Raw genomic sequence first — 230,686 nt, 5'->3', positions numbered from 1 at the left:
CCGCCGCCGCCATGGTTTTTGCCGTGGCCGAGGGGGTCGCGTTGTGGAGTCTGCGGAAGAAGGCGGCACTGGACGCCCGCCTTTTGCGCCATCTGAAGTTCGTTGCGGATCGTCTTCAGGCAACATTGCGCCATGCGCCCATGGGCTATTGTTTGTTTACGCCGCAAGGCTTGCTGCGTGAGGAGCAAGCGGTCGCCGCGCGCTTTGGGATCGGGAAGCTGACCCATCTGGATGAGTTGATTGGCGCGATTACGGACAGCGGTGCGTTTCTGGCCGCCTTTAGCAAGCTTCAAACGTCGGGTGAGCCGTTTGTGCAGGATATTCAGGCCGTGCAAGGGAAAAGGCCGATGCGCCTTTATGGGCGGCGGTTCCGCATAGGGACCGAGGGGCCGCATATCGATGGGCTGTGGTTTTATGATTTGAAGGCCGACGATATGGCCCTCCCCGCGTCTGTAAAAGACGAAAGCCCAAAGAGCGCGGAGACGCAGTCCGAAAAACAGGTCGCCCCTCTTGCGGCAGCTACATCTAGCGGTGCGAGCTGCGCAACGGCGACCTCGGTTGTTTCGGGGGCCAGAGCGGGATCGTGCCTTGATGCGTTGCCCTTCCCCGTATGGGGCCGTAATGCCGATCTTGAGCTGGTGGCGTGTAATAAGGCCTATGCCCGCGTTTTGGATAGCACGCCTGAACGTGTTTTAGCGCACCAGCACGAATTGATGCCGCCCCCGTTTAAGGGCGGGCGCACGTTGGCCGCCGCCGTCTTGGCCAAGGGTGAGGCGATGGAGGTGCGCGATCACGCGGTGATGAATGGCCAGCGGCGCTTGCTGCAAATTGTGGAGCAGCCCTTTATCAAGGAAAAGGACGATCCTCGCCCCATCGCCCTGCTGGGCTTTGCTCTTGACGTGACGCCGGAAGAGGAAAAAGAGGCGGAGCTTCGCCGCCATCTTGTTTTGTATCATGAGGTGATGGAGCATCTTAGCGCCGCCATCTGCGTTTACAGCGCGGACAAAAGGCTGGAGTTTTACAACCGCGCCTATCAACGGCTGTGGGAGGCGCAAGAGGTCTTTTTGGACAGCAAGCCGACCTTTAGCGATGTGTTGGAAGATTTGCGCGCGCGCCGCCGTATTCCTGAACAAGTGGATTTCCAAAAGTACAAAAAAGAACAGCTGGCTCTTTTCACCTCGCTTTTAGAGCCGCGTGAGGACGTGATTTATCTGCCCGATGAAACCAGCCTGCGCGTGATGGTTGCGCCCCATCCTTTGGGAGGCCTTATGTACGTTTATGAAAACGTCACGGATCAGCTGGCGTTGGAGACATCGTACAACACGCTCATGGCCGTGCAGCGCGAGACGATTGACAATCTGGCCGAAGGCATCGCCGTGTTTGGTCCCGATGGCAAGATTCGCTTGTCCAACGTGGCGCTTGCCACGCTGTGGGACTTGCCGGAAGATTTCTTGGAAACAGAGCCTCATGTTGCGGACTTTTTGGAGCAAGCCAAAGACCTTGTCTCGACGACCGATGACTGGGAAACGCGCAAAGCGGATCTGGTCGGCAAAGCCCTTCACCGTATGCCGCGCTCGGGTCGCATGGGGCGCACGGATCAAAAGATTGTCGAGTTTCTGACCGTGCCGCTGCCCGATGGCTCGGTACTCAACAGCTTCTTGGACGTTACGGACTCGGCGAAGGTGGAGCAAGCCCTTCGCGCCAGCAACGCGGCGCTGGCCACGGCGGATCGCCTGAAGTCCGACTTTGTCGCCAACGTGTCCTATCAGTTGCGCACGCCGCTGAACACCATTACGGGCTTTGCCGAGATTTTGGTCGAGCAGTATTTTGGCGCTCTCAACGAACGGCAGATGGATTATACGACGACGATCAAGACGGAAAGCGAAAAGCTTTCGCGCTTGATCAACAACGTTCTGGATCTGGCCACCATCGAGGCGGGGCGCATGACCCTAGACCTTCAGTCTGTTGTCGTGGCTGATCTGCTCAACGACGCCAAGGCGATGACGGCGGAATGGGCGCGGCAGCAATCGCTCGAAATCCTGATTGATTGTCCTTCGGATCTTGGCGCGTTCGAGGTGGATGAACAGCGCGTCAAGCAGGTGTTGTTTAACCTTATCAGCAATGCGATCAAATACACGCCTGCGGGCGGACATATTGCTCTGGCCGCGTGGCAGCAGGACGAATGGGTTGTGATCAGCGTTCTGGACACGGGCGTTGGTATTCCCGAAGACGACCGTGATCGGATCTTTGGCAAGTTTGAACGCGCCAACGATCATTTGCGTCAAGGCGGGGCTGGGCTGGGCCTAAGCCTTGTGAAGAGCTTTGTGGAGCTTCATGGCGGACGCGTTGAGATTTTCAGCGACGCGACGGATGGCACGCGTATCAGCTGCTTCTTCCCGCAAAAAGCGCCGAAAAAGGACGAAGCGCCGTTGCTCGGCAAGGCGTAAGGCCCATGGCCGCGCCGCGCTCGCCACTCCCCCTTCCTGATTTGGCCGCGACGCGTGCGCTGGCGCAGCGGCTCGCGCCGTTGTTGCGCCGCGGCGATGTGATCGCGCTCTGTGGCGATCTGGGCGCGGGCAAAACGACGTTTGCGCAGTTTTTGCTCAAGGCGTTGGGCGCTCAGGGCGATATCACCAGCCCGACCTTTACGCTGGCGCAGGTTTATGAAACGCCGCGCTTTCCTGTTTATCACTTCGATTGGTATCGCCTGAAAGCGCCGCACGAGGTCGAGGAGCTTGGCTTTGACGAAGCGCTGGGCGAGGGCGTTTCCGTTATCGAGTGGCCGGAAAAGGCGGAAAGCTATTTGCCGCGTGGCATTCTTTCCCTTCGTTTTTCTGTCGAGGCTGATGGCACGCGCCGCGTGACGATGGAGGCCGATGAGGCATGGGCAGCGCGTCTTTTGGAAGGCGGCATATGATGGACGCGGAAAAAGCCTTAGCCCTTTTTTTGCAAAACGCCGGATGGGGCGAGGCGACGCGTAGCGCTGTCGCTGCCGATTTTTCCTCGCGCCGTTTTTATCGGCTGACCCGCGAGGGGCAAGAGATACCGAGCGCGATTTTGATGACTGCTGCGCCCGATCAAAAAACAAAAGAGTTTGCCGCGCTCGCCACGCTGCTGCGCGGGATTGGAATCGTTGCGCCCGAAATCTATGCGGTGGACGTGGCGGCGGGCTTTGTCTTGATGGAAGATTTTGGTGAGGGCAAAGTCGGGAGCCTTTTGGAAGCTGGTCATAATCCCGCGCTGTTCGATGCTGGCGCGGCAACGCTTTTGGCGGCGCTGCACAAAAACTTTTTGCCTTCGCAAGCAGAAGGGTTGGCGCTGCCTCGCTTTGATGCCGCTCTACTGGCCGAGCAAGCGGCGCTGTTTGTGGACTTTGCTTTCCCGCGTGAGACAAGACGCGCCGCGACGGACGCGGAGCGAAAAGAATTCATTGCGGCGTGGCAAGAGTCTCTTGCGCCGTTTGATAAGGCGTTGCCATGCACACTGTTGCTGCGCGATTTTATGCCCGACAACGCGATGCTGTTGTCCTCGCCCGTAGCAAAGCAGACCCTTGGCGTGATTGATTTTCAGGACGCGGGCATCGGCCCTATTGCGTACGACCTTGCCTCGTGGTGCGAAGACGTGCGGCGCGATGGCGGCCTTGCGCGGCTGCCCGCTTTTGTCGCGGCGTATCACGCGCTGCATCCCGTGGTGGACAAGACTCTCTTGCTGCAAGCGGCGCGGGTCTATGCCGCGCAGCGCCACACGCGCATCCTTGGGATTCTCGTCAAGCTGGGGCGTGGCGCGATGATCCCGCGCGTGACGGATGCGGTTCAATCGTTGCTGCAAGATGAGGCGCTTGCGCCCGTAAGGCGCTGGGCCAAGGCGTGCGGGGTGATGGGGCTATGACGACAGCTTTTCCCTTCCTTAGCGATACGGGCATGGTTTTGGCGGCAGGCTTTGGCAAGCGGATGCAGCCTTTGACGCTCACGACGCCCAAGCCTTTGCTGAAGGTCGGCGGGCGGGCGATGCTGGATCACGCCCTCGATCATTTGAAGGCGGCGGGGATCACGCGCTTTGTCGTTAACGCGCATTATTTGGCGGATCAGATTGTCACGCATTGCGAAGGCCTGACGGCCAGCGACATTGTTTTGTCGCGAGAAGATGAAATTCTGGAAACGGGCGGCGGTATCAAAAGAGCGCTGGCATATTTTTCGGGCAAGCCCTTCTTTGTCCTTGCGGGCGATATGCCGATGACGGAGGGGGACGCGCCTGCGCTGGTGCGGTTGGCGCAGGCGTGGGATTCAAAGGCGATGGATGTTTTGCTGCTGGTCATGCCGCGTGGTAAGGCGCGGGGCTTTTCCGGCAAGGGTGATTTTAGGGTGCGGGCAGACGGTTCGCTGGCGCGGGCGGGCGTGGACGTCCCTGCGCGGAATGTCGTGTTCATTTCCGCCATGATCGTTAACCCCGCGCTGTATGATGAGGTGAGCGAAACACATTTTTCGAACAATGTGATTTTTGATCTGGCGGAATCGCGGGGGAGGCTGTTCGGGTTTGTCCATGACGGCGCGTGCTATCACGTCGGCACGCCCGAAGATTTGGCCGAGGCCAACCGCCTTCTTGAAAACGGTGAGGGCTGGCGATGAGCGGCGTTTTCACCCTTCCCGCGGACAGTTGTTTTGTGACGGCGCTGGCGCGTGGGTTGTTGGCCCGTGCAGGCGGCGATCCGATGGCCTTGGCCGCCATGCAGATTTATTTGCCAACGCGTCGCGCTTGCCGTGCTCTGCGCGAAGCGTTTTTGCAAGAGACAGACGCGCGGGCTTCGCTGTTGCCACGCATGCAGCCCTTGGGCGATGTGGAAGAAGATGCGCTGGACTTTATGGCCGCGGGCGCTTTGGACGATTTGCCGCCCGCGATCACACCGCTTCGCCGCCAGATGTTGTTGACGCGGCTAATCGCGCAAAAGGATGCGGCGCTGCCGCTGGATCAGGCGGCTTCATTGGCGGCGGCGTTGGCCGCGCTGCTTGATCAGGCGCAAACGACGGGCTGCGATTTGGCGCAATTGAAAACGCTGGTTCCCGACAACTATGCGCAGCACTGGCAAGAGACTCTGTCGTTTTTGGAAATTGTGACGGCGGCGTGGCCCAAGGTTCTGCAAGAGGAAGGGTGCGTCGATCCGGCATCGCGCCGTGCGGCGGTGTTGGATCGTCAGGGAAAGGCGTGGGCAGCCTTGCCGCCTGATGTGCCGATTATTGCGGCGGGCTCCACAGGCTCACAGCCCGCCGTCGGGCGGCTGATGAAGACGATTGCAAGTCTTGCGCAGGGTGAGGTGATCTTGCCCGCGCTGGATTTATCGTTGCCGGAAGACGCGTGGCAGGCGGTTGGCGAAACGCATCCGCAATTCACGATGAAAGCGTGGCTGGACGAGTCGGGCTTTGCGCGTGAGGGCGTGCGGGTGTGGGATGATCTTTCTGACAAGATCGCCGCGACGCCGCGTGTGCGCCTGCTTCAAGAAGCGATGCGTCCCGCTGAGGTCACGGAAAGCTGGCAGCATTTGTCGGCGCAAGAGATTCCGCCCGAAGCCGTCACGGGCTTTGAGGCGCTGACGCTGGATCACGCGCGTGAGGAGGCCGACGTGATCGCGCTGCGCCTTCGCGCCGCGTTAGAGGAAGCGGGCAAAACGGCGGCGCTGGTCACGCCTGATCGTGCCTTGGCCGCGCGGGTCGCGGCGGCGCTGACCCGCTGGGGGATTGAGGTGAATGATTCGGCGGGCGCGTCGCTGGATGTGTTGCCCGTTGGTCGGTTTCTGATCGATGCGCTAAAGGCCGCGTCAAGCAATGCGGGCGCGATTGAGTTTTTGACCTTGCTGAAACATCCTTTGGCCGCGCTAGGCCAGACACCAGCACAGTGCCGCGCCTTTGCGCAGGAGGCCGAGGTCAAGCTGTGGCGGGGCGTGCGCCGCGCGGATGTCCTAACAGGCAAGGGAAAGATGAGCGAGGATGGCGCAGCATGGCTGGCGCGGCTGCGTGCTTTGTTGTCGCCTCTTTCGGAAAACTGGCGCGAGAAAAAGTCTTTAGCGGCGTGGCTCGACGCGCATCTGGCGCTGGCCGAAGGCTTGGCGCAAAGCGAGAGTGAAGCGGGCGCGGCGCGTCTGTGGTGCGGCGAGGATGGCGAGGCGGCGGTGCTGGCCTTGGATGATTGGCGCATCGCCAGTCATGACTTTATGGACGTGACGGGGGCGGAGTATCTGTCGCTGTTTGAAGAAATCGCGCATCAGGTTGTCGTGCGTCCTGCCTATGGCCAGCACCCGCGTTTGCACGTTCTGGGGCCTTTGGAAGCGCGTTTGCTGCATTACGATCTGATTATTCTGGGGGGCCTGAATGAGGGCACATGGCCGCCTCAAGCCGCCATCGATCCGTGGCTTTCGCGCCCTATGAAAAAACAATTGGGGTTGCCGCTGCCGGAAAGGCGCATTGGGCTTAGCGCTCATGACTTCGCGCAGCTTGCCAGTGCGCCACAGGTGATGATAACCCGCGCAAGGCGCGTGGGCGGTGCGCCCGCTGTGCCGTCCCGCTTCTGGCTTCAACTGGGCGCGGTATTGCAAGCCGCAGGATATGGTGAGGCAGCGTTATCGCCAGCGCTGCCGTGGCGCGTGTGGGCGCGGGGGATGGATGCCCCTGACACGCCACCGCTTGCTTTCGAGCCGCCGCGTCCTTGCCCGCCGCTTGACGCGCGGCCCAAGAAACTTTCCGTGACGGAAATCGGAACGTGGCTTAGCAACCCGTATGCGATTTATGCCAAGCATATTTTGAAGTTGAAAAAGCTGGACCCTATCGATGCCGACCCCTCCCCTTCTGATTTCGGGACTATCGTTCATGCCGCGTTAGAGGCGTTTGTGAAGGAGGAGATGGCTAATTCTCAAAATGTTTTTCCTGCCGTTTCCCCTATCGTCATCCCCGCGAAAGCGGGGATCCCGTGTGTTGAAAAAAGAAAACGGGACTCCCGCTTGCGCGGGAGTGACGGGGGGGAGCTTGAAGAAAATACAGATGCGTTTCAGGCGACCGCTTTTGCCCGCCTCCTTGCCCATGGGCGCGAGGCGTTTGCGCCGTTTGACGACAGGCCGCAAGTGGCGGCGTTCTGGTGGCCTCGGTTTGAGCGCCTAGCCGCATGGTTTGTGGAAAATGAAAAAACGCGACGCGCGGAAGGTATCACGCCGCTCGCGGTTGAGGCCGATGGCGTCATGCGCGTTGCGGGCGGGGCGCTTACCTTGACGGGGCGTGCGGATCGGTTGGATCGCCTTGCCGGCGGCAGCGCCCAGATTATCGATTACAAAACGGGGGCCGCTCCTTCGCGCACAAAAGTTCTGGCGGGGTATGAGCCTCAACTGACCCTTCTGGCCTTGATGGCGCAGGCGGGGGCGTTTGACGGGCAGAAAGCGGTGGACGTGGCCGATGTGGCCTATTGGGCCTTGCAAGAAAAGGATGAGAGCAAGAAAATTGTCGCCTTTAATAAAACACTAGAGGCGCAGTGCGCGTTGGCGCAAGAGGGCCTAGAGAATTTAGTGCGTGCCTTTGCCGATCCCGCTACGCCGTATGAGGCTGTGCCGCGTCCCCACGTCGCGCCGCGCTATGACGATTATGCGCATTTGGCGCGCCTCGCCGAAGGGCGCGGTGAACAAGGGGATGAGCCAGAGGGGGAGGCTGAATGATGGAAAAGCTTCAGCCCACTTCTTTGGCCGAACCTAAAAAGGAAAAGATTTTTTCCGGTGATGTGAGCGCCCTGCAACGCGCCGCAGCGGATCCCGCCGTGTCGGCATGGGTCGGCGCGTCGGCGGGATCGGGCAAGACGAAGGTGCTGGCGGATCGTGTTACGCGCCTCCTTTTGGACGGGGTGAAGCCGGAAAAGATTTTGTGCCTGACCTTCACCCGTGCGGCGGCGGCCGAGATGGCCATTCGCCTAACGCAGCGCCTTTCGCGCTGGGCGGTGTGCGAGGCGCGCGAGCTGCAAGACGATCTTGATGCTCTGTTGGGGATGCCCACCGAAGAGGCACAGCGGCAGCGGGCGCGGCGTTTGTTCGCCAGTGTTTTGTCCTGCGCGGGGGGGATGCGCTTTGTCACGATCCATGCCTTTGCGCAGGAAATCTTGCGCCGCTTTCCGTTAGAAGCGGGTCTGCCCCCCACTTTTTCGGTGATCGAAGAAGCGGACGCACATGCGCTGTGGCAGGAGGCACGCGGTGATTTGCTGCAGGAAATCGCGCGGGAGAAAAAGGGTTCTGTTGCGCAGGCCTTTGCGACCTTGATTGAGGGGATGGCCGAAGAAACGCTGGATGCGTTGCTTCGCGATATTGGCAAGCAAGCGCCGCGCGTGCAGGGTGCGGCGGCCAAGGCGGGCGGGTTGCCCGCGCTTATCCAAACGATGCGTAGCGCGTTAGAGCTAGAGCCGCAGGATACGCCCGCGCTGTTCGATGCGGCGGCGGTGCGGGACGGCGCGTTTGATCGCGCCGCGCTTTTAACGGCGGCAAGAGAGCTGGCGGAAAAGGGCACGCCCACTTTTATTAAACACGCGCAGATTATTTTGGACTGGTTGGAAAAGGATGAGGCAGAACGCGCAGCCTCATTGGATATTTATGCGCGGGCGTTTTTGACAAGCGAGGGGCAGCCGTTCAAAGACGTTGCCAACAAAAAGCTGGTGGAGGCGAACCCAACGCTTGAGAAAACCTTGCGGGCGGAAGAGGCGCGGATCGTGCGCTTGATGGAGCGGCGCGATACTTGCCGCATCGCGCAGGAAACCGCCGCCGCCTTGACGCTGTCTTGGCGGATGGTCGAGATTTATACGGCGCGAAAGGCCAGCCGCGCCGCGCTGGATTTTGATGATCTGATTGAGCGGGCCAGCGCCGTCTTATCCCGTGCGGGGAGCGCCGCGTGGGTCTTGTATAAGCTGGATGGCGGCCTTGATCATATTTTGCTGGACGAAGCGCAAGATACCAGCCCCGCGCAATGGAGCATTGTGCAGACCTTGGCGAGCGAGTTTTTTGCCGGTGAAAGCGCCCGCAGCGGCGTGCGCCGCACCGCCTTTGTCGTCGGCGATGAAAAACAATCGATCTATAGTTTTCAGGGCGCGGACGTTGCCGTCTTCGCCAAGATGCGGGCCTATTTTGAAAAGCTGGTCACGGAATCGGGCAAGCCTTTCCGTGCGGTTCCGCTAAGCGTTTCTTTTCGCTCGGCCCCCGCCATTCTTCGCGCGGTCGATTGTGTTTTCGCGGAGGAGGCGGCGCGGCGCGGTGTATCCACGCAGCCTGTCGAGCATCAGGCCTTTCGCACAAGCGGCGTAGGGCGGGTGGAGGTTTGGCCTTTGCAGGTTGCCGCCGAGGATGAAGAGAAAAAGCCAACGGGGCTAAAGGAGCCTATCGCGTGGGGAATGCCTTTGGGCTACAGCGCTGCGCCCGATCCTGCCGCGCAATTGGCGGCGGCCATTGCCGCGCAGATCAAGGCGTGGGTGGCGCAGGGGCAAACCGTTTATGATCGCGATCAAAAGGGCGATCGTCCGATGACGTATGGCGACGTGATGGTGCTGGTGCAAAAGCGCGGCACGTTTGTGCCGCATTTGGTGGCCGCGTTGAAAAAAGTTGATGTGGCCGTGTCGGGCGTGGATCGCATGCGTCTGACAACGCAGTTGGCCGTGATGGATTTAATGGCGCTGTTGCAGTTTCTTTTGCTGCCGCAGGATGATTTGACTCTGGCGACCGTTTTACGTGGGCCGCTTATGGGCGTGAGCGAAGACGCGTTGATGCAGTTGGCCATTGGGCGCGGTACAAAAAGTTTGTGGGAGCGCTTGGGCGAGGTGGCGTCCCCTTCTTTTACCCCTGTTCATGCTTATCTTCGCGCTTTGCTGGTGAGGGCTGATGGTCTATCGCCGTTGGCGCTCTTGATGATGATTCTTAGCGATCCTTGTCCGGCGGATAAGGTCAGTGGTCGGCGGGCGATGGCGACGCGCCTTGGTGCTCAGGCCGAAGACCCGATGGATGAACTGCTGGGCGCTGCCGAAGAGTATGGATCGCGCCACGCCCCGTCGCTTCAGGCGTTCTTGCACTGGCTGACGGAAAGCGAGGCCGAGATCAAGCGTGAGATGGAGGCCGCAGGGGGCCGCGTGCGCGTTATCACGGTGCATGGCTCAAAGGGGCTAGAGGCTCCCGTTGTGATTTTGCCCGATGCCGCCCTTGTGCCCAGTCGCGGCAAGCTGCCCAAGCTTTTGTGGGATGAGGGAGCGGGCGTCCCGTTTTACATTCCGCGTGAGCCGTTAAACGCGCGGCTGGCTTCTTTGCGAGGGCAGGCGCGAACGCGCCAGCTTGAGGAACATCGCCGCTTGTTTTATGTCGCGATGACTCGTGCGGCGGACAGGCTGTATATTGGCGGCTTTGCCAAAAGCGAGGCAAAGGACGACAGCAAAAAAAAGGAAGACGTTGACTCGTGGTACGCGCTAGCTTCCCGCGCCCTTGCACCCCATCATCAGGCGGATGTTCTGGTGGGCGAGCCGCCCGCTCTGTTGCCGCCTGCGATTGTGCTGGCGGACTATGCGGTGAGCGCGAGTCTCTTGATAAAAGGCGCAAAAGAAAAAAAGGAGAAGGCCCCCGCGCCATCGCTTCCCGTTTGGCTGTTTGCGCCGCCACGGCCAGAGCCTTTGCCGCCGCGTCCGCTAGTGCCTTCGCGTCCCAGTGAGGCGGAGGAAAGCTCGGTTCCGCCGTCCGTGTCGCCACAGGATGCGCGGTTTGCGCGGGGCCGCTTGATTCATCGCTTGCTGCAAAACCTTCCCGATGTTGCGGTGGAAGAGAGGGAGCAGGCTGCCTTGCGTCTGTTGGCTCAGCCCGCGCACCGCCTGACCCCCGCCGCGCAAAAGGAAATCGCGCATGAGGCCTTGCGCCTTATCGACAATCCGCGTTTTGCGCCGTTGTTTGCAAAGGGCTCCCGCGCCGAGGTTCCCGTGATCGGCCTGTCTGGCTCCCGCCTCATTGCGGGGCAGGTGGACCGCTTGGCCTTGGTGGAGGGCGAGGTCTGGATTGTGGACTATAAAACCAATCGCCCACCGCCTGACGATCCGGCCTTTATCCCCGCCGCCTATAGGGCGCAGATGGAAGCCTATCGCACAGTGCTCAGGGCCGTGTATCCGGATTGCCTTGTCCGGTGCTTTTTGTTGTGGACTTATGAGCCAAAACTAATGGAAATTACCCATCATATTGATATATCAAGACAATAAAAAACACCACAGCCTGCATTTTTCCCTTGACTCAAGGGGACGTTTCTGCTATTGACATTGCTGTGCGGAGCTGTGTCCAAAGTTTCCCCCCCGACGAAGGGCTTGAATGAAGGCCTCGCAACGCTTATGTAAAGAGGACAGAAAACATTACTCGAAAGGAATCGCCCTATGGGAGAAAATTGCAAGCACATTACCGACGCGGCCTTTGAGTCCGACGTTTTGAAGGCTTCCGGCCTTGTGCTGGTTGATTTTTGGGCTGAATGGTGCGGCCCTTGCCGTATGCTGGGCCCCGTTCTTGAAGAAATTGCTGGCGAGATGGCGGGCAAGGTCACCATCGTCAAGATGAATGTTGATCAAAGCCCCGAAACGCCCGGAAAATTCGGCGTTCGCAGCATTCCCACGCTGGTTTTGTTTAAAGACGGCCAGATGGTGGAAACCAAAGTTGGCTCAATCCCCAAACAGGCGCTGGTGGCTTGGTTGAACGAGAAGGCGGCGTAAATCTCGCCTCGGCTTTGGCTTTTTGCAAAAATCCTGTGCCGATCCAAGATTTAAAGATTACAGACGAGGGGCTTTTTCTTAGGGGGAAAGCCCCTTTTATTAACCATAGACTTTTCTTTTATTTTCGCCATCTGCGCGGTATAGAAACAGTTGCAGTGGGTGCGGCGAGCGCCCTTTTCGACATCGAAATTATTTTGAAACGTGGAGAGCATCATGAAGGCGAAAAACATTTTGGAAGCGTCTTATGTCCTTGCGGCCTTAAAGACGACGGAAACAAAAGCCGATTTTTATACCAAGTTGGCGCGGCGCATTAATCGGGGCGTTATTGCGGAGGTTCCATTCATCGTGGTTACGTCCTGCTTTGCGAACGCGCTGTTCGCCCAAGAAAAGAATTATGTCAAGGGAGCCTATGCCGTGCTTGCCGCGATTGCCAGAAAAGGGAGCGCGAAAAATTGTCAACAGCTTGCGATTTGTTTGGACACAGATCTCCAGTCTTTTCCTCGCCAAGCCCGCCTTAACCGAGAACGGCTGGTTCATGTTTTTGTCAAACATGATACTTACCATCAATCCCATCTTTACAAAGCCTCTTTTACGATTGCCCTTTTGGACGACGACAAGGCGGTAAGGGCTATGGCGCTACGTAACGTGGCGGCCGTTTTTGATGCGTGCGGCAACGTCAATAACGTCAATAGAATCAATCCGTATGCGTTTCTGGCGGGCACTTTTTCTAATTTATCCGATGAAACGAAGGCTGATCGTGTGTTGCGCTTCATGGCTGTTTGTATTCAAAAAGGCAGTTTTACTAAAGGGGCGTTTTCCAAAGAAGCCCTCAATTTGGCCATAACCGCAAAATCAGAAAGCGTTGTCAAAGAGGCCTTGACGACGGTTGGCGCTGGTTTTGCCGCGAGGGCTCTTTCTTTAGATGATGCACTACTCTCAGTGATGAAAATAAACGACGCCCCTCCCAATATAAAAAGAGAAATTAGGACGCAAGACGTGATCGCGGCCGCCCTTCAAAACGCGCCGGCTGCAGAGACAAACGGCCTTTTGAATCAATTGATCTTAGAGGGACTGAACAGCGCCCATCCCAAGGTGAAGGCGGCGGCGCAAAGAAACTTTAAGAAGTGCGTTACCCTTTCGTGCCCTACCCCCACGGTTCCGAAGCCCAAGGTTGAGGTTCTTGGCCCCGAACATATCGGCAAGATGATTGGGGACAAAGGCATCTATTTTGGATCATGGCAGCCCAAGGACAGGGGTGGCAAATTGCTTGGCAAAAAATTTAACGTCTTCGCCGCGCCTGAGGATCTCGACCCGTCGGACACTTCCGGCAAGAACTGCCGCACGTTTGAAAATGCGGCAAAGGAAGTTGGTAACCGCCGCAACTGGCATGGTTATGATGGTATCTATTGTGAGAACGATACCGCGCTCTATGGTGCGCTGAAAGATGGAAGTGCTATAGGCAAGTGGTTTATCCCTACACGCGATCTTTTGCATGGCAAAGATGTTGATGAAAAAGACTCACGCGACAAGCATCTCTACGGCCTTCAGAACGAAGGGGACTTCAAGGGGACATTTACGACGGAAGACAACGCTCCTTCTCCCATGGTTCCCAACTATTACTGGTCCTGCACGGAGCGTCGTGACTTTTCTACACACGTGTGGGGCGTCCGCTTCTCGGATGGCGTCGTCGTTTGGCGCTATAAGGGTTACGATCGGTTGAGCTGCCGCCCCTGCCGAGTGGAGTTAACCCCTTGATCCTTCAGGGGCTTGTTAACCAATTAGCGTCTCTGATCTTTGAACTCTGAACTCTGATCTCTGACCGCTGTTCCCTTTTCTCTTGCTTTCTCTGTGGGGAATCGGTAGAAAAGCCCCTCTCTTAGCACGATCTGCGCCATAGACATGCCGGACTGCTTCGTAAACGAAACGATTAACAAAAGGAAAATGAAATGTCTAAGCTCAAGACCCATAGCGGGTCCAAAAAGCGTTTCCGCGTGACCGGCTCTGGCAAGGTCAAGTGCGGGGCGGCCGGTATGCGCCACGGTATGCGCAAGCGTTCCCAGAAAATGAAGCGCACAGCGCGTCAAGGCTTTATCCTTTTCAAGGCTGATGGCGAAAAAATTATCACACACTTTTTGCGTCCTTAAGGGAGGGGTCATACCATGGCACGTGTAAAACGGGGCGTGACCTCTCACGCAAGACACAAAGAAATTATCAAGCTCGCCAGCGGCTATCGTGGCCGCGCCAGCACTTGCTTTCGCGTTGCGATTGAAAAGGTTGAGAAGGCGCTGCGCTATGCTTATCGTGATCGCAAGGCCAAGAAGCGCGAAATGCGCGCTCTTTGGATCGTGCGCATCAACGCGGGCGTTCGTGAATATGGCCTGACCTATGCTCGATTTATCAACGGGCTTAAGCTGTTGGGTATCGAGCTGGATCGCAAGCAGCTTTCGGACCTCGCCGCGACAGAGCCCACAGCCTTTAAGGCGCTGGTCGATCAGGTGAAGACCAAGTTGGACAAAGCCGCTTAAGCGTAAGCGATAAAAGACCGTCAGACCACTGACACACTTGCGGGGATCCAGCCAAGGCGGCGGGATCTCCGTTTTTGTTTCGACGGGTTCGTCGTCGCGAGCGACCAACGGGAGCGTGGCGATCCAGCGCCGAGCGTCTGCGAGGCACAAGAGTCTTATGCGCCGCAGACGCGGCGCGGCTGGATTGCTTCGCGCCGCTCGCAATGACGGCGTGTTTTGAACTACGCGTTATCGAAGATAAAGAAAAGGGGAGGATCCCATGTCAAACGACGAGATGAAAAAACTGCAAGGTGATTTGATCAAAGCCATCGAAGGCGCAGGCGATAGCGCATCTTTGGAGGCTGTGCGTGTCGAAGCCTTGGGCAAAAAGGGCAAGCTGACCGAGATGATGAAGGCCTTGGGAGGCCTTGATCCCGACGCGCGCAAAGCCATGGGCGCGGCGCTGAACGAGGTTAAGGTGGCGGTCACGGCGGCGCTAGAGGTCAAGGGTAAAACGCTGGCGGCGGCGGCGCTCACGGCGCGGCTGGAGAAGGAGCGCATCGATATCAGCCTGCCTGCGCGGGGTGGCGAGAGCGAGGGACGCATCCATCCGATCACGCAAACGCTGGATGAGATTGTCACGATCTTTGCCGCGATGGGATTTAAGGTTGCCAAGGGCCCCGATATCGAGACGGACTGGAATAATTTCACCGCACTGAACATCCCGCCCGAACATCCCGCGCGGCAGATGCAAGACACGTTTTATATGCCGCCTCAGGGCGACATGGCGACGGTACTTCGCACGCACACCTCGCCCGTGCAAATCAGGACGATGATGGGGCAAACGCCGCCTATTCGCATCATCGCGCCCGGACGGACGTATCGCTGTGATAGCGACATGACTCACACGCCGATGTTTAGCCAGTTCGAAGGCCTTGTGATCGATGAGAAAACGCATATGGGTCATCTGAAGGGTTGCCTTCTGGATTTCTTGCGGGCGTTTTTTGGAATCGAGGATTTGCCTTTGCGGTTTCGGCCTTCGTACTTTCCGTTTACAGAGCCAAGCGCGGAAATTGATATTGGTTGCTCACGCAAGGGCGGGGAGCTGAAGCTGGGCAACTATGGTGATTGGCTGGAGATCGGTGGCTGTGGGATGGTGAACGCCAACGTGCTGCGCAACTGCGGCGTCGATCCCGACAAGTATCAGGGCTTTGCTTTTGGCACAGGGATCGAACGCCTTGCGATGCTGAAATACGGCATTCCTGACCTTCGCACGTTCTTTGAGGCGGATATGCGTTGGCTGAAACATTACGGCTTCGTGCCTTTGGATATTCCCAATCCGGCGATGGGGGCGTGATGGAACCGCACAAAGAGAGAAAAGAGTTGAACCTTTATCTCGTTCGGCATGGCGAGACGGAAGGCAATGTGCGGCGCTCACGCTATAAGGAAGTTGCCGATCACGCGATAAGGTTGACGGCCAAAGGGATCGATCAGGCGTATGGCGCTGGCGCGTTTTTGGCGCAGCGTCTTCGTGCGGAACATGACGCCGATCCAGAAGGTTTCGGCGCGATTCGCGTGTGGAACAGCCCTTATTACAGAACGCGCCAAACAGCCCATGGTGTTATTTATGAGTTGGGTCAGAAATTTGATCCGACATCGGGGGTTATCACCTATCGTGAGGATCCTTTTTTAATTGAACAGAAGGCAGGCCTCTTTGATGGGTTGACGGATGAAGAGTTCGAGGCGCAGCATCCTGAAGAGGCCGAGAATTATAATCGGCATAAAAAGTTTTTAGGGCGCATTTACGGAACGGCCCCGTTGGGTGAAACGCGGCTGGACGTTGTGATCCGCGTCAAGCAACATTTCCGTACAGTGATTGATGATTATCTCTCACGCGACATTCGCCACGCGGTGATCGTTAGCCACGGCCTAACGGTTCGGGCTTATGAAATGGGGTGGATGCGTTATGCGCCTGAATGGCTCGATTCAGAAAAGAATCCGGGCAATTGCTGGGTGAGGCATCTTCATGGCTTGCGCGGCGTGGGTTATGTCGATGAAGGGTATGTTCATGGCGAAAAGGCTCCGCTGGGCGATCCGATGGCCACGCAGCGGAAAACGGAAGGTGCGGAGCAGGTCTATATGCTTGCGCCCCAACGGCCCAATGCAATTGTGCCGTGTGGCGTTACTGTTGTTGATCCTTTCAAACAAAGGTGTGCGAAATGAAATTCACTCTCTCTTGGCTTAAAGAGCATCTGGAAACCGAGGCCACGCTGACGGCGCTGTGTGACAAGCTGACCGCGATTGGGCTGGAAGTCGAAGGCGTGGAAGATCACGCGGCGGCGCTGGCTTCGTTCAAGGTCGCGCAGATCATTGCGGCGGACAAGCACCCCGATGCGGATCGCCTGAAGGTCTGCCGCGTGGACACGGGCAGTGAGCTGATTCAGGTCGTGTGCGGCGCTCCCAACGCAAGGGCGGGGCTGAAGACCGTTTTAGCGCGCGCGGGCGACGTGATCCCTGCGAGTGGGCAGGCGCTTAAGCTGAGCAAAATCCGTGGGCAGGAATCGCAAGGCATGATGTGCTCGGCGGCGGAATTGAGGCTGGACGGTGACGCATCGGGCATTATGGAGCTGCCGGACGATGCGCCTGTTGGCGCTCGGTTTATCGATGTGGTGGACGTGGCCGATCCTGTGATCGAGATTAACCTGACTCCCAATCGCGCAGATTGTGCGGGCGTGCGCGGCATCGCGCGGGACTTGGCCGCCGCTGGCATGGGAACGCTCAAGTCGTTACAGATTGCTGTGCCCAAGGGAACGGAGCCTTGCTGCGTGGGTGTGAGCCTTGATTTTCCGGTGGAGCAAAAACATCACTGCCCGCTGTTTGTGGCGCGGTCTTTGCGCGGAATAACGAATGGTGCGTCTCCGGCGTGGTTGCAGGCGCGGCTTCGCGCGATTGGCCTGCGCCCCATTTCGGCGCTGGTCGATATCACCAACTATATCACGTTCGATTTTGGACGACCCTTGCATGTGTTCGATTGCGCCAAGCTGAAGGGCGATTTGTGGGTGCGTCCCGCCAAGGGCGGCGAGACGTTCAAGGCGCTGAACGACAAGGAATACACTCTGGAAGAGGGCATGACAGCCATCGGCGATGAGACGGGCTTTTTGTCGTTGGCGGGTATTATGGGGGGTGAGACATCGGGGTGTGAGGACTCGACCACCGATGCGCTGATTGAATCGGCATATTTCAATCCTTCGCGTACCGCCAAGACGGGTCGCGCTTTGGGCGTGACATCGGACGCGCGTTACCGGTTTGAGCGCGGCGTCGATCCTGAGTTTGTGATTGATGGCGCGGATCTGGCCACGCAGATGATCCTTGCGCTCTGCGGGAACGATCAAACGGTGGTGAGCGAGCGGCTGGTGGTGGGCGATGTGCCGACGGTCACGCACGTTGTTCGTTATGATCCCGCCAAGATGCTGAAGTTTATCGGCGTTGATGTCGAGGCCGATGAGCAAGAAATGATTCTGATGACGCTCGGCTTCACGGTCGAGAAGGCGGAAGGCCACTGGACAATCACGCCGCCCAGCTGGCGCGGCGATGTGGAAGGCGCGGCGGACATTACGGAAGAGATTATCCGCATCAAGGGTTATGAGCATATTCCGGCGACTTCGATGCCGCGTGAGGACGTGGTGACGCAGGGCGCTTTGGATTTGATCGACCGCAGGGCTGCGCAAGTGAAGCGTGCGCTGGCGGTACGCGGCTTGCTAGAGGCGGTGACGTGGTCGTTTATGTCCTCGCAGGTTGCGGCGGCGTTTGGCCCCGTGAAGGATGAGCTTCGCCTGATCAATCCTATCAGTTCTGATTTGGATGTCATGCGCTCCTCCATTGTGGGGAATCTTGTGCTGGCCGCCAAGCGCAACGCGGATCGCGGCTATGGCGATGTCGCCTTGTTTGAAGTTGGCCCGACTTATCAGGATCAAACGCCGGAAGGGCAGGCGCTTGTCGCCACGACGCTAAGGGCGGGGCAAACGCCGCGTCATTGGGCGGATAAGGCCCGCGCTGTCGATGCGTTCGATGCCAAGGCTGATGCTCTGGCAGCGTTGGCCGCTGCGGGCGCACCGATGGCCTCCGTGCAGGTGGAAGCGAAAGCGCCCGTTTGGTATCATCCGGGCCGCAGCGGTTCTTTGCGGCTTGGGCCCGTTTTGCTGGGGTATTTCGGTGAGGTGCATCCGGACATTCTGGCTGCCTGCGATGCTGCCGCGCCGATGGTGGCGAGTGAGGTTTTCCTTGGCAACGTCCCCGCGCCGCGTAGCGCGGGCACAGCCAAACCGCTTTTGAAGATGGAAGCGTTGCAACCTGTCGCGCGTGACTTTGCCTTTGTGTTGGACGAGGGCGCTAGCGCGGACAAGCTGATCGCCGCGATCAAGAAAGCGGACAAGGTGCTGATCCGCGACGTCACGATCTTTGACGTGTATCAGGGCAAAGGCGTTGAAGCGGGCAAGAAGTCGCTAGCGCTATCCGTGACGTTGCAGCCTGCCGATCACACGCTGACGGACGGCGAGCTGGAAGGCCTTTCCAAGGCCATCACGCAGGCGGCGGAAAAAGCGGTCGGCGCGGTTCTTAGAGCGTAAGCGCGGCGGTTGAGCGATGGGCGGCTTCGGGGACGGTCAGCACAAGCGTGTTGCGGTCATTGATATTGATGGACGCCTCACGTGCCCTTGTCGCCGTCAACTGATAGGCCGCATTGCGTAGGGCGCGTTTGGCGGGGTCTTTTTCCTCCCAGAATAAATCGATGCGAACATGCTCGCTGCGGAAATAGGTTCCTTCGTTGACGGGCTTGGGAATGGGGCGCGATTGCGCCACGCGGAAGGCGCGGGCGGTGACGCCTTGTCCAAACATATCTTTGGCGGCCATGGCGACTTCGCGGTTGAGGGCAAAGAAATTGTCGGGGGTCAGCAGGTCGTCAAAGCTATCGCGTATGGTTTGCTTGGTGCACTCCCATTGTTGGCTTTTTTCGCTAAGGACAAAGGTGCGCATTGCGCCAACGACGCGCGCTTTTCTTTGCGTTACGTCAATGCGGGTGGCCTTCCAGTCGGGGTTGGGCTCGCGGATAAAGGGGGGCTTGACGGGAAGGCCTTCGTTGCTTTCCATCAACATAGCGCTAAGCACATCGAACCCATCGAGGCCGGCGTCCTTGGCAACGTCGGTGCGGGCGCGGCTTAAAACAAGCAGGGCTGTCACAAAATTTTTGATATCACGCTTGATGGCTTGTTGGACATCCTTAGGCGCGAAGGGCGTCGAGGCCGCCTTTTTTTCGTGGGGGAGATCCTTGACAGACCAGCCTTCAATCGTAAGGGCGCTGGAGGCTTCTTCATTCTCTGGCCCCTTGGGCGTTTGCCAGTGAAGGATGGAGCAGCAGCCCCCCTTCTCTTGTTGGATTAGGGCGCCAATTCTCACGGGTGCGTGTGCCGCCTTGCCGATGGAAGCGGGGGCGGTATAGGGCCCTTCGATCCAAAGCTTTTTGAATTGGGTTCCTGCTTGCTGGAATAGGCGCTGGATCGTTCTTTCAGGTACGGCGTCCATAACGCGGCGCGTGAGATCACAAACCTTTTGGTCAAAGCTGATGGGAACGGCTTGAAAAGCCGTTGTCATGACGGCGAAAAGAGTAACTTTTAAGGTTTTTTCTTCGGCCAAGGCGTAGTCGATAAAATCGGGGAGCGTGTTGGACAAGAGGGGGGTAGGGATCGGGGTCACGCCTAAGAACCGTCTCAACTCATGGGGCGATTCCATCTGGTTGAGCCGTCCACGATACGTTTTGCTGATGGCCGGAAGAAAGGAGCTGCCCGATTCTTTCTTGATCGGGGGCATAATCGCGCCTGTTTGAGCCAAAGCGTCGCGCTCCAGTTTTTCATGCGCCATAAAGGTCATTACGTGCAGCGAAAAACGCAGCAAATTTCGCAGATCGCTGCGAAGGGATTCTTGCATGGCGGCAGGCTCCTTGTGAAGGCGATCGTCGCCCCGTCTTTCGTCTTCTTGGGTGAAGGCCTCAAGACCCGTCATCGTCATGGTGTGGTGAGGTTCGGCGTCCGTGCCGCCAAGGCGCAGCTCAACCCCGCAGCCTGACAGGCCGCACAAAGCGCCTGTCCTTTGGTTGCAATAGATGCCTGCCAGCAAGGGATTGGCCTGTTTACCTTTGATCATTTGCTTGACCGTTTTTGCCGTCGATGTTGTGTCGCCGATGATTTGGGCGTCGCGCACCGTAAAGCCTTGGCCATCCGCGTGGCGCTTAAACAAAAGGCCGTGTGAGCCGTGTTCGGTGTCGTGGGAGGACATGCCTCCTTCGACCCAGAGAAGGTCATTGTCTTTGGGAAAAGGAAGGCCGTGTTTGGCAAGAAAGCGGATCGATTCACTGGGGGCGATGTCGCTCAGATCCTCTGTGTAGATTAGGGCGCGGATGTTGGGGCTGAGGCTATATTTGGTGGCGCGGCTAACGTCCTTTAAAAAGGAGGCTACATCGTTCTGATGCTCTGTTTGAGGGCGAAGAGAGATGCCCATCACGACGCTCGCGCAGGTTGAAAAATCCGCTTCTTAAAAATAAAGGGGTGAAATTGCTGTGCCGCATTGTATGCTTTTTTTCAGGCCCAAACAACGAACCCGAAATAGTTTCAAGAAAAAAGCAAAGCAAGGGAAAGCCTTAATGCTTTGTTTTGGCTGGAGGAGGCCGTTTCCTAACGCGTAAAGGACAGGCGGCGACACAAATAAACGGAGGGAGGGTTTGTGTTTGTATCACGAACGTGATACAATTAGGCAACAGGGAGAAAGCCTATGCAAAAATCAGAAGTCGTTCATACGCGGGTTGCGCCGGATCTTAAAAAATCAGTTGAGGCCGTTTTGTGTCAAGTCGGGCTTTCGACATCCGATGCGGTGACGCTTTTTTTTCGCCAAATTGTTTTGCGAAATGGTCTTCCCTTTGAAGTCCGTATCCCCAATGCAACCACGCGCCTTGTTCTTAAAGAGGGGATAGAGGGGAAAAACATGAAAGCCTATAAAGCTGTTTCCGATTTGCGCCGTGTTGTCGAGGGACGTCCTGCAAAAACACGAAAGGTAAAATGTTAGGGGTAGTAACCCATAAACGGTTTGAGAAGGACGCAAAGCTTGCCGTGCGCCGTGGGCTTGATCTAGATAAACTTTGGGATATTGTCGATTTGTTAAGCAGACAGGTTCCTTTGCGTGCTCGGCACAAACCCCATCGTCTGACGGGGAACTGGTCTTCCTATATGGAGTGTCACATCGAACCGGATTGGCTGCTTATTTATTCCGTATCTGATGACACTCTAGAATTAGGGCAATCTCCTTTTTGAGGGGTTCATCCTGCGGGCATTAACGTTTGATGTCGTTCAAATAATTCTTCTGAAAGGCAATCAACATAAGCCGTTTGGCTTTTGTAGCCCATTTTTTTATTAAGCACTGTAAACAACATATTATTACACCGCTTTGCAGATAAAATAATTTGTTCCCCTTGTGTCGGGGCGAATGGAGCATAACGCCGAAGGCGTAGTTCTATTTCTAGCATTGGCTCAAGCAATAATTTAAGTTTTTCGGACAAGGTGTTTTTTATATCTTCTCCTAAGTTTACGCCATCACTTAAAAGGGAGCACAAAGCCAAGGCTTTTTCGTGAACCACAAGAAATTCCTGTGCTGCAGTTAGGAAATAATCCGCATGTTTGACTAGGTAGTCCGATTCTCTAACGGCTTTTGTTTTTATGCCCTCCACGTGACGTAACAGCACAAATCCAAATAGAGCAATCAGGCAGGGAGTAAGAATATCGGCGATTGTCTTGATGTCTTCCATGATTAGCGCCATTATAAAACCTCCGCATAATCTCTGAGAGCAGAAACGGTTTGCACAAGACCCAGCCCCTCAAGCGTGCCGAAAAGCTGTCCGACGCCGCATGGCGGATTCTTAAGATTCACACGCATCCGTTTAACTGCAGAACAGACAACACCGGGGGAAAGGTCGATAAGGTGTGAAATAAACTCGTCCGGATGCTGGGCTTGAATGTCTTGTTTTCTTAAAATGTCTTCCGGAAAATCTTTCAGATTGTAGGTTACAATTACATCGGCGCGACAACGAATAGCGGCAGCGAGAACATGGCGGTCATTTGGATCGGGCAAGACCAAAGCCTCAATCAAATTTTCATAGTCCTGCACGAGACAATCAAGAACCGCCTTATTCATGAGGGCGCGTGTTCTCAAGAGGCTTTCCTCAGACAAATCCGCACGATTTGCGAGAAGGTTGCGCGTCCATTCGTCATGGATGTGATCTGTCCATTTGGCGCGAAACAATCCTGTTTGGGCAAGGTGCAAAAGGATATCTCTAATCGGCGCGGGATAGAGAACACATGCATCAAAAAGGGCTGTGAATGTCGCCAAATCAGTATCCCATGTTGAGTTCCTGAGCCTCTGTTGCCAACTCTTTCAAGGCTTCATCTTGTTCGCTTTCGATTTTTTTCTTGTAGGAAAGAATGTCCTCGAAACGAACGCGACGATGAGTCCCGACCTTTTTGTATTTTATATCCCCTTTCTCAAGGAGGCCAACAAAAAAGGGGCGGGACACGTTCAGGAAGTCTGCCGCTTGTTGTGTGGTCAATTCAGCGTGAACGGGGATAACGGTAACAGCACTTCCCTTTGCCATATCATTCAAGATGTTCAACAGAAGCCGAACCGCAACAGCAGGCAAAGCTATTTCGCCGGATTTCCCATTTTCAAGAAACTGAACTTTGACAGCATCTTTACCCGCGGGCCGTGCATAACGTGCCAATAGGCGGCTCGCGTCTCCGGCAAGGGCTATATCAATGGCACTGGGCGGAAAAACAGATGTTAGATCTTCTTTGTGTGGGCGCATTTGAGCCTCCCTGAACTCATGTGGACATCTACGAACTGCTATGGACGCCTGTGAACTATGATAGAGCCAATATCCTTTAAAAGCAATAAACGAAACAAACAAAATATACGAAATAGCAAGAGAGCCATATTAATCGTGTTATTCGAACCCCCAAGAAGCAATTCAACTAACTGATTTATTAATGAGAACGGGAACCCATGCCGATTTGTTTTAGGGGAGCGCCCCCCTACCGTGCGAAGGACAGGCGGCGATAGGAGAGGGCCTCGGCGATGTGGACGCGCTGGATCGCGCCTGCGCCTTCCATATCGGCCAGCGTTCGCGCTACGCGCAGCATCCGGTGATAGCCCCTTGCAGATAGTTTGAGCTGTTCGGAGGCCTTCATCAACAGGGCGCGTCCGGCATCGTCCAACGGCGCGATCTTTTCAAGCAGCTCGCCATCCGCCTCGGCATTTGTGCGGATGACGGGGCCTCCTTCGCCCGCCCGCGTAAGGGCGGTAAAGCGCTCCGTCTGGATGGCGCGGGTGGCGGCCACGCGGGCGGCGACCTCGGCAGAGCCTTCGGCCGATAGGGGCAGGGACAGGTCGGCAGGGCTGACGGCGGGCACGTCCACATGGCAATCGATGCGGTCGAACATCGGCCCTGAAATGCGGGATTGGTAATCCATGGCACATTTGGGGGCGCGGCCACAGGCTTGGCTGGGGTCCGCCATATGGCCACAGCGGCAAGGGTTCATCGCGGCGACAAGCTGGATGCGGGCGGGATAGGTGACGTGGTGATTGGCGCGGGACACGACGGCGCGGCCCGTTTCAAGGGGTTGGCGCAGGGCTTCCAGCGTGCTGCGTTGGAACTCCGGCAGCTCGTCAAGGAAGAGGACGCCGTTATGGGCTAGAGAAATCTCCCCCGGTTTGGCGCGGACGCCGCCGCCGATGAGGGCGGGCAGCGTTGCTGAATGGTGGGGATCGCGAAAGGGCCTTTGTCGCAGCAATTTGCCTTCATCCAAAAGCCCCGCCAGCGAGTGGATCATGGAAACGTCTAGCGCTTCATCGGGCTGGAGTGGGGGCAAAAGGGCGGGCAGCCGCGCCGCCAGCATGCTTTTGCCCGATCCGGGTGGCCCTATCATTAAAAGGTTGTGACCACCGGAGGCCACGACTTCTAGGGCGCGTTTGGCGGTCTCTTGCCCCTTGATATCGCGCAGATCCAGCCCCCCATGGGCATGGGAATCCGTTTGAATCTTAAGGGCGGGGCGCGTCAGGACTTGTACGCCTTTAAAGTGGTTGATGAGGGACAGGAGGGAGGGTGCGGCCAGCACGTTAAGGACCTCGCCCGCCCAAACGGCCTCACCGCCGTTGGCGGCGGGACAGATAAGGCCTTTGCCCCTTGCATTGGCGCTAACGGCGGCGGGAAGGACTCCGGCGACCTTGGCGGTGGCTCCGTCCAAGCCTAATTCCCCAAGCGAAACGAATTCGGCAATCTCTTCTTTGGGGAGAACCTCCATCGCGGCCAGAACGGCCAAGGCGATGGGCAAGTCGAAATGGCTGCCCTCTTTCAGGACATCGGCAGGCGCCAGATTGATGGTGATCCTTTTGGCCGGCAGGGAAAGGCCAAGGGCATGCAACGCCCCGCGCACGCGCTCGCGGCTTTCGCCCACGGCCTTGTCGGGTAGGCCTACAATGTTGAAAACAACCATGCCCGACGACAGTTGAACCTGAACATCGATGGGCAAAACGGATGTGCCTTCAAACGCGACTGTGCCTATGCGTGCGAGCAAGAAATCCCCCTGATAAAACAGGGCGAGAATAGGGGGGATAGGACGGGATGGCAACAGGGAAGGAGGGGGGCGGCTTCCATCATGAATTTAAAGCGCTTCTTGGGCTGGCGCGTTAGTCAAATGTTCATAATCTTCCCCTTAAAACAGGGGAGGCTTGCTGGCTCTTCTTTTTGTGCGTAACGTGGTGGGGGTCCCCTCCTTCTTGTTCTGAGATGTCCCTTCCGCTGGGGTTTAATAGAGGCTTTCCTATGTTAAATGTTCTTGATCACATTGTGGCGTCTGTCCTTGTCGCGGCGCGGCAGCCGATAGAATCCTTTATTCGCCTTGAAACGGCGCAGGATGGCACAACGCTGGTGGCTGACGACGGCTCTTTGATGTCCATTGTCCAGATTCATGGCTCGCGGCAAATTATCGGGGACGCCGAATATCAGTGGATTGTCGAACAAGCCACGATGAAGCTTGGCTCTCGGTTTGATCGCCCCGGCTATGCGCTTCAGGTTTATTTTATGCGTGACCCCCATATGGTGGGAAGTGATCTTGCCAGCGCGATGAAAAGCAACCGCGCGGCGGCCCAAATGTCGGGCTTGGATCTTGACGATTTGCTTGATGAACGGCAGCGCCACCTCTCCCAATATCTAGCGCACGAGGAAGTCTATTTCGTTTTGTGGACGCGTCCCAAAGCGGTTAGCGCGATGGAGCTGAAGGAAGCCTTGCGTCTTAGGGCTGATCAAAAATGGGTGGTTGCCAATGATGCGCAGCATCCTTTTGCGGGTCTTGGGCCACTTGTCTCGCGCCACAAGGGCTATGTTTCGGGAATGGTTTCCGTTCTTGAAGAATTGTCGATTAAGGCCAGTGTGGCCTCTGTCCACCAATCTTTGGCGGCGATCAGGGCGAGTTTGTATCCGACGCTAGGACATGATGAATGGAAGGCCAATGTGCCTGGCGATCCCATTACGCCGCATGCTTCTTCGGAACCTACGGATGCTTCCGAGGTTTTGTGGCCGCCCTTGCGTCGGCAGCTTTGCACGGGCGATGCCGAAATTGTCAAACCCACCATCGTGCGGATCGGTGATTTGTGTTGGGGCGGCGTTGATATGACGCTCGGCCCTGCGGATCCTGCGCCGTTCCCGCAGCTTTTGGCGCGTATGATCAATGAAGACATGCCCTTCCATCTTTCGATTTTGATTGAAAGCGCGGGCGTTGAGGGCACGGCTTTCCGCACGTTCTTATCGGCGGTTCTTGCCTTTACAAATGAAGTCAATCGCCAGATTCGTGAATCGCTCAAGGCGCTTCAGGAATTGTCACAAAGCGAGCCTGTTGTGCGGTTGCGTATTTCGCTTTCGACCTATGCCCCCGCGCGTGAGGTCAAACTGGTTGAAACGCGCCTTGCCTCTTTGACGCAGGCGTTGGAATCGTGGGGCTATTGTCAGGGCTCGTCAGCAGGGGGGGATCCTTTAGAGGCGACCCTTTCCTCGGCGCTGGGGATCGCGTGTGCATCAACCGCACCGCCCGCCATTGCGCCGTTTCGCGATGTTTTGAAACTTTTGCCGTGGCAACGGGCATCGTCGCCGTTTAAGGAGGGCTCAGTCGTCTTTCGTACCTCTGATGGGCGTATTTGGCCCTATCAGACGGGCAGCTCGTTGACGACAACGTGGTTCGATTTGATTTTTGCGCAACCCGGCTCTGGTAAGTCGGTTTTGATGAACGCGCTGAATCTGGGAACCATTTTGTCGGCGGGCAATACGCGCCTTCCCTACATTGCTATCTTGGATATCGGGCCGTCGTCGGCTGGGTTGATTGCTTTGATTCGTGACTCCTTGCCGCTTGAGCGGCGGCATGAGGCCATGCACTTTAAGCTGAAGATGGCGCCTGAGTTTTCGGTCAATCCTTTCGATACGCAGCTAGGCTGCCGCTATCCTTTGCCCGAAGAGCGGTCTTATTTGACGGAGCTGCTCACTTTGCTTTGTACGGCGCCTGGGCAGACGACCCCTTATGACGGTATGGCGCAGCTTGTCGGTCTGTGCGTAGACGAGATGTATCGTTGGCGTGATGATAAAGGTGCGAACACTGAGCCTCGGCCGTATCTTTTGAACATGGAGCCGGATGTTGATGAGGCGCTTAAAAAGTATAATCTTCATCTACCCGTCGATCCTTATTGGTGGGATGTTGTGGATGCTTTGTATGACGTAGGGGCGCATCACGAATGTATGCTCGCGCAGCGCCATGCTGTTCCGACGCTTGTGGACGCCGTGACATCGGCTCGCCGTCCCCAGATCCGTGCGTTGCTAGAAGAGACGTCGATTGGTTCTTCGGCAGAGTCCATCATCCATGCCTTTGATCGTATGATTGCCTCGGCAGTGCGTGAGTTCCCCATTTTGGCCTCTATCACGCGTTTTGATATTGGCACAACGCGCATTGCGGCGGTTGATTTGCAGGATGTCGCGCCTCAAGGCGATGATGCCGCCGATCGTCAAACGGCGGTCATGTATATGTTGGCGCGCCACGTTTTGGTTCGTGCGTGGTGGCTGGGGCCGGATTCAATCCGTCTTATGCCGGAGAAATATCGCCCCTATCACGAAGAGCGATTCCGCGATATTCGTGAATCGCCCAAGCGGCTGTGCTTTGACGAGTTCCACCGTACAAGCAAGACGGCGGCCGTTCGGGCGCAGGTCGTGCGTGATATGCGCGAAGGACGCAAATGGGGCGTGCAAATCGTTTTGGCCTCCCAGTTGTTGGAAGATTTCAGCAACGATATGGTCGATATGGCGACGGGCGTTTGGGTTTGCGGCACGGCCGTTTCCGAGCGTGCGATCAATGAAACGGCGGAACGCTTTGGCCTTTCAGATACGGCGCGTTGGGTGATGCGCTATCGTTTGACGGGGCCGCGTCCTAGCGGCGCGCCCGTTCTCCTTCTCCTCAGCACTAATGAGGGACGGTATGAGCAGCATCTGGTCAACACGCTTGGCCCTATCGAGTTGTGGGCGCTTTCAACGTCGCGGGAAGATGTCGATCTTCGCACCGCTCTTTATACTGCCCTTGGCGGGCCCTTGGCGCGTCGCGTGTTGGCGCGATTCTTCCCAAGCGGATCGGCACGACAGGAAATTCGCCGTCGCGTTGTTCAGCGGACAGAGTCCGGAAAAGTTGAATCCGCTGGAACAAGTGTGGTGATTGCCGAATTGGCGGATGAGCTTATCAAGACAGTTCGTGAAAATTTGCTCAAGGAGCAATCCTAAGAAAAACAAAGCGATAGGGGCTTTATCGCCATGTGTTCGTGGCGCGAAGGGGCGCAAAAAAGAAAAGAGTCCCCGCCTCGCCACAGGGGCATTAACCAAAGAAGAGGGTTGGTTGCCTTAGGGTGATATCGTATATTCTTCTCTTGGTTTGTGTTGGGTTTTAAACAGGATGCAAAAAAGAAATGGCCTCAGCAAATAATACGGATGATCCAACGTGGACTCTTTTAATCCTTGTCACCATTTTCGGCGGCATCGGTTGGGTCATTTGGCATTTTTTTAACCAGCCGCTTATGGAATTCGTCCGCTATGTCAAACTGGTAGAGATTGCGCCGTTGGCTTTGGTGGATAGGCAGGCCTCCTCTTGTTTTATGTGGTTGCGTGAGGCGCATGGTGGCGACCTTATGCCCTCGCATGAAGCCTATCAGGCCGCTTTGGGTTGTTTCGGTAGTGCCGCTTTAGCCCGTTTGCCTGCGAACGAGGCGTTGCAGTACTATAATATGACGCCCACAAGCCTTGGCTTTGTCGGAGCTTTTGTGGGATCGTATATAAAGTGGCCTGTTGCTGTGTTTTGTGGTTTTGTGGCCTATTATGCGATATTCAAATCTGTGCGAAACGAGTACAAAAAACGGCATAATCTTGAAAGTTTTATCAAGACGCAGTCGTCAATATGGAAGGTTATTGCCCCGATTGTTTCCTTCAATCCTTCTAAGCATAGTGCGCGTGTGCTGGGGGGGCGTGTTCCGCAAAAGCTGCCTCTTTTTGCCGAGGCGCTTGCGCCTGAGGAATGGCTGTCCTTTCACCAGATTCCTATTGTGAAGGGAATTCCGCGCCGCGAGGAAGTTCATCGCGCCCTTTCCTTGCAATTAGGGCCTCGCTGGACAGAAAATTATCAAGAGCTGCCCCTTTATATCCAAGCGCTTTTGGCGGCTTTTGCGCTTAAGGGCGTTCAAAAACGCGATGAAAGCGACGATCTTTTGGGGCGGATTTCTGCCTGTTGGTCCGAGAGTAAGGGCATGAGCTTTCCTTCGGAGATGGTCTCCGAAATCAAAAAAATATTGAAGGACTCCGCCATCGGAGGTGAGGTTTTAAATGTTGCCAAGAACCATGCCTTTCGGACAACGGCGGTCATTGGCGTCTTAAAGTGGGCTCGTTTTATGGGCGGCGTTTTGGCGGCGGCACAGTTTTTATGGTTGCGTGGCGTGGATCGCGACTTGTGGTATGCTCTTAACAATCTGGGGCGGCGTTCTTTTCATACGGAGGGGGCTGGTGCGATGGCTCACTTTATGGCCGAAGATCTGGCGCATAAAGCCCTTGTCGTTCCGCGCTTTGAAACGGTTTTTATCACGTTGAACAAATATATGGGCGATAATCAAGTTACCGTGCCGCCCTATGAAGGAAAAAGTCGCGCTTAGAGGGCGGCTCATGAAGGAAGAGGGAGAAAGCCATGTTTTCGATTTTGATCAAAGATACCCCTGCTCGCGCCAAGATTGTGCGTCGCGGCCCTGCGCCGTTTCTTTTGGCGGCGTTTCAGATGAGCTCGCCCCCCTTGGTGTGGCAGGTTGATCTTGAGAAAATGTCAAACACGACCGTTTCTCTTCATGAGAAAGAGGGTTCGTGGGAGTTGGGCTATACCCAGCTTGGGCAAGGCGATCTTTTGGTTGTGGCTACTTTTGATGAACGGCATGAGGCTGAAAAAGCCTATGGGGTCGTGCTGCGGGCTCTGGGGCGTAGCAGCGGCCCCTTGACGGGCGGCTCACGTTTTCTGCGGTTTCTGGTTTGGGTGATCCTTTTGGGGGCGCTCCTTTTTGTTGGGCTCTCTTTCTTTACGGTGAAGAGCGCGTCAAGCCCCGAGGTGACGTCTGTGGCGCAGCCGCAGCAGACGCAAGAAGTGGGCGCGCGCCCTGAGGGATCGCCCGCAGAAATTCACACGGGCGTGCCCGCTATCGCTGACGATGTCTTGCCGCGCGTGCCGTAAGAAGTAAAAATGCCTTCAATAAGGGAGGCCCGAGGAGAAGAAAGTTTATGACTCTTTTAGACAAACATAAGGTTCCTTATCGCGATTATATTCGAGACGTCCGCCCTGTCTCTGTGCGGCTTAAGGAATATTGGAATAAGCCCGATGTTTTTGCCGCTGTCGCGGTTCTTGCCGTTATTGGCGTCTTGGCGTCCCCTATTGCTGCGGCGTGGGGTGACCTTATCCTTGTCGGGATGGCCTATTATGCCCGTTGGGTTTTGATCAAGACGGAGCTTACGCTCCCTTTAAAAATGCCCATGCAGGCCGCGCCTTTGCCGGATGCCCATAATCCCAGCCCCGGAAAAGGGGGCTCTGGCAAGTCGGAGGGCATTTTGTTCCTTGGCAATCTGGATGAGGATCGTCACCCAGAAAAGGGACGTGAGCTTTGGCTTACCAACGCGGATGCTCGCACGCATATGCTTTTTTTGGGAACGACGGGTTCGGGAAAGACCGAGGGTCTGAAGTCTTTGGTCGCCAATTCCCTGACGTGGGGATCAGGCTTCGTGTATGTCGATGGTAAGGCCGATACGGATTTGTGGGCATCGCTTTATGCCCTTGTGCGGCGCTTTGGTCGCGACGACGACATTCTGGCGCTCAACTATATGACCGCAAACTCGGACAGCGGTGCTGTCTCGAATACGATGAACCCGTTTTCCAACGGCTCGGCTTCTTATATCACCAACATGGTCGTTAGCTTGATGCCTGATGCGGGCGGCGATAACGCCATGTGGAAAGAACGTGCCGTGGCCTTGATGGGTGCATTGATGCCTGCTTTGACATGGAAACGTGATCGCGGCGATATCTTGCTCGATGTTAGCGCGCTCCGTGACTATATTGAATTGCCCGCGATTATTCGTCTTTCGCGCGATCCCGATTTGCCTGAGCGCATCTTGCGCGGGTTACAGGGCTATTTGACGACGCTACCAGGCTATATCGACGCGGCGTTTGACGATGAGGGGAATGAGAAGCCCCCTTCGCCCGATCAACCTATGTATGATTTGCAGGTTGCGCGGCAACAGCATGGCTATCTGTCCATGCAGTTCACGCGTTCCTTGCAATCGCTGGCTGACGATTATGGCTATATTTTCCGCGCCCAGTTGGCCGATGTCGATGTTTTGGATGTTGTTATCAATCGCCGCGTTCTTGTCGTGCTTATTCCCTCGCTTGAAAAATCGGGAGATGAAGCGGCCAACCTTGGTAAAATTGTTGTGGCCAGCATGAAGGGCATGATGGGCGCGACGCTGGGCAACACGGTCGAAGGCAGTTGGGAAAGTGCCATTGGCAGCAAGCAGACGCGTTCGCAATCTTCGTTTATGGCGGTGTTTGATGAGGTGGGGTATTACACCGCGCCGGGAATGGCCGTGATGGCGGCGCAAGCGCGCTCTCTTGGTTTTTCGTTGATCTTCGCGGCGCAGGATTTGCCGTCGATGGAAAAGCGCGTGAAGCAAGAGGCCCAATCCATTCTGGCCAACTGTAACTTGAAAATTTTTGGCAAGATCGAAGACCCCGGTGACACGAAAAAGTTTTTTGAAGATCACGCGGGGGCTGAATTTGTTATGGATGCTAGCGGCATGCAGGCGAGAACCGACACCATTTCAAGTTTGTTTATGGCGCACACTTTTTATGAAAACCATCAATCTACGGGGTTGCAGGTTCGTCCGCGTGCGGTTTATGACCATTTGCGCGGTCAGCGCGAAGGTGAAGTCCATATGCTTTTCGCGCAATACATTGTGCGTGCCCGTATGTTTTATGCTGTGCCTGATCGGGCTGGCGCTTTGCGCGTTCACAAGCTTTTGCCCGTCCCTGCGACAACCGATTTGTTTAAGAATCGCGAGAGGATCATCAATGAGGTGGCCACGCGGCTGAATGATCCTTCATGGACGGCGGCAGACGCGGCCCCCGCGCCAAAAACGCCGCCCGAAATTGCCGGTCTTGTTAAGGGGCTTGCGGCGGCTAGAGACGCAGGAAAAACGCCTGCCGAAGTCGTTGCGGCAGCGGTTGGCGGGTTGCCGAAGGTGGCGACATCAGCGCAGCGGTTGTTTGAGGGCGATGATGAGGCGGCGGCCCCCCCAGCGACAGCCGCGCGTGCGCCTACTAAGGCGCCGGCTAAGACGGCAGGAGGCAGCGCTGTTGCTATGCCGTGGGATTTGCCTTCTGGGGCCTCGTCGGCGCAAGAGGCGGAGAGCCAAGAGGATTCTTTTGAAGAGCCCTCGTTGGGCGGTGTGGAGACGGGCGGATTCCTTCCCCATGATCTTGACACCAGTATCGCGCCGCGCGTTGAAGTTGAGGCGGACGGAGCCGACATCACGAAGCTAAAACTGCCCGACGACATGGCGGCTTACATTGAAGGTATGGCGGGCAAGTTGAATAAAGGCCTTGGCAGCGACCCGACAAAAGATTCGGATTAAACGGTGCGCATCCTTCATATCATGGCAGGGCGGGGACAGGGGGGCGCCGAGACCTATTCTGTCGATATTCTGCTTAGTCTTAAGGCTAGCGGCATTGACGGCCTTGCCGTGGTGGCGGTCGATGCGCCGCGCACGGCCGAGCTGGTGGCGGCAGGCGTGCGGGTCGATACAGGCGTTTTAAGCTTTCCTTTTCGCCCTCTTCAGCGTTGGCGGTTAAAAAGGCTTATTGAAAAAGAGAAGCCTGATTTGATCCATTGCTGGATGCGCCGCGCGGCCAGCTTGTTGCCCTCTGGCTTGACGTGCCCCGTCATTGGCTGGTTCGGTGGTTATTACGATCCCAAAAATTTCAAGCGTTGCAGCTATTTTGTGGGTGTTACCAAAGATATCGTCGCGCATCAGGTTGCCAAGGGCGTGGCGGCGGACAAAGCTTTTTACGTCCCCACCTTTCCCGATGTGCGTGAGGAAAGCCCTGTGGACAGGACAACGCTCCAAACGCCCCCTTCCGCGCCCGTTATTCTGGCCCTGTCACGTCTGCATAAAAAGAAGGGGTTGGACACGCTTCTTCACGCTGCCAAACTTGTCCCCGATGCCGTTTTCTGGCTGGCTGGCGAGGGGCCTTTGCGCGGTGATTTGGAAAAATTGTGCCGCAAGCTGGGGTTAGAATCTCGTGTCCGGTTTTTGGGCTGGCGCACGGATCGTGGCGCGCTATTAAGGGCGGCGAATGTCTGCGTTTTACCTTCTCGTTATGAGCCGTTCGGGACGGTTATTTTAGAGGCTTGGGCGGCCGGAACCCCCTTGGTGGCCGCCAAAAGCGCTGGCCCCGCCGCCCATATCGAGGACGGCCAGAATGGCCTTTTGGTGCCGATTGACGATTCTGACGCTTTGGGGAAAGCCCTTGCGCGGGCCTTGGGGGATGAAGCCTTGCGTCGCCGCATGATCGCGGCAGGGTTTGATACCTACAGCCGTACTTACACGCGCAAGGCCGTGACCGAACAAATGATCGCGCTTTATAACAGATTGATTCCGGCCTCTTGATTCTAGGGCTGGCGTGATGTTTTCGGCACAATCGACCCCAAAAACCCAATTTTCCTCTGCCTGCGCAAGTTCAAGCTGACAAACGGTTATGGTTAATGTACAAATGAGGCCTACCCTTTGGCGCGCTTCCCCCTTGTCTTTCGGGAAGATGCCGCTCCCTTGTCGTTTCCTGTTTCTCAAATTGAATGGATCCAGCCCATGACTGAGACGTTTCTTGAAAATAAGACGTTTGATGAAATAAATGTCGGCGATTTTGCCAAGATCACGCGCAAGCTCACGCGGCGCGATATTGAGCTTTTCGCCGTTGTGTCGGGGGATAATAACCCTTCGCATCTTGATGAAGAATTTTCGTTTAAGGGTCGTTTTCACGGCGTTGTCGCTCACGGCATGCTTAGCGGCGCGATGTTTTCGGCTGTTTTGGGAACCAAGCTGCCTGGTCCGGGCACGGTTTATTTAGAGCAGGGAATTAAGTTCCTTAAGCCCGTGCGGCCTGATGACACGATTGAGGTCACGGTAACCGTGGCGTCCAAAGATCCAGAGCACAAAACCGTTACACTGAACTGCATCGGCATCAATCAACGTGCCGAAGAGGTTATCATCGGCATTGCTACCGTTTTGGCTCCGCTGGACAAAATACGCCATAGTTGCCAAGACCTGCCGGAGATTAACATTCTGCACCATGATCGCATGGGGATGATGATCCAAAAGGCGCAAGGCCATGACGCGCTGCCTACCGCTGTCGTGCACCCTTGCGATAATTCCTCTTTAACGGGCATGGACGAAGCTCGCAAGGCCGGATTGATCCGGCCTATTTTGGTTGGGCCCGAAGCGAAGATTAAGGCCGCTGCTGAAGCGGCGGGTGTTTCCCTTGAAGGCTGTGAAATTGTTGATGTTACCCATAGCCATGAAGCGGCCATCGTGGCCGTGGCCATGGCCCGCGAAGGTAGGGTTGGCGCGTTGATGAAGGGGGCCCTTCATACGGACGAGCTGATGGGCGCGGTTGTTCATAAGGATCTGGGCCTTCGCACCGAGAGCCGGATGAGCCATATTTTTGTGATGGATGTGCCGACCTATAAGTTCCCGCTCTTGATCTCGGATGCGGCGCTGAACATTGCCCCTGACCTTGAGTGCAAGAAGCACATCACCCAAAACGCCATTTACATGGCCCATGCGCTGGGGCTTTTGGACCCCAAGGTTGCCATTTTGGCGGCAGCGGAAACGGTTAGCTTCCACATGCCGGCGACGATGGATGCGGCGATCCTTTGTAAGATGGCGCATCGTAAGCAGATCGTTGGCGCGACTCTGGACGGTCCCTTGGCTTTTGATAACGCGATTAGCATGGAAGCGGTTAAAATCAAGAATATCGAATCGCGCGTGGCGGGACAAGCTGACGTGCTTATCGTTCCCAATATTGAAGCGGGCAATATGCTGGCTAAACAATTGGCGTATCTTGGTGCGGCTGAGGCGGCGGGCATTGTTTTGGGGGCCAAGGTTCCCATCATGCTGACAAGCCGTGCCGATCCCGCTCACGCGCGCCTCGCCTCGGCAGCTCTAGCGGTGCTTGCTAACATTGAACAAAAAAGCCGGATGGGAGAATAAATCATGGAGCAGAAATCCGCCGTTCTGGTAATGAATGCGGGCTCGTCGAGCCTGAAGTTCGCTTTGTTTGTTGGCGGGGATGATTGCATCGGCCGCGGTTCGATCACGGGCATCGGCACAAAAGCGGTTTTTGAAGCCAAGGGCTCTGGGTTTGATGGCAAGACGCAACCTGTTGTCACGGATGCTATTTGCAAGTCGCCTTCGGACGCCGCACGTATTTTGTTAGACTGGCTTGATGCGATTATGCCTGAAGTTGTCTTGGTTGGTGTTGGCCATCGCGTCGTGCATGGTGGCGATTTGGCCAAGCCTTCGGTCGTGCGCCCCTATATCCTTGCTTATTTAAAGACGCTGGTTCCGTTAGCGCCGCTTCACCAGCCGTTCAATCTGGACATTGTCGAGTTTATTCAGGAAATCCGTCCCGATGTCCCGCAGGTTGCTTGCTTTGATACAGCGTTCCATACGACGATTCCCTCCTTGCAGACGCGCTATCCCATTCCGCGCATCTGGCATGAAAAGGGCGTGCGCCGTTATGGCTTCCACGGCCTTTCCTATGAATACATTGCAGGCCGGATGAAGGAAGTCGCGCCCGCGGCCTATGCGGGCAAGACGCTGGTCATGCATCTTGGCAACGGCGCGAGCATGTGTGCGATGGAGGGCGGAAAGAGCTTTACAACCTCCATGGGCTTTTCGGTTTTAGACGGCCTTATGATGGGGACGCGTCCCGGATCGCTTGATCCCGGTGTGATTTTGTACTTCCTGCGCGAAGCCAAGCTGGATGAACCGGCGATTGAGCGGATGCTTTATCATGATTCGGGTCTGCGCGGCGTATCGGGGATTAGCAACGACATGGGCGTTTTGCTGAAGAGCGATTCCCCCAATGCGCGTGAGGCCGTCGATCTGTTTTGCCTTCGCATTACCAAGGAGGGCGCAGGCTTAATTAGTCTTTTGGGCGGCGCGGATGCGATTGTCTTTACGGGCGGCATGGGGGAAAACGCCGTGACCATTCGGGCGCAGGTGTTGGAATCGTTTGCGTGGATGGGTGTTAAGTACGATGCCGAGAAAAATGCCAATGCGCCGCGCGGGCAAGAAGTCATGATTTCTTCGGCGGACAGCAAGATTCAGATTTGGGTAATCCCGACGAATGAAGAAGTTGTCATTTCTCGTCATGCGCGAGAGGCCGTAGAGCAAAAAGAGCTAAAACATTAACTTGATCGGCGTCTGTGTTTCGACAATTGGGTGGGCGGGTATCAATGATAAGCCATTATGATTTTGCTGGCTTGGTGGGTATGAGCCTTGGCCTCTATTCATATGCCCGTCTTCAATGGCAGCGTGATTATGCCAAGAGGTTGCAGTATTCCCTTCTTAATTCCATCAACGCGGCGTTGATGCTTTATTCCTTGTCGAACAACTGGAATCTGGCCGCGTTTACCAGCATGAGCATTTTCGGATTGCTCAGTCTTTATGGCGTGTATCGATGCCTTAAATACCGATGGCTTGAATCACGCAGCCAAAAGGCCATAAGCATACCAGCCGATAAGCTCTTTTGAGACAACATCGGTGATGATGTTATGAACCACCTCATCCGTGGGTTCCGCCGCATCCATAATTTTGGCCGCTAGCGCTGGATTTTTCTGTATAAGCTTTTGAAGCTCTGGCAAAAGCGCGCCAGCGGAAAGGGACAACCCGACGCGGTGAACGGCTTGCAAAACCAACGCTTCGCGGGCGGTGAGGGTAAACGACTCCCCGATGATAGAGGAGGCAAGACGCACGGAAGATTCGGTAATGGTTGTATCCGAAAGATAGTCGTTAAAGGCTGTCGCCCATGTCGGCGCGCGGTGGTCGGCGTTTATTTTGCCTTCATAGTGCGCACGCATGGGTTGGGCGATGCCGCAAGCGACAAGCACATGAATAGCGGCGACAACCTCGTCTTGATCCATGCCGTGTCCGGCAGGATGACTTAGAAAGTCGCCAATGCCGACGGGCAAGGTGCACATCAGATCGATAAGGCGCATGAAAAGAGGAGTCGCAAAGCTGATTGTGCCGCCCTGCGTGGTGTGGCGGGTTGGCACGCGTTCCTTGGGGGTCGTGATGCCAAAGGTAAAGTGTTCGAACAACGCTACGGGGTCGGCTGTTTGCTCGGCGGGGCGTTTGACCCAAATATCATTGCGGACAAGGCGTTCCAGCGTAAAGTCCTTAATGGGTTCATAAAGGAGATGATCGCGGCACTTGCCTAAGGCTTCATGTGAGGCGGCTGGCGCGGCAAGCTCAAGGTAGTTCGCGCCGAAATCGGCATCGCCCACAAAAGAAAATTCGCGAGGCAAAAGGCCTGCCATGGTTTCCAAAGTCCCTGAAACGTGCGGCTTTGTGCTCCCGCAAAGATCAAAGAAAGCGTCAGACATCTGTGTCGTTATGGCTTTTTCTAAGGCTGCTTGGGCGATGGGGTGTTCGGCAAAGTACGAAACGCCTAGCGTTTTAATCTCAGCCAAAAACTCTTGTGCTTGCGCCGCAGACATTTCTGGCGCGTATTCGCTAATAAGAAAACTTAAGGATTCATCGGCGTTGTCATAGGCACGGTAGCGATATGCCAAAAGGCCGCTTGCCGCCAAATGACTTTGTGCCAGGGCAAAAAAAGTTTCACGCTCTTGCGGCGAGGCGACGGATTCTGTTTGATCGTAGCACAGGTAGTTGAGACCTGTGGGGAGTTGATCGTTTGTGGCGACAAAGGTTGCGTTAGTTACTTTCCTTGTCAACGCGGTGGCTTGTGCGGTTTCTACCCCTTCTGCCCTCATGCCATAAAAATGGCCTTGGGGGTTACTGGCGGCCAAACACAAAAAGGAATCAAGATCGAAGCCTCCCGTTTGGGCATAAAGAAAAGAGATTTCGGGACCCATCGGCACAACGCCGCGCAGTGCGGCGACATAATTCAAGCGAACGGGGCTAAGATCAAAGGTTGGCGTTGTGGCATAAAACATGGCAATGGCACCTTTCAAGAAAGCGATTAAAGATATTTGAGAATAGAAAGATTGATCAAGTTCGACACCGCCGAATAGGACGCTTCAAGCTGAGCTTGCAGCGTTGTAATCTTAACGGCGACTTCGTTCATGTCAACACCCTCAATTGTGTCCACCTGATTCTTAAGGCTTGTGACTTTTGATGAGATGTTGGTTTTGGCTTTGATTAGCGTTGTGTAGGCGTTAACGGAATCCGTGTGGGTTGCACGCGTGTTTGCAAGGCCGCTTGAGATAAGATCGCGTGCCGTGGCCATGTTTGTCTCATAGTTGGCTTGGTCTTGTGTCGCGGCATAGGCAAAACGTAAGCCCATAATCAACTGCTGGAATCCATCCTCGTTGCTGGTGACGCCATAGGTTAGTTTTTTGGTGGTGTCGATGGCGGCTTGTTCCCTAACGTTGGCTTCGGGGACAAGCGCCGTGGGGTCCAAAGAATCGTAGTCCGTATCATAGGCGGGGACAGCATCACCCGTCGCCAAATAGGGGCTTGTTTCGGTTGGGGGGACAGGCAGCGCCGTAATGTCGCCCACGGGCGCTTGGCCATAACGGCTGCCAGAAAAAATATAGCGATCGCCTACCTGTTGGTTAAGGTAATAAGAAACCTGATCCATATAGCCTGTAATTTGGCTGGCCAAGGAAGCGTTTGATGTTGCGTTATAGGTGCTGGCGCTGGACACAGAAGTGAACGCTTCAGAAGCTGTATCCTCAATAGCGGTCATCGCGCTGTTATAAACATCCATGCGCGGCGAGATGGATTCGATGACGCTTAGAAAGCCTTTTTGCTGCAAAACATCGCTGTTAAAGTTAAGGAGTTTTTGCGCGCTTGAGGAGGTGTAGTCCGTCAGGTTGGAAGAATATTTTCCCGTGGTCAGTTGCTGCGATAATTTGGAAAGCAGTGTTTGTCCCGTTGACAGGTTCTTTGTGCTTGAAAGATTAAGCCCCATTGTGCTGATAGAATCGGTCATGCGAAGTGTCCTTTATAAGAGCTGCTCAAGCGTTGTAAAAAGGTCTTTGACAACGGACATGGCGTGCGCTGAGGCGGCGTAAGAGTTTTGAAGCGTGGTCAGGTTGACAAGCTCGTTATCAACGTTGACGCCCGTTTCATTGGAAAATTTTTCCTCAAGATAGGCTCGCGCGTTTTCATCCGTTGTCTTGAGCGTGGAAATATTGCTGGCGGCTTGCTGGAAGGTCGTCAGACTAGAAGTAACAAGCGAGGAATAGTTGGCGCTGGCTACCGCCAGCCCGTCTGCAGAAAAAACGCGTGTGGCGTCTAAAAGAGCATCGGTAACGATTGAGGCTGCTGCTGCTTTGGCTGTGGCCGTTCCGTCTAAGAGAGCTTCATTGACGGCGAAGGTCGTGCGATTTGTTCCGGTGAAGAAGTCCGTGGCCAGTTCCCCCGCTTGAACGGGAACGATGTTGCTGTGCCCGCCCGTCAGCTGATATGCCGGAGAGGAAGGAAGCGTCAGCGTTGTCGGGTCAAGATTGCCTGTTCCATCGACGGCCGTTGTAACCAGTGTTGATGGCCCTCCTGCAATGGCAGCCGCCAAGTTTGTCCAGACGTCGTGTGTTCCTGGTACGGCACCATCGGATAGGTTGTCGTAAACCTCCGTTGTCGTGCCATTCGTAATCGTCGCCATATAGTTGCCGATATTCACGGGATCGTTATCCAACGTGATGGTGATGTTGTTTCCCAATGACCCTGAGCTTGCTGCCGTAAACGTTAGGGCATTAGTCAGTGTTGTGGCGGCAAATGTCACGTCAGGCAGAGAGTTGTAAGCCGTTGCAAAGGAGATTGCGCCTGATGTTGCCGTTGTCGTCAGGCCGGTAAAGGCGGAGACGATGGAGTCAAGCTGGCTGCGCATTTTTTGGATGACATTCGTTGCGGGGTCGGCACTGACGGTCACGGCTGTGGCTCGAAAATTGACAAGAGCCTCAAGGGAGCCTCCGCTGAGAGCGGCATTGAGGGATAAACCAGTGTTGGTCGTCGTTGTGACATTCGTCCCGTCAAAGCTAAAAGTGCGAGCCGAGGAGCCATCGACAAGCTGATAGCCTGTAGCGGTATAGAGCGCGATTTGGCCAAAATCACGGGCAAGAACGGTAACGCCTGTAATCTGGGCTACCTTCAGTACAAGCTGGTCGCGTTGATCTTGAAGGTCACCAGAAGAAAGGCGGGAATTTGTCGCTTGCGAGATTTTTTGGTTAAGGTCTTTGATCTGTCCCAGATAAGAATTGAGATCAGAGATTGTGTTGCCGATATCGTTTGAACATTGACGATCAAGCGATTCGGTTTCCGAGGCAATGCGTTGAATTTCATCCACTAAGGTTGAGGCGTCTTGAACAACTTGGCGTTTAGCAACCAAGCTTTCCGGTGAAGCGGCCAGATCTTTCCACGCATTGATAAAATCAGAAAGCGCGACGGTCAGTGTGGGCGAATCGCTTTGGCTGGTGCCAAGGATGTCTTGAATCTGTTGCAGGTATGTGTCTTGCGTTGCGCGCAGGGATGCACTCGATGTTGCCTTAGTCAGGGTCGTGTAAAGAGCGTTGTTTTCCGAGCGTGTAAATCCGACCACCTTGACACCGCCGCCAATGGAGCCAAGCGTTGCCGAGGCCAACGTCGTCTGCTTCGCCGTATAACCCGTTGTGGCCGCGTTCGAGATGTTGCTGGACGTTAGCTCCAGCTGCGTTGAGGCCGCTTGGATGCCGGAAAGCGAGATTGTGAGTGCCGAAGTGAGAGACATGCTCCTTTATCCTTTATAAAAGGACCAACAGCCGATTACCGGATAATGTTGATCGCTTCTTGCATCATGTTGTTGGTTGTCGTGATCGTTTTGGCGTTGGCCGAATAAACCTGCTGCGCTTGAATAAGCTTGGTAAACTCATCGGCAATATCGACGTTTGATCCTTCAAGCGCGTTGCCGACGATCGTGCCTGCGCCGTTGGTGCCAGGAGAGCTATAACGTGCTGATCCAGAAGCCAGCGTTTGCTCATACGCGCCACCTGTAACGCGTTGCAGCTTGTCTTGGGCAAAAAACTGAACGACAGGGATTTGCGCGATGGTGCGTGTGCGTCCGTTGTCGTAGTTCAAGGCGACATAGCCGTTTGAATCGATGGACAGACTTTGAAACGAACCGCGAGGGATACCGTTTTGATCAAAGGTTGTCACCGACACTGTCGTGTCGTCGAACTGGGTGACGCCTTTGGATGTGTCATAGGTGCCAAAATCGACCGTTACGGTTTGGGCGCCTGCGCCCGCGAAATTAAGATCAAAAAGAACCTCAACCTTGTTCTCTACAGCAGCCGAATTGTCGACAATCGTGTAAACTTCGGCATTTGTGCCACCTGTAAGGCTATAGGTTGTTGGAAGAGTTAGCGTTGTGGGATCAAGGTTGCCCGTGCCGTTGACAGCAGATGTCACCAGCACGGATGGTAGCGCGCCGATGGCCGTGTTCAAATTTCCCCATAGTGCGTTAGCCGGTACGTTTGTGATGTCGGTAAAGGTTTCCGTGGTGGTTCCATCTGTAATGGTGACGGTATAAAGGTTGGCGGCAGAACCCGCTGCAATGGTCATGTCGACATCATTGCCCTCCACGCCTGATGCGGCTGCGGTTAAGGTTACTCCATTCGTGATCCCAACACTTGCCGTGGTTGCTGTGGAGGCGACCCCTAGCGAGTCAATAGTACCAGCGTTGGTTGCGCTATTGAAGATAAAGGGAACGGTGACGTCGTAATCGGTATAGGTCGCTGGCGTGCCTCCATCTGAAACCGCATCGGGCACAACCATATGGAGGCTCCATTCGCTGGTTGCCGTTTTTGTCCATGTAAAGGTCATGTCGTGCGCGCCGCCCAACGAGTCATAGACTTGAATAGTGGAAGGTGAAGAGACAAAGTTGACATCTTCGCTCGACGGAAGGTTTGCGGCATAATCGACAGCTGATGTCCCAACGGGATTATCAAGAAGGTCAGACAGACGAATAGGGTCTGCGGAAGATGTATCAACGACACCGTTAAGATCGACGCCATAACCTGTCAGATAATAGCCACCGCCGTTAACAAGGAATCCGCTTTTGTCGAGGTTGAAATCGCCAGAACGGGTGAAGTAGGTGGTGTTGCCGAATGTCGTTGTGCCATCCGCTCCGACAACGGCGGGACGAACGGGGAAGAAGCCTTGGCCAGAGATGGCCAACGCCGTCGCGTTTGAAGACTGAACAAGGTTTCCCTGTTCACTGTTGGTATAATAAGGTGTGGCGCGCACGCCGCCTGGATCGTTTGAAAATTGGTTGGATTGAGTGACCAATGATTCGAACCGCGTTTCAATGGCCTTGAACCCTGTTGTTTGCGAGTTGGCCAGATTATCGGAAATGTTACCGATAGAAGCCGATTGGGCCGTAAGACCGCCCACGGCGACCTGCATAGCTGCGTAGAGAGACATGAAACACCTCAGTCGTTGGATAAAACTCATAAAGGTATCAGCAAGAGGCGTGCCAAAGGCCAACATCTTGATAATATAGAAAATCATGGTGGTGGAAGATGGTTTTTCTTGCCTGTCCATAGGCACTTCTTGCCTTGTGGCGGGCACATGGTAAAAAACGAAGGGCTTGACAGAAGGGTGGAACCAAAGTAGAACAAAAACACCCCTTTTGTTCTACTTTGGCTCTGGGTAGAGTCAGGCAAGGAGAGCCCATCATGTTGACTCGTAAGCAAAAAGAAATCCTTCTCCTTATCCGTGACCGTTTGGCCAGCGACGGCGTTCCGCCTTCGTTTGACGAGATGAAGGAGGCTTTGGGTCTGCGCTCAAAATCGGGGATTCATCGCCTGATTTCAGGGCTGGAGGAGCGCGGTTTTATCCGTCGCTTGCCGCACCGTGCGCGGGCGTTAGAGATTTTGCGCCTTCCTGAAGGAAGTGAAGCGAAGGAGGCCAAGGTCACCCGCAAAGTTCGTGCCGTGGCGGGGGCTGTGGTCGAAAAGGCCGCGCAGGCGGCCTCCAATCTTCTCAGCCTTCCCCTTTATGGGCGCATCGCGGCGGGCACGCCGATTGAAGCGATCAGCGACGTACAGAACCATCTTGAAATCCCTCCCTCGCTGCTTGCGAACATCAAGGGTAACGTGGCGGGCGAGCATTATGCGCTGGAAGTCGCGGGCGATTCGATGATCGAGGCAGGCATCATGGACGGCGATCACGTCATCATCCGTCGCTCTGATACGGCCAACAATGGCGCGATTGTCGTCGCCTTGGTTGACGAGAATGAAGCGACGCTCAAGTATTTTGAAAAGCGCAAAGAGGGCGTGGCCCTGATTCCCGCCAACGAGCGTTATGAAACGCGCATCCTCAACCCCTCGCGGATCAAGGTGCAGGGGACGTTGGTGGGGCTGGTTCGGAAGTATTAGACCCTACCCCAAAGCGCTTTTTGGGGTTTTAACTTGCTGCCCACCTATAGCATCAGAGCGCGTGGCTTCCTGCACGGCATTGATGATGGTGGCGTGTAAACTTGCTTCTTTCGCACAAACCTTAAATAATAGCTCGTGCGCATCATAAGATTTTGAAGCTGCCGTCGCTAACCAATACGCACCTTGTCTATTCTCTCCTTGGGCACAGTAATGGATCCCAAGCTTTATTTGGGCAGAAGTGTTTCCTTGTTTAGCGGCCTTGTTATACCATCTGACGGCTTCATTGGGGTCGGGATGCCCATCAACGAAAACCCCACACATGTAAAAAGTTCCAAGGGTGGATTGAGCTTCAGCATCCCCATTTACAGCGGCCCTGAGTAACCATTTCATGCCGAGCTTGGGATCAAGCCCAATCTCATTGTCAGTCTCAAAAAGGTGACAGAGCCCAAGACAGTTTTGAGCGCGGGCGTTTCCTTTTTCTGCCTCCGCTTGTAAATAGGGGATGGCACCGCTTCCCAGCGCTTTCTCTTTAAATCGACTGTCTAACTCGGCTTTGGCCTTGGGGTTACCTGCTCCGGCCTGTTCAAAAATGTCCTTAAAAGTGGCGTTTGTATAATCCGTGATCATTTCAAAATCTCCTGTTAAAATGGGGTTGAAAGGCTCCAATCAGGCTCTTTCATAGCATAAGGAGGACTCTTTTTTATAAGCTTTTTTTACTTTCATGACGCCACCCCACTGACCAAGGGCGCAGGCGGCCCTCTGTGCGAACGGTATCGATGCGAACCGTGCCTTTTTTCTCAAAAGTTAGGGTTTGAGCGCCGCCTTTTGTTAGGGCGGCTTGATCGATCATGATTGTCCCTTTGCAAGGCGGCATTGGCACAAAGGCAACCGTCACGGTTGTCGTCGGGCAAGCGGGCGGTGCGGCTGGCGGCGCTGCCGCCAAAGCCCCTGCCTGCGCCGCCTCTTGCCCCTTGGGCGGGGGCATTAGAAACATGACGGAAAACGCACCCCTCTCATAAAGGCAATGCGTTTCGTCGCAGAAAAGGTCTTTATCAAATTCAGGCAGGTTTCTGGCCGAGAAATAATGCGCCTCGGGATTGCCGCTATGTTGCCTCCATTGTGCGGTCGTAAAGTTTTCCTCACGCTTGCCATAGATAGCCATCGATCCATCGCTAAGCCGTACGGCCCAAACGGGGGCATCGGCGGCGATAAAAGCATCGGGCTGCGAGACCGTGAGCGGGTAGAAGAAAACGGCGGCGATGGGCAGTAGCCCCGCATAGCGCCAGCGTTTTCGCCATAGGCAAAGCCAAAAACCGCCTGCCAGAAAACTTAAAAGAGCCCAAGCCGGCATAGGCGGCAAATAGAGCTGGGCCAGCGGCCATGAGGCTACCTTTTCGGCAAGGAGGATAATGCCTTTGACGCCCCATCCTGCCGCATCGATAAACCAGCCGCTCGTGCCAAAGGGGGCGGTGATATAGGTGAGCAGCAAGAAAGGCATCACCCACAGCGTTGTCAGCGGGATGGCGATAATGTTGGCGATCACGCCGTAAAAATTAAAGGACTGAAAATGAAAAATCGTGAAGGGCGTTGTGGCCGCCGTGGCGATTAGCGAGGTGAAAACGATATCCTTTAAATGCCGCCCCAAGAAAGAAAGACGGTGAGGGGAAGGCGTGGTCTCGCTTTTTCTTTCTGCAAGGCTCCAGCCATCTTTAAGAAGCACATCCAATTGTTTTTCATAAACGGCAACCATGGCCAGCACGGCGGCAAAGGACATCTGAAAGCTTGCGCCCATGGCGGCGCTGGGCGTTACCAGCATGATAGCGATGGCGGCCAGCGCAACAAGGCGTAGACTGAGCGCCTTGCGGTCCATAATGATGGCCAACATAATCAGCGCGGTTGTAAGGGCTGAGCGAACCGTGGGCGCATCCGCACCAACCAAAAGGGTATAGAGGCTTGTCGCAATAATGGCTGCGCCTGCCGCCCACTTTTTGATGGAAAAGCGCAGGGCGACCCATGGGAATAAGGCCAACAGAAAGCGCAAGGGAATATAGACCAATAGCGCCATCATGCTAACGTGTACGCCGGAAATGGAAAGCAGATGGGACAGGCCTGACGCACGCATCGCTTGCATGGTGTCTTGATCGATGGCGGTTTGACTGCCCGATAATAAGGCCGCCGTCATGGCCTTTTCTTTGACTTGTTCCGGTGCATTCAGGCGCTCATAGGTCATCAGGATCAAGGCGCGTCGCGCCTTTTCAAACATCAAATAAAAGCCATCCCAAAAAAAGTGGATGGGGTAACGGGAGTCCCTTTCGCGAAGTTCGACATAGGATAATCCCGTTGCGCCGATCTGCTTGAAAAAGGCCTGCCGCCTGAAGTCATAGCCATCCGGAAGCGCGGGATCGGCGGGCGGCCAAAGGGGCCCCCACAGATTAACGCGGCTTCCAGCTTCGGGTAAATCGGCAAAAGGTGTTCGAACCTTGACGCGGACAAGGCGTGGACGATCCTCCCTTGGCAGGTCTTTGATGGAAGGGGATTGCAGCGTTAGGCGAGAGCCTTCGGGCAGCGCCTCGGCGCGGATCAAGGTTCCTGTCACTGACGTAGGCTCCAGTTTCACGTCAAGAAGGGGCTTCTTGATCAGGCTGGTTTCAAACTGCGCGGCGTTAAAGCCCAAGGAAAAGGCCAGCAAACAGGCCAAAACAGGTGTTGTGAAAAAGAAGCGCCGAAAGAACAGAAAACCCAGCAGAAAAAGCGGCGAGGCAAGGCAGGCGGAGAAAGCGGGTTCAAAAGGCAGGGCGAAATAAACGGCAATCCCGCTGGCCATAAAGACGGGGATCCATAAAAACCAGCGTTCGCGGTCGTCTAAAAAGGATTGAAATGGGTTCACAAGGAGACTCAGATAAGGTATTAGATTGCTGGAAATATAAACAATTTTTGTACGGTTGTCTTGCCCATGTCTGTTGTTGTTCGCTTTGCCCCTTCGCCCACCGGATTCCTTCATATCGGGGGGGCTCGCACCGCGCTTTTCAATTGGCTTTACGCGCGTCACACGGGAGGCAAGTTCCTGATGCGGGTGGAAGACACCGACCGCCAACGCTCAACGCCTGAATCCGTTCAAACCATTCTGGATGGCATGACGTGGCTGGGCATGGATTGGGACAACAACGATCCTTCGTTGAACCATGGAAAGCATTATTATTCCCAGTTTGATATGGCCTCCCGCCATAGGGAGGTTGCGCAGCAAATGCTGGCGAACGGAACGGCTTATTACTGTTATGCCTCGCCGCAAGAGCTTGATGCGATGCGTACCGAGCAAAAGGAAAAGGGTCTGCCGCAAAAATATGATGGCCGTTGGCGTGACCGCCCTGCCAGCGATGCGCCCGAAGGCGTGAAGCCCGTGATCCGCTTGAAAGCGCCGCAAACGGGCGAGACGGTCGTTGACGACAAAGTGCTGGGGCATGTCACCGTTCAAAACGCGCAGCTTGACGATATGATTTTGCTCCGCGCTGATGGCTCGCCGACTTATATGTTGGCCGTTGTCGTGGATGATCACGATATGGGCATCACGCACGTTATCCGCGGCGATGACCATTTTACCAACACGTTCCGGCAGGTTCAGATTTATAAGGCGATGGGGTGGGATGTCCCGACCTTCGCGCATTTGCCGATGATTTTGGGGCCGGATGGGGCCAAGCTTTCCAAGCGGCACGGCGCGCCTGCCGTGTCGGACTATCGTGATCGTGGCTATTTGCCCGAAGCGATCCGTAATTACCTGCTTCGCCTTTGCTGGGGGCATGGTGATGACGAGATCATCTCGACCAAGCAGGCGATTGAATGGTTTGATTTCGATGGTGTCGGGCGCTCGCCTGCGCGGTTTGACTTCGCCAAGCTTAATCATTTGAACGCGCACTATATCGGCCAGATGGAGGACGCAAGGCTCGCGGCCTTAACGCTGCCTTTCTTGGAAATGAAATTAGGTCGAGCGGTGGGCGAGAGCGAGCAAGCCTTGTTAGAAAAAGCCTTGCCCGACATCAAGCCGCGCGTTCAGCTTTTGACCGAGATTGCCGAGGCCGCGCAGTTTTATTTTGACGTTTTAGAGCCTGACGAAAAAGCTTTGAAAATCCTGACGCCGGAAGCCAAGGCCCTTTTGGTCGCACTGGCTGAGCGGATCGAGGCGTTGGAGCCATTTACGCATGATGCTCTTGAGGGGGCGTTCCGCGCTTATGCTGAAGAAAATGGCCTGAAACTGGGCGCTGTGGCCCAGCCCTTGCGGGCGGCCCTGACGGGACGGGGGGTGTCGCCCCCCATCTTTACGGCAGCAGCCCTCTTAGGGAAGAGCGAGGTCCTAAGGCGCATAGGGCTCGTTAATTAAAATTTGATACTTTTGGCGTTATTTCGTGAAATACTTTCACAAAACGTGCTATTGGTTTCCTCAGGTTTTTTCCCTTATTTGAAAACAGGTTAGCAGGAAAGCTGAAATGACTACTGATTCGTCGTCACCACCCTTTGTTGAAACAGCGGCTCAAGGAGCCGAGGCGCAGGGTTCTGCGGAAACGCCCTTGCCTTCTGGCCCCTCATGGCTTGATCAAGACGAAACGCTTCGTCTTTTGTGGAATGACAACAAAACGCCTGAGGCTATCGCGGATGAGCTTGGCCGTTCGGTCGCCGCGATTATGACGCGGGCGGCGCGTTTGGGTCTTCCACGGCGCTCGGCTCCGGGACGTAAGCGGGGTTATAAAAGAACGGATGCCCCACGGCGGATTGTGACGAAAGCCCCACGGGTTAAAGTTGTTGTCCCCACGGATTTGGGCGGCGGTGATACTTATGCACCACCGCAAATTTCGATGCGTGTTTGTTTGATGTGTTTAAACAAGTTTCAATCATTGGGGCGGTTTAATCGCATCTGTCAAAGCTGTAAGGGCTCGGCGGAATATGCAACGGGAAGTAGCACGCCAGACTTTACGTTTCGTGTGACCAGTTAAAGAACGCCTTTGGTAAAGGACGCGCATGTCGTTGTCTTTCGGGCAAGAAGGGTTGTAAGGGGGTTCAATGTCGTTATCGGATGCTGTTTCGACGGTTCTATCGCGCAATGTGTTTTATCGTGATGGCTACAGGCTGCTTGTCCGCATCAGCCTTGTTCAAAGCCTGTCTATCGTGCTGCTGATTGCCGCCATTATTGCGATGCTTCTCTCGATGGAAACGCGCCGCATTTATTTTGCCACGACCTCTGATGGCCGCATCATCAACATTGTGCCGCTTAACGAGCCTTATCGCTCGCGTGGCGATGTTGTGGCGTGGGCGGCGGGTCGTGCGCAAGAGGTCATGCGTTTTGGGTACAACGATTTCCGCCAAAGGCTTCAGGCTTCTTCTACGAATTTTACGGCGACTGGGTGGGAAAGCTTCACAAAGGCGATGCGTGAGGCGCGTATCCTTGAGGCTATTGAGGCGCGGAAGCTGACGGTTTCGATGCAGATCGAAGCCGCACCTGAAGTTAAAAAGGCGTTGGACAACCAAGGCGTTTATACGTGGTATCTCCAGTTTCCTGTTTCCATCAAATTCGATGGTCAAGAAACGCCCGCCCCCATACAGGCCACGCTTGTCCTTCAGATTGTGCGTGTTTCGACGCTGCAAAGCCCGGAGGGCATCAGCATTGAGCAGTGGATCGCCGTTCCAAGGAGCTAATCGTGGCTGAATCTTCCCTTCCTCCTTTGCCAGAAGAGCCGCCTGCGAAGGACGCTTCCTCAAAGGTGTCTGTTGGTCTTGGGTTAAAGCACGCGCCTTGGCTTACAAGGATAACGGGGTTTCTTCGGGATGACCCGCTTACAGAAAAAGACCCCGTTGAGCCAAAAGCCGAACGCATCCGGTTCAAAAAGATAATATCACGCGTGCAAAGGCACATGTATATTGTCTTGGGCCTCGTTTTTCTTAATGTTCTTTTGGCGCCTCTTTTGCGCCCGACCTACCAATATATTCGTCTTGCTGACGATAAAAAAGAGACACCTATGTTTTCTTTGTTGGAGCCCAATCAGACAGACCAAGCGGTTCTATCGTGGGCCGCGACGGGCATCACAGAAATCATGACGTTTGGGTTCGGCGACTTCGATCAACGTATTCTGGCCCAACGCAAACGGTTTACGGATCAGGGCTGGCAAAGCTTTCTTGATGCCCTGATAGAGCAGAAAATGCGCGAGGGCTTCAAAATGCGCCAACTGGTTCTCACAACCGTTCCCACGGACGCGCCCGTCATTGTCTCTAAAGGCATGGAAGAGGATGATGAGTATAACGGAGAGGAAAAGACCTACAAATGGGTTGTCGAAATGCCCGTCATCATGACTTACACGACGAATAATAATGTTTCATCGGCTAATAAGGGTATTGTTCGGTTGACGATCGTCAGGGTGTCTGGAAAACAAAATCCTACAGGGATTGGTATTAAAGCTTGGAAGTTCATGTAGAAACGCCCCAATAGGATGGGGCGGTGCGAAAAGGGGACGAGCGTTGGTTTTTACCGAGACAAAAGAGCCACAGTATGTGGGCCAACAAATAAAATTCATAAACTTTATATTAACACTGATTTGGTGAGAATGCGCTAAGGAGAGTTTGAATGATTTACACTGATTCGGGGATGTCCTTTGTTTTGTAAAACCGGACGTATTTCACAGGCGTCAACCATGCAAAGTGTGGCTGGGGGGCTTGTTCTTCTCGTTGTCTTAAGCGCCTCCTCTTGGGCGCAAGACAAGGTTCCACCCTCTTTGTCGGCATCGGTTCGCGCCGCGCTGGCTTCGGCAGAAGGGGCCGCCAAAGGCACGAATAAAGAAGAGAAGAGCGCAGAAAAGTCTTCTTTGACAACAGATGGCATTGATTTGCCCGGAATGCCTCCCCTAAGCGAGGGGGTAACCGATCAGTTGAATCTTGAGCAGCAGGCCGAAGAGGCGGCAGCGCGCGCCGCAGAAGAACAGACAAAAAGAGAAGAAGAACATAATCGCAAGTCCTATGGCCGTGCGACGCAAGGACTTTTGCCTTTATCGCCCGATCAGGTTCGTGATTTCATGCAAAAGCTGGAATCGACACAAGAGGCAGCCCTTCCGCCTCACACAGGCACGCCCAAGGGTGAGGTTAAGGTCGTCGGCATTTCATTGGATCCCAGTGGCGAACCGCCGCAAATCAATTTGGCAGCGGGTTATGTGACGACGATTGATATTATTGACATGACCGGCGAGCCATGGCCCATCCTTGATGTTGGTGTCGGTGGGAATTTCGAGGTAACGCCAACACAGGCAGGATCACACGTTGTCCGTGTTGTGCCTTTGACGCGTTTTGGAACGGGTAATCTGTCCATTTTACTCAAAGGGCTGTCGACGCCGATTATTTTCCGCCTATCGTCTGGTGGGCCAACTTTCCATATGCGTTTTGATGCGCGGGTTCCAAGCCTTGGGCCGAATGCCAAGTCTCCTTTGATAGAACATCGTCACAAAGGCCCCGTTGCAGGCGACGAAATGCTTTCTATGATTCTTGAAAACGCGCCTCCTGCCAATGCCCAAAGGCTTAAAGTTGGCGGCGTGGATGCAAGAACCATGGCGTGGCAGGTCGGCGAGCGCGTTTATGTTCGGACGCCGCTGGCTCTCTTGTCTCCGGCGTGGAATGCCAGTGCCGCATCGTCGGATGGAATGACGGTTTATGAAATTGGGAACGCCCCTGTTCTCTTAATGTCGGATAATGGTGCCATGATAAGAGCGCGCCTCATGCGGGAAGACGGCCATGACAAATAACACGGATGAGTTTGATCAGGATCAATTTGACCCAATGGATTCTCACGAATCCTTTGGGGGTTCTGCGGAGGCTAAAAAGGGCTTTTTCGAAACAGTCAAGAATAAGCCCATTGTCAAATTGCTCGTTATTATGGGTTTTGTTGGTGTAGCTCTGGCGGGGGCTTTGGGTTCTTTTTCCAGTAAGCCAGAGGCGACCCCATCCCAATTAGCGAAACCGCCCTCTCTTAATGAAGCGCCGGGTGGCTCCGCCACGCCGTTCTTTATCGAGCAAAATGATAAGGCCAATGCGCAGCGTGTTGGCAGGGCACTGACGGAAGGCGGAAGCGCGATGCCAACGCCCACGGGGCATGATGTTTCCGATCTAACGGACAAGAGAAAAGACCCATTGGTCGAGTTTAAGGCCGAGACCGAACGTCTTAAGCAAGAAATGGCCGCCCAACAAAAACAAAACAATCAACAACTCCAGCTTATGCAGCAGCAAATGCAGATGAACCAGCGCGGTGGCAATGCCGCTGACGATGAGTCTTTGGCCAAGGCCATGCAAAAACAAATGCAGCAATTGATGGAGAGTTGGACACCCTCCCATGCAAAGATTGTTGCAGGGGCAGTGCCTCCGGCCACAGAGGCGCTCCTTCAAAAAGAGCAGTCCATGAAATCGGAGAACATGACTTCTTCGGGCGTGGTCAATCCTGCTGACGTCAAAAAGGCTATCGTTTCGGCAGGAACGGTCAACTATGCCCAGCTTTTGACTGAGGCAAACTCAGATGTTCCGGGGCCCATTCTGGCGCAGATATTGTCTGGGCCTCTTTCTGGGGGAAGGGCGATTGGAAAATTTCAGGTTATGAATAACTACTTGGTTCTGACCTTTAATTTAGTTACCTACAAGGGCAAAGAGTATGCGATTGATGCGCTGGCTCTTGATCCTGACACAACCCTGGGTGGCATGGCGACTGAAGTCGATCATCGTTACTTTATACGTGTGCTTCTTCCTGCAGCGGGTGCTTTTGCGTCGGCTTTTGGCAAGGCTTTAGCCGAGACGCCTACTGAAACAACGGTTAGCAATGGGACCGTTATTTCGAATCAAACCCAAAAAGGGTCAAAAGAGGCTTTGTATGCTGGCCTTGGAGAGGTTGGGACTACGGTGTCCGAATTCTTTAAGAACGAAGCCAATAACACCAAAACGCTTGTCCGCGTTGCTGTGGGAACACCGATGGGCCTGTTCTTCTTGAAAGCTGTTTCGGAAAACGACCCAAGGCGGGGGACTGGTTATGGGGGCTCAGGCGAGCTTACGGGGGAGCAGCTCTTGCGGGGCTATCAGCAAAAGGGCGTTATGGGAAGCGCGCCTTCGGGGGCTAATGGGGCCTATTATCCACCTTCCGAATCCTACGGCGGCGGGCAATCTTACAATCAAACCCAGCAAAACATGCCTTCAGGAGGGAAGCTTACCCCCTCCCAAATCCAATTGCTCAACTCGTTTTCGCGGGGATACTAAGGGGTAGCGCCGCCTGTTCTTTGTGATGGGGGGCTTGACGGGTTGACCTGTTGTTGGCCTCTTATTGGGGCGCGGAACATAAAATAGCTTCAATCTAACCATAGAATGGGCTACCTTGTTTTCCTGTTTTTAAGAGGGGCTCCTTTTCTTACCTGACGGGTGACGAAACTGGGGATTAAAGGTTTTGGGTGGCTCTGCCAGCTTGCGTGACTATCGTATGAAAGGGATCTGTTATGACGGATAAACCAACAGAAACAGGCGAAGACTTGTCCCCTCAAGAGGACACATTTTCTTCCGAGGATTCCACCACAGAGGCGTGGCAGGATGCCCTTCCCCCTGAGGACGATTTTCATGATCAGGATGATGGACAAGAAGAAGTCCTTGATGAAATGATAGAGGAATCCTCCCAACAAGAGGCGGGTGGTGCCCCTAAGCGTGGCCGAGGCGTTCTTTTGGGAGTCTTAGGGGTCGGTGCGCTCATCATCGGGGGCATGGCTTACTTTCAGTTTGGGACTTCGTCCAAGGATGAGGGGCTAAAGCTTCTGCCCGTTTCAAATGTCATGAATATAAAAGAAATTCGTAATGTCCCGTCGCCTAAGGAGAATCTTGCGGCTCAGAAAGAAAAGCCCCTTGAGGCTACAGGCAAGGTTGATATGACGGCCCTTTTCCATCAAGCCCAGAAGAAGGTGGAGAGTGGCGGGACGATGGCGCTACCCGTTAAGGAGGGAGAAAAAGTCCCGACGGAAAAGCCAGAATCTGTCGAAAAGAACAGCGAAATTCTATCATCGAGCGACAATGGTGTCGCCCCCCCCCTACCGCCCGCTCCGGCCCTTCCTTCTGTGACAAAGGACGTTCAAGAGGCTAAGGCTGAAACCCTTCCTGTCAAAAAAGAAGAGATTAAGGCCTTAGAGCAGAAAAGCGAGACCTTGCCCCAAGTTGCTTGGGAAGCTCGCTTAAACGATATGACTGCCAAGATGGAAGCGCTAAAGGGGGATTTAGATCGTTCTTTGCAGCAAAACGCGCAACTTGTTTCGCAAATGGAGACTTTAAAGAAAGGCGCGGGATCGTCGCAGGAAGCAACGTTGCGTGAGCAGGTTTCTCAGCTTGAGCAAAAACTGGCCTTGAAAGATAAAAAGCAGAAAAAAGGACAGCCTGTTTCGGAAGAAAAAGGTGAAACCGCGTTGGTTCAGGCCAACTCTGTGTCCCTTGTGGAAGAGGGACTTTCAAGCCGTGAGCCCATGGCTTCGGTAGAGGAGGTAAAGAAAAAAGAAAAAGCCGCCACCTCTAAATCTCACGCCAAGAAGACCGCGAAGAAAAAAGCGGCCAAGACAAAGCCGGCACTACCCTCTGCCTCTGCCCCTTCTTGGGTTTTGCGGGCGGCGACGCCGGATGCGGCTTGGGTTTCCTTGGGCAAGGAAAGTCAGGAATTGCGCCGCGTGGCCGTGGGTGAAAGCCTTCAGGGCCTTGGAAAAATCAAGGAAATCCGCCAAAAGGGCGAACAATGGGAAGTTGTTGGCGAAAAGGGAACGCTCCCCTGAGGTCCTTTCATAAGGCTATAAAAAAGGGGGGGCGTGACCCCCCTTTTTTATGGTGAAATTAAACAGGTTTTTAATTGTTTACGTCACAATGGGTATGAGAGAATGAATCGCGGAGCGCTGTTTTTAAAGAACGTGCGCGGGGGTGGTGTCCCTCTCTTTTGTCTTGGAACAAAAACATGGGTTTGAAAATGGATAAAAAATATTTAGAGGAACGCTGGTTTCTTCCTTTGTTTGTTGTAACGCTGTTTTCTCCCAGCATAGCGTGGGCGGCGGATGCCGATACGTTGGGGGCCCTTCTTTGTAATGCGAAGACGGCAGGGACGTCCTATCCATATATTCTTAATGCCACGGCCTATATTGCGGGGGCCTTTGCCGCTGTGCGCGCCTTCCTTTTGTTTAAAAAACACGCTGAAAATCCAAGCCAATCCCAGATTGTCTCGGGAATAGCCCATGCCGTAGGGGCAGGCTTTCTCCTCTCTCTTCCTACATTCGCCGGTGTTATTCAACGCTCTGTTATGGGCAGTGTTTCTGGAAGCTGGGAATCAGGCTGTGCGGGGGGGGCTGTTGGCGCGGCTAGCTCGCTTGATGTCATGATGCAGAACCTTGTGAAAAACATTCACGGGCCTATGTTTAAGTTGATTGCCATGATCAGCGTGATTGTGGGGCTGACGTTTATCGTCAGGGGGCTTCTTGCGGGCGTAAAGACGGGAACAGATCCGCGCGCCTCAAGCCCCAAGACCATCATAGTCAATTTGGTAATCGGGGCCGTCCTGATTTCGATTGGAAGCGTTTTGCCGGACATTCTTAAAACGCTTTTTGGGACAGGCGATGTTAGCAACATGAGCAGTTTTTCCGGCATAGCTTGGTCAAAATTTGTTGGATCGGGCGTGGACACAACGGCGGCCGATAATACGGTGAAGGCGATTTTGGCTTTTATTCAAATCATCGGGGGGATTGCTTTCCTTCGGGGCTGGTTGATTGTTAAATCGGCGGTTGAGGGTGGTGGGCAGGCGACGATTCCCCAAGGGGTCACCCATATTGTCGGCGGCGCGATGGCCGTTAACATCGATGTCATGCTTAAAATCATCGACAAGACGTTCGGAACGGGGATCATTAATTAGAGAGGCTAATTAAGCCCTTATTAAGATTTCCGCAGGACAATTAGGAAAGAGCGGCAATCTTCCGGAAGTGGTGAAACCAATTAGGAAGCTGTTGATATCGAAAGTATGTTGCTGTAGGCTTTCTTTGCGATCAAAGAAAAAATGCAGCAAGAAAACCCCTCCTACCAAGAGGGCCAAGGCAACTTTTTATAACCAGGAGGAAGCGATGAAAAAAAGTGTATTGATGAACGAAATGTTTAAGTGGGGCGTATTAACGGCGATCATTGCTGTGGCGCTCCCTGATTTGGCGTCTGCACAGAGTGGTGTAAACGCGTTGATTACGGACGCAGCCAAAGAGCAATTGCCAGTGTTTCCTTATATCTTAAGTGCTGTTTGCTATGTTGGCGGAGCTTTTATGATGGTTTCCGGTGCGTTGAGCCTTAAAAAACATGCGGAAAACCCCACAAGCGAGCCTATGTCTAAGGGCATTGCGCGCCTAGTGACGGGCGGTGCCATAACAGCCGTGCCAACGATAACGGCTGTTCTTCAGAAGTCCGTTATGGGGAACACTACTGGGGAGGCGGAATTTACGAAATTTACGACGACCTTTTAGTCGGTTGCTTCCTTGACCTTTCTATCCCTTTCTCTTGGCGTTGGGCAACGGCCTGACGCCAAGGGGGCGGTTTCAAAGAACAGTATTCCGTCCAAGAGTCAGTTTGAAAAAACGCTTGGGCGCGATTCTTTTTCTTGCCGTTGCTGCGGGTTCGTTTCCAAAAAATATCAGCGCGTGCTGCCCATGGGCGCTCTTTCTTCGGGAAAGGGCGGCGGGGATGATTTTGCGACGGTCTGTTCCTTTTGTGAGCTGACGGCAACGCTTGATCGTGCGGGGCAGACGGCGGCGGGCTATCTGATTTGGCTTCCTGAATTATCGCAAGGTGATCTCAACCATGTGGCGCATGCGCTGTATATTGCGCGTGAAAGCTCTTCTCCCGAATTATCCAAAGCGGCGTCTCGCACGCTTGACGTTTTGACGGCAAGGCGGGCGGAGGCCAAGAAGCGGCTGGGAACCGATGACCCTTTGATTTTTGCCACAGCCCTTTTAGAACAAGTTGATCCAGAAAAGCATGCTGCACGAATGGCGAGAATGGAGGGGCTTCGGTTTTTGCCGCTTGATCGTTATTTTGTTCCTGTACGGGGCAAAGAAACCGATGTCTTTCCGCAAATGCTGGCCTATTGGGCTTCTGCCGAAGGACCTTATGGCAAACTGCCTGTCGAGCAATGGACAAAGTTGTTCGAGGATGTGACGGCGAAGGCAAGCGCGTAAAGCCAACGGCCATAATGATTGCCCTATGGGCGACAAACACTCAACGTCTTCCCTCCTTCTTTCGTCATCCCGCACCCCTCTACGCCCCTTGGGCTTCGCGGGGCAGGCGAAGCGATGCGTTAGCATCGCGAAGATGCGGGACCCAGGGGGCTGGGGACGATGCCGTGGTTATTGCGGCAAGAAAAAAGCTTTCAGCTGGGTCCCGCATCTTCGTCCCGCTATACGCGGGACTTCGTGCGGGATGACGAAGCATGGGGGAGGAGGCATTTCCCATAAAAAACCCCTTGGATTTCTCCAAGGGGTTTTTCTTTGCCTTAGGGGCAATGCGTGGAACGGGGGTTTAGAACCCGCCCATGCCGCCCATGCCGCCCATGTCGCCACCATGATCATGGCCTCCAGCAGCGCCCTTTTTCTCAGGCTTGTCGGCGATCATGGCTTCTGTGGTGATGAGGAGGCCGGCCACTGAGGCCGCGTTCTCCAAAGCCACACGAACGACCTTGACGGGATCGATGATGCCTTCCTTGATCAGATTGCAGTAAACGCCCTTTTGAGCATCAAAGCCGTGGTTCTTGTCGTCCTGATCCAAAAGGCGTCCGACAACGACCGAGCCATCAAGGCCGGCATTGTCAACGATCTGACGGATAGGGGCTTCAAGAGCCTTACGCACGATGTCAACGCCGCGACGTTGATCGTCGTTGGCAACCTTGACTTTTTCAATCGCGCGAATGGCGTAGAGAAGAGCCGCGCCACCGCCTGCGATGATGCCTTCTTCCTTGGCCGCCTTGGTCGCGTGAACGGCATCGTCAACGCGATCCTTGCGTTCCTTGACTTCGACTTCCGTCGCGCCGCCGACGCGGATCACGGCAACGCCGCCTGCCAGTTTGGCCAGACGTTCTTGCAGTTTTTCCTTGTCGTAATCAGAGGTCGAAAGCTCGATCTGCTGACGGATCTGGGCGCAACGCGCTTCGATGTCTTTCTTCTTGCCAGCGCCATCGACGATGGTCGTGTTGTCCTTGTCGATGCGAATCTTCTTGGCTGTGCCGAGCATTGAAAGCGTCACGTTCTCAAGCTTGATGCCAAGGTCTTCCGAGATGACTTGACCGCTGGTCAAAATCGCCATGTCTTCCAGCATCGCCTTGCGACGATCCCCAAATCCCGGCGCCTTGACAGCGGCGACCTTCAGCCCACCACGAAGCTTGTTGACAACCAGCGTGGCCAAAGCCTCGCCTTCAACTTCTTCGGCGATGATCAGAAGGGGACGACCCGACTGAACAACGGCTTCCAAAACGGGCAGCAAGGGCTGCAAGCCAGCCAGCTTCTTTTCGTGGAACAGGATGTAGGGGTTCTCCATTTCGCAGATCATCTTTTCCGCGTTGGTCACGAAATAGGGAGACAGATAGCCGCGATCGAACTGCATGCCTTCGACGACATCCAGCTCAGTTTCTAGGCTCTTGTTCTCTTCGATAGAGATAGGCGATTCATGACCGACCTTTTCCATCGCTGAGGCGATCATGTCGCCGATTTCCTTGTCGCCGTTGGCCGAGATCGTGCCGACTTGGGCAATCTCGGTCTTGCTGGCAACTTTTTTTGAACGAAGCGCGAGGTCTTCGATGACTTTTTCAACGGCGGCGTCGATGCCGCGCTTCAGATCCATCGGGTTCATGCCCGCCGCAACGGCTTTAACGCCTTCACGAGCCATGGCGCGAGCCAGAACGGTCGCTGTCGTTGTGCCGTCACCGGCGCGGTCAACCGTCTTGCTGGCGACTTCGCGCACCATTTGGGCGCCCATGTTTTCAAAGTTGTCCGCAAGCTCGATTTCCTTGGCAACCGTCACGCCGTCCTTGGTCACGCGGGGCGCGCCATAGCTCTTTTGAATGACGACGTTGCGACCCTTGGGGCCGAGTGTGCAGGCGACCGCGTCGGCCAGCACATCGATGCCGCGCATCATGCTGTCGCGGGCTTTTACGCCAAAACGAATTTCTTTAGCAGCCATTGTTGTGTTCCTCTTCAGTTGATTTTAAAGGATTCAGGATTCGGGATTCAGGATTCAGAAAACGAGCATCGCAGCGGGATTATTTCCCTGAATGCCGAACCCTGAATCCTGAATGCTATTTCTTGCAGCCGCACTTGCCTTTGCCGGATGCGCACTTATCGATCACGCCCATAATGTCGGACTCTTTCATGATGATCAGCTCTTCGCCATTGATTTTGACTTCAGTGCCTGACCATTTGCCAAAGAGAATGCAATCACCCGCCTTAACGTCCAAAGCGACAATCTTGCCTTGTTCATCGCGCGCGCCCGGGCCAACGGCGACAACTTCGCCTTCCATGGGCTTTTCCTTGGCTGTGTCGGGGATAATGATGCCGCCAGCGGTCTTGGCTTCGCCTTCAAGGCGACGAACCACGACGCGGTCATGCAGAGGACGGAATTTCATCGGTCTTGCTCCTTACTAAGTTGTTGTCCAAGGCAAAAGCCTTAGGGTGTTTATTCTCTTTTGTTTTTCTTGTTCCGATGCCGAAACAGAAAAAGAAATCAGAAACCAAGCCGATTAACCGGTTTGTTTCTGACTGGACTCATGTAAGCGCTTTGAGGGGGGGATTCAAGGTTTGTTAATAAATATTTTATCATTGGACTCCCCACCGTGAAACGGGCAGCTAGACAGCATACATTAACCATAACGTAGGATCGTTCCGCCTACATGGGGGACAAGTCCACCGTAGAATGCCCCGCATTTGCGTTTGGAGGGGGTCTGGACGCGTTATTTCGGGGGCTCGGCTAGGGTGGTAGCGCAGGAACTTTCCAAGCACTCTAGGACGTTTCTATCGCGTCACTTCTGTTTGCCTGAGCGCCTCCCCCAAAACCATGGCGGCGGCAAGGGCGACGTTCAGGGAGCGAAGCCCCTCTTCCATGGGGATCGTAACCCGTGCATCGACGGCGTTATGAATGTCTTCGGGGACGCCTGCGCTTTCCCTCCCGACCATCAGGACATCGTCGGGCTTAAAGGCAAAATCGGTATAGGGAACGGCGGCTTTGGTGGTCAGCAGGACAAGGCGGCGGGCGCCTTTTGCCGCCAGAAAAGTCCCCCAGTCCCGATGCCGTTCGTAATTGATATGATCGATATAGTCCATTGCTACGCGACGCAGCCGCTTATCATCCCAGATAAAGCCGCATGGCTCGATAATATCAAGGCCAACGCCAAGGCACGCCCCAAGCCGCAGCATAGAGCCTGTATTGGTTGGCATATCGGGTTGATAAAGGGCGAGGCGAAGAGAGGTGGACATTAGCTTTTAATCCGGTAAAACTGAACGGAAGGCCAGCTTAACGGAGTGGACAGGCTATGAAAACGAAAGATTTTCAGGAAAAAAACATGCTCAAAACAGTTCAAGAGTTGGTAAATGGTAAAAAAAACAAACGGGATCCCCGCTTTCGCGGGGATGACGATAGAGGGCTAAACTTAAACACATATCCTGTCATTCCCGCGAAAGCGGGGATCCCGTTTTCTTTTGATTTTCTTGCCCCATTATCCCAACTCTTGAAGGAAAAAGGCAGCAATCTCTTTTTGACCCAGCTACCGATGGTTGCGCTGGTTCTTTATGGACTGATCGCCACGGTGGGGCTTCTCTTTGGTGGCGCATGGGGGGGGCTTGGAATAGGGGGCGCTTTGCTACTGGCGCTCCTTTACGGGGTGGGCAACAAGGCCTTCCCCGCGCCGGACGGGCTTGCCGCGCTCTTTGTTCTCTTTATGCTCTCGGCGGCGCTTTTGTCGTGTTTCCAGTCCCTGATGCCCCAAGGGTCGTGGCAGGAAACGCTGAAATTGGCGACGATCCTTCTTCCCCTGCTTTTTTTGTTGTCGCCCGCCCTTCAAACGCGCTGCCGTCTGCCAGAGCGTTGGCTTTTTCTTTTAGTCCTCCTTCTGACGCTTGGTTTTTGGGCGCATAATGGCTGGCTGTTTCTTCTTTTTGAAACAGTGGGGGAGGAATCGCGGGCGGCGACCAAGCTTAATCGCGGCTTTTCTTATGGTGTCCTGTTAGTTTGGCCTGTTTTGGCGGCCTTGTGGGAGAAGAAGGATCAGAAAAAGGAGAAAAGGGGTCTTCTGGCGTTGCTATTATTGGCGATAGGGCTGGGGCTGGTGCTAACGCGCTCCCGTGCTTCGCAAGCGGGGGAGGTTCTGGCGGTTGGCACGTTCGCCTTCGCTTGGGTTATCCCTAAAGTGACGATGGGGTTGTTGGGGCTGGTTGGGGCGGGGTCGTTGTCGTGGCCCATGGTGGCTCAATACGCCTTTACCCATTGGCATGACAGGGTTCTGGCTTTGCCCCCTTCATGGCTTCATCGCGTTGAAATATGGGACTATTTATCCTATCGGATTATGGAAAAGCCCTTTTTCGGGTGGGGCATCGGGCAGACGCGGAATCTTGATTGGCATGTGCCTCATGGGGATCGTTACGTTCACGCCACACAAAGCGCGGCGCATCCGCATAATGCGGTTGTGCAGCTGTGGGTTGAGCTTGGGGCATGGGGGCTTGGGCTTTATCTTTTCCTGTTTTTCTTGGCGCTTTATGGCGTTGTCCGATTGCGCGCGCCTCTTCGCCCCTTTGCCTTGGCGGCGATAGCCTTCGCCTATGCCTTGTTGATGTCGGCCTATAACTTTTGGACGGATTCTTTATGGGCGGCGCTGGCGCTGACGGTTTTTGCCTTTGCCGTCTTGCCCCCCAGAAAAGACGGGAAATTAAGGGATCATTAAGCCAAAACGCTGATGATAGAAGGAAGGAAACTATAAAAAATTCTAGCCAAAGACCCCTAGAGGGTCGTAGTTTCTTTTAAGCGTTTTTGGTTTAGGGTGGGATGGATTCATGTACCGTGTCGTGACGTTCTTATGCCTGATGGTTATGGGGTGCGCCGCGCCGTCTTTTGCGGTGGTGGACGTGTCTTCCTTGGCTCCCCTAAAAGAATGGGTCGGCGTTTTTTCCTTTGAGGCCAAAGACGGCAAAAGTTTCTGGACAGATCCCCTCTTGCAAAAGGAAGCGCATAAGGCGCTGGACCAAGCCCACTTTGATGGTCTTTTTGATAACCTTGCCAAGCAAGTCACAGCCCCCCTTGAACAAAGGGGCGATATTCTTTTCGCGTTTGCGTGTAAGGAGCATGCCTGCAACAGCGACAATGCGCGCCTTTATATCGATTTAAAGAAAAATACGGTTTCTGTGTGCTGGCATAGCGACGCCCTGCCTTCGGATTTGTGGTTTGCTTCGGACAAGAAACCGCAAGAGATAGGCCAAGGCAGTTGTGAAAAAGCCAAAGATTTTGAACTTTACGGACTTTATGAGAAAGAATAGCGGGCAATGACAGGGCCAACTCTTTATCATAGGCTTTTTTCAGGTGCGGCGGCTCTTATGGTCGCGAGCGTGCTGGCTTTTTGCTTTATGGTGTTGGGGCAGACGGAGATTTTTGCCGCCACGCCATCAACCCATTATCATGATACGCAAAATCGTTGGAGCAAGGATGTTGCCCAAAGCAAGATGACGGTTGCGCAGGCTGAAGAGCTGATGAAGATGAATGGACTTGTGTCTGCCATTGATGCCAATGGCGGTGGGTACGTTAAAGAACTTAAGGCGATGGCGATCCATGAAGCCGATGGCCGCTTATCGGCAGTTAATGAAGGGTCTTTGGCTTATTGTGCCTTTCAAATTTACCACACCAACATTCCTTCCTATGCGCAGAGCGCAGGGATGTCGGAAAAGGCTTATATTCAGTCCTTGCTCACGGATCCCAATACTTGCGCGAAGGCGGGATATTCGGTTTTAAGCGGTTTGATTGCCAGCAGTGGTTATGAGGGGGGCATTTGCCGTTATGGCGGGCAAATTACGGAGTATAAGGAAACCGGTAGCTGCTCCGTTGTGCGGGAGCTGAAAATTATCATTGGTCTTTTGGACGGCACATTAACGCAAGAAGTTGTGACGGATAAGAAATCGACGGATTATGGGAACGTCATTATCAAGGACGGCTCTGGGGAAATTGTGACAACCTTGAATTGCCAAGACCGCTCGCGATCATTGGCGCTTGCCCTTCGCAAGGCGAATGATGCGTACATAACGACGGCGTTTGAAGCGGCAGAGGACGAGGCGGTCCGCCTGACGGAGCGTGACAGCGGGCGCGGGGGGCAATCGCATGATTTTGCTCCGGCTGGCAGCTGGCTTTTCGAAAAAGGAACGCCGCTTAAGGAAGTGCGTGGCAAGATTTTTGATACCTATTGTTTGAAGGTCTATTTTGACTATTTTAATGCTTTGCGGGCTATGGTGACCCACGGGCAGCTGATTGAGAGCCTGATCATAGTGGAGGTCGTTGACAAACTTATGAACCTTGCTTGTGAGTATGCCATCGACGTGGCCACGCAGTTTATCGATGGCATGTTAAATAAATTTTGTCTGGCGATACCGTCCCTGAACATTGGGCTGACTATTTCTGGCGGTGGTGGCGGGTCTTGCAACGGGGTTTCCTTGGGCAACCTTTTGGCGGTGGGCTATGGGCAGCTTGATGCGAGCGCGGTTGAGAAGGGTCTTGTTTCTTGGCCCAAGGGCGTTGGCTTGCCGCCCGTCAGTGGAATGTCAACGGGGCGGCCCGATACGCCGCCGCTCTTACTGGATTTGAGACGACAATGATGAAAACAAGAGAAAGAGGTGTCCTATGACCCAACGCTGCATACAAAAGACTTTTCAAAAAGCCCTTGTCCCTGTTTTTATGGCGCTGTTTTTTGTCATCGCCAGCGCGGGCATTTCGCCCACAGCAACAGCGTTCAATGTGACGGAGTGGGGGGGGAAGGAAAAGCTTTCCGATAACTTGCCCCCTTGTCCTGATGAGGAAATGGCAGGGCGAATGGCGCAGGCCGCGGGCGCACATATGGCGGCCAAACAATCGACGATGCAGGATGCTTATGATGCGTCGATTGCCAACGATAAGAAATACCCGAAAAAATATGTGCGGGGAAAAATTATGGAGACCTATTGTTTAAAATTCTATCTGGACTATTTTGGCTCTATTAGTGCCATGCTTTCTGGGTTTTCGATAATAGAGGCGGCGGTTGCGGCGTTGGTAGAAGAAGTTATTAAAGAGGCGGGGGAGTGGGTCTGCGACTATGTTCGAAACGCGGCGACGGAGTTTCTGAATTCCTTTTGTATCCCGCTTCCAACCTTTAGTTTCTCGGCGAAATTGCCGTCTTCCTCTCATTCGACATGCAGTGGGATGTCTTTGAACGATGCCATCCAAGTCAATCCGGGCACGCCGTTGCAGACGGTCTATCCTTTGTCGGAAGTGTATCAATCACGTCCGATGTCGCGCTGGCTGGGAAATGAACTAAACGGGCGCTTTTAAGCGGAGATGGCTTTGATGGGCAAGCACAGACCATGGCGGGGCGTTATGAAGCGGTGGATTCTGTGCTTGCTTGCCCTTTTTATGCTGCAGACGGCGGTTGTTCCCGCCCCCGCACGGGCTGGGGCCTATGTTACTTTTGTCGTGGGTGTGTCGGAGTTTACCACAACCATATGGTCATGGGGCAAGCTTGCGGTGGAGTGGGCCAGTAATCTGAAGATTGTCAAAGCTCTTATAGATGTGTTGGTTGCCATGTCCGACTTGTTCAAAATCCTTTTCGAAAATTCGGAAAAAAGGCTTGGTTTTGATACGCGGGCCATGTTGTACGGCGATATGGTTGCCGCCAAGGTCGAAGAAAAAATGGCGCAAGCGCGCGTTGATGCGGGGGCGCTTGATACATTTCTGGGAGTCTCTGTCGGCGCGGCCATGCAGGGGGCTGTCCCCAAAAACCACTATTTGTGCAAAAAACTCTTAGCCCTTCAGGCAGGGGCGACAACGCAGGATTTTGAAAAAGAAGTTTCGCGTATGGCCGCGGAAGCCATCAGCAACCGCTATCGTTGCCCGACCTGCGATGGCAGAGGGCCTGATTACAGAGGGAAAGAGTCGGCGCGGCGGTGTGATCAGGGTTATGGCAATGTCTTGATTGATGGGGCCAAAACAACCTGTGAAAAAAAGCTGGATGAGAGTGGTGGAAGTCTGGCTGATGCGGATATCGCGCCGATTGACGGTAGGCAGATTTATGAAATGCCCCTCATGAGTCAGTACACTTATGAGAATAATGCTTTTCTTTTTGAAGAGGCGACTGTTTATGTTCCTACCCCCGATTCAGATCGGCAGCGTCTGTGGGTTGCGGCGTGGGATAATATCTTTTTACTGGCAGGGCCGCGCCCCACGCCGCTGCATGGCAAGGCCATGAACACCCCCGTTGGCAAAGTGCAGCGCTCTCTGTTTAATCATTGCGTTGCCAGCCAGAACGCTCTTGTGAAACAATGCACGGATTTATTGGCGTATTATACGCGCCCAAATTGCAATCAGATACAAGCGGCTACTTTGCCGCCGTGGGCTTATGTACAAGAAACAGATTTATGCAAGGACCAGCAACAGAAATGTCTGGCGGCGAAGGGGATTATCGATTTAGAGCCGTTTGATAAGTGTGAAAAAGGGCTTAGTCCTTATGAGGAGGATAAGATTGATCAGCTCCTTTGCAAAAGCAATCAACATTATGTCGATATGGTTCATGCGGGCGCGACTTATGAAAAACTAACGGCTTCCAGTGACTTTTGCGAGATGGCTTGGTCAAGATGGCGGGTAAGCGTGGATAAAAAACACGCCAATTGCACGGCGGCTGTTAATGGTATGCAAACCCTAGATTCCTGTTGGGCGGCGGTTGATGCGGTTGGCGGCGGGCATGCGGCGCTTGAGGACGGGCGGTCGGGAGTGTCTTCTGACGTTGTGCGCACTTCTAAAGTGGCGCGGGCTGACAAATTTTATAAAGCCAAATGGCAAGGAGGGCGTGATCAAAAAGAGACAAGAGCAGTAGGGGCAGCAGAGAGCGATCTGTCGCCGCAAACGGTTAATCCGTGAGCCGGCCGATGGGGGAAGAATGAAAATATCAACGATTTTCTTAAGACTAGCCTTTGTAATGGTTCTTGCCTTGGGTTCGGGGTTGATGAATGTCGGGGTCAGCTCTGATACGGGGGGGCTTGTTATAACGGGGCCTCGTGAGAGCGTTGCTGACACGGCTGTTATGAATATACCCAAATTTCTTTTCAATCTAATAGAAACGGCTATAGAAAAAGGAAAGGCGGCGCTGGAGCTATCCAATATAAAAGAGATTCTTGATGGCGTTGTTAGCCTCTATAATCTTTTCGCCGATAAGTTTAAAAAGCTTTCCGAGGCTTATGACATCACGATGAAGAAGAAACTGGCGGCGATGCACCTTTATGCGGCGACTGAGATTGCCATAACGCAAGCAAAAATTGACGCCGCGACGAATAATGCGAGGTTGGTGGAGGTGTTGAACTCTCTTCCCTCAGCGCTTCCGCCTAAAAACGAGTATTTGTGTAAGAAAGTCTTGGCCTACCAAATTGCGACCACAACGCAGGGTTTTGAAAAGGAAGGTTCGCGTATGGCGGCGGAAGCGATCAGTGGCCGTTATCGTTGCCCGACGTGCGATGGCAAGGGGTCGGATTTTGTGGGAAAAGAACAGGCACGGCGATGCAACAAGGGGTATGGCAATGCCATTGATGGCGCGGGCGATTTCTGCAAGGACAGCACAGCAAGTGGAAAGAGTTTGGCGGATGCCGATATTTCGCCGATTGATGGCAGCCAGATTTACCAGATGCCACAAATGGATACTCAATCTTATAAGAACGATTTAACGGGGGAAAGTCTGACCGTTAGCGTTCCTGCGCCCCAAAACGAACAACAACAATTATGGGTCGCGGCTTGGGATAATATTTTCTTGCTGGCGGGGCCGCGTCCAACGCCACGGTCTGGCAAGGGGATGAAAACGCCTGTGGGCAAGGTTCAACGCGCCATGTTTAACCACTGTGTTGCCAGTGAAAATGCGCTGGTGAAGCAATGTACGGATTTATTGATGTATTATACGCGCCCCAATTGCGCTGAGTCTGCTAAATTGTGTGAAACGCAACAACAAGAATGTTTGGCCGCTACAGGGTTTCTTGATTTGGCCCCCTATCAAGAATGTGGCAAGGATGTCGCGCTTTCTAAGTGGCAGGGCTTAAGCCCTTATGAGGCCGAGGAAATCAATCAACGCCTGTGTAAGAGTGAGCAAAACAACAACAATCTTCTTCAGGCGGGCTCAAAACACAAGGATCTGCTTTTAGACACGGCCGATCTTTGCGACTTATCGGGGCAGTCGTGGAAAGAGTCTGTCGCGCAGAAACACGAAAATTGCCATGCGGCGACGCAGGCGATGCAAAAGCTTCAAACTTGTTGGGAAGCTGTTGGAGAATGAGAGAGATGTGAGGGCAAGGCAACGCAAGGGTTGCCCGCCATAGTGGCCTTAAAAAGGCAGGAGGAATGATGATGCGCACGATCAAAAAGACCATGCTGGTTCTTTCATTAGCACTTTGTTTATTGACGGGGGGAAGCCTTGTGGCTCCCGCGCCAGCCCATGCGGGGGTCCTTGAGAGGATCATTGATTTTCTTAATTTTCCTGCAACTGTGGCAGAATGGACCGCCCGCCTAGCTGCGATGGGTAAGAAGATCGCTGTGCTTGGCCAGATTATATCTGTTATTTCCAACATCTATACCTTGATTACCGATGGCTTTGGGATCATGACGGACTTGGTCAAGAACGACGGCAGGCTTAATGCTTTGGGACAAGAAGGGCTTGCTCTCACCAAGCAGCGGCTTACACAGATTGAAATGGATACTGCCGCGGCCGACGCCAAGCTGGCGGCAGACCTTAAGTTTGTGGCAGATTACGCCGCGCCCAAAAATGAATATTTGTGTAAGGCAACACTAATTCATCAATTGGCCGCGACGACTGAGGATTTTGAGCGTGGCATTTCAAGGCTGGCTCTTAAGGCCATTGAAAGCATGTATCGCGGCCCGATTGATGATGGTAGTGGGCCTATGTACGCCTTTGATGAAGAAACCTTGCGGTGTTCGGCAGGGTTCGGAAACCCTGTTGTAGATGGCTATGATTCTTCTTGTAGCGGCTTGGCCACCACAACGGTTGGGGAAGACACGAAGCGGAGCTTTATTGATGATGATTTGACGCCCTTTTCGATGGATGGGGCCATTCCTCTTGAAGTGTCGTCTTTTACGTCTAAGGCGATTACGCTTCCCGATGGGAAGGAAATAACAGTTAGCGTTCCCGACCCTATAAATGACAACCAAAGGATGTGGATTGCGGGTCTTTACTATTGTTTCCAGTTGGCAGGGCCACGCCCTACGCCTGCTTGGGGCGAGGATAAGATGACGAGACCCCAAGGCCTTGTGGAGCGGGCGCGCTTCGATCATGCGCTGGCCATGCAGAGCGCGATGGTCAAGCCTTGCACGGATTTGTTAGCCTATTATACGCGGCCGAATTTGGATGATTCGGCTTCGAAAGCGCTGATTGACAAGCAACAGAAGAGCTGCGTTTCAGCGAAGGGCTATATTGATGGTCACGACCTAGAGGTAAAATTTAGCAATTGCTTGTCGCCTGATTTTCGAGGATTAAGCGCCTATCAGGCAGAACTTTTAAGCCATTCGATGTGTAAAAGCGAGCATCACCATATCTCCTTGATTCAAGCGGGGGCAACGCAGCCTGAGCTCATTAATGAAACCATCAAATGCTCGGCGGCATGGAACACGTGGCAGGCCAAGGTTGCGGCCAAGCAAGGGGCTTTGGTTGATGCTGTCACGGGGATTCAGGGAACAAAAAGCAATTGGATGGGAATTGGCGGGACGGTTGCGGGTTTAACGCGGGCGGAAGAGGGCGCGGCGCATCGTGTTGTCAAAGACGTGACGCCAAAGGCGAGGCCCATAGTGCCGCAAGAAATCAAAGCCGAAAGATTTCCGCCCCTTCCTCAAACGGGAATCCCTTTTGCGCCGGATGAGATGGCGTGGCCTATGGCTGTGTCTCAATAAAGGAAAACAGAGATGAGCTTCTGGCATAAAACAAAGGATCCCTCGCAAGGGGAAGGGAAGAAAGCGGGGTCGCTGCGAAAGGTCGGCGGTCACTTGTTTATAGTGTTGATGACTCTGTTTTTTCTTTCCGGTGTCTTTTGGACGCCGCAGAGCGCTTTTGCTTTAACGGACGGGCAGGAAGTTGAGAGTTTTGTCGAAAATGCCTTTACTAAACTAAGTACTTATCAGGAAATAAGTAACTGGCTGGAAGAAAATAAAGCGTGGATATCCATCACGAACGGCGTTACGAAAATGATGAATCTTTTTAGAGACCTGATGCGGAATTTTAGGGTAGAGCATGGACAAGCGACCATCAAACTCTTAACGGCGCAGCAGCTTCAGGCGAGGACAACCATAGAGGCAACGCAAGCCATGCTTGATGCGGGGGTTCGTAATCAGGTCGAAGGGCAAGAAATAAAGCATTTGGCGGAGCATGTGATGCCTCCGGCGGCAGAGCAATTTTTGTGCAATCTTATTCTGGCGCGGCAGGCTGTGCCTGTCATGACGGAGTTTGCGCGGATTATATCCAAGACGGTAGCCAAGGGAATCGATGTCCGTTATCGCAGTAAAGGCAGCGATGGAAACGGCCCCCAATACGCGATGGATGCGTGGAACATCAAATGCGGCAAGTATGGCGAGAACAGGCCTAAAACAGGCAACGCTATCGATGGCGTGCCTGAAGCTTGCCGCGCACCAGTAACGGCTCCAACCATTGGTTACGCCGATGGCGATGTGAGTATAGACACGTTGAGCCGAGAAAAGGTTTATACCGTACCGCCGATTAAAGATGTCGACCTGATGATTAACGGAAAACTAGAAACGGTTAAAGACTTTTTCCCTGAGGAAGGCAATGAGGCGCACAAGCAATGGCTGATGGCGCGGCAATACTGTTACAATCTGGCGGGGCCACGTCTCACCCCCCCGCGTGATGAAGACTTAGACAGACCCGCAGGAAAGGCCAAATTTGTCCAGTTTCTAAGTTGCCTGTCGCGCCAAAGTGCCTTTGTTAAAACGTGCGCGGATCGTTTGGGCAAATTGACGCGCCCCGATTGTTCCAATGATGATTTTAAGGAATTTTGTGACGCCTCTGTGCAGGCTTGCGATGCGGCGCGTGAGGCTCAGATCGTTTTGCCCCCTGACTTTAACAATTGTAAAGACGGTTTAAGTCTTTATCAGGCGGAATATCTTTCCAGTGTTCTTTGTGGCTCGACGCGGCGGATTCAAGCCGATACCCATGGCGGTGTGCAGGACCCCAAAAAAGTCAGCACGCTGTTGATGTGCCAAATCATGAGGGAATCGTTAAAAAAACAATGGCAAAACGAAGACAAAGTCTTTACACGGGCGCAGCAAGGAATGCAGAACATGAAGGGTTGCTGGGAATAACGGAGGAAAAGAATAAGAATTTAGTAACTTTTTAGGCACGCTTCGTTAACCAAAGCGGCGGCATAATGGACGCCTTAAAGCGAACGGGGACTGTTAAGACGCGTGAGGGTCGTGTATGGTAAGGAGTCACGGCGAGCCGTTGTCCAACACAAAAAACATTTTCAAATGGAAGAGTCATGGTCGATTCAACATCAAGTGAGTCCGCGAAAGACGCTGGGGCGCATCTTCAGATGATGCTGGCTGCTTTTCGTCAGGTTGGCATGCCTCTTTTGCAGGCGCTGGTTGATGTCTCTGGTAGTAGCGGAGAGGTTATAAGCGCTGAGGACGAAGGCGCGAAAACGAAACGCATGGGGGACTTGGTTGAGTGCGCTGTTCTTTTAAGCCGTGAAATGGCTAAAGAGATTGGAGCCGACGAAGGCGATCTTGCCCCTTCTGTGCGGTGGAACTTGGCTGGATCGGCCAGTCAGGTTGTTGCGGCCAGCTATCAGGCGACAGGCCAGCTTATGTCTGCTGAGGACATCACGCGACTTGTACGCATCGCCTCGGCGCTTCAAGAGAAATTTAAAAACCAGATTCCGGCAGGAGGAGAAACGGTTCCCAACACGGTGGCCACCTTTCGCGCCAAGATGATGGAAGGGTTCGTCCCTGTGATTGGGGCTGTTGCCCAATATGCCTTTGGTCGCGCCGAGCATGACTTGCTGGCGGAGGTTTCAGAAAGGCTTGTCAAAACAGCGGATCAAGTTACGCGAACGCTCGCGGCATCTGGCTCGTCTCCTGAGCAGTGGCGTCTTTTGTGTTGGACTATTTTGCGGGCAGCGGGACAGATTTATACGGAAAGCCATTATGCCGAGGCGGATCGCTTGAACGCGATGGCTCCCGATGTGCAGGCCGCTTACTTTGCGCAGCATGGATCAACGGTTCCGATGACGCAGGTTTGGCAGGCCTTTAATCAACGCATGGCGATGCTCGCGACCTTGTCGACCTATTTAGAGGTTCCGCCATCCGCTCATTTGGAAGAGCAGGGGTGGTGAGATGATCACCGCCCAAGCCCTTGCCGCTTGTATGATGCTAGCCGCCCAGACGTATCAGGTTCCACCTGCTGTGATGGTTGGCATTATGCATGTTGAGGGAGGGCGCGTTGGGCAGCAGGTCGGGCCTAACGTCAATGGAACCTATGATCTTGGTCCTATGCAGGTGAACACAAGATGGGTGCCTCAATTGTCTCGTGCTTGGGGTGTGGATCAGAAGGTGGCACATCGGATTGTGCGCGATGATGGGTGCGTGAATGTTAGGGTTGCCGCTTGGATTTTAGGGCAAAAAATCAAGGAAGCGGGCTCTCTTTACGGGGGCATTGCCTATTACCATTCGGCGACCCCAGGGATTGGCCCCCGCTATGCCTCTAAGGTTATTGCGGTGATGGAGCGCAAGGGGTTGATCAAACGGGGCTATGCAAAATCGAAGAATCAGGCTTATTATGCACAGCGCTGATTCTCTCATGGTTCCTTCCATGCGAGTTCTAAACCAATCCAAGTAAGCGGGAGGCCAAAGCCGATGACAAGAACCCATTTCTTGAAAATAATTTTTGGTAGTATTGCCATTTTGATCGGCAGCGCTTCTCTTGGGTTTGCACAAACAACCCCCGCGCTGACGGACGTTGGGGTCACGGCGGCTCCTCTTTTTAATGTCAACGCGCATGCCCCCGATGTTAACACAACGCCTGTTTTGGCGAACCTCGTGAAGAGCGGCGGGAAGCTGTATTTTATTGGTGAGCGCTCTGGCATGCCGGGATGGTTTATCATTAAGGATGGGCAGGTCCAGATCATTTATCTGTCGCCAGATCGTCAAACGGCGCTGATCGGAGGCATGTTTTCGGTGCAGGGAGAGAATGTCACGACCCCTCAAATCAGTGCGTTGGTTGAAAAGAACGCTGAAGTGAAAGCGCTGCTGTCAGGATCGGCGCAGCAGCAACGAGAGGTTTATAATGCCGGTGCGCCTGATGGGGCTGGGTCTGTTCCGGCGGGCGAACAAAGCGCTGAACCTGCCTCTAAGAACGGGCAGGGCATAAACGGGATGCCTTCTGCTTCTTTGTCCCCTGGGGAACGCCTCATGCAGGATCTTAAAGCGGCGGCGGGCGTGACGGTGGGACAGAATGAGTCTGCCGAATTGATCATGGTCGTGGCGCCAGGTTGCCCCAATTGCAAGAGAACATGGCTGGAATTGCGTGATTCTGTTAAGGCCAACAAGATTCAGGTGCGCTTAATCCCCGTTTATAATAGTACGGGCGGCGAAGAAATTCGTGTCGCGGCCCAGCTGCTTAAAACACCCAACCCGCTTGACGCTTGGAATCGTTATGTCGATGGCGATCAGACGGCCTTGGCAGGAGAGCCGGATGATATGGCGCGGCGTGCCGTGATCGCTAATCTTAATCTTGTCGCGAAGTGGAACATTCAGGGTTACCCGTATTTAGTGTATCGGGGCAAGGATGGGCGGATCAAGATTGTGCAAGGAAAACCTGAGCGCATGGCGGCGGTGTTGACGGATTTAAGCCGCTAACAGAGGGTTTTATATGGGCTTTTTAAGTAAACCGCCCCCTTCTTCTCGGGGGAAGACAAACCTTCCCTCCCTTAATGTGAGGGGACGTGGGGTGGTTCAGTCCTTTCTCTCTCATCAAAAGGGAAAAGAAGAGAAAATCCCGAATGCCTCATTGGTGTATGGGATATCTTCTGCCGCCTTGTTGTCTTTTTCCCTTTATCATTTGTTTACCGGCCTGTGGTTTACTGCGTTCTTGTTATTCGTAGTGGCGTTGATTGTGTTTGGTTTTTCTCTCTATTTTCTCCGCTACTCGGGGTAAGTGATTCGCGTGTGTGTTGTGTCATTGGTATGGCCTGATGATACAGGAAAAGGGGCGATCCTTCGCTGAGAGAAGGGTCATAGGCGTTATCTTTATAATGGTGGAAGTAATGACGATAATAAGAACCATTCCGATGATGGCCTTGCTAGGGGCTGGTGTTCTTGTGGCGGGATGTGGCGTGACGACGACAAGCATGACGCCTGTTGCCACGGAGCCCGATGTCGTGAGCGTGCGCTTGGCGCAGGCCGCAGAAAAGGCCTCGAAGGCGTTGGACACGCTTTCTGGCATTGAACAATATCGTGAGCCGCAGCTTCCTGCGCCCGATGATTTTTCTTCTGCGCCACCAGCGCTAACGCAGCTTATTTCGATTCAATGGTCGGGGCCTATCGACCAAATTCTTCAAACCTTAGCCTCACGCGCCAGCATGAGCTACAAGGTTGTGGGAAGCCCGTCGGGCGTTCCGCTTCTTGTCAACCTTGACGTTTATCAAAAGCCGTTGATTGAGGCTCTTCATGATCTTGGCCTTCAAGCGGGTCGTCGGGCCGATGTTTCGGTCAATAGCAACAATAACTCGATAGAGATTCGTTATGCCCCTGTTGACAGAATCTGATTTCCCCAAAAGAGGGTGGCTCTTTTTAGGCCCTCTTTTTGTGGTAACACTCTTAGCGTTGGGCGTTTCTGGGGCGTGTGCGCAACAGAACATGACGACGGAAGCTTCGCCCCCGCCACCAGTCCTGAAAGATCTTCAGGATCAAATGGGCAGCGAAGATTCTGGAAAAGAAGAGGTTATGGGGCTTCAGATTCGGAATGATGCCCTGCGTGAGGCCGCGCTTTCCTATGGTGCGCGTGGGGGGCTAGCTTACCGTACCTTTGAAATCCAAAGACGCCTTGTTGAGCATGAGGTAAGCCTTTCCAAGATTTTTAATTTTACGCGTTTGTTGATCAATGCGCCCTCTGGTCTTTTGATTGAGCCCCCCATTGTTAGCGAAGCGCAACGTGCCGTTCTTGTAAATGGCGGCGGCCAAGAGGCCGCTGTTTCGGATCGCGTTTTGAGAATTAACAAGGCGGCACGCATTGTGACAGCCCCACGCAATTGGCGTTTGTATTTAGAGCGTGATTGGGGAACTGTTGAGGCTCCCCCTGGACTTTTGCTTCCTCGCAGTGATGAAGAACGCAAGCAATGGAAAGCCTTGGTGCAAGAGGGTTGGAATGCGGGCGTCGCGCAAGCCGAAGAGACGTTTGAGGCCGACCTTGACCGCATGACCAATGATTATGTCGGCATGATCCACTATCGTGAGCTGTTGGTACAAGGAATGATCTCCCCCCCCTATGCGATGCATGAAGATCGCGGCGTAACAGGCGGCGGTTCGGAAATGAGGGTGGGTGATCGTGGTGTTTCGATTACTGGACCTTCTGTTCTTATTCCTCGGAGCGACAAGTGGACAACGGCTCCCCGCTAAATCTAAGCGCAGAAGATTTTCAGGTTCGACTCGCGGCGGGTTGGACGAATGAACCGTTGCGCCTTCAAGAAGAACACGTTGATGATCTTTTGTTGTGGTGCGTCCATAGCCGCGCCACCGATGTCAGCATTCAGACGGATCGGCCCATTGTTATCGAGGTGGATGGGGTTTTGTACCCGATAACGCAACGGGCTATGGACTCGGCGGATATGGCCAATATCCTTATGCGTATTTACGGGCCTGAAGCGCTCGCCAAATTGGCCTCTGGTGTTGATTTGGACCTCTCATATGAGGTTAGGCCTGAACGCCTAACGCGTTATCGGTTCCGCACCAACATCACGGCGATTTTAAGTCGTGGTCGTGATTCGGTTCAAATTACTCTTCGCAGCCTGCCCGGTTTGCCGCCAAGTATGGTCGATTTGGGGATAGAAGAGCCCATTATGCGGAACTGGTCGCCGCGTCAGGGCCTTATTTTAGTAACGGGTCCGACGGGAAGTGGTAAAACGACGCTTTTGGCGTCTGGTTGCCGGATGCTAATTGAGAGAGAACAAGGCTCTGGCAAGCTTCTGACCTATGAAGCCCCTATTGAATATGTTTATGACAGTATCACGGGGCCACGTTCTCTAGTGGCCCAGTCTGAAGTGCCGCGCCATATTCCAACCTTTGCGGCGGGTGTTCGCAATGCCTTGCGCCGCAAGCCTAACATTATTTTGGTTGGTGAAGCGCGAGACAGGGAAACGATGTCGGCGGCGATTGAAGCGGGCCAAACGGGCCACTTGGTTTTCTCAACGGTTCACACCGTGGGCGTCGCGGCAACGGTAAGGCGTATTATCAGCGTTTTTGAGCCAGCGGAGCGCAGTGAGCGTGCCTTTGCGTTGATGGAAACGTTGCGCATGGTTGTGACGCAAGCGCTGGTTCCCAAAGTGGGCGGCGGACGCATTGGCTTAAGGGAATATCTTGTTTTCGACGATAACATTCGCGAACAACTTTTGGATATGTCCATCGACAAATGGACGCTGGAAACCCAGCGTTTTCTGGTTCGTTATGGACAAACGATGCAGCAAGCCGCTAACAGGGCCTTCAAACAAGGCCTGATCGATCGCAGAACCTATTTGGTTTTGACAAAGGGCTACACAATTGATGAAAAAGATTATGACCCCTCTTTTGCTGACCCGACAGAGACGGAGCCTCATCAGGATATTGAGGCTTTGCTCGATGACGATACGACCATGATTTAATTAAAGGGGGAGGCTTCTGTGCCCCTGAAGGGAATAAAAGAATGGATATCCATTGGAGAAACACACAAAAGCCCGTTCGCTTTCTTTTTCTTGATGCGCGCGCCTTTTTGGGCATCATTCTTTTTCTTGTTCATGCCAGAACGTGGGTATTCGTTCTTGTTTGTTTTTATGTGTTTATGTTTTGGATGTTTGAAAAACGGGGGCTGTCTTTTGAATCGGCGGTGCGAGCGATTCGTTGTTGGCTTTTGGGGCGTCGTCGTCCGGCCAACAGCCGCCGAGCGATTCGTCGCATGGTTGATTTTTCCTGATCTCTTGATGGCCCCTTCGCTTCGATCGGGGAATAAGGCCCTCTCTTTTTATTGGGATGTTGTCCCTTTAGGCGTAGCGCTTAAGGCGTGTAACCGAATCATTTCGTTGAAAAATTTATGCGGGCCGCTTCGGGACAGGGAGAGAGTCTCTTTAATCCTCTTTTGATTCTGAGGATCAGGGTGTGTCATAAACTACACACTTGTTTGGGGAATAAGTGGGGTTTGATTCGTCATTGGTTGCTCTCTTCGTCTTCCTCACTTACACTTTCCAACGAATCGCCTTCGCTCGAAAAAGGGCATAGAAATGCAAAAAAACAATCGTCGTCATACCGTTCTTTTCTTCGGTTCCGTCTCCTTGATAGCGGGCTCTTTGCTGGTGGCAACGCCAGCCAGTGCAGGGTTCAAGTGGGTATCCTCTGATGAGGTTCAGAGCACCAATGTTTCTGTGGCCCCGCAGGGCTCACAAGCAGTGGGCGCTCCCTCGTCTTTTGGCGCACCCGATACGGTCATTATTGAGTCAGCGCCCATCGCGCCGCCCAAAGCCGTTTCGTCCATGAGTAAGGACCTTTCTGTGTTTACCAAGGATGGGTCTGCCCCGCCTCAGGGCGAAGCGGTTGTCAAAGGGTTTGCCGATCGTGTGCCGCTCTCTGTGGCCTTGCGCCAGATTTTACCGCCTGAGATTGGGTTTTCCGTTGCGCAAGATGTCAGTTTAGGGACTCTTGTTTCTTGGCGTGGCGGGGCGCCTTGGCGTCAGGTTTTGACGGACATGCTATTGCCCGCTGGTTTAACGATTAGCGAACAGGGGCAGATGGTTCATGTTCTCCATGTCGCGGGAAATCAGGATATAACCTTGGCTCCGAACAAGCCTCTTCCCCCCGTTTCTGAGGCCGGAAAACCCTTGTCTCTATTACCATCAGTCCTGCCTGTTGCTCCGCCCAAGACTGTTGGCGCTGCACCAGCGTCCTTGGCATCGTCATCGGGATATTTGAGTGTACCGTCTTCGGCTCTTTCTTCTGGGAGTCGCGCGCCGCTCGTCATGTCAGATTCCCGTGTTAGTAGTTCTGGGGCTTGGGTGGCGAACAGTGGCGACATGTTGAAAAAGACGCTTGAAACATGGGGCCGCAGCGCCAATGTTGAGGTTAGCTGGCAGGCTGAATATGACTATCCTATTCAGGCGTCAGTTTCGTTGTCGGGAGATTTTGAAGGGGCTGTGCGTAGCCTTTTATCGGGATTTCAAGACGCGAAGCCACAGCCTGTTGGGTATCTCTATAACAACCAATCTGCCGGTCAGACCGTCCTTGTCATCCAAACTCGCGGTAATAACTACAGCGAATAATGAGGCCTAAACATGAGCTTCCGCCGTCTTGCCCTTTTCTTGGTCGTTGTTGCGCTTTTTGGCTGTAATAATGAAAAGAACAGAAACCTGATTGATAGCCGCGTCGAGAAGACCGAGGCTATTGCCAAAGAGGCTGCCACCCCCGCAACGCCCAAAAGCTATAACCCCCTGACGGTTTCGGATAAGGTTTGGTCGGGTAATTCGTCAACGCGTCTTCGTCGTGGCATTCCTTTGCCCAGCAAATACGAAGGATCCTATGGCGTTACGCTTATCTCAAGCGAGGTTCTTTCTCTTAGCGACATCGCTTCGGCCATTGGTGTGCAAACGGGGTTGCCTGTGCGTATTGCTTCTGGTGCGGCGGGCGGTTTAAGCTCTGGCGATAGCGGTACGGGTGCGATGGAAGGCAAGATGACGGTGTCTTATGAGGGGCCTTTGTCGGGTCTTTTGGACTTGGTGTCGGGCAATTTTGGTGTCAGTTGGCGCTATGACGGAAGCGCCATTAAACTATCACGTTTCGAAACGCGCGTGTTTGTTGTTGAAACGTTACCTGGAACGCAGTCGACTAAAGATGGACTTAAAGAAGATACGGGCAGCGGCGGTTCAAGCAGCAGTTCTTCTGCGGCGGGCGGCAGTTATAGCATGAGCGCCAACAACCCCCTGCAGCAATCGTCCGAGATGAGCGTGGAGATGAAGGTGTGGGATGAGTTGAGCCAAACCATCTCCTCCATTTTGGGCGGGGTAGGTTCTGTTTCTCTTTCACCCTCCAGCGGCACGGCTGTCGTGACAACGACGCCAGAGTTGATGCAGGTTGTTGCCAAATTTATGGAAGAAGAAAATCTTCGCTTGTCGCAACAAATCGCTATTAATGTTGAAATCTACACAGTGGCTCTTGCCGACAATACGGATTTCAACGTAGCGTTTACCGCGGCCTTGAAGAAAATCAGTCGGGATTTTGCCGTTAATATCACGCAGGGCGTGTCGGGATTGGGGTCTGCGGCGGCCAGTGATGGCGCTTCCATGTCGATGGCTATTTTGGATCCCAGCAAATCAGGGCACATTACAAGCGTGTTCTCCGCCCTTTCATCTGTCGGGGATGCCACGCGCGTTTCTCAGTTTCCGCTGACGACGTTAAACAATCGAACGGTTTCTCGTCGCATTGGAGAGGATAGGACCTATGTAGCCGCTATATCGAAGACTGTGGGGACGGCGACGACCAGTGAATCCATCACGGTCACGCCGGGAACGGTTCGAGATGGCTTTTCCATGCAGCTGACGCCGCGTCTTCTGCAAGATGGACGCGTTATGTTGCAGTACTCTCTTAGTTTAGTTGACGTTCTTGATATGGTTGATTTCCCGACTGGGGATGCTGGCACTATCCAATTACCCAAAACAGCAAGTCGCGTTTTTGTTCAACAGGCAATGCTCAAGAGTGGCTCAACGCTTATCTTGGGCGGCATTGATGATGAGAAAACAGAGCAAAGATCGAACGGCGTTGGTAATGCCTATAACTATTTCCTTGGTGGCGGTTCGACTAATTCAAAAACAAGAACCATGATGTTTATAGTCATTACCCCCCAAGTTGTGAGCGTCCCGAAAACGGAGCAGCTGTAAATGACAGCAGGCCTTGTTACCATTGGCCGCAAGCAATATGCCAGCGGCCTGTATTGGGAAAACAGCCCAAGCGGACGCATTTCGCAAGCGGCCAAAGAGGCGGCCAAGCAACCGGGCACGCAGGCTGATTATTTTGCCGCGCGCTCAGGCAACAAACAGGGGCGCGTTCCCCAGTTTGGCTTGGTCCAAACTGCCGAAGGGTTTCGGGCGGGAATTCCTTCTTTAGCTGGATGCTTGGCTAATAAGCAGCCGGGTTCTTGGATTGGGGCTTTTCGTTTGCGTGAGGGGACGGCGCTTGTCGTCGTGCGCGATGATCTTATCGTTCCTGATGGCGACCGCTTCTTTCTCGATGAAACCGAAGCGCGTGATCACCTTTATCAGGAAATGGCGATCGGCGGGTTTCAGCGTATCTATGCGCCAGAGCCATGGGGCGTTCCGGGCGCTGATACGATGCCCATCACACTTTTGCTTGATGAAAGTGCCGATGTTCGTCTTCACAGCGTTGTCATGTCTCAACAGACAAAGACAGGCATACTGATTGGGGGCGCCCTTTTGCTCCTTGTCGTCGGGATTGGTTGGTATATTCAGGATCAGAAGGAGCAAGAAGAAGCCCTTCGTCTTCAGCAGCTTGCTGCGATGGAACGCATGAAGGCCGAGGCGGCTCGTTTACTTCCTTTGCAGCAAAAGGTTGAATACCCTCCTCCTGAGCGTACGTGGGAAAAACAACCCAAGCCGCTGGAGGTGATTGCCTCCTGTCAGAAAGCGCTTGAAAAAGTTGCTATTGGCGTTGGCGGTTGGGAAATCACAAGCATGAAGTGCTCGCCGCGCAGTTTGGATATTAGCTGGTCTAGAACAGGCGGTTTCTCCAATCCTCCGCCTAAAACGGTTGTTTCTGTTTCAGGCGAGCAGGCTTCAGGAAGCGTCTCTTTTGATCCATTATCTCCTCGTGGGGATGAGCAATTGGTCAATCCCGATGTTATAACGGGGCGGTACTTAAACCAGAATTGGACCGGAATCTTGCGGCGAGAGCCCGATGATCCGCCGCCGCCGCCGCCGCCTGGTTATAAGGGCGAGTGGAATCCGCCTCCTACCCCATGGGTTAAGCGTTCTTTTACATTTTCTGTTCCAGTATTGCCTTGGACGCTACCGGATTTTTTGACAGATATACCGGGCGTCATAGTGACTTCATTATCCCTTGCCGGAAATGGAGTTGGAAGCAGAAACAGCTGGAAGGTCGAAGGAGTGATTTATGAAAATCGCCGCTAAAACATCTCTTATAGTCATAGCCTTGGCTTTTGGCTTAGTTTCTGGCTTCTCTTCTTTGGCGAGGGCTGAGGATTCGGTTTCTTCGCCGCCGCCAGGCCCATCGACTCAGCAGGAAAAATCTTCCGTCAAAGAGGTTTTGGATTCTATCAAAGTTCCTGAGAGCAGCCAGCCGGTGTCCAGCAAAGAAAAGACATTGGCGGAAGATAAGGGGGATGAGGGCATGACTTCGCCTAAAGTCCCTGACTCTGTAAAAGGTGTCGTCAAGCGCTTGAATACAGCAACAAAAGACGTCACGATTGAGGATCTCAACTCAGCGCGTGAAGCCGTTGTTAAATTGGATGTTTTGATCGATATCGAAAAAAGACTGAATGATTTGACGACGTTGCGTCAGGAACGGGAAGAAAAAGAGAGCACCATTTCTGGGGCTCTTCCTGCGGGTGCCTTTGGAGGCAATGTCCCCCCCCCCTCCTTGTCTCCTTCTGCCTTGGCTCCCGTGCCCGCAGCTATTCCCCCAGTCGTTGTGCTAGAGAAGGACGTTGATGTTACAAAAATTATGGGGGCATCAGGGCGCTATGTAGCCTCGATTAAAACGGTTGATGGGGAAGAGAGGCGGGTTAAGGCGGGGGATAAATTACCTGATGGATCCGTTATTGATTCTGTTTCTCGTAATGGGGTAACCGTTTTGTCACCCAGTAAGAAAAGAACCACAATTCAGGTCAAAGACATCAGCGCTGTTTTTGGCGGGCGGTAAAGGATTTGTTGACGAACCGATGCTTATACTTTGTCGTGTTGCGTTAGCCCTGCCGTAAGGAGTGGTGACCAATGCCGTTTGTGGGGCGTGATCACAGGATCGGTTTAACTCGTGCTGGATATTCTTGAAGAAATAAAAGATATGATAAGCACCGCGTTTCAAGGAAAAACGGGGAAGGGACGCTTGTCTGAAATTCCTGCCTCGACATTGACCAACGTTGCCCCCCCGACAATCAGAGCTAAAGCACGAACTTCAGGCGGGATGACGCAGTCTGCCAGTGCCTCTGAAAAAGCCACCACGTCGCCCTCCTCCAAAGAAAAAGGCAAACAAGGAATTGATTCAGGAGAGCTGACGGACCTTGAGCCAGAAAAAGCGGGCGCGATGATTGAACGGCCTGCAGAAATAACAATTGAAGACGAACGCAGCCTTGCGATTGCGGGCGGCTTAGAGTTTTCTGGCGATGTTCTGACGGTCGAGGGGGGTAAGCTCAAGATACCCGATGAAGCACGCAACTTGTGTGCTTTGTTTGAAAACGGGATGTGGCTTGTTAGTGCCTCGCACCGCTTGTCTCCGTTGGTGACGTCGGTTGCGCAGATGGCAGCGCGTCATGGCTATCAGATTAATGCGGCTCGCTATGTAACCCCCAACATCATTCGTCAAGCCTATCTGTATGCCGATAGAAAATCGTCTGTTTCAAGGCTGGATGATAATGCCGTACGCCGCCGCATCGTCGACACCTTGCAAAAAGCAGTTGAGGCTGGCGCCAATGACGTCCACATAGAGGCTAGTGAAGGACGTACGCGCATCGAGTTTCGCATTGATGGCGCTTTGCGCCTGTGGGAGACGTGGACGCAAAAAGAAGGCGAATTGATGCTGTCGTCCGTTTATTCCCACTCGGTGGGGCAGTCGGGCGCAACAGCGAACTGGCAAGAGCCGCAAGCGGCCATGTTGACTTCTACGTCCACGGGGCCTGATGCGCTGGCTTTGCCTAAAGGCGTGATCTCGGTTCGTTGCCAGTGGGTTCCGTTGTCGGATGGTGGGCGTTATTTGGATATGCGCCTTCAATATGACTCGGCGCATTTGTTCGGCGAAAACTTTATTATGGCCGACGTAGACTCTCTTGGTTTTTCACAAGAACAACTTAAGGTCGTCCAAAGCCTCCGGCAAGCGCCCGGGGGTATGCGCGTGTTTGCGGGGCCCGTCAACCAAGGCAAGACGACAACCTTGCGTGTGACGCTTAATCGCCGCATGGCGGAAACCAACATGCAGTTGAACTGTTTGTTGGTGGAGGATCCTCCTGAAGGCGGTATCGTCGGGGCGCGTCAGGTCGGCGTTTCTTCTTCGGTTAAAGATGAGCAGCGCGAAAAGTCTTTTGTTGAGATCATGCGTTGTGCCCTGCGTCTTGACCCTGACATTGTCATGCTCGGTGAGGTTCGTGATATTCAAACGGCCAAGTTTGCCTTTCGCTTATCCTTGACGGGGCGTCAAGTTTACACGACGACGCACGTTTATGCAGCGCTCGCGGTTCCGCAGCGTTTGCGTGATATTGGTATGGAGCCATACCTTGTCTATGATCACCATTTACTGCGCGGCATGTTTTGCCAGCGGTTATTGCGCGGCATGTGCTCTCATTGTCGCATTCCCTTGGCCGAGGCGCCGACTGAACTTGGCCCGCACTATAAGGAACTTGCGCGGCGCGTTCGCGCTGGCCTTGCCATCATGGACTCCTCGCGCAAGGGGGGAAGCGTAGGCGTTTATGATCGTTTGTCAGAGCCAGACATGCGGCAGGTTTATGTTGCTAATCCGGAAGGGTGCTCCCATTGTTTCCGCGGCAGGGCGGGAAGAACGATTTGCGCCGAAGTGATCGAAACCGACCAAAAAATTATGGAACTTCTTCAAGACAATCGCATGGAAGAGGCGCGAGATTATTGGCTGTCGCCGACAGGAATGAATGGTGTTACCATGCTGTGGCACTCCTTGGAGAAAATTAGGCGCGGAGAAGTTTCTCCCGACGATGCCGAATTTGAGGTTGGGATTATGGCCAGCGAGAAAGAACTGATCGAAGTTGAACAAAGACTTGGGGTGATGCCATGAGTTTTGATGAAATATCGTTTGATACAGAGGCTATCAGCCGCCGGTGGGCGCAGCTTCAGTTCAAAAACAATCGCAAGCAGCGGTTTCGTGTTTACCGTAAGCTGGAAGGCATGCTCCGCATGAACGAAGCGCTTTCGCGCTCTCTTGACCGTCTTTATCAAAACGCCTCTGAAATGGGAAAACATCCAGACCGCCCAGCGGCCTTGGCTTTGAAGGAATGGTTCTTGAAAGATCGTGCGGGGCTGGGGCTTTCGGATGCTATGGAGGGGTGGATCCCTGATTCAGAGCTTTATATGATCCGTGCTGGTGAAGAATCGGGCACGATGGCTAAAGCCTTCGCGTCAATCCAAACTATTGGGGCAAGGGCGCGCGAGATGAAGGGCGCCGTGACCTATGCTGTGGCGTACCCGGGCTTTATGATCATCTTGGTTTCTTTTGTTTTGTGGATGTTTGGCGTTAATTTGATTCAGAATATGCGTAAAACAGCGCCGCCTAGCGTTATGGCGGCCATGGGCGGCGTGGCCACGGTTTCTGATTTTATTGCCAACTGGGGTATATGGGTTTTGGTGGGGATCGCGGTCACTTGCATGATTATCACGGTGACTTTGCCCATATGGAAAGGGCCTATACGTGCTAAATTCGATATGTGGCCGCCATGGTCGTGGTATCGCGTGTTGCAAGGCAGTGGCTTTTTGCTGGGGCTTTCCGCTCTGTTGGGGTCGCAGGTTCCTTTGAAAAGAGCCTTGGAGATTTTGGAAGACCAAGCTAAGCCGTGGTTGCGTGAGCGTGTGAGTTCGGCACGGCAAGAGGTTTTGCGCGGGCGCAATTTAGGGGAAGCCCTTAGAACGGGGCGCTATAACTTTCCTGATCCGGGGGTTGCCATCGATCTTGAGATTTTGTCGGAGCGGGCTGACGTCGGCAGTGTTATCGAACAAGTAACGGATGAGTGGATCACGGACCAGATTGAAGTTCTTAAAGGACAGGCCGGTGTTACGCGTAATCTTGGGTTGGTCGTTGTGGGCGGCACGATTGCGTGGGCGATGCAATCTGTTTTTGCTGTGGTGACCGAGGTTTCAAAAGGTTCTGGCGGCATGGGCGGCATGTAAAGAAAAGGATGGGGACATGACCAAGAAAAATCGCGGCATGACGTTGACCGAGCTTGCCATTGTTCTGGGGGCTATGGGGCTTGTCATGGGCGGCGTCTGGGCGGTTGTCGGCACGGTTTGGGATGGCTACCGTTTTCAAAAAATGAATCAGCAGATTCAGGCCGTGGCGCGTTCCCTTCAGGATTATTACGGGAATATCGGGGGTGTTTATCAGCCTAGTGGGCATACGGCCTATAGCAATGATACCGACATAACGGCTGTTGTGGATGATGACGATAGACGCCTTATCCCCACAGAAATGCGCCTTAACAAGAATGCTGAGGGGGCAGGACTTCGTCATGCCATGGGTGGCGCGGTTACCGTAGAAAGCGTTAATAACGGTGGTGGCTTTCGTTTAAATATAGAAGGACTCAACGAAGACGCTTGTATCAAGCTTGTTATGCAGTTTCCTGTGCTTATGCCCGAACTGGGCGTGACGCGCATGGAGTCTGGGGGCGGTAATACGGACATTGATCTAAGTAATGTTGTCAGCCCAAGCCCCACGGGGGTTTCCCTTCCTCTGTCTTTGCAAGACGCCACCACGTGGTGCAATACTCCAACCAACAATGAGGTGCGCTTTGAATTCAGGGTCCGTTCATAAACGCGCAGGCTTCAGCCTGATCGAGTTCGCGATTGTTTTGGCCATCATCGGCATTGTTTTAGCGGCGCTGTGGGGTGTCGTCAGCATAGTGCGCGAGAACATCAAGCGTGAAGAGACGGCTGAGCAGATGACGGCAATCGTCAGCAAAATTCGCGACTATTATATGGGGCGCGCTTGTGTTTCGACCAATTTTGATTGTACTGGCTCAGGCGCGGTTTTAACGGAGACCCTGTTTCGGCAAAATCTTTTGTTGCCAGAACAGTTACGGGATCGTACGGCGGTGGTCTTGGTGGCGGATCATCCTTGGGGCGCTAGCGCCGCTGATGGGTCGTCGCTGGCCGGTGGTAGTCTGATTGTTCGTGCCGTGGGCGATGGGCGGGATCCTTCTGGGCTTGGTGCTTTTCAGATTGAACTTCTGGGGCTTAAGGAATCTAGTTGTGTGGCGTTGGCTAGCTCTCTGTCAGGGGCGGGTGCGCCCAAGGGGCTCGTAACGATGACAATTAACGGCACGTCAGTGACCCTTCCTGCCACGCCCGAGGCTGCTGGAGGAGCTTGTACGACCCCTTCAGGGGCGACAAACACAATCATCATGGCCTATCGCCTTCGTCCATAGGACTGAATTCCCGTCATTTTTTAAAAAGAGGGCGACTGCGCCTTTTTTGCGGCGAACTTTTTTCGTTTTGCGCATAATTTTGACATGGGGAAGGGTTCTTATAAGAACCATGACGGCTTGTCCGTCCAACTAATCGAGGGAGAAACTTCATGAAAAAGAAACATCTTATCATCGCTTCCGCTCTTCTTTCCGTTATTATGATCTCTGGCATGGCGCAAGCCAAAACGGAAACAACGCCGGCAACGGCGGCAAAGACGACGCAGGCGGTTGTCGATAAATCGGATCGCCCCATGCGCCCCATGATGCCCAACCTTTCCGAGGCTGGGCAGAAGCTTTTGCAAGAAGCCATGACGAAGGAGCGTGAGTCCGGCAAGGCAACGTTCGAAGAAATGCAAACGAAGCGTGGCGAGATGGAGTCCCTTCTAAAAGCCGCGACGTTTGATAAATCGGACTATCTTGCCAAGGAACAGGAACTCCAAGCGATGCAGGCTAAAATGATGGCGATGCACGCAGAGGCTTTTGCCTCAGCCGCTGCCCAAATGACACCGGAAGATCGGGCTCAATTGGCCAATAGGCCTCACCACCAGATGAAAGGTGGCATGATGCAGGGGGGTAAAGGCGGCATGATGCAAGGCGGCCAAGGCTCGATGATGCCCATGAAGGGAACAGACGGGGCGGCTCAATAACCTTGTAAAAAAGAACTGGCGGCGCTTTTTGTGTTCGCACATCGTCGCCAGTTTCTTAAAAATATGGAGGATAGCATGAAACGGTTTTTGATAGGGTTTGCTTCGGTTCTTGTCGTTGCCGTAGGGCTTTTGGCCATGCCGTCACCGGCCAAGGCCGATGCGTCGTTTTCGTTTTCGGTTAATGATGGGTATCGTCGTCCGCCGATGCGGGTTGAGCATTATGGTCGTCCCCACCATTCTTTTCGTCCGCCTTTTCGTGAGGCGCACTATGCCCCTTATTGGTATGCGCCGCCGCCCCGTCGGATCGTCTATGAAACGACCGTTGTGCAGCCCGTGCGCTATGTGAGTGAAGCGTCTTTGTTGGCGGAGCCCGTTTCTGCCCCTTATTACGATGAGCGGGGGCAACTCTGCCGTGAATATCAAACGATGGGGCGGGTCGGCGGCTATCAAGAAGCTGCCTATGGAACGGCCTGTTTGCAGCCTGATGGGGCGTGGCGTATTGTAGACTAATCCATGGACAAGCCGCTAGAAATAAAAGCGACTCTTCGTAGCCTTTTGCGGGATCGTCGCAAAGCCGCCCATGCTCAAGGAGGGCATGAAGCGGCTTTGGCGCTTCGTGATGTGTTTTTGGCTCATGTTGTTTTGCCGCCCAAGGCCTTGGTGGCGGCCTATAGCCCGTGCGGTTCTGAAATCGATCCGCAGCCCCTTCTTCAAGCCTTAGAGGAAAAAGGCTACGCCGTCTGTCTGCCCTGTCTTCCTAAAAGTGGCGACGCTTTAGTGTTTCGCGCCTATGCGTTAGGGGACCCGTTGCAGAGGGGGGCGCAAAACATTCCTGAGCCGCTTCCCAGTGCCGCCCTTGTTGATCCCGATATTTTTCTTGTCCCGCTTCTTGGCTTTAATCGCGCAGGGCATCGACTGGGACAGGGGGGCGGCTTTTATGATCGCGCCCTCTGCCACGCCCGCACGTTGCGCAAAATAACAGCCCTTGGACTTGCCTATAGCGCGCAAGAGGAGCTTTCCCTGCCCTTAGAGCCTCATGATGAGTGTTTGGACGCTATCGTGACGGAAAGCGATTTTGTCGTTCCTTTGGTTCTATAATTTCGAAACCGATTCAAAAAGCTCTCTGAAAAAGCGAGTCGTATTGGCAACACTTCTCGCTAATGGTTAGCAAAACGTTAATGAAAGCATTGCCCGCCGATTCTCTCCCTTCTACCTTGAACAAAGTGATTCGTTTTTTTGTCAGGGTGCGTTGGTTCATGAGCCTTAGGCCTCTACTCATCTTGTTTGTTTCGACAGGTAATGCGGCGCGTAGCCCCATGGCCGAGGCTTTCTTGAACGCCAAGGGCAGTGAGGCGTATCGTGCGCGAAGCGCGGGCGTGGCTCCTCTTGAGGCGCTGGCCCCTCGCGCCAAGTCCCTTTTAGAGGACGCGGGTCATCAAACGCACAAGCTTTACCCCAAAAAATGGCAGGATTTTTATGCAGCGTCCCATTTGGTGAAGGTTGATATTATTATAACCTTGTCGCAAGAGGCGCATGACCTTTTGCCTACGGATTGGCCGCATGATCCTGTGCGCGCCCATTGGCTTGTGGATGATCCGTTGGCCTGTGAGCGGGCCGATGTGCAGGAATGGAAGTTTCGTAAATGCTATGCAACGCTTGAGGCGCGTGTGGCCACGTTGGTGCGTTGTCGCCCTTCGGCCTCGGCCAGCGAGTGGTTTGTACGGCTTAAGGAAATCGGGATGGTGGTTTAAAGCCTTATCGCGCCGCCAGCGCCGCCGACACTTTCAGGGCGGCGGGACCGATCAAAACAACAAACAGGGGCGGCAGGATGAAAAGAATCATCGGAACCGTCAAAATGGCCGGAAGCGCGGCGGCTTTTTCCTCGGCCTTCATCATCCGATCTTCGCGCATTTCAGCCGACAGGACGCGCAAGGCTTGCGCCAGCGGCGTCCCGTACTTCTCGGTTTGAATAAGCGTGTTCACAAGGGCGATGATGCTGGGCAGGGGGATGCGCTCGGATAACCCGCGCAAAGCTTTGTGACGATCAGGAAGAAAATTCAGCTCAACGCCAGTCAGCGCGAGTTCTTGGGCTAGCTCTGGCGCGGTGGGGGCGATTTCGCGGCTCACGCGGTCAAAGGCGGAGTCAAGGCCAAGACCCGCCTCGGCGCAAATGACAAGAAGGTCCAGCGCATCGGGGGCGGATCTCCGCAGCACGTCCTCGCGTTTCTGGCTCATGTTTTTGACAATGACATCCGGCAAAACCCAGCCGATAAACGCCCCAAAAAAGGGAAGGATGAGGCCGATGGCGGGCGGCAGCGTGACGATTTTGACAATCACGAAAAAGAACACGCAGGTGGCGGCAAGACCGCCCATAAGGGCGAGTTTAGCGAAGAGAAAAACAAACATGGTGTCGCGCGAATGATAGCCTGCGCGGCGAAGTTTAAGCCGCAAACCATCAAGACTTTTGCCTTGCGTAAGCTTAAGCCACTCGACAATTTGTTGCATAAGGCCATGTTTTTGCAAGCTAGCGCGGCGCGAGTTTTTCTTGCGGCGTTCCCCCTCAAACTCGTCGCGTCGTTGGGAAATGGATTTAAGGCGATCGGGCAGGGGGTCGTTGTCGATAAAGGCTGTCCAGACAAGCACCACCACAGCGAAAGCAGCTAGGCCGCACAAACCAGCCAGAAAATCGGGACTATTTAGAAAGAGGCTGATTTGGTTCATGATCGTTAAATCTCAAAGTTGATCATTTGTTTCATGACGAGAACGCCCATACTAAGCCACGTCAAGCCGCCGCCCAGAAGGATTTTGCCTTTTGTTTCCCTCAGCAAAATCATCATGTATTCCGAATTGACCGCCATCAAAAGGCCGAACATCAAAAAGGGTAAGGAGCCGATAATCATGGCCGAGGCGCGGGCTTCCGAGGACATGGCCCTGATTTTTTGCTTTAGCTGCCTGCGTTTGCGCAAAAGCTCGGCCAGATTGCCAAGTGTTTCGGCAAGGTTGCCGCCTGTCTCTCGTTGAATAGCAAGGGCGATAATAAAAAAGCGATATTCGGGCGTATCAAGACGGCCAGCAACCTCCCACATCGCTTCTTCAAGCGAGCGCCCCATACGCACACCATCGCTGATGCGGCTGAACTCAATACCCAAAGGATCGGGCAGCTCTTGGCCGACAGTGGTAATCGTCTCGGTAATAGGCAGGCCAGAGCGAAGGCCACGGCAGATGGTGTCGATGGCTTCGGGGAAGACGCTTAGGAATTTAAGAATGCGTTTCTTGCCCATGCGACCTGTAATCATGTGCGGCAGATAAAGGCCTGCCGCGATGCTCATGAAAAAGGCAACAGGCTTTGACCAATGGGCGATATAGGCAAAAACAAGATAAAAAACCACAACCGCGATAGCATTGATCATCAAGTATTCGCCAAGAGAGATATTCTTGCCGGTGCGCGCCAGACGCTGTCTCATCTTTTCCGGATTGGGAAGGGTTGCCTTGATGATACGGTCGAACAGGGGGATGACGCTATCACTCGTGCGGCGGCGCAAATTACCGGGTGTTTCTTTAAGGCTTTTGGCGGGGGCCGTTCCGCCGACGCGATCCAAGCGCTTCTTAATGGAAGCGGTCGCATTGTCTTGCCAAAAGAGCGCAATTACAACCAAAAGAAGAAGGCCACCACCGACGACCAAAATCAACATAAGGGGGGAGGTCATGACATGGCCTCCAGCAAGTCTTTTTCAAGCCCGTAATAGGCCGCCTTGGGCAAGCAATAAGGGCGAAGCCCGTTGTTTTTAAACTCGACCGTTAGGCGGCCATCGGGCATCTCGCCCGTGACATCACAAACAAACAAATCCTGCATAGAGATAACTTCGCCTTCCATGCCCGTCACTTCGGAAATATGCGTGACGCGCCGCGAGCCGTCGCGCATGCGACTGACCTGAATGATCATATCGACGGCTGACGCAATTTGTTGGCGAATGGCGCGGGGCGCTAGGTTCGCGCCGCCAAGGCCGACCATGTTTTCAAGGCGCATGATGGCCTCGCGCGGACGGTTGGCGTGAACGGTGGAAAGAGAACCGTCATGGCCCGTGTTCATGGCTTGCAGCATGTCGATGGCTTCACCGCCGCGTGTTTCGCCGACAATGATGCGATCAGGACGCATACGTAAAGCGTTCTTCAGCAAATCACGCATCGTAATCTCGCCGTGACCTTCAAGGTTCGCGGGACGCGTTTCCAGTCGAACGACATGCGGCTGCTGCAATTGAAGCTCGGCGGCATCTTCGATAGTTACCACGCGCTCGCCGTGATCAATCATTTGCGACAAAGCATTGAGCAGTGTTGTTTTCCCCGATCCAGTGCCGCCAGAGATCAGGATGTTAAGGCGGCAGCGTCCGACGATGCGCAGTACTTGCGCCATTTGGGGCGAGATGCTGCCAAACTTGACCATCGAATCGAGCGTAATTTTCTTTTTCGAAAATTTGCGGATGGTGATCGAGGGGCCATCGATGGCCAAAGGCGGAATAATGATATTGACGCGGCTGCCATCCATTAAACGCGCATCGCAAAGCGGCGAGCTTTCATCGATGCGGCGGCCAATGGCGGTGACGATGCGCGTGGCGATGGCCAGAACATGCGCGTTATCGCGGAACGTCACATCGGTAAGGGTCAGCTTGCCCTTGCTTTCGCAATAGACTTGCTTGGGCCCGTTGACCATGACTTCCGAAACGCTCTCATCGGCCAGCAAAGGCTCCAAGGGGCCAAGGCCTAGCATGTCGTTGAGAAGTTGCTCGACCAGCTCAAGACGTTCGGCGGCATTAAGCTGCGTTTTGGTTTCAATCAAAAGCTCGCTGATAAGGCCTTTTAAATCGCGCGCCAGATCCTCACGCGCCATCCTTGCGGCGGCAGAGGTATCAATCCTATCAAGAATGAGAGGCTGAAGTTTTAGTTTGGCCTGATCGACACTGGTGCGGCTAGCGGTGCTAATCGCGATGGGCTCCACATGGCGGGGCGGCGGTGGAGGAGGGGGTTCCGCTTCTTGTGCAGGCGGCGCAAAAGACGTTGTCTGCGTTGAGGTCGCTGAGGCCGTCGTCTCTGGTTTGACCAGCTGCCCAAGCAAGGCGTTGCTTAGCACGTTGACGAAGTCACGTTGATCCAGCAGGTTCAGCTCAATCCCTTTCTGGCTTAAATAGGCAAGCGCAAAGTTTTTAATCTCGCGGTTGATTTCCGCGCGGGACATCGCCTCGATTTTTTCTTGGGGAAAGGCCTTTGTCAGCTCGGCAATAATCCGGTCGCGCAAAACAACAAGCGTCCCATCGGCAGCAAGGATCCTAGCTTCTAACTCTCCGTCGGCGGCTGCGGTCATGCCTTGGCATCCTCCTTGGCCGCTGATTTAAAAAGGCCGCCGAAGATCCCGCCGCCTTTTTTGGGCGCGGAGGCCTTGTCTTCTTGCGTCGCCAAAAACGACTTGGCGAGCGTCAGCATGGCTTTGGTCAGGGCGGCGGATGGCGCGATGGCCCCCAGCATTTTACCGGCGTTGTTTGCGGCGGTCATGTTTTTATGATCGTCGGGCAGAACAAAATCAATCTTGGCTTGCGTGCCCTTGGCAAAGGCAGCCTCGTCAACAGCCGAAGGGCGACTGGCGCTGACGCGCGTGGCAACCTGCGTAATTTTGGCGGTGGAGCCGAGGCCTTTCAGCGTGGTGCGAATACGCAAGGTATCGCGAATGCCGACCAACGACATCTCGGTCACCAGCACGACTTCATGCGCGGTCGCCAAGATGCGCTTTTGCGTAGCGATCATATGACGTGGCATATCGACGATCACAACGTTATAGGTGCTCTTTATTTCCTTTAACAACGCGGCGATGGCGGCAGAATCGACATGGATAACGTCTTCGATGGATTCCTCGGCGCTCAGCACGGCAAAGGAAGTGCTTTCGCTGACCATGGCGCCTGCAATCATCAGGCCATCAACGCGTTGGGGTGAACTGACGACATCGCGCAGGCCGTGGCCCGGTTCGATATCAAGCGCCAGTGCGCTTGTCCCGAATTGCAAGTCTAGATCGAGAAGGGCGCTCTTTTGTTTCAGGTCATGGGAAATCAGCCAAGCCGTGTTGGTGGCCACGGTGCTGGCGCCAACGCCGCCACGTACGCCGAGGATGACAACAATGCGGGCTTCCTTGGGCGCGCCATGAGAGCCGCCCTTTTCGCCCTGCGAGGCGGAGAGCATGGTTTGCGTCAGGATTTCGGCTGTGACGGGCTTGACCAGATAATCGCTAAGACCTGCGGCCATCATGCTGCGGTAAAGCGTCACGTCGTTGGCGCTGCCTAGTGCGACAAGGTTGCAGGTAGGGCCGCAAAGGCTTACAAGCCTTGCTGCCAGTTGGATGGGCTGCTCTTGTCCGTCAAAGTCAACAAGCGCCAATTTGGGTGGCGCATCGGATTCTAAAAGCGAGGCAAACAGATCGGGGCCGCCGCGCTTAACGGTGTCGGCAGGAAAACCCTGTTTCTCCGCCCAGTTTTGTACTTGATGGGCGGTCTCGTCATCATTAATAAAGGCCATAAACTCATTATGCATTGGTCACCCACTATCATCCTTTTTTGTCGTTTATTACGGTGTTGTTCCGCCGCTAGAACTGCTGGCAGCGGCTACGGGCGCAGCGGACCAAGCGTCGATAAGCGGCTTTGTTCTTCCAGCGTGATAGCTGCCCACCGAGGCCGCGGCAAAAGTGCCATCGGCGGAGCCCAAGGGTTGTCCTTGAACAAGGTCTTCGGGACGTTCGACTTGCGCGGCAAGATTCTTGGCCTCCGCGCATCCATATTGCGGCGCGTTCTGGTTTTCTAGGGGAGTGTTGGCCGCTTCGCGCCATGAGGCGCATTCAGGCGGAACGGGCACAAGGTGCGACCCATCGGCTGAAAGCATCAGCTTGATGCGCATATCGGGCGCGGGCGTGGCGGCGCATCCCGATAAAAGGACAAGGACGGCAAGTGTTGAGAAGAGATAACGGGACATGATTTTTACTCCACAATAAATCCGCCGGGGCCTTGGGGCGCGGGCGCTTTGGGCTTGGATGGGGCCGGTATGGGCGACGACATCGGCAGGGCCGTATTCTTTGCCGTAACGTTTGTCGCGGGTAGCTCCTGTTCTTGATAAGAAACGGGTGCAACGGGTGCAGCGGAGGGCGCGGGCGACTCTTCGGCAACGGGATTTTCGACCGTTACGGCGCGTGGTGCGCCGCTTAAAGCCCGAGCCGCAGGATCGCTGTTTGTCTCCCTCATGCGGAAGAGACGATCCGTGTCCGATGGCGGCGCAAAGCCGTCGGTCGGTAACGCCAGTTGCTCTTGCGTCGCGGGCTTCACGATATAGGGCGTGATGATAATAACCAGCTCGCTTTCATTGTTTTGAAAGCGCGTCGAGCGGAACAGCGGCCCCAAGACGGGGATGTCGCCCAAGAAGGGATATTTATCGACCGACTGGGTTTGCTGATTATTCAAAAGACCGGCGATGGCAAAGCTTTGGCCACTGTTCAACTCAATCGTTGTTTCGGCGCGACGTGTCGTAAGGCCGGGGACTTGGACCCCACCAAGTGTGATGCCGCCTGCCGCTGAAAGTTGGCTAACTTCGGGCCGGACATGCAGATTGATGCGGCCATCGCCAATGATGGTCGGGGTAAAAGCCAGAGAAACGCCGTATTGTTTCCATTCAATCGTAATGTTTTGATTCTGGGGAACGGGGACGGGAAACTCGCCGCCTGCAAGGAAGCTGGCCGTCTCGCCCGACATGGCTGTCAGGGAGGGTTCGGCCAGAATGGTGACAAGGCCGTTTTTCGCCAACGCGTCGATCATGGCGTTGACGCTATGGTGGCCGTTATTGTAACTCGCGGCGAGAGCATTGTTTACATCGCCATCGCCCATTGAGGTGCGGTTAAAGGAAGTTACCCCAGCGAGAGAGGTGCTAACGACATCAGCGCCCGTCGCAAGGCCAAAGGCAAAACCCCCGACAGTGCCGATGGTTTCCCAATTGATCCCAAAGCGTTTATCCACATCGCGGGATACTTCGGCGAAGCGAACGCGAATTTGAATCTGATTGTTGGCTTTGACGTGGATGCGATTGATAATATCGCCGTCCTTGGGAATGTAGCGCACCGCAACGCGGCGGGCATCCTCAACGGCGGAGGCATCTGAAACGTCGCCCGACAACACGATGCCGTTTGGAATGGATTCAACCTTGATGTTGCTGTTTGGCAGGACGGTGCGAAGCGCATCGCGAAGCGCCGCAAGGTTTTGCGTGACCATCACCGTTTTGTAAACCAGATCATGGCCGTCTCTGTCTGTAATCCGCAGTGTCGTGTGGCCTTCTTTTTTGCCATAGACCATGACGGACGTGGGCGAGAAGACTTGCACATCGGCGATATCGGGGTTCGCGATAAACACGGTGGCGGCGGGGGCATTAAACGTAACGGGCACGCTTTTGTCGATCAGCACCTCCAGCGCCGTCGGTCTTTTCTCGGCGGCGGCTTTGTCCAGCTTTTCGGCCTTGACGGTTTTATCGGGCGTTGCGCCGTGGACGCGCAGGGGGCTTAGCATCAGACCCGCGCATAGCGCTACGATGACCAGCGAGGAAAGAGAGGAAACTTTTGATAAACGCATGGCCGGCTTCCTTATTGTTGGGGAAGGTCAAAGATGGAATCGGTCGTGTCTTTGCCCCGTATGATTTGAATCTTTTGCGTTGCGCCCGAACGGTTGGCGGGACGTTGTAAAACCTTGCTGACGTCGCTGTCCCACGTCAGCGTATCGCTGGCGGGCGGAAGGGGCGGAATGCCTCCTGCCAACGCAGCGGCATCCAGCGCGACATCGGGAACGACAGGTTGCTGCGACGGCATCATGGTCGAGGTGGGGGTTTGATCGGCGGCTTTGTCCGCGGCCGGATCGGTCGCCATGCTTCGCAAGGCCAAGGAAACTGTGCCGATTTGTGTGATCAGCGCCATTGTCTCGGCTTGTTTGGGCGTGACTTCCAGCGTGGCAACTTGCGCGATTTTTGGCTCGGTTACTTGGTCGTTCATCTTTTGATCAAGGGCGAGAACGCGCACATTTTTTATCATCGTTTCGCTGACGCGGCGCTCGTCCGACCCCATATCGCCTTTTCGTCCAATGGTGTGCGTGACGATAATGTCCACATGATCCCCGGGGAAAACAAAGCCCGCTACACCTGCCACGGGCGTGATGGCAATCGATACAGCGCGCATGCCAGCCGTCAGCGCGGCGGCCATAAAGCCTTGCTCGCCGGGCTTAACGGTGCGACCCGTCATGATGGGCTCGCCCGTGCGCATGCCATAGCGCACGACTTGTCCCGTGTAATCCGTGATATTGGCCGCACCCTTGACGGCTTGGCCTGTGACGCCTTCTTCCTTGGGCCAAACTTGCCACTTTAAGTCGGCATCCTTGATCATGGTTCCAGCGGGCAGATCCTTGGCGGCGACAAGGATTTCCTGTGTCGGCGTTGCCTTGGTTTCCACGGCAGCCGTTCCATTGCCTTTTGAAAGCATGTTGCGGGCGACCATAACGGTTCCTCCCGCAATCATCAAAGCGATAAGCAAAAGAAAGATTTTTTTAGCAGGCATGATTATTTCTCCTTAGCCTTTTGCTTGAAGCAAAGCGGGGTTCAGCAAAAGCGCGAGTGTGCAAAGGCCGCCGAGCGCGATGGCGATGCCATAGGGAACGGGTATTTGGGAAAGGTTGGGTTTAGGTGTTTCATCGTGAGAAAGTCGGTGGCGCACAAAGGCCAGACCGGCAAGGCTTAAGGCCAAAAGGCCACCAGAAATAGCGGTAATCGTCAGTAACAGGGCGATGAAGGAAGGGCCTGCCCACAGGCTTGTGACCGACAGGAATTTGATGTCGCCCGCGCCCACCCAGTTCTTCAGAAAAAGGAGATAACCCAACACCAGCGTGACGGCGAAAACCATCAGATTTTTTTCCCAATGGATTGTTATCGGTGCGGCATAAATGTAAAGGGGGAACAAAAGCAAAAGAGCCGCGCACGCCGCATTGGGAATACGATACCGCGCCGCATCGCTTGCGGCGGCAAGGATCATCACGATACCCGCGAGTGCAATGATAAAATGGAATAGCATTTCTGGATTCATAAAGACCCCTTTTGCGCACCACGCGCCCACATGCCAACTATGCGATAGATATGATTAATAGGAGGTGAATCAGTTAATAGGGGGGCGTTGAATTCTTTCTCCTTTTTAGGAGCAGGGGCTAAGTCCTCCCATAAGCAGCCTTGTTCTTTTTCGGGGAGTTCTAAAGCGAGGGGAGAAAAGAGAGGCGCATTCTTCATAGGTGATATATAACACATATCGAGGTATATATCAAATGAAAAGTCACAGCAAGCAGGATATATCTTTGTGTAGCAAAAACAAAGATCCCTTTGTTTTCAATATAAAAAGCCCCATTGGTTAATAATTTTCTTTTGTGTTATGATTTTAACCATGATTCTTTTCGTTAAAACGATCTTAACGAAAAGAATGCTTATGTTCTTTTGGTCTTGAATCCGAAAGGTTTCGGGTTACTTCTGTTTGGTCAGGCGCATGAATCTAAATTTTCTCATTGGGGTCATTACGGCTGTTGCCTGCACGCTCGGCGGCTTTGTCTTTCAGGGTGGCCACCTTGCTGTGTTGGCAGAGGCCGCGCCTATTGAAATTGTTATTATGGGCGGAACGGCGGCGGGCGGCTTTATTATTGGCAACCCCAAGAACGTAAAAAAAGGCGTTGCGAAAGCGATGAAGTTGCTGTTTAAGAAGCCTAAATTTACCAAAGAATCCTATATTGAACTTTTGTCGCTTATGTATCAGATGTTCAAATTGGCGAAGACCAAGGGCATGCTGGCGCTTGAGGCGCATGTTGAAAAGCCTGAGGAAAGCAGCATTTTTCAAGCGTTTCCGGGATTTCTTCAAAATCATCACGCGGTTGAGTTTTTCTGCGATTACCTGCGACTTTTTACCCTCGGCGCGGATAAGCCGTATGAAATCGAAGCGCTGATGGACGAAGAGCTGGAAGTGCATCATGCTGAAAACGAAGCAATATCGGGCGCTGTGCAAACGATTGCCGATGGCATGCCCGCCATTGGTATTGTGGCCGCCGTGCTTGGCGTTATTCATACGATGGGCGCGATTTCTGAGCCGCCAGAGGTTTTGGGGCAACTTATCGGAGGCGCACTCGTGGGAACATTTATGGGTGTGTGGATAGCCTATGGCTTTGTTGGCCCGATGGGCACATTCATTAAAGCGACACAGGAAGCGGAGTCCAAATATCTTCAATGTTTAAAGATTGGCATGCTCGCGCATTTGCAAGGCTTTGCGCCGTCGATTTCAATCGAGTATGCGCGTAAAACCTTGATGACGGATGTTCGTCCCAGCTTTACGGAAGTGGAAGAAGCGACGCAAGCCTTGACCGCGCCATCGTAAGGAAACCTTTGTATGGCCGATCATAACCAGCCCATTATTATTATCAGGAAAAAGAAAAAGGGCGGTCACGGGGGCGGCCATCATGGCGGCGCATGGAAGGTGGCTTATGCCGATTTCGTGACGGCCATGATGTCGTTCTTTTTGCTGCTTTGGCTTTTGAATGTCACAACATCCGATCAGCGCAAAGGCATTGCCGATTATTTTGCGCCGATGTCGATTTCGCATTCGGAAGGCGGTTCGGGTGGCGTGATGGGCGGCAAGTCGATCACGATGCCCGATGGGGCCGAGATTTCGGCTTCCTCCCCTCCGGGGCTTGATGATCGCTCGATGGCGACAGTCGGCAAGGGCGATGAGGGCGAAGAGGACATTTCGGGCAAAAGCGAAAAATCGGCGGAAGGCAAGGCGGCGGGAGAAAAAGCGGCAGCAGCGCAGACCCCTGAAGAAAAACTGGCGCAGGCGCAAGACCAAGTGACCAAGGATGCTGTCGCCTTGGCTGAATCGATGAAGAAAGAGGAATCCCGATTTAAAGCGGCGGCGGACATGTTGAAACAAGCTCTTCTTAACAATCCGGCGATGCAGGATTTGGCGCAGTACCTCATGATCGACCAAACCCCTGAGGGCTTGCGCATTCAAATTATCGATAAAGATAAATTCTCTTTGTTTCCGTCCGGTTCCTCCAGTCCCTTTGAAAAGGGTCGTGATTTGCTCCGTCTTGTCGGGCAGGTTCTTTCGAAATTACCCAATAAGATTTCGGTAACGGGCCATACGGACAGCAACCCTTATCCCTTCGGCTCGCGGCGCGATAACTGGGATCTTTCGACTGATCGTGCGAACGTCTCTCGTACCGAGTTGATGGCGGGGGGCGTGTCCCGTGAGCACATTGCGCGGGTGGTGGGGATGGCGGATCAAGAGCCGTTCGTGCCAGATCCTAAGGATTCGCGCAATCGTCGCATCAGCATTGTTTTGTTAAGGCGGGCGCCACCGCCTACGCTTAATCTTCCCTCTCTTCCTGCGGCTTCTCCTGTAGCCACAACAAAGGAAACACCATGAACGATATTCCTTCTTCCGGCACGATGATGCCGCTTGCCGGTAAAAAAGGTCTTGTGATCGGCATTGCCAACGATAGCTCTATCGCGTGGGGCTGTGGGGAAGCGTTCAGGCGCTTTGGCGCGGATTTGGCTGTAACGTACCTCAACGAGAAAACCAAACAATATGTTGAGCCTTTGGCCGAACGGCTAGAGGCCAAGATTTTCTTGCCGTGCGATGTGCGGGAAGAGGGCGCGTTAGAGGCCGTGTTTGCGGCGATTGAAAAGCAATGGGGGCAGCTGGATTTCGTTTTGCATTCCATCGCTTTTGCCCCGCGTGAGGATTTGCATGGGCGGCTGACGGATTCTTCGCAAGAGGGGTTTAAGGTCGCGATGGACGTGTCATGCCATTCGTTTATTCGAACGGCCAAGCTGGCTGAGCCGCTTATGAAAAACGGCGGTAGCCTTTTCGCCATGAGTTATTACGGCGCAGAAAAAGTCGTTGAACATTACAATCTGATGGGGCCGGTGAAGGCGGCATTGGAAGCCAGCGTACGCTATCTGGCGTATGAATTGGGGGGCAAGGGCATTCGTGTTCACGCGATTTCCCCGGGGCCAATCAAGACTCGTGCGGCCAGCGGCATCGCACATTTTGACGAGTTGATGGAAAAGGCGGCCGAGCGCGCGCCGATGCAGCGTCTTGTCTCGATCGACGATGTTGGCGCGGCAACGGCGTTGCTCGCAACGGATGCCGCTAAGCTGATTACGGGGGAAACCCTGTATATCGATGGCGGCCTTCATATTTTAGGGTAGCCAAGCGGCCTTACGCCGATGTCATAACCGAGCGGGGACGCATTTCTTCGGCTGGCACGGCAGCAAGTGGCCGCACAATCTTTTCCTGCTCCTGTTTTTTCTGCAAGCCAGCAGCGATATTGCGATTAATGTTGATCAGGCTGCCTAGCGCGGCGCGGTTGCCATCGGCCAAGGCGCGAAAAGTCGTCTTGTCCACATAGCGGCTTAGATTTAAAAGAATCCCCTTAATGTCCATCGGCAAAAGATTGTCGGGCTCACACAGACAAACCTGAAGAACGGTCCAAAGCTCTTGGTTATGGCGAAGCGCGGCAAAGAAATCTTCCCGCGAGGAGGTCGGTTCGCGCACAGCCTCAAGACGGCTGGCGCAGCTCAGCAACGCATGGGCTTCGGTTTCGCGGATTGTTTCGTCGCTGCGTTGATGGGTGGTGTAGGCTGAGTAGCTGTTCTGGCTCATTATCAAAACTCCATTTTAGAGAGCCGTTGCCAAAGCGGCATTGGTGGCGGGTTCGGTATTGTCTTGAAGGGGGGGCTTAGCATTCTTTTCGTCTGCCAAAAGTTGGTGGGCAAGACGTAAGGCTTTAAAGGATTCGCCCGCATTTAAATGCTGGACAATCTCCTCTACGTGGTTGGCCAAGGCCGGATAAAGCGCCGAAAAGCTTTTTAAGGTATTGATAACAAGCTCGTCCATCGGCTTACCCTTGCCTTTAAAAAGATAGATCACTTGCAAAAGAAAATAAATGTTGGAGACATCCGATTCATCGCGGCGTTCTTCGTTCATCAGATAATCGTCGCGTAGGACGGGACTGTCGGAAAGGATCAGAAGCTCGGCGGGGCGGTTGCCAACATTTTTAAGAACAGCGCCACCGGCGAAAATTTTGCCCTCAGGCTTGATACGAATTTTAAGCGGCATGATCGACTCCTTCGACAGTAAGAGAGAAAGGCTCGTTCCTTTCCCCAACAAATCCTTTAGCGTCATCCCCGCGAAAGCGGGGATCCCGTTTCCTTTTTTGGGAAGTATAACCAGCAAAAAGGCTAACGGATAAAGCGTGACAACAAACTGGATCCCCGCTTTCGCGGGGATGACGGTAGAGGAGAAAGTGTTTTTATATAACCTTACTCTCGTCCCGCCATTTAGAAGAGTTGAGCGTGGGGTTGCCCCCACGCTCTTCCCTTTAGGTTTAGAACAACCGCAAGATGGCTTGCGCTTGCTGACCCGAAATACCCAAGGCAATAACACCCAAGGAGCTCGAAGCCTGCAAGGACTGCAAGTTTGCGCCTTCTTCGTTGGTATCCGCCAGAACCAGGTTATCAGACGCTGTTTGCAGCGTTGTAATCAAGTTCTTGGTGAAGTCCTGACGAGTCGACACGATCGTGTTGTTGTTACCAAGTGCAGACGATGCTGTACGCAAGGTCTTCAACGCATCCGTCAATTGGTTTTGAGCGGATGTGAGGGCATCGGCCGTCACAAGTGTCTTGTTGTCAGACAAGATTGACGCGCCTGTCAAGGTGATGTGCGCATCAGTCGCCGCGTATGTTGCGGATGCCGTCCCAACAACCGTTGCCGTCACGTCCGTGTTGGCCACGCCCGTGATGGTTGCACCCGTTACGTCATAGGCTGTGCCGCCTGTGACCGTCGTTGTGCCAGCTGCTGTCAAGGATGACAGGGCAGAGTCGATGTAGCTTAGCGTTGCGCCAACGGCACCATCTTGAGAGTCAACGATTGAGTTGCCACCCAAGGTGTAAGCTGCCGACGTTGGGATGCTCAGCCCCGTTGTCGTAACCGTACCCGCTGTCAATTTGAACGTCGACGTGACGTTCGCCTTGCTCAACGCTGTTGACGTATCCGCCGCCACCAAGTTGAAGGTAATGGCATTCGCTGTGTTGTTGGTGTAGATCATCGAGTTCGCCGTTGTCGCGGCAGTTGCCACGATAACTTGCATCGATTGACCCGCGCCAAGCGTCACGGTGTTGGCAGCGCCACCAGTCAGAACGCCAGTAGCCGAGGTGTAGGTTGAACCTGCACCACCGGTTACGGTGAACTGACCGCTGATCGCGATCTGACCTGCTGTCAAACCGGCAAGGCCGGTTGTATCCGCTGTAAGCGAACGGCTTACACCGGTAATGTCAGAACCTGTTCCATCAGAAAGACCCAAAACAGCTTCAAGCGCCGTCAGTGTGCCAGAGGCAGCGGCACTGGCTACTGTTGCGCCTGTCGTGGCGACAGTGAACACACCAGCAATAGCTCCCGTGATATAATCAGTGGAGTTGCTGGCTTGTGTTGCCCCAACGCCTGACCCGACGCCAGAGGAACCAGCGCCCGTAACGGTCAAAGCACTCAACGTCCCCGTGTAAACTTGACTGGTAAGAGTCTGGTCGACAGAGGAAACGGTTAAGGCATGCGTGACTGTATCAACAAGAGTCGTGCTTGAGAAATTGGCGAGAGCGTCGCCCATACCCAAGCCAGAAGCTGTCAAGTTTCTGCCTTGAACCGTTAGGTTGTCCGTTGTGTCGGTCGTGCTGAACGAAACCTTCAGTGACGAATTGATGCTGTTGACGAGGTTGGTGCCGTTAAAGGTACCGTCCGCGACAAGCAGATTGAATTGGTCAAGAAGATCGTTGTACTGCGTCGCCAACGTTGCGCGCGTGGTCGAGTCCGTGCTCTGCAAAGCAGAGTTGACGATACCTTTAAGTTGATCGACGACGGTTGAAAGCGATTCAATCGTATCCGATGCAGCCTTAATGGTTTGCAGAGCCGTTGACATGCTGTCCTTTAAGCTGGTCAAGTCATTAGCGCTGTTGAGGAAGCCCTTTGAAGAGAAGAAAGACGACGCGTTATCAAGCGCCGAGTTGATCTTTTTGCCAGAAGCAAGACGAGCCTGTGTTTGCCCAAGGAGCTTTGAGGTTCCTTGAAGAGCCAGCAGGTTTTGCCGAGCCGAAGCGCTAAGTGAGATATCACCGATAGACATGGTAGAACTCCTTTCAAGAGATAACGCGGACTCCTTCCGCGAGGGTTGATGCCGTCAGTCTGCCTTCCAATCATGAAAATCGACTTAACAGCATGGTTAATGATGCGAAAAACATGCCATTTGCATACGTTAATATATGCCCTAGGAAACAAGCCATATTGGGGGGCGGTCGTTAAGGTTTTGTCGTCGCGCTAGGCAAAATTTGCCTCTTTTATCCGAAGCGCGGCAAGAATGACTGGGCAATTATTGCCGAAAGGGAAGCAAACATCCTCCGGTGTGGAAAATCAAAAAAGTATCAATAAAATCAAAAGATAGAGAACGCCGCAAAAAAAACAGGCGGAAAACACAACAAGTTGGACTTGTCAAGAGGAAAAAAATATGCTATCATTTTGATAATAGGAAAAGTCTAAGCACCTTGCTTTTCGTTGCTATAATTAGATCCTTGGTCAATAGAACGAGGAAAGGCCATGTTGGAAACAGTAGGAGTTACAGGATCGTTGGGAGGAAGCGCCGCGCATGCGGCTGTTTCTGCTGCGCCTGCGTCGGCTGTCAAAGAAACCACAGTGGTTAGTTCTTCTCGCGTGACGTTGTCGCCGCGGATCACCTCTGATCCTGCGACGGGGGTTCTGATTGCGCAGTATCTATCGTCGACGGGTGAGAAGCAGTTGCAATTTCCGTCGACAGCGGTTGTCGCTTATCTGCGTTCGGGTCTGACGGCTGAGGGTTTGCCCATCAAAAGGGATGCGTTGGGGCTTACCACGGAAGTTTGATCGGTTCGCATAGATTGGTTCATGCGTTCTTCCCCCGCCTCATGGCGGGTTTTTTATGGCCTAAGGCCTGTTTTGTTTGCTCGCGCGGCCAGCACGTTCATAACATCCTTCAGCGAAAAGGAACAGGCGCGCAGCAACACCAAAAGATGATAAAGCAAATCGGCGGCTTCCTCTGGCAGCTTATCGGGCGCGGTCGTGGCGGCTAAGGCCACCTCCACCCCTTCCTCGCCAACCTTTTGCGCCATGCGGGGAAGGCCCGCCGCGAACAGCGAGGCGGTATAGCTTTGCTCGGTTGTGCCGTCTTGTTGCCGCCCTGCAATCGTGCTTTCCAAATCCGCTAAAACAGAAAGCGTTGCCGCCTCTTCTTCGCCAAAGCAACTAATGGCACCGGTGTGACAGGTGGGGCCTTGTGGCGTTGCCAGAATAAGAAGCGCATCGCTATCGCAATCGGTTTTGATGTCCTGTACGCGCAGGGTATGACCTGATGTCTCGCCCTTTTGCCACAGGCGTTTTTTGCTGCGGCTGTAAAAGGTAACAAGGCCGCTCGCCTTTGTTGCGGCCAGTGCCTCTTCGTTCATGTATCCCAGCATCAGAACGCGCAAGGAAGCGGCGTCTTGGATAATGACGGGAATCAGCCCATCGCCTTTGGCAAAATCAAGAGAAAGATCAGTCATGGGCTATTTCCTCACCGGAATGGATTGCGCCTGTAGCGCTTGCTTGATATCATGGATGGCAACGACTTTCTTATGAAAGATAGAGGCCGCGAGCGCACCATCGACATTTGCCTGACGAAACACGTCCGTGAAGTGGCTTATCGCGCCTGCGCCGCCTGAGGCAATCAAGGGAACGGACGCGATTTCCCTCACCGCTTTCAGTTGCGCGATGTCATAACCTTCGCGCATACCGTCTTGGCTCATACAGTTCAGGACGATTTCACCCGCGCCATGCTCCACAACCTCACGCGCCCAATCCAGCGTGCGGCGGCGCGTTTTGATCGTGCGTTTATCGTCGCCCGTGTATTGATAGACGTAATAATCTCCGTCCTCCTCGCGGCTATCGATGCCGACCACCACGCATTGTTTGCCAAACTCACGCGATAGGGCGTCGATCAGCGCGGGATTTTCCAAAGCAGGCGAGTTGATCGATATTTTATCCGCGCCCTGCGCCAGCGTCTCGCGCACGTCGTCCTCGGCGCGAAGGCCGCCCGCGACGCAAAAGGGAATATCCAAAAGGGTCGCGATGCGCTTGACCCAGCGGCGATCCACGCTGTGGCCCAAGGGGCTGGCTGAAATATCGTAAAACACCAGCTCATCCGCGCCTTCGTCGCGGTAACGCGCGGCCAGCTCCAAAATATCGCCGACTACCTCGTGATTTTTGAATTGTACGCCTTTGACGACTTGGCCGTCTTTGACATCAAGGCAAGGGATGATGCGTTTGGCCAGCATGTCCTAAGCCTCTTTTGTGGCGGCAATCGCCGCTTTAAGATCAATCGCGCCTTCGTACAAAGCTTTGCCGATAATCGCGCCGCCAAGACGCTGCGCTTCCAGTGCCATAACATCGTCCAGCGTGTTGACCCCGCCTGACGCCAACACGAAAAGGTCAGATCGTTTTTGCTGGATTTTGGCATAAAGAGAACGGTTCGCGCCTGTCATCATGCCGTCACGCGACACGTCCGTGCATAAAATGGTTTTAAGATCACTGCCGCGATAGGTGTCTAGTGCGTTCCACAAAGAATGGGCCGAGCCTTCTTGCCAGCCTTCTGTCACGACCTCGGGAAGACCCGTGGTGTTCAAAAGAACATCAAACGCTAGCACGATTTTATCGCCGCCGAATTTGTCAAGCCAAGCGCGAACAAGAGCGGGTTGCTTGATGGCAAGGCTGCCAATAATCACACGCGCCGCGCCCGTTGCAAGAAGGGCGGTAATGTCTTCTTTACGCCTTATGCCGCCGCCGACCTGAACCTTCAGCGCTGTTTGCTGCGTGATAGCCGTGATGAGCGAGAGCTGCTGCACGCAGCCCGCCTTCGCGCCGTCCAGATCGACAACGTGCAGCCACGTCGCGCCTGCGTCCTCAAAGGTTTTGGCTTGTGCGACGGGGTCGAAGGCATAGTGGGTCGCGGCGTCAAAATCACCTTGCGCCAGACGAACGCACGCGCCGTCTTTCAAATCAATGGCGGGAAAAAGGATCATGCGTTTTTCATCCCGATAAAGTTGCGAAGGATAAGGCTCCCCACCGCGCCAGAGCGCTCTGGGTGAAACTGGCAGCCCATAAAGTTGCCCTGCGCCGCGGTGGCTGTGAAGGACTGACCATAGGTCGTTTGCGCCAGCGTATAAGCGCCGACGGGCGCGGCAAAGCTGTGAACAAAATACACGAACGCGCCTTCCTGCACGCCTTGTAAAAGGGGGTGATCGCTTGCCGAAAGCTCTAGCTGATTCCAGCCCATATGCGGCAAGGGAAAGTTATGCGCGGCGGGAAGGTGCTGCACATTGCCCCCAATGATTCCAAGGCAATCCGCGCCTTCCTCTGATCGCGTGAACAGCAGTTGCATCCCCAAGCAAATGCCTAACACGGGTTGCGTCAGCGAGCGGATAACATCGTCTAGCCCTTTGGCGCGTAGGCTTCTCATCGCTGAGGCTGCCGTGCCAACACCGGGCAAAATCACGCGCTCAGCCGCCTGCAAAACCTTGGGATCATCCGTGATAACATTGTCTGCCTCCAAACGATTCAGCGCCGCCTGTACCGATGTTAAGTTGGCCACGCCGCTGTCAAGGATGGCAATCATAGGCTTCCTTTGGTCGAGGGGATGGTGTTGCCTTCTTGCGCTAAGGCTTGACGCAAGGCGCGGCCCAAAGCCTTGAACCCTGCCTCAATCTTGTGATGGTCATTCTCGCCGTTAAGCGTGATGTGGATCGCTGCGCCCAGCGCTTCGGCAAAGGAGTGGAAGAAATGCTGCACCATTTCCGTTGGCATTTCGCCCACGCGCTCGACCTTAAACGTGCCCATAAACACGCATGCGCCGCGTCCCGACAGGTCCAGCGTTACGCTGGCCAGTGTTTCATCCAGTGGCGTGGAAAAGCCATAGCGGCCAATGCCGCGCTTGTCGCCCAGCGCTTTTTTCATCGCCTCGCCAAGGGTCAGGGCACAATCCTCAATCGTGTGGTGCGCGTCGATACGCAGATCACCCTTGCACGTTAGGGCGAGGCCAAAGCCGCCATGCTGTGCGACTTGCTCCAGCATATGATCGAAAAAGCCGATGCCCGTGTCAATTTGTGCAAAAGACGGCGCATCCAGATTGACCGTTACATCAACTTGCGTTTCTTTGGTCTTGCGCGAAACATTGGTGAGCCTCAGCGTTTTTTTGCTGGCCGTTAAGGTGATGCCCAGCGCCTTAAGAAGAATGTCATTTTCTTCAGGCGTGCCCAGAGAAAAGCGCAAGGTATGGGGAATCGCGCAGACGTTGGGGCGCACGCGAATGCCATAACGCGCCAGCATCGTCGTTACCTCGTCCGCATCTTTAACTTGAATCAGGAAAAAGTTTGTCACGCTGTCGAAAACGCGTGTGACAAATGGCGATTGCGGCAGAAAGGCCGCGACCCTTGCTCGCTCGCTTTTCAAAAGGGAAAGACGCTCTTGTGCCAAAAGGAGTCCGCTGGGCGACAGCGCTTCCAGCGCCGCTTGCGCGGCGCTCTGCGCGATGGGATAGGGCGCGGTGATCCGCTGGATCATCTCGATAATCTCGTCGCTGGCGATCATAAAGCCGATCCGCTCGCCCGCCAGCGCGAAAGCCTTCGAAAGTGTGCGCAAAAGGACAAGATTTGGGTTGTTTTGAAGCTCATCTTGCAAGCCGCGCGGTTCATCCGTAAAGGCGACATAGGCTTCATCCGCGACGATGACCGAGCTATCCGCCCGCGCCTTGCACAGCGCCAGAATATCGGCCTTATTCACGGCATGCCCCATCGGCGCATTCGGTGTGGGAATAAAAATCAGTTTTGTGTTGGGCGTGCAGGTGGCCAAAATCGCGGGCACATCCAACTGACCGTTTTCCAGCAAAGGCACGGACAGCGTGGTCGCGCCTTGCGTAGCGGCGAACACCTGATACATTGTAAACGTCGGCGGGCAGATCAGGATTTCGTCCTGTCCTGCGCGGCAATAAAGGCGAATCAGCAGGTCGATGCACTCGCTGCTGCCGCGCCCCAAGGCGATTTTTTTGGCAGGCACATCATTGATTTGCGCGATCCGGTCTTGCAGCGCGTCCATCGCCTCGCCGATATAGCGGTTGACGGGGCACAGTGCGGCCAGCGGTCCCGCAGGCGGCCATGGGTTTTCGTTGGCATCAAGGCCGATGGCGGCGGTCGTGTTGCCCGACAGCGTCCTTGCGGAAACGTAGGGCTTAAGGGCAAAAAGATCGGGGCGCATCAGGTTTTTCATAGGCGTGTTTCCGTTTATAGGCCAAAAGCGTTCGTTAGTTTTATAGTCCGTTTTATCGTTGGCAGAAAAGACATTCGAATTTTTGGTCCGTTTTTGGCAAGTTCGCCGGCTCACGCCGTAACACCACACTATTACACTACGACACATAAAGCAAGCCTTTTTTTTTTAAAAACAGCCTTGCCCATGGCGGAGGGAGGGCGCGAGGCCGTTTTTTTATGGCTAGACCCTTGTTATTGGGTGGAAAAAAAAGGCAGTGATATCTTGCTTTTCAAAGACTTCGTCCCCATATAAAACGTCATGGGCGTCTTGTCGTGCAAGAGGCCTGATTCGTAAGGGGTAGACGCCCCTTAACTGACACTTCCGTTGAGGTTTTTTTGATGATTACAGCGTTGGCGCGTAAGTTTTTTGGTTCCCATAATGACCGGATTTTAAGGGCTCAAGATACCCTTGTCGCGTCGATTAACGCGTTAGAGCCGGATTTTCTCAAGCTGGACGATGCGCAGCTTCGCGCCAAGACGCTTGAGTTTAAGAGCCGTCTGGAAAAAGGCGAAACGCTGGATGACATTTTGCCCGAAGCTTTTGCGACGGTGCGTGAGGCCGCAAGGCGTGTTCTAGGCCAGCGCCATTTTGATGTTCAATTGCGTGGTGGCATCGTCCTTCACTCGGGCAAAATCGCCGAGATGAAAACGGGCGAGGGTAAAACGTTGGTGGCGACGCTGGCTGTTTACCTCAACGCGGTGTCGGGCAAGGGCGTGCATGTTGTCACGGTGAACGATTATCTGGCCAAGCGCGACAGCGCGTGGATGGGGCGTGTCTATGGCTTTTTGGGTTTGACGACGGGGTGCATTGTGCATGGCTTGACGGACGAAGAGCGTCAGGTTGCCTATAATGCCGACATCACTTATGGCACGAACAACGAGTTCGGCTTTGACTATTTGCGCGATAATATGAAGTTTGAAGCTAAGGAGCTTTGCCAGCGTCCCTTTAATTACGCCATCGTGGACGAGGTGGACAGCATCTTGATCGATGAGGCGCGCACGCCGCTGATTATCTCTGGCCCTGCCGAGGATTCGTCGGATCTTTATCTGAAGGTTGATGCGTTGATCCCGCAACTGATTGACGTTGACTATGAGCTGGACGAAAAGGCCAAGACGGCCACGCTGACCGAAGAGGGCAACGTACATATCGAAGAATTGCTGGGCGAAAGCGGCCTTTTGACACCGGGTGGCGGGCTTTATGACGCGCAGAACATTACGGTTGTGCATCACGTCAACCAAGCTTTGCGGGCGCATAAAATGTTTGCGCGCGACGTGGACTATATCGTCAAAGGCGGCAAGGTCATCATTATCGATGAGTTTACGGGGCGTATGATGGATGGTCGCCGTTACTCGGACGGACTGCATCAGGCGCTTGAGGCTAAGGAGCATGTGGCCATTCAGCGCGAAAACCAGACGCTTGCCTCGATCACGTTCCAAAATTACTTCCGCCTCTATCCCAAGCTGGCGGGCATGACGGGTACGGCGATGACCGAAGCGGCGGAGTTTGCCGAGATTTACAATCTTGAGACGGTGGAGATTCCAACGAATGTTCCTGCCGCCCGCATTGATAGCGAAGACGAAGTCTATGGCACGATGGCCGAGAAATATCAGGCCATCGCCCTTAAGATCAAAGAATGCCAAGACCGTGGCCAGCCCGTTTTGGTTGGTACGGTGTCGATTGAAAAATCGGAAGTGTTGTCCGATCTTTTGAAGAAAAACGGCATCAAGCACAGCGTTTTGAACGCCCGTTACCATGAGCAAGAAGCGACCATTATCGCGCAGGCGGGACGCAGCGGCACGGTCACGATTGCCACCAACATGGCGGGTCGCGGCACGGACATCCAAATGGGCGGCAATCTGGATATGCGCCTAGAGCAGGAGCTTGGCGGCATCACGGACAAGGCGGAATATGATCGCCGTGCGCAGGCCATTCGCGACGATATCGCCACCGACGCGCTAAAGGCGCGGGGGGCGGGCGGCCTGTTCGTGATTGGAACGGAGCGGCATGAATCACGCCGCATTGATAATCAGCTGCGTGGCCGCTCTGGCCGTCAGGGCGATCCGGGCTCATCGATGTTTTATCTATCGCTTGAAGATGATCTGATGCGCATTTTCGGCTCGGACAGGATGGAGGCCGTTTTGGCCAAGCTGGGGTTGCGCGGGGGCGAGAAAATCGCGCATCCGTGGATCAGCACCGCTTTGGAAAAGGCGCAGCAAAAGGTGGAAGCGCGTAACTTTGACGTTCGTAAAAACCTGCTTAAGTTTGACAATGTCATGAACGATCAGCGCAAAGTTATTTACGAACAGCGCAAAGATATCATGCACGCGGAGTCGGTCAGCGAGACGATCGTTGATTTGCGCCACGATATTATTCACACGATGGTGGTGCATGCCATTCCTCCCCATTCCTATCCTGAACAATGGGATTTAACGGGACTGAATGAGCGCGTGGCCGATCTGCTGGCGCTAGACCTCCCTATTATGGATTGGGGCCACGAAGAAGGCATCGCGGAAGAGGAAATGGAAGAGCGTATCCGCAAGGCCGCGGATGACACCATGGAAGCGAAGATTGCGACGGTCGGGGCTGAGCGTATGGCGATGGCGGAAAAAGCAGCGCTTCTGGGTCTTCTTGATGTGGCGTGGAAGGATCATTTGCTGGCGCTCGATCAATTGCGGCAGGGCATCCATTTGCGTGGCTATGGCCAGCGCGACCCGTTCAACGAATACAGCCGCGAGGCGTTCGGTTTGTTCCAAATGATGTTGGACAGCGTCCGCGAAACCGTGACCAAATCGCTGATGCACGCCAAGGTTCGTATGCCGACGCTGGAGGAATATGCCTCGGCTCGTCAAGCACAAGAGCTGCGCGAGTTGCACGGCCTAGCGCCAGAGGAAATGACGTTAGAGCAGTTGCAGGCCGCGCATGCGCAGGCGGCGGGGCATCGCTTGGCCACCCTTCCCATGCATCACACGTTTGATTCGCAGAATCCCGATACATGGCACAACACGCCGCGCAACGCGCTGTGTCCTTGCGGCAGTGGCAAGAAGTACAAGCACTGCCACGGCGCGGCAAGCTAAACGGATTTAATCAAACAGCGCGGCGAGCTGCTCGGTCATGGTGCCGCCCAGCTCTTCGACGTTCGTGAGCGTGACAGCGCGGCGGTAATAGCGCGTGACGTCGTGGCCAATGCCAATCGCGACCAGCTGAATGGGCGAGCGCGTCTCGATCCACTCGATTGCCGCCCTTAGGTGCAGATCAAGGTAATTGGCGGGATTGACCGCCAGCGTGGAATCATCCACAGGTGCACCATCCGAAATCACCATCAGAATGCGGCGATTTTCCGGTCTTGCGAGAAGGCGGCCATGGGCCCACAGCAACGCCTCGCCATCGATGTTTTCTTTTAAAAGACCCTCGCGCAGCATCAGGCCAAGGTTGACCCTTGCGCGGCGCCACGGCGTGTCTGCCTTTTTATAGATGATGTGGCGAAGCTCATTAAGGCGGCCCGGCTGTGGCGGTTTGATGGATTCCAGCCAAGCTTCTCGCGCCCGCCCACCTTTCCAGCTGCGCGTGGTAAAGCCCAGCACCTCTGTCTTCACGCCGCAGCGCTCTAGCGTCCGCGCCAGAATATCCGCGCTGGTGGCGGCCAGCGTAATGGGCCTGCCGCGCATAGAGCCTGAATTATCGATCAGAATTGTGACGATAGTATCGCGGAAGGGCGTTTCCTTTTCCATTTTGAACGAGAGCGGAACCATTGGGTTGGCCACAACCCGCGCAAGGCGAGCCGCGTCCAAAATGCCTTCCTCAAGATCGAAATCCCATGCGCGAACCTGCTGTGCCATCAAACGTCGCTGTAACTTGTTGGCAAGGCGGATGATCAGGTTTTGCGCATGACGTACCTGATAATCCAACAGGCGGCGAAGGCGTTGTAATTCGGCGGGTGGGCACAGATCCTGTGCCTCCACCGTTTCATCAAACGATGTTGTGAAAACGCGATAGGTCGTGACAGGCCCTTGCGATGGATCGCTTGACGTGGAGGGCAGGGCGCTTTCCTTCGCCTCATCCTTTTCTTCTTCGCCTGCGCCTTCAGCTTGTAAAGCGGTTTGATCAGCTTCGGCTTCCCCTTGCTCTTCTCCTTGCGCAGCGGCGGCTTGTTGCTGTTCCTCTGGCGCTTCTTCGTCTGGCGGCGGCGCGTTTTCGGGTGGGGCAGGATTTTCTGTCGCTGCGTTCGAGGCTGTTTTTACATTTTCTTTTTCGATCAAATCCAAGGACTGCAAAACCTGCCCGACTTCATTGGCAAAGGCGTTTTGATCGTGCAACGCGGCGCGAAGCTTGGGCCAATGCGGCGCAAGGGGGCCTTCTAAAAGGGGTCTCCAAACAGCCACGGCCTTTTGCGCGATGGGCGGGATGGGTTGGCCGGAAAGCGCTTCATGTGCCAGTAAATGCAGCACGTCGGCCAGAGGCGCGTCGGCGGTGGACTTGACAGCGCGAAAGCCTTTTTGCTGGCAATGATCGACCAGAACCACGCCGATATTGCTGCCAATCCCTGCCATGTGACGCGCACCAAGGGCCTCACAACGCGCTTGTTCCAGCGCGTCTGCGGCGCTGGCGGCTTGTGGGGAAAGGCGGGCGCTTACCGTTAAAGCAGGGTCGTGATAGCGCAGACGAACGGCGGCGGCATCCGCAAAACCGCGTACCAATGCTCGGTCGGCTTCGTTCAAGGTAGATGGAGGTTCTTGAATCTTGACGCGCTCGCCCTCAAGGCCGTCACCGCCTTGCACAAACGCGACCTCTATTTCTGCGCGGTGGCCGATGGCCTTGATGGCCGCCGCTGTTGCGCGCTTAAAGCGAAGCGCAGTTAGGGGATCGGGTTCTGTCATGCGTCGCGGCTAATCCCGAACCTCATGGCGGGTGGAAAACGCCAGTTCTTTATCTAGGCAGCGCTGATAAAACTCGGCAATCGCGGCGCGTTCGGCCTCGTCGCATTTATTGAGGAAGCTGAGGCGAAAGGCTGTGGCCGTATTCTTGAAAATCACGCAATTTTCGGCCCATGTGATAACGGTACGCGGCGACATGACCGTCGCAATATCGCCGTTCATAAAGCTTTGGCGTGTCAGGTTCGCCAGCGCTACCATCGCGGCGACTTCCTTTTTCTTTTCTGCGCCAGCAAAGGCGGGAACCTTGGCCTGCACAATCGCGATCTCTTCCTCTTCGGGTAAATAGTTGAGCGTGGCCACGATGTTCCAACGATCCATCTGGCCTTGGTTGATCTGTTGCGTGCCGTGATAAAGCCCTGTCGTGTCGCCAAGGCCGACCGTGTTGGCGGTCGCGAACAAACGAAAGGCGGGATGAGGATGAAGGACGCGGTTTTGATCAAGCAATGTCAGCTTGCCGTCCGCTTCCAACACACGCTGGATCACGAACATCACGTCGGGACGCCCCGCGTCGTATTCATCAAAGACTAAGGCCGCGGCGTTTTGCAGCGCCCACGGCAAAAGCCCTTCGCGGAATTCGGTAACTTGTTTTCCGTCGCGCAGCGCAATGGCATCTTTGCCGATCAAATCAATGCGGCTGATATGACTATCCAGATTGATGCGCACGCAAGGCCAGTTAAGACGCGCGGCCACTTGTTCGATATGCGTGGATTTGCCCGTGCCATGATAGCCTTGGATCATCACGCGGCGATTAAAGGCAAAGCCTGCCAGAATCGCCATCGTCGTATCATGGTCAAAGCGATAGGCCGGATCGATGGCGGGGACATGCTCATCGGTTTTTGAAAAGGCGGGAACTTGCCAATCTGTTTCAAGGCCAAAGGTTTTCTGGGCTGAAACGGTTCTATCGGGAAGGTTCTTTTCGTACGTTGTCATGGCGGGGTCATCTCATTTTCTATAAGAGCGATTTTTGTTTTTAGCATAAGCGACAAGACTTGTCGCGAAGGCTCACAGGGCGCGGAGAAACAAGAACAAAAGAAAAACGAAAACAACCACAGGTTGCCATGATTGTAGTGTGGCTAAAGAGGCACAAAACAAAATAAGACAATAACATACTAATATCTATGCAACCTATGATGGTTAATGTCACTTGTTTTAATATACCCATGCGTGTATACATGGATGTATTCACACACATCGTGTGTATATGTAGGCATTCTTCAACAACCCTTTAGTGTAGGAGAAAGAGATGTCCTCGATGTTTGATGTTAAGCCCCCTTTTGGGAAGGCAAGTCAGGTTGAACTTTGTGACAGACCCTCTGAGCTAAAAGAAAAATGTGGGCTGGTTAGCCGTAACATTACAATAGGAACGCATCGTACAAGTGTGAGGCTTGAGCCAGAGATGTGGACAGGTCTGCGCGAGATTTGTCGTCGTGAACATGTTTCTATCCATGATATCGCCACGGTTGTTGCCGTGAGAAAGGCGGAAGGATCGTCCTTGACGGCGGCCATCCGCGTTTTTGTCATGGCGTACTTCCGTATGGCGGCGACTGAGGATGGCCATAACAGCGCGGGGCATGGCCCTGGCGGGGCATATATGCGCTCTCTGACGCAAAAGCGCATGGAAGAGCAAGATAATCATGCCATAGGGTCTGGACAGGGTAAGGCCCCTTCTTTTCGGGCTACACATCACGCTTGAACCCTCCATATTTTGAATAATTTTGATTGTTATCAAAGGCCTTGAGGGCGATCCCCCTTTTTTCTGGAGGAAGACCCAAGAGTCGCCCTGTTGGTAACCATTTTTTTATGTTCTTGCTGCATTTTCATCTTAGCCCGAAGGGAACTAAGTAAAGAAGGAGCCAGCCTATGGCCGTTGATATGAATATGAACATTCTGATCGTCGATGATTATAAGACGATGCTCAGGATCATTGAAAATTTGCTCAAGCAGCTTGGCTTCAAGAACGTCACGCAGGCGACCGATGGATCTATGGCTCTTAAAATTTTGCGTGAAGGTACCTTTGGTTTGGTGATTTCCGACTGGAATATGGAGCCCATGACAGGCTTGCAGTTTCTGAAGGAAGTGCGCGCCGATGCCAAATTGCTTGGCACGCCGTTTATTATGGTGACGGCGGAAAGCAAGGTTGAGAACGTGGCCGCCGCCAAGGAAGCGGGCGTGAACAATTATATTGTTAAGCCCTTTAATGCTGAAACGCTTAAGCAGAAAATATCTGCCGTTCTTGGCGCTTTTTAATAACAGGTCATAAGCGGGAGAGCGACCATGGATGACAGCGAACGTTTATCAACGCTTGAGACGAGCCTACACAGCAAAATCGTTGCAGCGCATCAATCGGCGCACAGCCCTTTATCGGCTGAAGACATTACGGGGATTGTCCGTGAGGTCGTGGCGAGTTTGACGGGCGATGTGACGGTTTCGGATTTAAAATTTTATTCCGAGCTTGAGGAGTTGGCGACCTATATTCGCCATGCCAAGGAAGAAATTGCCGAAATCAAGCCCAAGGAAATCAGTGCCAGCCATATTCCTCATGCGACGGATGAGCTTGACGCCGTTGTTGGCGCGACGGAAGAGGCCACAAACAAAATTATGGATGTGTGCGATACGATTGGCGCCATCGCTGGCAATTGCGCGCCGGAAGTGAGTGAGCAATTGATTGCTTGCACGACAAGGATTTTTGAAGCCTGTAATTTTCAGGATATAACGGGGCAGCGCATTACAAAGGTTGTGCAGACCTTAAAATATATCGACCATAAGGTTGAGGCGCTTCTTAAGGCTCTTGGCGAAGAAATTCACCGAGAGGGCAGTGCCACGGGCGATGGTGCAGGGGGAGGCGCGGATGATAAAGATCTTGAAAAAGCTTTATTGAATGGCCCTCAATTGCCCAAGAACGCCATCGATCAGGACGAAATTGATCGTTTAATGTCGGGCTTTTGAAAAAAACTAACTATTTTTTTTCTTTGGTATGGGTTAAATGGTTAATACCAACGGCCATAACTACTGACTTTTATGGAAAGCATATCCCTTTAGCGTCATACCGGCGAAGGCCGGTATCCAGTCGCGCCGTGTCCACGGCGCACAAGAGTCTTATGCCGCGCGGACGCGCGGCGCTGGATCCCGCTTTTCAGCGGGATGACGAAAGGGGATTTGTTCGTCCATGTGTCATTAATTATAGACGTCGGTATAAGACCACTCTTAACCATGTTTTTCGCTATGCCGCGAGTTACCCTTTTTATAGCCTGTTTCCTGATAGCCTTTTTCTTGGCGCTATCCCCTTTGGGGGCGGCCGAAAAAACAGCGCAGGCCTCGGCGGGGGGGGCTTCCATCGTTTTAAGGACGGGGCAGCATCCTTTGTTTGATCGCGTCGTTTTCGACGCGCCCGTAGGTATGGGCTATAAGATCGAGCGGGCAGGGGAGCGGGTGGTTGTTCGTTTTTCCAAGGCGGCCAAGGCCGTTTTACCTCCTTCCAAGCTGGATCGTGCCAAGGGCTTTCAGGTTCTTGCTGGCGGTGATGGTTCCGCGCTCCTTGCTGTTTCTTTTTCTATCGCGGCGCAGGCGACCCTAAAAGATTTTATAAGCGATCGCTCGATTGTGATTGATGTAACGGGGCCGCAGGCTCGTGTGGTGGCGCTGCCTTCCCCCGACTTGCCCCCGCCGCCTGTGCAAAAACAGCCTCCTGCTGTTGAGGCATCACCGCCTGCCACGGCTGCCGTTGCTGCCGCAACGCCCGCCGTTCAAGAGACGGTAAAAGAGGAAGAGCCCCCTCCGCAGGAAGAGGCTAAAAAACAGGATCTGCCACCGGAGCCCGTTGAGGGCGAAAAAGCCCTGCCCGAATCGTTGGATCCTGTTCCTGCTCCCGCCCCCCTTGAGACTGTTGAAGCAAAGCAGGCCGAGCCTGCGCCATCGCAACCCGCCCTTAATTGGCCCCTTGCCTCAGAGACGAGACTGGATGCCAAGACGGAAAATGAAATCAGGACGATCACGCAAGAACATCCGCCGCAGCCCGTCGCCGTTTTTGATCCTAAAATTGAAGTCGGCACGGCGATTTTTGCGCGCGCAGGGTATGTGAACATTATCTTTGATCGCAAGCTTGTGGGCGATGCCCTTCTGACCTCGCCGCCGCCGCGCGTTAAGTTAGAGCCTATAGCGCTGCAACGACAAACCGGTTTTCGCATTGCCGTTCCCGATCAGGTTAGCGTTCGGGCCACGCGCAAAGGGACGGCGTGGGAGATATATTTGGTTCCGCAGGGCGAAACCGCGTTGCTTTCAACTGAATTCCTCTCGCAGCCTAATTTTGCCTTGGGGGCGCGTCTTTTGCTTCCTTCTGCTAACCCTCCAGAGCCTGTGATGCTCCGCGATCCCGTCGTTGGGGATGATTTAATTGTGATCCCCTTTAAAGAGACGGGCGCTTTTACGTTAAAAAGACGCCTGTCTGATTTTTTGGTTATTCCTGCGGTGCAGGGGCTTGTGATCAAGCCGTGGCATGAGAAAGTCACGGCGCGGATTGTGCCGGACGGGATCGAGATCTCTGCGGAAGGGGGGCTGAAACTTTCGCCCCTTAGGGACATGGGGCGCGATCCTCATAGGGCTTATAAGGGCGGTGCCAATGAAAAGCCCTTGTTTGATTTTGAAAGATGGCGCGGGCAAGAAGGCGAAACCTTTACACAAACGCAGCAAAAATTGATGCAGACCGTCATAGCCGTTTCCGAGGAAGAGCGCGTTTTGCCACGGCTTGACCTTGCGCGGCTCTATTTTTCGCATGGCATGGGGTATGAGGCGCTGGCGCTTCTTGAGCTTATTCGCAAGGCGCTTCCTGAAATTGAAGTTTACCCCGATTTTCTCGCTTTGCGCGGCGCTGTTCGTTTGCTGACAGGGCGGGTGCAAGAGGGCTTAGCGGATCTATCGCAGCCAGCGTTAAAGGATCAGGCGGATATTGTTCTTTGGCGTGCTTATGGGGCGGCGCTTTCGCGTGATTTTGTATCGGCGCGCGAGCTCTTTAATTTATCGCGCGGGACGCTTGAACAATATGGGGATCCGCTATTTTCGCAATTTGTCATTTTGGCGACCGAGTCCGCGTTGGCTCTTGATCAAGACAAAGAGGCCACTGAATGGCTTTACAAGCTAGAGGCAAAAGAATCCCTTTCTCCTGCTGCGCTTTCGGCCACACGTTATTTGCGCGGTGTCCTTTACAGCAAGAGTGGGCAGGCTGAGAAGGCTGAAGCTCTTTGGAAGCAAGTTGTGCGGGGTGCGGATCGTCTTTATAAAATTCGCGCAGAGCTGGCTCTTATCGATTTGGGCGTGGCGACAAAATCCTTGACCCCCAAGCAGGCGGTCGATCGTTTGGAAGGGCTGCGCTATGCGTGGCGAGGCGATGATCTTGAGCTTGATATTTTAAAGCGTCTAGGTGGCTATTATCTGGAGGCCAAGGATTTCAAGGCCGGTTTTGCCGTGTTGTCACAGGCTTTGCGTTTATTCCCATCGTCGCCGCAAACGACGGCGTTGCGAACGGATATGATCAAGACGTTCCATGATGTCTATATGACGGATCTTGGCCGTGATATGTCGCCTATCGATGCTCTTTCCCTTTATACCGATCATCAGGACTTAATTCCGGCCGGAGAAGAAGGGAATGACGTTCGCAGCAATCTGGCCGAGCGCCTTGTGGATATTGATTTATTGGATCAGGCAGCCAAACTCCTTGAAGCCCTAATCAAGAACAGCACGAAGCCGGAAGAAAAAGCGCAAACGCTCACGCGCCTTGCGGGGGTTCGGCTTTTGGACCACAAGGCTGAGGCGGCCTTGGCCCTTCTCGACCAAAGCCAAGGCGATGCGGCGACCTTGTCGCAAAAGACAAAGGACGAGCGGCAATTGCTCCGTGCGCGTGCCTTGTCCGAGATGGGTAAATATCAAGAGGCTCTGGCGGCCTTGCCAGAAGGAAGTGGCCAGTCCACCCTCTTGCTCCGCGCCGATATGGCCCTTCGCGCCAAACAGTGGGGCGATGCGACCAAGGCGTTGCTGGCGCTCGTGGGGCCGCTTAAGGCAGGGGTGTCTTTAAACGAGGAACAGGCCACGTGGCTTGTTCATGCGGTGGTCGCTATGGCGCAGGCGGGGGATTTGACGGGGCTTGACCACGCGGCGGCGGAATATGGGGCCGCTATGGATAAAACCAGCAAGGCGGGCGTGTTTCATGTCCTGACAAGCCCCGAGAAAATGACGGGCATGAAGGATATTTATGCGGTTCAGGGCCGTTTGTCTGATGTTGACATGTTCCGCAGCGTTCTGGACTCGTACAGAAAAGACAAGAAAAACTGATGGTTGTGGGGGAATCCTCACGTTATTAATGAATTATTAACTTCTTTATAAAAATAAGCCGCAATCTTATTCATTTCGCAATCATTATGAGGCATAATAGAAATCATAAAGAGATTCATAGTTGATGGAGATACTCATGACAGGCATTGGGGTCATAGCTCAACAAGGAGCCATTTCTACGCAAGTTGCAACGGCTAGTGTGCCGCTGGCGGCGGCAGCGCCGGTTCAAGTCGAACAAGCGCCCCCTCCGCCGCCACCGGTAGAGTCTGGTCGCGGTACGACGGTTGACACAAGCGCTTAGCTTTTGGCGCTTGATCTAAGTGCATCGTAAGAACAGGGAAGAGGCGGCCTCCGCGCGTGATGGTGCGGGGGCCGTTTTCATTTGCCTTTTCGTCGTGATGCCGTAAAAGTCCCAAGGTCTATGTTTGTAGAGTGCTTTTAATGATTGAGACCTCCGGCTTTATGCGGCATGTCCGCGCTTGCACCCATCACAACCTGTCGTTGTTGATGCCTTTTATTGTGGGCGGCTTTTCTGTGGGCTGGGTGAGGCGAGAGATTGGGTTGTTCTTGGGGGAAGAAGAGGGCTTTGAGATTCAAAGCGATTCTCTGATCCTTGCGCCGCCCCATGATGCGTTTGAGCCGCGCACAGTTGCTTTGTGGAAGGCCAGCTGTCTCCTTTCCGATTTTCATGGTGTTCCGCTGCACGGCGAGATTTATCCCGTTCTTCAAAAGTGGGGCGATGAGTCGCTCGCGAGGATCGACCGCGCCGCTATCCCTTGGTTTGGGGTCAAGGGGCATGGCGTGCATGTAAACGGCTTTGTGCGCCGCGCAGACGGGCTTTATTTGTGGATTGCCGAACGCGCTACGGACAGACGGATCGATCCTGGCAAGTTGGATAACATGATTGGTGGTGGCTTGCCTTTAGGCCTCAGCATTGCGGAAAATCTTCTTAAAGAAGCGTGGGAAGAGGCAGGGCTTAGCCCCGACATTGTGAAAAGCGCCGTGGTTACTGGCTCGCTCAGCTATAAGGTTGAAAAGATGAAGGGTCTACGTAACGACACGCTCTTTATCTTTGATTTGGAGATGGAGGAAGGCGTTGTCCCCACCAATACGGACGGCGAAGTCGGCAGCTTTACGCTGATGCCTGTGCAAGAGGTGTTGGCTTTGGTGCGCGAGACGGATCGCTTTAAGTTCAATTGCAATCTGGTTTTGATCGACTTCTTCTTGCGTCATAACGTGATTACGCCGGATGATTCAGAGTACGCCTCCCTTCAAACGGCGATGGACGCCCTTAGAGCTTAAGGTTTATACTAACAGACATGACACAGCCCATCCCTCCAGCAGAACCCTCAGAGGAAAAGCGGGACACGCTGGCGACGCTTCGTCCGCGAGACACAAGCCGCGCCAAGGCCGATAGCCAAGGCTATAGCCGCTTTGTGGGGCTTTTGCGTTGGGTCTTGCCTGTAACCGTATTGCTAGGGATCGTCCTCCTCCTTCTTTGGCCGATGTGGAATTCCAACATCGTTTCACTGACCGTTGTCGATAATGTCCCGAATTTGATGGTCGAAAAGCTCAACCTTAACGGGCTGGATGCCAAAAGCCATCCCTATACGCTTACGGCGGACAGGGCGCTTCAGGCGGCCACCAGCAAGAATTTGATCGATTTAGAGGGGCCCAAGGGAGAGTTGGCCTTAGATAACGGCGCGTGGCTGGATGGGCGGGCGGATCGTGGCTGCCTTGACCAAAACACAAAACAATTATGGCTTGGCGGCAATGTCGAGTTTTTCCACGATAAGGGGTATCGTTTTTCCTCTAGCGAAATGAATGTCGATATGCCCAAAGGCCTCGCGTGGGGAACTCAACCAGTTGTTATCAATGGAAACTTTGGTGTTATTCGGGGGGCGGGGTTCCGCGCGCTGGATTCGGGGCGCACGATTGTAGTAACGGGGCCCGCGACGGCCACACTTGATTTGCAGGAAAGGCCTCGCTCTGATAAACCTAATGTCAATCATTCCCCCTCACGATAGGCTTTATGATTTTGCGCATATTCTTCCTCCTTGTTTTTTCTCTTGGCTTTTTTCTTGGGGCCGCGCCGCCTTGCGCCGCGCAGCAAGGCCCCATTGAGATTTCTGCCGATGAAAGCCTTGAATGGTATCAGGACACGCAGCTTTATGTGGCGCGTGGCAAGGCCAAAGCTGTGCGCGACGACAAGACGATTGAGGCCGATATTCTGACAGCGCATCAACGCGATACCAAAGTGCAGCCTGTCCCTACTACCAAGGGGAAGGAACAAGACAAGCCTCAGGCCTTAGGCGGCGACATTGACCGCATGACCGCCGAAGGCAACGTGCATTTTTATAGCCCTACGCAGCAGGTTTTTGGGCAAAAGGCCGTGTATGATGCGGACAGCGGCTTTATCAAAGTGACGGGCGATAATCTGAAGTTGATCACGGAAAAGAATGTTGTGACGGCCAAGGACTCGTTGGAATACGACGAAAACAAGAAAACGGCCATCGCGCGGGGGCATGCTATTGGCGAGCAAGGCGCGAACCGCGTTGAGGCCGATGTGCTGACCGCGCACTTTGCGCCCAATCCCCAAGGCCAACTGGCGATGACGGATTTGATCGCCAAAGGCAACGTCATTATCGTGACCAAGGATGGTGGCATCTCGCGCGGCGATGAGGGTGTGTACGATACCCAAAAGAACAGCGCCGTTTTGTCCAATCATGTCCGCATCACGCGCGGACAGACGCAACTGGCGGGCGATAAAGCCCTTGTCGATTTCACAAGCGGTCAAAGCCGCCTGATCAATAGTGGATCGGGTCGCGTTCGCGTCCTTTTGCCTTCTTCAAGCGCGAAAAAAGAAAAGGCCAAGCCATGAAGGTAAAACGCGCCGGAAAGATCATCCCGTTTGCAGGAGACCCTGCCGCGACGGCTCTTGTCTCCCCTGAGGTAGGGGCGGGGCTAGAGGCGGCCCATCTGGGCAAGCAGTATCGTGGTCGCCCCGTTCTGCATGATGTGAGCCTGTCCTTGCGGCGCGGCGAAGTCGTGGGTCTTTTGGGGCCAAATGGCGCGGGCAAGACAACGTGTTTTTATATGCTCACGGGGCTTATCACGCCCGATATGGGCACAATTGCTATCGATGGCATGGACGTTTCCGCCTTGCCCATGTATCGCCGGGCGCGCCTTGGCCTTAGCTATCTGCCTCAGGAAGCTTCTATCTTTCGCGGCCTGAATGTCGAGGATAATATCCGCGCGATTTTGGAAGTGATCGAACCTGATCGCGATACGCGGGAAGCGATGCTGGACGATCTTTTGGTCGAGTTTGGCATTACGCATTTGCGCCGTGCCCCCGCCATGGCTCTTTCGGGCGGTGAGCGACGGCGCGTTGAAATCGCACGAGCGCTTGCCTCGCAGCCCCATTTCCTCCTTCTTGATGAGCCTTTTGCGGGCATCGATCCTATTGCTCTTGGCGATATTCGCGATTTGGTCGTTCATTTGCGTGATCGTGGTCTTGGCGTTCTTATTACCGATCACAATGTTCGCGCTACGCTAGAGATTGTGGATCGCGCTTCGATCATCCACGATGGCCGCGTCTTGATGGAAGGCACGCCCGATGAGATTGTCGCGCATGCCGACGTTCGCCGCGTCTATCTGGGCGACGAGTTCCGGATGTAAGGCGCGATGGTTTCTTCCCCCCGCCTTGATCTTCGCACCACGCAGTCCCTTGTGATGACGCCGCAATTGCAGCAGGCGATCAAGCTGCTGCAACTGTCCAATCAGGATCTGTGCGCGTTCGTCGCGGGCGAGCTGGAAAACAACCCGTTTTTAGAAAGCGGCGAGGGAGAGGATTTCTCTTCGGGGGGCGAGGCATCCTCTGAACAAGAAACGGGCATCACTCTTGATGGTGAGACGCAAGGCGAGGGTGGCGAGAAAACCGATGTTGCCGCGCCGGATGAACAGGCGTTTGACACCTATGACTCGCAGGGGTCTAGCGGCGGCGAGTATGATCCTTCGGCCCCGCATCATGATTGGGCCGAAAATGTGGCTGAGGCTCCCAGCCTGCGCGACCATTTGCTTAGCCAGATTCATATGGATTTTTCTGATCCTGCCGAATGTATGATGGCCGCCGCGATGGTCGAGCTTTTGGACGATGCGGGTTATCTTCCCGCTGATTTGGATGTTGTGCGTGCGCAGCTTGGTGTTACGTCCGTCTTTTTCGATTCGATTATTAGCCGTTTGCAACGCCTTGACCCCTTGGGCATCTTTGCGCGGTCGCTGAAGGAATGTCTGACGATCCAACTGCGCGAGAAAAACAGGTTGGATCCTGCGATGGCTATACTTTTGGAGAACCTAGAGCTGGTCGCCAAACGCGAACGCGCCTCGCTGATGCGCCTGTGCGGGGTCGATAGCGAAGATCTGACTGACATGATTTCTGAAATCCGCGCCCTGACGCCTAAGCCTGCGCTGGCTTTTACGGCGGATGTCGCGCCGCCCATTACGCCCGATGTATTGTTGACTCCTATTGCAGGCGGTGGTTGGCACATTGAATTGAACAACGATACGCTGCCGCGGGTTCTGGCCAATGAATCTTTTTATGAAAAGATTATCGGGGGCGCGCGTGCCAGTGCGGACAAAGCCTATTTGTCTGATAAATGGCAGCAAGCCAATTGGCTTGTTAAAGCCCTGCACCAACGGGCAACGACGATCCTGAAAGTTGCTTCGGAAATTGTTAAACAACAGGACAAGTTTTTTATCTATGGCGTGCAGCATCTTAAGCCGCTTATCCTGCGTGACATTGCCGAGGTGATCGAGATGCATGAATCGACGGTGTCCCGCGTTACGCAAAACAAATACATCGCCACGCCACGTGGCATGTTTGAGCTGAAATACTTTTTTACAGGCTCCCTGCCTACGACAGGTGGAGGGGCTGAAGGCGTCTCAACCCTTGCTGTGCGTGAGCGGATCAAGGCGCTGATCGATGCGGAAGTGTCAACGGCCATTCTATCGGATGATCGCTTGATGGAAATGCTTCGTGCCGAAGGCATCGACATCGCGCGGCGCACCGTCGCCAAATACCGCGAAAGTCTGCACATCCCCACTTCAGCGCAGAGGCGACGAGAAAAGCGGGATGTTTAGGGAGCTATTTTGTTAGCGCATAGGGATTGGCGCGAACGCCCAAAAGGGGTGAAACGTCAGCCCTTGGCGTTGGCTGGGGCGCCATCTTTTTTTGAAAGTATTTTAACGCTTCTTGTGCTCCCGCTATAATGGTTTTTTGGTAGGGGGAAGCAAGCGTGTTGACATCTACGGCGGCTATAGCTCCTAAACGCTTTTCGTAGAGAGCCATAATTTCTTCTTCTTTTTGGGGAAAAACGTCTCCCTCAACCTCGCAACCTGTTTTTTGATATAAAAGAGCAAGGTCTCCGTGACCCATCTGTATTTCTGTGATCGTTGGTTTTTCTAGAAAAGGAGCGGGAATGGGCATGTCTGGCGCAACTTTTGTCATGTATTGTGCTATCGCGAAATGCGTCGCGTGTGTTGCATCGTTAGCGAGGGCAGTTTGCAAAGCGCGTTGCATCATATAATCGTACACGAAGACTTTATTGTTCAAAAGATTGATAAAGGTTTTGGCCATGCTCAGATCAGCGGAAGCTTCAGCGTTAAGCTCGTCTTGTTTTTCCGTGATCACAAGAGCGGCTTGCTCTGAAATACCGTCTCTATCAAAGGTAAAAGCAGAAGGTTTAAACCAAGAATAACCGACGTGGTCAAATTCATGTGAAGCGAGGGCTAGGCGAACAAGAAGGGGGCTGTGCCCCAAGGCTTCTTGCAGGCCCTTTAAGCCAGTGTTTGAATCAAAAAAGGCGGCATCTTCGCTAGTAGGTTTATAAATATTATCGCCGTCCAATACGACCAGATAAAAAGGCGTCCTTAGGTTAGTAATAAGTTGAAGGACAAACGTTTTTTCTTTGTCACCTTCTCGATCACCAGTAGAAATTAAATTGAGCAGGCTCGCCTCGGATAAAGTTTTAAGAGCAGTCTGAAATTCTTGATCCTGTTTTTCCCCCGTAAGCGACTTGGCGTGACTTAAAACAAAATTGGATAGTTCCCCCCTTGCTTTATTATAGGCGCTCTCTTTTAATCCCCCATTCTCTCTATTGCCGCGCACCGATTTTTTGATGGTGTTTTTTAGCTCGTTGAATTCATTATAGCCAATCACGCGAAAAGGAACGCCTTTTGTCTCTGCGATTAAGGCTTTATTGATTTCCTCTTGGACAGAAGGATCGAGAGGAGGCGCTTTATAAAACCCTGCACAGCCGATCAAGACCTGCGAGATCACAATTAGCGGTAACGCCTTTTGTAAAAGCGGCGAGGCTCTGGTGAGAAGCTTTTGTCCCGCTCTCTTGAATTGATTTAAAAGAGTCATGGTGTTTAACAAAAATCGCCCTTGTTTTTATTCCCCTACCCTATCACAAAATGGTTAGGATTTGGCTGACGGGGCGGCGTTTTGTTGTTAAGGACTTTTTTACCAAGACGGCCTTGAGAATAAGAAAGTATTATCCAACAAAATCAAGGATACTCCTTCCTCATTGCCGACAAGGCTTGACTCCTTGGGGCAAGCAGCTATCTTGGCTCTCTTGCTGGGGGCAAAGGTTCCTTGGCGCAGGTGGCCCGCATGAGGCTTCTTCTTTCGACAAAGAAGGGTCTCTTTAAACAGGGTCTTTTCGTAACGATCAACTTTTCAGGTTTTTTCATGCAACTTTCCGTTAAAGGCAAGCAAATTGATGTTGGCGACGCTTTGCGTCAACATGTTGAAACACAGCTTGGCGAAATCATTGGTAAATTTTTCAGTGAATCTCTTGATGCCAACATCACGTTTTCGCGCGAAGCTCATATGTTTCGTGCTGACATTACCGTTCATGCCGGTCGCGGCCTTGTGCTGCAAAGCAACGCCAGCGCGGCAGAGCCTTACCCTGCCTTTGATCAAGCCGCTGAGAGAATTGCCGAGCGTCTCCGCCGCCATAAAAACCGTCTGAAGAATCATCATCAAGAACAACCTGTCGCTCAGGCCGTTATTGCGCAATCTTTTGTTTTGAATGCCGAGCAGGCCGACGAAACAGAGGCGGGTCATGATAATCCGCTTGTTGTGGCCGAGATGACAACCCCGATTGAAATGCTAACAGTTAGCCAAGCCGTGATGCGTCTTGATCTTGGCGATCTGCCTGCCTTGATGTTCCGGAACAAGGCCCATGGTGGCCTTAACATGATCTACCGCCGCGCCGACAGCAACATTGGCTGGGTCGACCCTAGCGATAGCTCTAAAGCGTAAGGACAACAGGCGATGAACAAGCCCGCCGCTCTTTGCGATTTGCTCGGATCCAAGGCCGTCTTGGCCGATCTTGCCGCAACGGACAAAAAACAAATCATTCAGGCCCTCGCGCAGCATGCGGCTGCGCAGTTGGGTCTGGAAGAGCATGTTGTGTTCGATGTTTTGTGGGAGCGTGAAAAGCTGGGCACGACAGGGGTCGGGCAAGGCATCGCCATTCCTCACGGACGGGTCGCGGGGCTTGAGAAGGTCTGCGGCTTTTTTGTTCGGCTGGGAACCCCTGTTGATTTTGATTCCATTGATCAGCGTCCCGTTGATTTGGTTTTTCTTTTGTTGGCGCCGGAATCAGCGGGAGCCGATCACCTTCATGCTTTGGCCGCTGTCTCGCGTGTCTTACGCGACGACAGTCTTTGCGAGAAGCTGCGTCAGGCCAAGAGCGTATCGGCTCTGTCCGCCCTCCTTTGCAATACGTCGACAGCTGAAGCGGCCTAAAACAGCGGCCCTTGACAAAAGCGGGCGCCTAGGGTGACATAAACGCATGCAACAGCAGAAAAAGAAAAAAGAATCCGAATGGCCGTCCCTTGTTTTCGGAATTATTTTTATTGTCTCTGGCGTGTTGTTGGTTGCGTATATTGTCGCGAACGCGAAACCAGAAAAGCCGTGGATATGCGATACCGCAGGGCGCACAAAGTCCCTCACACAATTCGGCTCCTGTCATAAATAAAAAAGAAGGTGTTTTTACGCCAGCGTGTTGACAAGCGTTTCTTCAGTGCGCTTTGCTGCCGCGATCACTTTGGCATTTGCCTTATAGGCAAGCTCCGCCATCATCGTATCCACAATCTCTTTTGTAAGATCAACATTCGGCACGGCGATCAACCCTTCTGCATTGGCATCAGGCGAGGTCACATCACGCGCCACACTATAAGGGCGATCGCGTGGTATGATGGCTGTGGTGACGCCCAAATGATTGTCCCCGACATCATTGGAAAGCGTGATCACATCGGTTGGTTGATACGATGTTGCCTTTTTTTCAGAAGAATTCGGAAGGCGACCTGTTGACGAAGCATTAACGATATTCGTCACCGCATTTGAAAAACGAGTGGCCGCCGCGTTCATGCCGGAAATGGCGCTAGAAAAAATACTGGACATATTTGTTTTCCTTACACAATTGAGCCAATCACCTTTTCACGTTTACTTATTATACACGATTACGGTTAATAGTTTGTCAATAAAACCTTCGAAAACCCTAAGGTTTCAGCCAAAAATTCGTACTTTTTCTTCAAAAAAAGTGGCCGCTATTAACTTCAGATTCAGCAATGCGCGCTAAGGTGAATATATCAAGAGAGACACATCGACTGAGTCGCTTTTGATAAGGAGCCGCCAAAAGCGGATAAACTCAAACCAAAGAGAACTACCATGGCACAGGAATTCGACTATCAGTATCTTGCTCCGTCAACCGATGAAACCTTAGAGAGGCTCATCGCGATGACCAACCAGACCAATCTGGTTGCGCTTGACAAGACTCTGTCCGCCATCCGTCGCTCGACCGGTAGCTATGCCGCCGCCGCCGCCCGTGTGGGCAGCATTGGCGAACGCATGGTCCGTGCGGTGCACGAGGTGGGATTGACCCTGCCAGCGCATCAGCGCGCGGTTTAACAACCGGCCTCCTTAACGAGTTTTGGCTGCAGCCTTTTGCAGCCTTCGATAAGGGCCCGCGAAAGCGGGCCCTTATCTTTTTGCAAAAAGTTACGAATTCCTTTGATTATGGTTAGCAAATCCTTTGAATCCGGTTACGATTGGCTTAATCTTGTCCACGCGTGAATCGTTTTAAAGGAATTCCCCCATGCAATACTCAAATGTTCTGATCGGGACGCCTTGTTACGGCGGACTTGTGACCCACGTTTATATGGAGTCTGTTTTACGTTTGTTGGCCTATGGCGCCTCGCGCAACATTATGTTCACGCTTGGCTTGCTGGCGCACGACTCCCTTGTGCCGCGCGCGCGCAATACGCTGGTGGCAAAGTTTTTGGATATGCCCGGCTTGACCCATCTTTTCTTTATTGATGCCGATATTGGCTTTCCGCCAGAGGCGCTGTCGCGCATGCTGGACATGGATCAAGAGGTTGTGGCGGGCATGTACCCGCTAAAGGTTATCCATTGGCCCCAAGTGGCCAAGCATGCGACCACGGCAAGCGAAGACGAGCTGCCTCATGCAGGGCTTAATTACGTCGGCATTCCTTGCAAAGGCGACGAGCTAGAGGAGAAGAACGGCTTTGTGACGGGCAGTTATGCGGGGACGGGCTTTATGCTCATTAAGCGCAGCGCGGCGGAGAAGATGGTCGCCGCTTATCCTGAAACAAAATATAAGATGGCGCAGACCTATCCTATCCCGAAAAACCCAAGCCAGAATAATTATAATTTGTTCGATTGCGTTGTGGATACCGAAACGGGCACGTACTTAAGCGAAGACTTTACCTTCTGCCATCGCTGGCGGAAGCTTGGCGGCAAGATATGGTTGGATCGCGAAACGAAACTGATGCATGTCGGCAATTTCCAGTTTCAAGGCGATCCTGCGGACTCGCTGCGGTTTGTTTAGAATCTAGAGCCCTAAAGCGTATCGATGAGGGTAATGATGTCCTCTTTGGGGAGTTCGTCCCACAGGGCCTGAACCGTTTTTCCAAGATCCGGATGAACCCACTCAGGGCATATGTCGGCCAAGGGCTTGAGGACGAAGGAGCGCTCACTCATCAATTTGTGAGGGATGACCAGATTGGCCGTGTGCATGACCAAATCATCAAAAAAAACAATATCAATATCGATGGTTCGTGGGCCATAGTGAAAGGTTGGCAGCCGTCCCAGCGATAGTTCAATGTCCTTGATGGTGTACAGAAGGCCTTTTGGGTCAAAGATCGTTGTGCCCCATAAGGCGGCGTTCAGAAAAAGAGGCTGATCGCCGGCATAGGCCGAAATCGTTTCATAAACGTCAGAGCAAGCCTTAAGCGTGACATAAGGCGCAAGCGCTTCTTTGGCCTTGCGAAGGTAAGCAAGGCGGTCACCAACATTCGATCCAAGGCTAAGCGCCACGGTGTGTTGTTTGGGGCTGTTTTCATTCATAGCGCCCGCATCATGACGTTCTTTGGCCCGACATGCAACAGGTGAGCAGGGTTATTAACCAAAAATCAGAAGGGCATCAGGATGTCCATGACTTGGCTGCCATAGCGTGGCTGCTGGACGTCTTGAATCTGCCCGCGACCACCGTAAGAAATGCGCGCTTCGGCCACCTGATCGTATTTGACAGTGTTTTCCGCGCTGATATCTTCGGGGCGGATAACGCCCGTGACAAGCAACTCGCGCATATCAAAGTTAACATTAACCTGCTGCCGTCCGGCCATCACAAGGTTGCCGTTGGGCAAAATTTGCGTGATGGTGGCGGCCACTCGCAGATTGATTTTCTCCGACCGATCGACAGAGCCTTTGCCGGCGTTGGAAAGGTTGCTGCCTGTTTCCACAAGATTTGCGCCTGTCACGCCTTCTGGCAGAACTTTGGTCAGCTGCGATTCAATGCCAAAAAGGTTTGTGACGTTGGCATCCTCGGAATTGGTGCGCGTCCGTTTTGTTTCGTTTGAGATTTGCGCCTTTTCATCAATGCTGATCAGGACGGTCAGGATATCGCCCACGCGGCTAGCGCGTTGATCGCGGAAGAAAGCGCGTGAGCCTGTGCGCCAAAGGGAGTTGGCTTGTTTCTCGCCCATATCGGGATTGGGCATCGGCATCTTAACGGGGTTCGGCCCTGGAATCATGGACGGATCCTGCACAGCGGTTAGTGGGGGCGCTTCACCGACTTCCCGCGCGCGCGTTAGGGCGTTGCAGCCGGAAAGGCTGAAGGCGAGGAGGCAAACAAGGCCGAGCGTGAAAAGCGGAGAGCGAGGCATTTTCTATTCTTCCTTTGCGGCATCAAGGACAGCTACCTTTTGTAAAAGCATGACGCGAATAACGCCATCGGCTTCGACAAGTCCCTCGACGATACGGTTGCTTTGGTTGTTTCTTACGCGCACCACGTCGTTTCTTGCGCCATCTTGCAAGGCACGACCTTGCGTTGTGATCAGCATGAGGGGCGTTTCAATTTTAAGCGTGACAAGCGACCCGCGCGTCACAAGACGAGGCGGCGTCACGTCACGCGTACGGATAAAGTCACCCTCGGCTTGATCGCGGCGAAGCTCTTGCCCGACGATGGCGTCCGCTTGCGCCAGTACATCGTTGTTAATCTGTTCTTCGGGAACCGTGATCCAATCCAGATCGTGTGCCCCGATCATTGTGCCCGCCGTTAGCCTATGGGCTAGAACGGGGACGGATTTTTTGATGACAAGGTGACCAGAAATCGTTTGGCTTGGCGCCTGCGGCATAGTGGGTAAGGACAACGCGGCGTGGAAGCGGTGTGAGGTTTGGTCATAGGAAAAGTTGACCAGAGAAAAGTCGGGGGCTTGTTCACTGGGCAACAGAATATCCATGTGCTTGTTGTCGAAAACGACCTCAGGGGAATCGGACGGTAAGCGTACCTCTTCCTGAATCTTGGCAAGCACAACCTTTTGGATCATATCGGGCGTAATATGTGTCGCGGCGCGGGTCAAAACGATTTGATCGGCCTGACTTTGGGCCTGCCAAGCAAGATTATGCCGCTTGGCGACACCGGTTACAATGCGTGCGTTATAGGTTACGCTTTTGCCAGGTGCGGGCGATACGGCAATGTCGGCATCTTGGCCCTCTGGCACGCCCTCAAATACGTCGCTTAAACGTATGGCATCGTGCTCGACCGATCTTACGGGGCGCAGCATCACGGCGTCCTGCCCAAGGCAGGGCATGGGAAGCGCCGCGAGGATCAAAGCCATAAAACCATACAGAAAGTGACGAGTCATAGGCGGCTACCTCAATTGACTGATGGTGGTCAGCATTTCGTCGGCGGTTTTGATCACGCGCGAGTTCATTTCATAGGCGCGCTGCGCGGTGATCAAGCCCGTGATTTCGGACACGACATTGACGTTCGAGCTTTCAACCGAACCTTGGACAAGACTGCCAAAGCCAGCAGATTGCGGATTGCCGACGGTAGGCGAGCCAGAGGCGGCGGTTTCTTTCAACAAATTATTGCCAATAGCTTCAAGGCCCGTTTGATTGATAAAGGTGGCGAGTTGAAGCTGGCCAAGGCTTTGTTCTGCTGTTTGTCCGTCGATGGTTGCCGTGACTTGTCCTGAGGCATTAATGGTGACCGAAAGCGCATTGGCGGGAACGGTAATGGCAGGAAGAATAGGGAAGCCATCAGGGGAGACAATCTGACCTGTTTCATTCAGTTGCAGCGAACCGGCGCGGGTATAGGCCGTCGTGCCATCGGGGACTTGAACCTGTAAAAAACCTCGCCCGTTAATGGCCACATCAAACTGATTGTTGGTCACGGTTAGGTTTCCCTGTTCGCTGATGCGGTATGTCGCGACGGGCATGACGCCCAAGCCAACTTGCAAGCCGGAGGGTAACAGCGTTCCCGTGTCGGACGAGGGCGAACCCACGCGCCGCATGTTTTCGTACAGCATATCCTGAAACTCGGCGCGAGAGCGTTTGAATCCCGTCGTCGAGATGTTGGCGATATTGTTCGAGATGACTTCAACGTTAAGCTGCTGGGCTTGCATGCCCGATGCGCCGATGCTCATAGCTCTCATTTTTAGTCTCTCCCTCTAGTTTCAGGCCGCGGTGGCCTTCCCTAAGCGTTGAATGGCTCGTGATTGACGGTCGTTTTCAAGATCTAGTAAATGAACGACTTGTTGATAGGTGCGCGACACTTCGATCATGCGCGTCATTTCCGTGATAGACTGGACGTTGGATTGCTCAATCGCGCCTTGCACAAAGCGGCCATCGGTTGAGGGCTGCGGTGTTTCGTCGGTGCTGTAAAGATTGTTGCCGATAGGCGTTAGGCCTTGTTCGTTTTGGAATTGGACAAGGCTTAGTTTGCCAACTTGAAGGGCGCTTGTACCGGTTCCGGACATCGCCGTGACAGTGCCATCGGGGCCGATCAGAATATCGCGTGCGTCCGTGGGAAGTGTGATGGCTTGATTCCCGTCACCCATAACTTTGTCGCCCGCCGCTGTCACAACATCGCCGTCATTATTCAGCTGAAACGAGCCTGCGCGGGTATAGCGAATGCCTGCCGCCGTTTGGATGGGGATATAGCCTTGGCCTTGAATAGCAACATCCAAAGGATTGCCCGTCGTCAGGGTAGAGCCTTGCGCCGCGTCGCGGTAGGTTCCTTTTTCGACGGCAAACTGAAAGGATTGTTGCGGGGCTGGCCGTATAAGATAGGTATCAAAGGCGATGTTTTCGCGTTTGAAGCCCGTCGTGTTGACGTTGGCAACATTGTTGGCCGTAATATCCAACGCCCGCGTAAGCGAGTCTTGATACGAGGTTAGGATAAGGCCGGCTCCTTGCATGGGTCCTCAAAGCGGGTAAAAGGTGATAACAGCCTCTACCTTGCAGACTCCATGCCAAACACAATAATATATATGTATCAATGTGTTGGGTGTGTTTCTCGGTCTTAGGGCTTGGGGCCTTCTGGCCAAAAAAGTCCTTTGGACAGGGCAGAAACTGCCGCCTTTCAAGGGAACCTAACGCCTTGTTAACCAAACTTGGTTGGGTTAAGTTGGACGGGATAACCGCCTTTTCAGCAGGAGTAGATGCCGTGGCTAAAGAAGAAAAAGACGAAAAACCCGACGAGGCCAAGGAAGAAGGCGCGGCTGAGGGCGAAGAAGGCCAAGGCGAGGGCGAAGAAGGCCTTCATCCCCCCAAGAAGAAGCTCAGCAAGAAGATGATGATTATCATCGCGGCGGCTGCCTTTGTTGTTTTGGCGGGTGGTGGCGCGGGGTTGTTCTTTTCCGGTATTTTAGGTGGAAGCCAGCCGGCGGCAGAAGGCGCGGCGCATGGTGGTGAGAAAAACGCTGCCGACCATGCCGCTGAAAAGACAGAGGGTGCTGCGGCGCAAGGGGAAGAGGCGGGCACAGAGAAAGATGAGAAGGTGGCCCCCGTTTTCTTTCCGCTGGGTGATGTCCTTGTCAATCTCAGTGGTGACGGAAAACGGCCTAATTTCCTTAAAATAAAGGTTAATCTTGAACTGGCCGATGAAAAGGATGTGCCAGCGATTGAAGCGTTAAAGCCGCGCATTATCGATCACTTTCAGATTTATCTTCGTGAATTGCGTGTCGAAGATTTGCGGGGTTCGGCAGGTCTTTATCGTTTGCGAGAAGAATTGTTGTTGCGCGTGACCGAGGCTGTTAAACCTATCCGCGTTCGAGACGTGTTGTTTCAGGAAATGCTCGTCCAATAAGAAGACTCTGCTTGTGGAAAAGGGTGACACAGCCCTTTTTTTGGCTTAAAAAACGTATCATGCTTTGACCCTATGACCTTTGAATCTTGACCATGACCGACGAAACGCCAGCCGCCGAAATGAGTGAGGAAGAACGCCAAGCGGCCGAATGGGCTGCTATGGCTGAAGGCGGCGATTCGGCTGAAGGCGGGGCCACGCGCGTTCTCAGCCAAAACGAGATCGATTCTCTTTTGGGCTTTAGCGGCGGCCCAGCATCGCAGGATAACTCTGGCATTATGGCGCTTATCAACAGCGCGCTTGTTAATTACGAGCGCCTGCCGATGCTCGAGGTCGTGTTCGACCGTCTTGTGCGCATGATGTCCACCTCCTTGCGCAATTTTACCTCGGACAATGTTGAAGTTAGCCTTGATCAAATTACCTCGGTGCGGTTTGGCGATTATCTGAACTCGATCCCTCTGCCTGCCATGCTGGCGGTGTTTAAGGCCGAGGAATGGGACAACTCAGCGCTGATGACCATCGATAGCGCCATGATCTATTCGATTGTGGACGTTCTTCTTGGCGGTCGTCGCGGCACGGCGGCCATGCGTATTGAAGGGCGGCCTTATACGACGATTGAGCGCAATCTGGTCGAGCGGTTGGTGCGTGTGATTTTGGCCGATGTTAGCGGCGCGTTTGATCCGCTCTCGCCCGTCACGTTCCGTTTTGACCGTCTTGAAACCAACCCGCGTTTTGCCACCATTGCGCGTCCCGCGAACGCAGCCGTGTTGGCCAAGCTTCGCATCGACATGGAAGACCGTGGCGGGCGTATCGAAATCTTGATCCCTTACGCGACGTTAGAGCCTGTGCGCGAGCTTCTTTTGCAGATGTTCATGGGTGAAAAATTCGGGCGCGATTCCATTTGGGAAACCCATTTGGGCAATGAGCTTTTGATGACCAATATGCATATGGATGCTGTGTTGGACGAAGTCTCGATGCCGCTGGGTGATGTGATGAATTGGAAGGTTGGCTCAAGGCTGATGCTGAACGTCAAGCCCGACGACCTTGTGGCCCTTCGTGCGGGCGAGGTAACCCTCTTTAAGGGGCGCATGGGATCCGTTAATGACAACATTGCCGTGCGCGTGGATGAAATCACTTTGCAGGAGGCAGAGAAACATCAATGACCAGTCTCATCGGGTTTGTTTTAGATATTGTTCTGATCGGCTTTCTGATTGCTGGCATTTCCTATGCCATTAAGCTGACGCAACAATTGGCCGATATGCGCGCGCAACGCGCGGATATGGAGCGGTTTGTTGCCGTTTTTAGCTCGACGGTGGAACGGGCCGAGGCGGGTATTCGCGGGCTTAAAAGCGTTTCGCGCTCCAGCGGCGACGATTTAGAGAGGCTGATCGAAAAAGGCCAAAGCTTGCGTGATGAGCTTCATTTTCTGACTGAAAGCGCCGACCAAATTGCGACCCGTTTGTCCAACACGGCGACGCAGATGACAAGAGGGAGCGAGGCGGCGACGACCACTTCACCAGAGATTAAGCCTAAAGCGAGCGCGGCCAAACAGCCGGAAAAACCCAGAATTGTCGAAGCGGTTCCGTCTCAGCCTGTTAGTGCCGCCCCGCAGCAAGCTTCCTCGGCGGCTGAACGCGATCTTTTGCGCGTTCTTGGCAAAAGGGGCTAGGCCATGAAGTCCCCCCTTTCCCTTCATCCCCGCGTTCTTTTGCCGTTGATGATCTTGACGGCGATGTTGCTGGTGGGAGTGCGCCTTGGCGGCATGTGGGATACTGTGGTGGACGGCAAGCTCTATACCGCTGTTCGGCAGGTATATGCGGCGGGGACTGACAAGAAGGAAGAAGCCAAGGCCGAAGCGCCAAAAAGTGAAGAGCCCAAGGTCACCGCCCCCAAGACAGACGAAAAAAAATCTGAGGGGGAGGCGAAGAAAGACCCCGCGGCCTTATCTTCTTCGGCTCCCGCCATTAAGGAAAAACAGTCTCCGGAAAATGAGCTTTATCGCCAGTTGCAGGGACGCCGTGAGCAGCTTGATAAGCGTGCGCAAGACCTAGACGCGCGGGAGTCCCTGACCCTTGTCGCTGAAAAACGTATTGAGCAGAAGATTAAAGAGATGGAAAGCCTTCGCACCCAGCTGCAGACGTTAGTGGGGCAGGCCAGCGAAGCGCAGCAAGCGCAGCTGGAAAATCTTGTAAAAATCTATGAGATTATGAAGCCCAAGGAAGCCGCCAAGATTTTCGAGACGTTGGAGCTGCCCATTTTGCTGGGGGTTGTGCAGAAAATGAAGCCTGCGCGTACAGCGGCGGTTATGGCTGAAATGAACCCAGAAAAAGCCAAAGAAATCACCACGGCGCTGACCAAGCAGGATCAATTGCCGCAAGTGAAGTGAGGGGCTCTTTTCTAATCTGCTAAAGGTCTATAAAAAAGGAAGCTCTGGCTTCGCCGTTTCAAGAAACTTGTATAGGTATCCGCTTTGTCTTCCTCTCATCCCTCTTCCTCTTCCAAGACCGACAACCGGACGGGAGCTCTTATCGCACGGTTGTTTCGTGGGTATATCCGTCCCCATATCAAAGGTTTTGTAGCATCGTTTGTCTTTATGGCGATTGCCGCCGGTGCAACAGGCCTTATGGCCAAAACAATCGAGCCGATCATTAACCAGCTGGGGAAAGGGCAGGACTCCGTTTTTGCCTTGAAGCTGGGCGGGCTTGTTATGGGGCTGTTTATTGCGCGGGGCGTCGCAACCTATTTCCATACGGTTATTATGAACTATATTGGCCAGCGTATCGTGACCGATGTTCAACAACAAATGCATCGCCATCTTCTTGAGGCGGATCTTTCGTTCTTTCATGCCAATGCCTCGGGCCTTTTGATTTCGCGGTTGACAAATGATGTGACCATTATGCGGTCTGCGGTTGGCGAGTGCATGACTAATTCTTTTAAGGGCGGGCTGACGCTTGCTTTTCTGATTGCCGTTATGTTTTATCAGGATTGGCGGCTTTCCTTGGCCGCTTTTTTTGTTTTTCCGGTATCCGCCTTTTTTGTCGCGAAGGTTGGCCGGCACATGCGGCGCTATTCGCTCCGCACACAGGAGGAGATGGGGCGTTTTATCTCGCTTTTAAGCCAGATTTTTCAAGGTATCCGGCACGTTCGGGGCTATGGCATGGAAAATCATGAGCATGAACGCGTGCAGGGCGTGACCGAAAACATCTTTAAGCTGGCCATCAAAAACTATCATGTGAGTGCGCTTTCCGATCCTTTGATGGAGCTGATGAGCGGTATGGCCATTACGACTGTTGTCTTCTATGGCAATTGGCGCATTGAGCAAGGCCTCACGACAACGGGGGCGTTGTTTTCGTTTATTACAGCCTTTATCCTTGCCTTTGATCCTATGCGCCGCGCCGCGAAGGTGAACGGCCAGCTTCAAGCGGGCCTAGCGGCGGCCGAGCGCGTCTTCTCGCTCCTTGACACGCGGCCGTCGATTGTGGATGCGCCGCAAGCCATCGCGATGAATGTGAGCGACGAAAGCGTTGCGCTGCGCGACGTTGTGTTCCGTTACCCAGATGGAACCTTGGCGCTGGATCATGTGTCGATCACTGTTCCGCATGGCAAGACGGTCGCTATTGTTGGCCCCTCTGGGGCGGGCAAATCGACCATTATCAACCTGATCCCCCGTTTTTATGATGTGGAAGGCGGGGCCATTCTTATCGGGGGTATGGACATTCGTGCGGCGACGATGAAGAGTCTGCGCAGCAAGATTGCGCTGGTCAGTCAGGAAACGGCTCTTTTTGATGACACCGTGCGTGCGAACATCGCCTATGGCAAAGAGGGCGCGAGTGAGCAAGAGATTGTGAAGGCTGCCGAGAATGCCAGTGCTGATGGCTTTATCCGCCTACTTCCGCAGGGCTATGATACCGTGGTGGGGGAGCATGGCGTGAAGCTTTCTGGTGGACAACGGCAACGGATTGCGATTGCGCGGGCCATGTTGCGCAACGCGCCGATCCTCTTGCTTGATGAGGCGACCTCCGCGCTTGATAATGAATCCGAACGCGCTGTGCAGGAAGCCTTGACCCGTCTTCAAGAGGGGCGGACAACGATTGTTGTGGCCCATAGGCTTTCGACGATTGTTGATGCCGACAAAATTATTGTGATCGAGGCGGGGCGTATTGTTGAGCAAGGGACGCATGAGGCGCTCTTGGCCAAGGCGGGCGTTTATGCGCGGCTTTACGGCCTGCAAAGCTCATTCCCGACGCAAAGCGCGATCAGTGAGCCATGCAGCCCAGTTGAAAACTTTGTGTGAGGCGATAACGGCCTCGCGGTCATAGTGTTGTCTTGCCCAGTCCAAAAAGGCCATGGGACGCTTGGCAGAAAAGCTTTGATAGGCTTCAAGAAAGCGATCCAAAACGCCCGTTTTTGCTTGCCGAATATGGCCATAACGTAGCGATAGTTGCTTTTTGGCGACGTCGACGGGTTGTTTTTCAATGATAAGAAGATAAAGCGCGCTCATGATCCCAGCGCGATCCGAACCGGCCTTACAGTGAAGCAGGGCGGGGTACGCTATGCCAGAAAAAAGCCCCTCAATCTGTTCAAGGATTTCAAGCCTCGGCGGTTGGCGTGAGTCCATGGGAAAGTCAACGAGCGTGATGCCGTGCCGTCGGCAGGCTTTGGCTTCAAGAAGGTAAGACGCGCAGTCGCGCTTGCCGCGCAAATTGATGATAGTGCGAATACCTTGTTGGGCCAGTTTGTCAAATTGCAGGGCATGTGGCTGGCCTGATCGCCACAGATTCTTGCTGACGCGGTGTTTATTCGTGGGAAGAAGGGCATTGAGAAAAAGGCCGTCGATAAACAACGTCTCAAAATGCGCCAGCGCAACTTGACGCGGCGTTTGCATAAGGCCTCGCGCCACCTTGACTTTATAAGCAAGCCACGCCACGCAGCGGACAAGGGGGTTCTTGCTCTTACAAGTAAAGGAGGGGCGATGTTTAATCATAGAAAAACCATGTACAGCAAGGCGCGAAAAAGATCAAATCTGGCCATGCTGGCCCCAACGATGGAAATAATGGCAGAAAAAGACAACTACCATACGATAATCGCTTGTGCGCATATGCACAACAGCGTATATGGAGGGAATGAAACAATCACTTGATGTCCTTTTGGCTCTTGCGGAGCCTACGCGCTACCAAGCCGTTAGCATCCTTTGGGATGGGCGAGAGCGCTGTGTCTGCGAGCTGATAGACCTTTTGGACAAGAGCCAATCTTGCGTGTCGCGCCATATGACCCTGCTTAAAAGGGTAGGCCTTGTCGTTGATCGTCGTGATGCACAATGGGTGCGCTATCGTCGTAACCCTGACCTTTCCAAAGCCGTCGTCACGCTTATTGAGGCTGTTTTAAATCTAGAAAAGCCAGCAAAAAGGAAAGCAGCATGAACGGCAAGTGTAAGTGTCAGTGCCAATGTCAAGCCGTGGCAGCGGCAGAGCCCGTTAAAAAAGGGCTGCCCCCTTTATGGATTGGCGGCGGTCTTATCGGGCTGGCTTTTTGGGGCTTGCTTTATAGCCAGTTAGAGCCTTTTTCAAACTGGTTCGTTTCGTTGCTTCCTGTTGAAAAGGCGACCCCTCTTGGCGAAGCTGCAATCTTTTTCTTTTACGACACGCCCAAGGTTTTTCTGCTCCTGACGCTTGTTGTCTTTGTGATGGGCGTTCTTCGCAGTTTCTTTTCACCTGAACAGACCCGCGCTTTGTTGGCGGGCAAACACGAAGGGCTTGGCAATATCGCGGCGGCGTGCCTTGGTATCGTAACGCCTTTTTGTTCCTGCTCGGCTGTGCCTTTGTTCCTTGGCTTTGTGTCGGCGGGTGTTCCTTTGGGTGTCACTTTTTCCTTTTTGATTGCGGCCCCCATGGTCAATGAAATTGCGCTTGGCCTTCTGTTCGGTCTTGTCGGATGGAAGGTTGCGGCGGCCTATATGTTCTTTGGTCTTGGCGTGGCCATCGTTGCGGGCTGGGTGATGGGGCGCTTTCATCTTGAAGGCTGGCTTGAATCTTGGGTGCGTGATGAACGCGCGGGCACGACCGCCCTTTCATCAGCCAAGCTAACGGCGCTTGACCGCGTTAAAGAGGGGCGAAAAGCCGTCCGTGAAATCGTCGGCAAGGTCTGGCTATGGATGATCGCGGGCATTGCTGTCGGTGCGCTTATTCATGGCTATGCGCCAGCCGACCTTTTGGCCTCGATCATGGGCAAACAGGCGTGGTGGTCGGTTCCGGCTTCGGTTTTGGTTGGAATCCCGATGTATTCGAACGCGGCGGGGATCATCCCCGTTGTTGAGGCCTTGCTGGGCAAAGGAGCCGCGCTTGGCACGGTTCTCGCCTTTATGATGTCTGTCACAGCCCTGTCGCTGCCCGAAGCGATCATCCTTCGCAAAGTTCTTTCTTTGCGCCTGATCGCGGTATATTTCGGTGTGGTTGCTTGCGGCATTCTGGCCGTGGGCTATTTGTTCAATGCGATGTTTTAGGAGCGTGGGCTTGGGAGATGCGGGGTGGCCTGCCCCCCCGAAGCTTTAGCGTAGGGTGGTGTCCCCGAGAGGAATCGAACCTCCGGCCCTCGGTTTAGGAAACCGATGCTCTATCCGGCTGAGCTACGGGGACGCTTTGATTTTTGGGGCCTATAATCCGGCCAACCTAGTTTGCCAGAAAAGGCTTTAGAAGCCGTTTATGCCTTATAGGAAAAATTCCTGCAACCTTTTCTCTCCCGCATAGGGGCACGACCGTAAAAAGGCTCAAGTAGCGTTCAGGGGGGCAAATAACCGCTTAGCTGGTCAGGCCATGGTCGCGGGCTCTGAGTCCTCAACCTTATCCGTGGCGCGTCTTTGGGGCACGGCGTGCGCGGGCTCAAACAAGTCGCTCAGGCGCTTAAGGCGACGTTCTTCCTCGGTGGATGGCGTTCCGCTAGCCTCGATCACGCGGCGAATGACGTCAAGCGCCTGTTTTGCGGTGCCAGCCTCGGCACGATCCAGCAGGTTGGGAATAGCGCCAACCGCGCGTTCTTCGTCAAGGATAAGCATCATGTATTGTTGCTTGGCCAAGGCTTTATAGTCGTCATGGGTCATTGCGGGGAAAAGGTTGCTTTCCGTGCGCAGGCGCAGAAGCATTTTATATTCGCGCTCATCCACCGCGTGGCCAGCGCGAGAGACGTAAAGGAGCCCTCTGATCATCGCCTCGGCAAGGCCACCCGATTCAATTTGGGAGATAACCTTAAGAAGGTTCTGCGTGCGCTGTTGTTCGACTTCGACGTCGCGTTCAAAAGAAGGCTTTGCATAAGGCCTTACGGTACGCAGCCCGATCATGGCTTGCAATAGGGGCGAGCCATAGATGTTCATAAACAACGTCTCGATCATCGCGCTCTTTTTATCGTTTTGCTCGGTCAGCGTTTTGACGATTTGATCGGAAACGGCTTCCTGCATTTTCCAAAAGATATTGTCTTTGGAAACAGGCTGGCGATCTTGGCGAACCTTCTCGGCCAACTGGGGTAGATTTGTAAAGAGCGGGTTTTTGTCCGAGTAGAAAGCGACTTTGGCGCGAAGGGGGTGCATCTCACGTAAAACGTCGGCGGTCTTGCGCGAGATTAACGAGCGGATGATGGGCGACATAAAGGTGTAGTAAAGCCCCTGAAGGTTTTCAGAGATGCGCGCCACGGCGGCAAAGCGCATATCATCCTCGTGATCGTTAATGCCCATAGCGCGGATGTCTTTCAAACCGCGATTTTCAAAGCGCATAACATAATCGCCGGAGGCCAAATCCGAATTCATCGCGTCGTCCTTTTTGGACGTAAAGACGGCCTCATAAAGACCCGGCGGCAGCGTTTCGATCATATCGATGTTGCTGATAAACTTTTGGTGTTCTTTGCTGGCCACCGAGGTGGAAACGAAGATGCCCAAATGCCCTATATTCTCGTGGTTAGAGTAGATGATCGTTTGGCCGTTGGCGATGATATCGTCGTCGTTGCTGTAAAGATCAAGGATCCAGCCTAACGCCTGCTGTGGCGAGGTAATGTCATCCCCGCGCGAACAAAAGACGATAATGGGGGACTTGATGTTGCGCAGGTCGGCACGCATGCCCCCCGACGTGTGAATCTTTCCCGTTGCCAGATGGTTGCCGATGAAAAGATCATCCACGATAAACTGGATTTCTTCACGGCCCAAAAGAACCGGATTGCTCCACCAACGCTCAAACTCAAGAAAGCGGGGACCTTCCGTGTCTATTTTGGAATAGACGCTGTACTCTTTTTTCCAATAGGTGTTGGCAGGGTTGCCCTTTTCAAAATTTTCGATAAGCGAGGCACCGTCGAACAGACCCCCTCCGAAATCGCTGGCCATCGCGACAACCCACGATCCGCCCGTCATACCGCCTGTGTAACGCATCGGTTGGTTGTTGCCCTTAACGCCAGCCCAATAGGACATAGGCGCACCAGCAAGAATCAAAACGCCTGGTAAGGTCGGGTGTGTGGCGCTCATCAAAGCGATTTGCCAGCCCGCCTGACAGTTGCCGATAAGGCAGGGGCGTCCAGCGTCGGGATGCCATTCGATCACTTTGGACACAAAATGAGCCTCGGCAGAGCAGACATCTTCAACCGTTTGTCCTGCGACGGGTTCTGGCAGGAAGCTAACGAAATAGACGGGATGGCCGTTTGTCAGGGCTAGGCCAATCTCGCTCTCCCTTTTCATGCCGCCAATGCCAGGGCCATGGCCCGCACGCGGATCAAAAACGATAAAGGGGCGCTTTGTCGGGTCTGTCACCACGCCATCGGGCGGCAGAATGCGGAGCAGCATATAGTTGACGGGGTCCAAAAGGTCGCGTCCATCGATCAGAACGACGGGATCGAACTGCAACACATTGGGCGCGGCTTTGGCGAGTTGCGAGGACTGCATGTTGCCGCGCTGGCGCAGGACGTCGAGGAAAAGGATCTGCCGTTGGCAGGCGTCAACCCAGTACTCGGCGGCCTGCTGCATTAGAGGGAAGAGGGGCATAAGGGGGGCCATAAGCGGTGGCATGGCATCCGGCCTAATAGCGGGAGAGCCAGTTTTCTTGGGGGTCGAATCCGATGTCATGGGCGGGCTCTTTGGAAAAAGGCGGAGAAGGAGGGGAAAGGCGCGTTATGGTTAACGAACTTGTATCATGCCCACCTATGAAGAGAAAGGCTTTTCCTTGGCGCGAGAGCGGGGTCTTTCAAAGAAGATCTCATACGGCTGCAGGCTCCCTTTTATGAAAGCTGAAGACAAGCGAGGCCAATTTGGATCCTTTGTTATATTTTCGCACTGTGACTTGTGTGCGTGGATGGCTTGTTCTTTTTGCGACAAAAAGCCTAGTGCAGAGATTTTTCGATTGGTGCACCATGTGCGGGGGGTAAACAGATGCTTTATAGCGCCACGGGGCCAGAACCACATTGGATAGTCAAAAACGGGGATTGTTATTTTTCCTTCGCTATCTAGGAGGTCGATTGCTTTTGCCACGGCGCGGTGGTCTCTGTGCCCGTCAAGGCCATAGGGAGAAAAGAGCACAACAGGCTTATGGAGCCATAATTGGTTGGCGATATCTTTGGCAATAGCGGAAATATGCTTTTCTGCACCCCCATCGGGATAGTCCAAAAAGACAAGCGAGGACTCCTCAACGCCAAGGATTTGCGCGGCTCTTTGTGTTTCGCCGCGCCTTGTCGCCGCCAAAACATTCGGTGGCATTTTTTGTGAGGGGCAGGAGGCTGCCCCGTCCGTAATGATAAGCACGCGCATAGCTTTGCCCCCTTGCCTTGCGCGGGCGATCAAGGCCCCGCAGCCAAAAGTTTCGTCGTCAGGGTGTGGGGCAATAATAAAGAGAAGGCCATCAGGCAAAGTGGCATAGGCATCCTTTGCGAGAACAGAAAGAGTCCATCGCAGGATATAGTTCAAAACAGCTTTGACTTTTCTTTTTACAAGATATGTCATAGAAAACCCTGATTAGGGTGGGGAGCCACTCATAAATCTTAGTATATGAATTTTATTAACAAATAAAGAGCTGGGCGAAAACAAGGCTCAATTTATTAAGAAAGTATAAGGATATTAACAATGAAATTAATTGTTTCTCAATTTTTTCTGTCAAAGTAGGTGTTTTTGGGGTAAGATGTGAAAAAATGGTTAACAGCCAGAAAGTTTTTTGAATCCTTAATCAGGGGAAGTATCTCCCTTTATTCCAGAATAAAGAACGATTAGAACGAGATAGAAAGGATTATACTTTGTCTCCTCATGATGCATTGAAACGTATACGTTCTCCCTTTTCTGCGACGCCTCGTATTGCGGAGGGCGGATCGTCTCCTCATGGGGAGGCGCAAACAAGACTGGCCGCCATTATGGCCGAAGTTGCGGCCACGCCCGTAGAGGCCTTTTCCCCCAACCAACGGACACAAGCACGGCGAGATCCCGCAGTGGCCTTGCGCTGGTTTGTTATGAGCGATGTTGTTGCCTTTCTCATGGGTTTTTCTATCGCTTGGATGATGACGGCGCTGACGAACGTCTTTGTTTTGGATCGTGGTTTCCCTCTTTTATTGAACGCCGTTGAAACGATGCGTGGTGTTCAGAATTTTTCTATTGTGACGGGCGTTATGTTTTGGTTTTGGCATACGGGTCACTATCGCCAACGTATGCCGTTTTGGTTGGAGGTTCAGAAAATCGTCTCCGCGCTCGGTTTTGCGATGGTGGTTGATGGCTTTTTTCAGTTTGCATCCAAACAAGATTTCTCGCGTCTTTGGCTCATGTCGGGATGGGTTTTTGCTGGCATTGTTATTGTTCTGGCGCGCGCTTTGGCGCGGCGGATTATGCAACAAAATGGGACATGGGCTGTCCGGACCCTTTTGGTGGGCAGCGGATCCATGGCCGATGATGCACGGGCGGCGCTTCGCTCTGAACAGGGGCTTGGCTATGAAGTTGTGATGCAGGTTGAAAATTTGTCCCTTTTGTTGAAACAAGTTCAATCTTCATGGCAACGGTTGTGTGAGCGCTTTAACGCCGACTACATTGTGATTGCATTGGACGGCACGGCTTTAGCACAAGCCGATGAGGCCATGGCCCAACTTGTGCGTTCAGGGATCCCCTTTTCTGTTTCACCGCCCTTGCGGCATTTGCCGGTTTTGGGCATGGCCCCACAGTATTTCTTTAGCCACGATGTTATGTTATTTTCTCCCGTCAATAACCTAGAGCAACCCTTGCCGCGCTTTCTTAAACGCAGCATGGATCTTGTTGGATCTGGTTTGGCTTTGCTTGCCCTTTCTCCCCTTTTTCTTGTTTTGGCGTTGTTGGTCAGAAGGGATGGCGGCAGCGTTTGTTTCGGCGATGTTCGTGTGGGAATGAAGGGAAAGGCTTTTCACTGTTTGAAGTTTCGCTCTATGGTGATTCATGGCGATGAAATCCTTCAAAAGTATTTAGACGAGAACCCTGAGCGGGCAGCGGAATGGAAAACCTATCATAAATTGCGCGATGGGGATCCACGCGTCACAAAGATTGGTGCCTTTATGCGTCGCTGGAGTATTGACGAGTTGCCGCAGCTTATTAATGTGTTTAAGGGGGACATGAGCCTTGTTGGACCGCGTCCCATCATGTTTCGCGAACGCGCTATTTACAGTGATAGCCTTGTGCAGTATTCCCGTGTTCGCCCAGGCCTAACGGGTCTGTGGCAGGTGAGTGGTCGCAGCAATGTTTCTTTCTTGCGCCGCGTGCAGATGGATTGCTGGTATGTTCGCAATTGGTCTTTGTGGCATGATATTGCGATTATTTGTAAAACTATCCCCGTTGTGTTGCGCAAAACCGGCGCCTGCTGATCGATTCATATCATGTTGACTTGTCAGGTTCTAACGAGCGAACAAGAAGTAGAGGCCCTTGCTCAGGCTTGGAGAGCCCTGCAAGAGCGCCTAGGGAAGGCTCCTTTTACTGGGTATGATTGGGCTATGGCGTGGTGGCGGACTATTGGCAAGCCATCGGGTGCGGCGCTTATGGTTGTTGCCGGTTTCGAGGAGACGGGCAGACTGGTTGGCCTCTTACCCTTTTCCATTCGTCGCAAGCATGGTGTGCGCGTTTTGCGTTTGATGGGGCATGAGGTTTATTATTATCGCAATTTCCTCATCGAGTCCGAAAGCGACGTGCCCTTGATGTGGCAAACGGCGCTAAAGCAGACCTGCTATGACTTTGCGGATATCAAAAACATCCACGAAGCCACGCCTGAAAAAGCCTTTCTTGATTGTTTTGCCATTTTCCTTGAAAAAAGCCATGTGTATCATCAGGAACATAAGGGAGAAGACCGTCAAAAGATTCTTGGTCGGTATTCCAAAGGCTTTAGGCATAAAATAAGACGGATTACAAAATATATTGAAGAAAAACAGGGTGCGTTGGAAGTCTTTCGCACGCAAAACAATCCGCCTGTTGAGGTGATTGATTTTCTCATTCAGCGCAAGAAAATGTGGGTGAAAGAAAAAGGAAAACGTGGCATTTTTCATGATGACAATGTGTCTTCTTTTTACCATGAAATGGTGCGAGTGGTGGAGCAGAATAAGGCCCTTTCGCTTTTTTGGATGGTTTATCAAGGAGAAATTGTCGCTGCGCTTTTCAGCGTGGTTGGGGGAAACGTAGTTTATGGGCATACGCTGACGATTGATTATAGCGCGGCTCATTTTATGCCGGGGCTGTTTTTGAACGTAGAGGCCATTGTTTGGGGGTCTGAACACGGTTACGCGGAGTTTAATATGATGGAAGGCGAGGAACCCCATAAGGCGCGCCTTGCCTTTCAAAACCGAACGATTTTTGAGTATGTCTATACGCGGACTATCATGGGAAAAGCCTATCTGTGCCTTTATCAATTGTTAAGGGCCTTGCGTGCGATAAAACAAAAGAAACTCAATAGAGTTCAAGCCAAGGACTAGGTGTCATCGTCATGCGTGTTTGCCAACTTATTGAATCAACGTCGGGCGGCAGTGTGCGTGTGGCGCTGGATTTGACGCGAGGGCTTTTGCAGGTTGGCGACGACGTTACCTTTATCTATTCCCCGCTTCGCGCCGATGAAGCTTTTTATGCGCAAAAAAAGGGGACGGACGGCGCGCTTTTTCTCTCCTTGCCGATGGAGCGTTCTGTTGGTTGGCGGGATCTTCTTTCTTTTTTCAAGCTTTGCCGCCTGTTGCAAAAACATGGGCCGTTTGATGTCCTTCATGCCCATAGCTCTAAGGCGGGCGCGCTGGCGCGGCTTGCGGGCGTGTTTTTTTCGCACACCAAGATTGTCTATACGCCGCATGCTTTTGTCACAATGGCCCCTGATGCCTCGCGCTTGTATGGCGTGATCGAAAGGGGGCTTAGCCCCTTGGCGGATGCGATTATCGTGGTGTCCGAGGCTGAAAAAGATCATGCCCTTCACGCAATCGGGATTGCGCCCCACAGAATCCGTGTTGTGCCAAACGGCATTACCTTTGATAAAAGCATCACGCGCGGCGCGGCGCGGCAAGCGATGGGGGTGGACGATTCCGTTTTTGTCGTTGGTTTTGTTGGCCGCCTTGTTGAGCAAAAGAACCCTGTGCGGCTTATCGAGGCTTTTTCGCTGGTGAGCCAAACGCATCCCTCTTTGCGGCTTGTGCTTGTTGGCAATGGCCCGTTGTTACCGCTGGTTGAAAAAAAGATTGCGGCGATGGGATGTAAAGACAAAGTGCTCTTTTTCAAAAACCACGAGGCGCAGCCGTTAATGCCCGCTTTTGACGCTCTGCTTTCTAGCAGCGACTATGAGGGGCTTTCGTTGGTGTTTCTGGAAGCGCTTCAGGCGGGCGTGCCCATCGTGACGACGCCGGTTGGCGGCGTGCAAGAGGCGGTGCTTTCAGGCAAGACGGGGTTTGTGGCCGACGACTTTACCGTTGAGTCCTTGGCGCGTGCGTTAACGCAAATTGTTGATGTGTCTCAAGAGGAGCGACAGCAAATGAGCCTTGCGTCGCGGCAGCATGGAGAAGCCTTTACGGTTGAGGCCATGACCCGCGCCGTGAGGCAGGTTTACAAAGACGTTCTTGACGGAAAGACGGCGTCATGAGCCGTTTTTCAAAAATCATTTTTGTGCATGGCGGCAGGGAAGCTTATCCTGAAATTGCGGCCTATCGCGCGTTTTTTGCCTCGCGCTATGAAACGGCGGAGGAACGGCCTCATTCCTCCGCGCTGGCTTTTGATTTATCTCAAACGATTGTTTGGATGATTATGGGCTTTTATCCCAAGAAGCCTCCTGCTGGTTTTGTGATCCATGATTATCGCTCTTTGTCGATTGGGCGCTTGTGGCGCATCAAAGATTGGGTCAAGCGCATGGCGAATGCTAAGCCCGATGTCCGAATTTTTCAAAACGAAGCCATGGCAAAGGCGATGGGTTTTGGTGATGGGGTGCCGACGTTTTTTCTGCCCATGGGCGTTCCACCGTTTGTTGCCTCCTGTCGTGCTAAGGCAAAAGAGTCTTATGATTGCGATTTTTGTTACATAGGCGTGATGTCGGCCGAGCGTCGCACACAAGAGATGATCGATAGTTTTCTAAAGCGTTTTGGCTCGGCAAAAATCTTTCACCTCTATGGCGAGCCGGAACCTTTTTTGGGTGAGCTCTATAAAGAAAATACGAACATCGTTTTTAAGGGCCGGCAGAGTCAACAGGCTGTGTTCGCCGCTTTGACGCGCGCGCGGGCGGCGGTGAATTATTTCCCAAACCATCATCCTCACAGGCTTCAAACGCCGACCAAGCTTTTGGAATATGCCGCGCTTGGCCTTCGCATCGCCTGCAATGAACAACCCCAATCGCGCCTAACCAGCCAGCAATACGGGATTCACTGTTGGTGGGGCGTAGCGCAGGATATGTTTGCCTTAATGCCCGATGAGCTCACGTGGCCGGATAATCAATTGTTTGATCCAGCGCCTCTTCTTTGGCCCAGCGTTATTGAAAGAAGCGGTATCGCGGCGCTTTTAGAAACGGAAGGGGAAAAGTAATGCGCCTTGTCGCCTTTGTTTTCTTTCTGTTGGGGCTTTCCGTTGCGGCTTGGGCGGATGATACGGCTTGGCTCTCGCCTGTGATCGGCGATGGGTATGGCGTGCAGGTCAAAGAGGGCCGAACGTCTGATAAGGAATTGGAAAAGATCAAGGCGGCGGGTTTGTCCTATGTTCGCTTTGTGCTGCCGTGGGGTGAGGTTGAAAAGGGTCAGGGCTCTTTCGTCTGGGGCTATTTTGAGACGTTTATCAAACGCCTTCGTGAGCATGGGCTTAAGGCCGTTATTGTGCTGGGCGGAGGTCATCCGAACTACACGGGCTTTATTCAAGCGCCTGAGGACAACCTTGATCAAACGGATCGGTATCTCATGGCGCCGGACTCGCCTGTGGCCGTGGAATCGTTCGCTCGCTATGCCGCGAAAACGGTTTCACATTTTGACGGACAAGACATTATCTGGGAAATTTGGAATGAGCCGGATTCGGATCGTTTTTGGGCTCCCAAGGCTGATGCGCAGGCGTACAGTCGTCTTGCCGAGGCGGCATGCCTTGCGATGCGTAAAGCCTCGCCAAACGCGCATATTATTGGCCCTGCGACGGCTGAAATGGCGGGGCAGTGGGGCTTTGTGCGCGTTGGTTTTTTGGGTGAGGTGTTGCGTTCGCCAGCTGCTCAATGTTTCGACGCTCTCTCTATGCATCCCTACCGCGACGGGGAAAAACCGCCGGAAAAGGTTTTGAAAGCCTATGACCGCTTCTATGCTTTTGTCCGGCACTTTGCGCCTAAGGGGTCGAAAAAGTGGCCCGTGATGGCAACAGAATGGGGCTTTACGTTGACAGACACCAGCGAAGAGGAACAGGCGGCTTTTCTTTTGCGCTCCTTCTTGCTGAATTCGCTTAGCGGTGTGCCCGTATCGATTTGGTATGAGTGGCGTGATGCGCGGAGCGGCGAGGATGATCCTGAGGCGCACTTTGGCCTTTTGACGTTGCAAGGCAAAGAGAAGGTGGCCTATCGCGCCTTACAGGATTTCCTCCCCCCTTTGAAAGGGGCGCGGATCGAAGAGCGCGTAAGCCTTGGACAAGAGGATGACTTTTTATTAAAAATAAAACGTGTGAATGGACGGAAGTCCCTTGTTTTTTGGACGGCGCGAGAAAAGCTGGATTCTAAAATCGTTGTTCGTGGTTGCTCTAAGGACAAAGATGGACAAGAATGGGGGTTGACGCCTATGCCGCAGCGCGTCGATTGCGACGGGGGTTTGCCCGCTTTTACGGTTCAGCGCGTCCAGAGAGTCCCATGATAGAAAAACTATTCTTCCTTGCTATGCTTTGTTTGCCCATGACGTGCATTGAGGGGATCCCGTATTTGGGGGAGATTCGGCATGAGGTTTCGGCTTATATCTTTTTATTTCTTATCGGGCTTTCCCTTTTCCCTTTGCTGGCCGTGAAGGGAAATCACAGTGCGGCGCTAAGGGATAAGGTTTTTGGTCTTCCGATCATTATGATCGTGATGTTTAGTGTGATTGCTTTGTCATTTGCACCTAACTTTATCACGATCAAGGATAACTATTTTCTGGGGCGCACGGGCCTTGGAAAATTTGCTTCGGCCTCTGCGGTGATTTTGTATGGCTTTGGCATTGCCTTTTTGACCTATCATCTGGCGGCCAAGCATAGTTGGGACAAGTTGATCGTTAGCCCCTTGGCGTGGAGCGTCCTTCTGTGCGCTATTTTTTCCTCTTTTGAGATGATGGCGCATTGGAGTGGCGCGATGGCGGGCGTTTTCAAGATTATTTCAACGCCTTTTTACAGTGATTTTGCAACGATGGAGGGCGATACGCGTTTGCGCTCCTTTGCGTTTGAGCCGCCCGATTTTGCCAACACGGCGGGCTATATCTGGCCGTGGATACTTGCGGCGGTGATGGCAACAAAGGGGGCTAAATGGATCCTTTTTGTCACGCTTTTTTTGGTTCTCAACGGCATGATTATTTTGGCCGAAGCACGCACCAGTTTGGTCGTGATCACGGGGCTTGTGGCTGTTTTCATCATGTTACGAGTTATTTTTCTTCCGGAGCATCGTTTAGGTAATCCTGAAAAAATGCTGGCTCCCGTCACTTGGCTTTTTGCCCTTTTTCTTCCCCTTGGGATTGCGGTGATCGCCTATTTCTTTAATGACATCGTTTTTGCCGTCGTCTCAAGCGATAATATATCAAACCTATCGCGACTTGCGTCGATGACATCGGCGCTTAGAATGTTTGCTGAAAGCCCCCTCTATGGCGTTGGCTTTGGCCAATTTGGCTTTCATGCTGCCGAGTATATGCCGTCTTGGGGCTATTACAGTTGGGAGATTCAACTCTGGCTTTTTGGCCCCATGGGCTTTTGGCCTGCCGTTTATTCGGTTTATGCGCGATTTGCCGCCGACATGGGGATCGTCGGCGTCCTATTCTGGCTTGGGCTGTGGCTGTGGTTGGCGCGGGCCGTTCTTGTGGAAACGCTACAGTACCGCATAAGAACGGGGGAGGTTCCCTTTGCTGCCTATCCTTTGATTCTCAGCTGCTTTGCTGTCCTGCTCGCGGGGGTTCCCTGTGACAGCGTGCGCTCGCCTATGATTTGGGTAACGATGGGGCTGGTGTGCCGCTATTTGGCGTCGATGGCCGTATCGCGCCGCGAGGCGGCAGAGGCCGCGGCCTGAAAAAGGCGGGTGTATGCATTGACGGCATTTTCAACCGAGAAGGAAAGACCTCGCTCCTTCAGTTTTTCTTTGTCGGGCGATGTTTCCAAGGCAGCCAGAATGGCTTTCGCCATTTCACTTGGGTTGCTGGCAGCGACAAGCGTACCGTAAAGGCTGGCCTGCAAGATTTCTCGTGGGCCGCCGCAATCCGTGCTGACAACGGGCGTGCCGCACGCCAGTGCCTCGACGATGACGTTGCCAAACGCTTCGCTGGTTGAGGCCAAGACCAGAAGATCGGCAGCTTTCAAAAAGGGAAAAACATTATCCGTTTCACCCGCCAGACTGACGCTGCTTTGAATCGAAAGCGTGGAGATAAGCGCTTCCAAAGAGGCTCTTTCCTCGCCTTCGCCAAGGATAATGAGCCTTGCGGGCTTTGTTTGAAGAACCTGCGCAAAGGCGCGTAAAAGGGTGGGGTAGTCCTTTACGGGTAAAAGTCGCCCAACGGCCAAAAGCGTTGGCTGCGTCTTATCAAGAAGCCAAGAATGATCGACAGGCCGTTGTGCCAGCGCTTCAAAATTAGGTGGAATAAGGGGATTATAGATGAGCGCGGCGCGGCTATGGCTGGATGCGCCCAGTTGCCGCATATCGTCCTTTACCGTTTTCGACACGCAAACGACGGCATCCGCAAGGCGTTGATAGAGCCATGTGAGCGCCAACTTGCTCGCTTGTTTGAAAAAGCCTGAAAAGGACAAAGGCGGCCCAAGCCGCATATGCTCTACGACAATAAGGTGCAGAGCCTTTCCGCAAAAAACTTTAGCAATCGCCGCCACGATATTAAGATAGGGCAGCCCGCTGATCAAAACGGGCGAGGGCTGCTGACGCAGGAACCTTATCATGGCGGGGAGTGTACCAAGCAGGTTGAAAAGCTGGTATTTTGTGGCCGAAAGCGTTGTGACATCGAACTCGCCCTGAATCAGGGGCAGAAGACTGCCTTTCTTTTGGGCAACCAGAAAGCGTGGGGACAGGCCTTTTTCCTTCAGACCACGCGCCAAGCGGAGGGCAAACCATTCCGTGCCGCCGCTTTGCATATCCGAGAGATAAAGAATGATTGTTTGTTTCACCTGAAATCTTGTCCTATAAGGCTTGCTGTATTAATAGCGTGATGGGTTGTTAAAGAAGATGCGGCGCGGATGTTTGTTATTTTATTAACATCGCGCGCGTTTTTATTTTTTAGGGATCGTCGATGGAGTCCACCCCTCTTGTCAAGAAAATAGCCAACGTGCTTTTGCGCGTGGTGTCCTTGGCCGCCAAGCTTGCCCTGTCGCTGTATATGGGGCGATACCTTGGTTTATCCGATTTGGGCGTATATGGACTTGTTTTTTCCGTTGTGACAATCTCGACCATTGTTTTAGGCCTTCGCGTGGACTATGTCGTGGTTCGCGATTTGGTGGATTGCAATCCTCTTGAGGCCATGAGGAAGATGCGCGATCAGACGCTTTTCTACGGCCTCAACTACGTTGTTTTTGCTCTTTTTGGTCTTGTTTTGGTTTTGTTTCATGCGGTGAGCTTCAAGCTTGCCTGCGTTATTTTTATGATTGCTGTCCTAGAGAATCTAACCAACATTTTTACGACGAACCTTGTTTCGTTGGGGAGACCCATCCTTGCGACGGGATTGTTTTTTGTAAGGTCGGGACTGTGGAGTCTTTTTGTCGTGGGGTTGGGGTTGACCTTTCCCGCCTTTCGCTCGGTGCAGGCGATCCTTGTTGCTTGGGCACTTGGCGAGGCCGTTAGCCTCGTTTGGACGTTATGGGTCTTTCGTCGTTATCCGTGGCGCGAGGCTTTACGTTTTCCTGTAGATCGGGTTTGGCTGACACAGGCTATTTATAAAAGCCTTCCCTTTTGGTTGAGCTCGCTTGGCGCTACCGTGGCAGGGAGTGTTGATCGTTTTGTGGTGTCCCATTATCTGGGGCTCGAGTCCGTTGGTGTTATAACCTTTTACGGCTCTTTTTCTGCCGCCTTGCTTTCCTTGGTTCACAGCGGATTCTATTCTTTTTCCTATCCTCGCTTGATTGCCCATTATCGTGAGGGGCAAATATCGGCCTTTTGGAAGGAAACGCGATATATGGTGGTGGAAGTCGCCCTTTTTGTGACGCTGGCTTCCGTTGTTTTGGGCGTTGGCATCCCTTATTCCGCCCAGTTTTTTGGTAAGCCAGCCTTTGCCACGGAAGCTGTAACGCTTTGGCTTATGTTATTGTCTGTTTTAATCCTCTCCCTTACCCAAGCCCTCTATTACGTCCTTTATGCAAGGCATCAGGACACGTCTCTTTGGATGGGGGGGCTTTTGATTCTTATTCCCGCCGTGTTGGGTAATTTCTTTTTTGTCCCCATTATGGGTCTTGTGGGGGTTGGCTACAGCGCCGTTTTGTCCAGCTCTTTGCTGCTTGTTTGGTGGTTATTTTTTGTTTTTTGGGGCCCCAGAAAAAAAACCTGTGAAAGTAAAGCTGCTGCTGAAAGTAATTCGTCAAAAATGGCGGAATTCCTCGATCCATAAAATTTAAGATAAAAACAATAATATCTAATTATATCAATAGTTAAGCGCGATTTAGTCAGTTTCGCGTAGAGTGAAATCATCACAAGAACAAGTGGTGGTTTCGATGAAAACATTCCTTTATATCATTTTCGTTTTGGCCCTGTTGGTAGGGTTCCCCCAAACTGTACGCGCTGATTATGAGGACGGCGATATCGTTCCCGCCGCTGTGATTGCGCCGTTGATGGCGTGGGTTGAGGCTCAAACAGGCGTTCGTGTTCCTGTTCTTCCCCGCGTTGTGGCCAGCCGTACGCGGTTGACCGAGATCGTTAGCCATATGGGCCGTTTGGCAGGACGCGCCAAGGCGCTTTATATCGGTGGGCAGGTTGTTCTTGACCATCGTTATTTTGACCCTGAAGACTCGACCCAAATGAGCCTCTTGGTGCACGAACTTGTTCATTATGCTCAAAGTTTTAAGCATAGTGCGGCATGGAGCTGCGCTCAGTCCAAAGAGGTTGAGGCCTATACCCTTCAAAACAAATGGCTTGAAGACCAGGGCCACTCGCCTTTCGTAAGAGCTTCATGGATCAGCCGTATGGCGGCTTGCCCAGCAACAACAAGCGCGGTGGCCGTGGCTCAGGCGGATTAAGAAGAGGGTAAAGAATAACAATACAGGAAGAGTGGACAATGGGGCGCGCCTCGCGAAAGCGGGGAGCGTCTTTTTTGTCGCACTTAATGGGGCGGAAAGACCTTGTTAAAGAAAAAAGATTGTGGTTTTGGTGGTTTTTGCCTATAAAGACATGGTTCACTTACGATTCCTTATGGAGGCTTTAATGAAAAAATCTCTAGTCCAGTCTTTTTTAGTAGGATTTATGTCGACCCTTTTATTCGTAGGCGTTAGCTCTGTTAACGCGGCGGGTTCTGTTACGGGTCAGATCAATGAGGCTTTGGCCAAGAAAAATCTGGCCGATGTGCAGGTCCTTTTGAAAAAGGGCTCTGGCAATGTTGATGAGGTTATTCGCGCCTTGTTGAAAACAACACAAAATACCATGGGATCTGATCCTGCTTTCTCGAACAAGATGATGGCGATGGCGGGCGAGTATGCGCCTCAAATCACACCACCGAGTGTTCCTGTCATTTGTGCCGATCTTCGTCGTCTTGTTGAATCGATGACGCCTGAACAGGCTGGAACTCCCCTTTATGCTACAATTGTTCAAGCTTCGCAGGACTTTTCCAATGCTCCCGTTGTTGTGGCGTCAGGCCGCCCCAATCAATGCGATAATGCTTTCTTGCAAATCGACGCCTTGCTGGCTCAGACGCCTGGCATGAGGGGGCCTAGTTTACCGCCAGTGACCATCCGTCCGGGTGTGCCCAAGGAGCCGCCTCCCACAGAAAAGCCTAGCGCTGATTAAGTGGAGTTTAGGACTAAACGCTCAAAACTGTTTTGATGATTAGAGAAGAGGGAAGAATGAATAACAAAAAGCAATGGGGCGGATGCGCTCTTCTTACGGTAGCGGCCCTCTTAGCCAGTGCCTCCTCGGCTCAGGCTTATGGACCTGAAGGTCTTTTTGGTGGACGGCCTCAGCCAGACAGCACCATTGTTATTGGCAATCCCGTTGATCTTAAAAATGATCGCCCAGAGCGCGCCGAGTCTGTTCTTGAACATCCTCGCCCCGATTATGATGCGGCCCCGATTGAAATGGGCAGTTTTGAGCTTTTTCCCACCCTTGAGCTGGGTGAAACGTATGACTCCAACATTTATGCCGCGCCGAATGACGAACGCGATGACGCTATCGGAACCATTCGTCCGATTGTCAATCTGTTCTCTAATTGGGGTCGTCATGCTTTGTCGGTGACGACGTTTGGTGACATCAACTACTATAGCCAGCACGCTAGTGAGGACTATAAGAACGCCGTTGTTGACGTGAATGGCCGTTATGACATTCTTGCGGAAACATGGCTGGGTGCTCATGCTGGTTATCAGCGTCTTGCTGAGTCGCGTACGTCCCCTAATGCTGTGAACGGGACTGAGCCCACGACGTTTGGCGTGGCCAAGGGTGGTCTTTCTTTCTATCGTGGTGTTGGCCTTTTGAAGGTCAACGCGGACTATGATTACAAGCGCTTTGATTACGACAACACGCCATCGACGGGCGGTCTTCTCGACCAAAGTACGCGCAATCGCAACGAGCATGTTGTAGGCGGTAAACTTGGCTATCAAGTTTCTGGCAATCTAAAGCCTTATATTCGCGGGGCGTACAACGTGCGTGATTATGATAACAATCCGACCCATCAATCAGACGGTTTTGAGACGGTTGTTGGCGCGACGGCTGATTTGGGAGGCATCACTTCCGTTGATTTGTTCGCGGGATGGATGGTTCAGAATTATGATGATTTCATCACCAATAAGGTTGCGAACTCGCCCAAGATTGGTGGCCGCTTGGATTGGAACGTCACGGGCATGACCTCGGTTGTTTTGGAAGCGGATCGCACCATCGAAGAAACGACGCTTGATGGCTACAATAGCTTCTATCAAACGGGCGGTTCGGCGACTGTGACACATGAGCTGTTGCGCAATGTCCTTCTTGAAGGAAACGTAGCCTATTCGCATGCTGACTTTAACGGTCTTGGCGAGCGCGAAGACGACATGGTTTCGGCTGGTTTAGGCGGGCGCTATCTGATCAATCGCAATCTGTACACTGATTTGCTTTACAACTGGGATGACCGTAACTCAACAGACAATACCTCTGACTATACGCGCAACATGGTAACGATGCGCCTTGGGGTTCGTCTCTAATAAAGCAGCTCGACTTAAGTTTGGGAGAACAGCGCATGCGTAAAGGCCATGGTTTTTGTTTTGCATTGGTTTTTTCCTGCGCTGTTCTTCTCTTCCACCTAACTTCCTCCTGGGCCGCTCTTCCAGTAACCGCGCCTAAATCAGCGGCTTTGCGGGTTCAGGTGGCGTCAGCCGCCGATGGCGATGCCCAAGCAGTGGTTTCCGGTAATTCTGGTAGTCAGGAGTACGTTCTCGGCACAGGGGATCGTATCAAGCTAACCGTTTACGGTGAGGCTGACCTATCGGGGGAATATGAGGTTGGCAGCACAGGTATTGTGGCCATGCCTTTGATCGGCGATGTGCGCGCTGCCGGTCAGCCCATTCGGTCTTTTGAACAAGCGGTTCGCAAGAAATTAGCCGAAGGTTATTTGCACGATCCACGTGTTAGTGCTCAAGTCATTAATTATCGCCCCTTCTTTATTTTAGGGGAAGTCTCAAAGCCGGGCAGCTATCCTTATGTGAATGGCATGACAGTTATTAATGCTGTGGCCTTGGCTGGCGGGTACACGTATCGCGCCGATAAAAGCGGAGCGACCATATCTCATGCCAATGACCCTGAAAAGAAAGACTCTCCAGCGTTAGAAGAGGCTATTGTTGCTCCTGGGGACATTATCCGCGTTCCGGAACGCTTCTTTTAGTTGCTGAAACTATAGTTATTTAGTTAAATCGTGTTGGGACAAGGGGTCTATTGTTGGGTTCCTTTCCTTGGCTAGTTGTTTATGTCGTTTTAAGAACTTAATTGGTAGAAATAGAGCGTAAGGTCATAAGGAGATTTTTCAATGGCGTTGTCAGAGCAAAAAGGCGAAAAGCAAGGGGCACAGGATGCTACCGCTTATGCCCTTTCCTCCACCGGTTTTTCGGGTGGTTTTATCCATGGTGTCGATTTTCGAGAGGCCGGACGCCTTTTGCGTCGGCGGCTCTTTATTATTGTGCGAATGGTAGTTGTTGGCGCTGTTTTTGGCCTTCTGCTTTCTTTGATTTTGACGCCGCAGTATAAAGGAGAAGTTGTTCTTCTTCTCGATCAACGCCAGTCGAAACTTTTTGAAATGGGAAGCAGTCTTTCCCCTATGGGAAGCGACAGTGCGACGCTGCGTAGCGAAATTGACATCATAACATCGCGGTCTGTTTTGGATCGCGTGATTAAAAAGCTCAATCTTCTTCAGGATCCTGAGTTTAATAATGCAGGGCGTTCTTGGGCAAGGTTGTTTAATCCCATGAATTGGATGAGAGAGCCTCCCCCTGCGGAAGAGGCTGAACGCGAGCAAGCCCAAAAAACGGCGACAGCGAAGGCACTTCAAAAGAAACTCGCCGTTGTTAATGATGGCCGTTCGATGAGCCTTTACATAACCCTTGAATCACAAGATCCAAAAAAAGCAGCCTTGATCGCCAACACGATCGCGGATGAATACCTTGTTGATCAACTTGAGGCCAAGTATGAAGTGGCGGCCCGCGCCAACAAATGGCTGAGTGAACGCCTAACGACTCTTCGCCAAGAAGTGGAGAACAGTGAACGTGTGGTGGAGAATTTCCGTCAAAAGGCCAACCTCATTCAAATTGATGGCGGAACAGTTGCCACGCGTCAGATGCAAGAGATCAACATGCAGTTGATCACGGCACGGGCGCAAACGTCGCAGGCTGAAGCTCGTCTGCGTAGTGCGCAGGCTATGGTGAATGCAGGGGGGAGCATTGAGGGCTCTTCTGATGTTCTTTCGGCACCTTTGATCCAAAGATTGCGTGAGCAAGAGGCAGAAGTGCGTCGTAAGGAGGCTGAGCTTGCAACGCGTTATGGCGATCGCCATCCCACGATGATCAACGCGCGGGCTGAGCGCATGGACATTCAGCGCAAGATTGCCGAAGAAGTTCAAAAAATATTGAAATCCTTGGCCAGCGAAGTGGATATTGCTCACGCCAAGGACAGGCAGTTGCAAAGTGAGCTGACGCGTCTTGAAGGCAAGGCGGGAAGTGAGCTGAAAGATACGGTTCAACTCCGTCAATTGCAGCGCGAGGCCGATGCCAGCCGCACGCTTTATGAAAACTTTTTGGCGCGTTTTAAACAAACGACTGAACAGCAGGAAATGCAGCTTCCCGACACGCGCATTATTGCGCGCGCCGATATTCCCGAGCGTCCGGCTTTTCCCCAAAAGTGGCTTTTCTTGATTGCGGGCGCCTTCTTAGGTGGCGTTCTTGGCATTGTCTTTTCTTACTTGGTCGATTTCTTTGATCGTGGGTTCCGCACTGCGCCTCAACTGGAAGAAAGCACGGGTCTTCCCGTTATTGGACAAGTGCCCAGCTTGAAGACTATTTCAAACCGGCCTCCTGAAGATTATGTGGTGGACAAACCTCTTTCGGCTTACAGCGAGTCACTTCGTACCGTAAGAACAGCTATCCATTTCTCGAACGTTGATCATCCACCTAAAACCGTGATGGTCACCAGCTCTGGCCCTGGGGAAGGGAAAACAACCTTCTGTTTGTCAATGGCGCGTTCTTTAGCGGCGGCGGGCAACAAAATTTTGTTGATCGATGCTGATTTGCGTCGTCCGCGCATCGCCCGCTTGCTGGAGATCGCGGCCAATGGCAAAGATTTGTCGTCTCTTTTGACAGGAACCCATACCCTCAAGGATGTTATTCGGCATGATTCTTTGGTGTCGGGACTAGATATTATTCCTGCCTTTGGGCGGGCCCCCAATGCCCAAGATTTGCTGGGATCACAGCAAATGAAACGTATTATGGCCGAAGTCGCGCCCCAGTATGACCTTGTCATCGTTGATACGCCGCCTATTTTGGCGGTTTCCGACGCGGCGATGGTGGCGCGTAGCGTCGATACCAGCCTGTTTGTCGTGAAGTGGGCGGACACGTCTCGTGATGCTGTGGTTCATGCCCTTAAGCAACTTAAAGGCTTCGATTGCCGCGTGGCGGGGGCGGTTCTTAATCAGGTTAACCTGAATGAAGTTGCCTCCTATGGCGATGGCTACTACAATCATCGTTATCATGAATACTACTCGGACTAGACCCGCTCTTATTCCTTTTTGGTGGATGGCATGGCTTGGCCTTCTCCTGCTTGTTTTTGGGGGGCCGCTTCTTGTCGGGCGTTTTATGGAAATATCCGGTGAGGCAACGCGTCTCGCTTTGCTAGAGGGACGGGGTGTCTCTGCCTCCGACCTTGATGTCTTGGCGCGTGGGCGCATGCGTATTGCTTCTTGGGTTCACACCAGCTCTCTTTACAACGACCTATCCCTTGTCGCTCTTGAACGCGCTGAGCAGCCTTCTATGGCCGACTCCAAGGAGACTTTTTATCAGGAAGCGGAAGGCTGGCAGCTTCAGGCGCTAAAGGTTTCCCCCGCCGATCCTTATGGGTGGTTCCGTCTTGCCTACTTGCTTTATATTAAGAAGGATGGTGCCCCGCAAGCGGCCGAGGCATGGCGGCAATCGCTTTCCAGCGCGCCTTATGAACCCCGCCTTCTTTTGCCCCGCCTTCAAATGGCTCTTGCCTTGGGAGAGACTTTGGATGAGTCCTCGCGGCATCAAATTCCGCGCCTTGTTCGCGAGGCATGGGGCTTTGATCCTAGCGGGCTTGCCAAGGTCGCGAAGGCTGGAAATTTTTCTTCTGTTGTTGAAGAGGCCTTACGCGATGATCCCCAAGGTCTTAAGCATTTTCAAGATCAGCTTGATCTTTTGCGGTAAGGTGAGCGGCTTCAGGATTCTCGTTCATGTAAAGACCAGCTTTGCGCGACGCCAAGTCCCAAAAGGGCGGCATAGGTTGCGGCAAAGGCTGGAATGTGAAGGCTGAAATCCAGCAAAGCATGGGTCGCCACAAGAAGACTTGCCCCAATAGCGATGGCGGCATAATGGGCGTCTCGTTTTCGTTTGCCCAATCCCGATACGCAGCAACTCACCAAAAGCCCTAGCGAGAGAAACAGGATCATGGCCGCCGGAACCCCAAGGTCCATCATCATTTCCAGGTAATCGTTATGGGCATGGTGGAACCATATCGGCAAGGATGAATCGCGATAGAGCCTAAAGGCGGGTTCAAAAGAACCTAGACCAAAGCCAAGCCATGGATTGTCACTGATGGCTTGGCCTTCTAGTTGATAGGCCTGAAGCCGTGAGCCCATATCCTCACCAAGCTTGTTTTGATCAAGGCGCTCTAACAGCGTTCCTCCTCCTAATGCGACAAAAAAGGCAAAAAGGATAATGCCGCTAAGCCCGATCCACAACCATCGTGGCGATTTTGAGCGTTTGTGCCACAGCATGGCGACAAAGAATCCCATGAGGCCGATCAAAGAACTGGTGATGCCTCCACGGGATCCCGTCAGGGCCAGCGCGGCCAAGATCAGAAAAAGGGAAAAGAGAGCCGCATAGTCCGTTAGGGTCAGTGAGGCAATTAAGGCTGCCGTTTTGGATCGTTTGGCCAAAAGAGGATCGGTTATCGTGATGTGTTTGAACCGTTGGCCTAAAAGGGCTGCGCCGCAAATAAGGCCAAAACCCGCATAGGCGGCATAGGTGTTTTTATTCACAAAAGTGGATGTTAAAAAGCCCTGATACGCCCATTTTTTATACCATAAGATCGTATCCGAACCCATCGATTGGGCAAGGAGTCCATAAAGGGCATAAGCAACGCCCGCCATGGCGATCACGCGAACCAGCCTTGCCGCGTTAGCGTTATCGCGCCCACCTATAAACGCCAAAAGAAAACAGGCGCCATAGCCCGTAAGGCGAAGAAGCGATTCAGCAAAAACACCAGTATCGACAGAAATCGATCCTTTAAGCGGCCCCAAAAGGCCTTGCGCCTCTTGCCATATCGGGTGATGCCAGCTTTCGGGTGGCCATGAGGCGACTTGAATAAACGTCCAGAAAATGATGATTGAAAAACCAATGATGGCCAAACCAATTCTTTTTCGCGGGGGGAATCCTGCCGCTGGTTTGGCATTGCGTGTGTCCCACAACATCACGAAAAGAAGGAGGCCGGATAAAACGGCGAAGAGGTCAGAGGCCCAAGGCCTGTTGCTGCCAAAAGGAAGGGGCAGGAGAGCAAGGAGAAGCAGGAACCCAAAAAACCAAGAGGGGCGATGCCAAGGGATTTCTTTGTGGGACATTCTCCCTCCTTCAGGGGGCTTTTTCTGTGAGGCGTTTGATCTGCCCAAAAAACTGTACGCGAAGTCGAAAGTGATTCAAAGCGGAAGAATTGTCGATTTTGGATCCAAAATCGAGCGAAGTTTACGAAACTGTTTAAAATCAAGGGGTTAGCAATGGTCTAAATTCAAGTCAGTTTCGTTATTTTTCAAATGGTTACGGCGTTAACTTTGAGCAAAAGACTCCCAACAGGCACTATCCCATGCTCTTGGGGCTGAGAATCAATGTTTTTTACTAAGGTATTGATAATAAACAATTTCGATTTGTCTTTTTAGAGGGGCGAAAAAAGGGGGCTGTGGCCCCCCTTTTAACGTCGCCGTGGCGTCTTATTTCTTCACAACGGCATCCAATACTTTTTCCACGTTTATCTTCTTGGTGCAGAAGAACCAGTCATGGCACGTCATCTCTTCCTTGCCTTCCATGCGCTCCTTGGCGACGCCGCAAGAGCCAGCGGGGGGCACAATAACATCATCGCCTGGCTGCCAATCAGCGGGGGTCGCAACAGAAAATTCATCCGCTGTTTTAAGGGCGATCAGCACGCGATACAGCTCATCAAAATTGCGGCCAAGGCTTAAGGGGTAATAGATGATGGCGCGGATGATCCCTTTGGGATCGATAAAGAAGACGGCGCGTACGGCTTTGGTGGCGCTCTCTTGCGGCTGGATCATCCCGTAAAGGCGGGCCACGTTCATGGTGATGTCTTCGATCAACGGAAACTTGACCTCGACATTTTTCATGCCCTTATAGTCTATTTTTTCTTTGATCGTGCGTAGCCAAGCAATATGGCTGTAAAGGCCATCGACCGAAAGGCCGACCAGTTTGCAACCCGCTTTTTCGAATTGTTCTTCCCGCGTGGCAAACGCCATAAATTCCGAGGTGCAGACGGGCGTAAAATCAGCCGGATGGCTAAAGAGGATAACCCAGTTTCCAGCATATTGTTCTGGGAAACGGATATCCCCTTGTGTGGTGACGGCTGTAAAAGAGGGGGCTTTGTCGCCAATCCGCGGCATGGGGGTGATTGTGTTCTCTTGATTATTTTCCATAAGACGCGCCCTTTCAAGTTTAGAATGTTTCTAAATTGAGACTAGCAGGAGGCAGGCCCTTAGGCAAGAGAAGAAGTCTTCAGCCCGTTTTTTGCGACTTGCCGACAGGTGATGCCGTCAAAAATTCTTCTTCGGCGTAGAGTAGGGCTTCCAGCTCTTCCTCTGTTAGATTGGCGTAATCGGGAATAGAGAAGTTGATTAAATCTTGATGCTCGACACTCCTTGGTGGGGCGGCTGTTCTATTTTTTATTTTTGAGAGTCTCTCAAGAAGTGGTGCGGCAAAATTGATGCGCGAGGGTGGCGCTTTGGCAGCGGGCTTCGTAATGGCGCGTTCGGCCAAGGGGGGGCGCTTTGAAGAATCCATCTCTTCGGTATTGTCTTCGTGGTGGGCCGCATCTTGTGGCTTGGAGATTCCAGTTTTTCGTATGGGAGCTTTGTTCCTCGTTTGGGTGAGGGGCAGTGTTTCCTGCGCCTCCGGTTCTTCCGTTACAGTCGGTTTTGTCGCCCGTGTTTCGGCCATCACTTCAATCTTTGTTTCCGATAGGCTGGCCGCGATTTCAGGCGGTATTTCCTTCTCTTCTGTGGCGAGAACGGGGGCAGGGGCGGGCGTGCCCGATGGGCCATCCGGCGGTGGGGACGCCTGCTCTTCTTGCGTTAGGGAAAGGGGCTGTTGTTTGTCTGAGGGCGGAATTTGAGGCAAGCTGGCGTTGGCCGCAATTCTGGTGTGTTGCGGCAGAAAACCCTTTTGCTCAATTTGCGACAAGCGCGGCGTGACTTCTTCGATATGGCGGACAAGGGATTCCATGGCTTGACGCTTTGACGCCCCTTCGCCATGACCGTCATTGGCGTTGTAGTACGAAGCATAATCACTGGATTGTCCGTAAATAGAGGCAATCTGTCGCGACAAATCGGCGCCCAAAAGACCAAGGCGGCCGACATAGGCTTGAAAAACCAGCGTGCGAATGCGTGGCCAGCTCGTCGTTTTTTCGTTGTTGTCTTGGGCGATTTTAGCAAGGCGTGCCTGACAAATAGAACGCGCCGCCATAAGTTCCCCGCGTAGCGCCGCTGCGATAGACTTCACGTCTTCGCGTTTTTGGCGCAGGCGGTACAGCGTCACCGCGCCCGTCACGCACAAAGTCGTCAAGAGAAATAGGAGGCCCGTCACCAAAAGTTGATAGTGTTCCAAGAAGCTTTGTTCTTGTTTCAAAGGGGGAGGAAGGAGGTCGGTAGGGGCAAGCCCCAGCCTTTCATCCGATAGCATGGGTACGGTGGTCGCGGCGACATCGGCCAAAGAAACGCTTATTTCAGGCGCTTCAGCTTTGTTCTTTGCCTTATTGTCGACGGCAGGGGGTGCGGCCTCTTTGGCCTTTGACGAAGCGGCGGCGACGGCGGTCAGGGATTCCAGCTCAAGCTTGGCTTTGGCTTCTTCGTCCTTGAGGCGCGCGATTTCGGCCTTGGTCGCAGCGGCCTTGGCAGCAGCTTCGCTTAGGCTTTTATCCGAAGCGGCGGCGGGCGTGCCCGTGGCCCACAGGCCTAACCGCTGGTTCTGGGCGGCTTGCTCGGCGGCGAGATAGGCTTCGGCATAATCAGAAGATTGCAGCGTGCCGCGCGCGCTGACGGCAAGGCCGCGCCTTAAAAGCTCAAGGCCAAAATCAGCGTTGGCCGCGTTATGGCAAAGAGCCAGCAAGCGTCCCTCGCGGTCACGGTCTTTGATCTGGCATGTCACGGGGCCTTGCGCCAAAGCATCCACGACAGCGCGGGCTTGGGGGCCATTGGTGGCGCTCATCTGCGGGGGGACGACGCCATAGAGCCTGACTTCATAGCCATTAAGGCGCAGGCGTTCGGCATCCAGAACATCGGCCTGACCCTCTAAACGCCGTGAGGCAGGCATGGCAGCTTTGTTTAAAAGGACTTCGCTGTTGACGGGTGTGCGCGGCGATTTTTTTGGCGCGGGCATGATCTGGGCTTGCGCCGTTGCACACGCGAAAAGGAGGGTCATCCCTATAAACAAAATTTTGATACGCGTCATGATCCTAAAGTCCCCTTTATTCGCCTTGGCGACCCTTCTTGTTTACCCTATTTGGGCGGAAGCGGGAAGCTCGTTTTTGTTGAGGGGGAAAGTTTACGCCTCTTGCATGAAAGGGTAAGAGGTTCTATCCCTTTGTTTTCATGCAAAGCGTGGGCGAAAGGAAAAAAGATGGCAACAAAAATGCCGGTGACGGTTTTGACGGGATTTTTAGGCGCGGGTAAAACAACCCTCCTTAATCATATTCTGACGGCCTCGCATGGTAAGCGTTATGCCGTGGTGGTCAACGAGTTTGGCGAGATTGGCATCGATAACGATCTTATCGTGGCCTCGGACGAAGAAATCTTTGAAATGAGTAATGGGTGCGTCTGTTGCACCATTCGTGGCGATTTGATCCGTGTGATCAGCGGCTTGATGCGCCGCGCCCACGGTTTTGACGGCATTCTGGTCGAAACGACGGGCCTTGCTGATCCCGCACCTGTGGCTCAGACTTTTTTGACCGACCCTGACCTGTCCTTGCGCACCGCGCTGGATAGCGTGATCGCGCTTGTCGATGCCGCGCATGTCAAAGAGCAGCTTAAGGCCGACCCTGAGGTTGAGACGCAAATCGCTTTTGCCGATAGTCTTATTCTGAACAAAACCGATCTGGTGAGCGAGGGGGAGGTTGCGGATATCACAACGCTTCTTAAAACGATCAATCCTTTTGCGACCATTCATGTCGCGTCGCGCGGTGTTGTGCCTCTTGAGGCTATCATGGGGCAAGGCGGTTTTGTTTTAGAGGCGGTAGCCGAGAAACTGGCCGCCCTTGATGAGGAACAAGAGGAAAAGGAAGAAGCCCCTGAACACACGCATGAGGGCGAGTGTGCGTGCGGGTGCTGTATGGCGGCGGCGAAGCCTGTCCCCGTTTTCCGGCATGATACGACGATCACAAGTGTTTCTTTGGTCAGCGAAAAGCCGATGGATGCGGAAAAAACTCAAAACTGGTTGGCGGCGCTTGCGCAAAATCAGGGAGCCGATCTTTTGCGCTATAAAGGCATTTTTCATTTTGCGGGCGAGGACAACAAAATCGTGATCCAAGGCGTTCGCATGACGCTTGAGGGTGGCGCTCTGTCGTCTTGGCCTGCGACGGGTCGCCGTGTCAGCCGCCTTGTCCTGATCGGGCGTGACTTGAAGGAAAAAGAGCTCCGCGCCTCTTTCCTTGCGTGCATTAGCTAGGCTTTTGTGACTTGCGCCCACAGGGCGCGGACGGTGGCGGGATCGACGTCGGCGGCGACAAAGGCTTTACCGATGCCGCGCGTCAGGATCAAAGTTAGGCGGCCTTCTTTTGCTTTTTTGTCCTGTGCCATATAGGCCATCAGCTGGTCGATATCATAGGGCTGCGCTGCGGGGGCTGTTGGAAGACCCGCTTGCACGAAATGCTCGCGCACGGCTTGTGCATCGGCAGCAGGAAATAGCCCCATCGAGGCCGAAAGCATAAAGGCCATAACCGTGCCGATGGCCACGGCCTCGCCATGCAAAAGGGTATTGTTATCATAACCCGCCGCTGCTTCCAGCGCATGACCAAAGGTATGGCCAAGGTTGAGCAGAGCGCGGCTTCCCGCCTCGCGTTCATCTTGCGCGACAATCGCGGCCTTGTACGCGCAGCTTTTTTGGATGGCGGTGACCCTTGCCTCGCCCTCGCCTTGCAATAGGTCGTGGACGTTTTGCTGACACCACGCGAAGAAGGCGGCGTCTTGGATCAGGCCGTATTTGACGACCTCCGCATAGCCTGCCAGCAATTGGCGGCGGGGCAGCGTATCAAGGGCCTTGCTATCGGCCAGCACAAGGCGCGGCTGATAAAATGTGCCGACAGTATTTTTGCCAAAGGCGCTGTTGATCCCTGTCTTGCCACCGACCGAGCTATCCACCTGCGCCAGCAGCGTTGTCGGAATTTGGATAAAGTCGATCCCGCGTAGCGTGATGGAGGCCGCAAAACCTGTCAGGTCGCCGATCACGCCACCGCCTAGTGCGATGAGCGTGACGCCGCGATCCATGGCGCGATCAAACAGCTGCGCCATAAGCTTTTGCAGAAAATCAAAGCTTTTGATTTTTTCGCCTGCCGGTAAAACGATAGAGGGCAGGACAGTATGCCCCGCTTCTTTCAGCGTGGCCTCAAGCGGCGCAAGGTAAAAGCTGGCCACGTTGGCGTCCGTGACAATCAGCAGCCTTTTACGGCCTAACTCTTGCGCGATCAGCGTTCCTGCCTGCGCGATCAGGTTTTCCCCGATCAGGATGTTATAGGCGCGATCAGGCGTTTTCAACGCGATGGGGACAAGGGCGTGGTTCATGATTGTGAAAGATGTCTTTCTAAAGCGTTGACGACGGCGTCTACCGTCACGTCGATGGGGTTATCCCCCGTTATAACCGTAAGGTCGGCCTGCGCAAAGACGGGTTCGCGTTTGGTCATCAGATTTTGCAAAATCTCTGCCGGATTGTCACCTTGCAGTAAGGGGCGGTCTTTGGTGCGCGAGGTTCTTTCGATTAGAATGCTTAAATCAGCCTTGAGCCATAAGGAGAGGCCCTTTTGTTTAATCAGCGCTCGTGTTGTTTCTTCCATAAACGCGCCGCCACCCGTTGACAGAACACAACGCTCACCGTCCAGAAGCCGCGCGATGACCTTGCGCTCGCCCATCCGAAACGCAGGCTCACCCAATTGCGAGAAAATCTGGGGGACAGTCATGCCTGCTGCCGCTTCAATCTCGGTGTCTGAATCGGTAAAGGGCAGATCAAGGCGCGCGGCCACCTTGCGGCCAATCGTGCTTTTGCCGGATCCGGGCATGCCGATCAGGACAAGACTATGGGGAAGGGAGGGGGAAGATTTCATAAAAGAGCCTTAAAATCGTATCTTTGGAAAAAGTCTCATGTGTACATCCTGAACCGTAACGGGCATATTATATCAACGGTTATGATTAATGACACATGGACGGACAAATCCCCTTTCGTCATCCCGCTGAAAAGCGGGATCCAGCGCCGCGCGTCTGCGCGGCATAAGACTCTTATGCGCCGTGGACACGGCGCGACTGGATACCGGCTTTCGCCGGTATGACGCTAAAGGAAAAAGCTTTCCATAAGAGTCAGTATTCATGACCGTTGGTATATCTATACGCCTTATGAAGGGCAAGATAAAGGGGGGCTTATGAATCATCGTGCTTTTTGGGCGATATCGCTCTTGTTGTTTCTGTCTGTATACGGTGGAACGACCCGTGTTGTCCGCGCTGAAGACCCTGTTGACGACCGCGAGGCCAGCTTCCTCCCGCCGCCCGTTTCCGTACTTCCCGTGGCAAAAACAAAAACGAACATAGCGAAGAAGGTTGAAAATCCAGAATCGGATGCCTCTGCGACGAAAGATTTAACCGTTCCGCCTCCGTTTAAGACGAAGGCTCCGGCGCAGGCTCCCGCCGTTGAGGTGGCTCCTGACTCAGTGTCGGCGCTCCCTATTCCTGCCCCCACGACAAGCGAGCCTCTTGTTCTGGCCGAGCCTGTCGCGTCTGCGCCGCTCGCCGATGTTGATCCTGAAACGGTTGGCTTGTTGTCCCCCGCCAATGGCGGGCTTGGAGCCTCTTTGTGGGAGAATACGGCAAGACCTGTTGTTGACCGTTTGATGCCAGCGGTCAGTCTGCCGACGGACTCGGCGGCGCTGAATGACCTTGCGCGTCGCTTGTTTATGAGCACGGCGGCAGCGCCCTTGCCCGCGGCGAACGGCGAGAAGCCCCCGCGTAATCTTATCGCCCAGCGGATCGAGGGGCTGATGGCTTTGGGCGCTGTGAGCGAGGCGTGGAATCTGGCGTCCTTGGCAGATGCCAAGTGGGTGGATTCTGTGACCCTTCGTCAATTAACCGAAGCCGCCATCATCGGCCATCACAGTGAAGAGGTGTGTAAGCGAATCCCTGCGATGATGGAGGCTCACGGTAAAACGGAAGAATCCAAAGACGAATGGCAAAAGGCTTTGTTGATTTGCCAGCTTCGCGCCAAGGATGACAAGGCTGTGCAGCTAGGGTTGGATTTGATGCGCGAGCAGCAAGTCAAGGACGACATTTTTCTCTCGCTCATGAACCGTAACGTGATCGGTGGAAGCAAGCAGCTTCCGCGCCAGCTAACGCCGCTGCGTCCCATGGTGCTCGCGGCCTTGCGGCAGACAGAGATTCCGTTGCCGCCGGAGCTATACGCGCATCCCGATGCGGCCCTTGTTCCTGAACTCCTTTTAACGAAGGCCGAGGATGACAAGGCGCGTCTATCCTTGGCAGAAAGAGCGGCGGCGAAGGGCATTATTTCACCCCATGCCTTGGCGGCGGCCTATCAAAGTGTTGCCCTGACGCCCGAAGAAGTGGCCTCAATGAACAGCAGCGTTGAAAAAGGCCCTCGCGCCCGCGCCATTCTTTATCAGGCGCTGAAGAACGAACAGGCGGCGGGCAAAAAGATCGAGTTGATCCAAAAATATATGGACGGCATGGAGCTTTCCGCGTTGTGTGGCGGCCAAGGTCCCTTGCTGGCCGAGATTGTGGGCACGATTCCCGTGACGGCGGACTCTAATGCCTTTGCGCCGACGGCGGCGCGTCTGTTGGTGTTGGCGGGGAAACCAGATCAGGCGGCGGCTTGGCTTGTCTTGGCGCAAGAGAACGCGGCGCGGTCGCCTTCTTTGGCACAAGCACTGGCTCTTTCTTGGCCGTTGTTCGCTACCGCAGGCCTTGTGCCGGATGGCCAGTATGCCGCAGGGTTGCGCGTATGGCTTGACGCTAGCCTTGTGGGGGGCGAGGACGGCAATCGCCTGCATGCGCAGCGCGAGAAAGTTGGAGAAACGTTGTTGGTCCTTGCCGCGCTGGGTTATGCCGTGCCGGAAGAGGTTTGGCAGCGTGTGATCGACATCACGCCGCCAACCAAACAGATGACTCCGTCGCCCCTTCTTCTGGATCGCTTAAGGCAGGCTGCGGCAGCAAGCCGAAAGGGTGAGGCCGTCTTGCTCAGCCTTATCCTGATGGGCAGTCAAGCGGGTGATGCGACGTTGGGCGTCAAGGTGGATATTATCCGCGCCTTGCGCCTCTTGGGCTTGACCGCAGAGGCTCAAGCGGTGGCGCGTGAGGCTATAGTGGCTTTAACGGATTAGGGGAGACGCTTATGTCTTTCCCGTGTCTTTTGATTGAGCCTTTTTTGGATATGATGCTGGCCGAGCGTGGCGCGTCCGCCAATACGCGTGCGGCCTATGCCAGCGATCTGGCCTTTGCCGCCACCTTTATGCAGACCAAGCGCGGGGTTGGCTTGGAAAAAGCCAATGAAGAAGATATCCGCGCCTATATCGCGCATGAGCTTCGTGCCGCCGCGCCGCGCACGCAAGGAAGGCGGTTGTCCTCGCTGCGCCAATTCTTTCGTTTCCTCGCGTCCGAGAAAATGCGAATGGACGATCCTACCCGCCATATTGACGCGCCGCGCTTGGGGCGCTCCTTGCCCAAGTATCTTAGCGAAAAAGAAGTGTTGGCGCTGATCAAGGTGGTGAACAAGATAAAGGGACGCGAGGGGCTGCGGCTTCGTGCGATGCTAGAGCTTCTCTATGCATCGGGCCTGCGCGTGAGTGAGCTTGTCAGTTTGCCTCTCGGCGCTGTTTTGTTTGATCGTGGCGTTGTGCAGGTGCGAGGCAAGGGGGGCAAAGAGCGCGTTGTGCCGCTGGGCGATCCCGCGATTGAGGCGGTGAAGGCATGGATTGACTCGCGGGCGGATTACCAAAAAGCACGCGGCGCAAAATCCGCATTTCTGTTTCCCTCAGCGCAATCCAAGACGGGTTACCTTACGCGCCAACGCTTTTTCCAAAAGCTGAAGCAGGTCGGCCTAGAGGCTGGCCTTGCGCCCGAAAGGCTTAGCCCCCACGTTTTGCGTCATGCCTTTGCGACGCATTTGATCGAGCATGGCGCGGATCTGCGCAGCGTGCAGACGATGCTAGGTCATGCCGATATTGCGACGACGCAGATTTATACGCATGTTGCGACGGATCGTCTTGCGCGAACGGTGGCCGAAAACCATCCTTTGGCGGGTAAAACAACAACGAAAAGACGGTCTTGAAAGAAAGAAGAAAAAGGATAAAACTAAAGCCCCGTTTCCCCCTTTTGTAAGGAGTCATCACATGAAACACACGTTGACGTTTTATCTTGCTCTGGTTGTTTTATCGCTCACTGTAAGCGCCCCCGCACAGGCGCAAAATGCGGCTTCGCCCGCCGCGCCCCAAGGTGCGACGCAGCAGGAAATGACGACGCTGAAGGAATCCATAAAGGCGGACGCCGAAAAGATGAAGGCGGCGCAGGGCGAGATTAAGGCGATCAGGGAAAAGAACAAGCCGACCGCCGAGCGCCTTAAAGCCAACCGCGAAAAGATGAAAGCCCTGCGGGAAAAGGCAAAAGAATCCCGCCAGACCAACCGCGAACAGATCAAGGCAAAGATTCAAGATAAGTTGCAGGAAAAGACGGGGGCAACCCCCGCACCTGTCACTGCGCCCGCGCCGTAACGGCGTTACCCTTGCCTAAATAGAACCATTCTTCCCCAAGGCTTACTTTGTTATTGGGGAGCATGATAAAAGCGTCGTGGTCTGCCGTTTCCTGCGTTCCATCGTGGTAAACGGCGATCACTTCGCCTTTTTTAACTGGATCAAGATGTTTCCATTTTTTGACAAGCCGACCTTTTTGGCGTTTTGAAAAGACCTTATAACCTTTCACAACAAGTTGAGACATAGGCCATTCTTTTATCTTTTTTGGTTGGGCCGTTAAGCCAAGGTAGCGCATCGCTGACAAAATGGCCTTTTCTGCGACGAGGATCGCTTGGGGATCGTTGTGTTGTCCGCACTCGATGACGACCCCTGTTTTACCCTGAAGGTGAGCATAGGAAACCGTGTCGCCCCCATTGGTAACGGAAGCATCGGGGGCCGCATACATATCTAGCCAGCCCGTTACGATTGGATAGGAACCAAGGCAACGGGCAAAGGTTTCCGTTTTCTTGTTGTCGACGTCTTGAAAGACAAAGGCAGGCCCATCCGCTTCATAAGAATGAAGGTCAAGAATCCAGTCGCAAGCATCAATCAAGGGAACTAATTGACCGGCCAGCTTCTCTTCATAGAGTTGGGGGGCGGTTTGAGGGGCAATTACGCGATTAAGGTTTTTTTCAATATAGCGTTTCCCCTTTTTGTAAGCCAGTGGATTGCAAACAGGAACAAATGTTACACTGCCCCGATTAAGCGTAATTTGTCCTTTTTGCATGCGAGGAATAATCTTGCGAATGGCGGCAGGCCCGCAAACCTCATTGCCGTGGATCGCGCCAAAAACAAGAAGGTTAGGCCCCTTTTCAAGGGAAGAAAAACTGTGAATTTCATGCATGTGGTAAAAAGATGGTTTCATGGTCGCCTCCTTTTTATTTAAGAGCCAAAGTGCAAAAATGCAGAACGTACCCGTTCTTATCATCTGTTCTGGATAAAGCGTGTCCCCGATGTCCTTTGTTTAACAACAATTTTGCCTTGGAAAACTTTTTAACGGGATCAAGAGAGAGCGCCGAGGGCGACTTTAAAATCGTTGGCGCAGCACCAAGCGTCTTATGGAGAAAAAGGAGGAGACACCCGTCATCGGGATCGATGGAAGCATGCGTTACATGGTAGCCCGTTTTTAGAAAGCCTTTAAGACTTGCAGGATTGGCGGCTGCCACTTCCCCCATCGCATGACTTTTCCCGTGTGTTTTGCACAGCTGCTCCCGTACAGCAATAAGTTCGCCGTGAAGGCCTTTTTTTCTGTGCTCGGGGTGGACGACGCTGTTTTGAATAACGCTTAGTGATGTGGGCCCGCATGGCAAGGTTTGGGGGTTGATGAGCATATCGGCTGTCGGCCAACTCTTTGTGGGAAAGGCGATGCCGCCATAACTTACAAGGGCTCCATTTTGAGTCACGTGGCCTATCATCGTCCCGCATTGTGTCATTCTTTGATGAAACTGTTCGGCTGTTTTCGGGACAATAAAATTCTTGTTAAGCGGGGGCAGATGATCAATGACTGTTTGTTGAAGGGTCATTATTTGGGGAAGGTCGCTTGGTAAAAGTTGTTTCAGGGCATAAGTTTGCGTGCAGGGTGTAATAATAGACATGATCGTGTCTCCTTTTTCATTTTGTTTTTGCTATCGAAGAAAGATGAGCTCATGGGGCAAGGCATATCCTTGCTCGACGGAGGATCAACGTCGTCGGCACAAAACAAGAAAGAAAAAGGGCGTATAAAACATAAACTCTAGCCTCTTATAATGGTCAAAAGGGTGGCATAGAACTGATATTTTGGGGAAAGGTCTGCGCAGCAGACAAGCATGATGGGGCGGCGTTAGCCGCGTCGCAAAAAGGTCAGAACAAAGGTGTGTGCGAACATCATCATGAGGACAGTGTGAGGGATTGGTGGAAAAAAGGCAAGATAAAAAAATATTTTCAAGAGAGGGAAGTAAGAAAAAAGGCGACACCTTGGGGTGTCGCCTTTTTTATTCTGTCTTAAACCAAAAGCCGCTTAGCCGCCGACGGCGGTTTTGCGAGAGAAGAGGGCGGGATCTTCGTCCCCATCTTGTGTGGCTGTGAACTTGGCTGCGCTTTTAAAGCTGGGCTTATTGGTCTGTGCGGTAGCGGCTGCGCCGCCGCCGACAACTGACATCTCGCCGATGATCTGGCCGCCAGCACTTACTTCTAATTCGCCATACTTGATGATGCCCGTGATGCGACCCGTGCCGCGAATGGTGAGACGACCATGAACAGTTAGATCGCCATCATAGCGTCCGGCGATATCGGCGTTTTCGATTTCGACGCTGCCACGGAATTGGCCTGTCTCGGTGATCTCCAGCAACTTACCATCGGAAAGCTTGGCCTCAACCTTACCTTCGACAACCAGAACATCGCAAGCCGTGATTTCACCGGCGAGGGATAGACCCTTGCCAACGGTTAGCTTGCGCTCGCCTGTATCGCCGCCACGATCACGATCAACGGGCGTTGCCGCACGGCGGCTGTGTGTTGGTTCGGTAGGGCGACGTAAATGGGGGGCTGTCGCGGGGCTCATGGCGCGTGGGGCGTCAGGCATCATAGCGCGAGGTGTCGCCGGACTTTGCATGGACGTATCAGTTTGTTCTTGCGTTGTTTCAGTCTCTTCGTTGATATCTTTACGTCCAAACATTCTTGGTTCCCCCTTCGAAACGATCAAGCAATAAGGCGCTTTGTAGCGCTTTTTTGGGTTCAAGCACTTGGCGAGTTCCCCTCTGTTGGCAGTAGCATGGATGAAGCCTGACAGGCAAGATATTTGGAGCCCTGATTTCAGTGTATTATGGGGATAACATGAATCCATATGGCGAATCAAAAGGGTAGCCCCTTGTTCTTTGTCGGGTTGTTAAAGACTAGCGGCCAAAGATAAGGTAGGGTAAAAGAACCCGTTATCCTTAATTTTTCTTTTTTAGAGGTCATCGTTCATGGTTATCCGTACCGTCCCCCCCCATCCTGTTCCTGCTATTTATGATGTTTGCGCGGTAGGCAATGCCATTGTTGACGTTATTGCTGATTGCGATGACGCCTTTTTGGAAGAGCATGGCATTGTCAAAGGGTCGATGACCCTGATTGATGAAGCCCGCGCCGATTTCCTTTATAAAACGATGGGCCCTGGCATTGAAATGTCCGGCGGCTCCATCGCCAATTCGGCAGCAGGCATTGCCGCACTTGGTGGGACACCAACGTATATTGGTAAGGTTAAGGATGATCAGCTGGGGGGCATTTTCCGTCACGATATGCGCTCTTCTGGCGTCCATTATCCGACGACGCCTTCGAAGACAGGCTCTGCGACAGCGCGATGCTTAATCCTTGTAACGCCGGATGCGCAGCGCAGCATGAACACCTATCTGGGGGCTTGCGTTGATTTGTCGGCTGAAGACATTGACGCGCAGCAAGTGGCCAATGCTAGCGTGACGTTGCTGGAAGGCTATTTGTTTGATAAGCCCAAGGCGCAAGAGGCTTTTCGCGTTGCGGCTAAAATCTCGCATGAGGCGGGGCGACAATTGGCGTTGTCGCTTTCCGATACGTTTTGCGTGGATCGTCATCGTGAGGGCTTTCAGGAATTGGTGCGGGACGAGGTTGATTGCCTGCTTACCAACGAGTTTGAACTCATGTCTCTTTACCAAGCGTCGACATTTGAAGAGGCCATTGATGCAGCGCGTGCGCTTTGCAGCATCGTGGTGTGCACGCGTAGTGAAAAGGGTGCGGTCATTACACATGGGGCTGAGACCTATAAGATTGAGGCTGAACCCGTTCCGGTTCTCCTTGATTCAACAGGCGCAGGCGATTTGTTTGCGGCAGGCTTTTTGTATGGGTTCACGCATGGCCATGATTTACCGACCAGCGGGCGCATTGGCTCTATCGCAGCGGCAGAGGTCATTGGTCATTATGGTCCTCGTCCCCAGCATGATTTAAAAGAGTTGGTGAGAACCAAAGGCATCAAGCTTTAAGTTTCTGGTGCGGAACAAGTGTTGGGCGGCATGAAAATCTTTGTCTTAAAGTGCGTGACGAGTGCGGTTTTTGTTTTTTTGTTATCGGGTAGCTTCGCGCAAGCCGAGCCCTTGATAACAAAAAAAGGGGCGACCTCTGTTCCTTTTAAAGTAAAGGGGTATAGCGTTCATGTCGAAGCGCCTAAGGCTGAGGTGTGTTTGTCGTTCACACAGCCTTTTGATGAGACGGATCGCACCAAGATCGTGGCCGACCTTTCTATCAAGAAAAAGGGCAAGCTTAAAAAAATTGAGCCAGAAGATTTAAGCCTCACGTCACAAGATTTGTGTGTGCAGGGACTGGATCACCGTTCTTCCTATCATCTTGTCTTACGGGGACTGGAATCAAAGACGGGCGAGCCGATGGCATCGTCTTATACGCTGTCGTTTGTCGTTCCTGATCGCAAAGCCTCTTTGTCTTTTGTTGAGGACGGCACTTTGTTTGTCTTGCCGCGTCATATGAAAACAGGAGAGAGTCCAAACGAAGATAAGGCGCAAGGAGGAAAGGTTGACGGGATGGCGCATGTTTTGCGTTCCGTCAACATTCTGGCCACGCATTTGACCCTTTATCGTTTTGAGGATCGAAATACTTTTGCGGGCGCGTGGCAACAGTTTAAGCAGTCCCCTTTATCCCCCTCGGAAAGCCAGACTTTTGCGCGTGAAAAGGGAAAAGTCGTTTTCGAAAGCGATTTGGTTTTTGGTGATCGCCCGAATGAGGCTCAAACGCTTATTGCGCCTTTGCCTTCTGATGAGGCGTTGAAGGCTGGTCTTTATTATCTGGCGGCGACGCCGCGAGGAAAAGAGGGCGTGGCCCCCGCCCTTTTTGCGGGGCAATGGTTCTTGGTGTCGGATCTGCATGTTTTAAGCACGGTAGAAAAAGAAGGCGTACAGGCCATCGTCTCTTCTGGAGAGGGGGCGCAGCATTCGTCAACTGGAGCGACTGTGGCTCTTTGGTCGCGGGATGGCAAACTGGTGGCTGAGGCTAAAACGAAAGACGACGGCTCCGTTTTTCTGCCTGTTAAAGCCGAAGGTAAGGCGACAGGGCTTCTGCTTTCCGCGCAAAGCGACGCTGGCGCGTTGGATATGGCCGAGATTGCGCCTTCCCGTGTTTTAAGCGAAGAGGCGCAGGGCCCAAAGGCTACACTTTTGCTGGATCGAGATCGTTATACTTTCTCCAAGACCGCCATGGCCCTGTTGCGGCCACGGATGCCCATGGAACAAGGGAAGGAGGGGGAAGAAACGGTTCTTAAAGTTTTAGGGCCCGATTATCGCGTTTATAGTGAGCAAACGGTTTCTCCTTTCGAAAAAGAATCTGTCCATGTCGTTCCTGTGACCTTGCCCGTGAATGGGAAAGCGGGCTTATGGTTTTTATCATGGCAGAAAAAAGACGGGCAGGTTCTTGCTCAAAAAACATTTGCTCTTTCTCTTTCGGATCAAGAAGCTCACGTCAGTGTTAGCCTAAGTCGCGCAGGCGCCGACTTGTCCTTGCCCTTAAACCTAAGTATCCGCACGAATGATGAAAAAGGAAATGCCTTGCCCTATCAGGAAGGCGTTTTGGATGTTTATCCGGCGCGTCCTTCTCTTGAAGGGTGGGAGGCTTATCGTTTTGGTGTGACGGCGACGGCGCAAGAAGATAAAAACATCCATAAAATCCCCTTTATGACCGATGGAAAAGGAGAGGCTCGCCTCTCCCTCGATACAGGGGTTCTTGATCCAGCCCTTGATGCCCTTTCGTTTAAGGCTTCTTTGAAGGAGGGGGCTGAGTCCGCCCCTGTGACTGTGCCGCTTTGGCGAACCTCGCCGCTTATTGGCCTGCGCGCCTTGCCGGATGAGCGTCCCTTTGCTCAAAATGGCTTGGCGCAGTTTGATGTGATTGCTGTTGATCCTTCCCGAAAACGGGTTGAGAAAAATGATTTGTATTATGTTGTTTATGAAGAGGGGCGGAACTTCGAATGGTTCCCGTCCGAAGGTAACTGGGATTACAAACTTCTTCCCCAACACCGGCGCGTCGGTGGGGACGCTCTGGCCTTGGCCGCTTCTGGCGAAAATAAGGTGTCGTGGCCTGTTGCCACGGGGCGCTACCTTTTAGAAATTACGAATGCGCGTGGGGACGTTTTGGCGCGTCGGAGCTTTGAAGCGGGCGCACGAAGTGGACAAGCTGCCGACGCGGCCTTTGCAAAGAAGGCTAACGCGAAAACGATAGAGGAGCCCTCCGCCACGCAAACCCTTGGCGTTAAGATTGGCGCGGGTGCTTCCCTAACGGTTGGAGTTCCCACGGGGGTAACGGCGCAAATTAGCGCGATGGCGAAGCAAAAGCAGACTATGGCCAGAGCGGTTCTTTTATCCGATCAGTCCGGCAAAACGATTATCACGGAGCCTGTCCTTGTCGATGGAGAGGGCAAGGCGACCTTTCATGTATCAGCGCAGGAGAAGGGGGCCGTGACCCTCGCTGTTATGGCGTGGAATGATGACCAATGGGGGTGGGCCAAGGCGACAACCGAAGCGGCCCTGCCTTTGCAGGTTTCCGGCAATCCGCCCGACGTTCTTTGGCAGGGGGATCGCGCGCCGTTTTCTTTGATGATCGAAAACAACGCTGATGAAAAAGCTTTGTATAGTTATGAAATAAAAACGCCCCCCAAAGTGACGTTGATCGGGGCGACAAAAGGTAAACTCGATTTTCGTAAAAACAAGAAGCAAACGCTTCGTTTAACGCTGTTGGCGCAGGGGGAAGCGGACGGCCTCGTGCAGTTTAAACTCATTCACGCCAATGGCAAAATGCAAGAACAAGAATGGCCGTTGCGTGTTGTTCAAGGCGGCGTTTCCTTATTGACTTCCACGCCCTTTTCGGTGGAGCCCGACAAGATTTTCTCAAGTGAAAAAGGGGAGCAGGCGTTGCTGACCCCCTTGCCCGTTTCAGAATCGTTGATAGAGGCCTTAGCCGTTTTCGCGCAAGACGAGCCTCAAACGACAACGGAAATAGCGTTGTGGTTAGAAGCGGCGCGGCTTTGGAGCCAGCCGCTTGTCGATTTGGGGCTGTTCAGCTGGCCGTCTTTAAACGGGTTGATGGTCAAGCGGGAAGACGAATTGTTGCACAGGCAAAACGGGGATGGTGGTTTTGCGCCAACGCGTATGGGGGAGCCTAGCGATTTAGCCGGTACGGCCTATGCGCTTAAGACCCTTCCGGCGCGTTACGAGAAAAGCGGGAGCTTTGCAGCGGAATGGTTAGAGTCCAAGGTTAAAAACACATGGTTTGATGAAAACGAACGCGAGGCACATGCGCTGGCGTTTGAAGCGTTGGCGCAAAAGAAGCGCATCGACATATCGGCTCTTCGCTATTTTGCCGAAACCAGTCAAGATAAAACCCTCAACAGCGCTACGGCAGCAGCGCTGGCACTCGCCCTCAGATTAGGCGGGGACGAAGCCGAGGCGCAGCGGTGGGCGGAGCGGGGCAGAAGCACTCTTGAAAGCGAACCGGAAAAAGAATCTTCATCAGCGGGCGCTGTGCTGCGCCTGCTGGCGCTTGATGAGAAAAATGATTTTGACTCCCTTAAGAAAACAGTCGCAAGCCTGAAGCCTTTTGCTGTGCAGGTGTCTTTTGAACAACGCGCCTCTTTCTTGACAGGCTTTGCGCTGACGGCGTTGCGCGCGGGATCTTGGCGTCTTCAGGTTAAGGGGACGGACGAGAAGTATTACGGCGTCCATGCCTTCTCCTTTACGCCAGAGGATAAAAAAGGGCTCACGTTAAAGAACGTCTCGTTACGCCCTCTGTATGGCCTTGCTCTTTCGTCTCAAGATAAAAAGAAGAAGATGAAGCTGGATACGGTGGGGACAATCAAGCGAAGTGTTTACCAGCTGAATGGCGAGATAATGGAAGAAGGGATGCCCTTGAAGGTTGGCGAGGTTTACGGACTCGTTCTTCAAGGAAGTGACAAAAAAGAAGGGGCTTCGCCGATGCGGTTAACATGGCCTCTGGATTCGGCCTTTGCGGCCATGGTGCCGTTATCGGGTGATCCTGCCGTTATGAAAGGCCTTGCCGCCCCGTGGCTTGAGGGTGATTTTGCGCCGCTTTCTTCGGTAATTATAGCGGCAACAGGCGTTAGCTTTACGCTAGACCCAACGGGCAACTGGCAAACCATGATCATGATTAAGCCCTTGCGTGCTGGGTATTACATCCTTCCTTGGATGAGGGCGCGAGGCGAGCAGGGCGTGTTTTCCTATTCGCAGAATGCCTTGGGCTTTCGTGTGGAGTAGGTGCGGCTTCTTTTAGGTGATCCCTTTGGCACGAAGATGAGGGCCATAGGCGCGGTCGCAAGAGACCGAGTGGACAAGAAGCCAGCATTTTAAAAAAACAAGGATTTCTTGTGACAAGCTATGTGTAAGTTTCTCTTCTGCCTTGGTATGGAATTCCATCAGTTGTTGCCTTAACCTGTCATGTTCATCCCTATGTTCATGAAAGGAGGGATAGCCCGTTGCCAGCATATGCTCTTCTTCATGAGAAAAAAGCGTTGCCGTATAGGCGATAAGATCATCGAGTAGGCGGCTTATGGTTGTTTCCCCTTTCTCCATTTGAACGGAGTCATAAAACGAATTGAGAAGAGTTAGCAGTTTTTTTCTCTCGCCATCCAGAGACTCGATGCCCGTACTGATATCGTCGCTCCAGTTTATAAAAGCCATGGTATCCTCGCTTAAAAGAAAGCAGGCCCCCATTATAGCAGGAAAAGATTATATATTTTGTTGATGTAAGTCATTCTCGCGCATGGCTTGACCTACTAAATAGAACGAGCCGCATATCATCGTACGCGAAGGTGTGTTGTTTAAAGAGGATAGAGAGGCTAAACTTTTTTTCAAAGAAATTTCTTCGCAGCAATCTTTTACACCAAGTCTCATGCCATGGTCTGCAAGTGCCTTGGCGCTGTGGGCTTGTGTCTCGCCTTCAACGGTTAGCGTGCGGATGCGTCGGATAAAAGGAAGCAGCGGCTTTAAAAACTCTTCCGGATGTTTTGTTGCCAGCATACCGAGAATAAGATCGATGGGCTTCCCATCGGTATGTTGCCATTTTTCTATTTGCGCGGCCAGAACCTCGCCCGCGGAATCGTTGTGGCCGCCGTCCAGCCATAATTCTTCATCGCGCTTCAAACAATCGACAAGGGTTCCTTCGGTCAGGCGTTGCAGGCGGCCTTGCCACTCCACGCCTAGCATAGCTTGCCGGATAGCATCGTCATCAACGGCAAACGAAAGCGCTTGCACGGCGCAGGCAATGGCAAGGCCCGCATTTTCCAGTTGATGGTCGCCCAGCAAAGCGGGACGCGGAAGATGGCAAACGGTACGTGCCTCGCTAACAAACCGGAAATGATCTTCATCTTCCACTTCAACGTGCCAATCGCGTCCGCCCATCAACAGCGGCGTTTGCAGCTGCGCGGCATGCGCCTCTAACGCTTGCTGCGCTTCGGCGGACGGTTGCTTTGCAACAAAACATGGCGTGTGGGGGCGCATGATCCCCGCCTTTTCCCGCGCAATCTCCGCCATCGTGTTGCCCAGATACTCGCGGTGATCGAACGACAGCCGCGTGATGAGGCTGGCCTTGGGGGCTGGCACGATGTTGGTGGCATCCAACCGTCCGCCTAGGCCAACCTCTAACAGGCTGACGTCGGCGGTGTGCCGTGAAAAGGCGATCAGTGCGGCGGCGGTGGCGGCTTCGAAAAGGCTCAGGCCGCCTTCTTCCGCTTTATCTTCTATTTCCGCCAAAACGGAAGATAGTTCCTCCTCACTAATCAACGATCCAGCGATGCGAACCCGCTCATGAAACCGCACAAGGTGAGGCGAGGTATAGACGTGGGCGCACTTTCCTGCGGTCTCGATCATCGCTCTTAAAAAAGCGCAGGTAGAGCCTTTGCCGTTGGTTCCCGCAATCAGGATCGGGTGGGGCAGGCTCTTTTCCGGCGAGCCAAACGCCGCCAGCAAATCGATGTAGGGTGAGCGTAGTCCCAGATCGATATCCTTGCCGTGTGTTATTCTAAAGCGCTCAAGGCGTGTTGTTGAAGAAAGAACCATACGCGGGGCAGCCGCGTTATTTCCGGCGTAGCGGCAAAGTGCGCGCGCCGTGAGGAAACGGGCCAGCAGGCGCAGCCACAGCGCCCTTGTTCTTATTCGCGGAAGGCTTTCCCGTCAAAAGGCCAAGAATGCGAATAAGCGTATCGCGAAGCTCGCTGCGCGTCACGACGATATCCACCATGCCGTGATCCAACAGATATTCCGAACGCTGGAAGCCGGGGGGCAGCGTCTCGCGAATGGTGCTTTCGATCACGCGCGCGCCAGCAAAACCAATCTGCGCGTTTTTCTCGGCGATATGAATATCACCCGTCATGGCAAACGAAGCCGTCACGCCGCCCGTTGTCGGGTCGGTAAAGACAACGATATAGGGCAGCCCCGCGTCCTTGACGGACTTGGCGGCGATGATGCTGCGCGGCATTTGCATCAGGGACAGAATGCCTTCTTGCATCCTCGCGCCACCCGAAGCCGGAATGACGATCAGAGGCGCGCGGGCGGCCACGGCGCGCCCCGCGGCGGTCACAAGGCCCTCGCCAACCGCGATGCCCATCGATCCGCCCATAAAGGCAAAGTTAAAGGCCGCGATAATAACGGCCTTCCCACCCATCATACCCTCGGCCACCATGATGGCATCATTCTGACCTGTCTTGCTTTGGGCTTCTTTCAGGCGTTCGCTATAGCGTTTCTGGTCACGAAACTTAAGAGGATCGTGCGTGGCTTTGGGCAGCGCGATCAAATCATAAGCGCCCTCATCAAACAGCATCTCCAGCCGCTTGGCGGGCGGCAGGCGCAGGTGAGCGCCACAATGGTGGCAGACGTTAAACTGCTCCTCCAGCTCGCGCTTAAAGAGCATGGCGTTGCAGCCCGGACATTTTTCCCACAGGTTGTCCGGAATCTCTTTTTGCGCGCTGACAAGGGCGCGGATTTTGGGGCGGACAAAGTTTGTAAGCCAGTTCATGGGCGGCATGCTACGGGTTGGCTTCATAAAAAGCAAGAGTTCAGCGCGGTGTTGGGGCTAAACGCTGATCACCACTTGCTTTGGCACGTTTAATAAAAGCCGCTTTTTTGGCTTCACAGGGAGTATCAACAGGGGTGAAGGTTTCTCCGCCAATGGAAACGGATGCCTGTTTTATCGGCGCATCGGTGGCGACGGAGAGGTAAAGTTCCTTTTTTTCTTTCTGGTTCCATGTCCCATCCGGCATTAAGGCGACTCCAGTTAAAACCAGAGTGTTTTCATCACGGCAAGATAAATCCGTGTCTACGTTGGACGCGTACCACTGACCCTCTATTTTATAGGCTGTATAAACGGCTTTCTCACCGAATTGGGAAACAGAAACTGTCCGGCTATCACCATCTGCCGCTAAGGTTTCTCGCGCTGTCGTGCCAAGGTTGATTTCTATTGAGCCGGCAGGGGAATTAAGGAGAGCGGATGAGATATGTCGTTCCATTTGGTTATTGAGCAAGGCGATCCCCCCCATAAATGCCATCACTCCCCCCACAACCGCCATACAATATGGACCTTGAGATACCCTCTTATGGTGTAGAGCTACATTGCCCGCGAGCATTACAAGCCCAGTCAAGGTTGCGTTGGCCCCCAATCCCCACGGTGAGGCAAGTCCACCACCAATAACAGCGGCGTTAAACAGGAGGGGGACTTTAGGGTCGTATCTGTCATTCATGAGGGCCAGCGCTCTTTCCCCCATCTTTTTTGCGGCCTTGCCAAAAGAACGAAGAAGCGTATCGGATGAAGTGGTTGTCGTCATAATCCATGGTTCCTTGTTAAAAACGGTTATTTAAGTATGACCTTATGTCTTGTGTTATAGCCTTTGCTCCCTCTTTCACTCAACTTACTCTTTTACTTTCATCGCCTTTTTTATTTTTATAAAACATGGTTAACGCGTTAGGTCTTGTTTCTATTCTCCCCTTTCGTCATCCCACCCACCGTCCCCCCCAGCCGTCATCCCAGAAAACTTTCTCTTCGCGCCGCCACGCTCCCACCGTCATACCGGCGAAAGCCGGTATCCAGTTTTCCTCTCCGCCATCCCCCTATCATTCATTCATCGCCCAGTCTTCTGGATCCCGCATCACGCGTCTGACGCTTACGCGCCATCCGCTGTGCGGGATGACGCAAAGGGACAAACCGCCCAACAAAAAAGGCCTCGCGTCGCCACGAAGCCTTTCCTTCCCTGAACTCTGCGCTCTGGCCCCTGAACTCTGATCCCGGACACAGCTCCGCGTAGCAATGTCAATAGAAGAAACGTCCCTGTGAGTCAAGGGAAAAATATAGTTAAGGACATTTTTTAGTATGATATATATCAGCACGTTATATATATGGTGGGGAAATAAGCCTGTTTTTTCTAAAAACAGCGAGGGCGAAAAGGACTTCCCCCTTATTTTAATGTCCAAAGGAAGAAAAACTGATAATCTCTCCCTGTTCACCCGCGCAACAGAGAGATTATGGCCGTTTCTGAGCGACTTCACCTTATCATCGAAAGCAAGCCTTGGGGCGAAATCAAGGGGCTGAAAAAGCGTCTTGAGCAAGCAACGGCGCTGACGCTGGCGGTTTTGCCGGAAAGACTTTTGCCCGCCGCCTCCCGCGCCCAGCTGACACTTCTTCTCACGACGGCGCATGCTGTTCAGGTTCTCAATCGGGATTATCGCGGGGTTGATAAGCCAACGAACGTCCTTTCTTTCCCTCAGCTTGAGCGCCGCGCCCTTCTTAAGGAACAGGCGGGGCAAGACCCCCTTTACGTTGGCGATATTGCTGTGGCTTATCAGGTTGTGCTAAAGGAAGCCAAGGCGGAGGGTAAGCTGCCTTTGGATCATCTCACGCATCTTCTTATTCACGGGATACTGCATCTCTTTGGGTATGATCATGATACGCCTCGGCGGGCGCAGCTTATGGAAAAGATAGAGCGCGAAGTGATGGCAACCTTGGGGTTGCTCGATCCTTATGCGGCTATGGACGACGACGATTAACTTGCTTGAAAGCGTGTAACAAAAAACAATGAGCGATCCCCTTATAAAGACGGCTGTGGCGGCGGCCGACAAAGAAGAACCGCCGAGTAGGTTATCGCGTTTGTGGCGGCATGTGCATGGCCGCTGGCGCGGCACAGCCGAAGTTCAAGCGCTTCATGAAGCTGTGGACGAATTGATCGAAGATTCGTCCGATGAGGGTGGTGCGCCGACAGCCGAGCGCGTTTTTTTGGACAATGTTTTATCGCTTAGGGACAAAGAGGTCGGGGATTGCATGATCCCGCGCGCGCAGATTGTTGCGATTGATGTGGAAAGCCCGCTGGATGAGCTTGTTGCGCTGATGGCCCAACATTCGCACAGCCGCATCCCCGCTTACCGCGAAACGCTAGATGATGCGATTGGCATGGTGCATATGAAGGACGTGATGCCCTGTCTGGCTGAGGGAAAAGCGTGCCGCATTCGCGATCTCTTGCGTCCGATCCTGTTCGTTGCGCCCTCGATGCCCGTTTCCAAACTGTTGATCCAGATGCGCCAAACGCGGCAGCATATGGCCATGGTGGTGGATGAATTCGGTGGTATCGATGGCCTTGTGACCATCGAAGATTTGGTTGAAGAAATTGTCGGCGAGATTGAGGATGAGCATGACGCGCCCGTCACGGCGTCTGTTATCACGCGCAATGACGGCTCTCTTTTGGTGGATGCCTCGATGCTGATTGAAGATTTTGAATCGCGGGTTGGTCCCTTGCTCACGCAGGCCGAGCGTGAGACGATTGATACGCTGGCGGGCTACGTTTTCCATCTGGCGGGGCATTTACCTGCGATTGGTGAGACGGTGGCAGGCGCTCAAGACCTTATGTTTGACATTCTAGAAACCGATCAAAACCGGATCAAGCGCGTGCGCGTGCGTGGCCTAAAACGCAGCGACGTGTAAGGGGGGATAAGAACGCCGGTGTTTTCTTTTTTGTGTAAAACCACCGCGTTGACGATAAGGCCGCGCTGTCTATGGGCATTTATCATGGGCGCTTTGGCGGCCTTCGCCTTTGTGCCGTTTGGCGTGACCCCCGTTTTGTGGCTCTCCTTTCCCGCTTTGTTTTTACTGCTGCAAGGAACGCGCCGCGACCGCGAGGCTTTTGCCGTGGGATGGAGTTTTGCCTTTGGCCTTCTGGTGATCTCCCTTTACTGGATTGCGGGCGCTCTTTTTGTCGACATCAAAAGTTTCTGGTGGGTCTTGCCCTTGGCGCTCGCGGGCTTGCCCGCGCTTTTCGCCATCTATTATGGCCTTGCGGCGATGCTGGCGCGGCGCTGGGGCCTTGCGCGGGGGGTGGACGTTTTCTTCTTCGCCTTCTGTTGGTTTTTGGCGGACATGGCGCGCGCCCACCTTTTGACGGGCTTTCCGTGGGATATTATGGGCTATGTCTGGGCGGACACGCTGCCTGTTTTACAAAGTGTCAGCGTGATCGGTATCGATGGGCTGACGTTGGTCACGCTTATCCTTGCGACGTTGCCCGCTTTGTTCTTTGTCCTCCCTTCGCGCAAGGCGGCGTGGCTGGCGTGTGGTCTTGGCCTTGTTGTTTTGGCGGGGATGAGCGGCGCGGGGCAGTTGCGCCTTAGCCGCGCGGGTCACGGCGTAGAACCAACGGTTCGTCTGCGCTTGGTGCAGCCCCATTTAGCGCAGGCGATGAAGTGGGAGCCTGAAAGGCGCCTTGCCAATTTTCAAAACCTGATGCGCCTCAGCTTTGAGACTAAGGGCGAAAAGCCTGTGACGCATATCCTGTGGCCAGAAACGGCGACCGCCTATTACCTGACGGAAGAAACCGCCATCCGCCAGCGCATTGCGCAGGCGATGCCCAAGGGCAGCGTTTTGATCACAGGCGTTGTGCGTCGTGCGCCTAATAACGAAGCGAAGACGCTTCGTTATTATAATGCGCTGGTTGCGATGGATGATAAGGGGACGTTGATCGCGGGCTATGACAAGTTTCATCTTGTGCCCTTTGGCGAATACATGCCGCTCCGCTCTGTCATTCCCTTTCGGGTTATCACGGCGCTGGGCACGGACTTTACGGCGGGTGAGGGTGCGCGGACTCTTCGCGTGCCAAACCTGCCGCCTTTTAGTCCTTTGATTTGCTATGAGGCGATTTTCTCTGGCGAGGTTGCCGAGAAAGAGGATCCCCCCCGCTTCCTTTTGAACGCGACCAATGACGCGTGGTACGATGGTACGATAGGCCCCGCGCAACATTTTATGATTGCGCGCGTCCGTGCCGTTGAAGAAGGTATCCCACTTGTCCGTGTTGCCAATGGCGGAGAGACAGGGGTTGTAGACTCCTATGGTCGAATCACGGCGCTTATCGGAGCGGATCAAGAGGGCGTTTTGGATGCCGATTTGCCCGTGGCCGCTGAACAAAGAACTCTCTTTTCAAAGAGGGGGGACTACCTTCCTTTCTTCCTTACCCTTATCTTATTGACTTTACTGAATTTAATAAAAACCTGCGCCAGCGCAGGAAGAAAGCAGAATAACCGCGCGTAAAACAGGCTTTTATTTTCAAGTGGAATCACGCATACAACCGCGTGCTTACTAGGGTGATTATTAAAGTGACAAAAACGCCAGCCCCGGAAAAAGAAAAAAGAACGACGAATCCTGATCCGATCGACGTGCATGTCGGAATTCGTCTTCGTCTTCGCCGCAACCTCCTTGGGCTTAGCCAAGAGAAGTTGAGCAAGGTTTGTGGCCTGACGTTTCAACAAATCCAAAAATATGAACGCGGGACCAACCGCATGGGGGCCAGCCGCCTCTATCAACTTGCGAAAGGGATGGATGTTCCCGTTTCTTACTTTTTTGAAGAAATGGGCGATGATCAAACAAGCTCTCGCACCGCTGCTGGCTTTGCGGAAAATGACCAGGCGCCACTTGATGAAGCACGGTTTGAAGGCAGCGAGTTTATGTATCGCCGCGAGGTGATGGAGCTTATCCGTGCCTACAATAAAATTACGGACATTAAGACGCGCCGCAAGGTGTATGAACTTATCAAGTCTATGGCGGATTCTGAGTAATCCTTTCTTGATCTTACCTGCCATTCGTGCTGAAATCGCGGCCTTTCCCACCCTTTGAAAAGAGGCTTTGATGATCAGCAACCAGAAGAACTTTTCCTTTACGTCCGAGTCCGTCGGCGAAGGCCACCCCGATAAAGTCTGTGACCGCATCTCCGATTCCATCGTTGACCTGTTCCTGAAAGAAGACGCCCACAGCCGCGTGGCCGTTGAAACGCTTGCGACCACGAACCGCATCGTGTTGGCTGGCGAAATCCGTGGCCCCGCTTCGATCACGCCAAAGGAGATGGAAGCCGCCGCGCGTGAGGCCGTGCGTGAAATCGGCTATGCGCAAAAGGGCTTTCACTGGCAGTGGGCGGACGTCCAGATTTATATTCACGCGCAATCATCCGATATCGCGATGGGCGTTGACGCTGGCGATAACAAGGATGAGGGCGCTGGCGATCAAGGCATCATGTTTGGCTTTGCGTGCAATGAAACGCCGCAACTTATGCCTGCGCCGATCATGCTTTCCCACAACATTCTGCGCTTTATGTCGGAAGATCGCCATGCGGGCAAGTTGCCACTATTGGGTCAAGATGCCAAAAGCCAAGTGACATTGGAATATGAGGATGGCAAGCCCGTCCGCGCTTCGCGCATTGTGGTGTCGACGCAGCATGATGAAAAAGCCGATCAGGCTGAAATCCGCGAGATGGTGCGCCCCTATGTGCTTAAGGCTTTGCCGGAAGGCTGGATGTGCGATGAAGAGTTTTTCTATGTCAACCCGACGGGGCGTTTTGTCATCGGTGGGCCCGATGGCGATACGGGCCTGACGGGACGCAAGATTATCGTGGATACTTACGGCGGCTCCGCACCTCATGGCGGCGGCGCGTTTTCGGGCAAGGACCCCACGAAAGTGGATCGTTCGGCGGCCTATATGGCGCGTTACATGGCGAAAAACGTCGTGGCGGCGGGCATTGCGGATCGCTGCACGATTGAGCTGGCCTATGCCATCGGCGTGTCAGAGCCTCTGGCCGTTTATGCGACAACGGACGGAACCAACCATGTGGATGATGCCAACCTTGTCGATGTGCTGCGTGGTTGCGTGAAGCTGACGCCCCGCGCCATCCGTGAGCGCCTTGGCCTTAATCGCCCTATCTATAAAAAAACTTCGTCCTTTGGCCACTTTGGCCGTGATCCAGAGGCTGATGGCCATTTTTCATGGGAGCGCCTCGACCTCGTCGCGGAACTCAAGCGAGCCTATAATTTGTAAGGGATTGCAGTCTTTTCTCAAACCAAGGCGTTGCTCTAGCTTTTATGCATCGAGCTTCGCCTTGGAGAGAGAAAATCATACCCTACCAACATTCGTAAACACAAAAGCTACGGCGATCCTGAACAAAAGCTTTGTTTGATCTCCGTTTGGGTTTGGCGGGTTTAATGTTGTGGGTCTCTGCCCATTTCTGGATGGCCGCCTCTGGGTTGGGGACAAACAAGTCCTCTAAATTGACGATTGGCCAAAGAACCCCACCCTTTGTTTTTACCAGTTTATAGCCAGCGTTCTTGATCTCGGCCTTTTGGGGCCTTGTGCAATGGTTCTGCGGCGTGTCCGTTGTGTTCGGGCTGGACATGGCTCGATCCTCCTTTTTTAAAAGGTTTTATGGCATCTTCAGGAATTTTAGGGGGAGGTGGATATGAATGTGCGCTTAGCGCACAATAAGGGCGACCCCAGAGACGGGGCTCAAAATAATGGAAACAGAAAAGGTTTTCTTCATCGTCATGATGGCATGATATACAAAGACTTTTTTGTTGGTCAATAACGTTGTATTATTTTTTAGATTTTTTTTGTAAACCGTGTCAAAAAAATCAAGGAAAGGGTTTGGGTTGGGGATATGCGGCATTCAGGGGTAATCTCCTGAATGCCGTTTGTTTATGGGGCTGGGATAAAAGCGGGGTAGGTTGAACGATAGGGACACAGAACACTGTTATATCGTTTAAGGTGCCTACTAATCGCCTCCTTCTGTTTTTCTTGGACGCGGATAACAGCAGAATAGAGAGGTTCTTTTAATGATATGGATTCTGAAAGATTAAAGAACTTAAGAACCGTTTGAACAAAGGCCAGATTTTGAACAAGCAAATGTTCTTCTAGCTCTTTTGGTGTCAATGGTACGCGCTTAGCTGCAGGGTGTGTTTGTTCAAAGTCTATCCGTTTAAGCCATTTCTGAGTGCGGTTCAGACAAACATCACGGCTTGCGCTTTTGTGTATATTGAGGATATTACGACGAATTGCAACAAACTTCGTTTCATAACCATAATCCAGAGTGATCCCCCATGATCGGACAACAGGAAATCCTTTGTGCCTATAGGTTTTATACAAAAACGATGCGTAGGGAAAGGAGGTATTGGAATGAATCTGTAAGGGCATGATTATATCCTTTTCAAAAATTGGCATGGCGTGATAATGCAAATAATCCGATGGCGGGCGCAACTTTTTTCTATGGTTAATGAATAATGGCAGAGCAGATAAAAACATCACCGAAACGCCTTTTTGGTCGTCGCAAGGGCCGCCCTTTGCGGGCGGGGCGCGTCTCGCTGATGGAAACGCTGTTGCCGCGCGTGGCGATTACGATAGGTGAAGGCGGGCGCGTTGATCCCTTCGCCCTATTTGACGCCGTGCCTGAAGCCGTACGCCTTGAGATTGGCTTTGGCGGGGGTGAGCATTTGGCGGCGCAGGCGGCGGCTAACCCTTCCGTTGGCTTTATGGGGTGTGAGCCTTTTGTTAACGGCGTGGCGAAGCTTTTGACGCAGATTGAGGCGCAGGATTTAAAGAATGTGCGCGTTTATCCCGACGATGCGCGGGTTTTATTGGACGCACTGCCGGACGCTTGCCTTGATATGTGTTTTGTTCTGTATGCCGATCCGTGGCCCAAAACGCGCCATGCCGAGCGTCGTTTTATCGGGAAAGAAAATCTAGATCGTCTTGCGCGCGTTTTAACAGCGGGCGGGCAGTTGCGCCTTGCCACCGATGTGGCGGCGCTGGCGCAGTGGATGCGTGAGCAGACGAACGCGCACCCGTCCTTTGCTTGCGTTTATGACGGGCCGCAGGCTCCCGCCGATTGGGTTCCCACGCGCTATGAGCAAAAGGGTATCGCCGCAGGCCGCACGCCTACGTATTTGGTTTATAAGCGCGTTTAGCCCCTATTCCTTCCAGCCATGCAGAAAAACAAGGTCGAGGGTGGTGGTGATGCCGCCGCCTGCCGCGCTGTGGCGCTCGGCGTAAATCTTATTGGCCTTTTCAAAAACAGCGCGGCGCGTGAAACAGCGCGAGCGCTCTGGCAGGGGCGGCGTGCAGCGTGCCTCCTGCAACTCGCGCAGCAGCGCATAAAGATCGTCATAGACCAAGGTCACACGCTGCGTGTCCACGACGGGCAGGGTGAAACCTGTCGTTAGTAAAGCGCGGCCCAAGCTTTGCGGATCGGGCATCGTGTAAAGGCGTGGGCTTGCGCCGCCCGCCACGGCGCTCTCGGCCTCAATCAGGCAGGCGCGCAATTCGTGCAAGGACTCGCCGCTCAAGATGACACCCAGAAAGAGGCCTTCGGCTTTCAGCGCCGCATAAATAGAGCTTAGCTCTTGCGTCCAATCGCTTGCGGGTGTCAGCGAGAGGCAAGCGGTAATCAGATCCTGTGAGGCTGGAGCGATGTTGTCTTGGTCTTGCCCCTGCCATTCATGGCGCAACGGAAAGGGGAGATGAACATCGCGCAGCCTTTCTTGAAGGCTCTTGGCTGCCTCATGATAAAGGGGGTGAGAGGCCAGCACGTTAGACATCGATCTCTTTGCTTTGCCAGATATAGAGCGCGGGGATCACCAAAAGCGTTAGTGCCGTCGCGCTGGCCAGACCAAAGACAAGAGAGATCGCCAGACCTTGAAAAATAGGATCGGTGAGGATAAAGGCCGCGCCGATCATAGCCGCCGCCGCCGTCAAAACAATCGGGCGAAGGCGGATAAGGCTGGCTTCGAGGAGGGCTTGCCGCAAGGGCATGCCCTCGGCGCGCAAATGGCGAATAAAATCGACCAGCAGGATCGAATTGCGCACGATAATGCCCGCCAGCGCGATAAAGCCGATCATCGAGGTTGCTGTGAAGGGCGCCCCAAATAGGGCGTGACCCAAGACAATACCGATCAGTGTAAGCGGCACGGGGACCATAATGACAAGCGGGACAAGGAACGAGCGGAACAGCCCCACAACAAGCAGATAGATACCCATAATCGCGACAAAGAACGCAGCGCCCATGTCGCGGAAGGTGACGTAGGTGATCTCCCACTCGCCATCCCATAACAGCGTCGGCTTGGATTCATCCAAGGGCTGTCCATGATAGCGAATGACGGGGCGCTGGGCCTCATCGGGGATGATCTCATCCAGACTGCTTTGCACCGCCAGCATGCCGTAAAGAGGCGCTTCATAGCGTCCTGCCAATTCGGCGGACACCATTTCGGCAAAGCGTCCGTCGCGGCGATAGATGGGGAAAGAGGCTGGCTCCTTGCTTATAGTCACGACATCGCCAAGCTCGACATTGCGGCCTTCGCGTTTCGTGCCACCAGCAGGAACGGGCGTAGAGAGAATCCTCTCGCCAAACCATTCGCCGCTTTTGGGCATCTTCAGCGTAATGTCGAGTGGCCGTGATCCTTCGCCGCGCTGGGAATAGCCGATTTTGACTCCGCCCGTAATGCCCGCCAGCGTGTCGTATACGGCCTGTTCTTCAACGCCGTAGTATTCAAGATTTTCCTGATTGATTGAAAAGCGCATCCGCTCGCTTCGCTTGTCAAAGACGTTGTCAATGTCTGTGATAAAGTCATTGGCCTTAAAGGCCTCGCGCACTTTGGTGGCCATGGCGCGGCGCGAATCCGCATCAGGGCCATAAATTTCGGCGAGCAGGGTTGCCAAAACGGGCGGGCCGGGCGGAACCTCAACCACTTTGACGACAGTGCCTTCGGGAAAGGTCATGGCTTTAAGGCGCTCGCGCACGTCGAGAGCGATGGTGTGGCTAGCGCGTGAACGCTCTGCCTTGGGCAGCAGGTTGATTTGCAAATCGCCCTGTTCGGGTTGATTGCGAAGAAAGGCGTGACGGACAAGGCCGTTAAAGTTGAATGGCGTGGCCGTTCCGACATAGGCCTGAAACGAGGTCATCTCTGGCAGGTCTTTAAGCTTTTCTGCCGTGGTTGCTAGAACGCGGTCGGTTGCCTCAAGGGTGGATCCTTTGGGGAGGTCAACGATGATCTGCATTTCGGACTTGTTGTCAAAAGGCAAGAGCTTGACCGTCACGACCTTAAGCGGAAACATCAAACAAGCCACCACCGTCGCCCCCGCAACATACAGGACAAAGCGTTTGGCCTTTTTCTTGTCTGCGAGCAGAGGCCGAGCGATGCGTTCATAAAAACGATGGAGCTTGTCGTGTGTATGATCGCTCTCTTCAGCGGATAGAGAAGTAAAATACTTACCGGATATTTTAAGAAGAAGCCAAGGCGTGATAATTTCGGCTACAAAAAACGAAAATAGCATGGCCATCGAGGCGTTGGCGGGAATGGGACTCATATAAGGCCCCATCATGCCAGAGACAAACATCATCGGCAAAAGCGCGGCCACGATGGTCAGCGTCGCGACAATCGTCGGATTGCCGACTTCGGAAACGGCGTCGACGGCGGTTTCAACAAGGTCGGCGCCTTTGTCCAGTCGCCAGCGGCGCACGATGTTTTCGACAATCACAATGGCATCATCGACAAGGATGCCGATGGAGAAGATTAATGCGAACAGGCTCACGCGATTGATCGTATAGCCCATCAACCACGAGGCGAAGAGTGTGAGCAAAATGGTGGTTGGAATGACAACCATGACCACAAGGCCCTCACGCCAGCCAATCATCCATGTAATTAGGGCCACAATGGTAATGGTCGCCAGAAAAAGATGGAAAAGAAGTTCGTCGGCTTTTTCCGTGGCGGTCTCACCATAATTGCGGGTCACCGCCAGCGTGATGCTTTCGGGGATGACATGGCCTTTTAGGGTTTCCAGACGCTTCAGAAGATCATCGGCTACAATAACGGCGTTAGCGCCTTTGCGTTTGGCGAAGGCAAGGGTGACAGCAGGACGGCGCGACAGATTGCCGGAGTCGTCACGCGAAAAGGTCCACACACGCGCGTCCGTTTGCGCGCCGCCTACGGTGACGGTGGACACGTCCTTGACATAAATGGGGCGACCATCGCGTGTGGTCAATAGAAGAAGGCCGATATCGGGAACGCCTTGTAGTGTTTGCCCTGCGACGATTGGCGTGTGGCGGTTCATTTGGTTGAAAGCGCCAACCTGAAACGAGCGATTGGCGTTCGTGAGCTTTTCGACCAGCTGGTTGAGCGTCACACCATACAGAGCAAGCTTTTCGGGATCAGGTTCGATGCGAACTTGGTTGGGACTTCCCCCCACAATATAATTCAGGCCGACATTGTCGGTTTTGTCCAGCTCATGCAGGACTTCTAAGGCAATCTGATAAAGACCATTGTCATCCCATCGCGCCGCGCTTTCCTGCTTGGCAGAAAGGGTCAGCGATAGGATCGCGATATCGTTGATGCCATGCCCAATAATGGCGGGAGCAGGAATGCCTTGGGGCAAACTATGGATATTCGCGTTGATTTTTTCCTGAATGCGCAAAATGGCCGTGTCTTGGTCGGTTCCGGGCAGAAACCGCGCGGTGGTCAGGATGTGGTCGTCTTCCGTTTGGGAATAGACATGCTCGACGGCCTCAATGCCTTTGACGATATCTTCCAGCGGGCGCGTGACCAGCTCAACGGCGTCAGCGGCTTTGTAGCCGTTGGTGTTGATCATGATATCGACCATCGGGACGCTGATTTGCGGCTCTTCCTCACGCGGAAGGGATTGAAGTGCCAAAAAGCCGACAGCCAACGACGCCAGTAGCAAGAGCGGCGAGAGCGGTGATTGGATAAAAACTTGGGTCAGGCGACCGGAAAGACCGACTCTCATGGTTGCACCACAACATCGCCATCGTTAAGGCCGGAGAGAATCTCGACCTTGTCTTCTTGCGTTGTCCCCGCCTGCACGGCAATTTCATTTCCACCCTTGAGTTTCAGGAAGGAAACGCCAGCGCGCCTAAAAAGGTATTCTTGGGGAACCATCATGGCGGCGCGTTGCCCTGTTGCGACATAAACGCGTGTGCGCTCGCCCACGAAATAATCGCCAAGGTCTGAGGCCGTCACATCCGCAATCACCCGCCCGTATTTGATTTCAGGATAAACAAGGCGAACCGTCCCTGTTTTCATGGCTTCGGTGCATTGCGTTCCCAGCCCTCGCGCGCCAATCTGAACCGTGTCACCCGCTTGGATAAAGCGCGCGTGCCGCTCTGGCAGATCAAGGCGCAGAATGTAATTTTCTTGGGAAAGCGTGGCAATAGTTTCCCCCGCCATCACGACGCTGCCAACGGATACGGGAACGGTTAGGATGCGTCCGGCATTGGGGGCTAGAACAGCGCCTTCTGTGGCTTGCTGCGCGACCTCTTGCTTCTCGGACTTGGCAGCGTCCAGATTGTGTTGTGCTATTTCCAGATTGGCGCGGGCTTCATCCAGCTTGGCTTGCGTGCCATAGCCCGATTGGCGAAGCTCGCTGGCGCGGGCGAAATCAAGCTTCGCTTTATCATAGGCGGATTGTGCCCCCAAGATGCGGGCATCAAGCCCTTGACCTTTGATGGCCAGTTTGGGGTCGCCCACGACGGCGATTCTGTCGCCTGCCTTGACGTGATCCCCTTCTTTAACGGTAACAAGGCTTAGCGTGCCGTTGATACGGGCGCGGGCCTGAACCTCACGCACGGACTCAATGGTCGCAATAACGGCTTTAAGGTCATCGACCATCGACGGATGAACCGTGAACTCTTGCGCCTGTGCACCAGAAGCAAAAAGGGTAAGCGACAAACTTGCAAAAAGAATAAAGCGATTCATGGGCAGTCTCCTTCAGATAGGGGATTATGCCTCTTGACAGAAACATTAGCAAGCGCTAAATTAGAACCTATGAATATAAACACACAAGAGTTCGGGCAGCAGGCGGGCCGCGTCGCGGCCTTGATGAAAAGCCTTTCAAACGCACACAGGCTTATGATTTTGTGCCGTTTGCATGAAGGCGAATGCTCGGTGGGCACGCTTGAAAAGACGCTCGGCATCAATCAGTCCTCTTTATCACAGCATTTGGCGCGTTTGCGGAAAGATGCTATCGTGGCCACGCGGCGTGAGTCGCAAACGATCTATTATCGGCTTCTGGACGATCATGCAGGTCGCGTGGTTAAGCAGCTATATTCTCTTTATTGTCCCTCTAAACCCCCAACAAAAAGGAAACGATCATGACTGTTGAACGCGCTGTGATGTTGCTCGCTGGCTCTGTTGTTCTGCTTGGCATTGTTTTGTCCGTCTTGGTCAGTCCTTGGTGGCAGCTTCTGCCCTTCTTTGTCTCGATCAATATGATCCAGTTTGTGTTTACTGGTTTTTGTCCGGCCGCGATTGTGCTCAAGAAGCTTGGGCTTAAGTCCGCGCCTCTCTTTTCAGAATAAAGAACCCCTAAAAGGATTTCTTCATGCGTCTTGGCTCTTTTGTCGTTGCAGGATTGCTTGTCTCCTCCTTGGCTCAACCGGCGTTTGCGGTAACGCAGACGCTGCAAGACGCTATGGCGGGGGCTTATCGCAGCAATCCTGATCTGCAGGCGGCCAGAGCCAAGCTTCGTGCCACGGATGAACAAGTGTCTCAGGCCTTAAGCGGCTGGCGGCCTAGTGTAGACGCTGTGGCGGGCGCGGGCGCTTCTCGTCAAAAAATCGCCAGTGGCCCCCTAGCGGGGGATGAGTCTTTATCGCCAAGCGATGTGGGTATTCGCGTGACGCAGCCCGTGTTTCGTGGCTTTCGCACGGAGGCTGCTGTCAAGGCTGCTGAGGCGAACGTGCTGGCGGGCCGCGCCCAGTTGAAAGAGGCCGAACAGCAGCTTCTTTTTGAGGCGGCTACGGCGTACCTAGACGTTGCGCAAAGCCAGACTGTTCTTGATCTGACAATTAACAACGAAGACATTTTGCGCAAGCAGCTAGAGGAAACGACGGGACGCTTTGATGTCGGTGAGGTCACCAAGACGGATGTCTCCCAATCCGAAGCCCGCCTAAGTGCGGCGATTGCGGCGCGTACAAGGGCCGAAGGCGCTTTGGCCAATGATCGCGCCACTTTTTTGCGCTTGGTCGGGGATCAGGCGGGCGTGTTGGCTCCCGCCAAACTGGTTTTGGATTTTCCGCACAGCGCGGATGAGGCCGCCACGATGGCTGTCAAAAACAACCCGTCCGTTCTAGCGGCGTTGCATGGACAGGATGCGGCTGAAGCCGGCGTGACGGCGGCGGAAGGCAGCTTGCTGCCTGAAATTGCGTTGGTGGGCGATGTCTCGCGCGGGTGGGAGCAAAGCATTATGCAATCGCACCGGCAGGACGACGCGACGATTATGGCGCGCCTGACCATTCCCCTTTATCGCTCTGGCGCGGATTATGCCAAAACGCGTGCTGCACGGCAGACCGTGACGCAAACGCGTCTTGAGCTGGAAGGCGCACGTCATAAAGCGCGTGAGCTAGCGGTTCGGGCATGGCAAAACCTGTTGACGGCACGGGCCGCTATTACAGCGCATAAAAGCGAAGGCGAGGCGACAGCGCTGGCGCTGCGCGGCGTTCAGGAGGAAAGAAAAGCGGGCACGCGCACAACCCTTGACGTGTTGAACGCCGAGCAAGAGATGTTGAATGCCAAGGTTAACCTTGTGAAGGCCGAGCATGATGAGGCCTTGGCCATTTTACAGATCAAGGCCGCCGTTGGCGCGTTGACGGCTGAGGCGCTTGCGCTGCGCGTTGAGGTCTATCAACCTTCCACGCACTATGATGAGGTGCGCGGCAAATGGATTGGTTTTGGCGCGTCCCAGAAATAAAGCGTGGTTATCGTCGGTTACAGGAGATAAGGATGCCTCTAGAGTCGGACGATATATCCAAGCCCCTGATCGCCATTGTCGATGATGATCCTATTCTTCGTTTGTCGGTTTCCGCGCTTCTATCAAAGCGGGCGCGGGTGATGACGGGCACAAACGCGCATGACGCGCGGCGCATCATGTTAGAGCACAAACCCTCCCTCGTGCTGCTGGATGACATTATGCCGGGCGGGCCGACGGGGCTTAGCTTTCTTGAACAAATTAAGGATGATCCCGTTTTGTCCGCGATCCCCGTTGTGATGGTGACCGCCAGCGATAAAAAAGAAGAGATGCTGCGCGGCCTTACGGCGGGGGCTGTTGATTATGTCCCCAAACCCGTGACAAGCGAGGCTCTTTTGCGTGTGGTTGAGCGCATCTTGGCGCGTAAGCAAAACCGCGTGATCCTGTGTTTGCGTGACCGTGCGTTCGAGTCCGCCATCACCGCGCGGTTGGCAGGGCTGAATTGTATTGTGTTTGGCTCTGGCGATGGGGGACAGGGGGGCATGGATTCCTTGCAAAAAGAATCCGCCATTGTTGTCTTTGATGCGGAGTCCCTCTCGCGTGATGAAGCGTTGCGTCTGGCTAAGACGTATCCCGCCAGTCGCTTTTTATGCCTTGCCAAGGATGGCGAGGTGGGGGGGCAAGACAACGCTGTCCCCACGCTTTCCGTGATGCCTTTCACAAAAGACGAAAACGATGTGATCAAGCGCATCGGCCTTTTGTTGGCGGCGCAAAGAAAGCTTGCCTAAGCAAAAGGGAATTAAAGTTCAGATCGTATGGATTTATCCATTTTATGCGTCTTTCGTTTTCTCGCTTCCTTATCCCCAAAGTTGTGGATAAGTCTGTGACTAACAGGACTGTTGAAGACGATAAAACCGACAAAACCTAGGATTCTGCTATATTGCCTATTTTTTAGGCAATATAGCAACATCATGAAATATAACAGCAATTTTATGTTTTGTGGCGAAAACGCCTAGTCTTCTGACGGAACAAAGGGAAAGAGCGTCTTTTTTAAGGCAGGTGTGAACAAAAGCCCTGCGGGCTGCACAAGATTCCTCGCCGAGTCAAGGGGCATAAAGCCGTATTCCTGCCTATAATGGTTAGGTTCTTTGCTAAAAAAGGAAGTGCAGAAAAGATTTTCAGGAATCGCAGCCTGTTATCGTCCCGTTTATCCCTTCGTCTTGTAGCAGGGCAAGCAGGCGGCGGTTTAGCGCCTCTCTCTCCGTTGGTTTGTGGGACGGGGTGGCTGCTACCAGTGCATCGAAATGTGCCTGCGATTGGCGCTCGTTCTTCAGCGTGGGGCCAAGGGCAAGCCCGTTGATCCTTGCGTGAGGCGCATAGCGCCGCGCCAGCGTGGGGATCATGGCGGCCATCGCAGCGCGGCTACGCGCATAGGCGCTCATGTGAGGCGGGATGAGGGTACTATCCAAAATCTGGACAATGGCGCCTTGGCAGCCTTGCGGCAGTTGGGCCAGAAACGCGTCGTTCAGCGCCAGCGGCGCATCGACATTCACGGCTCGGTGGCGTGCACCGGCAGGATCCTCGGCATCGTGGATAAAAAGGCTGGCATTATGAATAAGGGCGGTGAGCGGCGGGGCTTCCTTAACGGGGATCAGCCTTGCGATATCGTCCGGTTTTTCCAGATTGGCTTGAGCCAGAAAGACGGTGCGGCCCAGCGCGGTGATTTCCTGCGCCAGCGTTTCAGCCTCTTCTTTCGACGTGTTGTAATGGATCGTTATATCCCATCCGGCTTTGGCTAGATCCAGCGCCATAACGCGGCCTACGCGCTTGCCTGCACCTGTGATCAGGACGTGATGGTTCATTTCTTTTGTTATTCTTTCTTGCGCTTTGGCCCATCGACCAGCGCGGACAAAACCCCGTGCCATGAGCGGATTTCCTGTTCGGTCATTTCGGCGCGTCCCAAGGTTGATTGCAAGTTGCGCGTTATGGTGGGGCGCATGTCCTCGGCGACAAAATAGCCCGCCTTGTCCAACTCGTCCTCAAAGCGATCAAAGAATTTCTGGTATTCCTCGCGCAAAGCGGGGCGACTTTTGCCGACGCGCAACTGGTTTTCTGGTGTCGCATCGTTCGCCTGATACCACTCATACCCGATCAACAAAACCGTCTGCGCCAGATTGAGCGACATAAAGTCGGGATTCAGCGGAATGGTAATTTTCGCATTTGCTAGTGCGACATAATCGTTGATGAGGCCCATGCGTTCGGGGCCAAAAAGAACGCCGACCTTTTGTCCGTCAGACGTGCGCTCGATCATATCGGGAATAGCGGCGCGGGGGGTCATGATGCGATTGACCATGTCGTTGCCACGTGCCGTCGTGGCGTAAACGTAATTCAAATCGGCAATCGCGTCCTTTACCGTATCATAGTGCTTGGCGTTTTCAAGGAGATCGTCCGCGCCAGAGGAGGCGGCCATCATGCGCTGCCTGTGAATATCGCCCAGAGGCCATGGATCGCGAGGCGCGACGATGCGCAGTTCAGGCAGCGCACAGTTCGCCATTGCACGTGCCGTCATGCCGATATTTTCGACAAGCTGCGGATGAACAAGGATAATGATGGGGGCGGTCTTGGTCATAAAAGATCAGTCTTTCAATAAGAACAGCCGTCATCCCGCTGAAAAGCGGGATCCAGCGGCCTGCGTCCGCAGGCCGTATGAGTCTTGTGCCGCGCTAGCCTGCCCCGTGCTTGACACGGGGCGCGGCGCTGGATTCCGGCCTTCGCCCTACGCTGCTTCGCAGCTTCGGCGCGACAGGTCGCCGGAATGACGAAAAAGGGCTGCAGATGAACAAGGATGATGGGGGCGGTCATTTTTCTTTTTTCGTTTTCTTGATGCGTTTTGATGATTTTTTAAGCCATATCGCGAAGGTCTTTTCGTCAATTTCTTTCTGGGCAAGAGCCATTACGGTCATATAGGCATCGACCTCTGTTGCATCGTATTCCCATCCATTTTCATCCATAAAAGCACACGCGGTAAGAAACCCCGTGCGTTTATTGCCATCAAGAAAAGGGTGATTGCTGATGATGCCATAGGCATAGGCGGCGGCTAGATCGAAAACGTCAGGATTGTCATAGGCGGCTAGATTCTTGGGACGGGAAAGGGCGGAATCCAGCAAGGCTTCGTCACGAAGGCCTGACAAGCCGCCTTGTTTCATGACTTGTATTTCACCAGTCATCTTTACAACGTCTTCAGAAATCCATTTCCATTTTTTTGTCATCAGTCGGCCAGCTTGCGTAAAGTATTGCGATACTTCTTGGCGTATTTTGCGACGACGTCCATTTGTCTTTCTATTTCCTCGTCGTAGTGTGTGATCGTAAACCCGTCTTTGGTTGGGGTCAAAAAAACTTCTTCCCCTTTTTTGAGGTTCATGGCTGTGATGAGTTCCTTGGGGATTATCATTCCCATGGAATTGCCGATTTGTGTGATTTTCGCGCGCATGACTAAGCCCTCCAAAACTTTGTGTTATAACACATGTTACAACATTGGGCGGAAAAAGTCAAAGGAAATAATTAGGGCACATCATCCAAATGCTTGTCGTTTTTGATCACCTCATGTTTGTCTTTGCCCTCTAACACGAGGCGGAAGACAACAAAAGCCACGACAGACGAAGAATTATTGATGAAAGTGTGAGGCGTGTTTTCAACGCGCACAACGTCACCAGTGTGAAGGGTTTTGTTTTTCTTCGCTCCGTTTTCTATCCAATGAGCTTCAATTTTACCAGAGATAATGTAAAGCGTTTCTTCGATTTGGTTGTGGTGATGCCAAGGCTGTATAGTTCCTGCCGCAACTTCGTTGTAATGAATCTCATACTCAGGAAAGATGTAATAGGTTACATCGGTTCCTTCGGGTTTTTTGACAGAGATGCCTTGAGATTTTCCTACAACTTGCATTGTTACTAATTACCCCCGCCGCCATGTCGTGCCGCTGGCGCTATCCTCAAGGATTACGCCTTGCTGCGCGAGGGCGTCACGGATGCGGTCGGATTCGGCAAAGTTTTTGGCCTTTTTAGCCGCCAGACGGGCTTCGATTTGTGCGTCGATGGCGGCATCGGAAAGGCCATCCGCTGTGCCTGCGCCTTTAAGCCAGCTTTCCGCGTCTTGTTGCAAGAGGCCCAGCGCGTCTCCGGCGGCCAGCAGGGCGGCTTTCAGGGCCGCTTTTGCCTCGTCCGTGGTGGCGCGGTTTAGCTCGCCCACCAATTCATGAATATGCGAGATAGCCAGCGGCGTATTGAGGTCGTCCAAAAGGGCGGCCTCGATGGCTTCGGGGATAACGGAAGAGGATGAGGCGATGACGGGAATGTCCTTCACGCTTCTCAACGCCCCGTACCATTTGTCCAGCGTCGCCTTGCACTGCATCAGGTTGTCCTTGGTAAAGTCGCAAGGCTGGCGATAGTGCGATTGAAGGAGGGATAGGCGTAGCGCCTCACCCGGCGCTTCGTCCAGCAATTCATGCACTGTGAAGAAGTTGCCAAGCGACTTCGACATCTTCTCACCGTTTACGGTGAGAAAGCCGTTATGCACCCAGTATTTTGCAGGAGGCGCGCCATCATGGGCGCACGCGCTTTGCGCGATTTCGTTTTCATGATGCGGAAAAATCAAATCCAGCCCGCCGCCATGAATATCAAACGTCGTGCCCAACAAATCATCCGCCATGGCTGAGCATTCCAAATGCCAGCCGGGGCGTCCATAGCCCCACGGGCTGTCCCATCCCTCACCACCTTCGGGCGCGGGCTTCCACAGGACAAAATCCGCAGGGTCTTTTTTGTACGGCGCGATTTCGACGCGGGATCCGGCAATCAGCTCATCACGCGTGCGGCGGGAAAGCTTGCCGTAATCCGCCATCGATTGAACGCTAAACAGGACGTGCCCTTCCGCTTCATAGGCATGGCCTTTGTCGATCAGCGTTTGCGTAAGCGCGATCATCGGCGCGATATAGGCTGTGGCGCGAGGCTCATGATCGGGGCGAAGTGCGTTCAGATGATCCATGTCCTGATGGAACATTTTTGTTGTGCCGATGGTCAGCTCTTGTATCGAGATGCCGCGTTCTTTGGCACGCGCTAGGATTTTGTCATCCACGTCCGTGATATTGCGGGCATAGGTGACTTTGGGAAAGTGTCGCTTGAGGAGGCGATAAAGCGTGTCAAATACCACGATAGGCCGCGCGTTGCCGATATGCGCGAAGTCATACACCGTGGGGCCGCAGACATACATGCGAACGTTGGCTGAATCGAGTGGCTCGAACACTTCCTTGGTGCGGGAGAGGGTGTTGTAAAGGTGAAGGGTGGTCATCGATAGCTCCAAGAAAAGGGGATTCAGGATTCGGGATTCAGGATTCAGCCGTACAACAGAGGCAACAACAGCGTGAAAGTTTCACAATGTCTCCCCGAATCCCGAATCCTGAATCCTGAAAGCTTCTCATGCCTGCTCCCCGCTCAATCGCGCCAGCGCCCGTTCCCGTCCGATGAGTGGCAGCAGTGTTTTCAGCTCTGGCCCGTGATCCATGCCCGTCAGGGCGCGGCGCAGTGGCATAAACAGCTCTTTGCCCTTGCGGCCCGTTTTATCTTTAACCGCGCCTGTCCAGCTCTGCCACGTTGTTTCATCCCACGGCGTGGGGGGCAGCAGCGCGGCGGCCTCGCCCACAAACGCCTTATCGTCGATCAGTGGCGTGACGGGGCCGTTGGCGACATGCCACCACAGGCGAACATCCTCAATCGTCATCAGATTGGTGCGAACAGCGTTCCAGAAATCTTCCGTAACGTGCCCAAGGCCCAGAGCATCCAGCCGCGCGCCGATGGAAGCAAAGGGTGTCATATGCAGGATTTTGGCGCTCATATGCTTCAGCTCTTCCAAATCAAACTTGACTGTCGAGCGCGAGATTTTGGCAAGGTCAAACGTGCCCGCCAGCTCATCAAGGCTGAGGCAAGGCGTAACGGGATCGGACGTGCCTAGTTTGGCCAAAAGGGCGTTGATCGCCATGGCCTCTAGGTGAAGCTCGTCGCGCAAGGACGCGATGCTCATCGTGCCAAGGCGTTTGCTCATGGCCTCGCCCGTGATGTTGACCATCAAAGGATAATGCGCCCATTGCGGCGCGGGCTTGTCCGTGATCGCTTGCCACAGCTGGATTTGTACGGAGGTGTTGGTGACGTGATCCTCGCCGCGAATGATATGTGTGATGCCCATATCGGCATCGTCCACGACCGAGCAAAAGGTGTAAAGCGGCACGCCGTCTTCGCGCACAATCACGGGATCGGACAAAGAGGAGGCGGGGAAAATCTTGTGCTTTTGGATCAGATCATCCCATGAAACGTCGCCCGCGTTCAGCTTAAAGCGCCAATGTGGTTTCTTGCCCTGCGCGATCAGCGTGGCAATCTCATCCGGCGCGAGCTTCAGCGCGGCGCGGTCATAAACGGGCGGCAGGCCGCGACCCAATTGGGTTTTGCGCTTAAGGCCCAGCTCATCCGCCGTCTCAAAACAGGGATAGACGCGGCCGCTGGCTTTCAGCGATTCCAAAACTTCCTGATAGCGCGCCGTGCGCTCTGACTGCTTGGCATAGGCATCCCATGTCAGGCCTAGCCATGTCATATCGTCTTTGATACCTTGCTCAAACGCGGGGGTAGAGCGCTCCTGATCCGTATCATCCATACGCAACAGAAAGCGTCCGCCATGCTGGCGGGCGAAAAGGACATTGAACAGGGCCGCACGGATATTGCCAATATGCAAAGAACCGGTGGGCGAGGGCGCAAAGCGTACAAATACAGTCATGCCCGTTGTTCTAGCAGGAAAAAAGGGCGATGGGGAAGGGGGTTTAGGGTTCCAAACGCAGGTTAATAAAAAAGGAAACCCGACAAAATCACCCTCCCCTTGCGGGAGGGTCGAAAAATAAGGCTCCGCAGGAGACGGATTTTTTGGGGAGGGGTTCTAAAGTCGTATGTTTTCTGACCCCTCCCCGAAATTTCTTCTTGCTCCGCAATCAGAAATTTCGACCCTCCCGCAAGGGGAGGGTACTTTGTTAACTCAGATTCATAGCCCCAGAAGGGGGGGGGAGACAAAAACCCCTCTATTTTCTTAAGATTTTTGCTTGGTTAAGAAAGGGTTATGGCCCTATTTTGCTCTCTTTAAACGAAAATATACCTTTTTGTGCTTTAATGAGAATGAGATTTCCAGAGACTATAGCTCTTTCTATGGTTTCTAATGGGCAATAAGGAAATTGATAGGACGAAAGGCACTGAAGGATTTTTAAAGGAGGGAAACATGACGCAAGCGATTAAGGGGTTGGTGATCTATTCTCCTGAAGAGAGTGTGTATTCTGCGGAACAACTAGAAAAAGGCCTCCGAGAATTGAGTACAGGTCAACCCTTGCCCGTGCGCATTCAAAAAGTGCTTGGCAGTGGCTATGAAGAGCTTGCTTTTGAGGTCGATCTAGCCGATCCAAACGCTACACCACAAAAGTTATTTGAAGAAGCCGTTGCTTTAAGGCAAAAAATGAAGATGAGCGATGATTACCCTATAAAGCTCTCTACAGGTTATACAAGTCATCTTGTCACGAAGAACACTACTGTAGCGGAACTATTCAAAGAACGCGAACGGCAGATTTCTCGTGAGGCAGCTCTTCAAGAAAGAGCGAACCAGAAAATCTCTAAAATAAACAGGCGAAGAGCTAGACATGCTTTGAAAGTTCTTACGGGGCCAAACAGTTCTATGGAATTAAGAAAAATTGCTGTCGGAAAGTTGGGCGAAGCAGTAAGGGATGGCGTAAAAAAGCACACACACACTTTTGCTAGGCATCTTCGTCCGGGTGGTTAACCCCCCATCTTGCTCCCCTTTCTTAATGCGCCTACACTCCGCTCCTGCCGTTAAGACAGGAGCGGATTTTTTATGACCTTTCCCACCTTTGCCGATGTGAAGAAGCCGGACTTTCGCCCCGAAGCGGGGCGGGGTTTTCGGCTTGTGTCCGACTATCAGCCTGCTGGCGACCAGCCGCAGGCCATTGACGCGCTTTGCGCGGGGTTAGAGGCGGGCGCACGGGATCAGGTGCTCTTGGGCGTCACAGGCTCTGGCAAGACGTTCACAATGGCGCAGGTGATCCAGCGCTTGCAGCGTCCCGCCTTGGTTCTTGCGCCCAACAAGACTCTTGCCGCGCAATTGTATGGCGAGATGAAGAGCTTTTTCCCCGATAACGCGGTGGAGTATTTCGTCAGCTATTACGACTATTATCAACCCGAAGCCTATGTTCCTAAGACGGACACCTATATCGAAAAAGAGTCGATGATCAACGAGCAGATCGACCGCATGCGCCATGCGGCCACGCGCTCGCTGCTGGAGCGTGACGACGTGATCATCGTGGCTTCCGTCTCGTGCATTTATGGCATCGGATCGGTAGAGACGTATCAGGATATGGTGCTGGCCTTGCAGGCGGGGCAGACGATTCCTCGGCAAGAACTTCTCGCGGGCTTTGTGCAGCTTCAATACAAGCGCAATGATATCGGCTTTGGGCGCGGCGATTTCCGCGTGAAGGGCGACACGGTTGAGGTGTTCCCCGCGCATTTGGAAAGCACCGCGTGGCGTTTTTCTCTGTTTGGCGATGAGATTGAAAAGATTATCGAGATTGATCCTCTGACGGGCGAAAAGGGCATGGTTTTGGACGGCGTGAAGCTGTACGCCAACAGCCACTACGTCACGCCGCAATTCACGATTGAGCAGGCGGTGGCCAAGATCAAAGTGGATTTGCAAGCGCGGCTAAAGGAGCTTTTGGCGGAAGGCAAATTGGTGGAGGAACAACGCCTGCGTGAGCGCATCACTTTTGATATGGAAATGATGCTGGCGACGGGAAGTTGTTCGGGCATCGAAAATTTCTCGCGTTATCTGACGGGCCGAGCCGCGGGAGAGCCTCCGCCCACGCTGTTTGAGTATCTGCCCAAAAATATGCTGCTCTTCGCGGATGAAAGCCACAACATGATCCCGCAACTTCATGCGATGTATCGCGGCGATTTTCAGCGGAAAACGACCCTTTCTACTTTTGGCTTTCGCCTGCCGTCTTGCGTCGATAACCGCCCCTTGAAGTTTGAGGAGTGGGACGCGATGCGCCCGCAAACCATCTTTGTGTCGGCGACCCCGGGGCCGTGGGAGCTAGAGCAAACGCAAGGCGTCTTTACCGAGCAGGTGGTGCGCCCCACGGGCCTTATCGACCCGCCCGTGATCATTCGCCCAACGGATCATCAGGTGGATGACCTTCTGGCCGAGGTGCGTGAGGTTGTGAAAAAAGGGATGCGTATTTTGGTGACGACGCTCACCAAAAAGATGGCCGAAGCGCTCACCGATTACATGACCGAGGCGGGGATCAAGGTGCGCTATATCCACTCGGACGTGGATACGCTGGAGAGGATCGAGATTATCCGTGATCTGCGCCTTGGCGTGTGCGATGTGCTGGTGGGGATCAACCTTTTGCGCGAGGGACTCGACATTCCCGAATGTGGGCTTGTCGCTATTTTGGATGCGGATAAGGAAGGCTATTTGCGCTCACGCGTGTCGCTGATCCAAACGATTGGGCGCGCGTCCCGCAATGTGGAAGGTCGCGCCATTCTTTATGCCGATAAAATTACGGGCAGCATGCAGGCGGCCTTGGATGAAACAGGCCGCAGGCGCGAAAGACAGCAGGCCTATAACGCCCTTCATGGCATCACACCTGAAAGCATCAAGAAAAACATTGGCGATATTCTGTCCTCGGTTTACGAGCGCGGCGATCACGTCAATGTGCCTGTGGGCACAGAAGTCTTCAGCGGCAAGAAGCTGCAGAGCCGCCTTCGCGCTCTTGAGAAACAGATGAAGGATGCGGCCAGTAACCTCGATTTCGAAGACGCCGCCCGCCTGCGCGATGAAATCCGGCGGCTGGAGGCGGCAGAGATGGAGATTGCCAAGCTATAACCAGCCTTATACCAAAAAGCGAATGAAGTGACTCGTAGAGAAAAAACAAACGGGATGCCCGCTTTGCCCTTTCGCCCGCCGCAAGTGCGGCGGGACGAGGGCGCGGGAATGACGGGGTTTTTTGTGGCGATACTCCCCTTTAGCGTCATCCCCGCGAAAGCGGGGATCCCGTTTTTCTTGTTGTTTTTGCGTGTCAGTTCATTGGGGGATTGGTATTACTTAAACGCCACTTCGGTAAAGCTGCGGAGCTTACGACTATGCAGGGCTTCAAACCCTATCTCGCGCAGAAGGTCGATGGCTTTAAGGCCGATGGCCAAATGCTGATTGACTTGCTTTTGATAAAAGTCGGTGGCCATGCCGGGCAGTTTAATTTCGCCGTGCATCGGGCGATCCGAAACGCACAGCAGTGTGCCATAGGGAACGCGGTAGCGATAGCCATTGGCCGCAATGGCGGCGGATTCCATATCCAGCGCGATGGCGCGGCTTTGGCAGAATTGTTTTACAAGATCGGTATAGCCTGAAATCTCCCAATTGCGGTTGTCGGTGGAGACAATCGTGCCCGTACGCATCACGGATTTCAGATCGTACCCCGCGTGCCCCGTGACATGCGAGACGGCGCTTTCGATGGCGCGTTGCACTTCGGCCAGCGCGGGGATGGGAACCCATAAGGGAAGTTCTTTGTCCAGAACATGATCGTCGCGGACATAAGCGTGCGCCAGAACATAATCGCCCAGTTTTTGTGAGCGGCGCAGACCCGCGCAGTGACCCAGCATAATCCACGCATCGGGGCGCAAAACGGCGACATGATCCGAAATGGTGCGGGCGTTGCTGGGGCCGACGCCTATGTTAATCATCGTTATGCCGCGCCCATCGGCGCGTTTCAGGTGATAGGCGGGCATTTGCGGCAAGGTCTGACGGGCACTGGGCGACGTGAGCAAGGTAGGCTCAACCATCTCGACATAGCGGCGGGTGGGATGCTCGCGTTGATCGTCCAAAGGATTTTCGATCATCTCTTTGCCTTGCCGGACAAACTCATCAACATAAAATTGATAGTTGGTATAGATCACGAAGCTTTGGAAATGCTCGGCGTCCGTGCTTGTATAGTGGCGCAGACGTTGCAGAGAATAATCGACGCGCGGCGCGGTGAAAAGCGCCAGCGGCATTTCCTCGGCTTCTTGCGAAAACCACGTGCCGTTGGCGATAGAATCGTCGATGACGGACAAGTCGGGCACGTCAAACATCTCGCGCAGCAAGGTCAGGCGGGCGGGGGATAGGCCTCCTTCGACGTGTGCCCCGTTTTGAAAGGCGAAGTGAATGGGAATGGGCGTTGAACTTAGGCCGACTTCCAGCGGTACATCATGGTTTTTCAACAGCTGTTGAAATTGCTCCAGATAGTAGGAGGCAAAGACATCGGGGCGCGTTAGCGTTGTGGTGTGGCGATGCGGCTCGGTCACAAAGCCATAGGACAGGCGCGTGTCGGGCAAGGCCAGCTGCGTGGTTTTGATTGATAGATAGGGGTAAAAGGCCTCGACCTTTATCGTTGGCGTTTGGCCTTCGACGAAATTGGCAAAGGCATCGCGAATGGCCGCGATGTTAGAGGCATAAAGCTCAGTGACATAGGCGAGCGCCTCAACAGCGTCGGTAAAAAGACGGGCGGGGAGCGGCATAAAAGGCGCGGAAGAAGACATGGGTGGATATTTTTTGTAAAGGTGAGGCCTTAACTATAAGCCGTCCTTGCCTTAAAATCTAATGAAGATTTTTGTAGCCCCAAGCGTCACCCTATGGCTTTCCGCTTCCCGTCAGGCTGCGGATAAGGTCGCCCAAAGAGTCCGTTTTGCTTTCTTCTTGTTCATCGGGGGGCGCGTCATGGAAAACCTCAACCGAGGGTTCGCCTTGAGGCTGTGCTAGGCCGAAATCGCGTACCGGCTGGCCGTTTTCGGCCTCAACCATGTAATCGTGCCATAAAGTAGCGGGCAGGCTGCCGCCTGTGACCTTTTTCATCGGCTTATTGTCGTCGTTGCCCATCCACACGCCCGTGATCAAATCGCCCGTAAAGCCGACAAACCACGCATCGCGATAGTCCGAGCTTGTGCCCGTCTTTCCCGCGACGGGGCGATCCAGCGCGGCGCGGGTTCCTGTGCCATAGCGCACGACATCGCCCATCATCGAGACAAGCGTTGCCACGGCTTGTGGCTCGACCGTGACGGGCAAAGTTACGTCCTCGCGGTGGTAGAGAATCTTGCCCTCGCGGCTTCGGATTTCCTTGATGCCATAGGGCGTGACGGCGCGGCCACCGGTGGCGAGAGCGGCGTAAACGCCTGTCAGCTCCAACGGCGTCATCAGGTTGGTTCCCAACGCCAAGGATAAATCGGGATCAAGCGGCGAGGTCACGCCCAACGCCCGCGCCGTGTCCAGTACGTTGTTTAGCCCCGCGCGTTGTAAGACGCGCACAGCGACTGTGTTGATGGACTGCGCCAGCGCTTGCCGTGCAGAAACCATGCCGCGATACTTCTCGTCGTAGTTGGCTGGCGCCCACTTGCCGATTTTGATGGGAGCATCTTCGAACATATCCTCAGGCGACAGGCCTTGGCGTAGCGCGGCCAGATAGATAACGGGCTTAAAGGCAGAGCCGGGTTGCCGCATGGCTTGCGTTGCGCGGTTAAACTGGCTTTCGCCGTAATCGCGCCCGCCCACCATCGTGCGTACCGCGCCATCGGGGGTCATTGAGATTAGCGCCGCTTCCTCGACCTTCTTGGCCGCGCCTTCGGCGGCGAGGATCCCATCCAGCTTACGCTCAGCCACGCGCTGCAGCTTAAGGTCGATGGTGGTAAGGACAACGATATCTTGCGGCGCGTTTTCAAGCAAAGCGTTCACCTGATCCACGATCCAGTCCGCAAAGTAATGCCCATCGCCGCCTGCGCCCGGTTTGCGTTGGGGCAGCGGGATGGAGGCCTCGGCCAAGGCTTGATCGGATTCGGCGATATAGCCCGCATCCGCCATGGCCGCCAGAACGACACGCGTGCGCGCTGCTGCCTCTGCCGGATTATTGGTGGGGGCATAGCGCGAGGGTGCGCGAAGGAGGCCTGCGAGCGTCGCGCACTCGCGTAAATTAAGGGCGCTCACGGGCTTGTTGAAATAGACTTCCGCCGCCGCATCGACGCCATAAGCGCCCGCACCAAGATAGACACGGTTGAGGTAGGCGGTCAGGATTTGATCTTTGCTGTAGGTATGCTCCAGCCAAAGGGAGAGGAGCATTTCCTGCACCTTGCGCCGCGCGGTGCGTTCGGGCGTTAAGAACAGGTTTTTGGCGAGTTGCTGCGTAAGGGTTGAGCCACCTTGGACGACATGCCCTGCGATGACATTTTGGACAAAGGCGCGAAGGAGGCCGAAAACGTCGACGCCGAAATGGCTATAAAAGCGCCGATCCTCAATCGCTAAAATGGCATTGATGAGATTGGGGGGGGCATCCTTGAGTGTCACGCGCTGTCCGGCTAGATCGCCATAGCGTTTAAAGACCGTGCCGTCATCGGCGAGTAGCGTGATGGCAGGGCGGCGCTCTGGCTGCGCGATTTGGCGGATGTCGGGCATGTCATAGGCGTAATAGGCCACAACCGCGCCACCCAAAAGCGTGCCCCAGATCGCCAAAAGGACGAAGGCTTTGCCGGCGAAGGTGAACGTTTTTTTCGCGGACTCGCCTAGGCCTTCCCATGAGAAAAAGGAGTGCAGCGTAAATTTCTTTTTTTGTGGTCTTCTTGGCATAGAGATCCTGAGTTATGTGCCGTCTTTTGCCTTTTGTTTGGCAGGTGATGCCCTATAAATAAAGCAAAAAAAGGGCGCTGGAGAGAAAAGTGTCTCCAGCGCCCCTCATAGCAGGTCTTTTAGGACTTAATGCCCTCTTTTCTTAACATAGTAGCCAAGGGGCCAAACGACCTTGCCCTCAACTTCATTGAGGACTTGAGCCAGACCGGCATAGATGGCTGAAGCGCCGCAAGCAATCCCAACCCAACCCGCAAAGTGCGTGATTGATTCCAAGCCTGTGGCATCGCCCATGGCCAAAAGGAAGAACAAAAGGGTCAGTGTGCCAAACGCAAATTGCAACGCGCGGTTTAGCAAGAAGGTGGCCTTGAACATGCCCAGTGTGAAGAGGCCCCACATAATCAGGTATAAGGCCATCGACATGTCTTTTGCAGGGGCGGCAACGCCAAGATCCATCTTGGGCATAAGGATCAACGCGACAAGCGTGAGCCAAAAGGAACCATAGCTAAGAAAGGCGGTTGTGGCGAACGTATTGCCTTTGCGCCATTCCATGATGCCCGCGATCATTTGCGCGATGCCGCCATAAAAAAGGCCCATCGCTAAAATCATGGAATCAAGGGGGTAAAGGCCGATATTGTGAAAGTTCAGCAATACCGTTGTCATACCGAAGCCCAGCAAGCCAAGCGGCGCGGGGTTGCCGGTCTTATCCGTTATCGTCATCTTTGTCTCGGTCATGGATTTCGCTCCTTTTTGGGTAAGAAAAGGGATAGGAAGCGAAACTATGAACGGAAAAGGTTAATAGTTTAACACTCAAATATCGATTTCGCGCACGAAACGAGCATTTTCCTGTATGAATTGGAAGCGTAATTCAGCCTTACGGCCCATCAGTTTTTCGACGAGGTTTTCGGTTTCCTTAATATCGTCCAAACGATCCGGCGAGTCCGGCTCGGTGATAATCACGCGCAGCAGATTGCGCGAGCGTGGATCCATCGTGGTTTCGCGTAGCTGGACAGGCATCATCTCGCCAAGGCCTTTAAATCGACTGATTTCGATCTTGCCGCGCCCGCTAAAGGTCGTCTCCAAAAGCTCTTCTTTATGGGCATCATCGCGGGCATAGACGGTGTTATTTCCTTGCGTGATGCGATAGAGCGGCGGTTGTGCCAAAAACAGTTTACCGCCTGTGATCAGCGCGGGCATTTCGCGATAGAAAAAGGTCATGAGGAGGGAGGCAATATGCGCCCCGTCCACATCGGCGTCGGTCATAATGATGACGCGCTCATAGCGCAGCTTGCTTAACTCAAACGCGCTTCCCATCCCGCAGCCAAGGGCCAGCGTGAGGTCAGAGATTTCCTGATTGCCGCGCAGCTTGTCGGTGCTGGCGGAAGCCACGTTGAGGATTTTGCCGCGCAGGGGAAGGATGGCTTGCGTCTCGCGATTGCGGGCTTGTTTGGCTGAGCCGCCCGCGCTGTCGCCTTCGACAAGGAAAATCTCGGTATTCTCCGCGCTGGTAGATGAACAATCGGATAGTTTGCCAGGAAGGCGCAACTTGCGCGTGGCGGTCTTGCGGGCCATGTCTTTGGCTTGCGAAAGGCGTGCCCGTTCCTCGGCTTTTAAGGTCAAGTGATCCAAAAGAGCTTTGCTGCTGATAGGATCGGCGGAAAGCCAATGGTCAAAGTGATCCTTGACGACTTGATCAATAAGGCGTGTGGCCTCGATGGTGGCTAGTTTGTCTTTCGTCTGACCTTGAAACTGTGGGTCACGGATGAACAGCGAGATCAACGTTGCCGCATCGCCAAAGGCTTCATCGCCTGTGATAACTGCTGCGCGGCGGTTGTTCAAAAGCTCACCATGGCCACGAAGGCCTCGCAAAAGGGCCGAGCGCAGGCCAGATTCATGCGTGCCGCCTTGCGGCGTGGGAATGGTGTTGCAATAGGAATGGCAAAAGCCGATGCCGTCTTCTGGCCACGCCACGGCCCACTCAACCTTACCTTTGCCATCGGGCAGATCGGCCATCCCGCTAAAGAGTTGGGGCGTGACAGTGGCGCGTTCTTCAAGGGCGGATGTCAGGTAATCGGCGAGGCCTCCCGGAAAATGAAGGGTCGCTTCGGTCGGCGTATGCTCATCGGATTTAATCAGCGAAGGTTCGCATTTCCAGCGGATTTCGACGCCTCGGAACAAATAGGCCTTGGAACGCGCCATGCGGTAGAGCGTTGAGGGCTTAAAGCGGAGCTTGGTTCCAAAAATCTCGGTATCGGGTCTGAAGATAACCGTTGTGCCGCGCCTGTTCACGGCCCCCATTTTCTTCAACTTGCCAAGCGGAGCGCCACGCGAAAAACTTTGCACAAAAAGGTGCTTGTCACGCGCGACTTCAACTGTCATTTCTTCGGCCAGCGCGTTGACGACGGAAATGCCGACGCCATGCAGACCGCCAGAGGTCTGATAAACCTTATTGGAAAATTTTCCGCCCGAATGCAGCGTGGTCAGGATGACTTCTAACGCGGATTTGCCCGGAAACTTCGGGTGGTTGTCGACGGGAATGCCGCGTCCGTTGTCGCGCACCGTGATCTGGTTGTCCGCGCCCATCTCCAACTCGATCCTGCTGGCAAAGCCCGCGACGGCTTCGTCCATTGCGTTGTCCAAAACTTCGGCGACCAGATGGTGCAGGGCGGCTTCGTCCGTGCCGCCGATATACATGCCCGGACGGCGGCGCACGGGCTCCAGCCCCTCTAGGACTTCGATATCGTTGGCATCATAAGAATCTTGTTGACGCACGGCGGCAGAGCCAGCGGGAAATAAATCGGACATGGATCCTGAACACTCAAAAAAACGTATAAAAACCCGCGAATCACGGATGGGGGAGTGTAATCGGATTAAAGGGAGGGGGCAAGAACTGTGAGGGCCGAGCGAAGCTTGGGCTTAATTTTTTTGTAATCCGACGTTGAGCGCAAAACATAATTGACGGGGTCGAGGAAGTCGTTTCTCAGCCCCTTGGGCTTTGTCTCAATGGCCGTCTCAACTTTGCTAATGAGGCGGTAGTACCAGCGCTTTAGGCGCGGATTGATGTTCAGTGCGTCGACGACCTCAAGACGTTCTTCAAAATACCGACGGAACCGATCTTCCGTGCCAAAGGGCATGACGCCGTCCAGCAGCGTTGTGTAGTCCCGATTAAGCGTGCTGAGTTTGTCACAAAAACGAATATGGGCAACAAGACCTGAAGGGTCTTCGTTATTGGCGACGCGGATTTGTTCTTCATGCCGCGCTGCGCCGTATAAGGCGGGGGGGTCTGTTATCTTTTCTAGCGTATCGATAAGAAGCGGCTTCCATTTTTGATCGCCTTTCCAGCAGCGATTGACGATGAAGGAGGCTTCCATTTCTGGTGAGTCTTGAGCAAAATCTTCGATAAGGTCATGGGCATAAGCGGCAAAGGCTATGACCTCATTGGGAAGCTTAATTCCGCCATTGAGATTAACGGCCAGATCGGCTGTTTCGATATAATGTGTACAGGTAGGAACGGCGGCGAATTTGCGGTAGGCCTTCGCCACAGTGATATTACGAGTCGTAAAGGTGATATAGCGAGCCGTAAAGCCGCGGAGCTTGATAATACTGGAATCGTTCAACCAATCGTGATTGCTGTGGGGAACAAACTGGGCGGTCTGATTGGTCTGCAGGATATGTTTTTGGTGATGGGGCGGTAAGTGAGGTTTTTTAGGGTTGGTTTTATTGACGTAGAGTGTTTCAAGAAGAGGCGTTTGTGAAGGCGGAGAGATACGCGTTTCACCACGGCTGGCAGTTTTAAGCGGGTGTTTTCCCATATGAGAGCCAAGTGTTATTTTAGAAGAGGTCATAATGGCTTTTCTCTAAATTGTGATAGGGGCGAAAAAATTCAAAAAACGAAAGATAAAGCAGGCGGCATCCGCAAAGTTGTTAAATCTTGATAGAAGAGTACGTAAAAAGTTGTGGATAAGCGAATCAATTTTTTCCTTTCATGGCCTGTTTTCGCGCCTTGTCCACATGTGCATAAGGCGAAATCGTAAGCTTTCTTCAAATGGTTAAGAAACTATATATAGACGTTAATGAAAGGTTATCCACAAAATCGTGATGGGACTAGAATCGCCTTCGCGTATCTGGTATGTCTCTATCTCGTTAGCCACAACATCTTGTGCCTCATGCCAAGTGGTTTGGTTAATCTTTGACGGCACGCTTTCGGGATCGAAACGGGATTTTGAGTGCGCCAACCGTCCAAATGTTGAACTTTTTTCAAGGGAGCTTACGCGCCATGGTCTGGACCGATCAACAAATCCAAACACTTAAACAAATGTGGGGCAATGGCTACAGCGCCAACGACATCGCCAAAAATCTGGGCGGAAGCGTAACGCGCAACGCGGTTATTGGTAAGGCGCATCGCTTGAAGCTTTCGGCGGGTCTTGCCGCCTCCGGCCGCGCCACGGTTGAGCCAACCTCTAAGACAAGGGGGGTCGTGATGGCCTCCATCACGAAGATCAGTAAGCGACGAGCTTCCTTGCGTGCGATGCCACCCGTTCAATCCGAAGCGCCTGCCCGTTCGGTGGTGATCCCCGATCCTATCCTCAGGCCGATTGAGATCGTCCGTCGTAGCGAGGGCATTCCTGTCACCAAAGCTGGCGAGCGTCACTGTCGTTGGCCTATCGGCGATCCTCGTTCGCCTGACTTCCGTTTTTGTGGCTGTGAGACGCAAGAGAGTTTGCCTTATTGCTCCCATCACGCCCGCATCGCTTATCAAACTGTGTCGCGTAAATCGCGCGCCAATGCCAGCGCTGATGCCGTCGCGGTAAGCTTTGGCGGCAAACCCAAGGCCGAAGAAAAGGAATAAACCAGTCTTTTCCCTTCGCAGTAAAAAGCCCCCTAACGGGGGCTTTTTTGTTGGCTGGGAGACTAGGATTGATGTCGCTGTGCTCCATCGCGCCTTCGGCATACTTAATAATTTTTCCGCTCGGCGTTATTCCGCCTCGCGTTGTTGAATGCCTTGTTGTCGAACCTAGTTGTCGGTTCGAATGCATATTCTCAATTAACAAGCAAAAAGCCGCCCTATGGGCGGCCTTTTGTTTATTGGCTGGGAGACTAGGATTCGAACCTAGGTAAACAGAGTCAGAGTCTATTGTCCTACCGCTAGACGATCTCCCAAGCAGACTTGTTCAGGCGCGTTTCCTAAGCGCCTGTTTTCACCCTCTACTCTGGCTTTGGCTTTTTATCTGTTTTCTACGCTTCCGCTTCGCGTGTACTCATTTGTACACTTGCGATGCGGTTCTCGAAAACAACTAAAAATCCTGTGCCATAGCGAGAGTGAAAAAAGGCTCTAACACACCCGTTTGGCTTTGTGTAGTTGTTTTTGGCGTTTTTTAGCCCAAAACCTTATAGCCACGGCCTTTCAGGCAGTTGTTCATGATGTTTTTCTTGCGGTCGAGCGAACTCATCGTTCCTGCCCCGCCGCCGCCAAAAGCGCCAATCGTTGCGCCCGTAGCTGCCCCCATGCCTGCATTACCGCTGATGGCGCCAAGCGCCGCGCCCGCTGCCGCGCCAACACCTGCGCCGATCAAAGCGTCCGTCGCGCCATTTTCAGCGGCATCGACTTGGTCGGATAGAGCGCGGCATTCGCCGAGATCTTGCTGATACTTCACGGCATCGATGCCTTTGGTATCGACAACGGGGGTATAAGTTGTGGCGCAACCTGCCAGAAGGACAGAGACCGCGCACAAGGTGGAAGCGAGAGAAAGCGTTTTTCTGGTAACCATAAAAGACTCCTGCATCTTAAGGGGTTGGGGTGTGAATTTCGCTTTAGAACGGACGGGATCGTAGCGTAAAAACGCACGATTGGCCAGAGGTGTTGTTTTCCTATAGGATCATTGGCTGAAAAGGCCGTAAAAGAAGAACCAAAGAATAGAAAGCGCGGAAGACATGGTGACGACGAAAAAAACGGGAACGGGCGGGCTGGCCTCAAAAAGGCGTGAGGCCGTGCGCGTGAAGACCGCCAAGAAACGCAGCAATTCCTCCGCGCAGTGGCTTAAGCGGCAATTGAACGATCCTTATGTCGCGGCGGCCAAGGACATGGGCTATCGCTCACGCGCGGCGTTCAAGGTTTTACAGCTGGATGAGCAGTTTCACTTTATCAAATCAGGCCAGCGGGTCATTGATCTGGGCGCGGCGCCGGGCGGTTGGTCGCAGGTCGTGGTGAAAAGGATCGGCGCGAAGGGTAAGCTTATCGCGCTGGATATTCAAGAGATGGACCCCATCGGCGGCGCGGAAATCCTGCATATGGATTTTCTGGCCGATGATGCGCCTGAGAAATTAAAAGAGCTTTTAGGCGGTAAGGCCAATCTGGTGCTCAGCGATATGGCTCCTTCGACCACGGGGCATACCGCCACCGATCATATCCGCATCATGGGGTTGGCCGAAAACGCTGCGCATTTCGCTGTAGAGGTTCTGGCCCCGAACGGGGTTTTTGTGTGCAAATACTTCCAAGGCGGCGCGGAAAAATCGCTGCTGGATATGCTGAAAAAGAATTTCACTAAAGTTCGCCACGCTAAACCCGCCTCTAGCCGTCAGGACTCATCCGAATCCTTTATCGTCGCCATGGGATTTAAGGGGTAGCGCAAAGAAACTAAAGGAATCTCATCTTAATTTTAACCATAACAGTTAATGGGGTATCAATAATTTATAATTATACTGAGTGGGATATGGCCATAAGAAAACATTTATTTTTTTGCAAAAGGACCCATAAAATGTTAGTGATCTCTTACCACGATATATCTCCACAGCAGAGTGTTTATGAGATCGTGGCTATGGGGGTCGCCATGCCAACAGTAGTAACAAAAAGAACACCGCCTGCGCAGCCGGAAATCACGCAACCATCTCTTAGTAATCTATGGACAGCCGAATTATGCGCGGGTCTGCGTACAGTTGATCAGCAGTCTGTTTTGCAGATGGAAGCTGAAATGAATAACTTAATTGACAAAACCCTTCTTAAGATTCAGGGAAATCACAGTGCAAAAAAAACACCGTCCGCGCATACTGAAATTTCAGTGTGTAAACCTGAGGGTGAACCTCCAAGTCTGGCTGAGAAATTGTGTTTGGGTATCCGTGAGGCAGATCAGCAATCTGTTGCAATACTGAGGGAAAAAATGTCCGGCCTTATAGATAAGGCGCTTATTGAAATTGAAAAAAAGCCAACAGGAACAAAAAACACATCATTAAAACCCAAAGAATTAAACATTTCATAATCAGAATGATATATCCTGTTCTTATATTTAGAACGGGGGATTTATGGAAGAAAGTGTTACTTGGGCACACGTTTTGTCGAAATCGCATGAGCTCTTTTTTCACGAGCGACCAAAGAATGATTTAACGCCAATGGTTGCCATCGTTCTTTTTGAGCGAAGAGTTCTGGCTCTTAAATTATCTCCTGCTCAGGCTATAGGTCTTTTGGAACAGTCAGAGTTTGTCATAGGCTTTCTTGCTAAGGCGGAAAGTCTTGCTGAGAAGGGTCGTCGTGATTTCATTGAGCACACACAAAAGCTGACAAATATCGAACAAAGCAATGCTCGCATTGAAAACACCCTATCACTCATCAATGCGGCGGCGGCAAAAATCGAAGCTTCATCGAACAAAATTGAGGCGCGAACCGAAAGTATCGCGGTCACCATCGAGAAGGCCGTGATTGAAAAACTGGATGAGGCCATAAGACACGCTTTCAAGGCGGCGGAGAACACGGCTTTGAAAGCGGCCATTAAAGCGGCTATCGTCACCAGCGCTATATCTACCATTATCTTTGGTCTTCCCGCTAATTTAGCCACCAGCTATTATTATGATCGGAACCTTAGTGTTGATGCCCAGAAAAGAGCAGGGGAGCCGAAAGCTTCTGTGACGACGTCCAGTGGTCTGCCTCCCATTAAGAAGGCAAAATTAAACCAAGAATCCATGACGTACGCAGAAAGAGCGCTGCCTTTTGCTTCCTCCTCCTTTTTTGTCCGTTTGGAACAGGATAGTTACGGGCTTCGTAGTGCGGCAACGGGTAAAAATATGGTTGGGTTGCTGCGGGATGGTTCTGTTGTTTCCATGCCGCTCAACAACGAAGCAGACTCTGTCTGCCTAAGAAGCTCTCCGCCGATCATTTGTAAGCCACGGCAACTTGTCCAATAAAAATATCCATAAAGAAAGCTACGCCCCCAGCATCCGTACCACGCTCCCTTGCTCTTCGGTTTCAAGCAGGGCGTGAAGGGTGGGGAAAAGGGCGGCCAGTTGCGCTTCGATCATCCACGGGGGATTCACGATAACAAAGCCTGAACCGTTGAGGCGATCATGCCGCGTTTCGGGGTGAAAGATAAACTCGGCGGCCAGAAGCTTGGGCAGTCCCGCCGCAATCAATGCCTCGTGAAAGCGCCAGATGGTTGGTCGCTCCTTAATCGGATACCAAAGCGCGACGATGGCTTGCGGGAGCGTCGCATGGATTGCCGCTGCCGCCTGTGCCAGCGCGTTGAACTCATCCGGCTGTTCAAAGGGCGGATCGATCAGGATTAAACTGCGTTCTTTAAGGGCGGGCAGGAACGCCTTGGGTGCGCCGTACCCATCGCGATGATGAACCTGCGTTTGCTTATCGCCGTGGAAGTGGCGGCGTAGAAGGCTGGCATCATCGGGGTGAAGCTCGCACGCGATCAGCGTGTCTTGCGGGCGCATCATGTGCCGCGCCAAGGCGGGTGAGCCCGGATAGTGGCGCAGCGCCCCGTCGGGATTAAGGCCGCGTAGAACCTGAAGATAGGGGGCAAGCTCTGGCGTTGCCGCCGCGCTCCCTGCCCAAATCTTTTGGACGCCTGACTCGGCCTCGCCTGTTTTCAGGGCGCAAGGATCAGTCAGGTCATACTGCCCGCAGCCCGCGTGCGTATCCAAGACGGTAAAGCCTTTATCTTTTTTTTGAAGGTGAAGGAGGATGAGCGCCAGCGTTGCATGCTTGACGACATCGCAGACATTGCCCGCGTGATAGGCGTGGCGGTAATTCACGGATGCCCTGCCGCGACGATGCGATAGCCTCGGTCTGTCAGGTTCTCCAAAGGCTCAACAGTTACCTGCCGGACGAGGGGATCGGCGGTGATAATATGGTCGGGGCTGGTCATCAGGCCGACATGCGCGGCGTTCTCAAAAAAGACAAGATCGCCGCGCTTCCACACAATATCTCGCCAGTGACAAGGTAGGGGATGGCCGAAAAGGGCTTTTAGCTGGGCATTGGTGCGCGGGGCATCGATTCCCCCCAGATCCAAGGCGAGTTGGACAAGACCCTCGGCATCGATCCCTAAGGGCGTGCGGCCGCCCGCCAGAAAGGGGCGGCCGAGAAGCTGGCCTGCCGTAAAAACAAAGTCGGCGCAAAAAACCTCATCAGTCGGGACAACGTGGCCTTTGAAGACATAGCCGCCGCTGGCTAGGGGGTAAAACTCGCCCTCTTCGCCGGCCAGAGAAACGTAAGAGCCAAGCGTCAAGCGGTCCAAGATGGGCGAGCGCGGGTCAGGCTTGGCGTGAACAAACGTGTGCAACACATTGATGCGGTTCATAAGGGCCGCGATGGACTCGCTTAAGACGCCATCCTTTTGAATATAGCCAACCATACGATCATTACGATTTTGCACCCACGCAAAACCGTCCTTGCGTTCCTCAAAAACATCCAAAAACTCGCCATAGCGAATCTCGCTGATCCGTGGGGCGTCTGGATCGGGGGCCTGTAGAAGGGGGATAATGCCGCGCACGCATTGGCGCAAGGCGGGCTCGACATAGCTTTCTGCCTGAACATAGGCGCGCAAAGACGCATCCGCCAGATCGGGGCGAAACGCGTTTATCGTCGGGTCAAGGGGCTCTTTTTCGGTCATAATGGGGCTAATCTAGCAAGAAAAGCCTAGGCTGTCAGCGCGATTATGCGGCGACATTCGACCAAGCGGAAGGCGCGGTCTTTTCCTCGGTGGGCGAGCCCATGGCAGCCGCAGCCGCGCTTAAGGATTCGAACGCGAAGTCTAGCGCCTGATGATCGGGAATAGCGGCGCTGTGCGTCTGGGCATCCATGATCATCTTGGAGAAATTCGTCAAAAACACACCGCCTTCGGGTGTGCGTTGAACAAGGACGTTGCGGCGGTCAAGGTCGTCGCGCTCACGGCGGATATAGCCAAGTTCGCCGAGGCGATCCAGCGCGCGGCTGATGGCAGGCTTCGATATTTTCAGATCCTTGGCAAGGCCGCGAACGGTATGGGGGCCAGCGCCCAAATAAACGCAAAGGAGGAGGGCCATTTGTCTTGCCGAGAGGTCGGGGGCGTCGCTACGGACGCTTGCGACAAGAGAGGTGCGCCATAATTCGAGTGCTTGAAGTTGCGTGCTCACGATAACATCCTTACGCAATGGGTCGAAAAGAATTCAGGAGCAGAGTGTGAGCTACTCGCGTTTGATTCGCAAGACAGAGAATTATTTTTTTGCGCAATTCACGCGCTTGACGTTGCCGAAAAACACAGGCAGGGCAGGCCTGTTGCTTGAGGTAAACCCTGAGGCGCGACGGGATGTTTCGAATCCAATCATACGGTTGCGGGGGCTACTTGATGGCTTGGCTGCAAACAAGGTTGTTGTTTTGGGACAGGTAGCAATAGCTCACCTCGCCCGACGACGTATCAAGGCGGAAAACCCCCGCATTGGCGGTCGGGTTACTGTGGTGCATCAGCTGGAAGGGGCCGCTGGCATAGGCCTCCGCTTTTCCCGTGTTTTGAAGCAGCATAACGCTGCCCGCGATCAGCAGCGCCCCGAAAAGAATGGCTTGAGGAATGGACATAGCAAAGCCTCCTTGCAGAAGAATCAGTTCTTGGCTAGTGTGCCGGATAAGTTCGCTAAAATGAAGCCCTTCCGTTGAGGGCGTTTTGGTTAAAGGGGGATCATTATGCCTTGGGTTACAATTGAGCTTATGGCGGGCCATAGCGAAGATAAGAAAAGAAAGCTACATGAGGAAGTGGCCAAGGCCGTTTATCAGACGCTTGAAATCCCCACGGAGCATGTCAAAATACATCTGGTTGAAATGAGCCCTATCGATCATTCCATTGGCGGAATCGCGATGGATAAGTTTAAAAAGTAGCCTTTTTGCATAACCAATACAGAAAAGAAACCAAATGGGATCCCCGCCTTCGCGGGGATGACGAGAGGGGGATGAAAACAACCCCCGTCATGCCAGCGTAGGCTGGCATCCCATTTTTTGTTTTGGTCAATGATGTTTGTGATTATGCAAAGAGGCTTAGTGAATTAACAGAAGCTGGAGAAAACCTATGCCGTACGTTGTGACCGAAGCCTGCATCCGCTGCAAATATATGGATTGTGTTGAGGTTTGCCCTGTGGATTGCTTTTACGAAGGCAAAAACATGCTCGTGATCAATCCTGACGAGTGCATCGATTGCGGCGTGTGCGAGCCTGAATGTCCTGCGGAAGCCATCGTGTCGGATAGCGATTCCCGCGCCGAAAAGTGGGCGGATGTGAACCGCGATTTTGCGGCCAAATGGCCCAATATCACGCATAAGGGCACTGTCCCTGCCGATGCCGACGCTTGGAAAGGCAAAGAGGGCAAGGGTGATCAATTCAGCGAAGAATCAGGCGAAGGTTAATGCCTCCTCCCATGCTTTTTTCTCGTGATCTGTCAAAAATCACCTAACTAAACAAATATAGTCTATCGTCATCCCCGCCTTCCCCCTACGCTGCTTCGCAGCTTCGGCGCGACAGGTCGCGGGGATGACGCAATTATATGATTGTATTTGAAGCAAGGCGAAAAAAAAGCTATTGTAAAGCCTGAGAGCCAAGAAAATTAACCAAGAACGCCTTGTTTTAAGAATTTTCATTGTGGAGTTTTTATAATGGCTGATCCCCTCAATCAGAAAAAAACAATCGTCGTTAAAATCGGAACCGAGGCTTTGAGCAACGCTCAAGGTCTTCCGGATCTGACCGTTCTTGCGCCGCTGACCCACCAACTCGTTGCGCTGAAAAAAGCGGGGCACGCTGTTGTGCTGGTCACTTCTGGCGCTGTGGGGGTTGGTCGCCACCTTTTGGGTTGGGATAAGGCGAAAAAGCTGACGCTTCGCGAACGGCAGGTGGCCTCCAAACGCGGGCAGGTCGAGTTGATGCGCCTTTATGGTGATCTTCTTCGCTATGACGATATCGGCGTTACCCAATCTCTTTTTGAAAGAAGGCATTTTGGGAATGAGGATGTCAGTCCGGTTGAGGATGTGGCAGCGCCTCTTTTTGTTGAGCTTGGCATGCCCAACATTATCCCTATCATTAATGAAAATGACGGCGCGGCGACGACCGAGCTTCGCTTTACCGATAACGATCAACTGGCCAAACACGTTTCGCGCCTTATTCAGGCCGATACGATGATTGTCCTGTCCAATGTAGATGGCGTTTATACGACGAACCCTAGCGATCCATCGGCACGAAAAATAACGACCATCAATTTTTGTGATCCTTCGACATGGCAGGGCATTGATACCAACGGCACGTCGTCCAGTGGCCTTGGTGGCATGAAGGGCAAGATCAAGGCAGCGCACTGTTTCTTGTGTGGACGCGAGGGTGAACGCGCCTGTGATCCCGCGCCGTGGGCGCATTGGCAGCGGCAGGTTTTTATTGCTAATTCGCGCACGCCCAATGTTGTGACGCGTCTTTTGGCGGGGGAAGAGGGCGTGGGCACGCGGCTGATATGCCAGCCTGAGGGCAACGCACCGCCGAAGAGGTGTTATTTAAGCCAGTTCCCTATCGCCAAAAATGGCTAGAGCCGCAGGGGATTTATTCAAATTGACCCTTGATATGCTGATGGATTTCTTCCAACAGCGCGATCACCTCAAATGAGGCTTCGTCCATCAATTTGGCTTGTTCCAGTGCCGCTGATGCATCGTCTTGTTCGTAATACTCCAGCGCTTTTTTCCCTGCGGCATGAACGCAAGCGTGGGGTCCTGCCAATTTGGCAAAGGCAGGAGCGTTCGTGATAAGGGGGTTGTCTAGTGTGTCATACCATTTGCCAAGGCGGCAGGTGTGGTGATCGGCAATGCCAGAGCTTTTGGCTGTTTTTGTGCCCAGTAACGTATCTATAATTGTCTTTTTATAGCTGGCATGATCGGCTTTGGTCAGCAGAACAAGCATACGCTGGATGTTAGTTCCGTTTTGACATCTTGGGCGTCACGCGAGACAATTTCGGCTGAACGCCCCACTTCATTGATTGACGCCAGCATTTCTTCTGACGCGGAGGCCATAGTTTGACTTCGATTACCAAGTTCGCGCATATCGCGAAACATCTCTGCAATTGTAAGGAGAGGCCGCGTTTGTTCTACCCAAATGCTGACAATGGAGTCCAACATCCCTAGTTTGCAGTTTCGTTGTGCTTGAGCTAAGGGGCGAAGAACCTTTGCGATATCATCCTTGCGAGTCAGGAAATTAATAAACGCGCCCTTTTGCGCTAGTTCCTGAATAGAGTCATGTAAAGAATGAAGAGCTGACTCTGCTATCCCGCTGGTAGCGGTGTTGGCTTGTTGCTCTACCGTATTGTTCTTATGGAGAAAAGAAAACATGGCGAGTTCCTCAAGGGGGGGGCTGTGGGCTTAAGACTATTGATGGTGATCTGGCTTATTATAGACTTGGTTGGCGAACCTCCACGGGGCACACCCCATAGTTGTCGCATAGTGTAAAGAGATTATGGTTAATAAAAGGTGAAAGAGCCAACCACATGCTCTGCATTCATTCTTTAATAAAGCGTTATTCATTAATGGCCTCAAGATTAACCCAACGCGCCAAGGCCTCGTCAAGTTGCTGCGTTACATCCGTCAGGCGAAGCGAAAGCGCCAGAAAGGTCGCTTGGTCTTTTTCATAAAGGGTTGTGTCTGTTAGGCGTTCTTCAATCTGTTTCTTTTGATGCTCAAGGCTGGCGACTTTTTCCGGCATGTTGTCCAACTCAAAGCGCAACTTATAGGAAAGCTGGGGCCTCTCCCTTTTTGCCGGAGAGTCGCTACGCGACTTCTTGGTTGGGCAGGAAGCAGGGGCGTCGGGCTCTTCCTTTTTCTTTTGTGCCGCACGGTAATCACTATAGCCGCCGATGTAGCCTTCGACCTTGCCATCGCCCTCAAAGGCCAAAATTTTCGTAACCGTTTGGTCCAGAAAGTCACGATCATGACTGACGACCAGAAGCGTGCCGGTATAGCTGGACAGAATGTCCTCAAGCTTGTCAAGCGTGTCCATATCCAAGTCGTTGGTTGGTTCATCAAGGATCAAAAAGTTGCCCGGATTGGCCAGCGTTTTGGCGAGCATCAGGCGGTTCTTCTGCCCGCCCGATAGGGTTCCTGCGGGCTGTGAGGCCATCTTGGGATCGAACAGAAAATCTTTCAGATAGCCGCACACATGGCGCGTTTTCCCCATCACCTCGATATAATCGCTACCGTTTGGAATGAGATTGCGTTGCAAGGACTTATCGGAATTCAGGTCTTTACGGTTTTGATCGAAATAGGTCAGGGCCAGATCCTTGGCGCGTTTGATGGTTCCCGAATCTTGCGTCAATTCGCCGATCAACAATTTCAGGAAGGTTGTTTTGCCTGTGCCGTTTTTGCCGACGATGCCGATGCGCTCGCCGCGTTGAAGACGTAGATGAAATTTGTCCAGAATCACACGCTCTGGCCTATCCGGATGGTTCGCGTCATAAAAGTTTTTCGAGACGTTGTAAAACTCGGCAATTAGGCGTGAGGCCGCCTGTGCTTGTTCTTGCGGCGTGAATTCAATCCTCGCCAGCATGCGGCCAAGCGTGTTTTTATCGGCGCGTAGGCGGTCGCGCTCGGCTTTCATTTGGTCAAGGCGGCGGACGTTGCGCTTGCAGCGAGCCTTAACGCCGCGACTGGCCCACGCGACTTCCTGATCAAGGTTTTTTTGCCTTGTGCGAAGCGTGCGTTCCTCTTGCTCCAGCATCATGATCGACCATTCTTCGAAAAAGGCAAAGCCTTTGGGGCAGACCCTCAACTTGCCTCGATCCAGCCAGAAAACCTTGTTGGAAATGTTGCTTAGAAAGGCCTTATCATGGCTAATGCACAAAACCGCGCCGCGATAGGCGCGAAGGTAGCTTTCAAGCCATTCAATGATGGAAAGGTCAAGGTGGTTGGTCGGCTCGTCCAGCAAAAGGATGTCGGGTTGTTCGACCAGCGCCCGCGCCAGCGCGGCGCGGCGCAGCTCGCCCCCCGACAGAGAGCCCATCTTGTCGTGAATGTTCAGCTCAAGCGGTTCGAGGATCTTTTCAACTTTATAGGCGTTGCGGTCGTTTTTGTTTTCTGGGTTTAATTCATCGAACACGAACTCATAGATCGTTTGATCCGGTCGTGGCGTTATTTCTTGCTGCATATAGCCGATGGACGCGCCCTGCAATTGCCAACGCGTGCCGGCATCAAGCTCGCGCACACCCGTGATGATGTTCATCAGCGTCGTTTTGCCTGCGCCATTCTGGCCGATAAGACAAATCTTCTCTCCATCCTGAATGGTGAAGGCAAGGTCTTTGAAAAGCGTTTTGGGGCCAAAGCTTATTTCGGCTTCTTGAACGGATAAAAGCAGGGGCATGATGACAGGCAAACACTAAAAAGGGGTGACGGGAGCCTCATCAATAGGAGATTGAGCCCAAGGAAGCCACATGATTTTGCTAATGTTTATCAAAGGGATGGCTCTTTTTTTCGAATATGAGCAAAGAAGGCGCGTAGATTAACCACTTTTTTTACCATCTGGTTTGTATATTTCATGATGTTGGTACTTTTCCTCACAGAATTCAAAAAACGCACCTATGGCTGAAGAAAGAGAAACACAAGCGGAAGATTGGGGCGCGGGCCTTCCTTTGGAAGGACGATACCTTTTGTATCCGGACAAGGCCTTGCCTGCTTTTAATGCGGCGGGCGGGGCAGCCTATGCTGCGCGTCACAAAAACGATGCGATGCAGGCGTTGATGGGAATCATCAGCTCAGGTGGGGTGTTGCCTCGCATCGAAAATGTTCGCGCCATGAAAATGATCGATAGTCCCTGCATCCTACGCTTGTGTGAGGGCGGCGTTGTTCATTGGCCAGCGCAAAACACCAATTACTACGCTCTGATTTACGAACGGCCTTTGGCCGAGCGTTATTGGAAGTCGCTTAATGAAACGCACCCAGTCATGAGTGAGGATACGGTTAATAACGCGTTTGTCATCCCCATGATTAAGGCGCTGCTCGAGTTTCAGCGCACAGGGCTTGTTCATGGCGGGATTAGGCCAACCAATATCTTCTGGCGCGATGGCAGCACGACCCCTCCGCAAATTGGGGATGGCCTGTCAGCGCCCTGTGGTGTTGGCCAGCCTAGTCTTTTTGAACCAATAGAAAGAGCCTTGTGCCAACCTATCGCGCGTGGCGAGGGTAACCATGCGGATGATTGTTATGCTTTTGGCATGACGTTGGCTTTTGTTGTTTTGGGGACTAACCCGTTTCAGGGGATCGATGATCAAGCGGCTCTTCGTTTAAAATTAGACAAGGGCTCTTTTACCGCGACGCTAGGAACACGTCGCTTGCCCCCCGCGCACATTGAATTGTTGCGCGGTCTTTTGAGCGATGACCCGCGCCAGCGGTGGACGGCGGAAGACCTTGAGCAGTGGATGACTGGGCGACGCGCCACGCCTAAAAGTTCTGATGCGGGTCGTCGCGCCAGCCGCCATTTTTCCATAGCGGGCAAGGAGTATTGGCAGCTTCGCCCCTTGGCGGCAGGGATGGCCGAAAATGTGGCTGAGGCCGTTAAGGTCATAGAAAACGGAAGTCTTGAAAAATGGATCACGCGCTCTTTGGGGGATGAGGAACGCGCTAAAAGTGTTGCCGAGGTTGTGGAGGAGATTAAAGAAAAAGGAAAAACAACATCGTATCAGGATCAATTGGTGGCGCGGGTTTGTATTGCGCTTGATCCTGTTTCTCCCATTCGTTATCGCGGGCTGTCGGTTATGCCACAGGGCATAGCTACGGTTTTAGCCGAAGCGATTATGACAGGCCAGAATCTTCAGATCCTTAGCGAGATCCTGACGTCACGATTTGTGACGCTTTGGGTCAATATGCAAAAAGATGTTAAAACCGATTTTGTGCCTTTGGCGCAGCAGCTTGAACGTATGGCTGCTTATGCGGAAAAAACATCATTTGGCAGTGGTCTAGAGCGGGTTCTTTATGAGATGAATTCGGGAGCGCCCTGTCTTAGCCCTCTTTTTAAAAACGACTTCATTCTTTCGCCTAAACAGATTTTAAGTTCGTTAGAACGTATGGTGGCTTCCGGCGCACGATCGAGTGAGCCGATGGATCGTCATCTGGCGGCTTTTCTTATAGCGAGGGAAAAGCGCAGTGAATCCCTTTTCACGGCCATGGGTCCAACCGAGTCGAGCCTAAAGCGTGGGCTTGCCCTGATCTCTTTGTTTGGGGAGATGCAGAACCGTTATGGCCCCGACAAACTGCCGCAGCTCTGTGCTTGGTTGATGCCGCTTGTGGAGCCTTGTTTGCGGCGGTTTCTTAGCAAGCCTCTTCAGGACAAGGTGCGTCGTCAGGCGAAGGAGGCAGTTGATCAAGGAAGCCTTTCTTTGTTGCTTAAGAGGGTGGACGATTCAGCCCGCGTTATGGGCGATGAAAACGATTTTCTTTCGGCAAGGGCGATGTATCGGAACATTCAAAAAGAAATGGCCATGATAGAAAAGAACATTAGCAACAAAAACCAAGTCGCGCGCGAAATGGGGCGGCCTGTATCCGCCAGTGTCGCCAGTTTGTTGGCTTTAATTTTGATTGCTGTGACGTTGTGGAAAACGGTATGGCAAGGGTTGATGGGGTAGGCGGATGACAGGGGCACCAGAAGAAAAAAGCAAAAAAGAAAAGGGGTCCAAGCCCAAAAAAGGCGGGTTCAAGCTCATCCTTGTGATGGTGATTGCGGGCTGCCTTGCGCCCTTTGGCATCCCCACGCTTCTTATTTGCTTGGGGCTCACGCCGACCTTTGTCGCGCTTGTCACGGATACGGATGAAAACAGGTCGGGGCTTGCGACAATTGGTTATATGAACTTTGCGGGTGTTCTGCCGTTTCTGATTGATCTTTGGCAAAATGGTCAAACGATGGATGCGGCCATGGCGATTATTAGGCAGCCAGCCTCATGGGCCATTATGCTGGGGGCGGCAGGTATTGGGCATTTGATCCTTTACGCCGTACCGCCTGTGATTGCCTCGGTTTTCTTGATCAATCAAGAAAGCCGCCTGCGCACCTTGCGTGAAGGCATGCAACAGCTAGAGGCCATTTGGGGCCCCGATGTCGCCTCTGATACATCGCTGGACGTTGTAAAGAGCAACAGAGGTGGTTAGGCTAAAGGCCGCATGGTCGGAAACGCGATGACCTCGCGGATGGTCGTGCTGTCCGTCATCAAAATAGCCAGACGGTCCAGTCCAATCCCCAAGCCGCCCATGGGCGGCATGCCAAACGCCAACGCCTTGATGAAATCATCATCGATGGGGTGAGGCGGCTCATCGGGGCCACGCTTTTGCTCGGCTTGTTCAAGGAAACGGGCGCGTTGCTCGCGTGGATCATTCAACTCGCTAAACGCGTTGGCGAGTTCCCATCCGTTGACATACGTCTCAAAACGTTGCGCGACATGCGGGCGATCTGGCCATGCTTTGGACAGCGGCGAGATTTCCTTGGGCAAGTCAATGACGTGCGTGGGCTGAATCAACTTGTCTTCAACGCGCTCACCAAAGACGGCCTCGACAATCTGGCCCCAGCTGAGGCCCTCTTGCGTTTTGATGCCAATCTTGGCGGCGGCTTCGCGCGCGGCCACGGGATCCGTGATTTTATAGAAATCAACGCCCGTGTGTTCCGTGACCAGATCAACCATGCTTTTGCGCGGCCATGGCGCGGTGAAATCAATCTCTTTATCACCGAACGTGATTTTCGTCGTGCCGTGAATCGTTTTGGCGATGTGTTCGATGATGGATTCGGCCAGCTCGATCATCGCCGTAAAATCAACATAGGCCTGATAAATCTCAATCATCGTGAACTCAGGGTTGTGCCTAGGGCTCATGCCTTCGTTGCGAAAGCTGCGATTGATTTCAAAAACCTTCTCCGACAATCCACCGATGACAAGCCTTTTCAAGTGTAGCTCTGGCGCGATGCGAAGATAAAGTGGCATGTCCAGCGCGTTGTGATGCGTCGTAAAGGGTTTGGCGAGCGCCCCGCCAGCAAGGACGTGCAGCATCGGCGTTTCAACTTCCAGAAAACCTTTTTCTTCCAGAAAGTGGCGCAGCGTTGAGATCATTTTAAAGCGTGCGCGCAGCGTGTCGCGTGTTTTTTGCGAGGAGGCAAGGTCTTGCTCGCGGTGGCGGAAGCGAACCTCAACGTCCTTTAGGCCGTGATATTTTTCGGGAGGCGGCTCCAACGCTTTGGACAGGACTTTAAGGTCTTCGGCATCCACCGTAATTTCGCCGCGTGGCGTGCGCCGCACTTTGCCCGTGATGCCGACGATATCGCCTAAATCAAGAAGGGCGAGAAGTTCTAACCGTTCGGGCGAGGTGTTCTTCAG

Annotated in this window: 208 protein-coding genes and 2 tRNA genes (2 of these 210 only partly in view); 126 read left to right on the top strand and 84 right to left on the bottom strand. The window is 53.5% G+C overall.

Going from position 1 to position 230,686, the window contains the following annotated elements:
• The 13 genes from WC612_01580 to pheT all read left to right on the top strand — a co-directional run.
• Positions 1–2,447, top strand: the 3' portion of a protein-coding gene (locus WC612_01580; GenBank protein ID MFA6279471.1) for an ATP-binding protein. The gene continues 112 nt to the left of window position 1, outside the view; 2,447 of the gene's 2,559 nt are visible here — the last part of the coding sequence; its start codon lies off the left edge, out of view; its stop codon occupies positions 2,445–2,447.
• Positions 2,448–2,452: 5 nt separating this feature from the next.
• Positions 2,453–2,917 carry a tRNA (adenosine(37)-N6)-threonylcarbamoyltransferase complex ATPase subunit type 1 TsaE gene (gene tsaE / locus WC612_01575; GenBank protein ID MFA6279470.1) on the top strand — a complete coding sequence of 155 codons (465 nt, stop codon included), beginning with the start codon at positions 2,453–2,455 and terminating at the stop codon, positions 2,915–2,917.
• Positions 2,884–3,888, top strand: coding sequence for a phosphotransferase (locus WC612_01570; protein MFA6279469.1), 1,005 nt, complete (start codon positions 2,884–2,886; stop codon positions 3,886–3,888). The genes tsaE and WC612_01570 overlap by 34 nt, the downstream gene beginning before the upstream one ends.
• Positions 3,885–4,625 carry a nucleotidyltransferase family protein gene (locus WC612_01565; GenBank protein MFA6279468.1) on the top strand — a complete coding sequence of 247 codons (741 nt, stop codon included), beginning with the start codon at positions 3,885–3,887 and terminating at the stop codon, positions 4,623–4,625. Before WC612_01570 ends, WC612_01565 begins: the two co-directional genes overlap by 4 nt.
• Positions 4,622–7,687, top strand: coding sequence for a double-strand break repair protein AddB (addB, locus tag WC612_01560; GenBank protein MFA6279467.1), 3,066 nt, complete (start codon positions 4,622–4,624; stop codon positions 7,685–7,687). Before WC612_01565 ends, addB begins: the two co-directional genes overlap by 4 nt.
• Positions 7,684–11,229: a double-strand break repair helicase AddA gene (gene addA / locus WC612_01555; protein ID MFA6279466.1), complete on the top strand. Its 3,546-nt coding sequence runs from the start codon at positions 7,684–7,686 to the stop codon at positions 11,227–11,229. Before addB ends, addA begins: the two co-directional genes overlap by 4 nt.
• A gap of 168 nt (positions 11,230–11,397) precedes the next feature.
• Positions 11,398–11,727, top strand: a complete 330-nt coding sequence (gene trxA / locus WC612_01550; protein ID MFA6279465.1) for a thioredoxin — start codon at positions 11,398–11,400, stop codon at positions 11,725–11,727.
• A gap of 213 nt (positions 11,728–11,940) precedes the next feature.
• Positions 11,941–13,482: a hypothetical protein gene (locus WC612_01545; protein MFA6279464.1), complete on the top strand. Its 1,542-nt coding sequence runs from the start codon at positions 11,941–11,943 to the stop codon at positions 13,480–13,482.
• Positions 13,483–13,673: 191 nt separating this feature from the next.
• Positions 13,674–13,871: a 50S ribosomal protein L35 gene (gene rpmI / locus WC612_01540; protein ID MFA6279463.1), complete on the top strand. Its 198-nt coding sequence runs from the start codon at positions 13,674–13,676 to the stop codon at positions 13,869–13,871.
• Positions 13,872–13,886: 15 nt separating this feature from the next.
• Positions 13,887–14,252: a 50S ribosomal protein L20 gene (gene rplT / locus WC612_01535; protein MFA6279462.1), complete on the top strand. Its 366-nt coding sequence runs from the start codon at positions 13,887–13,889 to the stop codon at positions 14,250–14,252.
• A gap of 259 nt (positions 14,253–14,511) precedes the next feature.
• Complete coding sequence (pheS, locus tag WC612_01530) at positions 14,512–15,588, top strand: phenylalanine--tRNA ligase subunit alpha (GenBank protein ID MFA6279461.1); 1,077 nt, start codon at positions 14,512–14,514, stop codon at positions 15,586–15,588.
• Positions 15,588–16,454 carry a histidine phosphatase family protein gene (locus tag WC612_01525; protein MFA6279460.1) on the top strand — a complete coding sequence of 289 codons (867 nt, stop codon included), beginning with the start codon at positions 15,588–15,590 and terminating at the stop codon, positions 16,452–16,454. The genes pheS and WC612_01525 overlap by 1 nt, the downstream gene beginning before the upstream one ends.
• Positions 16,451–18,856, top strand: a complete 2,406-nt coding sequence (gene pheT, locus WC612_01520; protein ID MFA6279459.1) for a phenylalanine--tRNA ligase subunit beta — start codon at positions 16,451–16,453, stop codon at positions 18,854–18,856. Before WC612_01525 ends, pheT begins: the two co-directional genes overlap by 4 nt.
• Here the strand turns inward: pheT and WC612_01515 are convergent.
• Positions 18,846–20,780, bottom strand: a complete 1,935-nt coding sequence (locus tag WC612_01515; protein MFA6279458.1) for a hypothetical protein — start codon at positions 20,778–20,780, stop codon at positions 18,846–18,848. The genes pheT and WC612_01515 overlap by 11 nt on opposite strands.
• A gap of 270 nt (positions 20,781–21,050) precedes the next feature.
• Here WC612_01515 and WC612_01510 point away from each other — a divergent pair, with 270 nt between their 5' ends.
• Positions 21,051–21,341: a type II toxin-antitoxin system RelB/DinJ family antitoxin gene (locus tag WC612_01510; GenBank protein MFA6279457.1), complete on the top strand. Its 291-nt coding sequence runs from the start codon at positions 21,051–21,053 to the stop codon at positions 21,339–21,341.
• A 250-nt stretch (positions 21,342–21,591) separates the two neighbouring features.
• Here WC612_01510 and WC612_01505 read toward each other — a convergent pair whose 3' ends face one another.
• The 4 genes from WC612_01505 to WC612_01490 form a co-directional block, all read right to left on the bottom strand.
• Positions 21,592–22,077, bottom strand: coding sequence for a hypothetical protein (locus WC612_01505; protein MFA6279456.1), 486 nt, complete (start codon positions 22,075–22,077; stop codon positions 21,592–21,594).
• Between the two features lie 11 nt (positions 22,078–22,088).
• Positions 22,089–22,658 carry a PIN domain-containing protein gene (locus WC612_01500; GenBank protein ID MFA6279455.1) on the bottom strand — a complete coding sequence of 190 codons (570 nt, stop codon included), beginning with the start codon at positions 22,656–22,658 and terminating at the stop codon, positions 22,089–22,091.
• 1 nt (position 22,659) lies between these two features.
• Positions 22,660–23,046, bottom strand: coding sequence for an excisionase family DNA-binding protein (locus WC612_01495; GenBank protein ID MFA6279454.1), 387 nt, complete (start codon positions 23,044–23,046; stop codon positions 22,660–22,662).
• A 310-nt stretch (positions 23,047–23,356) separates the two neighbouring features.
• On the bottom strand, positions 23,357–24,898 hold the full coding sequence (locus tag WC612_01490) for a YifB family Mg chelatase-like AAA ATPase (GenBank protein ID MFA6279453.1): 1,542 nt from the start codon (positions 24,896–24,898) through the stop codon (positions 23,357–23,359).
• Between the two features lie 248 nt (positions 24,899–25,146).
• Here WC612_01490 and WC612_01485 point away from each other — a divergent pair, with 248 nt between their 5' ends.
• The 8 genes from WC612_01485 (at position 25,147) to WC612_01450 (ending at position 36,734) form a co-directional block, all read left to right on the top strand.
• Entirely contained in the window at positions 25,147–28,131 is a 2,985-nt protein-coding gene (locus WC612_01485) for a type IV secretion protein IcmB (GenBank protein ID MFA6279452.1), read from the top strand.
• A gap of 182 nt (positions 28,132–28,313) precedes the next feature.
• Positions 28,314–29,543, top strand: a complete 1,230-nt coding sequence (locus WC612_01480; protein MFA6279451.1) for a hypothetical protein — start codon at positions 28,314–28,316, stop codon at positions 29,541–29,543.
• Positions 29,544–29,575: 32 nt separating this feature from the next.
• On the top strand, positions 29,576–30,106 hold the full coding sequence (locus WC612_01475) for a hypothetical protein (GenBank protein ID MFA6279450.1): 531 nt from the start codon (positions 29,576–29,578) through the stop codon (positions 30,104–30,106).
• Between the two features lie 47 nt (positions 30,107–30,153).
• Complete coding sequence (locus tag WC612_01470) at positions 30,154–32,553, top strand: type IV secretion system DNA-binding domain-containing protein (GenBank protein ID MFA6279449.1); 2,400 nt, start codon at positions 30,154–30,156, stop codon at positions 32,551–32,553.
• Between the two features lie 3 nt (positions 32,554–32,556).
• Positions 32,557–33,588 carry a glycosyltransferase gene (locus WC612_01465; protein ID MFA6279448.1) on the top strand — a complete coding sequence of 344 codons (1,032 nt, stop codon included), beginning with the start codon at positions 32,557–32,559 and terminating at the stop codon, positions 33,586–33,588.
• 198 nt (positions 33,589–33,786) lie between these two features.
• Positions 33,787–35,187 carry a bifunctional enoyl-CoA hydratase/phosphate acetyltransferase gene (locus WC612_01460; GenBank protein ID MFA6279447.1) on the top strand — a complete coding sequence of 467 codons (1,401 nt, stop codon included), beginning with the start codon at positions 33,787–33,789 and terminating at the stop codon, positions 35,185–35,187.
• A 3-nt stretch (positions 35,188–35,190) separates the two neighbouring features.
• Positions 35,191–36,393 carry an acetate/propionate family kinase gene (locus WC612_01455; GenBank protein ID MFA6279446.1) on the top strand — a complete coding sequence of 401 codons (1,203 nt, stop codon included), beginning with the start codon at positions 35,191–35,193 and terminating at the stop codon, positions 36,391–36,393.
• 44 nt (positions 36,394–36,437) lie between these two features.
• Complete coding sequence (locus tag WC612_01450; protein MFA6279445.1) at positions 36,438–36,734, top strand: hypothetical protein; 297 nt, start codon at positions 36,438–36,440, stop codon at positions 36,732–36,734.
• Here the strand turns inward: WC612_01450 and WC612_01445 are convergent.
• Genes WC612_01445 through WC612_01430 form a run of 4 tightly spaced genes read right to left on the bottom strand, consistent with a single transcriptional unit; the run spans position 36,687 to position 42,744 of the window.
• Complete coding sequence (locus WC612_01445; GenBank protein MFA6279444.1) at positions 36,687–38,159, bottom strand: methyltransferase regulatory domain-containing protein; 1,473 nt, start codon at positions 38,157–38,159, stop codon at positions 36,687–36,689. The genes WC612_01450 and WC612_01445 overlap by 48 nt on opposite strands.
• Before the next feature lie 26 nt (positions 38,160–38,185).
• Positions 38,186–39,160 carry a flagellin gene (locus WC612_01440; protein ID MFA6279443.1) on the bottom strand — a complete coding sequence of 325 codons (975 nt, stop codon included), beginning with the start codon at positions 39,158–39,160 and terminating at the stop codon, positions 38,186–38,188.
• A 12-nt stretch (positions 39,161–39,172) separates the two neighbouring features.
• Positions 39,173–40,933, bottom strand: a complete 1,761-nt coding sequence (gene flgK, locus WC612_01435) for a flagellar hook-associated protein FlgK (GenBank protein ID MFA6279442.1) — start codon at positions 40,931–40,933, stop codon at positions 39,173–39,175.
• Positions 40,934–40,968: 35 nt separating this feature from the next.
• Positions 40,969–42,744, bottom strand: a complete 1,776-nt coding sequence (locus WC612_01430) for a flagellar hook-basal body complex protein (protein MFA6279441.1) — start codon at positions 42,742–42,744, stop codon at positions 40,969–40,971.
• 134 nt (positions 42,745–42,878) lie between these two features.
• Here WC612_01430 and lexA point away from each other — a divergent pair, with 134 nt between their 5' ends.
• On the top strand, positions 42,879–43,580 hold the full coding sequence (gene lexA / locus WC612_01425; protein MFA6279440.1) for a transcriptional repressor LexA: 702 nt from the start codon (positions 42,879–42,881) through the stop codon (positions 43,578–43,580).
• 3 nt (positions 43,581–43,583) lie between these two features.
• Here lexA and WC612_01420 read toward each other — a convergent pair whose 3' ends face one another.
• Both WC612_01420 and WC612_01415 read right to left on the bottom strand, forming a co-directional pair.
• Positions 43,584–44,246, bottom strand: a complete 663-nt coding sequence (locus WC612_01420) for a tetratricopeptide repeat protein (protein ID MFA6279439.1) — start codon at positions 44,244–44,246, stop codon at positions 43,584–43,586.
• Between the two features lie 34 nt (positions 44,247–44,280).
• Complete coding sequence (locus WC612_01415) at positions 44,281–46,467, bottom strand: ComEC/Rec2 family competence protein (GenBank protein MFA6279438.1); 2,187 nt, start codon at positions 46,465–46,467, stop codon at positions 44,281–44,283.
• 66 nt (positions 46,468–46,533) lie between these two features.
• Here WC612_01415 and gltX (WC612_01410) point away from each other — a divergent pair, with 66 nt between their 5' ends.
• From gltX (WC612_01410) to WC612_01365, 10 genes are all read left to right on the top strand, one after another.
• A complete protein-coding gene (gene gltX / locus WC612_01410; GenBank protein MFA6279437.1) occupies positions 46,534–47,952 on the top strand; it encodes a glutamate--tRNA ligase in 1,419 nt (472 codons plus the stop codon).
• Between the two features lie 106 nt (positions 47,953–48,058).
• Positions 48,059–48,562: a hypothetical protein gene (locus WC612_01405; protein MFA6279436.1), complete on the top strand. Its 504-nt coding sequence runs from the start codon at positions 48,059–48,061 to the stop codon at positions 48,560–48,562.
• Positions 48,563–48,629: 67 nt separating this feature from the next.
• Positions 48,630–49,262, top strand: coding sequence for a DotI/IcmL/TraM family protein (locus WC612_01400; GenBank protein MFA6279435.1), 633 nt, complete (start codon positions 48,630–48,632; stop codon positions 49,260–49,262).
• Between the two features lie 2 nt (positions 49,263–49,264).
• Positions 49,265–50,035, top strand: coding sequence for a DotI/IcmL family type IV secretion protein (locus WC612_01395; GenBank protein MFA6279434.1), 771 nt, complete (start codon positions 49,265–49,267; stop codon positions 50,033–50,035).
• A gap of 216 nt (positions 50,036–50,251) precedes the next feature.
• Positions 50,252–51,349: a DotH/IcmK family type IV secretion protein gene (locus tag WC612_01390; protein MFA6279433.1), complete on the top strand. Its 1,098-nt coding sequence runs from the start codon at positions 50,252–50,254 to the stop codon at positions 51,347–51,349.
• On the top strand, positions 51,339–52,841 hold the full coding sequence (locus tag WC612_01385; GenBank protein MFA6279432.1) for a hypothetical protein: 1,503 nt from the start codon (positions 51,339–51,341) through the stop codon (positions 52,839–52,841). Before WC612_01390 ends, WC612_01385 begins: the two co-directional genes overlap by 11 nt.
• A 233-nt stretch (positions 52,842–53,074) precedes the next feature.
• Positions 53,075–54,379, top strand: coding sequence for a hypothetical protein (locus WC612_01380; protein MFA6279431.1), 1,305 nt, complete (start codon positions 53,075–53,077; stop codon positions 54,377–54,379).
• Between the two features lie 188 nt (positions 54,380–54,567).
• A complete protein-coding gene (locus WC612_01375; GenBank protein ID MFA6279430.1) occupies positions 54,568–55,500 on the top strand; it encodes a hypothetical protein in 933 nt (310 codons plus the stop codon).
• A 205-nt stretch (positions 55,501–55,705) separates the two neighbouring features.
• Positions 55,706–56,092, top strand: coding sequence for a hypothetical protein (locus WC612_01370; protein ID MFA6279429.1), 387 nt, complete (start codon positions 55,706–55,708; stop codon positions 56,090–56,092).
• Between the two features lie 12 nt (positions 56,093–56,104).
• On the top strand, positions 56,105–56,803 hold the full coding sequence (locus WC612_01365; GenBank protein ID MFA6279428.1) for a hypothetical protein: 699 nt from the start codon (positions 56,105–56,107) through the stop codon (positions 56,801–56,803).
• Positions 56,804–57,143: 340 nt separating this feature from the next.
• On the opposite strand, the gene groL is transcribed toward WC612_01365, so the two are convergent.
• The 3 genes from groL to WC612_01350 form a co-directional block, all read right to left on the bottom strand.
• A complete protein-coding gene (groL, locus tag WC612_01360) occupies positions 57,144–58,796 on the bottom strand; it encodes a chaperonin GroEL (protein MFA6279427.1) in 1,653 nt (550 codons plus the stop codon).
• A 115-nt stretch (positions 58,797–58,911) separates the two neighbouring features.
• Positions 58,912–59,238: a co-chaperone GroES gene (locus WC612_01355; GenBank protein ID MFA6279426.1), complete on the bottom strand. Its 327-nt coding sequence runs from the start codon at positions 59,236–59,238 to the stop codon at positions 58,912–58,914.
• Between the two features lie 385 nt (positions 59,239–59,623).
• Positions 59,624–60,085 carry a tRNA (cytidine(34)-2'-O)-methyltransferase gene (locus WC612_01350; protein MFA6279425.1) on the bottom strand — a complete coding sequence of 154 codons (462 nt, stop codon included), beginning with the start codon at positions 60,083–60,085 and terminating at the stop codon, positions 59,624–59,626.
• A gap of 278 nt (positions 60,086–60,363) precedes the next feature.
• On the opposite strand from WC612_01350, the gene WC612_01345 reads away from it, so the two are divergent.
• The 26 genes from WC612_01345 to WC612_01220 all read left to right on the top strand — a co-directional run bounded on the left by WC612_01345 (position 60,364) and on the right by WC612_01220 (position 87,901).
• Entirely contained in the window at positions 60,364–61,545 is a 1,182-nt protein-coding gene (locus WC612_01345) for an O-antigen ligase family protein (GenBank protein ID MFA6279424.1), read from the top strand.
• Between the two features lie 109 nt (positions 61,546–61,654).
• A complete protein-coding gene (locus WC612_01340) occupies positions 61,655–62,134 on the top strand; it encodes a hypothetical protein (protein ID MFA6279423.1) in 480 nt (159 codons plus the stop codon).
• A 6-nt stretch (positions 62,135–62,140) separates the two neighbouring features.
• A complete protein-coding gene (locus tag WC612_01335) occupies positions 62,141–63,457 on the top strand; it encodes a hypothetical protein (GenBank protein ID MFA6279422.1) in 1,317 nt (438 codons plus the stop codon).
• Between the two features lie 25 nt (positions 63,458–63,482).
• The gene (locus tag WC612_01330) at positions 63,483–64,166 is read left to right on the top strand and encodes a hypothetical protein (GenBank protein ID MFA6279421.1); all 684 of its coding nucleotides are present in this window, start codon (positions 63,483–63,485) and stop codon (positions 64,164–64,166) included.
• A 45-nt stretch (positions 64,167–64,211) separates the two neighbouring features.
• Positions 64,212–65,747 (top strand): hypothetical protein, encoded by a 1,536-nt coding sequence (locus WC612_01325; protein ID MFA6279420.1) that lies wholly within the window; start codon positions 64,212–64,214, stop codon positions 65,745–65,747.
• A 19-nt stretch (positions 65,748–65,766) separates the two neighbouring features.
• Complete coding sequence (locus WC612_01320; GenBank protein MFA6279419.1) at positions 65,767–67,143, top strand: hypothetical protein; 1,377 nt, start codon at positions 65,767–65,769, stop codon at positions 67,141–67,143.
• A 65-nt stretch (positions 67,144–67,208) separates the two neighbouring features.
• On the top strand, positions 67,209–68,768 hold the full coding sequence (locus WC612_01315) for a hypothetical protein (GenBank protein MFA6279418.1): 1,560 nt from the start codon (positions 67,209–67,211) through the stop codon (positions 68,766–68,768).
• Positions 68,769–68,780: 12 nt separating this feature from the next.
• Positions 68,781–70,190, top strand: a complete 1,410-nt coding sequence (locus WC612_01310) for a hypothetical protein (protein ID MFA6279417.1) — start codon at positions 68,781–68,783, stop codon at positions 70,188–70,190.
• A gap of 176 nt (positions 70,191–70,366) precedes the next feature.
• Complete coding sequence (locus tag WC612_01305) at positions 70,367–71,221, top strand: hypothetical protein (protein MFA6279416.1); 855 nt, start codon at positions 70,367–70,369, stop codon at positions 71,219–71,221.
• A gap of 1 nt (position 71,222) precedes the next feature.
• The gene (locus WC612_01300) at positions 71,223–71,678 is read left to right on the top strand and encodes a lytic transglycosylase domain-containing protein (GenBank protein MFA6279415.1); all 456 of its coding nucleotides are present in this window, start codon (positions 71,223–71,225) and stop codon (positions 71,676–71,678) included.
• 81 nt (positions 71,679–71,759) lie between these two features.
• On the top strand, positions 71,760–72,743 hold the full coding sequence (locus WC612_01295) for a hypothetical protein (GenBank protein MFA6279414.1): 984 nt from the start codon (positions 71,760–71,762) through the stop codon (positions 72,741–72,743).
• A gap of 407 nt (positions 72,744–73,150) precedes the next feature.
• Positions 73,151–73,651: a DotD/TraH family lipoprotein gene (locus tag WC612_01290; protein MFA6279413.1), complete on the top strand. Its 501-nt coding sequence runs from the start codon at positions 73,151–73,153 to the stop codon at positions 73,649–73,651.
• Between the two features lie 40 nt (positions 73,652–73,691).
• Positions 73,692–74,501, top strand: a complete 810-nt coding sequence (locus WC612_01285) for a type IV secretory system conjugative DNA transfer family protein (protein MFA6279412.1) — start codon at positions 73,692–73,694, stop codon at positions 74,499–74,501.
• Complete coding sequence (locus WC612_01280; protein ID MFA6279411.1) at positions 74,480–75,739, top strand: ATPase, T2SS/T4P/T4SS family; 1,260 nt, start codon at positions 74,480–74,482, stop codon at positions 75,737–75,739. Before WC612_01285 ends, WC612_01280 begins: the two co-directional genes overlap by 22 nt.
• A gap of 612 nt (positions 75,740–76,351) precedes the next feature.
• Positions 76,352–77,383, top strand: a complete 1,032-nt coding sequence (locus tag WC612_01275; protein MFA6279410.1) for a TcpQ domain-containing protein — start codon at positions 76,352–76,354, stop codon at positions 77,381–77,383.
• 12 nt (positions 77,384–77,395) lie between these two features.
• Entirely contained in the window at positions 77,396–78,994 is a 1,599-nt protein-coding gene (locus tag WC612_01270) for a secretin N-terminal domain-containing protein (GenBank protein ID MFA6279409.1), read from the top strand.
• Positions 78,995–80,260, top strand: coding sequence for a type 4b pilus protein PilO2 (gene pilO2, locus WC612_01265; protein MFA6279408.1), 1,266 nt, complete (start codon positions 78,995–78,997; stop codon positions 80,258–80,260).
• Positions 80,244–81,011, top strand: a complete 768-nt coding sequence (pilP, locus tag WC612_01260) for a type IV pilus biogenesis protein PilP (protein ID MFA6279407.1) — start codon at positions 80,244–80,246, stop codon at positions 81,009–81,011. The genes pilO2 and pilP overlap by 17 nt, the downstream gene beginning before the upstream one ends.
• 261 nt (positions 81,012–81,272) lie before the next feature.
• The gene (locus WC612_01255; protein ID MFA6279406.1) at positions 81,273–83,105 is read left to right on the top strand and encodes an ATPase, T2SS/T4P/T4SS family; all 1,833 of its coding nucleotides are present in this window, start codon (positions 81,273–81,275) and stop codon (positions 83,103–83,105) included.
• Positions 83,102–84,211: a type II secretion system F family protein gene (locus WC612_01250; protein ID MFA6279405.1), complete on the top strand. Its 1,110-nt coding sequence runs from the start codon at positions 83,102–83,104 to the stop codon at positions 84,209–84,211. Before WC612_01255 ends, WC612_01250 begins: the two co-directional genes overlap by 4 nt.
• A gap of 16 nt (positions 84,212–84,227) precedes the next feature.
• Positions 84,228–84,851 (top strand): type II secretion system protein, encoded by a 624-nt coding sequence (locus tag WC612_01245; protein ID MFA6279404.1) that lies wholly within the window; start codon positions 84,228–84,230, stop codon positions 84,849–84,851.
• Positions 84,829–85,464 carry a prepilin-type N-terminal cleavage/methylation domain-containing protein gene (locus WC612_01240; GenBank protein MFA6279403.1) on the top strand — a complete coding sequence of 212 codons (636 nt, stop codon included), beginning with the start codon at positions 84,829–84,831 and terminating at the stop codon, positions 85,462–85,464. The genes WC612_01245 and WC612_01240 overlap by 23 nt, the downstream gene beginning before the upstream one ends.
• Positions 85,465–85,613: 149 nt before the next feature.
• A complete protein-coding gene (locus WC612_01235) occupies positions 85,614–86,150 on the top strand; it encodes a periplasmic heavy metal sensor (protein MFA6279402.1) in 537 nt (178 codons plus the stop codon).
• A gap of 75 nt (positions 86,151–86,225) precedes the next feature.
• Positions 86,226–86,660, top strand: coding sequence for a hypothetical protein (locus WC612_01230; GenBank protein MFA6279401.1), 435 nt, complete (start codon positions 86,226–86,228; stop codon positions 86,658–86,660).
• Between the two features lie 3 nt (positions 86,661–86,663).
• Positions 86,664–87,248 (top strand): 5-formyltetrahydrofolate cyclo-ligase, encoded by a 585-nt coding sequence (locus tag WC612_01225; GenBank protein MFA6279400.1) that lies wholly within the window; start codon positions 86,664–86,666, stop codon positions 87,246–87,248.
• A gap of 158 nt (positions 87,249–87,406) precedes the next feature.
• Positions 87,407–87,901, top strand: a complete 495-nt coding sequence (locus tag WC612_01220) for a hypothetical protein (GenBank protein ID MFA6279399.1) — start codon at positions 87,407–87,409, stop codon at positions 87,899–87,901.
• A gap of 4 nt (positions 87,902–87,905) precedes the next feature.
• Here WC612_01220 and WC612_01215 read toward each other — a convergent pair whose 3' ends face one another.
• The 8 genes from WC612_01215 to WC612_01180 are packed head-to-tail and all read right to left on the bottom strand — an operon-like array spanning position 87,906 to position 96,285.
• Positions 87,906–88,871: a type II secretion system F family protein gene (locus WC612_01215; protein MFA6279398.1), complete on the bottom strand. Its 966-nt coding sequence runs from the start codon at positions 88,869–88,871 to the stop codon at positions 87,906–87,908.
• A gap of 5 nt (positions 88,872–88,876) precedes the next feature.
• Positions 88,877–89,857, bottom strand: a complete 981-nt coding sequence (locus tag WC612_01210; GenBank protein ID MFA6279397.1) for a type II secretion system F family protein — start codon at positions 89,855–89,857, stop codon at positions 88,877–88,879.
• On the bottom strand, positions 89,854–91,506 hold the full coding sequence (locus tag WC612_01205; protein ID MFA6279396.1) for a CpaF family protein: 1,653 nt from the start codon (positions 91,504–91,506) through the stop codon (positions 89,854–89,856). Before WC612_01205 ends, WC612_01210 begins: the two co-directional genes overlap by 4 nt.
• On the bottom strand, positions 91,503–92,705 hold the full coding sequence (locus tag WC612_01200) for an AAA family ATPase (GenBank protein MFA6279395.1): 1,203 nt from the start codon (positions 92,703–92,705) through the stop codon (positions 91,503–91,505). The genes WC612_01205 and WC612_01200 overlap by 4 nt, the downstream gene beginning before the upstream one ends.
• Before the next feature lie 48 nt (positions 92,706–92,753).
• Entirely contained in the window at positions 92,754–93,155 is a 402-nt protein-coding gene (locus WC612_01195; protein ID MFA6279394.1) for a CpaD family pilus assembly lipoprotein, read from the bottom strand.
• 5 nt (positions 93,156–93,160) lie between these two features.
• Positions 93,161–94,792: a type II and III secretion system protein family protein gene (locus tag WC612_01190; GenBank protein ID MFA6279393.1), complete on the bottom strand. Its 1,632-nt coding sequence runs from the start codon at positions 94,790–94,792 to the stop codon at positions 93,161–93,163.
• 11 nt (positions 94,793–94,803) lie between these two features.
• The gene (gene cpaB, locus WC612_01185; GenBank protein ID MFA6279392.1) at positions 94,804–95,763 is read right to left on the bottom strand and encodes a Flp pilus assembly protein CpaB; all 960 of its coding nucleotides are present in this window, start codon (positions 95,761–95,763) and stop codon (positions 94,804–94,806) included.
• 12 nt (positions 95,764–95,775) lie between these two features.
• Complete coding sequence (locus WC612_01180; protein MFA6279391.1) at positions 95,776–96,285, bottom strand: prepilin peptidase; 510 nt, start codon at positions 96,283–96,285, stop codon at positions 95,776–95,778.
• Between the two features lie 447 nt (positions 96,286–96,732).
• Here WC612_01180 and motA point away from each other — a divergent pair, with 447 nt between their 5' ends.
• Genes motA through fabI form a run of 3 tightly spaced genes read left to right on the top strand, consistent with a single transcriptional unit; the run spans position 96,733 to position 99,446 of the window.
• Positions 96,733–97,608, top strand: a complete 876-nt coding sequence (motA, locus tag WC612_01175) for a flagellar motor stator protein MotA (protein MFA6279390.1) — start codon at positions 96,733–96,735, stop codon at positions 97,606–97,608.
• Positions 97,609–97,620: 12 nt separating this feature from the next.
• Entirely contained in the window at positions 97,621–98,658 is a 1,038-nt protein-coding gene (locus WC612_01170) for a flagellar motor protein MotB (GenBank protein ID MFA6279389.1), read from the top strand.
• A complete protein-coding gene (fabI, locus tag WC612_01165) occupies positions 98,655–99,446 on the top strand; it encodes an enoyl-ACP reductase FabI (GenBank protein ID MFA6279388.1) in 792 nt (263 codons plus the stop codon). Before WC612_01170 ends, fabI begins: the two co-directional genes overlap by 4 nt.
• Before the next feature lie 10 nt (positions 99,447–99,456).
• On the opposite strand, the gene WC612_01160 is transcribed toward fabI, so the two are convergent.
• The 3 genes from WC612_01160 to WC612_01150 all read right to left on the bottom strand — a co-directional run bounded on the left by WC612_01160 (position 99,457) and on the right by WC612_01150 (position 102,412).
• Positions 99,457–99,900 carry a flagellar biosynthesis regulator FlaF gene (locus WC612_01160; GenBank protein MFA6279387.1) on the bottom strand — a complete coding sequence of 148 codons (444 nt, stop codon included), beginning with the start codon at positions 99,898–99,900 and terminating at the stop codon, positions 99,457–99,459.
• Positions 99,901–99,915: 15 nt separating this feature from the next.
• Positions 99,916–100,356 carry a flagellar biosynthesis repressor FlbT gene (locus WC612_01155; GenBank protein ID MFA6279386.1) on the bottom strand — a complete coding sequence of 147 codons (441 nt, stop codon included), beginning with the start codon at positions 100,354–100,356 and terminating at the stop codon, positions 99,916–99,918.
• Between the two features lie 268 nt (positions 100,357–100,624).
• Entirely contained in the window at positions 100,625–102,412 is a 1,788-nt protein-coding gene (locus tag WC612_01150; GenBank protein ID MFA6279385.1) for a hypothetical protein, read from the bottom strand.
• A gap of 467 nt (positions 102,413–102,879) precedes the next feature.
• On the opposite strand from WC612_01150, the gene WC612_01145 reads away from it, so the two are divergent.
• Complete coding sequence (locus WC612_01145; protein MFA6279384.1) at positions 102,880–103,182, top strand: hypothetical protein; 303 nt, start codon at positions 102,880–102,882, stop codon at positions 103,180–103,182.
• A 53-nt stretch (positions 103,183–103,235) separates the two neighbouring features.
• On the opposite strand, the gene hisIE is transcribed toward WC612_01145, so the two are convergent.
• Genes hisIE through hisC form a run of 5 tightly spaced genes read right to left on the bottom strand, consistent with a single transcriptional unit; the run spans position 103,236 to position 107,610 of the window.
• A complete protein-coding gene (hisIE, locus tag WC612_01140) occupies positions 103,236–103,856 on the bottom strand; it encodes a bifunctional phosphoribosyl-AMP cyclohydrolase/phosphoribosyl-ATP diphosphatase HisIE (protein ID MFA6279383.1) in 621 nt (206 codons plus the stop codon).
• Between the two features lie 3 nt (positions 103,857–103,859).
• On the bottom strand, positions 103,860–104,627 hold the full coding sequence (gene hisF / locus WC612_01135; GenBank protein MFA6279382.1) for an imidazole glycerol phosphate synthase subunit HisF: 768 nt from the start codon (positions 104,625–104,627) through the stop codon (positions 103,860–103,862).
• A 3-nt stretch (positions 104,628–104,630) separates the two neighbouring features.
• Entirely contained in the window at positions 104,631–105,371 is a 741-nt protein-coding gene (gene hisA, locus WC612_01130; protein ID MFA6279381.1) for a 1-(5-phosphoribosyl)-5-[(5-phosphoribosylamino)methylideneamino]imidazole-4-carboxamide isomerase, read from the bottom strand.
• A complete protein-coding gene (gene hisH, locus WC612_01125) occupies positions 105,368–105,964 on the bottom strand; it encodes an imidazole glycerol phosphate synthase subunit HisH (protein ID MFA6279380.1) in 597 nt (198 codons plus the stop codon). Before hisH ends, hisA begins: the two co-directional genes overlap by 4 nt.
• Positions 105,961–107,610, bottom strand: a complete 1,650-nt coding sequence (gene hisC / locus WC612_01120; protein MFA6279379.1) for a histidinol-phosphate transaminase — start codon at positions 107,608–107,610, stop codon at positions 105,961–105,963. Before hisC ends, hisH begins: the two co-directional genes overlap by 4 nt.
• Positions 107,611–107,987: 377 nt before the next feature.
• Between hisC and secA the strand changes: the two genes are divergently transcribed.
• Positions 107,988–110,723, top strand: coding sequence for a preprotein translocase subunit SecA (gene secA, locus WC612_01115; GenBank protein MFA6279378.1), 2,736 nt, complete (start codon positions 107,988–107,990; stop codon positions 110,721–110,723).
• A gap of 6 nt (positions 110,724–110,729) precedes the next feature.
• Here secA and WC612_01110 read toward each other — a convergent pair whose 3' ends face one another.
• Together WC612_01110 and cobS are read right to left on the bottom strand one after the other, a co-directional pair.
• Complete coding sequence (locus WC612_01110; GenBank protein MFA6279377.1) at positions 110,730–112,523, bottom strand: cobaltochelatase subunit CobT; 1,794 nt, start codon at positions 112,521–112,523, stop codon at positions 110,730–110,732.
• A 9-nt stretch (positions 112,524–112,532) separates the two neighbouring features.
• Entirely contained in the window at positions 112,533–113,510 is a 978-nt protein-coding gene (gene cobS, locus WC612_01105; GenBank protein ID MFA6279376.1) for a cobaltochelatase subunit CobS, read from the bottom strand.
• 313 nt (positions 113,511–113,823) lie between these two features.
• Between cobS and WC612_01100 the strand changes: the two genes are divergently transcribed.
• From WC612_01100 to rpoN, 10 genes are all read left to right on the top strand, one after another.
• Positions 113,824–114,273, top strand: coding sequence for a ribbon-helix-helix domain-containing protein (locus WC612_01100; protein MFA6279375.1), 450 nt, complete (start codon positions 113,824–113,826; stop codon positions 114,271–114,273).
• Positions 114,274–114,440: 167 nt separating this feature from the next.
• Positions 114,441–114,827 (top strand): response regulator, encoded by a 387-nt coding sequence (locus WC612_01095; protein MFA6279374.1) that lies wholly within the window; start codon positions 114,441–114,443, stop codon positions 114,825–114,827.
• Between the two features lie 27 nt (positions 114,828–114,854).
• A complete protein-coding gene (locus tag WC612_01090; protein MFA6279373.1) occupies positions 114,855–115,526 on the top strand; it encodes a protein phosphatase CheZ in 672 nt (223 codons plus the stop codon).
• Between the two features lie 324 nt (positions 115,527–115,850).
• Positions 115,851–118,901, top strand: coding sequence for a hypothetical protein (locus WC612_01085; GenBank protein ID MFA6279372.1), 3,051 nt, complete (start codon positions 115,851–115,853; stop codon positions 118,899–118,901).
• A gap of 136 nt (positions 118,902–119,037) precedes the next feature.
• On the top strand, positions 119,038–119,202 hold the full coding sequence (locus WC612_01080) for a hypothetical protein (GenBank protein ID MFA6279371.1): 165 nt from the start codon (positions 119,038–119,040) through the stop codon (positions 119,200–119,202).
• A gap of 140 nt (positions 119,203–119,342) precedes the next feature.
• A complete protein-coding gene (locus WC612_01075) occupies positions 119,343–120,203 on the top strand; it encodes a DUF4743 domain-containing protein (protein ID MFA6279370.1) in 861 nt (286 codons plus the stop codon).
• A gap of 17 nt (positions 120,204–120,220) precedes the next feature.
• Entirely contained in the window at positions 120,221–120,928 is a 708-nt protein-coding gene (gene lptC / locus WC612_01070) for an LPS export ABC transporter periplasmic protein LptC (protein MFA6279369.1), read from the top strand.
• Between the two features lie 5 nt (positions 120,929–120,933).
• A complete protein-coding gene (locus tag WC612_01065) occupies positions 120,934–121,782 on the top strand; it encodes an LptA/OstA family protein (protein MFA6279368.1) in 849 nt (282 codons plus the stop codon).
• On the top strand, positions 121,779–122,579 hold the full coding sequence (gene lptB / locus WC612_01060; GenBank protein MFA6279367.1) for an LPS export ABC transporter ATP-binding protein: 801 nt from the start codon (positions 121,779–121,781) through the stop codon (positions 122,577–122,579). The genes WC612_01065 and lptB overlap by 4 nt, the downstream gene beginning before the upstream one ends.
• A gap of 6 nt (positions 122,580–122,585) precedes the next feature.
• Positions 122,586–124,040: an RNA polymerase factor sigma-54 gene (gene rpoN, locus WC612_01055; GenBank protein ID MFA6279366.1), complete on the top strand. Its 1,455-nt coding sequence runs from the start codon at positions 122,586–122,588 to the stop codon at positions 124,038–124,040.
• Between the two features lie 4 nt (positions 124,041–124,044).
• Here the strand turns inward: rpoN and WC612_01050 are convergent, their stop codons facing one another.
• Complete coding sequence (locus WC612_01050; protein ID MFA6279365.1) at positions 124,045–125,337, bottom strand: hypothetical protein; 1,293 nt, start codon at positions 125,335–125,337, stop codon at positions 124,045–124,047.
• A gap of 237 nt (positions 125,338–125,574) precedes the next feature.
• Here WC612_01050 and raiA point away from each other — a divergent pair, with 237 nt between their 5' ends.
• The 3 genes from raiA to WC612_01035 are packed head-to-tail and all read left to right on the top strand — an operon-like array spanning position 125,575 to position 126,949.
• Positions 125,575–126,228, top strand: a complete 654-nt coding sequence (raiA, locus tag WC612_01045; protein ID MFA6279364.1) for a ribosome-associated translation inhibitor RaiA — start codon at positions 125,575–125,577, stop codon at positions 126,226–126,228.
• Positions 126,229–126,240: 12 nt separating this feature from the next.
• A complete protein-coding gene (gene ptsN / locus WC612_01040) occupies positions 126,241–126,717 on the top strand; it encodes a PTS IIA-like nitrogen regulatory protein PtsN (protein ID MFA6279363.1) in 477 nt (158 codons plus the stop codon).
• Positions 126,718–126,763: 46 nt separating this feature from the next.
• The gene (locus WC612_01035) at positions 126,764–126,949 is read left to right on the top strand and encodes a hypothetical protein (protein ID MFA6279362.1); all 186 of its coding nucleotides are present in this window, start codon (positions 126,764–126,766) and stop codon (positions 126,947–126,949) included.
• A 14-nt stretch (positions 126,950–126,963) separates the two neighbouring features.
• Here the strand turns inward: WC612_01035 and WC612_01030 are convergent, their stop codons facing one another.
• Positions 126,964–127,374 carry a flagellar basal body rod C-terminal domain-containing protein gene (locus WC612_01030; protein ID MFA6279361.1) on the bottom strand — a complete coding sequence of 137 codons (411 nt, stop codon included), beginning with the start codon at positions 127,372–127,374 and terminating at the stop codon, positions 126,964–126,966.
• Between the two features lie 267 nt (positions 127,375–127,641).
• On the opposite strand from WC612_01030, the gene WC612_01025 reads away from it, so the two are divergent.
• On the top strand, positions 127,642–127,881 hold the full coding sequence (locus WC612_01025) for a hypothetical protein (protein MFA6279360.1): 240 nt from the start codon (positions 127,642–127,644) through the stop codon (positions 127,879–127,881).
• 187 nt (positions 127,882–128,068) lie between these two features.
• Positions 128,069–128,821 (top strand): hypothetical protein, encoded by a 753-nt coding sequence (locus WC612_01020; GenBank protein MFA6279359.1) that lies wholly within the window; start codon positions 128,069–128,071, stop codon positions 128,819–128,821.
• 11 nt (positions 128,822–128,832) lie between these two features.
• Here WC612_01020 and folK read toward each other — a convergent pair whose 3' ends face one another.
• The 5 genes from folK to flgF all read right to left on the bottom strand — a co-directional run bounded on the left by folK (position 128,833) and on the right by flgF (position 132,695).
• Positions 128,833–129,339 carry a 2-amino-4-hydroxy-6-hydroxymethyldihydropteridine diphosphokinase gene (gene folK / locus WC612_01015; protein MFA6279358.1) on the bottom strand — a complete coding sequence of 169 codons (507 nt, stop codon included), beginning with the start codon at positions 129,337–129,339 and terminating at the stop codon, positions 128,833–128,835.
• 65 nt (positions 129,340–129,404) lie between these two features.
• Entirely contained in the window at positions 129,405–130,157 is a 753-nt protein-coding gene (gene flgH, locus WC612_01010) for a flagellar basal body L-ring protein FlgH (protein ID MFA6279357.1), read from the bottom strand.
• 3 nt (positions 130,158–130,160) lie between these two features.
• Positions 130,161–131,138: a flagellar basal body P-ring formation chaperone FlgA gene (gene flgA / locus WC612_01005; protein MFA6279356.1), complete on the bottom strand. Its 978-nt coding sequence runs from the start codon at positions 131,136–131,138 to the stop codon at positions 130,161–130,163.
• 6 nt (positions 131,139–131,144) lie between these two features.
• A complete protein-coding gene (flgG, locus tag WC612_01000) occupies positions 131,145–131,930 on the bottom strand; it encodes a flagellar basal-body rod protein FlgG (protein ID MFA6279355.1) in 786 nt (261 codons plus the stop codon).
• 21 nt (positions 131,931–131,951) lie between these two features.
• Entirely contained in the window at positions 131,952–132,695 is a 744-nt protein-coding gene (gene flgF, locus WC612_00995; protein ID MFA6279354.1) for a flagellar basal-body rod protein FlgF, read from the bottom strand.
• Between the two features lie 248 nt (positions 132,696–132,943).
• On the opposite strand from flgF, the gene WC612_00990 reads away from it, so the two are divergent.
• From WC612_00990 to WC612_00970, 5 genes are all read left to right on the top strand, one after another.
• Positions 132,944–133,585: a flagellar basal body-associated FliL family protein gene (locus WC612_00990; GenBank protein MFA6279353.1), complete on the top strand. Its 642-nt coding sequence runs from the start codon at positions 132,944–132,946 to the stop codon at positions 133,583–133,585.
• Positions 133,586–133,677: 92 nt separating this feature from the next.
• Positions 133,678–134,745, top strand: coding sequence for a flagellar motor switch protein FliM (gene fliM, locus WC612_00985; GenBank protein ID MFA6279352.1), 1,068 nt, complete (start codon positions 133,678–133,680; stop codon positions 134,743–134,745).
• Complete coding sequence (locus WC612_00980) at positions 134,742–135,251, top strand: DUF6468 domain-containing protein (GenBank protein MFA6279351.1); 510 nt, start codon at positions 134,742–134,744, stop codon at positions 135,249–135,251. The genes fliM and WC612_00980 overlap by 4 nt, the downstream gene beginning before the upstream one ends.
• Before the next feature lie 3 nt (positions 135,252–135,254).
• Positions 135,255–135,968 carry a hypothetical protein gene (locus tag WC612_00975; GenBank protein MFA6279350.1) on the top strand — a complete coding sequence of 238 codons (714 nt, stop codon included), beginning with the start codon at positions 135,255–135,257 and terminating at the stop codon, positions 135,966–135,968.
• Positions 135,969–136,052: 84 nt separating this feature from the next.
• The gene (locus WC612_00970; GenBank protein MFA6279349.1) at positions 136,053–137,876 is read left to right on the top strand and encodes an ABC transporter ATP-binding protein; all 1,824 of its coding nucleotides are present in this window, start codon (positions 136,053–136,055) and stop codon (positions 137,874–137,876) included.
• Here WC612_00970 and WC612_00965 read toward each other — a convergent pair.
• Positions 137,817–138,566 carry a tyrosine-protein phosphatase gene (locus WC612_00965; GenBank protein MFA6279348.1) on the bottom strand — a complete coding sequence of 250 codons (750 nt, stop codon included), beginning with the start codon at positions 138,564–138,566 and terminating at the stop codon, positions 137,817–137,819. The genes WC612_00970 and WC612_00965 overlap by 60 nt on opposite strands.
• A gap of 139 nt (positions 138,567–138,705) precedes the next feature.
• On the opposite strand from WC612_00965, the gene WC612_00960 reads away from it, so the two are divergent.
• Positions 138,706–139,002, top strand: a complete 297-nt coding sequence (locus WC612_00960) for a metalloregulator ArsR/SmtB family transcription factor (protein ID MFA6279347.1) — start codon at positions 138,706–138,708, stop codon at positions 139,000–139,002.
• Positions 138,999–140,081 carry a permease gene (locus WC612_00955; GenBank protein ID MFA6279346.1) on the top strand — a complete coding sequence of 361 codons (1,083 nt, stop codon included), beginning with the start codon at positions 138,999–139,001 and terminating at the stop codon, positions 140,079–140,081. Before WC612_00960 ends, WC612_00955 begins: the two co-directional genes overlap by 4 nt.
• 56 nt (positions 140,082–140,137) lie before the next feature.
• Here the strand turns inward: WC612_00955 and WC612_00950 are convergent.
• The 3 genes from WC612_00950 to WC612_00940 all read right to left on the bottom strand — a co-directional run bounded on the left by WC612_00950 (position 140,138) and on the right by WC612_00940 (position 143,543).
• A tRNA-Arg gene (locus WC612_00950) sits at positions 140,138–140,214 on the bottom strand.
• A 170-nt stretch (positions 140,215–140,384) separates the two neighbouring features.
• On the bottom strand, positions 140,385–142,673 hold the full coding sequence (locus WC612_00945; GenBank protein ID MFA6279345.1) for a DUF3141 domain-containing protein: 2,289 nt from the start codon (positions 142,671–142,673) through the stop codon (positions 140,385–140,387).
• Positions 142,674–142,748: 75 nt separating this feature from the next.
• Positions 142,749–143,543 (bottom strand): PIG-L family deacetylase, encoded by a 795-nt coding sequence (locus tag WC612_00940; GenBank protein ID MFA6279344.1) that lies wholly within the window; start codon positions 143,541–143,543, stop codon positions 142,749–142,751.
• A 305-nt stretch (positions 143,544–143,848) separates the two neighbouring features.
• On the opposite strand from WC612_00940, the gene wbaP reads away from it, so the two are divergent.
• Genes wbaP through WC612_00910 form a run of 6 tightly spaced genes read left to right on the top strand, consistent with a single transcriptional unit; the run spans position 143,849 to position 151,251 of the window.
• A complete protein-coding gene (wbaP, locus tag WC612_00935; GenBank protein ID MFA6279343.1) occupies positions 143,849–145,408 on the top strand; it encodes an undecaprenyl-phosphate galactose phosphotransferase WbaP in 1,560 nt (519 codons plus the stop codon).
• A gap of 12 nt (positions 145,409–145,420) precedes the next feature.
• Positions 145,421–146,503: a GNAT family N-acetyltransferase gene (locus WC612_00930; GenBank protein ID MFA6279342.1), complete on the top strand. Its 1,083-nt coding sequence runs from the start codon at positions 145,421–145,423 to the stop codon at positions 146,501–146,503.
• A gap of 11 nt (positions 146,504–146,514) precedes the next feature.
• Entirely contained in the window at positions 146,515–147,645 is a 1,131-nt protein-coding gene (locus WC612_00925; GenBank protein ID MFA6279341.1) for a glycosyltransferase family 4 protein, read from the top strand.
• Entirely contained in the window at positions 147,642–148,574 is a 933-nt protein-coding gene (locus WC612_00920; protein MFA6279340.1) for a hypothetical protein, read from the top strand. The genes WC612_00925 and WC612_00920 overlap by 4 nt, the downstream gene beginning before the upstream one ends.
• Positions 148,574–149,863, top strand: coding sequence for a cellulase family glycosylhydrolase (locus WC612_00915; GenBank protein MFA6279339.1), 1,290 nt, complete (start codon positions 148,574–148,576; stop codon positions 149,861–149,863). The genes WC612_00920 and WC612_00915 overlap by 1 nt, the downstream gene beginning before the upstream one ends.
• Positions 149,860–151,251 (top strand): O-antigen ligase family protein, encoded by a 1,392-nt coding sequence (locus tag WC612_00910; protein MFA6279338.1) that lies wholly within the window; start codon positions 149,860–149,862, stop codon positions 151,249–151,251. Before WC612_00915 ends, WC612_00910 begins: the two co-directional genes overlap by 4 nt.
• Here WC612_00910 and WC612_00905 read toward each other — a convergent pair.
• Positions 151,197–152,351 (bottom strand): glycosyltransferase, encoded by a 1,155-nt coding sequence (locus WC612_00905; protein ID MFA6279337.1) that lies wholly within the window; start codon positions 152,349–152,351, stop codon positions 151,197–151,199. The genes WC612_00910 and WC612_00905 overlap by 55 nt on opposite strands.
• Positions 152,352–152,473: 122 nt before the next feature.
• On the opposite strand from WC612_00905, the gene WC612_00900 reads away from it, so the two are divergent.
• From WC612_00900 to WC612_00870, 7 genes are all read left to right on the top strand, one after another.
• Positions 152,474–153,781 (top strand): hypothetical protein, encoded by a 1,308-nt coding sequence (locus WC612_00900; GenBank protein MFA6279336.1) that lies wholly within the window; start codon positions 152,474–152,476, stop codon positions 153,779–153,781.
• Positions 153,782–153,884: 103 nt separating this feature from the next.
• The gene (locus tag WC612_00895) at positions 153,885–154,406 is read left to right on the top strand and encodes a DUF6647 family protein (GenBank protein ID MFA6279335.1); all 522 of its coding nucleotides are present in this window, start codon (positions 153,885–153,887) and stop codon (positions 154,404–154,406) included.
• A gap of 184 nt (positions 154,407–154,590) precedes the next feature.
• Positions 154,591–155,169: a hypothetical protein gene (locus tag WC612_00890; protein ID MFA6279334.1), complete on the top strand. Its 579-nt coding sequence runs from the start codon at positions 154,591–154,593 to the stop codon at positions 155,167–155,169.
• 56 nt (positions 155,170–155,225) lie between these two features.
• A complete protein-coding gene (locus tag WC612_00885; GenBank protein MFA6279333.1) occupies positions 155,226–156,551 on the top strand; it encodes an outer membrane beta-barrel protein in 1,326 nt (441 codons plus the stop codon).
• A gap of 35 nt (positions 156,552–156,586) precedes the next feature.
• On the top strand, positions 156,587–157,228 hold the full coding sequence (locus WC612_00880) for a polysaccharide biosynthesis/export family protein (GenBank protein ID MFA6279332.1): 642 nt from the start codon (positions 156,587–156,589) through the stop codon (positions 157,226–157,228).
• Between the two features lie 141 nt (positions 157,229–157,369).
• Positions 157,370–159,598, top strand: coding sequence for a polysaccharide biosynthesis tyrosine autokinase (locus tag WC612_00875; GenBank protein ID MFA6279331.1), 2,229 nt, complete (start codon positions 157,370–157,372; stop codon positions 159,596–159,598).
• The gene (locus tag WC612_00870; protein MFA6279330.1) at positions 159,579–160,271 is read left to right on the top strand and encodes a hypothetical protein; all 693 of its coding nucleotides are present in this window, start codon (positions 159,579–159,581) and stop codon (positions 160,269–160,271) included. The genes WC612_00875 and WC612_00870 overlap by 20 nt, the downstream gene beginning before the upstream one ends.
• Before the next feature lie 11 nt (positions 160,272–160,282).
• Here the strand turns inward: WC612_00870 and WC612_00865 are convergent, their stop codons facing one another.
• The 3 genes from WC612_00865 to WC612_00855 form a co-directional block, all read right to left on the bottom strand.
• Positions 160,283–161,683 carry an O-antigen ligase family protein gene (locus tag WC612_00865; GenBank protein ID MFA6279329.1) on the bottom strand — a complete coding sequence of 467 codons (1,401 nt, stop codon included), beginning with the start codon at positions 161,681–161,683 and terminating at the stop codon, positions 160,283–160,285.
• Between the two features lie 363 nt (positions 161,684–162,046).
• On the bottom strand, positions 162,047–162,763 hold the full coding sequence (locus tag WC612_00860) for a peroxiredoxin (protein ID MFA6279328.1): 717 nt from the start codon (positions 162,761–162,763) through the stop codon (positions 162,047–162,049).
• 79 nt (positions 162,764–162,842) lie between these two features.
• On the bottom strand, positions 162,843–164,792 hold the full coding sequence (locus WC612_00855; protein ID MFA6279327.1) for a thermonuclease family protein: 1,950 nt from the start codon (positions 164,790–164,792) through the stop codon (positions 162,843–162,845).
• 168 nt (positions 164,793–164,960) lie between these two features.
• On the opposite strand from WC612_00855, the gene WC612_00850 reads away from it, so the two are divergent.
• Positions 164,961–166,004: a GTP-binding protein gene (locus tag WC612_00850; protein ID MFA6279326.1), complete on the top strand. Its 1,044-nt coding sequence runs from the start codon at positions 164,961–164,963 to the stop codon at positions 166,002–166,004.
• Here WC612_00850 and aroB read toward each other — a convergent pair.
• Positions 166,001–167,116: a 3-dehydroquinate synthase gene (gene aroB, locus WC612_00845; protein ID MFA6279325.1), complete on the bottom strand. Its 1,116-nt coding sequence runs from the start codon at positions 167,114–167,116 to the stop codon at positions 166,001–166,003. The genes WC612_00850 and aroB overlap by 4 nt on opposite strands.
• Positions 167,113–167,652 (bottom strand): shikimate kinase, encoded by a 540-nt coding sequence (locus WC612_00840; GenBank protein ID MFA6279324.1) that lies wholly within the window; start codon positions 167,650–167,652, stop codon positions 167,113–167,115. Before WC612_00840 ends, aroB begins: the two co-directional genes overlap by 4 nt.
• Positions 167,653–167,964: 312 nt before the next feature.
• Between WC612_00840 and WC612_00835 the strand changes: the two genes are divergently transcribed.
• The 3 genes from WC612_00835 (at position 167,965) to WC612_00825 (ending at position 171,315) form a co-directional block, all read left to right on the top strand.
• A complete protein-coding gene (locus tag WC612_00835; GenBank protein ID MFA6279323.1) occupies positions 167,965–169,929 on the top strand; it encodes a hypothetical protein in 1,965 nt (654 codons plus the stop codon).
• Positions 169,930–169,940: 11 nt separating this feature from the next.
• The gene (gene xerD, locus WC612_00830; GenBank protein ID MFA6279322.1) at positions 169,941–170,876 is read left to right on the top strand and encodes a site-specific tyrosine recombinase XerD; all 936 of its coding nucleotides are present in this window, start codon (positions 169,941–169,943) and stop codon (positions 170,874–170,876) included.
• A gap of 61 nt (positions 170,877–170,937) precedes the next feature.
• Complete coding sequence (locus tag WC612_00825) at positions 170,938–171,315, top strand: hypothetical protein (protein ID MFA6279321.1); 378 nt, start codon at positions 170,938–170,940, stop codon at positions 171,313–171,315.
• Here the strand turns inward: WC612_00825 and WC612_00820 are convergent.
• The 3 genes from WC612_00820 to WC612_00810 all read right to left on the bottom strand — a co-directional run bounded on the left by WC612_00820 (position 171,296) and on the right by WC612_00810 (position 173,983).
• Positions 171,296–172,198: a succinylglutamate desuccinylase/aspartoacylase family protein gene (locus tag WC612_00820; GenBank protein ID MFA6279320.1), complete on the bottom strand. Its 903-nt coding sequence runs from the start codon at positions 172,196–172,198 to the stop codon at positions 171,296–171,298. The genes WC612_00825 and WC612_00820 overlap by 20 nt on opposite strands.
• 13 nt (positions 172,199–172,211) lie before the next feature.
• On the bottom strand, positions 172,212–172,928 hold the full coding sequence (locus tag WC612_00815) for a hypothetical protein (GenBank protein MFA6279319.1): 717 nt from the start codon (positions 172,926–172,928) through the stop codon (positions 172,212–172,214).
• A gap of 401 nt (positions 172,929–173,329) precedes the next feature.
• A complete protein-coding gene (locus WC612_00810) occupies positions 173,330–173,983 on the bottom strand; it encodes a polymer-forming cytoskeletal protein (GenBank protein MFA6279318.1) in 654 nt (217 codons plus the stop codon).
• A 289-nt stretch (positions 173,984–174,272) separates the two neighbouring features.
• Here WC612_00810 and WC612_00805 point away from each other — a divergent pair, with 289 nt between their 5' ends.
• Together WC612_00805 and WC612_00800 are read left to right on the top strand one after the other, a co-directional pair.
• Positions 174,273–175,298, top strand: a complete 1,026-nt coding sequence (locus WC612_00805; protein MFA6279317.1) for an adenosine kinase — start codon at positions 174,273–174,275, stop codon at positions 175,296–175,298.
• Between the two features lie 30 nt (positions 175,299–175,328).
• A complete protein-coding gene (locus tag WC612_00800) occupies positions 175,329–179,585 on the top strand; it encodes a hypothetical protein (protein ID MFA6279316.1) in 4,257 nt (1,418 codons plus the stop codon).
• 12 nt (positions 179,586–179,597) lie between these two features.
• On the opposite strand, the gene WC612_00795 is transcribed toward WC612_00800, so the two are convergent.
• Genes WC612_00795 through WC612_00780 form a run of 4 tightly spaced genes read right to left on the bottom strand, consistent with a single transcriptional unit; the run spans position 179,598 to position 183,145 of the window.
• Positions 179,598–180,008, bottom strand: coding sequence for a bacteriohemerythrin (locus WC612_00795; protein ID MFA6279315.1), 411 nt, complete (start codon positions 180,006–180,008; stop codon positions 179,598–179,600).
• A gap of 48 nt (positions 180,009–180,056) precedes the next feature.
• The gene (locus WC612_00790) at positions 180,057–181,385 is read right to left on the bottom strand and encodes a folylpolyglutamate synthase/dihydrofolate synthase family protein (GenBank protein ID MFA6279314.1); all 1,329 of its coding nucleotides are present in this window, start codon (positions 181,383–181,385) and stop codon (positions 180,057–180,059) included.
• Between the two features lie 16 nt (positions 181,386–181,401).
• A complete protein-coding gene (gene accD / locus WC612_00785; protein MFA6279313.1) occupies positions 181,402–182,340 on the bottom strand; it encodes an acetyl-CoA carboxylase, carboxyltransferase subunit beta in 939 nt (312 codons plus the stop codon).
• Positions 182,341–182,380: 40 nt separating this feature from the next.
• A complete protein-coding gene (locus tag WC612_00780) occupies positions 182,381–183,145 on the bottom strand; it encodes a hypothetical protein (protein ID MFA6279312.1) in 765 nt (254 codons plus the stop codon).
• A 694-nt stretch (positions 183,146–183,839) separates the two neighbouring features.
• Here WC612_00780 and ybeY point away from each other — a divergent pair.
• From ybeY to metK, 5 genes are all read left to right on the top strand, one after another.
• Entirely contained in the window at positions 183,840–184,361 is a 522-nt protein-coding gene (gene ybeY, locus WC612_00775; GenBank protein MFA6279311.1) for an rRNA maturation RNase YbeY, read from the top strand.
• A 28-nt stretch (positions 184,362–184,389) separates the two neighbouring features.
• Entirely contained in the window at positions 184,390–185,289 is a 900-nt protein-coding gene (locus WC612_00770; GenBank protein ID MFA6279310.1) for a hemolysin family protein, read from the top strand.
• An 84-nt stretch (positions 185,290–185,373) separates the two neighbouring features.
• The gene (lnt, locus tag WC612_00765; GenBank protein MFA6279309.1) at positions 185,374–186,882 is read left to right on the top strand and encodes an apolipoprotein N-acyltransferase; all 1,509 of its coding nucleotides are present in this window, start codon (positions 185,374–185,376) and stop codon (positions 186,880–186,882) included.
• A 65-nt stretch (positions 186,883–186,947) separates the two neighbouring features.
• Positions 186,948–187,406 carry a helix-turn-helix transcriptional regulator gene (locus WC612_00760; protein MFA6279308.1) on the top strand — a complete coding sequence of 153 codons (459 nt, stop codon included), beginning with the start codon at positions 186,948–186,950 and terminating at the stop codon, positions 187,404–187,406.
• A gap of 70 nt (positions 187,407–187,476) precedes the next feature.
• A complete protein-coding gene (gene metK, locus WC612_00755) occupies positions 187,477–188,655 on the top strand; it encodes a methionine adenosyltransferase (protein ID MFA6279307.1) in 1,179 nt (392 codons plus the stop codon).
• A gap of 82 nt (positions 188,656–188,737) precedes the next feature.
• Here the strand turns inward: metK and WC612_00750 are convergent, their stop codons facing one another.
• Positions 188,738–189,010 carry a hypothetical protein gene (locus WC612_00750; GenBank protein MFA6279306.1) on the bottom strand — a complete coding sequence of 91 codons (273 nt, stop codon included), beginning with the start codon at positions 189,008–189,010 and terminating at the stop codon, positions 188,738–188,740.
• A 299-nt stretch (positions 189,011–189,309) separates the two neighbouring features.
• Complete coding sequence (locus tag WC612_00745) at positions 189,310–189,912, bottom strand: hypothetical protein (GenBank protein ID MFA6279305.1); 603 nt, start codon at positions 189,910–189,912, stop codon at positions 189,310–189,312.
• Between WC612_00745 and WC612_00740 the strand changes: the two genes are divergently transcribed.
• Positions 189,891–190,574 (top strand): tRNA (guanine(46)-N(7))-methyltransferase TrmB, encoded by a 684-nt coding sequence (locus tag WC612_00740; GenBank protein MFA6279304.1) that lies wholly within the window; start codon positions 189,891–189,893, stop codon positions 190,572–190,574. The genes WC612_00745 and WC612_00740 overlap by 22 nt on opposite strands.
• A gap of 3 nt (positions 190,575–190,577) precedes the next feature.
• Here WC612_00740 and WC612_00735 read toward each other — a convergent pair whose 3' ends face one another.
• The 3 genes from WC612_00735 to WC612_00725 are packed head-to-tail and all read right to left on the bottom strand — an operon-like array spanning position 190,578 to position 195,371.
• Complete coding sequence (locus WC612_00735; GenBank protein ID MFA6279303.1) at positions 190,578–191,204, bottom strand: hypothetical protein; 627 nt, start codon at positions 191,202–191,204, stop codon at positions 190,578–190,580.
• Positions 191,197–194,403, bottom strand: coding sequence for an efflux RND transporter permease subunit (locus tag WC612_00730; GenBank protein MFA6279302.1), 3,207 nt, complete (start codon positions 194,401–194,403; stop codon positions 191,197–191,199). Before WC612_00730 ends, WC612_00735 begins: the two co-directional genes overlap by 8 nt.
• Positions 194,400–195,371, bottom strand: coding sequence for an efflux RND transporter periplasmic adaptor subunit (locus tag WC612_00725; protein MFA6279301.1), 972 nt, complete (start codon positions 195,369–195,371; stop codon positions 194,400–194,402). Before WC612_00725 ends, WC612_00730 begins: the two co-directional genes overlap by 4 nt.
• Positions 195,372–195,440: 69 nt before the next feature.
• Between WC612_00725 and WC612_00720 the strand changes: the two genes are divergently transcribed.
• Genes WC612_00720 through WC612_00705 form a run of 4 tightly spaced genes read left to right on the top strand, consistent with a single transcriptional unit; the run spans position 195,441 to position 198,149 of the window.
• Positions 195,441–195,770 carry a metalloregulator ArsR/SmtB family transcription factor gene (locus WC612_00720; GenBank protein ID MFA6279300.1) on the top strand — a complete coding sequence of 110 codons (330 nt, stop codon included), beginning with the start codon at positions 195,441–195,443 and terminating at the stop codon, positions 195,768–195,770.
• Positions 195,767–195,973: a DUF2892 domain-containing protein gene (locus WC612_00715; protein MFA6279299.1), complete on the top strand. Its 207-nt coding sequence runs from the start codon at positions 195,767–195,769 to the stop codon at positions 195,971–195,973. Before WC612_00720 ends, WC612_00715 begins: the two co-directional genes overlap by 4 nt.
• Positions 195,974–195,996: 23 nt before the next feature.
• Positions 195,997–197,364, top strand: coding sequence for a TolC family outer membrane protein (locus WC612_00710; protein ID MFA6279298.1), 1,368 nt, complete (start codon positions 195,997–195,999; stop codon positions 197,362–197,364).
• 32 nt (positions 197,365–197,396) lie between these two features.
• Entirely contained in the window at positions 197,397–198,149 is a 753-nt protein-coding gene (locus WC612_00705) for a response regulator (GenBank protein ID MFA6279297.1), read from the top strand.
• A 390-nt stretch (positions 198,150–198,539) separates the two neighbouring features.
• Here the strand turns inward: WC612_00705 and WC612_00700 are convergent, their stop codons facing one another.
• The 8 genes from WC612_00700 to gltX (WC612_00665) all read right to left on the bottom strand — a co-directional run bounded on the left by WC612_00700 (position 198,540) and on the right by gltX (WC612_00665) (position 204,174).
• On the bottom strand, positions 198,540–199,223 hold the full coding sequence (locus tag WC612_00700; protein MFA6279296.1) for an SDR family NAD(P)-dependent oxidoreductase: 684 nt from the start codon (positions 199,221–199,223) through the stop codon (positions 198,540–198,542).
• 8 nt (positions 199,224–199,231) lie between these two features.
• The gene (locus WC612_00695; GenBank protein ID MFA6279295.1) at positions 199,232–199,990 is read right to left on the bottom strand and encodes an RNA methyltransferase; all 759 of its coding nucleotides are present in this window, start codon (positions 199,988–199,990) and stop codon (positions 199,232–199,234) included.
• A gap of 14 nt (positions 199,991–200,004) precedes the next feature.
• Positions 200,005–200,223, bottom strand: coding sequence for a hypothetical protein (locus tag WC612_00690; protein ID MFA6279294.1), 219 nt, complete (start codon positions 200,221–200,223; stop codon positions 200,005–200,007).
• Complete coding sequence (locus WC612_00685; GenBank protein MFA6279293.1) at positions 200,220–200,630, bottom strand: type II toxin-antitoxin system death-on-curing family toxin; 411 nt, start codon at positions 200,628–200,630, stop codon at positions 200,220–200,222. Before WC612_00685 ends, WC612_00690 begins: the two co-directional genes overlap by 4 nt.
• Positions 200,630–200,851 (bottom strand): AbrB/MazE/SpoVT family DNA-binding domain-containing protein, encoded by a 222-nt coding sequence (locus WC612_00680; protein ID MFA6279292.1) that lies wholly within the window; start codon positions 200,849–200,851, stop codon positions 200,630–200,632. Before WC612_00680 ends, WC612_00685 begins: the two co-directional genes overlap by 1 nt.
• Positions 200,852–200,922: 71 nt before the next feature.
• Positions 200,923–201,303 carry a cupin domain-containing protein gene (locus tag WC612_00675; GenBank protein ID MFA6279291.1) on the bottom strand — a complete coding sequence of 127 codons (381 nt, stop codon included), beginning with the start codon at positions 201,301–201,303 and terminating at the stop codon, positions 200,923–200,925.
• A gap of 9 nt (positions 201,304–201,312) precedes the next feature.
• Positions 201,313–202,701: a cysteine--tRNA ligase gene (gene cysS / locus WC612_00670; protein MFA6279290.1), complete on the bottom strand. Its 1,389-nt coding sequence runs from the start codon at positions 202,699–202,701 to the stop codon at positions 201,313–201,315.
• Positions 202,702–202,827: 126 nt separating this feature from the next.
• The gene (gene gltX / locus WC612_00665) at positions 202,828–204,174 is read right to left on the bottom strand and encodes a glutamate--tRNA ligase (protein MFA6279289.1); all 1,347 of its coding nucleotides are present in this window, start codon (positions 204,172–204,174) and stop codon (positions 202,828–202,830) included.
• 489 nt (positions 204,175–204,663) lie between these two features.
• Between gltX (WC612_00665) and WC612_00660 the strand changes: the two genes are divergently transcribed.
• On the top strand, positions 204,664–205,215 hold the full coding sequence (locus WC612_00660) for a hypothetical protein (protein MFA6279288.1): 552 nt from the start codon (positions 204,664–204,666) through the stop codon (positions 205,213–205,215).
• A 72-nt stretch (positions 205,216–205,287) separates the two neighbouring features.
• Positions 205,288–207,333, top strand: a complete 2,046-nt coding sequence (gene uvrB, locus WC612_00655) for an excinuclease ABC subunit UvrB (protein MFA6279287.1) — start codon at positions 205,288–205,290, stop codon at positions 207,331–207,333.
• 215 nt (positions 207,334–207,548) lie between these two features.
• Here uvrB and WC612_00650 read toward each other — a convergent pair whose 3' ends face one another.
• The 5 genes from WC612_00650 to WC612_00630 form a co-directional block, all read right to left on the bottom strand.
• Complete coding sequence (locus tag WC612_00650; GenBank protein MFA6279286.1) at positions 207,549–209,021, bottom strand: AMP nucleosidase; 1,473 nt, start codon at positions 209,019–209,021, stop codon at positions 207,549–207,551.
• 91 nt (positions 209,022–209,112) lie between these two features.
• Positions 209,113–211,092 (bottom strand): PBP1A family penicillin-binding protein, encoded by a 1,980-nt coding sequence (locus tag WC612_00645; GenBank protein MFA6279285.1) that lies wholly within the window; start codon positions 211,090–211,092, stop codon positions 209,113–209,115.
• Positions 211,093–211,218: 126 nt separating this feature from the next.
• Positions 211,219–211,824, bottom strand: a complete 606-nt coding sequence (locus tag WC612_00640) for an acetate uptake transporter (protein MFA6279284.1) — start codon at positions 211,822–211,824, stop codon at positions 211,219–211,221.
• Positions 211,825–211,899: 75 nt separating this feature from the next.
• Positions 211,900–213,894: a DNA topoisomerase IV subunit B gene (gene parE, locus WC612_00635; protein ID MFA6279283.1), complete on the bottom strand. Its 1,995-nt coding sequence runs from the start codon at positions 213,892–213,894 to the stop codon at positions 211,900–211,902.
• 65 nt (positions 213,895–213,959) lie between these two features.
• Complete coding sequence (locus WC612_00630) at positions 213,960–214,934, bottom strand: hypothetical protein (protein MFA6279282.1); 975 nt, start codon at positions 214,932–214,934, stop codon at positions 213,960–213,962.
• 431 nt (positions 214,935–215,365) lie between these two features.
• On the opposite strand from WC612_00630, the gene WC612_00625 reads away from it, so the two are divergent.
• The gene (locus WC612_00625) at positions 215,366–215,938 is read left to right on the top strand and encodes a GcrA family cell cycle regulator (GenBank protein MFA6279281.1); all 573 of its coding nucleotides are present in this window, start codon (positions 215,366–215,368) and stop codon (positions 215,936–215,938) included.
• 237 nt (positions 215,939–216,175) lie between these two features.
• On the opposite strand, the gene WC612_00620 is transcribed toward WC612_00625, so the two are convergent.
• A tRNA-Gln gene (locus WC612_00620) sits at positions 216,176–216,249 on the bottom strand.
• Positions 216,250–216,464: 215 nt separating this feature from the next.
• A complete protein-coding gene (locus WC612_00615; protein MFA6279280.1) occupies positions 216,465–216,857 on the bottom strand; it encodes a glycine zipper domain-containing protein in 393 nt (130 codons plus the stop codon).
• 163 nt (positions 216,858–217,020) lie between these two features.
• Here WC612_00615 and WC612_00610 point away from each other — a divergent pair, with 163 nt between their 5' ends.
• The 3 genes from WC612_00610 to WC612_00600 all read left to right on the top strand — a co-directional run bounded on the left by WC612_00610 (position 217,021) and on the right by WC612_00600 (position 219,261).
• A complete protein-coding gene (locus WC612_00610) occupies positions 217,021–217,713 on the top strand; it encodes an RlmE family RNA methyltransferase (protein ID MFA6279279.1) in 693 nt (230 codons plus the stop codon).
• 131 nt (positions 217,714–217,844) lie between these two features.
• Positions 217,845–218,342: a hypothetical protein gene (locus tag WC612_00605; GenBank protein MFA6279278.1), complete on the top strand. Its 498-nt coding sequence runs from the start codon at positions 217,845–217,847 to the stop codon at positions 218,340–218,342.
• 43 nt (positions 218,343–218,385) lie between these two features.
• The gene (locus WC612_00600; protein MFA6279277.1) at positions 218,386–219,261 is read left to right on the top strand and encodes a hypothetical protein; all 876 of its coding nucleotides are present in this window, start codon (positions 218,386–218,388) and stop codon (positions 219,259–219,261) included.
• 18 nt (positions 219,262–219,279) lie between these two features.
• Here WC612_00600 and rlmJ read toward each other — a convergent pair whose 3' ends face one another.
• The 4 genes from rlmJ to WC612_00580 all read right to left on the bottom strand — a co-directional run bounded on the left by rlmJ (position 219,280) and on the right by WC612_00580 (position 221,914).
• Positions 219,280–220,116, bottom strand: a complete 837-nt coding sequence (gene rlmJ, locus WC612_00595; GenBank protein MFA6279276.1) for a 23S rRNA (adenine(2030)-N(6))-methyltransferase RlmJ — start codon at positions 220,114–220,116, stop codon at positions 219,280–219,282.
• On the bottom strand, positions 220,113–220,973 hold the full coding sequence (locus WC612_00590) for an NlpC/P60 family protein (GenBank protein MFA6279275.1): 861 nt from the start codon (positions 220,971–220,973) through the stop codon (positions 220,113–220,115). The genes rlmJ and WC612_00590 overlap by 4 nt, the downstream gene beginning before the upstream one ends.
• Positions 220,974–221,016: 43 nt before the next feature.
• On the bottom strand, positions 221,017–221,475 hold the full coding sequence (locus tag WC612_00585; GenBank protein MFA6279274.1) for a MarR family winged helix-turn-helix transcriptional regulator: 459 nt from the start codon (positions 221,473–221,475) through the stop codon (positions 221,017–221,019).
• A gap of 205 nt (positions 221,476–221,680) precedes the next feature.
• On the bottom strand, positions 221,681–221,914 hold the full coding sequence (locus WC612_00580; protein ID MFA6279273.1) for a hypothetical protein: 234 nt from the start codon (positions 221,912–221,914) through the stop codon (positions 221,681–221,683).
• A 105-nt stretch (positions 221,915–222,019) separates the two neighbouring features.
• Between WC612_00580 and WC612_00575 the strand changes: the two genes are divergently transcribed.
• From WC612_00575 to WC612_00565, 3 genes are all read left to right on the top strand, one after another.
• Positions 222,020–222,211, top strand: coding sequence for a tautomerase family protein (locus WC612_00575; GenBank protein MFA6279272.1), 192 nt, complete (start codon positions 222,020–222,022; stop codon positions 222,209–222,211).
• A gap of 187 nt (positions 222,212–222,398) precedes the next feature.
• Complete coding sequence (fdxA, locus tag WC612_00570) at positions 222,399–222,731, top strand: ferredoxin FdxA (GenBank protein ID MFA6279271.1); 333 nt, start codon at positions 222,399–222,401, stop codon at positions 222,729–222,731.
• 246 nt (positions 222,732–222,977) lie between these two features.
• Entirely contained in the window at positions 222,978–223,889 is a 912-nt protein-coding gene (locus WC612_00565; GenBank protein ID MFA6279270.1) for a hypothetical protein, read from the top strand.
• 13 nt (positions 223,890–223,902) lie between these two features.
• On the opposite strand, the gene WC612_00560 is transcribed toward WC612_00565, so the two are convergent.
• From WC612_00560 to WC612_00550, 3 genes are all read right to left on the bottom strand, one after another.
• Complete coding sequence (locus WC612_00560; GenBank protein ID MFA6279269.1) at positions 223,903–224,256, bottom strand: CZB domain-containing protein; 354 nt, start codon at positions 224,254–224,256, stop codon at positions 223,903–223,905.
• Positions 224,241–224,681: a hypothetical protein gene (locus WC612_00555; protein ID MFA6279268.1), complete on the bottom strand. Its 441-nt coding sequence runs from the start codon at positions 224,679–224,681 to the stop codon at positions 224,241–224,243. Before WC612_00555 ends, WC612_00560 begins: the two co-directional genes overlap by 16 nt.
• Positions 224,682–224,865: 184 nt before the next feature.
• Entirely contained in the window at positions 224,866–226,701 is a 1,836-nt protein-coding gene (locus tag WC612_00550) for an ABC-F family ATP-binding cassette domain-containing protein (GenBank protein MFA6279267.1), read from the bottom strand.
• A gap of 217 nt (positions 226,702–226,918) precedes the next feature.
• Between WC612_00550 and WC612_00545 the strand changes: the two genes are divergently transcribed.
• A complete protein-coding gene (locus WC612_00545; GenBank protein ID MFA6279266.1) occupies positions 226,919–228,958 on the top strand; it encodes a hypothetical protein in 2,040 nt (679 codons plus the stop codon).
• Between the two features lie 4 nt (positions 228,959–228,962).
• Positions 228,963–229,475 (top strand): hypothetical protein, encoded by a 513-nt coding sequence (locus tag WC612_00540; protein ID MFA6279265.1) that lies wholly within the window; start codon positions 228,963–228,965, stop codon positions 229,473–229,475.
• Here WC612_00540 and lysS read toward each other — a convergent pair.
• On the bottom strand, positions 229,472–230,686 hold the 3' portion of the coding sequence (gene lysS, locus WC612_00535) for a lysine--tRNA ligase (protein MFA6279264.1). It continues 282 nt past the right edge of the window; the window shows 1,215 of its 1,497 coding nt (coding positions 283–1,497); its start codon lies off the right edge, out of view; it ends in the stop codon at positions 229,472–229,474. The genes WC612_00540 and lysS overlap by 4 nt on opposite strands.

Source organism: Bdellovibrionales bacterium (assembly GCA_041662785.1).
Taxonomy (GTDB): Bacteria; Pseudomonadota; Alphaproteobacteria; order UBA9219; family UBA9219; genus UBA8914.
The sequence above is the reverse complement of the archived record's forward strand: the minus strand, read 5'-3'. Positions and strand labels throughout refer to the sequence as shown.

What these genes read in the sequence shown, in the direction of transcription:
- WC612_00695 (MFA6279295.1), bottom strand. Translation starts at nt 199,990, where the DNA reads ATGACCAAGACCGCCCCCATCATTATCCTTGTTCATCCGCAGCTTGTC.
- WC612_01270 (MFA6279409.1), top strand. Translation starts at nt 77,396, where the DNA reads ATGAGCTTCCGCCGTCTTGCCCTTTTCTTGGTCGTTGTTGCGCTTTTT.
- WC612_01400 (MFA6279435.1), top strand. Translation starts at nt 48,630, where the DNA reads ATGTCGTTATCGGATGCTGTTTCGACGGTTCTATCGCGCAATGTGTTT.
- WC612_00960 (MFA6279347.1), top strand. Translation starts at nt 138,706, where the DNA reads ATGAAACAATCACTTGATGTCCTTTTGGCTCTTGCGGAGCCTACGCGC.
- metK (MFA6279307.1), top strand. Translation starts at nt 187,477, where the DNA reads ATGATCAGCAACCAGAAGAACTTTTCCTTTACGTCCGAGTCCGTCGGC.
- WC612_00615 (MFA6279280.1), bottom strand. Translation starts at nt 216,857, where the DNA reads ATGGTTACCAGAAAAACGCTTTCTCTCGCTTCCACCTTGTGCGCGGTC.
- WC612_01350 (MFA6279425.1), bottom strand. Translation starts at nt 60,085, where the DNA reads ATGTCCACCTCTCTTCGCCTCGCCCTTTATCAACCCGATATGCCAACC.
- WC612_00925 (MFA6279341.1), top strand. Translation starts at nt 146,515, where the DNA reads ATGCGTGTTTGCCAACTTATTGAATCAACGTCGGGCGGCAGTGTGCGT.
- ptsN (MFA6279363.1), top strand. Translation starts at nt 126,241, where the DNA reads ATGAACAAGCCCGCCGCTCTTTGCGATTTGCTCGGATCCAAGGCCGTC.
- WC612_01090 (MFA6279373.1), top strand. Translation starts at nt 114,855, where the DNA reads ATGGATGACAGCGAACGTTTATCAACGCTTGAGACGAGCCTACACAGC.
- WC612_00890 (MFA6279334.1), top strand. Translation starts at nt 154,591, where the DNA reads ATGAAAAAATCTCTAGTCCAGTCTTTTTTAGTAGGATTTATGTCGACC.
- WC612_01255 (MFA6279406.1), top strand. Translation starts at nt 81,273, where the DNA reads ATGACGCAGTCTGCCAGTGCCTCTGAAAAAGCCACCACGTCGCCCTCC.
- pilO2 (MFA6279408.1), top strand. Translation starts at nt 78,995, where the DNA reads ATGACAGCAGGCCTTGTTACCATTGGCCGCAAGCAATATGCCAGCGGC.
- ybeY (MFA6279311.1), top strand. Translation starts at nt 183,840, where the DNA reads ATGGCCGTTTCTGAGCGACTTCACCTTATCATCGAAAGCAAGCCTTGG.
- WC612_00580 (MFA6279273.1), bottom strand. Translation starts at nt 221,914, where the DNA reads ATGTCCATTCCTCAAGCCATTCTTTTCGGGGCGCTGCTGATCGCGGGC.
- WC612_00910 (MFA6279338.1), top strand. Translation starts at nt 149,860, where the DNA reads ATGATAGAAAAACTATTCTTCCTTGCTATGCTTTGTTTGCCCATGACG.
- WC612_00645 (MFA6279285.1), bottom strand. Translation starts at nt 211,092, where the DNA reads ATGCCAAGAAGACCACAAAAAAAGAAATTTACGCTGCACTCCTTTTTC.
- WC612_00835 (MFA6279323.1), top strand. Translation starts at nt 167,965, where the DNA reads ATGAATCATCGTGCTTTTTGGGCGATATCGCTCTTGTTGTTTCTGTCT.
- WC612_00955 (MFA6279346.1), top strand. Translation starts at nt 138,999, where the DNA reads ATGAACGGCAAGTGTAAGTGTCAGTGCCAATGTCAAGCCGTGGCAGCG.
- WC612_01515 (MFA6279458.1), bottom strand. Translation starts at nt 20,780, where the DNA reads ATGGGCATCTCTCTTCGCCCTCAAACAGAGCATCAGAACGATGTAGCC.
- WC612_00730 (MFA6279302.1), bottom strand. Translation starts at nt 194,403, where the DNA reads ATGAGAGTCGGTCTTTCCGGTCGCCTGACCCAAGTTTTTATCCAATCA.
- WC612_01335 (MFA6279422.1), top strand. Translation starts at nt 62,141, where the DNA reads ATGACAGGGCCAACTCTTTATCATAGGCTTTTTTCAGGTGCGGCGGCT.
- WC612_01385 (MFA6279432.1), top strand. Translation starts at nt 51,339, where the DNA reads ATGACAAATAACACGGATGAGTTTGATCAGGATCAATTTGACCCAATG.
- WC612_01180 (MFA6279391.1), bottom strand. Translation starts at nt 96,285, where the DNA reads ATGAATCCAGAAATGCTATTCCATTTTATCATTGCACTCGCGGGTATC.
- WC612_00600 (MFA6279277.1), top strand. Translation starts at nt 218,386, where the DNA reads ATGGAAGAAAGTGTTACTTGGGCACACGTTTTGTCGAAATCGCATGAG.
- WC612_01380 (MFA6279431.1), top strand. Translation starts at nt 53,075, where the DNA reads ATGACGGATAAACCAACAGAAACAGGCGAAGACTTGTCCCCTCAAGAG.
- WC612_01080 (MFA6279371.1), top strand. Translation starts at nt 119,038, where the DNA reads ATGACAGGCATTGGGGTCATAGCTCAACAAGGAGCCATTTCTACGCAA.
- raiA (MFA6279364.1), top strand. Translation starts at nt 125,575, where the DNA reads ATGAGGCTTCTTCTTTCGACAAAGAAGGGTCTCTTTAAACAGGGTCTT.
- WC612_00630 (MFA6279282.1), bottom strand. Translation starts at nt 214,934, where the DNA reads ATGACCTCTTCTAAAATAACACTTGGCTCTCATATGGGAAAACACCCG.
- WC612_01025 (MFA6279360.1), top strand. Translation starts at nt 127,642, where the DNA reads ATGGCACAGGAATTCGACTATCAGTATCTTGCTCCGTCAACCGATGAA.
- WC612_00965 (MFA6279348.1), bottom strand. Translation starts at nt 138,566, where the DNA reads ATGATTAAACATCGCCCCTCCTTTACTTGTAAGAGCAAGAACCCCCTT.
- WC612_00900 (MFA6279336.1), top strand. Translation starts at nt 152,474, where the DNA reads ATGGAGTCCACCCCTCTTGTCAAGAAAATAGCCAACGTGCTTTTGCGC.
- rpmI (MFA6279463.1), top strand. Translation starts at nt 13,674, where the DNA reads ATGTCTAAGCTCAAGACCCATAGCGGGTCCAAAAAGCGTTTCCGCGTG.
- WC612_00605 (MFA6279278.1), top strand. Translation starts at nt 217,845, where the DNA reads ATGTTAGTGATCTCTTACCACGATATATCTCCACAGCAGAGTGTTTAT.
- WC612_00710 (MFA6279298.1), top strand. Translation starts at nt 195,997, where the DNA reads ATGCGTCTTGGCTCTTTTGTCGTTGCAGGATTGCTTGTCTCCTCCTTG.
- WC612_01215 (MFA6279398.1), bottom strand. Translation starts at nt 88,871, where the DNA reads ATGAACCAAATCAGCCTCTTTCTAAATAGTCCCGATTTTCTGGCTGGT.
- WC612_01470 (MFA6279449.1), top strand. Translation starts at nt 30,154, where the DNA reads ATGACTCTTTTAGACAAACATAAGGTTCCTTATCGCGATTATATTCGA.
- WC612_01250 (MFA6279405.1), top strand. Translation starts at nt 83,102, where the DNA reads ATGAGTTTTGATGAAATATCGTTTGATACAGAGGCTATCAGCCGCCGG.
- WC612_00795 (MFA6279315.1), bottom strand. Translation starts at nt 180,008, where the DNA reads ATGGCTTTTATAAACTGGAGCGACGATATCAGTACGGGCATCGAGTCT.
- WC612_01095 (MFA6279374.1), top strand. Translation starts at nt 114,441, where the DNA reads ATGGCCGTTGATATGAATATGAACATTCTGATCGTCGATGATTATAAG.
- WC612_01510 (MFA6279457.1), top strand. Translation starts at nt 21,051, where the DNA reads ATGCAAAAATCAGAAGTCGTTCATACGCGGGTTGCGCCGGATCTTAAA.
- WC612_01455 (MFA6279446.1), top strand. Translation starts at nt 35,191, where the DNA reads ATGGAGCAGAAATCCGCCGTTCTGGTAATGAATGCGGGCTCGTCGAGC.
- WC612_01545 (MFA6279464.1), top strand. Translation starts at nt 11,941, where the DNA reads ATGAAGGCGAAAAACATTTTGGAAGCGTCTTATGTCCTTGCGGCCTTA.
- xerD (MFA6279322.1), top strand. Translation starts at nt 169,941, where the DNA reads ATGTCTTTCCCGTGTCTTTTGATTGAGCCTTTTTTGGATATGATGCTG.
- lptC (MFA6279369.1), top strand. Translation starts at nt 120,221, where the DNA reads ATGACACAGCCCATCCCTCCAGCAGAACCCTCAGAGGAAAAGCGGGAC.
- WC612_01230 (MFA6279401.1), top strand. Translation starts at nt 86,226, where the DNA reads ATGAAACGGTTTTTGATAGGGTTTGCTTCGGTTCTTGTCGTTGCCGTA.
- WC612_00805 (MFA6279317.1), top strand. Translation starts at nt 174,273, where the DNA reads ATGGTTATCCGTACCGTCCCCCCCCATCCTGTTCCTGCTATTTATGAT.
- gltX (MFA6279289.1), bottom strand. Translation starts at nt 204,174, where the DNA reads ATGACTGTATTTGTACGCTTTGCGCCCTCGCCCACCGGTTCTTTGCAT.
- WC612_01200 (MFA6279395.1), bottom strand. Translation starts at nt 92,705, where the DNA reads ATGGCCTTTATTAATGATGACGAGACCGCCCATCAAGTACAAAACTGG.
- WC612_01305 (MFA6279416.1), top strand. Translation starts at nt 70,367, where the DNA reads ATGGTCGATTCAACATCAAGTGAGTCCGCGAAAGACGCTGGGGCGCAT.
- WC612_01445 (MFA6279444.1), bottom strand. Translation starts at nt 38,159, where the DNA reads ATGTTTTATGCCACAACGCCAACCTTTGATCTTAGCCCCGTTCGCTTG.
- WC612_00875 (MFA6279331.1), top strand. Translation starts at nt 157,370, where the DNA reads ATGGCGTTGTCAGAGCAAAAAGGCGAAAAGCAAGGGGCACAGGATGCT.
- rplT (MFA6279462.1), top strand. Translation starts at nt 13,887, where the DNA reads ATGGCACGTGTAAAACGGGGCGTGACCTCTCACGCAAGACACAAAGAA.
- WC612_01190 (MFA6279393.1), bottom strand. Translation starts at nt 94,792, where the DNA reads ATGCGTTTATCAAAAGTTTCCTCTCTTTCCTCGCTGGTCATCGTAGCG.
- WC612_01160 (MFA6279387.1), bottom strand. Translation starts at nt 99,900, where the DNA reads ATGAGCCAGAACAGCTACTCAGCCTACACCACCCATCAACGCAGCGAC.
- WC612_00705 (MFA6279297.1), top strand. Translation starts at nt 197,397, where the DNA reads ATGCCTCTAGAGTCGGACGATATATCCAAGCCCCTGATCGCCATTGTC.
- parE (MFA6279283.1), bottom strand. Translation starts at nt 213,894, where the DNA reads ATGTCCGATTTATTTCCCGCTGGCTCTGCCGCCGTGCGTCAACAAGAT.
- WC612_00850 (MFA6279326.1), top strand. Translation starts at nt 164,961, where the DNA reads ATGGCAACAAAAATGCCGGTGACGGTTTTGACGGGATTTTTAGGCGCG.
- WC612_00675 (MFA6279291.1), bottom strand. Translation starts at nt 201,303, where the DNA reads ATGCAAGTTGTAGGAAAATCTCAAGGCATCTCTGTCAAAAAACCCGAA.
- WC612_00555 (MFA6279268.1), bottom strand. Translation starts at nt 224,681, where the DNA reads ATGTTTTCTTTTCTCCATAAGAACAATACGGTAGAGCAACAAGCCAAC.
- WC612_00545 (MFA6279266.1), top strand. Translation starts at nt 226,919, where the DNA reads ATGGCTGAAGAAAGAGAAACACAAGCGGAAGATTGGGGCGCGGGCCTT.
- WC612_00745 (MFA6279305.1), bottom strand. Translation starts at nt 189,912, where the DNA reads ATGTTTTTATCTGCTCTGCCATTATTCATTAACCATAGAAAAAAGTTG.
- lexA (MFA6279440.1), top strand. Translation starts at nt 42,879, where the DNA reads ATGTTGACTCGTAAGCAAAAAGAAATCCTTCTCCTTATCCGTGACCGT.
- WC612_00920 (MFA6279340.1), top strand. Translation starts at nt 147,642, where the DNA reads ATGAGCCGTTTTTCAAAAATCATTTTTGTGCATGGCGGCAGGGAAGCT.
- WC612_00725 (MFA6279301.1), bottom strand. Translation starts at nt 195,371, where the DNA reads ATGAATCGCTTTATTCTTTTTGCAAGTTTGTCGCTTACCCTTTTTGCT.
- pilP (MFA6279407.1), top strand. Translation starts at nt 80,244, where the DNA reads ATGAAAATCGCCGCTAAAACATCTCTTATAGTCATAGCCTTGGCTTTT.
- hisC (MFA6279379.1), bottom strand. Translation starts at nt 107,610, where the DNA reads ATGAAAAACCTGATGCGCCCCGATCTTTTTGCCCTTAAGCCCTACGTT.
- WC612_00685 (MFA6279293.1), bottom strand. Translation starts at nt 200,630, where the DNA reads ATGACAAAAAAATGGAAATGGATTTCTGAAGACGTTGTAAAGATGACT.
- WC612_01505 (MFA6279456.1), bottom strand. Translation starts at nt 22,077, where the DNA reads ATGGAAGACATCAAGACAATCGCCGATATTCTTACTCCCTGCCTGATT.
- WC612_00915 (MFA6279339.1), top strand. Translation starts at nt 148,574, where the DNA reads ATGCGCCTTGTCGCCTTTGTTTTCTTTCTGTTGGGGCTTTCCGTTGCG.
- WC612_00895 (MFA6279335.1), top strand. Translation starts at nt 153,885, where the DNA reads ATGAAAACATTCCTTTATATCATTTTCGTTTTGGCCCTGTTGGTAGGG.
- aroB (MFA6279325.1), bottom strand. Translation starts at nt 167,116, where the DNA reads ATGAACCACGCCCTTGTCCCCATCGCGTTGAAAACGCCTGATCGCGCC.
- lnt (MFA6279309.1), top strand. Translation starts at nt 185,374, where the DNA reads ATGGGCGCTTTGGCGGCCTTCGCCTTTGTGCCGTTTGGCGTGACCCCC.
- flgG (MFA6279355.1), bottom strand. Translation starts at nt 131,930, where the DNA reads ATGAGAGCTATGAGCATCGGCGCATCGGGCATGCAAGCCCAGCAGCTT.
- addA (MFA6279466.1), top strand. Translation starts at nt 7,684, where the DNA reads ATGATGGAAAAGCTTCAGCCCACTTCTTTGGCCGAACCTAAAAAGGAA.
- hisH (MFA6279380.1), bottom strand. Translation starts at nt 105,964, where the DNA reads ATGATTGCCATCCTTGACAGCGGCGTGGCCAACTTAACATCGGTACAG.
- WC612_01245 (MFA6279404.1), top strand. Translation starts at nt 84,228, where the DNA reads ATGACCAAGAAAAATCGCGGCATGACGTTGACCGAGCTTGCCATTGTT.
- flgF (MFA6279354.1), bottom strand. Translation starts at nt 132,695, where the DNA reads ATGCAAGGAGCCGGCCTTATCCTAACCTCGTATCAAGACTCGCTTACG.
- fabI (MFA6279388.1), top strand. Translation starts at nt 98,655, where the DNA reads ATGAACGATATTCCTTCTTCCGGCACGATGATGCCGCTTGCCGGTAAA.
- WC612_00885 (MFA6279333.1), top strand. Translation starts at nt 155,226, where the DNA reads ATGAATAACAAAAAGCAATGGGGCGGATGCGCTCTTCTTACGGTAGCG.
- WC612_01300 (MFA6279415.1), top strand. Translation starts at nt 71,223, where the DNA reads ATGATCACCGCCCAAGCCCTTGCCGCTTGTATGATGCTAGCCGCCCAG.
- WC612_00715 (MFA6279299.1), top strand. Translation starts at nt 195,767, where the DNA reads ATGACTGTTGAACGCGCTGTGATGTTGCTCGCTGGCTCTGTTGTTCTG.
- addB (MFA6279467.1), top strand. Translation starts at nt 4,622, where the DNA reads ATGAGCGGCGTTTTCACCCTTCCCGCGGACAGTTGTTTTGTGACGGCG.
- motA (MFA6279390.1), top strand. Translation starts at nt 96,733, where the DNA reads ATGAATCTAAATTTTCTCATTGGGGTCATTACGGCTGTTGCCTGCACG.
- WC612_01310 (MFA6279417.1), top strand. Translation starts at nt 68,781, where the DNA reads ATGAGCTTCTGGCATAAAACAAAGGATCCCTCGCAAGGGGAAGGGAAG.
- WC612_00940 (MFA6279344.1), bottom strand. Translation starts at nt 143,543, where the DNA reads ATGACATATCTTGTAAAAAGAAAAGTCAAAGCTGTTTTGAACTATATC.
- WC612_00575 (MFA6279272.1), top strand. Translation starts at nt 222,020, where the DNA reads ATGCCTTGGGTTACAATTGAGCTTATGGCGGGCCATAGCGAAGATAAG.
- WC612_01020 (MFA6279359.1), top strand. Translation starts at nt 128,069, where the DNA reads ATGCAATACTCAAATGTTCTGATCGGGACGCCTTGTTACGGCGGACTT.
- WC612_00790 (MFA6279314.1), bottom strand. Translation starts at nt 181,385, where the DNA reads ATGGTTCTTTCTTCAACAACACGCCTTGAGCGCTTTAGAATAACACAC.
- fliM (MFA6279352.1), top strand. Translation starts at nt 133,678, where the DNA reads ATGACCGACGAAACGCCAGCCGCCGAAATGAGTGAGGAAGAACGCCAA.
- WC612_01475 (MFA6279450.1), top strand. Translation starts at nt 29,576, where the DNA reads ATGTTTTCGATTTTGATCAAAGATACCCCTGCTCGCGCCAAGATTGTG.
- WC612_00770 (MFA6279310.1), top strand. Translation starts at nt 184,390, where the DNA reads ATGAGCGATCCCCTTATAAAGACGGCTGTGGCGGCGGCCGACAAAGAA.
- WC612_01290 (MFA6279413.1), top strand. Translation starts at nt 73,151, where the DNA reads ATGACGATAATAAGAACCATTCCGATGATGGCCTTGCTAGGGGCTGGT.
- WC612_00700 (MFA6279296.1), bottom strand. Translation starts at nt 199,223, where the DNA reads ATGAACCATCACGTCCTGATCACAGGTGCAGGCAAGCGCGTAGGCCGC.
- groL (MFA6279427.1), bottom strand. Translation starts at nt 58,796, where the DNA reads ATGGCTGCTAAAGAAATTCGTTTTGGCGTAAAAGCCCGCGACAGCATG.
- WC612_00720 (MFA6279300.1), top strand. Translation starts at nt 195,441, where the DNA reads ATGAATATAAACACACAAGAGTTCGGGCAGCAGGCGGGCCGCGTCGCG.
- WC612_00735 (MFA6279303.1), bottom strand. Translation starts at nt 191,204, where the DNA reads ATGTCTAACGTGCTGGCCTCTCACCCCCTTTATCATGAGGCAGCCAAG.
- secA (MFA6279378.1), top strand. Translation starts at nt 107,988, where the DNA reads ATGATTACAGCGTTGGCGCGTAAGTTTTTTGGTTCCCATAATGACCGG.
- WC612_01110 (MFA6279377.1), bottom strand. Translation starts at nt 112,523, where the DNA reads ATGACAGAACCCGATCCCCTAACTGCGCTTCGCTTTAAGCGCGCAACA.
- WC612_01170 (MFA6279389.1), top strand. Translation starts at nt 97,621, where the DNA reads ATGGCCGATCATAACCAGCCCATTATTATTATCAGGAAAAAGAAAAAG.
- hisF (MFA6279382.1), bottom strand. Translation starts at nt 104,627, where the DNA reads ATGCTGGCCAAACGCATCATCCCTTGCCTTGATGTCAAAGACGGCCAA.
- WC612_01325 (MFA6279420.1), top strand. Translation starts at nt 64,212, where the DNA reads ATGAAGCGGTGGATTCTGTGCTTGCTTGCCCTTTTTATGCTGCAGACG.
- WC612_00625 (MFA6279281.1), top strand. Translation starts at nt 215,366, where the DNA reads ATGGTCTGGACCGATCAACAAATCCAAACACTTAAACAAATGTGGGGC.
- WC612_00610 (MFA6279279.1), top strand. Translation starts at nt 217,021, where the DNA reads ATGGTGACGACGAAAAAAACGGGAACGGGCGGGCTGGCCTCAAAAAGG.
- WC612_00825 (MFA6279321.1), top strand. Translation starts at nt 170,938, where the DNA reads ATGAAACACACGTTGACGTTTTATCTTGCTCTGGTTGTTTTATCGCTC.
- WC612_01100 (MFA6279375.1), top strand. Translation starts at nt 113,824, where the DNA reads ATGTCCTCGATGTTTGATGTTAAGCCCCCTTTTGGGAAGGCAAGTCAG.
- WC612_01405 (MFA6279436.1), top strand. Translation starts at nt 48,059, where the DNA reads ATGACTACTGATTCGTCGTCACCACCCTTTGTTGAAACAGCGGCTCAA.
- cysS (MFA6279290.1), bottom strand. Translation starts at nt 202,701, where the DNA reads ATGACCACCCTTCACCTTTACAACACCCTCTCCCGCACCAAGGAAGTG.
- flgA (MFA6279356.1), bottom strand. Translation starts at nt 131,138, where the DNA reads ATGACTCGTCACTTTCTGTATGGTTTTATGGCTTTGATCCTCGCGGCG.
- WC612_00980 (MFA6279351.1), top strand. Translation starts at nt 134,742, where the DNA reads ATGACCAGTCTCATCGGGTTTGTTTTAGATATTGTTCTGATCGGCTTT.
- WC612_01195 (MFA6279394.1), bottom strand. Translation starts at nt 93,155, where the DNA reads ATGTCCCGTTATCTCTTCTCAACACTTGCCGTCCTTGTCCTTTTATCG.
- WC612_01145 (MFA6279384.1), top strand. Translation starts at nt 102,880, where the DNA reads ATGTTGGAAACAGTAGGAGTTACAGGATCGTTGGGAGGAAGCGCCGCG.
- WC612_01030 (MFA6279361.1), bottom strand. Translation starts at nt 127,374, where the DNA reads ATGTCCAGTATTTTTTCTAGCGCCATTTCCGGCATGAACGCGGCGGCC.
- WC612_00550 (MFA6279267.1), bottom strand. Translation starts at nt 226,701, where the DNA reads ATGCCCCTGCTTTTATCCGTTCAAGAAGCCGAAATAAGCTTTGGCCCC.
- WC612_01480 (MFA6279451.1), top strand. Translation starts at nt 28,314, where the DNA reads ATGGCCTCAGCAAATAATACGGATGATCCAACGTGGACTCTTTTAATC.
- gltX (MFA6279437.1), top strand. Translation starts at nt 46,534, where the DNA reads ATGTCTGTTGTTGTTCGCTTTGCCCCTTCGCCCACCGGATTCCTTCAT.
- WC612_01460 (MFA6279447.1), top strand. Translation starts at nt 33,787, where the DNA reads ATGACTGAGACGTTTCTTGAAAATAAGACGTTTGATGAAATAAATGTC.
- WC612_00820 (MFA6279320.1), bottom strand. Translation starts at nt 172,198, where the DNA reads ATGAAACCATCTTTTTACCACATGCATGAAATTCACAGTTTTTCTTCC.
- WC612_00590 (MFA6279275.1), bottom strand. Translation starts at nt 220,973, where the DNA reads ATGACCGAAAAAGAGCCCCTTGACCCGACGATAAACGCGTTTCGCCCC.
- WC612_00750 (MFA6279306.1), bottom strand. Translation starts at nt 189,010, where the DNA reads ATGTCCAGCCCGAACACAACGGACACGCCGCAGAACCATTGCACAAGG.
- WC612_00690 (MFA6279294.1), bottom strand. Translation starts at nt 200,223, where the DNA reads ATGACCGCCCCCATCATCCTTGTTCATCTGCAGCCCTTTTTCGTCATT.
- WC612_00865 (MFA6279329.1), bottom strand. Translation starts at nt 161,683, where the DNA reads ATGTCCCACAAAGAAATCCCTTGGCATCGCCCCTCTTGGTTTTTTGGG.
- WC612_01065 (MFA6279368.1), top strand. Translation starts at nt 120,934, where the DNA reads ATGATTTTGCGCATATTCTTCCTCCTTGTTTTTTCTCTTGGCTTTTTT.
- WC612_00930 (MFA6279342.1), top strand. Translation starts at nt 145,421, where the DNA reads ATGTTGACTTGTCAGGTTCTAACGAGCGAACAAGAAGTAGAGGCCCTT.
- WC612_01440 (MFA6279443.1), bottom strand. Translation starts at nt 39,160, where the DNA reads ATGACCGATTCTATCAGCACAATGGGGCTTAATCTTTCAAGCACAAAG.
- WC612_01355 (MFA6279426.1), bottom strand. Translation starts at nt 59,238, where the DNA reads ATGAAATTCCGTCCTCTGCATGACCGCGTCGTGGTTCGTCGCCTTGAA.
- rpoN (MFA6279366.1), top strand. Translation starts at nt 122,586, where the DNA reads ATGGTTTCTTCCCCCCGCCTTGATCTTCGCACCACGCAGTCCCTTGTG.
- accD (MFA6279313.1), bottom strand. Translation starts at nt 182,340, where the DNA reads ATGAACTGGCTTACAAACTTTGTCCGCCCCAAAATCCGCGCCCTTGTC.
- WC612_01315 (MFA6279418.1), top strand. Translation starts at nt 67,209, where the DNA reads ATGATGATGCGCACGATCAAAAAGACCATGCTGGTTCTTTCATTAGCA.
- WC612_00780 (MFA6279312.1), bottom strand. Translation starts at nt 183,145, where the DNA reads ATGACGACAACCACTTCATCCGATACGCTTCTTCGTTCTTTTGGCAAG.
- WC612_00840 (MFA6279324.1), bottom strand. Translation starts at nt 167,652, where the DNA reads ATGAAATCTTCCCCCTCCCTTCCCCATAGTCTTGTCCTGATCGGCATG.
- hisIE (MFA6279383.1), bottom strand. Translation starts at nt 103,856, where the DNA reads ATGACTGATCTTTCTCTTGATTTTGCCAAAGGCGATGGGCTGATTCCC.
- WC612_01390 (MFA6279433.1), top strand. Translation starts at nt 50,252, where the DNA reads ATGCAAAGTGTGGCTGGGGGGCTTGTTCTTCTCGTTGTCTTAAGCGCC.
- WC612_00870 (MFA6279330.1), top strand. Translation starts at nt 159,579, where the DNA reads ATGAATACTACTCGGACTAGACCCGCTCTTATTCCTTTTTGGTGGATG.
- folK (MFA6279358.1), bottom strand. Translation starts at nt 129,339, where the DNA reads ATGAATGAAAACAGCCCCAAACAACACACCGTGGCGCTTAGCCTTGGA.
- WC612_01075 (MFA6279370.1), top strand. Translation starts at nt 119,343, where the DNA reads ATGATTGAGACCTCCGGCTTTATGCGGCATGTCCGCGCTTGCACCCAT.
- WC612_01210 (MFA6279397.1), bottom strand. Translation starts at nt 89,857, where the DNA reads ATGACCTCCCCCCTTATGTTGATTTTGGTCGTCGGTGGTGGCCTTCTT.
- WC612_01155 (MFA6279386.1), bottom strand. Translation starts at nt 100,356, where the DNA reads ATGCCGCTTAAAATTCGTATCAAGCCTGAGGGCAAAATTTTCGCCGGT.
- WC612_01570 (MFA6279469.1), top strand. Translation starts at nt 2,884, where the DNA reads ATGGGCAGCGCGTCTTTTGGAAGGCGGCATATGATGGACGCGGAAAAA.
- WC612_01205 (MFA6279396.1), bottom strand. Translation starts at nt 91,506, where the DNA reads ATGACCGCAGCCGCCGACGGAGAGTTAGAAGCTAGGATCCTTGCTGCC.
- tsaE (MFA6279470.1), top strand. Translation starts at nt 2,453, where the DNA reads ATGGCCGCGCCGCGCTCGCCACTCCCCCTTCCTGATTTGGCCGCGACG.
- WC612_01565 (MFA6279468.1), top strand. Translation starts at nt 3,885, where the DNA reads ATGACGACAGCTTTTCCCTTCCTTAGCGATACGGGCATGGTTTTGGCG.
- WC612_01035 (MFA6279362.1), top strand. Translation starts at nt 126,764, where the DNA reads ATGCAACAGCAGAAAAAGAAAAAAGAATCCGAATGGCCGTCCCTTGTT.
- WC612_01370 (MFA6279429.1), top strand. Translation starts at nt 55,706, where the DNA reads ATGAAAAAAAGTGTATTGATGAACGAAATGTTTAAGTGGGGCGTATTA.
- pheT (MFA6279459.1), top strand. Translation starts at nt 16,451, where the DNA reads ATGAAATTCACTCTCTCTTGGCTTAAAGAGCATCTGGAAACCGAGGCC.
- lptB (MFA6279367.1), top strand. Translation starts at nt 121,779, where the DNA reads ATGAAGGTAAAACGCGCCGGAAAGATCATCCCGTTTGCAGGAGACCCT.
- WC612_00540 (MFA6279265.1), top strand. Translation starts at nt 228,963, where the DNA reads ATGACAGGGGCACCAGAAGAAAAAAGCAAAAAAGAAAAGGGGTCCAAG.
- WC612_01450 (MFA6279445.1), top strand. Translation starts at nt 36,438, where the DNA reads ATGATAAGCCATTATGATTTTGCTGGCTTGGTGGGTATGAGCCTTGGC.
- WC612_00975 (MFA6279350.1), top strand. Translation starts at nt 135,255, where the DNA reads ATGAAGTCCCCCCTTTCCCTTCATCCCCGCGTTCTTTTGCCGTTGATG.
- hisA (MFA6279381.1), bottom strand. Translation starts at nt 105,371, where the DNA reads ATGATCCTTTTTCCCGCCATTGATTTGAAAGACGGCGCGTGCGTTCGT.
- WC612_00800 (MFA6279316.1), top strand. Translation starts at nt 175,329, where the DNA reads ATGAAAATCTTTGTCTTAAAGTGCGTGACGAGTGCGGTTTTTGTTTTT.
- WC612_01150 (MFA6279385.1), bottom strand. Translation starts at nt 102,412, where the DNA reads ATGTCTATCGGTGATATCTCACTTAGCGCTTCGGCTCGGCAAAACCTG.
- WC612_01525 (MFA6279460.1), top strand. Translation starts at nt 15,588, where the DNA reads ATGGAACCGCACAAAGAGAGAAAAGAGTTGAACCTTTATCTCGTTCGG.
- WC612_00855 (MFA6279327.1), bottom strand. Translation starts at nt 164,792, where the DNA reads ATGACGCGTATCAAAATTTTGTTTATAGGGATGACCCTCCTTTTCGCG.
- WC612_00565 (MFA6279270.1), top strand. Translation starts at nt 222,978, where the DNA reads ATGGCTGATCCCCTCAATCAGAAAAAAACAATCGTCGTTAAAATCGGA.
- WC612_00660 (MFA6279288.1), top strand. Translation starts at nt 204,664, where the DNA reads ATGACGCAAGCGATTAAGGGGTTGGTGATCTATTCTCCTGAAGAGAGT.
- WC612_01320 (MFA6279419.1), top strand. Translation starts at nt 65,767, where the DNA reads ATGAAAATATCAACGATTTTCTTAAGACTAGCCTTTGTAATGGTTCTT.
- WC612_00650 (MFA6279286.1), bottom strand. Translation starts at nt 209,021, where the DNA reads ATGTCTTCTTCCGCGCCTTTTATGCCGCTCCCCGCCCGTCTTTTTACC.
- WC612_00740 (MFA6279304.1), top strand. Translation starts at nt 189,891, where the DNA reads ATGGCAGAGCAGATAAAAACATCACCGAAACGCCTTTTTGGTCGTCGC.
- WC612_00860 (MFA6279328.1), bottom strand. Translation starts at nt 162,763, where the DNA reads ATGGAAAATAATCAAGAGAACACAATCACCCCCATGCCGCGGATTGGC.
- WC612_01275 (MFA6279410.1), top strand. Translation starts at nt 76,352, where the DNA reads ATGCAAAAAAACAATCGTCGTCATACCGTTCTTTTCTTCGGTTCCGTC.
- pheS (MFA6279461.1), top strand. Translation starts at nt 14,512, where the DNA reads ATGTCAAACGACGAGATGAAAAAACTGCAAGGTGATTTGATCAAAGCC.
- WC612_01330 (MFA6279421.1), top strand. Translation starts at nt 63,483, where the DNA reads ATGACCCAACGCTGCATACAAAAGACTTTTCAAAAAGCCCTTGTCCCT.
- WC612_00680 (MFA6279292.1), bottom strand. Translation starts at nt 200,851, where the DNA reads ATGCGCGCGAAAATCACACAAATCGGCAATTCCATGGGAATGATAATC.
- cobS (MFA6279376.1), bottom strand. Translation starts at nt 113,510, where the DNA reads ATGACAACGTACGAAAAGAACCTTCCCGATAGAACCGTTTCAGCCCAG.
- WC612_01225 (MFA6279400.1), top strand. Translation starts at nt 86,664, where the DNA reads ATGGACAAGCCGCTAGAAATAAAAGCGACTCTTCGTAGCCTTTTGCGG.
- WC612_00945 (MFA6279345.1), bottom strand. Translation starts at nt 142,673, where the DNA reads ATGACATCGGATTCGACCCCCAAGAAAACTGGCTCTCCCGCTATTAGG.
- fdxA (MFA6279271.1), top strand. Translation starts at nt 222,399, where the DNA reads ATGCCGTACGTTGTGACCGAAGCCTGCATCCGCTGCAAATATATGGAT.
- WC612_01485 (MFA6279452.1), top strand. Translation starts at nt 25,147, where the DNA reads ATGTTAAATGTTCTTGATCACATTGTGGCGTCTGTCCTTGTCGCGGCG.
- WC612_00640 (MFA6279284.1), bottom strand. Translation starts at nt 211,824, where the DNA reads ATGACCGAGACAAAGATGACGATAACGGATAAGACCGGCAACCCCGCG.
- uvrB (MFA6279287.1), top strand. Translation starts at nt 205,288, where the DNA reads ATGACCTTTCCCACCTTTGCCGATGTGAAGAAGCCGGACTTTCGCCCC.
- WC612_00810 (MFA6279318.1), bottom strand. Translation starts at nt 173,983, where the DNA reads ATGTTTGGACGTAAAGATATCAACGAAGAGACTGAAACAACGCAAGAA.
- WC612_00815 (MFA6279319.1), bottom strand. Translation starts at nt 172,928, where the DNA reads ATGTCTATTATTACACCCTGCACGCAAACTTATGCCCTGAAACAACTT.
- WC612_01340 (MFA6279423.1), top strand. Translation starts at nt 61,655, where the DNA reads ATGTACCGTGTCGTGACGTTCTTATGCCTGATGGTTATGGGGTGCGCC.
- WC612_01220 (MFA6279399.1), top strand. Translation starts at nt 87,407, where the DNA reads ATGAGCCTTAGGCCTCTACTCATCTTGTTTGTTTCGACAGGTAATGCG.
- WC612_01375 (MFA6279430.1), top strand. Translation starts at nt 54,568, where the DNA reads ATGGATAAAAAATATTTAGAGGAACGCTGGTTTCTTCCTTTGTTTGTT.
- flgH (MFA6279357.1), bottom strand. Translation starts at nt 130,157, where the DNA reads ATGCCTCGCTCTCCGCTTTTCACGCTCGGCCTTGTTTGCCTCCTCGCC.
- trxA (MFA6279465.1), top strand. Translation starts at nt 11,398, where the DNA reads ATGGGAGAAAATTGCAAGCACATTACCGACGCGGCCTTTGAGTCCGAC.
- WC612_00880 (MFA6279332.1), top strand. Translation starts at nt 156,587, where the DNA reads ATGCGTAAAGGCCATGGTTTTTGTTTTGCATTGGTTTTTTCCTGCGCT.
- WC612_01235 (MFA6279402.1), top strand. Translation starts at nt 85,614, where the DNA reads ATGAAAAAGAAACATCTTATCATCGCTTCCGCTCTTCTTTCCGTTATT.
- cpaB (MFA6279392.1), bottom strand. Translation starts at nt 95,763, where the DNA reads ATGCCTGCTAAAAAAATCTTTCTTTTGCTTATCGCTTTGATGATTGCG.
- WC612_01430 (MFA6279441.1), bottom strand. Translation starts at nt 42,744, where the DNA reads ATGGACAGGCAAGAAAAACCATCTTCCACCACCATGATTTTCTATATT.
- WC612_00560 (MFA6279269.1), bottom strand. Translation starts at nt 224,256, where the DNA reads ATGCTTGTTCTGCTGACCAAAGCCGATCATGCCAGCTATAAAAAGACA.
- flgK (MFA6279442.1), bottom strand. Translation starts at nt 40,933, where the DNA reads ATGTCTCTCACTTCGGCACTCACAATCTCGCTTTCCGGCATCCAAGCG.